This is a genomic window from Rhizobium fabae (assembly GCF_003985135.1).
Taxonomy (GTDB): domain Bacteria; phylum Pseudomonadota; class Alphaproteobacteria; order Rhizobiales; family Rhizobiaceae; genus Rhizobium; species Rhizobium pisi.
Window position 1 is genome coordinate 57,672 of record NZ_ML133653.1, and the last position, 226,577, is coordinate 284,248.

The following is a 226,577-nucleotide window of genomic DNA, read 5'->3' on the forward strand; positions in this document are numbered from 1 at the left end:
CGGAAACCCCGGGAGGGGCGGTCTTGGTCATCAGCTTCTGGTAAAGCTTGGCAGCATCCACCGCATCTTCCGATGTCGTGCGCAGCTTGCCGTCGGGGCCGAGCGGGCTCGAACCATAGCCGAGCAGCAGCGTCGTCCAGACCGGCGTATTGGCGTTCTTCAGGCCACGGGCGACGAAGCCGTAGGTGTTGGTCGAGGCATCGGTGAGCGCCTCGGCAGCACTTGCCAGTTCCTCGAAGGTCGAGGGGTAGGCAAGCCCCTTCTTCTCGAACAGCGCCTTGTTCCAGTAGATGATCCAGTAATCGACCGAGAAGGGCAGAGAGCGCAGGACGCCGCCGGCGTCCTTGGCGAAGGCGAGGCCAGCTTCGGCGAAGTCGCTTTCCGCCAAAGACGGGGCGGTCAGGGAGGGGTCCTTGAGGAAGCCGCTGATATCGGCAAGCCAGCCACCCTTTTCGAACTGCCGTTTCTGGACATGGTAGCTCATGTGCACGACGTCGAAGCTCGGTTTTCCCGAACTCAGCTCGATGGTCGTCTTCTGGCGCTGCTGCTGTTCGGGTGTCGCTTCGGCATTGACCTTGATGCCGGTCAGCGCCTCGAATTCGGACAGGTACTTCAGAAGTATTTCGCTGCGCGGGCTCTTGACCAGGTTCACTTCCAGCGTGGTGCCGGTGAAGCGCTTCCAGTCGACGGCGGCGGATGCAGGGCGCATGCCGAGCATGCTGCCGGCCCCAAGCGCGGCCGTACCCGCCAGGAAGCCTCGCCTCGTCGGATTGAAGAATGATGGCATGTGACTCCTCCTCCTTTTGCCGGCGATCTCCTCACCTCCGGCTGCTTATTCCCGATTAAATTCCCAGCGCACGATCCCTTGCGTGATTGATATGTGTGACAAGGCTGTTGACGGCGTCCTCCACCGATCGCCGCTCGATCGCCTCGAGGACCTTCAGGTGCTCGCCCATGACAGGCCCGACGTGACCCTCGATGCGGAAACGATCCTGACTGATCAGGCGCATCTTGATCGAGTTCACGCGGTAGGCATTCGAAATGATGGTATTTCCAAGCGCATCGATGAAGGCGTCGTGCATGCCCCAGTCGACGGCTTGCGCGCGCAATTCCAGTTCGTGCGACCCGTCGCCGCTGCGAATGGCGTCGGCGATATCCCGATGCTGCTTCAGAAGCCCGGCGATCGTCTCGTCCGAGGCGGACCGGGTGAAAAGCGCCACGGCTTCCTTTTCTAGGAACACGCGCAGCTGGAAGGCCTCGCGAATGAGGTTGAGATCGATATGCGCAATCTGCAGCCCCCGCTGCGGCACGGTCTTGATCAGGCCCTCGGCTTCGAGCCTCGGAATGAGCTCGCGGATGGCGCCGAGCGGCAGTCCCGTCAGCTCCACGAGGCGGCGCTGGGAAACGAACTGCCCGGGACGCACGTCACGCGCGAGAAGGTGGCGCGTGAAGCTCGCATACGCCTTTTCCCGCAGTGTCGGTTGCTCCTCGGTTCCGTCCATCGCCTCCTCCAGAAACATCTCTGACCTACGCCGCTTTCGAGCGGAAAAGAGTATCGAAAGCAAGAGCGAGCTGCGCCTGTCCTTCGCCGGATATTGAAACGAGCGGCGGGCGAACCGTAAGCCAGATCTCCTCCGAGGTCACGCGCGCGACCATCGCCTTCACGGCCGCGATGACGGAATATTTCAGCAATTCGGGCACGAAATCCTCAACGCGGGGGTCGTCCTTGCCTTCCTCGGCCATCAGCCTGACTTCGCGGGGCAGGAAATTCGCCATGCCGGAGATCGCACCTTGGCCGCCGAGCCGAACGCCTCTGGCGAGGTGGCGTTCGTCGCCTATCAGAATGATGAGGTCGCGATGCGCTTTGAGAAGCACTTCCGTGTAAGGCCAGTCGCCGGAGGAATCCTTGACGCCCGTGACGATATGGGGAAAGGCGGTCCGCAGCCGGCCGATCAGCGATACGCTTAAGGGCACCATAGTGACCGAAGGAAGATTGTAGACGATGATGTCTCGCGCCTTTTCGCCCAGTATGGTGAAGACGGCCGAGAACCACTGGAAGACGCCGTCGTCGCTGACGTTCTTGAAATAGGACGGCGGGGCGAGAAGGATGTTGCGGGCTCCCTTGGAAAGAGCATGGGCGGCCTGGATGGCCGCATCCTCGGCGGCATCGACCAGCACGCCGACGACGATGGTCTTTGCCGCGATCCCGGCATCGAGGAAGGCTGAAAGGACGCGCTCGCGTTCTAGGCTTCCGATGGAGGACCCCTCGCCTGTCGTCCCGAACAGCGTCACGCTGGAGCATCCGGCGGCCAGGCATCGCCGCGCCTGCGCGATCATCGCATCGATCGCAATCCCGCCATTCTCGTCGAACGGCGTGGCAAGAGCGACCGAAAGCCCGAATTTCTGCGTCAACGTCATTTTCTCCTACTGATGGGTCAGGCATAGCAGACTAACATGTTAGTTGTAAAGACGCGATTGTTTACCGTGTGTTTATTTGCCGACTTGGCGGCGCAGCCAGCGCTTCGTTAACAGAACAGTGCAAGCGCTTCGCGTTCGATCTCATCGAAGAGCTGCCGCCGGGATTTGCCAACCCGGCGCATCGGCCGGCTATTGAGATCGTCGAGAAGCTGGCTGATCCGCACGTTGAGATCGACAAGGCTGAAGAAACGGTCGTTTCTCAGCCGTGCCAGGATCCAGCGCTCGACGATGAGAACGCTGCCTTCGACCTTGGCCTTGTCCTTCGGCCGTTTCGGACGGGTCGGCAGGATCGTCGTGTCGTAGTGCTCGGCGAATGCCGCAAAAGTGGCGTTGATGGTCGGCTCGAACCACAAGGGCTTGGCAACGCCGGCCTTGAGGTTGTCGCAGACGACCGCTTTCGTCACGCCACCGAAGAAACTCAGCGCCCGTTGCTGACCCTCGATCCAGTCCGGCAACCGTTGAGTGAAGCTTGCATAGGCGAAGGTGTACAAGGAGGCTGGCAGAACCGCGACGAAGATCTGCGCCAGCCGGATCTCGCCCGTCACCGGATCGATCACTGGGACGGTTTGGCCGGCGTAGTCGGTCTGCATCGCCGCGCCGGCAGTGTGGCGATTGCGGAAGGTGGCGCTGGCGCGCTGTTCGAAAGCGGCGAACCGCTCGCAGAACCACGTGTATCCGTAACCGTTGGGGTGTCGTTCGCGATATTCCTGCCACAACAGCGTCAGCGTCACGCCCTTCCGCTTCAGTTCGCTGGCGATCTTGCGCCAGTCGGGCTCGTGCATGTCCTGAGGCGGGCGGCCGCGACGATGGAACAGGCGGCGCTGTAGAATGCCATCATCGTCCAGCCCAGCCGGCAACGGCCAGCCCGTCAGCCCGGCCTCACCTGCCCGCAGCAGATAGGTCGAAATGGTCGTTTTGCTGATCTTCAGCCGTTCCGATATCGCACGAACCGAAAGCCCCTGTTCGTGCGTCAGTCGCAATATCGATCGAATGTCCTTCACGTCAGTAAGTCTCGCCTGCTTCCGTCTCGCCATTCATGAGCCCCTCGTTCAAATCGAGGTCCAGAATGACAAAACGGCGCGTGCGAAAGTCGATCTCTTTATCGCCGAAAGACTGTCCGGGATTTACCGGAATACCTGTCCGGGAATTAGCGGAAATGCTGTCCCGCATTTAGTGAAATCGCTGTCCGCGATTTAATGGAATCCCTGTCCGCGAATTACCGAAACCCGCATTAAGCCTGCGGCTGGTGGAAGAAATGCTGCTGGAGCGCGGCATCCTCGTGTCCTACGAAACAATCCGGCGCTGGAGCCGCAAGTTCGGCGCGGCCTACGCGAAGCGACTGCGCAGAAAGATGCCGTCCCGAAACGATGTCTGGCACCTGGATGAAGTTGTGATTTCCATCGGCGGCCGGAAACATTGGCTCTGGCGAGCCGTCGATCAAGACGGTTATGTCCTCGACGAGATCGTTCAGAGCCGCCGCGATACCGAGGCGGCCAAGCGATTGTTGCTCAGGCTGTTGAAGAAGCAGGGCCTGATGCCGAAGCGCATCGTCACCGACAAACTGCGCTCGTACTGCGCAGCCAAACGGGATGTGATGCCGTCCATCGAACACCGATCGCACAAGGGCCTCAACAATCGTGCAGAGAATTCCCATCCGCCATTGCGAAAACGAGAACGGGTGATGCAGGGCTTCCGATCTGCTGGCAGCCTGCAACGATTTACTTCCGTGTTTTCAGCCGTCAGAAATCTCTTCGTGCCGCCACATCAGAAACGCTCAGCTCTGGCCACCCACATTCATCGCATCCACTCAATGGCGCAGTGGAAGGCTGTGACCGCCGCAGCTACCTGAATTTAATGGGAAAACGCTTCGTCTGCCCTTCGTGAAATGACGTGACAACACCCTTCCCACCGATCGTCACGACCACCTCGTCCAGATACCAGATGTCACTTGCGCTGGGCACCTTCCGACGTAACCGGCCGGCGTAGATCGGACCGAACTTCTTCGCCCAACAGCGGATCGTTTCATAGGAAACGACGATGCCGCGCTCCAGCAGCATCTCTTCGACCAGGCGCAGGCTCAATGGAAATCGGAAATACAGCCAGACCGCGTGGGCGATCACGATTGATGGGAAACGATGGCGCTTATAGCTGACAGAATTGTGGCTCATGACGGCGACATACCCGCAAATCTTTCAGCCGCAGTTAACCTGACATCACCTCGGAATGAGTTCGCAGTCGATCGCATCGACGATCCACGTATCCAATGGTGCCGATCTCTTGCTGCGAAGGATGCCATACCCCCGGCGGTGTCATCAAGGACGCAAGCGGCTCCTATCAATGGGTTACGTCACGTCAATCGCGCTGGCGGCAGCTCTGACGGTTGGGGCAGCGCTTCTGCAAAAGCCGGGAATTTCATAGGTAAGCGAGCTGCCGCCAATCAGGCCTGCTTAGCCTCAAACAGCTCTATTGCGTTTCCAGATGGGTCTTCACAAAGGATTTGCCGACCACCTGGTCCTTCAACGATATCGTTGCGGAACCGAACTTCTTTTTCGCGAAGGGCAGAGACAAGCGCTGCAAGATCGCTCCGGACCTCCAAGACGATCCGGTTCCAGCCTCCCGGCGCAGGCTGGCGTCCATCGGGCATTGCTCTATAAGCAGATGCCAGAGGACCGGCAACCCATAGCGTCAGGTCTTCGCGGGTCAGAATAGCCATGGCCGGGCCAAATTGCTGTTCAAGAGCGAAGCCCAAATGCGTCGTATAAAACGAAACGGCCTCGCCCACATCGTTCACGATGTAACGAATTGCTGCCATGCTTCTCCCTCCTATTTCTTGTGGCCCGCCTTTGGCGAGTTGGTCTATGGTTCGTTGCCAGCGTTGCAAAAGTCCAATTAAATTTTGGCTTTTGCGACAGATTATTGCACGATTTCACGCAGCAAGTTGCCCGAAAAGAGATCGAAACAGCCATTAGGCGGCGAAGCGCCTTCTGATCCGGCTGATGAAGAAGCAGGGATGCCTGCCCAAGCGCATCGTCACCGACAAGCTTCGCTCATACGGCGCGGCACGTCGTCAGATCATGCCGACGGTCGAGCATCGATCGCACAAGGGCTCGAACAACCGTGCCGAAAACTCGCACCTTCCACTGCGGAAACGCGAGCGGGTAATGCAGCGGTTCCGCTCGCCAGGTGCGTTGCAACGTTTCGTCAGCGTCTTCTCCGCAGTCCGAAATCTCTTCGTCCCGACCCACCTGAGAAAAACAGCCATCGCCGTCCACCTGCATCGCCTCGGGGCGATCGCACATTGGAAGAGCATGGCCGGAATTGCCGCGTGAGCACTCCGAGCCTGCCAACTGCGCACTTGTCCCAGTTAACCTGACATCACCGTTTGGATCCATCTAAGATGGCGGCAAAAGAGGATTTACAGTCCTTGTAAAAGCGTTGATTCAAAGGAGATTTCTACCGCCTTGTCGCGGCTATGTTGCACTTACTGCAAAAGTGCTCGTGCGGCTTCCGCCAACTCCGTCCCGTCATCGTGGCGGGGGAAGAGGTGGCCGTAAGTGTCCATCGTCATGGTTATAGAAGAATGCCCCATTCTTTCCTGGACCATCTTCGGCAAAAGCCCAAGTCCGCCGTCCTCCTTCCTGTTGATGAGCCAACTGGCAAAAAAATGTCGAAGCGCATGAAGCCCAGGGTACTTCGCCTTCAGGAAAGGTTTTCCTCCTCTCCCCTTTTTGCCAGTCTTGATCACCAAACCTGCCCGGACCATCGCTGGTTGAAGACCTTGTTGAATCAGGTTCCCGTGAGACCGAGGACTACCTTCAGGATTGGGGAACACGAATTCGCATTGGACATGTGCTCCTTACGGATGGGGACAGCTCGGAGATTTTCAAAATTATCGCAACGGAGTTGTCACAAATCCAGGTCGACGACGTCGCGAGATCTCGGCGACCCAAGAAGTAAGCCTGGGCTGTCGAAGTCCAGGTTCCGCCTCGGGCATTGACGCCGGTGCTTGAGTGGACATGCATCTATCGGAGGACGTCTTCGGACCAGATTGGCACGGCGACTGTGCGTACTTCCTTTAGCCGACGCACCGGCAGCGAGCCATATTCGCTTCCGTGAGGAAAATGAAGTTTGAGGTTGAGGTAGTGTTTCTTGCCGCAGCGGTTGCACCGGAAGCGGTCTAGGACCTTGTCGAGAGTAAGGTCGCCGCAGAGCTCCAGGAGATCGACGGGCAGATATCTATAGGTTACCCGGCAGTAGTCGCACCGGACCACGAGGATCTGGCCTTGATCTTGCGCCGTCCGCAACGTCCAGGACCTCAGCCGCTTGAAAGGATGGATCTCAGGCATCGCTCTTGCTCAAGGAAAGACGCCAGCCTGCGCGAGGTGGGACTCCCCCGCCGTTTGCTACCCGAAAGTCGAGTTCGATCTGCGCGGCTTTCCGCGCGTCGGCCAGATCGGCAGCCCATACCGAAACGAGGTACTTTCCGGTTCTGAATGTGAACTCCTTTTTCGGAGGTGTGGCTCCCGTGTCGTGCCCTGCCCGGAAACACCGCCGCGCGAAGTCGATGTCTTGTCCTTCTCGAAGTTCGAGAGGAAGCGTGCTCCACCAGGAACCGAACGCGGTCCTCTTCTGTCGTTTCTCTGTCATTTCCAACATGCCGGCGTCCATCGCTCATATGATGTTCTTTATTTGTTCCGTTTACCCGCGCTGTCAACCCGACCATCTTCCTTCCAATGCTTTTTAAGTTCGAGGAGCACGTCGTTGGGGTCACGCACATCTGCTACACGTCGTTCGATTTCCATTTTGACGCGAGTCGCCGATGTTCGATGTAGACCCTGCACAAATTCAATCGCTCAGCAGTCTGCAGCTCGTTGGCTTGCTCCGGCGGCTCCTTCATGCCGAAGCCTTAGCTTCAGAACTGGAGCTGGGGAACATCTCCGTCCCCCTGCAAATTACGGTCGCCGACGGCGGCGAGGATGGGAGCATTCGTTGGGAAGGCGGAAGGGAGTCGACCCACTACCTTCCTAGTCGCATCAACGTCTTTCAGGCTAAGGCGACCAAGATGGGCAAGGCGGCATGGAAAAAGGAATGTTGGGTGAAGTCCACCCAGGCGAAAAACGCGACACGGGTGCTGACGCCCGCCCTTACCTCGCTGACTGCCGAGGGCGGCAGCTATCTTGGCTTCACATCCGAGGCGATCACGGGCGACAAGCAGAAGGAATGCATCAAAGCGATTGAGGACGGCATCAGGGAGGCGGGCGGGGACCCCGACGTTCTGAAGGCCATCAAAATCTACGGGGCGAACGAAATCGCAGCCTGGTCGGAACGCCACCCCGCCGTGGCCATATGGCTGGCGGAGCAGGCTCATCTTCAGTCTCTCGCGGGTTATCGAACTATCGAGTCGTGGGGGATGCTCGACGACTTTGTACGAAATTCCTACGCGCCGGACCCTGACAAGAGATACGCAATTGGAAGCGAGGTGGCCCGCGACCGTGAGAACGCCGATAATCGCACAACGTCGGACGTTGCCTGGCGGCGAATACTCGAGCACGTCGCTACTGCCGGAAGTCTCGTCCGGATCGTCGGAGCGTCCGGACTGGGCAAGAGCAGGTTTGTCCACCAGTCGCTGAAGGCGTCGTCTTCGCAACTAGACGCCATCTTTCGGAACAGCGCGGTATTCGCCGACTACCGCGTCGTTTCAGCAACTGTGCTGCCGACCGCAACGCGCCTTGCCGAGAGAGGACTTCCGACACTCCTGATCGTCGACGAGTGTCCAAGAGATGCGGCCATGAAGTTAGCGGAGATAGCATCATCTGCAGGCAGCGCCCTTCGCGTCGTAACACTCGACACGGACGACCGGCCTCTTGAGGGCGACACCGTTCTGCACGTCGCGCTGTCCCCTAGCGGAGGCGACCTCGTCGAAGCTATCGTCCGTGCGAAAAATTCATCGATCGACGCCGTTTCCATCGAACGGCTGCGCCAGATGTGCGGAGGCTTTCCGCGGTTCGCGGTTCTTGCTGCGGGTAACCCATCGCTCAGCCCGTCGGATTTCGAGAGCGCAGACGACGTCGTGGATCGAATCTTGCAGGGAACTTCGATCACGGGCGACGCGGAACTCCGAGCTCTGCAATCGCTGTCGGTTTTTGAACGCGTCCTGATCGAAGGCGGCTCTGGCGGTTCGCCGATGGACGAGGTGGCGACAACGCTAGGCAGGATGTCGGGCGACGAGATGTACGAGCATCTTGCAAAGGCCCGTCAGCACGACCTCGTCGGTCTTTATGCCGGCGCCTTTTCCGCCCAGCCAGTTCCCATCGCGGTGAACATGGCGTCGCGCCGCCTAAAAGTCATCCGCCCATCGCTGCTTCAACACTTTCTGTCCACCGCATCCGACGAGCTGGTCTTGTCGTTGCTTCGTCGATGGAAATATCTCGACAACATGCAGGTCGTCATCGAAGCCGCCACTCGGTTTCTAACGACGGACGAACAGTTCGCTACCCTGGATAACTTCGTCAGTTCCCGAGCCATGGCGCTGTTGGACGCCCTTGTTCATATCGTTCCCGATCTCGTCGCAGACGCCCTTTGGCACCGGCTGTTGAAGAACGACGAAAGACTTCCGCAGATCGACCAGTCCGCTTGCAGCCATCTCGTGGCCGCCTTGTCCAAGCTGGTATTTCGATCTCGGTCTTTCGGAATCGCAGCTCGGCTTCTGATGCGGCTGGCTGCGAGCCAGAAAGATGGTTTAGGAAACAGCGCCGGCGAAGTCTTCCAGCAGCTCTTCCAACTCCAGCTCAGTGGAACCGAGGCCTCTCCTTCCCAGCGCTTCGGCATCCTCGACGAAGGTTTGGAGCGCGACGACGAGGCAACCCGATTGATATGCGTCGACGCGCTTGCTCGTGTCTTCAGCAGGAATTTCATCAGATTCGGCGACACCGGCCAGATTGGATCGGGACCTCGTCTAAAGGACTGGTCGCCGAAGACGTACGGGGAGGTCAACGACTTCTACCGCGAGGGCATCGAACGCCTGGTAGAGATTCGTCGAAGGCACTCCGAGCTGGCGGAACGATCGGAAAGGATCCTTGCCGGAGCGGCCCGCCTTCTGCTGAGCACGGGCATTCACCAGGAATACGCCGCGTGCCTGCTCGAAATCGCCAGGGAGAAACGGGGATGGCCCGAAGCGTTGGAAGGCGTTGGCGACTGGCTTTATTTCGACAGGAAGAACGCTCCCATCGAACAGGGCTCGTTCGTGCGCGAGCTTTACACCCAACTGTTCCCTTCTGAGCCTATCGACAGGGCGATATTGTTCACGAAGTTCTGGCGAACCGACATCCGAGATCCGGACGCGGACTATGCGGTGGACAGGGACTTCGACTACTCGGAGCGCCAGGCACGAGCTGTCGCTGTCGAAATAGCAAGCCGCCCGGATCAGGTTGTCGAGGCCGTCGTACGCATAACACCTCTCGACCTTAAATCCGTTCATCCTTTCGCTGAAGAACTTGGCTCAAAAGTCGAGGATCGGAAAGGTTTGTTCGAAGCCGTTTTGAAGATCGTCGAGGAGACCGGCAAAGGCTTTCCCATGCTCAGGGGTGTGTTGCGAGGGATTGATCTCAACGAACACGATCTTGCCGACACATGTTTCGACGAAGCAAAGGATCGTGTGCCGGAGAAATACAGGGTCGATCTGTACTCCGCCCTCGCGATGGACGAACGTCGCTTGCGGGCTCTGATCGCCGACGTTCGATCCGGGAGCGTCGATCCCGCCCAATGCGTATTTCTTTCCTATGGCCGCGGCTTCGACAGGCTCGATATCGCGGACGTTGCCGAACTCCTTTTCGAGCTTGCTGAACACGGCGGCGACGGCGCTTGGGCCGCGCTGGAAATCAGCATGATGTATCGGCACGGGTCGCAACCCTCTCCGGAGCATGCGGCAGTGATGGGAAAGCTGCTGACTAATTCCAATGTAATCGGCCCCGCGACGAAGGGCCGGCGCGATGCTCACATCGTCGACGATCTGGTGCAGAAGATCCAAGGCTTGATCGCTTCTGACGGCGAGCTGGCAAGCGGCCTCGCGGAACTCGTTGGACGCATGGTCGAAAGCGACGACTACGACATCTTCAGCGCGCTCGATGATGCGGTGCGAAACGTGGTCGCGCTTTTGCGCGAGCATGCGCCGCTCACCGTCTGGTCTCAAGTGACGCAGCTCTACGGCTCCGCAACGCCGATCGAGCGGAACCGCCTCAAGCGTCTGATCGGCCCTTCCTCCGAACGTTTCGATCAAAGCAGCGACTTCATGGCCGGCCCCCTCTTCGGCGTGCCCGTGGAACCGATTTACGAATGGGCCGACGGTGACGCCGGCAGGCCCCCGCTCCTTGTCGACTTCTATCCGATCCTGGAGGACGAAGCGGCAACGAGATGGCATCCGGACTTGGAGATCATCGCGTCACGATATGGTGACAACAGCGCGTTTAGAGAGGCTCTTGCCAAACGGATGCGACCGAGTTCGTGGTCTGGGTCAATCGTACCTCTTTTGGAAATCTATCTAGCGCCACTGAAGACCTGGTTCGGTCATCCAGTCAGGTCCCTCGCGGCCTGGGCCAACGAGCAGTACCATCATGTCGAGAGGCAGATCGAGATCGAGCGGGATTTGGAAAAGCAATGAGAACACGAAGCCTTGCTTCCAACTAGATGATAACAAGAAGATTTCACATTGTCGGGAATCCTTTGATAGCCTAGAAAGCTCTCCTTGCTACCGACGTCGTCATTTGACTTCAGGAACCATTTGCATGAAAACCTACGCGATTGGCGACATATATGGCCTGGCAAATCTTCTCGAGGCGCTGTTGTCTTTTGTTGACAGAGAAAACACCAGTCCGCGCCCGACACTATCGCGTCATCTTCCTGGGTGACGTCGTCGTGGGAACGACGAGCCTCTAGTGTTGTGACGCGCTGAGCGCATACGCCGGCATTTTGGTGGCAGTTGCAACCTTATTGCGGGAATCCGAGCCGCTGCGCGAGATAGATGCCGGACGCCCGGTAGTTCCAACGCTTGCCTCCTCGCAATATGCGGAGAAGCATCCTGGTCGTGGAACGACGATCGACTTTCGCCTAACGAAGCGCGATGTGGCAGAAAATCTTGACTCAAACCCGCGGTTCCAACCGGAGGGTCGCAGCCGCAGCGACGATGGTCGGGAAACGATGCTTCCAGTCGTGGCCGCCTCTGGTTATCAGGCGAACGTCATCGCCGGACTTGTGGATCGCCAGACGGTAACCATCCCATTTGACCTCATACAGCCTTTGCTCGCCTTTCGGCGGGTTGGCCTTCAGCAACGCGAGAGCAAGCTCAATTCTGTCCGGCATCACGTCGAGAGGAAGCACGGCGGCATCGATCGACTGCTGGTACTTTTCGGCCATGGCATGCATGTCTTCCTGCACTTTCGGATACAAGGCGTCGAAGCGGTCGTGCCCTCCCTTATGCGCCAGGATCAGGTCGGTGAGACGTTCAGGATCGATGCCTTCGACCGATTTCACAGGCAGAATCCGGAGCGGATGTGCGCCGATGCCGGGCTGGAAATGAGATAGCTGCAACCCAATCTGCAGGAGCGGCTCCCTCACTTCAGCGCCGCCCATCGCGGCTACCCCGACGCCCCCGATAAGCAGGCCGAGAAAAACTCCGACCACCGCTCCAATCAGCGACCAACGCGTCTCAGCAGGGCGAGCCTTGGCCGCTGCTGCGACCTTCTGAGCACCGGATGACAGTTTCTGTTTCATAGCGTTACCTTGAAATGAGAACGAGGAAGATAGCCGCGAGACCAATTCCTACGGTCATGGCGATGTTTTTTAGATGTTTTTCGATCTTTTTGACCGCCGCAGCCGACACTGGCTCGAATGGGGTTGGCGGCTGATACTCCCCATCCTCATCGATCGTTGCTGTAGGTGAGCGGGGAACGGCCACCGGCCGATAGTCAATCTGTATCCTGTCCGCCCGCGCTCTTGTCCAGGCATACAGAGTCTTCTCACCCTTCATCAGCAGGCCGTACTGTTTAGGGTGCCACGGTTCCGATAGCGTCGCATCGACTTCGTTTTCGAAAAGCTCGGCTGTGATCTGCAGCCTTCCATTTGCAATGGGTGCCGAGGTGACCGACAGCCTCTGCAGGAGCGAATTGAATTCATCTTCATCAATGTACGCTTCGAGCTGCAGATATGGCTCCGACTTCTTGTCCCACCAGTCATCCTCGGGATCGCGGTAAAATATCTTGCCCGGTTCGCCGTCCATCAATCCCTCCTCGGGAACGGTCGTCGAGGAGATGCCCGAGAACTTTACGCCATCCATGGAGGACGCCTGAGTCTTGCCACCAACGATGCCTTTTCGCAGTGGCTTGATTTGGATCTCGATTTCTTGGAACCGCCCGACCTCCCCCTCGGGCACTCGGAAAACGGTAATCGTGTCGATGGTCGTGCCGCGGGCATTCAGCGTGGTCGCGAGCTTGAAGTTGGGCGTCTCCGGAGTCTTCTCGACGAAATCCTTATCCTGCCATTCGGCGGCATGAGTGATTTCGATGCAGTCGAGATCCAAGTGGACCGTCTGCGGGACACAGGTTGAAATGAACGGCCTGCCATCGTTCTTCGCGCTCGCGTGGTGCAGCGTGAAGTGATTGACGAGTGTAGCACCCTCAAGCTTGTGATATCGCATTCAGTCCCCCAGAATGGTTCTTACAGTTCCACAATTGCAGAATTGGCTCTTATCCTGAGCACAACGTTCGCGATTGAAGCGACACACGCTGCTGCAACACCGAACGCGATGACGGGCGTACGGTATCGATCCAAAAAGTGGTTCGATCAGTCCATTTTTTTGGATTCGAACTCGGGAGCGTTCCTCAACAACTTTTAACTCCTAGCCGCTTGGGCGGTCTTGGCGAATGGCGTCGAGCCGATGATCCCTGTACCACCATTCCACGGACGGCATCTCGTTTTTTAGTCGACTCAACAAGCGCCAGCCTTCATCATAGAATTGATCCTCCTCTTGCTTTGAGGAAAAGGAAATGTCGATTTGAAAATTTGGCTGATCAAGTTTGTAAATTGAATCAAACCAATCCGACCATTGATTTATAGCCTCTGCAAGCGCCTGTGAAATTGGCAGCGTAGAGGGATCAATATTATCGTGCGTATCCACGTCCCAGATTGCCCAACATTGGACTTCGGCCATCAATTTCAGACGCTTATGGAGTAGAGTAGTAGCTTCACTGGTTGTCATTTGAAATTCGCTCCGACAATGAACCCGTTGTTTCCAACCGTGATTGCCAGCCGGTAAATCTGACCACGGTAATCAAATTCATAGATCGGACGCCCTGCTCCTCGCCCTTGATAGCCGACGACATTGTTTTGTTGAAGAGCAGCAAATAGGACGTTTGGAATTTCGAGTTCGGAAAAGCCACGCTGAGCAAATTCGGCACCATGCTCGCCGACGATATGACGAAGACCCGCAGTTGAACTGCCGGTTTCGAGCCAAATCGTCTTACCATTTACCCTTTGTATCTCGAGTACACTTTGTGGGGCAACCTTGACGCCCTTTCCAAGCAATTCGTCAATAAGCCGTGTCCTGGTTGTACCGGCGGTCTCAGTGGCGAGTGCCTCGCGTTCGGCCACTCTCTGCTTAACAGCGAATGGACCGCCTATTCCGGCGAAAACGCCATTGAATATCTCCCACGGCAGCATCGTCTGATCGACGTTGGCATTTGCGTTGCGTATGCCACTGATAAGCTCTGTCTGCCGTATGAGGCTGTCAACGATGCTGATCTGGGTCACATGCTCGCTGTTGTACACAGCAGATGCGAGAACGTAGAACCCAACGATTTGAGAAAAGGTCTCCGAGTTGATCGACGTATCGCGATAGACATCACCACTTGCATGGAAATAGGTCTGATTACAGCCCGTGCAGAGACCGGAAATGGAACGTTTCGGCGCGATGCTGTCGAGAAAGGCAGATGCTGCATCGTTCTGCGGCAAGTTTGCTGCCGAGATGTCCACCTGCTTGAGCGCTTGGCTGGTCAGTTCGCCGACAGCAACGTTGATCGCAGCATCAGAGCAAGTATCAACACTGGCGCAATACCCTTGCTGGACCGCATAGCGAACGGCATTGGCGGCAATGAGCTTGGCTTCCTCAGTGTGAAGCTGTCGGTTGAAAGTTTCCGCGTCGAGCGCAGTGGAGGCCCCTTGATTTCCGCCGATCGCGGCGCCGACGAGAACCGCCGCCCATTGGCTGAGCGCGTTACGCTCCTCCTGCGTCAGATTCGGATTGTCCATCAGCGCCTTGCCGATGACCGCGCCGATCAGTTCCTGCGTGCCGCCAGCGAAAGCGCCGATGCCTACATCGCCTCCGGAAACCACCGCAGTGAGAGCGCCGGCCGCCGCATGCAAGGCAATCTTCTCGGGACTTCCATCCGCAAAGCCGAGCTTCTGGGAGATCTCGCCGATCGCCATGTTCAGAAGCTGCGAAACGGCTGCGGCGCTTTCTTGCCGGCGCTTCAGCGTTTCGATGTCATAAAAATCGGCCTGCGAGTTCGCCTTGGAAAGATCGGTATTGAGGCCGGAGAGATCCTGCTTCTGGTCGCTGAGCGTCAGCTTGCCCGGCGACAGGGTCGCGAGCGCCTTGCCGTGATCTTCCTGCTTCGCAGGCGTATCGACCGCCGGCAGCGGGATGCCGCTTGGGCTGAGGACGACACCATAACCTGACGTAGAGGCGCTCGAAGCGTTCTCGATGTTGGAATAGGTCAGCGCCGTGGCGCTCAACTCGTTGTTCTGAGGATCCGCGGTCGAGGCAATGACACCGCCTTTGAGATCGACGGTGCCGCCGGCAGCCACATGATAACCACCGCTGCCAGCGACGATGCCGCTCTGTTCGGAGACATTGGCGAAATCGCCCTTGACCTTCCCAGTGCTGGCGCCGCCGGACAGTGCGCCAGCGGGTGACAGCCCGATCGATGCCCCTGCCGTCGTTTCCCTATAGGTCGACGTATCCTGCTGGCTGACGATATTGAGGTTGCCGCCCACATTCGCGATGACGGTGTTGCCTGAGACGACAGCACCTTTAAGAGTCGTGTCATTGCCCGAGTTCAACGCAACGGCGCCGGAGCCCATGACGTGGCTGTTCAGTTGCGTAACGCCGGTTTCGCCGACTTTGCCCATGCCTGCACTGGCGCTGCCAGTCAGGCCAATCCCACCGCCGTTGGGGCCACCGATTTCCGCGCCAACGCCGATGCTGGCGCCTGCAGACGAGCTTTTGCTCGAACTCTCGTTTGTCGCCTGTGCGCTTTCCAGCACGATGTTGTGACCTGCCGACAGCAGGACATTGCCGGCATTCGCATCCTCCGAGACAGTCGGTTTGCCGTTCGCATCGTAGCCAGCCACGATCTGCGCGCCGTGGCCGGTGAGATCGCCGGATGTTGCCTCTATGGCTATTGCCCCGCCAGCCCGAACCGACGTGACGACGGGAGAGGAACTCGAAGCGGCATTTTCGTACTTTTGATAGTTAAAGCCTGCCGTCAGCGACACGGAAGCCAGACTACTGTCCCCCTTCGAGATGCTCTCGAGCGTCTTGTAGGCGTTGATCGCCGCAAGTGCCGTCGGCGCGGCGGCGTAAAGGCCGGCGTTGTCACCGAGCCCGCTTGCCGCCGATTGCACGCTTTCGGCTGCACTCACAAGCCCGGACGAAACCGACAGAGTGATGCCGGCGAAGAACTCCTCATGCAAGTGCTCGTAGTTCGTCTGGTCCTGAGCCGAGAGCAGGTTGACATGCCGATCAGCCAAGATGGCAACATCGTGTTCTGCCGAGACTTGCGCGGCCTGGAGGTTAGCGTCTCGCCCGGCTGATATCGTCAGATCACGACCGGCAGAGAGGGTCGAGACGGCATTGGTCGCCGAAGACTGCGCAGTCTGATCGACCGACTTGCCATAGCCGATGCCAATTGAGGCGCCGCCATTGCCGGAACTGAATGCGATGCCAAAGCCGGAGCGCTTTTCCTTCTCTTCAGCGGAAGCGGTTTCCGCACCCGGTGTAATATTGACGTCGCGGGCGGCATTGAGAACAAGGTCCTGCTTGGCATCAATGCTTGAACCGAGGATGTTGACGTCGGTCTCGCGCGATTTGAGCGTCACATCCGTTCCGGCTGACAGCACCGATGCGACGTTGAGTTCGGAGGCTTGTTTGCCGCTCTTCTGTTCCTTGCCCCAGAGAGATATGAAGCCGTCGCCGGAGCCAACGAAGAGACCGGATTTCTTGCGCGTGATCTCAAGCTCGTGCTGCTCGGCCGCACCGATGACAGAGACGCTGTCGCCCTCGATGGAAATCGAGCCATCCGCATCGGCCTTGGAGCCTGCGATCACCACAGCACCGGCGGCATTCAGGTTGATATTGCCGGATGCGCCGAGTTCGGAGCCGACCGTCGTCTCGTCATAACTCTTGTAGCTGGACGCCCCCTTGGACAGGAAGCCGCTGCGCGAGCTCTTGTCGTCCTTGGCGCTGGTGTTCTTGCCGGAGGCGATGACGAGGTCGCCCGTGGCGGTGATGTTCAGATCGGCGTCATGGTCCTCGTCGCCGGCTATCACCTTCGAGGCCGAGATAACCGTGTCCTTGCCGGAAGAGATGTCGACGCCCGCGCCGCCGCTAATCGATGAGCCGACGGCCGTCGTCGTTTCCAGATGGGTGGTCGTCTTCTCGCTCGTGCCGAGGAAGCCGCCCTTGGTGCTGAGTCTGGTGTCAAGGGTTGCGGTGTCAGTGGCTTCGGCGATCGTCACGTCGCCGTCGGCATCGAGAGCGAGTTTGCCGTCGGCGGCAAGCTTGCTGCCGACGATGTTGAGGTCGTGATCGCCGCTGCCGTTGCCCGCCGTCACCGAGAGGTCGCCGCCAGCGGATATCTCCGAGCCGACATGGGTGATCGACGAGGCGGACTTCTTGCCGAAGGTGGATGCGGACTGCTCCTGGGCGGCGGTGATGTTGATATCGTCGCCGGCGCTGAGCGCGACATCGCCGCCGGCCTTGACGGAGGAGCCGGAGAGCAGGATGTCGTCGCCCGATTTGATCGTCGCATTCGTGCCGGCGGATAGCTGCGATTGCTGCTGGTCGGTGGAAAGAGTCCTAGTGTAGCCGGACTGGTTGTTGCGGGCGACATCTGTCGACACCACGGCCACCGAACCCTTGTCGGCCGTCACATCGAGCGTCGTGCCCGCTTTGGCGGAGCTGCCGATGACGTTGACGTTGTCGGTTGCCTTGATCGTCAGGGCCTTGCCGCTGGCGACCTGGCTGCCGGTGGCATTCTGCTGGCCTGCGTTTTCGACCTTGGCGGCACCCAGCGTCACGTTTTTGCCGGAGAGCTGGGCGTCGCCTGTGGCATTGACCTTGACGCCCTTCAGCGCCAGATCGCCGCTGCCGCCGGCAAGCTGCAGATTGCCGCCTGCCGTCACGCCGGCATTGGTGTTGGCGACATTCTGGCCGCCGATCGTCATCGTCTGGGCGGCAAGTGTGATGCCGTTGGTGGCATTGAGCGTCGTATCGCCGCGCGACAGGAACGTGCCGCTGCCCTGGATGGAACTGCCGGAGACAGTCAGGCTGCCATTGGATGCGATCAGGCCGGAATTGTCGAGATTGCCGACATTCATATCGACCGAGCCGCCTGCCATGGCGGCGCCGGCGCTGCTGAGTTTCTGCCGGTCGGCGGCGGCAACATAGACGACCGGCGCGAGCACCTGGACGCCGTCGACGGTCTGCCATTGATAGAGGACAATCGACTTGGTGAGAGCAGCCGCCTGTTCCGGCGTCAGACCCTGGCCGACCGCAAGACCTTGAGCCTTTGCATAGGCCACGCCGTTGTCGAGCAGCGTCTTCATCTGCTCGATGGCGTCATTGCCGGCGATGAAGGTGCTTCTGCCGAGCCCCTCGCCGACAAGCTGCCGCAACTGCGTGTCGATCAACTGGTTCTCGAAATAGGCATCGCCCAGAAACGGAACCGTCGTCTCCGGCACGTAGCCGATTTTGTTCATGAAATAGCCGGAGCCGTAGAACTTGCTGACATCGAGGAAGTCGCCGCGGGTTTCGAACAGGAATATCTGATGGGGTATGTTCCCGCCGACGCCGCCCGATTGCGGTTTGGCGGTGGCCTCAAGGGCTGCGCTGTCGAGCCGAATGCGTTCGGCAATGTCACCGAGGCCGGAAAGCGGGTTGCCGCCGCCGAGGCCGGCGTTGACGCTGAACAGCGCGCCGCCGGCCGTCAGACCGGTGAGCGCCGAAAGCGGATCACCGGGGTTGCTCGTCGCCGCCACGCTGGCGCCGCCGGCCATCGAGCCGGCTGCGGACGTGTTGTTGACGCTGCCGAAATCGACGGAAAGCGCACCACCGGCCTTGATGTTGGCCGAGACGCCGCCGATCGCCTGGACGGAGCTGACGATCGTCGAGCCGTTGGCGATGTTCTTCGAGGGATTGGCGTTGCCATTGCCATCATAGGCCGTGCAGGCGCCCTGGGCGTTGCAGGTTGTCGTCGTCGTGCGAAAGAGCGTGACGCCCGTATTGTTGAGTGTCGAGCCCTTCAGCGTTGCGTTGCCGCCGGCCTCGATCGAGCTGTAGGAATTGGTCAGATTCGTGGCGTCGATCGAAAGGTTGCGGCTCGCCCGGATCGTCGCTTCCGGGCTGAGCGTGCCGACCAGTCGGTCTTCGTAGACCGACTGGCTGAGGTGGGACGACCAATCCCATGTGTAGGTGGTGCTGGTGTCAGAGCCGCCGTGGTTGACCTCATCGACGATGAAATAACGCGATGGATTGTTGGGATCGACAACGGGATTGCCGTTCGCGTCCTTCGGCACGCGGTCCATGATCCAGTCGAAGATCGGCTGGACTTTCGTCGGTCCGTTGCCTGATATCCATGTCCAGGCATGATAGGTCGTGCCGTCGGCGAGCGTCGCCTGCGACCAGAGCAGCGGCTCATAATCCTGCCACAAGGCCGGATCGACGCCGGCATAGAGCTGGAACATGTTCTGATCTGCGGTCTCAAGATAGCCGAAAGGCAGGCCGGCGGCGACGGGGTTGAGCGTGAAGCCGCTGACGACACCTGAAGAAACCAGCGTCCCGGTCGCCCATTGCGGCGTGGCGAGCCGCTTGTTGGTCAGGTTGCCGGTCAGGATGGAGATGTCGTTTCCGGCCTGGATCAGACCGGAAATATTGGTGACGCCCGTGTTTCTCAGCCCGGCCGCCGCTCCGGCGATCTGAAGGTCGTGGTTGGCGAGGATGGCGCCTTGATTGTTGGTGAGCACCCCGCCGACGAAGAGGTCGGCGTCGTTGCCGGCATAGGCGAGGCCCGTGGCGCTGTTGGTGAAATTGCCAGAAACATTGAGCGTCAGATCGTTGCCCGCGGCGAGTAGCCCGGCATTGGTCAGCGACGACAGCGACAGCGTCAGATCGCTGACGGCGAGCAGCGCCGTGCTGTTCGACGTGGAGAGGTCGGAGGCATTGATGGCGATGTCACCCGAACCGCCGGCATTGGTGACGGCATTGATCCGGGTGCCGGTGAGATCGGCCGTGCCGGAGAGATTGAGGGTCAGGCCGCCGAGGGTGATGCTGTTGTTGCTGAGGTTGGCGCTATTGGCATTGAGCGTCAGCGTGCCGCCCGCGGCGATGTTGCCGGCCCCGCCATTGGAGAGATCAATGGTAGTGGTGGTGAGGGTCAGATTGCCGGCAGCGCTGGTGGGATTTCCGTAGCTGATCTGGCCGGAGGCGGCGAGATCGGCGCTGCTGAGGCTCTGGAGCTTGTTATAGGCGATGTTCTGGCTCGCATCGGCCGAAAGGTTGCCGCTGCTCATCAGCGCGTTGGAAACGGTGATCGAACCGCTGGTCGCGGCAAGGTTCATGCCGCCCGCCTGCTGCAGCACCAACGTGCCATTGGCCGATTGTGCGGTGGCGGCGAAATCGACACCAGAGGCGATGCCTCCGGCCCTTATGGCCGAACCCGTGATCGAAACGTCGCCCGCGGCAAGGAGCTGACCGCTGATCGACGTATCGGCGTTGATCGAGACGCTTCCATGGCCGCTGATATTGTCTGCCTGGAAACGGCCGGCATCGACGAGAAGAGCGCCCACGGCAATGAGCGTGTCGACATCGACGCTGCCGCTGTTGCCCGCATCCAGCGTGAGATCGCCCGACGGGCCGAGGACGGCAGCGCCGCCCGGCGAAGCGGCGGTGGCGGCGAAGTCGAGACCTGAAACGATCGCCTCCGCCGAAATCGCACCACCGGTGATCGACACGTTGCCGGCGCTCAGGATCTGACCGCTGACGTCCGTGGCGGCATCGATGGCAACGGCGCCGTGCGCGGTGACAGAGTCGGCCGTCAAGGCGGCCGCGGTGACCGACGTGTCGCCGGCCGACAGGAGCCCACCGACATCGATCGCGCCGCTACCGGCATCAAGACGGATGTCGCCGGCGCTACCGAGAATCGTGCTGCCGTTCGCCGCGGCATTCGTCGCGGCCGCATCGAGGCCGGAAACGACACTACCGGCCGAGATCGAACCGCCTGATGCCGTGACGTTGCCCTGCGCCAGCACATCACCCGATATGTCGATCTCCGCGCCGGCGGAAAGCGAGACATCATTGCCGCCGGTCAGCGAAGCAGCCGAGATCGAACCGGCCATCGCCGTGATCGAGAGCGCACCGGCACCCTTGACGACGCCGGCGACCGCAATGTCGCCAGCGGTGGTGGACAGAGTGATCGCATCGCCGGCGACGACGCTGCCGGCCGCAATGCCGGCGGTCGATGTCATCTGAACGTTGGCGGCGCTGTTCACCTCGCCGCCGACACTCAATAAGCCGCTGCCGCTGGAAAGCAGGATGTCGTCATCGGCAGCGACCGTGTCGAGGGTGATGCCCTGGTCCGCCTGAACGGTGACTTTGGCCTTCGACGTGACCTTGGAAGCCGTCACCTTCGTCTTCGAGGAGATCGAAACGCCCTGCTGGCCAGAGACGTTGCCGAGCGAAATCTTGCCGTCAGCCGACAGCGATAGCTCGCCCGTATTGGCGGCCATGTCGCCGCGCATGCGCACACCTGCGCCCCGCTCGGTCACGACCATCTTGATGCGACCGGCCTGCATGGCGCCAAGCGCCGAACCGTCGATCGCATATTCCGGCGTGCCAGAGGTCGCCGCAAGCGCCGTGGCGTTGCCGGTGGCATAATCGAATTGATTACGGCCGGCCGTGATGCGAAGGTCCTTGCCATAGACCGGACCGTTGACGGTGACTGCGCGCGAGACGATGTCGAAGAGATCCACCGCGCCGGGTCCGGCGGCGAAGTTGCCGCCGTTCGGTCCGATGGTGACGTCCCCGCCGTTGACCGTGAATCCCTTCAGCGCGCCGTCCACGCCGATATCGGGAACACCTGTGGTCAGCGTCGCATGCGGCGTATTGATGAAGCCGCAGCCATCACAGGTGATACCGTTTGGGTTAGCAATGATCACGTCGGCCCGCCCGCCGAACACTTCGGTCGGCCCGTTCAATGCCGAGCGGTTGCCGCTGGTGACCTCATTGAGAATGACCGTGGCCGGACCGGATGTGTTGAGATTGGGATTGCCCGGCGTCAGGCCGCCGAGATTGGAGGTGCCGACCTCGCCCTTGAAGTTGTTGAGGATGAGGCCCGGTGTGCCGACGTTGAAATTGTCGTATTTGTTATGCGACAGGCCCTGGCTGTTCGGCGTGACGATGTCGATGAGCGGCACGCCGTTCGGCGCTGTGCCGACGCCCGGCTGATTGGACGCCGCCGCCGTGCTGCTCGCCGAGACCGATTGGGCATTGGCAAGCATCGGCTGGAAGACCAGCAGACCGCTCAATAGGAGAGCGAGGGATTGCCGGGCGAGACGTGAGATCCTGCAAGCAAGCATTCCATCTGTTCCGGCGACGCCGTTTTCTGCGGTCGTCGACTTACCCAACTCTGCGCCCATCACTGCCTTCCGCGACCTGAACCCAACTGGCAGAAAAATCTCGCCGTGGTTGTAATTTCCCAGAGGGACCGAGACCACAGCCGTTGGTCACGGTCAACTTCTGCCTGTGCTTGAGGTAAATGCAATCCAAACAAAATGGGCGCGATTTGGCGCGTCCGCGCAAGGATTCGGCTTGCCTATTCCCCGAACTTCTTGAACGTGATCGAGGAGTAGGCTCCCGGAATGACTTCCTTCATGACCTCGCGCTCGGCAGAGCTTGCTTCCTGGCCCACTACGACGGGGTGGTCTCTCGTCCCCTGAACACGGAAATAGCCCGCGTCGACGATCTGGCCCTCGCCAATCGTGATCGTGCTCGCACCTTCCAACGCGCTGATATAGCTGAACAGGCCGCCATGATCGCCGCCTGCCTCGAGCGTCGTGGTCCCGTTCGGCGAAGACATCTGGCAACGAGCGTGGGTGACGACGTAAGTGCCGGGCGCGATCGGTTGAAAGGCGCGCTCGTAGTCTTTTGCATCGGGAACAGGGTTCAGGAAATCGCCCTTCATGTCCGCCGGCTTGGCTTGCTCGGGCAGGAGCCAGCGGGCGGCGGTTCCAAGGTCCACGGGAGGAGTCGTTTCGTCGGGTGCACCGGCGACAAGTTTGCGAAGCCGGATATCAGCCAGGCACCGGATAGGACCAAACAAACCGGGATAGATAAAGCGCGTCATGATCAGCGCGCCTTTCTGCTTCCTTTCGTTGAGGATCTCTTCGGATTTTGCCTGTCGTTCGCCGGCGATCATCGCGGGATCTTTTGCCCCGCCGCACGAGGCCAGCAGCACTGAAACGATGCTCAAAGCCGAGGCTGTAAAAGTTCTTTTCTTCATAAGATTTTCTCCGGGCCGGTTAGAAGAGAGGTGCAAAAGTTGGTGTTCGTTTGCCGCCATCCCCCTCGGGTTCGTTACCAATGCGTGGATGCGCTAAAGTAAAAGAGGCCGCCGTCGACATGCTCGACGCTGCTTGCCACAATGTCGGAGTAGCCGAGATCGGTGCTGATATTGCCGCCGACGGTCCGGATGCCGGCCGTCCAGCTGGCGAGGTCGCCGCCTGTTATGTCGAACCGCTTCTGCGCGTAGACATGGCCATAGTCGAAGCCGAGATAGGGGCGGAGTTCGCCGAACAGCTTCGCGGCCGCGCCGCCGCTTTCGCTGGATTTGGTTCGCCAGACGATCTCGTTGTGAGCGAATATGCCGTTATTGCCGAAAAGCACGCTTTCGCGCGTGCCGCGGACGTTGCTGTAGCCGCCAAGCGAGATCTGCTCGGCGCCGAGAAGATTGTCGGGGGAGTATTGACCGCTGATGAGCGAGGTCAGCTCGAACTGCCGGCCGGCGGCCTGGAGCGGCTGCGTCACGCTGACGGTGGCATTGAATTTCGAAAATCGCGGATCGGCGTTGCCGGCGCCGGGATCCCCCGGCCTGACGGCATCGAAGAGGCCGAGCCCCTTGTCATAACTCGCGTCGAACATCCAGACGCCGCCGAACATGCTGCGGGAATGGGAAATGCCGATATCGCCGACCGTATAGCGGCGGCTGCCGACCTCGATCAGATTGCCGAGCAGGAAGTTGTTGGTCTGTTTGTAGGTCAGGCCGCTGCGGACGGTGGTGATCGAATCCTTGTCGCGGAAGACGACGCGATCGATGCCGAGACCCGCCTGCCCCGAATTGCCGGAGGTTTCGAGCGTGCTGAAGTTTCCTTCGACGGCACTTTCATACTGGTACCAGGAGCCGTTCAGCGAAACAGTGGAATAACCGTAGGGGACGCTGACGCTGCCGGAATAGCTGTTGCCAAATCCCCTGCCGTCATTGCTCCAGGGATAATCGGGACCGCTATGTTCGTATGAGAAGTTCCACTGATCGTTGATATCGAGCAGATCGTCGAAGCCGAGCGACGCCGAAGTTCTGGAAAAGCCGGTGCTCTCCTGCCCCATATTGTTGTTGCCCAAGGAGACATGCCAGGGCCTGCCCTGACGGTTTTCGATGTTCAGGATGGACGTTCCATCCTTTGGACCCGGCAGCATGGTCGATTTGGCGTCGTTGGCCTGCAGCCGGTTCATCTGGTCGAGCCCCTGCTCGATATCGCGGATATTGACGACCCGACCGATCAGACCGGGAAAAGCCGTCGCCAGCGGGCCGCTGCCGGCAACTTTTTGCCCGTTGAGATAGATGTCCGAAAGCGTGCCTTCGACGACGAGCAGACGGAGGACCCTGGTCTTGGCGATATCCTGTTGCGGCACGTAGGCACGTGAGGTCACATAGCCATGATCGATATAGAGGTGCGTCACATCCCTGAGAACGGCATTGATCTCCGCCAGGCCGACGCAGCGATTGCCATAAGGCGCCGTCACCTTGCGAAGTTCTCCCGGCGACAGCAGGGTCGCACCGTCGATCTCGACGCGTGTGATGTCGAAACAGGCCCCGTTCCCCTGGCTTGCGGGCAAAGGCCCGTTTTGCGCATCCCCGCCGCCACCCGGCGTCGCGCGGCGAAGGGCATCCAGCCGCTGGGCCTGCGACTGCGCCTCTTGGCGACGGGTGAAATCATCGGCGGGGGACTGCGCGTAGGCGGGGGCGACGCCCATCGCGAGGATGCCAGCGGCCAGGAAGTGTCGAATTTCTAACGTCATGTGAAATTCTGCTACTTCGTAGTGGACAGGAGTTCATCGAGGGCCGGCTTCAGCCCTTTCAGCGAAAAGCGGATATTGACGTCCTGCCCGTTCATCAGCCGCACCAGCCCTTCGGCGGCCGTACCCTTCTTCAGCGCCGCGGCTGTCTTCGTATCCAGTGCCTGCTGCGCCCAGCATCCGGCCTCGTTGCAATTGCGGTAATCTAGCTTGGCGAGCGGCTTGCCGTCGGCCTTGATCGACAGGCCCGAGGGCAGGAAGACGTTGAGCGGCAGAAGGGCGGTCAGCATCAGCCGCGGCTTGCCCTTGCTCTGAGAATTGGCCGGCGCAGTTGATATCGCCAGCGTCAGCACATTGACGCTCTTGCCATCTTTGGCGACTTGCGCAATCTGCGCGACTTCGCATGCAACAGGTCCTGTGCAGCGATAATACCAATCGTCGAATTTCTGAGACTTGATGGCTGGCGCCGGTTGAACCGCTTCCTGCACCTGTTCCGGTGCTTTATCGGCAGGGACAGGAGATTGCGAAAGAGACGGATTGGCACAAGCAATAGCCATCAGAACGGCGGCGACAGTCCGGCCGCTCCGTTTCATGCCGCTTTTCAAAAATCGTCTCATTGAAAATGCAAAGGTTTCAATCAGGTGGAAAGCCATATCGCTACAATTGATTTCGCCGTGTGCTTGTCGCACACGGGCAAATTATCGATGTCATAAAGAAAGCTCAGAGAGCGAGGCCAATCATCGGCTCGGTAGCTTGATAGCAGATCTCGGTGAGATACATCGACAGGTAGTGTTTGATTTGGCCAGATTCACGCTCGTTTTCGGAGAATTGTGTAGTTAGTGCAACACATGCGCTAGCACTTACTGCCGTCCGATGGGCGGATATGACCTTTCCTGGTTGGATGCCGCGCCTACAGCGTGACAGCTATAGTGGTTGAAGATAGCTAGGCTGTGATAACAGCTTCACTCTGGTCACATGTCGAAGGTATTCCAATGCACGATCAGTTAGTGCAACTCCGCGAGAAACTGCAGGCAGCAAAAGACGTCGCGAAGCAGCGCCATCGGATGGGAATGGTTGTATATCTGCTTGATATGGCAATTGCAGAAACGGACGAGGAGATCGACCGGAATCCCATGAAACAGGAAAACGAGCCGCGATAGCTTCAGCGAGTTCACTGCTGCCCAAGCATGGTGGATTGCGTAGATTACCAGGTTCAAAACCTTTGCGATTACGCCGTATTGATCACGGAGTGTGGTCACCCCCCCTTCCACACGGAATTATGCCACAAGTGTTCAAGGAAGAGAGTTGAAGGCGGAACACTGGCAGGAGCGTATCTTGCAACGCCTATCCCAGTGTCCTGAACGCTCTCATCCGTCCGGCAATTCTCAGCGCCTTCAGAAGGTCGGCGCGCAACCCCTTGCTCGAACTGTTGCTCCGACTCTGCGTGCCGGCGCAGGAGCCTGTGGTCCAGTAGCCCGCATTGGCCGCCGGACTGTTCCATCATCGCCGCGACGAAATTTCTTTCGAAGGGCACCCCGTAATAGACGTGCCCAATGTTGTCGTCCCAGGTGGGATCGATGACCTGTCCTTTGTCGTCAACGAGCCAGGCGTGCTCCAACGGGATGGGAAGTGCTGGATCGAGCGCGAACCCTTCCACATAAGTCACGTCATCGCGGACGAGGGCGACCGCAGTCGCATTGCGGAAGCACTGCTTCACCTCGCCGGGGACGAGCCACTGGGGCCTACGAGCGATGGAAGTGTACAAACGACCGAATGACCTCAGCGCGGTCGCCGGGCCGAAAACCTGCTCCCAACGAGAGAGCTTGTGCACATGCTTGATCAAGAGACTTTCTAAACCAGGTCCTGCTGCCGCCGATTGAACAATCATCGAAATGTCTCCCTTGTCCTCGTCAAAGGCTGGAGACACTTTATGGCGGCGTCAATCCGCAACTCCGTCGAACGGTGTCGATCCGCTGATCACTTCTCGCAAAGCTTGGCCAAGTTCTTCTCCAGACTTCGCCGGAGGGCGCCGGAGATTTCGGTCTCCAATCCCATGACGATATCGCCGAACCGGCCACCGGTCTTCACGATGTCGATGGAGGTCTCGGTCGTCTTGCAGGTCGTAAGGTCGACCTTCAGCCGAACCTCGGCGGTCGCTGAAAACCCTCCTTTGACCAGCGCTTCGCCCGAGGTCTTGCAAGCAAGCGTGCCGCGGACGCTCGCCTCCGCGGCGTCGCCATTCACCGATAGCTCCAGGTTTTCAATCTTCACGGAATCGAGCTTGTCGACGCCTACCTCTACGCTGATGCCGAGGCTCGATACCTTGGTCTTCAACGACCTGCATGGCTGCGCATCTCCGATGGCCCTCTCCAACGCATTCGGTGCCTGTGCGTTGGCGAAGGAGCATGGCTGGAGGAGAAAGACTCCTGCCGCTAGCAGGCCTAAACACTTCCGCATCGCTCTCTCCCCTCGATCCAGAAAGTGGTTCCGATCAGACGTTCTTCGAACGCTTTAGGCGGGCCCACCGTCCCCACTGCGCGCGCGGATAGGCAATCTGCACGATGTCCCTACACTTCTGCAGGTCTTCGTGCTGCCGGGCATGCCTGTCCGCAACCTTCCAATGGTAGTAGACGGTTCCGACGAGAGCGACGACACATAGGAAGACGACGAACCACGAGATGCCCCACACCATCCATGCAATGGCGGCGACGATGTATTCATCTCCCCGCTCAAAGTTCGAGAACGCGAACTCCAACGCCGTATCACGACAGAAGATGATGGGCATCGCAATCATCAGGAAGAAGGCGGCCAGATACGGGAGGGCGCCCATCATCTTCCGCTCCCAGTTTATTTGCCAAAGGTCTTCGTGCCAGAGCCCCTGCGCTTGGTGGCCGATCTTGCCTGTGTACGAACCCGCCATGCACAGAAAGAAGATTGCAACGACGGCATAAATGCCGGCCATCACGTAGACCATCCCACGCCCCTTCGGCCACAACTTCACCTTTATACTTGAGCGGAGACATCACGTCCACGCCCGCGCAACACTGGCGGGGGCGTTCGCGTTTCCGCTAGTTGACGGTGACGGTGATGTTGAACCCCATCGCCGTCAGAACGGCATTCTGATCCGGCTCGGAGACGAACGGCGCGCTGCACGGATTATGGAAGCTGACCATCTGATCCGTCGGAGCGAACTGCTTCAGATATCCCGTGATCAGCTTCAGAGAGTCCTCGAAGTGCTGTTTCGCCGTGGACGACGGCATCGTGCTGTCGAGCAAGTAGTCCCACGTCTTCGGCTGCGGGCTGACGGGATCGGAGATCAGGACGTTGGTCTCGTACCCGCCTGCTGGCTCCTTATGAATCATGATCGAGCAGGAGCGCTTCTCCTTCGTCTTGACGACGATCTCATGGACGTCGCGCCAGGGCGACACTGTTAGGACGATGTTCGACATGCTTCCTCGTGATTTCCTTCTATTCTAAGATATGGTTGCGCTTATGATGGATGACTGTACCTACCCTGTCGACGAGTGCGATGTCTAAGACAAACAGAAGCTTCGTGCGTTCCGCGAAAAGCGGTCGCAGTGGAAAATGTGGCTCGACGACGACCCGGACCATGCAATATGGTCAACAGTTCATGAGCTGGTGTGGCGGGATACGCAATTCGCAACCATCGCGCAGCTTGCCCGAGACAATCCCGATGGACCTCTGAATACGAGCCTGATTGCCGAGGCCCTGATCGGCGGTCAAGTGGCGCAACAGGTGATGGCGATCCGACGTCTCACGGATCGAACAAGAAACCGGATATCGCTCTGGCGGCTCATCACGGACGTGAAAGGCAGCTTGCATCTCATGACTCGGGAGAATTTCGTCTGCCACGACGGGCTTCCGTACGACTATGCAGCCGTGTCGGCAGCGGAACGGGCAGATCGAGTACCGGGCATTGCATTTTGGGGGCCCACCTCCGGTCCGAAGGCATGGTGCACCTCGGCGCGGGCGCACGAGCAGTTCGACCGGGTCGCCGGCATCTCGCCTGACGATCGGCAGCGGGACGATGTCATTCCGAAGTCTGTCTTCGTACGCCTCGAGAACATGTTGGCATCCAGCGGTGCCAGTCGCATCGCCGACTGGAGCCATGCATTCCTCGCGCATGCAGGGGCGCAAGTGGACCGGAAGTCCGTCGACAACGTGAAGGTCGGCAACGACAAGATTTCGGCAGCCATCCGCGAGCTCACCCGCATCACCGAATACCTGTCGTCGGAAGTCTTGTGGATTGGAGGTTACGGCAGTTCCCTGATATCAACAGCCCAGTACGATGTTTTCGAGAAGCTGGAGAATCCAGTTGCTCCGCAAGATCGGCAGCAGGATGCCGCGGCGGTCTGGCAGCAGAAGACGTCTGATTGGGACGAGGCCCTTGCTGGCGTCGAAGACTTGCTGAGTCCTCCGGAAGGGTAGCTCGGACTGTCGAGTGAACGGCCCCCGGTGGATCTTCACTGGGCCTATTTTGTTTCAGTACATTTGTCCTTTGCTCCTCGACCGCCGAATGTACTCGGAAAACAAGGCGAAGGACGAAATGCTGTAACCGTTGTCCTGATCCCACCTTCCGCGTCATCGCTTGATCATTGATGTTCAGCCTCAGCTCGAAATCAGTGCTTACGTTACCAATGCAAAACTTCATCTGAACCGAAGTCTTTTGACTAACTGTGCCCACCTCATTCGCAGGGAATTTGGCTCAAGTTCAGACCGGGTTGCCAGCATGAAATCGGGCAACGGTACGTTTGGCATGTTGTCATAGGCTTTAAGGATGGTCTCCAGTGGCGTCAGGGTCTGGTCGCGGTCCCAATAGACGATCTTCAACCATGTGGCCGCACGCTCATATTGGCCGCCTCCCAACCATGTTTCCTCAAGATTGGCCTGCAACATCCGCCGTCCCGCCTCCAGCAGGTCATTGTCGTCAAATCGCGCCCGCCCTAACTTTTTTAAACAAAGCGCATAGGCAAACGCCCGTGGTTTTAACGTTGTTTTGAGTGATGGGTTTTTCGGCTTTAAGTGTCGCTCATATTCCTCGACTGCGGTGTCGTATTGACCAGCCTGGAGGCTGAACGCCATGAAGTCGTCAAGAGTTCCGTCGACGAGCAGCCTCCGTGAACTATACGGAAGGCCCTTGATTTCCTGAGGAACGAAACGTTGGAGCTTGTAATCAAACTTGTCGACACCGAGTACCTTGGTAAAGCCGGTTCGCATGTATTCAATCTCTGCATCTTGTGCGGTTTTCCACGATGCTTCGTCGTTTCCCTTACCGTGCAGCCATTGGCCAAGCGCCTTAGCCCAGTGCAAAGTCCTGCGGTGAGAACAGGGAAAAGGACCAAACCTTTCCTCCTCTTTTTCCTCGATGGCCTTGTCCAACCATTGGAGCGCACGCGGAAGAACGGGTGTTGTTTGCTTGTCGTGACGCACCAACCAGGCAGAGATGATATCGTTAATGTCATGCACTGCAAAATTGCCCATCGGCTTCGCGGGATCGTATTCGGTACGAAGTACGCGGGCGATGGTCTCACCAATCACCTCACGCGTTCGAATGGGGTTGAATTTTTTCAAAGCTGTCTCCGCTTATTGGGAATGAAATTCGAAACCTTCGCTGGCACCGAGTTCTTGGGGTAAGCGGTGCCTCGCTCCCATGCTGACGAGGCTTCTTGTTTGATGTCGAGGAGTGGAGCCGCGACGACGACAGCTTTTCGCCGTGCCCACGAGGCCAACAAACCTTGACGAGTTTAAGCGTCCAACGGCAACCTCGCACGGTACTTGAGACATCCATAGACGCCGATCGTTTTTGCCGGGTTAAAACGACGGATCAAATGTCGGGAGAAGTCCGCAATGTGCCGGATAGAAGCCTTTGAACGCATATTACCGTGCAAGGTTATTCCACGGCAGGAGTTCCTTTATTCGGCTCTGGTTGTGGCCGTTAGCTATGGTGGCGAGAGTGACGGTGAGATAGGCGAACGGATCGACACCGTTGAGCTTAGTCGTCTCGATGAGGGAGGCGATGATCGCCCAGTTCTCCGCTCCCGCTCTGTCCGCCATTTGAGAACATATTGAGAACCTGGCTACCGAAGGCGTCAGACTTATTTGCGTACCAGCTCCGATGATTCAGCCTCCTTTCGCTGTAAGAGGGAGAAAGTGCTGCGTCTGCCGTTGCTGTGTCCGCATAGCGTCTTTCGCCGTACACCACGATCTCCTCAAGTGAACGCGTGATAGAAAATTGCATGGACATCGCCCCACCCCAATCACGATTTTTCGGATTCCGCGAATGCGCATTGTCGGAAAAGATTGATCTCACCCGTCCTTGGGTCGAACCAGCGCGAGGAGAAAGCGATGAGAGAGTTGATCCTGACCATGGCCATGTCGCTCGACGGTTTTGTCAGCGGCCCCGAGGGCGAAACCGAATGGATATTTTCTGGCGACCAGGAGGCCATTGCCTGGAAGGTGGAGAATGCGTGGAACGCCGGCCTACACATCATGGGCAGCCGCACCTTCCAGGGCATGGCCAGCTATTGGCCGACCGCGACGGGAGTATTCGCCCCGCCGATGAACCAGATTCCGAAGGCCGTTTTCTCGAAACAAGGGCCGGCGATCCTGAAGGCGGCCGAAACGGCCAAGGAAGGGCTGCAGCCCGGCGCGGAAAGTTGGCGCGAGGCCTATGTGGCGAGCGGCGATCTGGCCGAAGAAATCGCCAGGCTGAAGGCCGAGGACGGCAAGCCGATCATCGCCCACGGCGGCGCCGCCTTTGCGCGCAGTCTCATCGCTCACGGGTTGGTCGATCAGTACATGCTGATGGTGTATCCGCTGGCTCTCGGTAAGGGCCTGCCGATCTTCTCCGACCTCGCTGTGCCAAGGCAGCTCAAGCTGATCAGCTCGAAAGTTTTTCCGAAGGGCTCGATGGCCCAGATTTACCGGCCGGCGTGATCATGTGAAGCGTGTCGCGATCTTTCAGATTTGGTTTTCCGCATACCGCCTAAAACCGCTGCACAGTTTTATGCGACATGCTTTTAGTCGACGAACTTGACGATTACACCTGGCTTCACCATTCCGGCAAGCTCTTCGGCATACCAGTTGGTCAGGCGCACGCAGCCGTGCGATCCAACTTTGTCGATCAGCTCCGGGTCGGGCGTGCCGTGAATGCCGTAGGTCGGCTCGGTCAGATCGATCCAGACGCTGCCGACCGGCCCGTTCGGTCCTTTGGGGATGGTGAGGATCTTGTCGTTCTTCCCCTGCTTGAAATTGATCTTCGGATCGTAGCGGTAGACCGGCATCCGCGCGACACCCTTGACCTTGTGCGTGCCGCTCGGGGACGGATTGTCGCTGCTGCCGACCGTTGCCGGATAGGCCGCAATCACCGATCCATCCCCGTCATAGGCCAGGACCTGTCCGGTCTTGCCGTTCACCTCGATGCGCTTGACCTTTCCCTCCTTGGGAGGTCCTGGTGTCACGACCTCGATCGTTTTGCCAGGCGCGAATTCCGCGCCGGGATTGAGCGTCTTCATCAGATCGATGTGCATGTGGAACCGCTCCGACAGCTTCTCCGCCACGCTGGTATATCCGAGGCTCGCCATCTTGGCCTTTTCGCCGTAGTCCTTAGGAATGTGGTCGACGAGACCGGCGGCATCCTCGTCGGTGATGACATAGCTTTCGACGATGGGTGGGCCTGTTTCCAGCCGGGAGAGCACGTCGGGATCGAGTTTTCCGTCGGATGGAAGCTTGTTCATCGTCTCGAACGCGGCGACCGCCTTGCCGACATTCTCCCCATACAGTCCGTCGATCACGCCTGGTGAGGAACCGGCGCGGTCGAGAAGCGCCTGGAGACGCACGATCGCCGGATCAGGTTCCGGCGACGGTTTGCTGGGGCGCTCCCGCGCAATCGGCGCGAGGGATGCGGTGTTGATGGCCTCCGGCGTCAGTTCCAGCGCATGCGCCGTACCGAGTGAGAAAAGCAGAGCCAGCGTTGCGATGGGTGTGACAGCCTTCATGATCCAACAAATGATCGCCGGCCGTACTTGTTCCACCGGAAGGGAAGACCGTCGGTCAACGCTTACGCTGCCGCGGCTTCCGTTTCCGTTCTCGTAAGGCTTCGAGCTGGGCCTGACGGCCTACTGCAGGATGCGCGGGATCTGCAGATTTTCCGCGGCGACGCCGGACATGGCGGGGGCGGCGCTGCCTTCCAGGCCGGTCGCTACGACCGAGACCCGGAACTTTCCGTCAAGGCCGCGGTCGAAGATGGCGCCGACGACGATTTCGGCGTCCGCCTGCACTTCGTCTCGAATGCGGCTCGCCGCCTCGTCGACTTCAAACAGCGTCATGTCGGAACCGCCGGAAATCGAAATCAGCACGCCCTTGGCGCCCTTCATCGAGAGGTCGTCGAGCAGTGGGTTTGCGATCGCCCCCTCCGCCGCCCTCATCGCGCGGCCTTCGCCCGAGGCTTCGCCGGTGCCCATCATCGCCCGTCCCATGCCGCGCATCACCGATTTCACATCGGCGAAATCGAGGTTGATCAGCCCTTCCTTGACGATGAGATCGGTAATGCAGCCGACGCCCGAATAGAGTACGCGATCGGCGGTCATGAAGGCGTCGGCGAAAGTGGTTTTCGCGTCGGCGATGCGGAAGAGGTTCTGATTGGGAATGACGATGACAGTGTCGGCGGCCTGGCGCAGTGCCTCGATGCCGACTTCTGCCGTCCGCATGCGGCGATTGCCCTCGAAGGAAAACGGCTTGGTGACGACGCCGACCGTGAGGATGCCGGCGTCGCGGGCTGCCCGCGCGATCACCGCCGCCGCACCCGTTCCCGTTCCACCACCCATGCCGGCAGTGACGAAGCACATGTGCGAGCCGCTGAGGTGATCCATGATCTCGTCAAGCGACTCCTCGGCCGCCGCCCGGCCGACCTCCGGCAACGAACCCGCACCGAGCCCCTCGGTCACCTGCGCCCCGAGCTGGATGCGCCGCGAGGCCTTCGAGGTCGCAAGTACCTGGGCATCCGTGTTCGCCGCGATGAACTCGACGCCGGCGAGCTTCTCGGCGATCATGTTGTTGATCGCATTTCCGCCGCCACCGCCGACGCCAATGACGGTGATGTTCGGCCGCAGCCCCAGAATGCCGCTCTTGGCGTCCGTCATCGCATAATCCTTCTCATATCCTGTGAATGCCCCATTCTCGCCCGCGGCGACGAATCGTTCCGCAGATTAAGGACGTAAAAAGGCGGCGGAAGGGCAAAAACATGCCCTGCGGCCGTTCGGATTGCCTATTCCCCAAACTTCTTGAAGGTGATGGAGGGATAGGCCACCGGGATAACCTCTTTCATGACCTCGCGCTCGGCTGCGCTTGTTTCCGCGCCCACCACGACAGGGTGGGTTTTCGTCCCCTGAACACGGAAGTAGCCGGCATCGACGATCTCGCCCTCGCCAATCGTAATCCTGCTCGCGCCTTCCAGCGCGCTGATATAGCTGAACAGGCCGTCACGGTCGCCGCCTGCCTCGAGCGTCGAGGTCCCGTTCGGGTCGGATATCTGGCAAGAGGCATAGGTGACGACATAAGTGCCGGGCGTGATCGGAGAAAAGGAGCGTTCGTAGTCCTTTGCGTCGGGAATACCGTTCAGGAAATTGCTCTTCACCACTGCCGGCTTGGCTTGTTCAGGCAAAAGCCAGCGGAAAGCGGTCCCGAGGTCTTGGGGCGCGGCCACTTTGTCAGGTGCGCCGTCAACAAGCTTGCGAAGACGAATCCGACCGGAGCACCGGATAGGACCGAGCCAGCCAGGATAGATGAAGCGCGCCATGATCAACGCGCCTTTTTGTTTTCTTTCGTTGAGAATCTCGGTGGATTTTGCCTGTCTTTCGCTCGCGATCATCGCCGGATCAGGTGTCCCTCCACACGAGGCCAACAGCGCCGTTACGATGCTCAATCCGGCTGCAGTAAAGGCTCTTTTGTTCATGTGAATTTCTCGGTTTCAATGGGAAAGTAAGAATGTGTGGTTGTGCGACGGCCGACGCGGACGGCAAAGCCAACGAAGCAGGACTTCGTTGAGCCATGGGACATCGATTTCATGAAGAAACGCCTTAGGGGCGAGGCCGATCATCGGCCCGGTTCATCCATAGCAGATCCCGAAACGGTGCATCGAGAGGTAGTTTTGATATCCGCTCGGTTCATGCGCGTTTTTGGAGATGCGTGCACTTTTTGCAACAATTACGCTTATATTTATAAAATGTCCCGCGCATATTCCCTGCGCCGGAAATTGCGGCGCAGGTCAGCCAGGTCGGGGCATTGCAGGATCCTGCCTTGCCCCTTCTGCAATGTGCCAACCCGCTATTCCTTCACCGCACCCGTCATCGACGACACGTAATAATCGACGAAGAAGGAATAGAGGATGACGACAGGCAGCGAGCCGAAGAGCGCGCCGGCCATCAGCGATCCCCACTCGAAGACGTCGCCGCGCACGAGTTCCGTCAGGACGCCGACCGGGATGGTCTTGTTCTCCGAGGACTGGATGAATGTCAGCGCGTAGATGAATTCGTTCCAGGAGAGCGTGAAGGCGAAAATGCCGGCCGAGATCAGGCCGGGCACGGCGAGCGGCAGGATGATCTTGGTGAGGATCTGCCAGCGATTGGCGCCGTCCACCAGTGCGCTTTCCTCGAGTTCGAATGGGATGGAGCGGAAATAACCCATCAGCAGCCAGGTGCAGAACGGGATCAGGAAGGTGGGATAGGTGAAGATCAGCGCCAGGCGCGAGTCGTAGATCCCGAGCTTGAAGACGATGAAGGCAAGCGGGATGAACAGGATCGACGGCGGGATGAGATAGGCCAGGAAAATAACGAGGCCGATCTGCCGCGAGCCGGTGAAGCGCACGCGCTCGATCGCATAGGCGCCGAAGACCGAGGCCACCAGCGACAGCGCCGTCGACCCCACAGCCACCAGCATCGTGTTCCACAGCCAGCCGGGATAGGAGGTTTCCAGGAAGAGGTATTTGATGTGGTCCAGCGTCGGCCCCACGACCCAGAAGGGGCTGTAGTTGTTATAGTCCGTCAGCTGCTCGTTCGGCTTCACGGCGGTAATCGCCATCCAGTAGAAGGGAAAGAGCAGCACGAAGACGAAGAGCGCCATCGGCAGGTAGAGCATCACCACGCGCCGCGGTAGGCGGTTCAGATAGCTCATGCCTTCGGCATTGTCGGTCAGGACCTCATCGGCCGCATTGAGATTTGTCGACATGGTTATTCCCCCTAATCCTGGCCACCCTGCTGCCATTTGCGGCGTTGAAGGCCGAAGAAGCTGAACATGATGGCGCCGAGCAGGAAGGGCACCATGGCAACGGCGATGGCAGCCCCTTCGCCGAGCTGGCCGCCTGGAATGCCGCGCTGGAAGGAGAGAGTCGCCATCAGATGCGTGGCGTTAACAGGCCCGCCCTTGGTCAGCACGTAGATCAGCTGGAAATCCGTGAAGGTGAAGAGCACCGAGAAGGTCATGACGACGGCGATGATCGGCGTCAGCATTGGCAGCGTCACATAGCGGAAGCGCTGCCAGCTCGTCGCGCCGTCGAGCGAGGCGGCTTCCTGCAGCGAGGCCGGGATGGTCTGCAGGCCGGCGAGCAGCGAGATCGCCACGAACGGAATGCCGCGCCAGACATTGGCGACAATCACCGAAATGCGTGCATTTGTGGCATCGCCGAGGAAGTTGATCGGCGCGCTGATCAGCCCGAGCTTCATCAGCGACCAGGAGATGATCGAAAACTGGGAATCGTAGATCCACCAGAAGGCCAGCGCCGAAAGCACGGTTGGCACCACCCAGGGCAGCAGCACGATCGCCCGGAAGAAGGATTTGAACGGCAGGTGCTGGTTCAGAAGCATCGCCAGCCAGAGGCCGAGCACGAATTTCAGCAGCGAGGCGACGAAGGTGTAGAGAATGGTGTTGAAGACCGACATCCAGAAAACGGCGTCGTCAGCAAGGAACTGATAGTTCTCCAGACCGATGAAGATGCCGTCCCGGCCGATCCGCGTATCCGTAAAGCCAAGCCAAACGCCGAGCCCCAGGGGATAGGTGAGAAAGCAGACGAGGAACACGGCCGCCGGCAGCATGAACAGGAAGCCGAGCACATTGTTGTTCTGCATGAGCGCGGAGATCGGGCCGCGCGTATCCCCGGATTTCAAGGTCGACATTGCATGCCTCCAGATTGCATTCAGTCCTGATGCATGTCGCCCGGAAGTGTTCAGCGGTTCCGGGACAACGACATGCATAAAAACAAGGAACTAAAGCGCGGCGCATAGATCAAAGTTCATGCGACGCGCTTTAGAGAAGCTTGCGGCATGCCGGAACCCGGCATGCCGCCTGTCTCGGCTCCGTATCAGATGCGGTAGTAGCGGTTCGCCCGGCGTTCGGCTTCCTTCATCGCGTCTTCCGGCGACTTCTGGCCGGTGACGGCGGCGGCGTACATGTCCACAAGCACATAGTCGGCCATCGTCGCCGCCGAGGCGTAACCGAGCGGACCGGCATAGCCGTTCGGACGCAGCTTTTCCGAAGCGCGCGCATAGGGCGCGTGGATCGGATCGGCGGTCCAGACCGGGTTCTTGGCGAAAGCCTTGAGGGGTTGGCAGCAGTAGGCGCTGGAGCCCTGGATCCAGGCGTTCATCTGGTCGGCTTCCATCATGAACTTGATGTAGGCCTTGGCCGCCTCGGGATATTTGGTGTGCTTGAAGAGCAGCAGCGAACTCGTCTGGAAAAGCTCCACGCTCTTGCCAACAGGCCCGATCGGGAAGTTCGTCGTGCGGATGTCCTTGGCGATGTCGGCGAGCTTCGGGTCGTTCTTGGCGGTGTAGTAGACCGAGACGCCGTTGGCGATCAGCGATACCTGGCCGGCCAGGAAGGCGCGGTTGTTGTTGACGTCCTGCCAGCTTTCCGTGCCCGGAATGAAGGTCGCGTAGAGCTCCTTGGCATAGTTGATCGAGGCAAGCGTCTCGGGGCTGTTGATCACGACCTTGCCGCCCTCGTCGACCATCATGCCGCCATGGCTCCACAGTAGCCAATGGGCGTAATTGTTGCCGTCGCCGACCGCCTTGCCGTGCGGGAAGCCGGCGGGCGTGCCCTTTGCCTTCATCGCCTTGCAAAGTTCGAGGAAGCCTGCCGTATCCTGCGGGAATTCGCTGAAGCCGGCGGCCTTCACGTGGGTGTCGCGATAGACGACGGCATTGCCGATCGCCGTCAGCGGCATGGCGATGAACTTGTCGTCGCGTGTGGCGTAGCCCTTCACGCCGTCGTACCAGCCCTCGTACTTGTTGCCGAGATAGTTGCCGAGTTCGGTGAGATCGACCAGCTTGTCGGGATATTGGTGGGCGTCGTCGAACCAGCACATGATGAGATCGGGGCCGGAGCCGACGTTGGCGGCAACCGCTGCCTTCGGACGGATATCCTCCCAGCTCTCCTTGTCGATGCGCACTTCGACGCCCGTGGCTTCCGTGAATTTCTTGGTGTTGGCGATCCAGGCTTCTTCGTCGCCTTTCACGAAAGGCGTCCAGCGCAGAAGCCGCAGGCTGGCACCGCTTTCCGGCGTGTAGGTCGGTTCGGCCTGTGCCAGAGATGGCCTGGTGCCGAGGCCGGCAACACCGGCTACGGCTGCCGATGCAGCAAGAAATTCACGTCTCTTGATCGTCATGAGATTCCTCCTCATTGAAACAGCGGGCAAATTCTCCGGCGTCCACCTCCCGCTTGGTGAAGGCCGGCCTGGCATCCCGCGGGAATAGAGCTCCCCTGGAAGCTCGATTCCCGCTTGAGAGGCTTGTGCCCTGGGATGCTTCTGCTCCGGCGGACCGAGAGGCTCCTCCTCTCCCGCACCGCCGGATGGCATCAGTGGGTCAATCTCCTGCCGCCTTCGGCATCGAAGAGATGGACATGCGCGGCGTCGATCGCCACGCGAATGGCTTCGCCCGGGCGCGCATTGACACGCTCGCGGAAGACGCAACTGACCTCGCTGCCGCCGAGGCGGACCGTGAGGTGCGTCTCATAGCCGGTCGGCTCGATCACCACGATTTCGGCCGGCACCCCGTTAGGATCGAGCGAGATATATTCGGGGCGCAGCCCATAGACGAGGTCGCGGCCCATGGCACTCGCCGGCGGATTGGCGACGGGCAGCCGCGTGCCGTTGGCCGCGACGAACTGGCTGGCATCATCAGGATCGAGCCTGCCATGGATCATGTTCATCGCCGGCGATCCGATGAAGCCGCCGACGAAGAGATTGGCGGGGCGGTCGTAAAGCTCGAGCGGCGTGCCGATCTGCTCGACGATCCCATCATGCATGACGACGATCTTGTCGGCCATCGTCATGGCCTCGATCTGGTCATGGGTGACGTAGACGGTCGTCGTTTTCAGGCGCTGGTGCAATTCCTTGATCTCGGCGCGCATGGCGACGCGCAGTTTCGCATCGAGGTTGGAAAGCGGCTCGTCGAACAGGAAGACCTCGGGATCGCGCACGATGGCGCGGCCCATGGCGACGCGCTGGCGCTGGCCGCCGGAAAGCTGGCGCGGATAACGATCGAGCAGCTTGTCGAGGCCGAGGATGCCGGCGGCATATTTCACCCGCTTTTCGGCTTCCGCCTTCGGCGCCTTGTTGAGCATGAGCGAAAAGCCCATGTTCTGCTCCACCGTCATATGCGGGTAGAGGGCATAGTTCTGGAACACCATGGCGATGTCGCGATCCTTGGGCGGCAGCGTATTGACGATGCGCCCGCCAATCTTGATCTCGCCGCCGGAAATGTTCTCGAGCCCTGCGAGCATCCTCAGAAGCGTGGATTTGCCGCAACCCGAGGGGCCGACGAGGATGACGAACTCCCCATCGGCAATATCGATGTCCACCCCCTTGATGACGGGATGCGCACCGAATGATTTCCGGATATTCGCGAATTGAACGTTTGCCATAATCCCTCCTCCCAGTTCATGCGCATTGCGCAGGCACGTATTTCTGTCGTTTTCGGCCGATGGCGGCCCGTTGGTTTCACCCCCGCCCGACGAAAGGCATCTGCGTCGCCATCACGGTCATGGTCAGTACGTTGGCGCTGAGCGGCAGGCTCGCCATGTAGACGACCGCATCGGCAATATGCGCGGCGTCGATCGTCGGCTCCGTGGCGATGCTGCCGTTTGCCTGCAGCACGCCTGATGCCATCTTCTTCGTCATGTCGCTTGCGGCATTGCCGATATCGATCTGGCCGCAGGCGATGTCGAATTCGCGCCCGTCGAGCGCGGTGGATTTGGTGAGCCCGGTGATCGCGTGTTTCGTCGCCGTGTACGGCGCCGAATTCGGCCGCGGCGTGGTGGCGGAGATGGAGCCATTATTGATGATGCGGCCGCCGCGCGGGCTCTGGTTCTTCATCAGCCGGAAGGCCTGCTGGGTGCACAGGAAGGCGCCGGTGAGGTTGGCCGCGACGATGGCGTTCCACTGCTCGAACGAAACCTCCTCGAGTGGCACGGCCGGCACGCCGACGCCGGCATTGTTGACCAACAGGTCGAGCCGTCCGTATCGTTCCGAAATCGTATCGAACAAAGCCCGCACTGAAGCGGGATTGCCGACATCGGCCGGGACGGCCAGAAACTCCGCACCCGTCTCGCCGGCAAGCTCCGCCGCCGCCTTTTCAAGCACATCGGCCCGCCGTCCTGAAATGACGACCTTATAGCCCGCCGCACCGAGCGCCCTCGACATGGCGCGTCCGATGCCCGTGCCGCCGCCGGTCACCAGTGCAATCTTTGCCTCTCCGCAGGCCGCTATGCTCATGCGAACCTCCCGCCAAGTTCATCCTCGATATGCACCTGCAGGATCTCGTCGAAGCTGGTTTCCGCCTTGAAGCCGAGCGAAGAGGCTCTTGTGGCGTCGAACTGGGTCGGCCAACCGGCGACGATGCGTTCGATCACCGGATCGGGCACACGTTTGATGAGCGCGACCGCCTTGTCGCCGGCGACCCGGCGCAACGCTTCGATCTCTTCGGAAACAAGCGCGGAAAGGCCGGGCATGGTCAGATTGCGGCGTGCGCCGATCCTTGCCGTATCGATCGTCGCGGCATGAACGAAGAAGCCGACGGCCGCGCGCGGGCTGGCAAACCAGTGCCGCACGCCGTCGCTGACCGGCAATATGGCTTCCTTGCCCACCAGCGGCTCGCGCAGGATATTGGAGAAGAAACCGGATGCCGCCTTGTTCGGCGCGCCGGGACGCACCGTGATGGTCGGCAGCCTGATGCCGATGCCGTCGAAAATGCCGCGGCGGGAATAATCGGCAAGCAGCAGTTCGGCGATCGCCTTCTGAGTGCCGTAGCTCGTCAGCGGCGTGGTGAAGAACTCGTCCGGAATAACCTCCGGGAAGGGCGTGCCGAAGACGGCGATCGACGAGGCGAAGACGACGCGCGGCACATAGGCGCTTGTGAGGCCGAGCTTGCGGATTGCATCGAAAAGCGCGCGCGTGCCGTCGAGATTGACGGCGTAACCCTTGTCGAAATCCGCCTCCGCTTCGCCGGAGACGATTGCCGCAAGATGGAAGATCAGATCCGGACGGCTTTCAATCAGCCTGTCGGCCGCGCCAGCGCCGGCAAGATCGATCGTCAGCGCCGTGGAGACGGGTTGCAGCGCTTCCGGCACCGGCGGCTGAAAGGCGTCCGCCAGCGTCAGGCGGGTGACGGGCCGGCCGAACGCCAGCGGCTCGCGCGCAATCTTCTCGACCAGCTTGCGGCCGACCATGCCGGCCGCGCCCAAAATCATCACATGCATGTCGGCTCTTCCTCCCGTTGGCCGGTGTCGTCAGTCACATTAGCGCCGCGCGTCGCGGTGCCTCCTCGCATATAGGGCAGCCGATCACATCGGCAGGATGCGCATTGTCTCCTTCATCGATAGGCTCCAAGCCAGCCCAAGCCTGCTTCCGTCGACGTCGCCGGCCGGTATTCGGCGCCGATGGGCCTGTCATAGCCAAGCGTATCAAGGACCTGCAGGATATGGCGGTAGTCGATCTCTCCGTGATCCGGTTCGCGCCGATCGGGGACCGAGGCGATCTGGATGTGCCCGATCGAATTCAGATAGGCCTGCAACCTGTGGGTCAGGTCGCCCTGCATGATCTGCAGATGGTAGCAATCGAACATGAGCCGGATATTCGGCGCCCCGACGGTGGCCATGATGTCGAGCGCCTGTTCCGAGGTCTGCAGGAAATAACCGGGCGCATCGCGCCGGTTTAGCGGTTCGATCAGGATTGTGATCCCTGCCCTGCCGGCCAGATTGCAGGCATGGCGCAGGTTTGCGACGAATGTCGCCCGGGCCTCTTCGCCCGACGCCTTGCCGGCCATCACATGAACATTGAGTGCGCCGATCGCTTGAGCGTAATCGACGGCCTCAGCGATTGCCTCAAGCGCTTCCTGCTCGCGCCCCGGCACCGCCGCAAGCCCATTGTCGCCGGCTTCGACATTGCCGCGGATCGTATTGATGCCGAGCATGGTGAGCCCGGTTTCGGCAAGTGCTGCGCGGACCGCTTCAGCGGGAAAGGCATAGGGGTAATGGCATTCGACCGCATCGAAGCCGGCGGCTTTCGCCGCGCGGATGGCGTCGGGGAGCGTAAGCTCCTGCCAGAGGAAGCCGAGATTGGCGGAAAAACGGGTCATCGCTAATCCCACTCCACGTCGAAGGTCCGCACGATCTGGTCGATCTGCGCACGCGTGAGCAGCGTGGGATTGGCGCCGCGCGTCAGCATGGCGAGCTTTGCCGTCTCCTCCAGTTCCTCGATCGCGTAGACCGCCGCCTCCAGGTCCTTGCCCGCGACGACCGGGCCGTGGGCCGCCAGCATCACGGCGCTGCGTTTGCCGGCAAGGCCGCGGATCGCATGGCCCATCGCCGGGTCGCCCGGCATGAAATAGGGAAGCAGCTTCACCTTGCCGAGCCTCATGATCGAATAGGCCGTCAATGGCGGCAGCATGTTTTCGGCATCGACGTCGGGCAGCAGCGACAGCGCCACGGAATGGCAGGAGTGAAGATGCACGACCGCGCCGGTCTTTGCCGGACGCGTCTCGTAGAAAGCCTGATGCAGCGGCATTTCCTTGGTCGGCTTGTCGCCGCCGGTCAATTTGCCGCCGGCATCGAAGAGGGAAAGGCGCGCCGGATCGAGCCTGCCGAACGAGCTTCCCGTCGGCGTCACCAGCAGGCGCCCGTCACTGAGGCGCGCGGAGATATTGCCCGACGAGCCTGATGTCAGTCCGCGATCGTAGAGCGATTTCGCCATGGCGCATATGTCTTCCCGCAGCCTGGTTTCCTCGCTCATGCCGCCTCCAGCAGATCAAGCGCATCAGTGAAGAAGGTTTCGCGGCCAAAATTGCCCGACTTCAGCGCAAGGGCGACCCGCTCGCCCTCCACCTCCGCAAAGGTCCAGGGAACGCCGGGGGCAATTTCCGGCCCGATTTCCAGCCGTGTCACGCCAAGCGCCTTGGTGACGGCGCCTGACGTTTCGCCGCCGGCGACGACGAAGCGGCGGATGCCGCGCCGGAAGGCCGAACGCGCCAGATCGGCCAGCGCCTGCTCCACGAGCTCACTTGCCTTTTCCAGGCCGAGCTTCTCCTGTGCCCGCCTGACGTCGTCGGGCTCGGCGGTTGCGAAGATAAGTTTAGCCGCATCGGGAGACTGCTGACCCAGCCACGCCTCGGCCGCTCCCGCTCCTTCGGCGGCAAGCGCCAGAGGGTCGAGCCGCAGGCTGGCGCTCCGGCTGCCGTAATGGGCGACTTGTCTGCGCGTCATCGCCGAGCAGCTGCCCGACAGTACGATCTGCCCGCCCTGCGGCGGCAGGGTCGGGCGCCGGGCGGCAGGCGGCGAAACCATGGCCTGCTCGATATAGAGACGCGGCAGCTGGCCGGCGACCGCGCTGCCGCCGGTGATGAGAGGAAAATCCGCGGTGGCGGCGGCGATTTCGCTCAGATCCGCGTCGCAGACGGCATCGACGATGACATGGCTGACGCCGTCCTCGGCAAGCGCCTGCAGCCGTCCCTTCAGCGCCTGGGCTCCGCGGGCGACGACGTGGCGATTGGCAAGGCCGACCTTGCCGCGAACCTGCGGCGCCAGAAGCCTGACAAGGCTGGAATCGCGCATCGGCGTCAGCGGGTGGTCCTTCATCGGGCTTTCCGACAACAGGTCTTCGCCGACGAAGAGATGCCCCATGAAGATGCTGCGGCCGTTTTCCGGGAATGCCGGGCAATAGATCGTCTGTTTCGCCCCGAGCTCGGCCATCAGCATTTCGGCGATGGGGCCGATATTGCCTTCGGGGGTGCTGTCGAAGGTCGAGCAATATTTCCAGAAGAAGCGGGACGCACCCGTCCGTTTCAGCCAGGCGAATGCGCGCCGCGCCTCTTCGATGGCGTCTGCAACCGGCGCAGTCCGGCATTTGAGCGCGATGACCTCGAAGGCGGCGGCATCCGCCGCGCTGTCCTCTTCCGAAGGCACGCCGATGCGCAGGGAGACGGGCAGACCGCTTCGCGCAAGCAGGGCCGAAAGGTCCGTTGCGCCGGTAAAATCGTCCGCGATGCAGCCGAGCACGGTTCCCATGAGAGGCTAGCCTTCCATGCCGGGCAGGGTGGCGCCGCATTTGCGCGCCAGGATCTTTGCCACCGCCGCATCGTCCTCGCGCCCGAGACCCGCTTCGGAGGCTTCGACGAAGAGATTGAGGGCCGTCTCGGCAAGCGGCGTGACGCCGCCGGTGCGTTCGGCCTCGGAGCGGACGATGCCGAGATCCTTGACGAAAATATCGACCGCCGAACGGGGCGTGTAGTCGCCAGCGACGATGTGTTCGCCACGATTCTCGAACATCCAGGAGGAGCCGGCCGAAACGCGCAAGACGTCGTAGAGCGTCTTGAGGTCGATGCCCGCCTTGGCGGCGAGCGTCATGGCTTCGGCGGTGGCGGCGATATGGACGCCGGCCAGAAGCTGGTTGATCATCTTGACCTGGGAGCCGGGGCCGGGCCGGTCGCCGAGCCGGAAGATCTTCGCAGATATGGCGTCGAGGGCAGCACCGGAGCGCTCGAAAGCCTCGTTCGAACCCGAGGCCATGACGGTGATCTCGCCGGAAAGCGCCTTGACGTGGCCACCGGAAACCGGCGCATCGACGATCAGCATGCCGGCTGCCTCAAGGCGCTCGGAAATGGCGATCGTGGCGCTCGGCGCCATGGTGGTGCAGAGCAGGAAGACGGTGCCGGCCGCGGCCGTTTCCAGCGCGCCCTGCGGGCCGAACAGCACATGCTCGACCTGGGTGTTGTTGACGACATAGACGAAGACTGTCTGCACGCCGTCGGCTGCCGCCGCCGGCGTGTCACAGGCCCTGCCGCCCGCCTCCGAAAAGCGCTGCAGCACCTCAGGACGGACGTCGCAGCCGTTGACGGCAAAGCCTGCCCTCAGAAGCGAGAGAGCCGCGCCCCAGCCCATGGAGCCGAGCCCGATGACTGCTGCTTTGCTGATGTCCCGCACGGCTCATTTCTCCTGTGCCACACAAGTTTTCGGGGATGTTATCGATACCGGTATCGGTAACAAAGCCTATTTCAAGCGTGTATGTCAAGCGTTGGTTGCTTTCCTTTTTTACAAAAGAGCCTATGAATTGGTCGTTGCCCGCTTACGCGGCAGTTCGACGATAGGAACCACCGCGATGCGCAAATCCACTTTGGAAGAGGTTGCCGCTGCTGCCGGCGTCAGCAAGATGACGGCATCGCGCGCTCTTCGGGGTGCCGCCGACGTCTCCAAGGAAACCCGTGAAAAAGTGCTGCTGGAGGCCGAACGGCTGAGCTATGTCGGCAACCAGCTGGCGCTCTCGCTGTCGTCGCAGCGCACCAACCTTGTCGCCGTCGTCGTTCCCAGCATGTTGAACATCGTCTTTCCCGAGATGCTGGCAGGCATTTCCGCCGGGCTGCAGGGCTCCGGCATGCAGGCGGTTTTCGGCATCTCCGATTACGACATGGCCAAGGAGCGCGAGATCATTCGCGACATGCTCTCCTGGCGGCCCTCCGCCATCATCGTGACGGGGCTCGACCAGCCGCCCGAAACGGTCAGGATGCTGCAGCATGCCGATATCCCCGTCATCCAGCTGATAGACCTCGACGGCACGCCCGTCGATTTCAACGTCGGGCTTTCGCATGGCAAGGCCGGAGAAGAGATGGCGGCGGCGCTGCTTGCGGCCGGCCGGCGGCGGTTCGGCTATATCGGCTGCGGGTTGGAGAGGGACTTGCGCGCCGGCAAACGCAAGGCCGGCTTCGAGAAGGTGCTGCGCGAGAACGGTCTCTCATTCCTGCACGAGCGGGTCGATGGCGCCTATTCCTCCATCGCCCATGGCAAGCGGCTGACCATGTCAATGCTGGCGGCGACCCGCGATCTCGACTGCATCTATTATTCCAGCGACGACATGGCGACCGGCGGCGCGTTTGCCTGCCTGGAACTCGGGATTTCCTCTCCCGGGGAAGTCCTGATCGCGGGGTTCAACGGGCTCGACGTCGCCCGCGCGCTGCCGATCAGGATCGCCACCTCGATCTCGCCGCGACGCCAGATGGGCGAAGCCGCCGCGACCCTGCTGCTTTCTGCAAGCCGGGGAAACCCGCCTTCTGAAAAGGTGATTGCCTTCTATCCAGAGATCACCGGGATCGATTAGCTCTGCCGGAAAAGGCAACTTCGCGGGCTTTGCCCTCTCATTTCGTTTGATCAAGCTGTTTTACGAGGTCGGCAAGCACGGCGAACTGGCCCCTGAGGATCTTGGTCCCGGCCTCCGTGATCGGGAACCATCCCGCCCGATCGACCTCGGGGAAACTCTGGATGCGGCCCGATCTCGGAGGCCATTCCATCTGGAACTCCGAGCTTCTGATGTTTTCGACGTCAAGCACCGGGTCCGCTTCCACGGACCAGGCGACCACCACTTTTCCGCCGGGTTGGCGATATTCGCCGAGCGGGGCGAAGTCTCCCGATATCTCGATGCCGAGTTCTTCCCGCGTCTCGCGGATCGCTGCCGACAGCTCGTCTTCACCCGGGTCAATCAGCCCCTTCGGGATCGACCACGCGCCGTCATCCTTCTTCGCCCAGAACGGTCCGCCGGGATGCACCAGCAGGACTTCCAGCTCGGTCTCGAAACGGCGATGGATGAGAAGCCCGGCGCTACGGACCGGCATCGGCTGCTCCTTTAACGGTCATGGTCTCCTCCTTGGCGGCTGCTGGCCGATGCAGGAGAATACCATGTCCAGGGGATTTCGTTACGACCTGCTTGCGAAGAGCATCAAGGGACGACTGTTCAACCGCGCCGAGCGCCCCATCTCTGTTGGATGATCTACTTCACCAGCGATACCCACTTTGCAGACAGACGCGTCCTTCAGATCGACCGGCGTCCGTTTCCCGACATGGCCGCTCACGACGTCGCCCTGATACGGAACTGGAACGAGATCGTCAGGCCCGAGGACGACATCTGGCATCTCGGCGACTTCATGCATTTTCGCGGCGGGGACTGCGACCAGCTTCTCTCCATGCTGAACGGGCGAAAGCATCTCATCACCGGAAATAACGATCCGCAGACGACGACGGGGGCGAAGGGATGGGCGAGTGTTCAGCCCTATCACGAGATGACGCTGGATGATCACCTGCTGATCCTCTGCCACTATCCTTTCCGCACCTGGCACAAGATGGGCAAGAAGTCGCTCAACCTGCATGGACATTCCCATGGCCGCCTGAAGCCCCTGCCCCGCCAATACGATGTCGGCGTCGATGTTCAGGGCCTTCGCCCGGTGTCGCTCGAAACGCTGTTGTCGACGAGGTGAGTGCAGGGCTGAGAAAGGGAGATGAAAAGCATGGAACCGCAATCCGAGACGATATCCTGGTTTCGCTCGCTCGAGCCCGTCCAGCCGGTCGAAATGCTCGGCCTGTGGAGAGGCGCTGGGATCCCGTCCGGTCATCCGCTCGACGGCGTGCTCGAAAATCTCGGCTGGTTCGGCAAGCGTTTCCATGCGGACATGCGCGCGAATGCCCTTCTCTTTCAGTGGCGGCCGGATCGGCTGGTGGCGATCGATCTCGGTTTTATCCCGATCGGGCTGGCGATCAAGGCGGGGCCGTTCGGCCGCACGGCCCTTGCCCGCAGCGGATTTTCCTTTCTGCAGAAGGCATGCCGTGCGAGGGGCACGATCGCGTCGTTGAAGCTCCGGACCCTGGAGGATAGGGCCACCGCCGCGATGATCTACGACCGGCAACCTGTTATCGACTATTTCGGCAGGATCAACGACGATGAGCTCGCCGGCATGATGTGCGTCGAGGGCGACGCCCGCCGGTACTTCTTCAAGCTCCGGAAGGTCGAGGCGGCCCCGCGGCAGAACAGCTACGCGTGACGGAAAAAGCCGGCGGCAAATGCCGCTGAAGGCGGGAACAATGCGGTGTGCTATTCTGTTATTACCGCACGCAACTCCGGGGGTGCCCTCATGCGCGCTGTCCTGATCGCCGCTTTGCTTTCGCTCACCTGCCTGCCGGCTCGCGCCGATACGTCGGAGGCGGGGTTCCTGCAGTCTTTGGGGGGTGACTGGAGCGGGGCCGGCATGGTCCTCACCAGGATCGGCGGCACGAGCTTGAATGTCTCCTGCACCCTGAGATCGGACACGAGCGCGTCCACCGTCTCGATGAACGGGACGTGTCGCGGCCTTGCGGTCTTTACCAGGGCGTTTTCGGCAATCGTCAAGGCTGCGGGACAGCGCTACACTGGCAATTACATCGGACCGTCAGGACAGCCATCGAAGCTCGTGGGAAGCCGGCAAGGCAACAGGCTCAACCTCAACGTCACCTGGGCCCGGGTGGTCAATGGCGATCGAAACGCAACCTTGGTAATCGAGAAGGTCGGGCAGGACCGGCTGCTGATGCAGACGGTCGACCGCGACCTGGCCTCGGGCCGGTCCGTCGTGACGAGCCGCATCGATCTGCAGCGCCCCTCCGCGGCAAGCAGATAGGGCGCCGCCGGTTCGGGGAAACTATCTTCTGTGCGGCTCAATCATATCGGCGATCATCACGTTAATCTCCTGGGCGTGGACGCCGAGGTGAGATTCCGTCTCCGAGGCATCGAGCAGCAGTGGCGTTTCGAGGAGATAGCTCATCTCCACCAGCTCGTGCATGCCGAATTCCTCCATCTGCGCCTGCGAAAACGTGGCGAGGGTGGGCGGCTCCTTCCCGAGCAGTTCGGCTGTTCTCAGGATCAGTTCACGGGGCGAGACATGTTGTGACGGAACATGGAAAGCGCGATCCCATGCGCCTGTATATCCAGCAGTGGCCACCAAAGTGCGTGCGACGTCCTTGGTGAATGACCAGGCATGCTTTGCGTCCAGGTCGCCCAGGAAAGTGACGGGCTTCGACGCCAGAAGTGAGGGCAGCGCCAACAGCGAGAAATATGTCACGGCTCCCTGCCCGAGGTAATCGCTCGCCCGCACCTCGATGGCGGGAACACTGGCCCGCAATGCGCGCTGCCACATGATGGTGCGCACGGTGCCCTTGCGGGAGCTGGGGTCGAGCGGTTGGTCGGGCCTGAGCAGTCCCTCGGGGTTCGACCCGTAGCCATAAAGATTTCCGAGGACAATCAACTTCGTGCCGACATTCTCGGCGGCGCGCGTGACGCCATCCATGATCGGGAAAAAATCCGTCGGCCAGCGATCGTATGGCGCCATCGCGCACATGAAGACCGCATCCGCGCCCTTGCAGAGCTGCGTGAGCGCTTCCGCGTCGGTCGCGTCCGCTCGGACAGCCCTGACATTAGTCCGATCCTGCGAATTGACGCTTCGGCTGGTGATCGTGACATCATGACCGGCCTCACCAAGCAGCCTTGCCGTTTCAAGCCCGACCGGACCGGCTCCGACGACAACATAAACACTCATTTGAACCTCTGTTCACCATTGCGATGCGCAGAGTCTGCAAGACCGCGGATTGAAAATCGCGCTGCAATCGCCAAATTTTGAGCACGTTCCGCCAATCGTCGAGGCTTCCCGTGAATCTGCGACACACCGCGTATCAGCCTGGTGCCGTTTCGATCGCGTCGCTCCGGCTTGGGGCCGGCAGCTTTCTCCTGCCGGAAATGGATCGGCACCGGATACTCGTCCATGCGAGCGCGGCCACGCGCTCCTATTGCGGTCAGGTTGGCAAGTACTTCGTCCGTCGCGCCGGGGACATAGATCTGCTGGCCGCGGGTGAATCAGGCGGGTTCGAGGCCGAGTCCGCCTTCGACACGATCGTGGTGAGCTTTCCCGAGACCTTCGTTCAGGATGTCACCGGCGGCCTTGGTGCAAGGGGATCGCGGCGAATCCAGACGCGTCACCTCCTTCGAGACGAACGGATCGAGCATCTGACGCGTGCGATCCAGGCCGACTACGAAGTCGGCTCCCCAAGCGGGTCGCTTTACGCCGACAGCATCGGCATCGCGATAACGGCGCGCCTGCTGGGCCTCGATGACGCAGCGCCCGTCAGGGAAATCCGGCTGTCCGATGCGCAGCTGAAGCGGGTGCTTGATTTCATCGAGGCACATATCGAAACGAGCCTTGCGCTCGAGACATTGAGCAGGGTCGCGGCCGTCAGCAATTCGCACCTTCGCACCTGGTTCAAGGCCGCGACCGGTTTGACCGTGCATCGGTATGTCCTGCGTCGTCGCATAGAAAGAGCGCGTGAATTATTGGTCTCGACGGACCTCGCCATCAGCGAAATTGCCCATCGAACAGGATTTGCACATCAATCCCATCTCGCCCGTTGGATGCGACGCGAGATTGGCCAGACCCCGTTCGAGTTGAGGCGCAACAGCGCGATATAGAGGTCTTCAGCCTTTCATGGCAACGCAGAAGCTTCGCCCGTAGCAACGTGAGGGTCTCACGCACCCGACAGTGCAACGGCCCGCAACGCGGTCCTGACGATCGCATCGCCGAATTCAGGCGAGACCGGGCAATGGCCGACCAGCAGCCGGAAGAAGACCGGTCCGTAGATCATGTCGAGCAGCGCGTCCATATCAGGCGGCGCAACGATCTCTCCACGAGCGAGAGCCTCCTCCAGGATGATACGACCCGCGTTGCGGCTCGACAGGATCACCCGATTGCGGAAGGCCTTGGTGAATTCGCTTTCCGGGTCGGCCGCCGCGAGTGCCATGGTGATCTGCCGCCCACGTGTGCTCGCAAAGGCAGTTACCAGTCCTCTCATCTGCGCGCCGAGAGCCGCCTGCGCCGTGCCCCCTCCCACGTCTGCTTCCGGTAGCCGGTTGACCAAAAGAGCGGCCATCGCCAGTTCCTGCGCGTTGGCCCAGGAGCGGTAGATCGTCGGCTTGCCGACACCGGACCGCGCCGCCACGGCTTCGATCGTCATGCGACCAAAACCTTCAGCCATCAGGATTTCATGGGCGGCCTCCAAGGCACGCTTCTGCGCTGCAGCGCTTGGCGGCCGCCCTCTTTTCCTAGGTGTTGCGTTAGTCTCTTGACTCATATCTTTACGATACGTAACGTTAATGCAAGACCCAGTCAAGGAGGATCATCCATGCCGAGATTTGCCCGAAAAGTGAGCGCCTACTTCATCGTCAAGGATGCGGCCCGGGCCATCGACTTCTACAAGGAGGCTTTCGGCGCCACGGAAGTCTTCCGCATGACCGATCCCTCGGACGGGCGGATCGGCCATGCCGAGCTGCGTTTCGGAGAGACGCTGATGATGCTGGCAGACGAATATCCGGACTTCGGCGCCCTGTCTCCCGATACCGTCGGAGGCTCGCCGGTGACCTTCCACATGGATACCGTGTCGACCGACGCAGCACTGGCGCAGGCACTGTCGGCCGGGGCGACGATGTTGCGCCCGGCGACCGACCAGAGTTTTGGCGAGCGGGTGGCGCAGGTGCTTGATCCCTTCGGTCATCGCTGGATGTTGTCGCAAACCATCGAGCAGGTCACGCCTGAGGAGATGCAACGCCGTTGGAACGAGGACATGTCGGCATGAGTGCCGCAGCCCTTGAAGCGCTCGAGGAGGCTGAGCGCGCCTTCAACGCGGCAATGGTTTCCAACGATCCCGCCCGGATCGCCGCCTGCATCACTGAGGATTGGGTGCTGGTGACGCCTGAGCGTGGCCCAATCCCTGCACAGGCTATTCTTTCGGCGATCGGTTCCAGTGTCCTGAGCCATGACACGATGACCAAGACGACGCATCACGTCCATCTGCTCGGCAATGTCGCTACGGTTACCGGTCGCGGGCAGAACACGGGCATGTTCCGTGGCGAACCGATATCAGCCGACGAATGGATCACCGACGTCTATCACCGGGAGGATAACAGGTGGCGGTGCGTACTGACCCACCTCACGCCTGTTTGCAGTCCCTTGGAAATCCCTCCGATTCCAGACAAGATCATCCCGCTCTAGCTGGGGGAGACGCTGATGGAAAATCACGAGCCGTTTTTACGCGAGGCGATAGCGCTCTCGAAATCCGCGATGGAACGCGGCGACGAGCCGTTTGGCTCTGTGCTGGTGAAGGACGGCGAAGTCATCCTGCGCGCCGAAAACAGCGTCTTCACCGGCCACGATATGACGAACCACGCCGAGATGAACCTGGTTAAACTGGCGGCGCAGCATTACGACACTGCATATCTTGCCGACTGCACGCTCTACACCAGCACGGAGCCGTGCGCGATGTGCTCCGGGGCGATTTACTGGTCGGGCATCGGACGTATGGTGTTTGCCTGCTCCGAAACGCGGCTTGGCGAGATTGCCGGGATCGGATTGAACGTGCCGAGCCGGGCGGTATTGCAGACCGGCGCGCGTGTCGTCACCGTGGTTGGTCCGACGAACCTCGAAGACGAAGCGGCCGAAATACATCAGGAATTCTGGCCGAAGCATCTGGGCAAGGCTTAGTGCATGTCGCCCAAAAGTGCGCAGCGGTTTTGGGATAACGACATGCATAAATCAAAGACTTAAAGCGCGTCGCATGAATCCGGTTTGACGCGACGCGCTTTAGAGCCTCGGCTCAGGACACCCCGATCGAAAAGACGAGTTCGAAGACGAGACCTTCGGGCCTGTAGTCCGAGTGGGATCGTGCCTGCGCCTTTGCCGGGAAGGCGCGCTCTATGAGCACGGAGCCGAAGCCCCGCTTCGTCGGTTTCGACACCGGCGGCCCGCCGGATTCGGTCCACAGGAGGAAGACGCGGCCGTCATCATGCCTCCACTCGATGGCAACAGTTCCGTTCTCGCTTCCGAGGCTTCCATACTTCGTCGCGTTGGTCGCCAGTTCGTGGATCACCAGCGAAAGCGGCAGGGCGGTGTCGGCGGGCAGAACCACGTCCGGTCCATCGAGACGAATGTGTTCGGCTTCGGAGGCGACATGCGCCCGTAAGGCGGCGGAGACGACATCCCGGACCGGTGAGGCCGATCCTTCCCGGGAAAGAATGAGATCATAAGTGCCCGCGAGCGCCGCGAGCCTTTCGGCGAAGGAATTGTACCGCTCGGGATCGGAGCGCGAGAAGGTCTGCCGGGCGATTGCCTGGACTAAGGTAAAGCCGTTCTTGACCCGGTGCGCCAGTTCGCGGACGAGAAGAATACGTTCCTCCTCGACCTCTTCGTTCCGGCGTCTGCGCTCCTCGAGCTCGTCGAGCAGCCGGTCGAAGGTGGCGCCGACGACCTCCAGTTCGTCCGATCCCGTCATGCCGGTTCTGGCCGACGTCTGGCCGCCGCGCCATTTCTCCATCACGTCGGCGATCCGCCAGATCGGCACGAGGATGAAGCGGTTGCCGATGAAGATCGCGGCGGTGAGCGAAAATAGCGCGCCGCCGATGATGGCGAGCGTGTTCATCAGCGTCGCCCGCTCGATCGGCGCGAAGGCCTCCGGTTTCGAGAAGCCGGCGCTGACGAAGAGAGGGCTGGATGGCAGCGCGATCGGGCGATAGGCGACGATACGCGTGGTTCCGTCCTGGCTGGTGAGCTCGATGACGTCGGGTTGCTCGGCATGGATCAGATGCTGGTATTCGTCGGGTATCACGGTACCGACGAACTGCTCCGGAAGGGGCGCGCGCGCGACGATGGTTCCCTTGCCGTCGGCGATCGTCACCGCATTGCCGGGAGCGACGCCGCGCTCGGTGATGCGGTTCTGCAGCCAGTCCATCCGGATGCCGCTGACTATGACAGCCTTGAGGGTGTCGCCTTCCATCAAGGGCATTGCGAGCGGCAGCACGTGCCTGTCGGAAAGACGGCTTTGCGTATAAGTGCCGACGGTGAAGTCCTTGCTGTTCAGGATCTGTTGGAAATAGTCGCGATCGGAGAACCGCACGCCCTCGGGAAACGCGGTGCTGCCGCAGACCGGCCGCCCGTCGAGCCCGACGACGAAGATGGTGCTGACGTTCGGAATGCTTTCGGCAACCGATTTGAGGGCCTCGTTGCAGGTGCCGACGTCGAGGTGCCGGACGGAAGGCATGGCGGCGACGGAAACGAGAAGGCCATGCAGGCCCTCCACGATCCTTTCGACTTCCGACGATGCCTGGCGCGCCGCCTGGGCGGCGGATGCGCGCACTTCCTCGTTGCGCTGGTGGCGGAGCGCGACCTCGTTATATGCGAGCATCGCCACAACAGGCGCCAGCGCCGCGACCGCAACTGCAACAAGCTTGAGTCTCATCCCATCACCCCTCACAAGGGTTGGTAGCATGATCGAGACGACCTCGCCCAGACCAGCTCCTCAATCTTGCCCAGCAAATGTCGGAATGTGCGAATTCGGACATGCGCCTGGCCGGAGGGAACGGGAAGCTAACCACTTCGGCAGGGCGTTTGCGCTTGAGCCTTGCCGACCTCCGGATTGCGGCTAGATAATTCAGGGATGAACGATGCCAGAAGCGTTTCCCCCGAGAATTCCGCGGCCGGGCCGTCTTCGCCGCGGCCGCTGACGAGCGCGATGGCGGCGGAGGTCGAACGTCTTCTATCGGGCCGAACCCGCGATATCCACCTCGCGGGCGAACTGCGCCGCCGGTTCGACGAACGGGTATGGCGGCAGACTTCGAAAATCATTCGCTCCTGGCTGACCTGGGTGGCATTCGTTGATGTTCTGACGCTGGCGCTGAACGCGATCCTGCTTCCCCATGACGTGGCGCTCGCCATGGTCGCCCCCGCCTGCCTTTTGCCGCCGGCGGCAATTTTAACGGCGCTCCTCTGGCGCAAGCCGTGTCCGGCCGCGGTTCAGCGTGCATCGCTTCTCGGGGGCATGTGCCTCATTCTTCTGTCGGTCGCGCTCGTTGGCGTCTTTGCCGGCGGCGAATTCTACGAGCGGCATCTGACCATCATGCTGTTCGTCGCAACGAGCGCGATCACGATCTTCAGCGTGCCGCTGGCCTGGACGATCGCGATCGCCTGTTATGCCCTCTGCCTCTATTTTATCCTTCAGTGGTTCAACCCGCTCGTGGAAGCGGGCAGTGTCATTGCCGGAACCCTGTTCTTTTCCTGCGGCATCATCGCGACCGTGGTTGCCCGGCGGACGATGAACATCCTGGCGCAGAAGACATTTCTCCTCGACTGCAGGGACCAGCGCCGCGTCGCGGAACTTGCCGATGCCAACGCCCGGCTGGAGCGGCTGGCGAGAACCGATCCCCTGACGGGCATTGCCAACCGACGCTGGATGATGGAGACGCTGGAGGAACTCTGGCGGAGCAAAGGTGACGCCGGCGTCGTCGCTGCCATGCTCATGTGCGACGTCGACCACTTCAAGGCACTGAACGACAGTCTCGGCCACAGCGAAGGCGACCGCTGCCTCGTCAAGGTGGCCGGCATCATCCAGAGCAGCGTGCGCGCCGATCGCGACCTCGTCTCACGCCACGGCGGCGAGGAATTCCTGATCGTGCTTCCAGGCGTCGAAGAAGAAGAGGCCGTGGCGATCGCAAAGCGCATCCGCGAGAGCGTGGAAGCCGCCGCCCTTCCAAACCCCTCTTCCGCCGTGGGTCCTTCGGTGACGCTCAGCGTCGGAGTGGCGGTGAAATCGGCTCGCGATCCCGGGGTTTCGCTTGATAATCTCCAGCACGAGGCCGACATGGCGCTTTATCGCGCCAAGCAGGCGGGACGCAATCAGGTCTCCATCTTTCGCCGGCCGCAGAGGACCGCCGAACAGATCGCCGCGCGACGCTGAAGGGTGTCGCGCAAAAATGCATCTCTGACCGGATCGTTCAAAATGCCACGACGGCAGCGACGCTTGGAAGAGGCGCCGCCGCCAGGGCAGCGTACATCTCGACCCTGTCACGCCCGCCGCGCTTTGCCCGGTAGAGGGCTTGGTCTGCGCGATCACGCAGCCTCGTCGCGTCGCATTCGTCGCTCCAGAGGGCAACGCCTGCGCTTGCGGTCGGCCTCACGGTCCCGGCGTCAACGACAAAGGCCAGGGCCTTGATCTTTCGCCTGACGTCGTCGGCCGCCGCAAACAGAGTTTCTTCCGTTTGGTCGCGTAGGAACAAGGCGAACTCTTCCCCGCCGAGGCGGCCGAGCAACAGCTTTCCTCCAGCGGCGGCGGCGATGGTTTGCGCGACGCCGACAAGGACGGCATCACCGACCTCGTGGCCATGCCGGTCGTTGACCGACTTGAAGTGATCGATGTCGATCATGATGAAGCCGTCGCCGTGCTTCAGTTGGTGCGGGAGGGAGGCAAGGAAGTTCTGGCGGTTGGGAATGCCCGTCAGGGCGTCGGTATTTGCAAGACGGCTTAGCTTGGCCTCAGCCCTTTCCTGCACGAGAACCACCACGAACAGCGCGACCGAGAAGTGGCAGATGATGAGCATGAAGAAGGCGTTTCGCGGGGCGATCGGACCATATTCTGGAAAAACCACCCCAAGGACGACCAATGCCGAGAACGTCATCGCGGCCATAAGAGATGCGGCAAGACCGATTCTTCCGGGCAGCCGGTCACGGAGAAAACCCACCAGGATGGCGGCGGAAGAGAGGGCGAGGAAGACCGAAGAGTTTGCGTTGAATATCGCGGCCCGCATTTGATTGTCGAGATACAAATGCGTCACGCCGACGAGAACGGACAAGGCCAGCGCGGCCGTTACCAGCAGCCAGTCCGAAAGCTTGCGTCGGCGTCCGCTTAACCGGATGATCCCGACAGCCATCAGCGCGTAGCCGGTCACGCCGACGGAAAAGCTCCCGAAGGTCCAGATTTCACGGGGAAGAGAGCCCTGCTCGCCCAATCCAGCGAGTGTGGAGGCGAAGGCGAGAAGGCAATCACCGACCGCGAGAAGATCAAGGCCAGGCTCCCGAGAACGCCATCTCATATAAAAAAAGCACAATGCGCCAACGATGAACGACGACTTATGGAGAAGAAGAACCGTAGCAAGATCCATCGCAGAACTCTGAGCCAACCAAGACGCCGATGGAGATAATCAACAACAGCTACGTTTATGTGAATCTTCTTGCTTGACGCTTGATGAATGGAGCGAACGGGATCGCCGCCAGCCGTATGCGCGTTGCCATTTTCTCGACCAAGGATGGTTCCGGCCCCTTCGGCTGCGAAGCGGACCCCCGGGCTTTCGGAAGAGCAGCCTTCGCCCTTCGCGGTCGAGCCCGCCGCGGGACTAAAAGGTAAGCTGGATCTTACAGGCGGTCGTGCGGTCGCCAGCGAGTTTGAAGGCTGCATCGGCGTCTTCCAGCGGCAGGCTGTGGCTGATGATCGGCCGCACATCGATCTCCCGGCTCGCGATTAGCGCGACGGCGGTGGCAAATTCCTCGTGGAAGCGCTGCGTTCCGTGGATATGAAGCTCCTTGCCGACGATAGCGTTGAGGGGGACCGGGATCTCGCCCGTGACGCCGACCTGCACGATGGTTCCGCGTGGCCTAATGGCCGCGATCGCGCTGCGGATGGCTGGGGCTGCGGCCGAGCATTCGAAGACCAGATCGAAATAACCCTTGCCCGCCTCGAATTCGCTAAGGGCCGCGGCATCCCTGGAGACATTGACCGTGCGGCCGGCGCCCATCGCTTTGGCCCTCTCCAGCGTCGCATCGGCGAGATCCGTCACGACGATTTCGGCCGCGCCGCGATGACGGGCGACGGCAACCATCAGGCAGCCGATAGGGCCGGCGCCGGTAACGAGGACGCGGTTGCCTTCGATATCGCCCGCGCGCGATGCCGCATGCAGGCAGACGGCCAGCGGCTCGCTGCAGGCGGCTTCCGCAGCCGTTGTCGCTGCCCCGGCTTCGAAGCATTGCTTCGCGGGCACGACCAGCCACTCCCGGAACATGCCCTGCTCATGCGGCAGGCGCATCGCGCTGCCCATGAAGCGCATGTCGAGGCAATGGATCGGCAGCCCCTTCCGGCAATATTCGCAGGCACCGCAGGGCTGGCTGGGATTGACCGCCACCAGCGTGCCCGGTTTCAGATCGACCCCTTCGCCCGCCTGGCTCACGATCCCCGAGGCCTCGTGGCCGGGTATGATCGGCTCGCGAACCCGGATCGGCCCGAAACCGCCGTCCTGATAATAATGCAGGTCGGAGCCGCAGATGCCCGCGGCTGCCATTTTCAGAAGCACCTCGCCTGGACCGGGAGCCGGAACGGTGTCGGCTTCGACCCTGAGATCGCCCTTCTGGTAAAGCCGTGCCAGACGTGTCTGCATCATGATCTCCTATCTCAACAGCCCGAGCTGCTGCGGCAGCCAAAGCGATATGGACGGCACGAAGGTGATCAGGATCAGCGCCAGGAAGAGCGGCACCAGCCAGGGCAGGATCGCCATGGTCGTGCGTTCGACCGAGAGTTTCGCCACCCGTGACAGCACGAACAGCACCATGCCGAGCGGCGGATGCAACAGGCCGATCATCAGGTTCAACGTCATGATGAGGCCGAACTGGACCGGATCGATCCCGAATCTCGCGACGATCGGCAGAAGGATCGGCACCAGGATGGTGATCGCCGCGATCGTATCCAGGAAGCAGCCGACGAACAGCATCAGCAGGTTCACCAGGATCAGGAAAACCCATTTATTATCGGTGATCGACAGGATCGCATCGGAGAGCAGCTGCGCCGCCTGGCTGACCGTCAGCAGCCAGGCGAAGACCGATGCAGCGGTGACGATGAAGAGAACGGATGCCGTCGTCTCGATCGTATCGAAGCTTGCCTTGGCAAGTGTGGAGAAGGTCATCGTGCGATAGCGCACGAGGCCGAGGAACAGCGACCAGAGGACGGCGGCGACAGCGGCCTCCGTCGGCGTGAACCAGCCCATCGTCATGCCGCCGATCAGGATGACAGGCGTCATCAGCGCCATGACGGCGGAAAAGCGGAAATACCAGTCAAGGGCGAGAAGTGCCAGAAGGGCGATGCCTGCCGCGGCGTTCATCGATACGCCCGCCTGCATCAGCAGATAAATTGCCGCCGGCACCATCAGAACGACGACGATTTCCATTCCCGCCGACAGGAGCTGTCTCACGTCGAACGGCGCGTCCGAACCCCAGCGCTTCACGTAGGCAAAGGCCGCAACGGTGATCATCATCAACAGCGTCATGACGACGCCGGGCAGAATGCCTGCCATGAAGAGAGCGCCGATCGAGACGTTCGCCATCATCCCGTAGATCACGAAAGGCAGCGACGGCGGGAAGATCGGTCCAAGCGTGGCGGATGCCGCCGTCACGCCGACGGCGGCCTCGACCGGATACCCGTGATCCTTCATCGCCTTGATCTCGATCGTGCCGATGCCGGCCGCGTCGGCAAGCGCGGTGCCGGACATGCCGGAGAAGATGACGGAGCCGATGATGTTGACCTGCGCAAGCCCGCCCTTCATCCAGCCGACCAGCGCCACGGCAAAGGAATAGATGCGGCCGGTGACGCCAGCCGAATTCATCAGGTTGCCTGCCAGGATGAAGAAGGGAACGGCGAGCAGCGGGAAGCTTTCGACGCCGGCGATCATGCGCTGGGCGACGATGATGTCGGGCGCGACGCCGTAGAGGACGATGTAAAGCACGGATGCGACGGCCATCGAGATGGCGACGGGCACGCCGACCAGCATCAGCACCAGAAACGAGCCAAGAAGCAGCAGCATCGGATCAACCCTCGACGGTCTGGAATTCTTCGGGGCGCTCCAGAACGGAGTAGCCCCGGCGGATGTTGGCGATGAAGACGATGACCGCGCGGATCAGCATCAGCACGAAGGCGACGAGAACGGAGTAGAAGACGATGTTGCGCGGCAGCTCGACGGTGACCATCTGCTCGTCGGCGACGATCCCGACATAGCGCCACATCAGGGTGCAGCCATAGGCGAAGAAACAGATGCGCACGATATCGACGAAGGTCGCCAGCACCCGCGCCAACCCTGCCGGCATATAGTGATAGAACACGTCCACCTGGATGTGCCGCGACGTGCGCACGCACATGACGGAGCCGAGAAAGACGACGCCGATCAGGCAGTTGATCGCGATCTCCTCGGTCCACGCATAGCTGTCGTTCAGAACATAGCGCGTGAAGAACTGCAGGAAGACGCAACCCGCCATCAGCCAGAAGACGATCAGCGTGATCCAGTCCTCGATGGCATAGTCCGAGACGTTGGCGGTCGGCGCGTGCCCTTCGAACTCGTGGCCGATTTCCTCGGCCGTGATTGAGGTGTGAATTTCTTGCGACATGATCGGCCCTGTTTTGGGTTGGGAAGAAGGGCGCGGCGTTTGGCCGGCGCGTGCCCTTCGTGTCGATTTCGTCTTGCGCTCGGCGGTGCTTGCCCCCTATCCGGCTGCCGCCACCGTCTCCCCGCCTGCGGGGAGAAGGGGATGTGCCGCGACTTCTCCGTCCCCGCACGTTTTTCAGGGCACGTCCCCTCTCCCCGTCAGAACGGGGAGAGGGTTAGGGCGAGGGGCAATCCTCGGTAGCGAGCTTTACCGGATCGCGCGGATCGCTTCCCAGTCGGCCTTGTCGTAGCCGAAGTCCTCGAACTTGACCTTTTCCATCACGGTCTTCTCGAAGTCTGTCTTGTCGACCTCGGCGACGTTGAGGCCTTTCTCCCTGAAGGTCGCGATGAGGCCGTTTTCCTTGCCGGCGATCGTCTTGCTGGTGCGCTCGGCGGCCTCCTGCATGACCTCTCCGAAGATCTTCTTGTCCTCGTCGGAAAGGCTCGCCCACAGCTGCTTGGAGATGACAGTGTTCAGGTGATCGACGATGTGGCCGGTGAGGATGATGTTCTTCTGGACTTCGTAGAACTTCTTCGCCTCGATCGTCGTCAGCGGGTTTTCCTGCGCCTCGACCGTGCCGTTCTGCAAGGCGAGATAGACCTCGGCGAAGGCGATCGGCGTCGTGTTGGCGCCGCAGGCGCGCGGCATGGCGAGATAGGCCGGAACGTCGGGCACGCGGATTTTCAGACCCTGCATGTCGGCGCATTTGGCGATCGGCTTGTTCGATGTCGTCTGACGTGTGCCGTAATAGCTGACGGCGGCGATGTGATTGCCGGTCTTGTCCTCATAGCCTTTGGCAAGACGCTTGAAGACGTCGCTCTTGGTATAGGCGATCAGGTGGTCGGGGCCGCGGAAGATATAGGGGAAGTAGGTGACGCCGATCGGCTTGTAATCGCGCGCCGCAAAGCTCGATCCCGATATGATGATATCGACCGTGCCGAGCTTGAGGCCCTGGTTGATGTCGGCTTCCTTGCCGAGCTGCGAGGCCGGATAGACCTCGATCTTGTAGCGCCCATCGGTGCGCTTGGCGATCTCTCCCGCAGCCCAGACGGAATCCGTATGGAAGGGCTCGGAGGTTTCATAGACATGCGCCCATTTCAGCACTGTCTCGGCCTGCGCAATCGCCGTCGTCGCCATGATCGCGGCTGCGGTGCAAATTATCGTTGCCAGTCTGCTCTTCATCGCTCTCTCCTCCCGAACTCGGGTTTTAAGTCTTGGTCTTTCCTTTCGCGGGCGCTTTCTTGCGGCCGCGCTTCTCCTCTCCCGGGAGCTCCTCCCCGAAGCTCTCGGAAAACCTCTTCTGCGACATGGTGAGATGGGCGCGCATGGCAGCCTTGGCGCCTGCCGCATCGCCGGCGGCGATCGCGTCGCGAATGGCCCGATGCTCCTCCACGGCGCTGCGCCATGTCGTCGGACCCTCGAAATGGCTTGCGAGCTTCTCAAAATAAGGGGTCATGCGCATGTCGAACATCTCGCCCGTCACGCGGATCAGCGTCGCATTGCCGACGATAGTGGCAATGGCTATGTGGAAGGCGCGGTCGGCGGCAATGACCGCACCCGCATCGTTAACGCCGCCGCTCATGCGCGTCAGCGCTTCGTCGAGCGCAGCGATGCCTTCCGGCCTGGCGCAGCCGGCGGCTTCCTCGGCGATCGCGCATTCGATGATGGCGCGCGCCTGCAGCAGTTCGAAAGGCCCCTCGACCGGCTCGCGCTCGCTTGCCGCAGCCCCTGCTGCATGCTGGCGCACCACGTAGATGCCGGACCCCATGCGGATGTTGACGAGGCCCTCGACCTCCAGCACGATCAGAGCCTCGCGCACCGTCGGGCGTGACACCGACAGTTGCTCCGCGAGCTCGCGCTCGGCCGGCAGCCGCTGGCCGACGGCAAGCTCGCCGCTCGCGATCATCAAACGAATCTGATCCGCCACCTGCCTGTAGAGGCGGCGCGATTCAACAGGCGAAAACATCATGGCCTCCCCGGCGGCTTCTCCTCAAGCACGCATCTGGTCAACTGGCCTGACCAATTACGGCTAAGTATCATCGCTTGGGTTGTGCGTCAATCCGTCGCATGAAACTTAAACAGGAGAAATTATGCCGCCGGCCGAGGCGAGAGGGCGCCGGCCGATCTCCGGCCGATCACGCCTGGTTATGCCCGCAACGTCATAGGCGTCAGCCGCGAAGGCTTCGAGGGCCGCGCGATTGCGGATGATCACCAGGCCGCGGGTGGAATAAATGAGATGCTCGCCTTCGAGGATGTGTAAGGCCTCGGTGACACTGGACCGTCGTACGCCAAGCATCCTCGCCATATAGTCGTGCGTGATGCCGATCTCATCGCCGTCCAGGCGATCGTGCCACATCAGAATCCATCTGGCCAACCGGACGTCGATCTTGTGAACGGCATTGGAAAGCGCGGTATTGGCCATCTGCGCGAAGAAGGTATGGAGAGAACGGGAAAGCAGCCGGCGAATAGCGGGCCGGTCAGCCAGGAATCCCCCAAGCGCGGCGGCTTCCACACGATGTCCGTGGCCATCGATCTGCATCGTCACATCAAACGGAAAGCGCTCCGCATCCGTTGTCAGAATTGGCGGCGTCATCCCCTCTCTGCCAAGCACGCCGACCTCGGTCTTTCTGCCCTCGGGACTTGTCGCGACCACGGAAGCGATGCCGCTCTCCAGGAAATAACAGTGGCCCAACGGCATCCCCGACCGGGCGATCTCAAAGCCGCGCGGGAGATTGAACGGTTTGAGAATGCTGTCCAGAGCCAGACGCTCCGAATCCGCCAACTGCCGGAGGATGAGGTTTTCGCTTTCAAAAGGTCGCATGGCCTTGTCCGCTTTGCTTGGCAAGAACATACGGTCTCCCGACCGCCAGCGCCCATTCACAGGGCGCTTTGACCCCTAAACTCGCGTGACCGGCATCGGGTTCCCCGGCCGGGTTTCGTCCGCAAAAGCGGGAAAATTACTGAGGCCGGAAGCGATCAGACCAACCTGCGCCAGTGTCAGGATTGTCAGCAGAGCAGGAGGGAGGAGATCGCCGCCGGCAGCTGCGGCGTGCTGGAGCGGGAATGCGAACCGCCGGATCAGCTTGTCGATCCGGCGGGGAAAGCGCTGTACGCCTTTGCGCATCAGGTCGCGGAAAGCGGCGCAGCCCCGTCGACCGGCAGGTCGTTTAAATCCAGATGCATGTGCCGCATCAGGCCGGCGAGCCTATGCCTGTCGCGAATGCCGCACTCGAACCAGGATACGAGCTCCTTTGCGACATGCTGCGCCTCGGGACTTGCGATCCCGCATGATTTTTCCCGGCACCATTGCTCGAGGATAGTAGTCAGCATCGTCACGTCATCGGGCTGCAATGCCGGCTTGGTGATTCCCGAGTGATGGATCATCTGGCTTTCTCCCCGCTATATGAGGCAATCCTAAACTACGGACCTTCGATTACAATAGCTGGTGCGGAAGCGTACGGATCAGGTGCCGGCGAAATCCGGACGTCCCGGGAACCAAGACGGCCGGACTGGGTTCGGCGTTCACGACAAAACGGACATCGCACGACAGGCTTGGATATGGTAGGCACGGCGCAGGCGCGGACCGCCTGATGTTTGAACCGCCGTTGAACAAGCATGACCGCCCTCAAACCCAGGATTATCACAGGCGTCCGCTCATGAAATCGCTCAGCCCGGTCGCCGGCAAGACGATCCTGATCATCGGCGAGGCCGGCTTCCTTTCGAACGATGCCAGAGATGCATTGACCGCGCGCCAGGCATTGCTCGCGGGCCCCGTCGTCGTCTCGAGCGCCATGGAGTGCTTGAGCGAGGGCCTCGTGTTCGACGCCGTGATCATCGACGTGACGATTTCCGACGAGGCGATGCTCTGGATGAACGAATGGCTGGAGACACGGCGGATTCCCTTCATCTTCGCCCATGACCAACGGCCGGAAACGACTTCCGTCGGCTTCGTCCTCAGCGCGCACCCTTCCGATATCGAGGCCGTGATTGCAGCCCTGTTCGGGCCGGATCCATCCTATTACCACTGAGATATTAGGTTTCGCGCAGTGGGCGAACGGTCTCAGTCCAGTCTATATCCCGGCATACCATTCGTAGCCGCGATCTTCCCAGAAGCCCCCATTGCCGCCGTAGATCTGGCCGAGATCCGCGACCGCTTCGATGCGGGTGAGATATTTCGCCTGCTTGTAACCGAGCTGCCGTTCGACCCGCAGTCTCAGCGGCGCTCCATGGGCAACTTCCAGGTCGCGGCCGTTCATCGAATAGGCGAGGATCGTCTGCGGATGGAACGCGTCCACGAGATCGATGCTCTCATAGTACCAGCCGGTGCCATCAAGCGACTTTTCATATTCGTCCGCGCAGTGGAACACGATATAGCGCGCTTGGGGTTTCAGTCCGACCGATTGCAGCAGCGCGGCGAGCGGCAGGCCCGTCCATTTGCCGATCGCGCTCCAGCCTTCGACGCAGTCGTGCCGGGTGATCTGCGTGCGCGACGGCATCGCCTTCAGCTCTGCAAGCGAAAGCTGCGCCGGCCTCTCCACAAGACCGCCGACCTCCAGCTTCCAGGTCGAGAACGCCCGGCTCATCCAGTCGAGATATTGCGGATTGTCGGGCATGCTGGTGCCGTTCGAGCGAAAGACCGGCGAGAGATCCGCTTCGCCGAACTCGCGGGCGAGCGCGTTGTCGCCGAGCAGGAAGCGTTGCGTCTTCATGCTGAGGCCCTCGGCGATCTTCAGGACGGACTTTGTCCGTTCGCTTTCGACCAATGCGTCGCAACCGCTGAGCCCCAGTGCCGAGGCGGTCAGGGTCGAGCCGATCAGGAAGCGGCGGCGGGTAAAGAGGCGGCTCATTGTTCGTCTCCCTCGATGGCGTAGTAGCCGGTAATCATTGAACGCAGATTGTTGAAGACGCCCGACAGGATCACCATGGCGACATGCACCACGACGAAGGCGACGAGCGAGAAGGCCGTGAGGAAATGAATGGTGCGGGCCGATTGCCGTCCGCCGAAGACATCGAGCAGCCAGGGCGCCACGGCGTCGAAGCCCGGCGACATGGTGAGCCCCGTCGCAACCATCAACGGCAGCAGCAGGAAGATCACCAGGAGGTAGGTCAGCTTCTGCAGCGTGTTGTAGTGCCGCGCTTCGGCTCCCTTGGGAAAGCGAAGTCGGGCATGATTGACCACTTCATGGGCGAGATGTGTGGGCGTCAGCTCACTGGCACCAGGCGCAAGATCGCGGCGGAAATGCCGGCTGACCAGTCCGCAGACCAGATAGACCAGGCCGTTGAGGACGAAGAGCCAGGCAAAGAAGAAATGCCAGCGCCGGCCAGTCGCCAGATCCTGATAGCTTGGAAGGGTGATCCAGCTCGGAAAACCCCTTGCCGTCGCCTCGCCGTCTTCATTCGAGAGACCGAGCACACCAGTCGTATCGAAGGCGAGCGAACCGACATGCGTGCGTCCCTTTGCCTCGTCGCCGTCCTGGACGGCTTCCATCGAGATGAAGGACGGGTCGTAGTCGGCGCCGTACTGGCCCCAATAGAGTGCCGGATGGGCATTGAAGATCTGCAGGCCGCTCATGAGCAGCACGGTGAGGCAGAGCACGTTCATCCAATGCGGCAGGCGAACGGCGAGGCTGTGGCGGTAGATGAGCGTGCGGCCGGTCTCTTTGCCGGCATCGGTCGTCGCCATGATCGTTCTCCGGATCGATGAAGTTTCAGGAGCAAAAGACGCGGCCGCCGCGGAAAAAGTTTCAGCGGCCGCGTGGGATGCGAATTATTTCATCGCGTCGCAGGCCTTGGTCATGTCGGCCTTCTTCATCGCGTCCTTTTCCATGCCGGCCTTGTGCATGCAGTCCTTCTTGGTGCCGGACATCTTCATCGCGTCCTTCGACATGGTGCCCGTATGCATCGTGTCCTTTTTCATCGTATCGGTCTTCATGGCGTCTTCGGCCGAGGCGGCGCCGGCGAGCGAAAGGCTTGCGATGAAGGTGCAGACTGCAAGGCTGGAAAGAAGCTTGGTCATGGAATTCTCCTCGAATGGTTTGCTGCGTCCGCCGGCTCCCTGCCGATGGCTCACATCCACCCATTCGAGGCAGCGTCGGGATGCGTTACAGCCTCACGCCTATGTGATAGAGCTGTGATACCGGAATTGTTTTTGATCCGCCCTGTAACCAAACGGCCGCTTTTTCGAATGAACTCTCCGACAACATGACATCAGCCCATTCGGAAGAAGCCCTGAAAGCTTTGATGCTTCTGTCCCTAGACGGGGATGAGGCAGCCTATCGCCGTCTGCTTTCGGCCTTGCGGACGCTGCTTGTCGGCTATTACGGCCGCAGGATGGCTGCGGCGGCGAAAGCGGATATGGAAGACCTGGTCCAGGAGACATTGCTGGCACTGCATTCCCGCCGGTCCACCTTTGACCGGGAAAGGCCTTTCACGGCCTGGTTCTTCTCGATCGCCCGCTACAAGCTGATCGACCACCATCGCGGCCGCGGCGGGCGCAGGCTTGGTGAGACCGAGCTTGGCGAGGAGATCGAAAGCGACTTCAGCGAGGAGAGGCTGACGGCACGCATGGATGTCGAGCGGTTGCTCGACGGCTTGTCGCCGAAACAGCGGGAACTGATCCGGCAGGTGAAGCTGGAGGGCCAGTCGGTCACCGACACCGCAAACCGCACCGGCCAGTCCGAATCGGCGGTAAAGGTCGGCATCCACCGGGCACTCAAGGCGCTCGGCGAGAGATTGCGAGGCGCATGATGACAAAGACGGACGATATCATCGAAAGCCTGGTCAGGGACCTGAAGCCGGTGCCGCGCCATGCGCTGCGCCGCAGTCTCGCGCTCGGCATATTGCCGGCGCTCGGGCTCTCCCTGCTCATGATGCTGGCCATTCCAGGCCTCAGGGTCGATATGCCTGATGCGCTGACGCTGCCGGTGTTCTGGATCAAATCCGCCTATAACGCGCTGATCGCCATCGCGGCCTTTCTCTCCGTCTTCAGGCTATCCCGCCCTGACGGTTCCGAGGGACGCTTTTTCGACCGGCTCGCCTTGATCTTTGCCGCCATGGTTGCGGTCGCAGCCATCCAGCTGATCATGGCTCCGGCCGGGACGTACCGGGTGCTGATCCTCGGCTCCTCGGCACTCCATTGCCCTTTCCTCATCTTCGGCTTCGCGTTGCCCGTCTATGCCGGCACGGTCTGGTCACTGCGCCGCGCAGCACCCGCGGACCTCAGGCTGACGGGATTCGTCGCCGGAATTGCCGCGGGAGCGGCCGGCGCCTGGGTCTATTCCTGGTTCTGCACCGAGAACGGCATGCCCTTCGTGCTGATCTGGTATTCGCTCGGCATCCTGCTCACCGGCGCGCTCGGCGCCGTCACCGGCCCTCGCCTGCTCCGCTGGTAGAGCCCAGTCGACGGGCGGCAAACGAGATCAGTCGCTCAGATAGTTTCCAAGAAGGGACTGCAGGGATTCGCGGGCGCGGCTGACGCGGCTTTTCAGGGTGCCGATGCGGCATCCGCACATCCTGGCGGCATCCTCGTAACTCGTTCCGGCCGCGACCAGCGTGAGCGCCAGGCGCCTGTCTTCGGAAAGAAGCGTCAGGGCACGCTGGAGCTCGCGCTCCTTGAGCGCCCATTCCTGCGTCGGCGCGGTCGCGATCTCCTCCATCGCCGCTTCGACACCGGCCGGTTCGCGCTTGTTCCGGCGATAATGGGTGCAGAAGGTGTTCCTGAGGATTGTGAAAAGCCAGGACTTGAGGGATGTGCCGGGGTGGTAGAGATGAAGCGAGTTCAATGCTTTCAGCAGGGTCTCCTGCACGAGGTCGTCGACGTCGTCGTCATTGCGCACGAACCGTCGCGCGAAGGCGCGCAGGGCCGGCGTCAGGCAGACGATCTCGGATTCGAGTGCGGACGTTTCCTTGCAGCGCGAAGCAGGGTGTGGGGAAGACAAGGGCCTCATGTTTCTCTCCTCGGATGACAAGGAAAGTCGCGGCCACCCTATTCGTTGCCGTACGATATCGGACAGATATGTCGTCTCCTGAAATCAAAGAGCGAGCTGCCAGATTTCGGCGGTGAGCACATTGCCGGCGGGCGCTACGAGACGCACCGAGCTTACCCCATTGAAGCCGGGGAGCCGCTTGGTCCCGGTCCAGCGGCCATCATCGGCGAAGACCTCGATCGAGCCTGCATCGAGAAATATCCGAATAGTGGATGGGCGTGCGCCGGCGGCGATGTAGCGCGGTGATGCCTTGGCGCTCGCGGAAAAGGGAATGCTCAGCCCATGCTCGTTCAGCTGCACCTCTACGGTTGCCTCGGGATGTTCGAAGACGAGGCGGAACTCGCTGCCCGCCTCCTTGAGGCCAAGCACGAGTTCGACGGAGCCGTTGGCGAGATCGACGGTTCGTCCGTCCAGAAGACTTTCGCCATCCAGTCGGCGCCGCCGCAGGCTTTCTGCAGCAGCGACCGGTGGCGTGATCAGCGCCCCGTTGTGCAGCACCAGCCGGCGCGGCAAGGTCATCGCAGTCGGCATGTCGATGTCTTTCGAAATGTCCGTCCAGTTGGCGAGCCATGCGATGCCGACAGGGCCGGCACCGTCGACGAAGGCTTGAAAAGCGTAGGCATCCGTGCCGAAATCCAGCTCCTGTTCGAACTCCACGACGAATTTGCGGCCATCGAAACGGCCGACGTTCGCAAGCGTCATGTTGCGCCGGCCCGTTGCCGGATCGCGGCTTGTGAGAAGGCCGAAGATTAGCGCCCAACGCGTCGACGGGTCGCTCGCGGGACCGTCAAGAGGAACCATGCAGGGGCACTCCGCAGCGGTCATCCCGAAGCGGTTCTCCCGGTGAAGGATTCCGAGGAAGGTCCATCCGGTCGCCGCGGCCGGGTCATCCGTTTCATAGAGCAGGATGATGCCGCCCTCGCGGTCCCGGGTGCCCAGAAGCATCTTCCATTTGTCGTCCGGGCCCGGAAAGACATGGGGATCGCGGAAGTCGGTCGTCAGACCGAGCCCGGTGGGGCGCGCCGGCAGGATGAGGCTCGCCGGTTCGACGTTGACAAGATCGCGGCTGGTGGCCGTGAACTGAACCTGCTCCTCCGGTTCCCGGCCCTTCATATGCTCGGTGAAAAAGATGCGGATTCCGGCGCCATCGAGCGCGATCGCCGAGCCGGAAAATGCGCCGCCGCGTCCATCTGCCCGCGCCGCGAGCTCGTCCGAGGGGGGAAGAAAGATCGGAAGATGCGTCCAGTTGACATAATCGTCCGAGACCGCATGGCCCCAATGCATGTTGTTCCACCGAAGGCTATGGGGATAGTGCTGGTAGAACAGGTGCAGCCTGCCGCCGAATCTCCCAAACCCGTTGGGATCGTTCATCCAGCCGAAAGGCGGACGGAAGTGATAGCCGCCTGAGATTTCGGGTGCGGCGTTGGAAGGCCTGACATGCAGCAGCCGAATGCCCTCTTCGAGAACGCCGGGCTGACGGAAGGCATAGAGAACCGAGACGTCTGTCGTCACGGGATCGTAGGAAAATGCGGTTTCTCCGCCGCTTTCCAGCGCCAGTTGCCGAAACTCGAATTCATCGGGATTTGACGTTTCAGCTGTCACGGCCGGATCGCCGTCGACATGTGCGGTCAGCCTTCCCGGCGCGGCGCCATGCCGGGCCCTGATCCAGGCGTGGACCGTGGCTCCCGCGGGCAGGACGGCGCTGATCGTCTCCGGCCCGCGTCCAGGGGACGGAGTCACTGCTTGACTTATCATCAATTCAACCTTTCACGGCAGAGCCGATGAAGGAACTCACGAACCAGCGCTGGAATGCGAGGTAGAGCCCCAGGATCGGGATCATCATCAAAACGGAAGCCGCCATCGCGCGATCCCAGTAGATGCTGTCCTGACCGAAGAAGGTCGCGATAGCGACCGCAATCGGGCGGGCGTAGTCGGTCTGGGTGACCAGGATGGGCCAGAGATACTGGTTCCAGGTTTCGATGCCCATGAGGATCGATACGGTTGCCAGTGCGGGCAGGCTGAGCGGCAGAAAAATCGAGCGATAGGCCCGGAAGAAGGATGCGCCGTCGATCTCTGCGGCCTCCAGCAACTCCTTCGGCAACTGCGAAAAGAACTGGTAGAACAGAAAGATATAGAGAGGGCTCGCGACCCAGGGCACGATCTGCACCGCGAAGGTGTCGGTCATTCCCGCCCGCGAGACCATGATCACGAGAGGCATGATAATGCTTTCCTGCGGGATCACATAAAGCGCAATCACGATCGACAGGATGACGGCGCGACCCTTGAACGTTCCCCAGGCCAGAACGAAGCCGGCCATCGAATTCACGATCAGGCCGGAACAGACCGTCGTGATCAGAATGATCAGCGAGTTGACGAGATAGCGTCCGAATGCGAGTTCGCCCGACAGGTGGCCGACCTCGGCATAGTTGGACAGCGTGGGGTTCGAAACCCAGAAGGCCCGGAAGCTGCCCATATCGGCCAGAATCTGGAACCGGTCGTCCTTGAGGCTCGCCACGACCAGCAGCAGCAATGGAGACACGATCACCAATGCGATGATGAAGATGCAGGTCACCTGGATGAGGCGAAGGACCCGTGCAGCCGAGAGAGGCCGCGCCAGGCGGGCCTGCTGGATCGAGAGAGCGATATCAGACATCGAAGCGCCTCAGGAGCTGGCGCTGGATCAGCGCGATAATGAGAACGATCACGAACAATATGACCGAGACGGCCGAGGCATAGCCCATCTTTTGCTCTTCGAAGCCGGCGCGGACCATGTAATGCACCACTGTCTCGGTGCTGCTTTTCGGTCCGCCCTGCGTGAGGATGGCGACCTGTGTGTAGAGCTTGAACGCCTGGATGGTCGTGATCACGAGGACGAAGACATGGGTCGGCCGCAGGCCCGGCATCGTGACATGCCAGAAACGCCGGAACGCATTGGCGCCGTCAATCTTCGCAGCGTCATAGAGTTCGTCTGGGATGCCCTGAAGGCCCGCGAGGTAGACGATCATCTGGAAGCCGTAGGCCTGCCAGGCCGAAAGCAGAACGATCGAGAACATCGCCCATTGCGGATCGCCGAGCCAATCGATCGGCTGGATCGCTCCGCCGGAGAGAAAGCCGAGGATCTGGTTGAACGGCCCCGTGGGATACTGGAACAGGGTGCCCCAGATGACGCAGACCACGACCATCGAGGTGATCGCCGGCAGGAAGAACATGCCGCGCAGCAGATTGCGGAAGGGCAGCTTCTGATGCAGCAGGAGCGCCGTCGCGAAAGCAAGGCCGCACTGCGCTGGAATGATCCAGAAGGTGAAGCGCGACACGTTCCAGAGGGCAGTCCAGAAAAGGTCGTCCTGGAAGATACGGATGAAGTTGTTGAACCAGATGAACCGGACGGGCGTCGGCCGGGGCACCAGAGGCTGGTTGGTCATGGACGTCCAGAAGGACAGGAGGAACGGCACGATCAGAAAGATGGTCAACAGGATCACGGCCGGCGCGAGCATGGCCGCTTCCTGCATCAGCCGTCCCTTGTCATGCCGGCGGGCGGGAGCCTTTCGGACTGGTGTCGATAATGTTGATTGTTGCATGACCATGCAGCTCCTCCTTTCCTAGCTGGGATGCCGGCCCTGCCCTGCGATGTCCGTCGGAGACATCGCAGGGCGAGGGCCTGTCGGCAGCGATCACGCTTATTACTCTTCGCCGAACGGCGGATATCCGTCGTTGTCCGCGATGTCCTCGTCGATCTTCTTGGCGGCTGTTGTGAGCGCCTCCTTGGGATCGCCGCCATTGAACACCTCGTCGACCGCCTGCATGAAGGCGGAGGTGATGGTGGGATAGGCTGGATGCGGAGGGCGCGCGACAGCCGTCTTCGACGCCTGTTCAAAGGCAATGGCCATCGGGCCGCCGTCAGCATAGAGCGGAGATTCGGCGGCGAAGCTCTTCAATCCGGGATAGCCGGACTGGCTTGCGACATAGGCCCGATACTCCTTGTCCTTTAGCAGGAAGCTGATGAACTTGGCCGCGATATCGGGATGTTTCGACGTCTTGGTGATCGCCCAGATCCAGGTGCCGTTCGGGCTCGCGGCCTTCGCGCCGAATTTGGGCAGCGGCAGCACGACGATATTGTCCTTCATGGCCGCAACAGCTTCGGCATAGACCCAGTGTCCGCCAAGCGCCAGCGCCGCCGGATTGCCTTCGGCGAAGAACTGGTTGGTCCCTGCCGACTGCGGCACGACCCAGCCGTTCTTGACCCATTTCTGCATCATGGCGAGTGCATCGACGCAGGCGTCGCTGTCGAGCGTGCCCTCGGATTTCCAGGCCTTACGGTCGATCAGATCGCAGCCGGCCGATTGCAGGATCGGTCCATAGGCATAGGTGATCCATTCGGTCTTGATGCCGTAGCCCCGGAAGGTGTCGATCGGCCACTTCACGCCGTCGAGCTTGGAAAGCTTTTCGAGGTAGGTTTCGAATTCCTCGCGCGTCCAGGCATCGTCGACGGATTTCGGGATGCGGGCGCCGATGGCTTCGAGATATTTCTTGTTGCCGTAGAGAACGACCGACGAGTCGGTCAGGCCGATCGCATAGAGGTCCTTGTCGATCGGGTATGTGCCCTGGGCGATGTTGGACTCCGTCATGTCGTCAAGGAGGTCCTTGTCGATCAGCGGCTTGATGGGCTGCAGATATCCCGACCAGACGTAATTGGCGAGGAACGGCGCATCGAGCTCCATGACGTCGGGCAGCTGCTTGGCCATGACGGCGGCGCTGAACTTCTCGTTATAGGCGTCGTGCGGCGCATAGATGAACTGCACGTCGACATCGGGATTGGCGGCCTCGAACCGTTCGGCGGCCTTGCCATAGGCGGCGACAAAACCGGGATCGCCCTGATGCATGACCTGGATGACGGCCTTGTCGGCGGCATGCGCCCATGTGGCGGTCATCGCCAAAGGCAGGACCAGAGACCAAAGTAAACGTTTACCCATTAGAATTCCTCCTCAATTGAATGGGCCTATTTCAATTCATACGGATGCCCGCTCCACCAGCTGGAACGGCAGTTTTTGCACTCCGACCGGAGCCCGGTCTTCGGCAAACAGGATTCGCGCGGCCTGGCGGCCCATGGCCCGGTGGGGAAGCGCCATGGTGGTCAGCGGCGGATCGAGACGCGAAGCGATCTCGACCTGGTTGTCGAAGCTCGCAACGGCGACATCGTCGGGAATGGTCGCGCCCGAGCGGCGCAACGCGGCATAGACCTCCATGGCCACGCGATCATTGCCGCACAGGATGGCATCGGGAGGCCGGGGGCCCTTCATGAGAGCGTGCACATGTGCAGGCACGAGGCTGGGTGCCCGGTCGCTGTAGATCGTCTTGTCAACGGCCGGCAATACGACGGCGCCGGCTCCGTCGATGCCGGCATGATCGAGCGCCTGACGAAAACCGAGTTCGCGCAGTTCACCGGCGAGAATTCCCGGCAGGTTGATGAAGGCGATATTGCGACGGCCCGCCTCGATGAGGTAGGTCGTGATCTCGATCGCCGCGCCTGTCTCGTCCGGCACCAGAGACGTCACGCGATCGTTGGCATCCCGGCAGTTGATCATGACGCCGACCGTGTCGGCAAATTCGGGCGGCAGATCGACGCTCTTGTGATACATGGCGGCATAGGCAATCGCGCGCGGACGAAAGCGCCGCATCTCGTCGAGGATCGATCCGACGCTGCGGTGGCCGCTGAGCGTCATGGCGAAGACGGCCATATCGGCAGCGCGCACCGCGCCGTCGAGGCCTCTGATGATTTCCGTCGCGAAAGGTGACGTGATCAGATCGTCGGCGACAAGGCCGACGAGCGGCATCCAGCCCTGTCGCATGCTGCGCGCGGCGAAGTTGGTGACATAACCGAGCTCCTCGGCGATCTCTTTTATCCGCTGGCGCGTTTCCTCCGACATGCGCGCCGAGCCGCCATGCAAGGCGCCTGACACGGTCTTGACGGAAACGCCTGCACGGGCGGCTATGTCGTTGAGCGAAGCGGTCACGTGATATCTTTGGGTTATCGATTACCCAATCAATACCGATTGCCCTTGGATGAGTCAAGCCGGGCTGCTCCGGATCCGCTCAGTCGATCTCTTCGGGAATGAAGCCGCCGGTCTGGCGTTTCCACAGGCGGGCAAACAGGCCGTCCTGCTCCACCAGTTCCTCCGGCCTGCCTTCCTCCACGATGCGGCCGTGATCGAGCACGACGATGCGGTCCATCCTGGCGATCGTCGAAAGGCGGTGGGCAATGGCGATAACCGTCTTTCCCTCCATGACGAGGTTCAGCCTTTCCTGGATGGCGGCTTCGGATTCGCTGTCGAGGGCTGAGGTCGCCTCATCAAGCACCAGGATCGGCGCGTCCTTTAGCAGCACGCGGGCGATCGCGACACGCTGGCGCTGGCCGCCCGACAGTTTGATGCCGCGATCGCCGACGAAGGCGTCGTAGCCCTTGCGGCCCTCACCGTCGGCAAGATCGGCGATGAAGACATCGGCGCTCGCCATCTTCGTCACCCGTTCGATCTCTTCCCGCGTGGCCTCCGGCCGCCCGTAACGGATGTTGTCGCCGACCGAGCGGTGTAGCAGCGCAACATCCTGGGCGATGACGCCGATCGCACGGCGAAGGCTCGCCTGGGTGACGGCGCGGATATCCTGCCCGTCGATCAGGATCGCGCCATCCTTGATATCGTAAAAACGCAGGAGCAGGTTTGCGAGCGTCGTCTTGCCGGCGCCGGAGAGGCCGACGAGGCCCACCTTCTCGCCGGGCCTGACCGTCAGCGACAGGCTTGAGATGACGGGCTTGCCGGATTTGTAGGCGAAGTGAACCTTCTCGAAACGGATTTCTCCACGCTCAACCACGAGATCCCCGGCATCCGGCCGGTCGGTGATCGTCGGCGGTGTCGTCATGACGGGCATGGCATCCTTGATCGTGCCGATCGCCTGGAAGATCTGCTGGCCCATCTGCAGGAAGACGAAGATCTGTGACGACAGCCGGTGGAGGATATAGACCGCGCCGACGAACTCGCCGACCGTGAGGAAGCCTTTGACGAGGCCGGAAAATCCGATCGACAGCATGGAGAGCCAGAGCAGCGTGTTGAAAACGACGACGGCGACCTCAGACGAGCGATAGATCCGCTGTTCGCTGTGTTGCGTGCGCACGGCCTTTTCTATGACGCGCCGGATTGCGCCTGCCTCGCTGTCCTCAGCCGCAAACTGCTTGATCATCTGCATGTTGGTGTAGAGATCGGTGATGGCACCGGCGACGAGGCTGCGCTGCTTGGCGGTGCGGCGCGAGCGTTCGACGAAAATGGGGACGACCCTGGCGGTGAATGCGAGGTTGAGCGCGATCCAGACGATGACAGGCACGGCAAGCTGCCAGGCGAGCGCACTGAGCAGGATCACGGAGCCGACCAGTTGCATGAGGAAACGCGGGATGGATTGGAAGGCGGCAAGGATCTGCTGCTGGACGGCGGAAGAGACCTGCTGCAGCCGCGAGGAAACCTGACCGGCAAAGAGATCATGGAAGAAGGCAAGATCCTGCCGCTCGACAGCCTTGTGGCCCTGCCACTGAATGGCAGCCGGCATGCCGATGCCCAATGTATGCGAGTTCAGCGTGTTCAGCATGAACGAAACGACCGGCATGACCGGAAAGATCAGTAATCCGAGAACGGTCAGCAGCAGCCAGTCATTGTGCAGGAAGACGGAAGCGCCCTGTTGCGTCACGCCATCGACGATGACCGAAAGCCCCCAGACGATCGTCAGGTTGATCGCCTCGAACACCATGGAGCACAGCGCCAGCGCAATCAGCACGCCGCGAAACATAGAGATGAAATGCAGAAGCACCATCACCGGCCCCTTCGACGGCAGCGGCCGGTAGGGAATATCGAGCGGCCGGATCAGGGTTTCGAAGGGACGGTAGATCGCATCTGAAATCGACATGGGCCGCTCGGGTTCTAGATCGCAGGGAGGGCGGGACTCGGGCTACGCAAGCCGGGATGGGAACATCTTCCGGGTGCAATCTCAACTAGAATTTTTGTGAACGTTGAAAACGTGAGGGTGTCAAAGGCGGATCTGAATTGCGGGATGCTCAGAAGGCGATGACTGACCGATTCGTGCCGGTAGCGGCCCTCCGCCCTAACTCTATCCCCGTAAACGGGGCTAGGGGACGCGCCAAACGTTGAGGTGGAAGGGAGCCGGCGCGGCATGTCCCTTCGCCCCGCTTGCGGGGAGAAGGTGGTGGCAGCCGGATGAGGGGCAGCATCGACAATTCACTTGGGCCGGGATCACGATGAAGAACGAGATTTATCAGGCCGAACCCCGCCGAAGCGGGGTTCTTAGGCAGGTAAGCCGGGTCAGTTGTTATGCGCTGCGCAGGCTTCATCCATCGGTGTCGCATTGCTCGTGCCGCCCTGCGTCTGGAGCTTGGCAGAGTTATTGACCGGATTGCGGCACTTGGTCTTGTGCATCTTCATCGTGCTGTGGGTCGTGGAACCCGTCTTGGTCGAATCCGTTGCTATCGGCTTCTTGGTCTTCATTTTGGTGGTGGCGCCGCCGCCCTGGTCGGACTGGTTCTTGTCCATCGTTGCGCCTGTGGGAGCCGGATTGGACTGGGCGAAGGCTGACGTGGCCATGCCGAGAGCCAATAGCGAAGCCGCTATGAGTTTCATACGCATCCTGGTGTCCTCCTTGGGATCTTATGTGGTTGATCCCCTTCCAACCTCGCCGGGCGATCATTGTTCCCTTGATGCAGTCCGGAAATTTGGCTGCTTGCATTCAAATCTTCGGCACCGAAGTCAGTGCCTTGGGCAATTACTCAGATCCTCCGGTCGAAGAGCACCAGCGACTGGGCGTCCTTCAGGCGAAAGACCTGGGCGGGCCGATTGCTGGCGCGACGCATTTCGCCCTCGACGGGTTCCAGAAAATCGGCCTCGGCCATGCGTTTGCGAAAGGCCGATTTGTCGAGTTTACGGCCGAGAAGATGCTCATAGACCGACTGCAGCTCGCTCAGTGTGAAGCGGGCCGGCAGCAGATGGCCGGGCAGGTTCGAATATTCGACCTTGTTCCGGATGCGGGAAAGCGCCTCCTTGATGAGCAAGGCATGGTCGAAGGCGATGGGAAAGCCGACGCCGTCGCCCTCGACCGGCTGCCATTCGGCATCCCCGGCCATCGCATCCCGCCGCTCTTCGACGTCGTCGGCCGAGAGCAGCGCGATATAGACGATGCTGATGCTCCAGCCCCGCGGGTCCCGGCCGGCGCTGCCCGTCGTTTGCAGCTGTTCGAGATAGGGCGTTTCCACGCCGGTCTTTTCCTTCAGCACCCGGCGCGCCGCAGCCTCCAGATCCGCATCCTCGTCGATATGGATCCAGCCGCCGGGCAAGGCCCAGTCACCGGCAAAGGGTGCGCCCGCCCGCCGGATGAGGAGCACGGAAAGGCCCGCCGGCGACAGCGAGAAGATCGCGAGATCGACGGTCGCGATCGGTTTGAAGGCGTCATTGTCGTGGGTTGTCATTATCCAAACATACCACGCGTCAGCCTTAGTGTAAATCTTCAACTAAGTTAGTTGACATTTGTCACTAAGTCGTGTTTTTCTCCTTGTCGACACGGGCGAGGCTCCCGCGCAAACAAGGAAACGGACATGTTCGGACTGCGCTTCATCAAAACGGAACCCACGCAATACGTCATCCAGTATCAGAACGGCAACGCCGTCCGCGAAGGGGCGGGCCTGGCGTTCTGGCATTTTTCGCCATCGAGCTCGCTGGTGCTGGTGCCGACGGCCAGTGTCAACGATCCTTTCATCTTTCCTCTGGTGACATCGGATTTCCAGGAAGTGACCGTGCAGGGACAGATCACCTATCGCATCGCCGAGCCGCGCCGCACGGCGGCACTTCTGAATTTCACGCTCGATCGCAGGGGTGCTTACGTCTCGGAAGACCCGCAGAAGCTTTCGACCCGGGTGATCGACCGCGTCCAGGTGGCGATGCGCGCCGAGGTTCAGACGCTGTCGCTGAAGGAGGTTCTTGCCTCGGGCGAGGCGCTCGTCGCCGGTGTGGCCGAAGCGTTGAAAAAACACCCGACGATCGAAGCGCTTGGCCTTGAGATCCTCGGCCTGTCGCTGCTTGCCGTCACGCCGAAGGTCGAGACGGCCAGGGCGCTGGAAGCGCATGCGCGCGAGGCCCTGCTCGGGCAGGCCGACGAAGCCATCTATAGCAGGCGCAATGCCGCGATCGAACAGGAGCGGACGATCAAGGAGAACGAGATCGCCACCGAGATCACGCTGGAGAATAAGAGGCGGCAGGTGCGCGAAGCCCAGTTGGAAGCCGAGCGCGCCGTGCAGGAGCGGCAGCTGCAGATCCGGCGGGAAGAAATGGCCGGCAAGATCGCACTCGAGGAGCAGAACCGCGAACTGGTGGCGCTTGCGGCGACCAACGCCCAGGCCGAGGCCGATGCCCAGGCCTATGCGATGACGGTGATGATGAAATCCTTCCAGCAGGCCGATCCGAAAGTGCTGCAGGCGCTCGCCTCGGTCGGCATGAAGCCGGGCCAGCTGATGGCGCTCGCCTTCCGCGATCTCGCCGACAATGCGACGAAGATCGGCCAGCTGAACGTCTCGCCCGATCTTCTCAGGGAGATTTTGCAGCCGCAGGAGGGCAAGGACCGTGCCGGTCTCTGACGAACGCAAGATCATTCTGGTCATCAGGCCGACGCGGCTCGACGAGCTCATCGCCCGGTTCAACACGGTGCAGCAGGCGCAGTTCTATGTCGAACATCTCGGCGCCGATTTCAGCGATTATCTCGCCGAAAAGAAGCGATACGAAGCTGCTATCACAGAGGTGGAAGCGAGCCTGCGCGCGGTCGCCCGCGTGCAGCGCCTCGAGCGCCGCTACCTCGCGAACTTCGTCTTCGGCGCCGACGATGTCGTCGTGGTGCTCGGTCAGGACGGTCTGGTCGCCAACACGCTCAAATATCTCGACGGGCAGCCGGTTCTCGGCGTCAATCCCGATCCGATGCGCTGGGACGGCCTGCTGCTTCCCTTCAACACGAAGAGCCTTCCCCGGGTTATCGGCGAGGCGCTGAAAAACCGGCGGCCGATCAAGCGCGTCAGCATGGCCAAGGCGACGCTCAACACCGGAGCCGTCATCCATGCGGTCAACGATCTCTTCATCGGGCCGCAGAGCCACGTCTCGGCGCGTTATGTCCTGCATGCCGAGGATCGCGAGGAGCGCCAGTCCTCCAGCGGCATCATCGTCTCCACCGGCATGGGCTCGACCGGCTGGCTGAAGAGCCTCTATTCCGGCTGGATCGGAGCTGCGAGCACGCTCGGGATCGAACACGACCGCGCCACGCTTGATATGTCCTTCGCCTGGGACGCGGATTACCTGCGCTATTTCGTGCGCGAACCCTTTCCAAGCCGCACGACCGGCACCAGCATCGTCGCGGGTCTCGTCTCGGAATCCCAGCCGCTCACCATCGTCTCCGAAATGCCCGAACACGGCGTAATCTTCAGCGACGGCATCGAGGCGGATTTTCTTGAGTTCAACTCCGGAACCCGCGCGGTGGTGACGCTCGCCGAGCGACAAGGGGCGCTGGTCGTGTGAGGTCGGGTCGGGTCGACGGAACGCTGTTAAGAAGCGGCCGTCGGTCCAGGCGCTTTGTAATATCAGGGGCGGCGTTCCTGATGCCAGTTTTCGAACTCGGCCAAAGTGCGAACACCGTGGTCCATGACGGCTTCGTAGACAAGCGCGCTGGAAACTGTTCCTGCATTTTGCGGCCGCTCGACCAATGCGGTCTTAATGCGCAGGATCACCTCCCGATCCGCATCCGTCAGGCGAGGCAGCAGGGTCTTCAAGTGGGCGATGTCAGGCTGCCGGTCTGGTTGATCGACCAGCCAGATGTCGATGGTCCACAGTGTTTGATCCTGCATGTGAACAGATAGCCAGAGATAAAGGCCGTCCGGATACTTTTCCGGCTCTCTGTTCCATTTTCCGCTGTCATTGCGGAACCGCACCGCGACCACTCGTTCTGTCATCCGCATGAGGCGAGCGCCGATAGCAGTAAATGCTTCCATCGCCTGAGCGTTGATCTTGGGGCAGACGACCGTGATATCTATGTCTCGACGCACCATGAGTCCCATTGCCGCGCTTCCGACTCTGACAGGTTGCCCGAGATCGGCAAGAAGCTGGTCAAGCCGCAACGCTCGGACGACCTCATCGGCTTCGGCCTGCAGCCTCCGTTGGGCTTCGAGCAGATCAGACATTCTGCGTCTCCTTTCGCGTCCGGCCAACCCAGTTGATATCCGCATTGGTGGGTCAAATGCGTCACTAGGCAGGCTAGCTACTCGATTTGTTTTTCCATGAGGAAAGTGCGCTCCTCGCCATAGAGAACTTCGCGTACCTCATCGTAGCCGAGACGGGCATAGAAGTTTCTCGCGGTCAGAGACGCCGGAACACGCAATACCTCAATGCCGGCCTCACGAGCAGCGGCTTCCACTGTCTCCATGAGGCGCCGTCCAACACCCTGTCCTTGGGCCATTGGCGATACAAAGACGGTCCTTATCGTGTCCCCATCAAGACTTGCTGTGCCAACGATCTCGCCACCTTCGCGCGCGATCCAGACCACACGGTTTTCCATTAATCCAAGGACTGCTTCATGAGAGAAGTTTCCCACCACCCTCTCTATGACCTCGGCGGGATAGTCCATCGCATTGCTGACGCGAATTGTGTTTTGCACCAACTCGCTGATTGCAGCGGCCTCATTGCGTGGCGCGTATTGGATTTCGATTTGCCCCGTCATGCCGCGATTGCTTTGAAGCGAACCAAAATCGCCGGCCGCGATGCTCAAGATATGATGGTGAATTGCCGCTGCACTGGCTTCCGCTGTTTTTAAGGTGTCATCCAGATTCAGAGTAAATTGATGTCCGGGATCGAGGACCTGAGATCGTCTGCTTTTCTCCCGGGAAGCCTGCGCGTCAATCGACTTTAACCGCTCGCGACGCGCCGGTGTGGTAACGCGCCGCGCAAGCTCCTCCTCATCGCAAGGCAATCTCACCGGCACCAGCAACGCCTCGCATTGTCGGGCCGCGCCGGCGATCTGCTCAAACGTGCGACTACTGCGCTCGTCGCCGTCTGTGCCGGCATGTGTGAAGATGAAATTTGCCGAGGGAGGGCCGTAGGCGACGATTGCGTCCAGAACGGCTTGCCGAACTCTTCCGGTGTATTCCCATATCCCATTCGGAAGGGGTGTCGTCCCGTCGTCGTCGAGCAGACGCAGTATCGGGTTATTGAACCAATGACTATCAATGACCTTTGCAGCCAGAAGTGGGCTTAATTCCCTTGCGATCGTCAGCTTTCCGACACCGGGAAAGCCCATCAGCAGAACGAATAGTTTCATGGCATTTTGTTTTCTGCTGTCTTTCCCTCGACGATGGCGGCCAGGACTTCCCTGACCATGATGTCCTTGCCCACGTCGCGGGAGAGAACCGTGAGATCGGCTTCCTGATAGATTGGATAGCGCTCATTCATCAGGTTCTCGAGGGTCTGTTTCGGATTCTCGGTCTTGAGTAGCGGTCGTTCGTCATGTCTGTTGACGCGGTTCCACAGCAGGTCGAGATCGGCCTTCAGCCAGACGGAAAGGCTGCCGCACTTGACGTGCTCGCGCGTACTCTCGTTGATGAAGGCGCCGCCCCCTGTCGAGACGACACGTGGGCCATCCCGGAGGAGGCGTTTGATGACACGCGTTTCCAGCGCCCGGAACTCCAGCTCACCATAGGCGGCAAAGAGTTCGGTAATCGTCATGCGCGAGACGCGCTCGATCTCGGCATCGGAATCGACGAAGGGAATGCCGAGCTGCTGTGCAACCGGCCGGCCAATCGAGGACTTCCCTACCCCCATCAGTCCGACAAGGACGAGATTGCGCTGACCCAGCGCGGCGCGCGCCCTGTCCTTAAGGCTTTCGGCAGGGGTCGGGACTTGTTCACGCATCGGCCCACTCACAATTTCCTTGGAAAATGTATCAGCAAAGGCGCCGATAGCGTCAAGGCGCCGATCGAGAATACGTCTCGGTCAGGGAATGCAGGCCATTCAATAACATATTGATTTTGTTTTGCTGCTACTGTTTGCAGAAGCGATATCGACCTTAGCTTCCGTTACAGAGGCGGGCGATCACGAGGTGGTCCGGTCGTGGCGAAACCGCTTACGCCTTTCCGCCGTCCCGCTCCGGCTCTCAAAGCCGTGTCACGGCTGGTATAACACCGCGCGGCATGGCAACCATAACTGAGGCGCTTCCGTTATCCATCGCCTGCATTCTCTCGTATCGACAATTCACGGACCCAAATGGAAGAACAGCCGCCATCAAGCGAACCGTCGAGCGTCTTTCGCAAGGTGGGCGGGCGCTTCTTTCGTTCGGTCCTTGTCGAACGCCTCGATCATGTGCTCGACCCTCCCGTTGCGACGAGTGCGGGCCGCTATCACCGGCTCGGTCAGCCTGCCCTCTATATGAGCGCCTCGGCCGAATGGGCGATCATGGCGATTTCGGGTTATATGCGCGAAGACGGGCGGCGGCGCCTTGTTGCGCCGCTGTCGGTCGGCGACGCTTCGTGCTCGACCAGCATGACCAGCAGGCTTGTGAGCGCCTCGGCATCGACCGCAACGCATCCAATCTGTCCTGGCGCGCCGCATTGGCCGCCGGCAAGGAACCGCCGTCATGGCGCACGGCCGATGCCGCCAGAGCGGCGGGTGCCGATGGCATCATCGATCGATCGAGATCGATCCCCGGAGGCTGGCATCTCAATCTGTTTCACTGGAATGCGCTCGGGGGTCCGTCTGTCGAAGTGAGTGGCGATCCGGTCGAGATTGCGCTGTCGGAAGATGGCCCGAAGTGGGGCTTGTAGCCGAGGCCGGACTCTCGGCAAAACGCGCATGGGTCCGTGCCGTTCACCTGTCGCCCGGCTCGTTGTCCGCGGCCGCTGACGAAACCAATCCGCGCTGGGCGCGCTTCACGCCGTCGGGAAGCTGGACCCACTCATGTCTGGATTGTTCGTAGACGGAAAGCAGGGGCGGTGGAAAGGACGGGTCTGCGAAAGCCCCGACGGCGATGCCGCAGAGGTCCGCATTGAAATCGCCTTCCCAGTACAATGACGTCCCGCAATTCGGGCAGAAGTGAAATCGAACCCTCCGACCTTCCGCAGCGTCGCGCTCGAACACCTTCCACTCTCCCTCGACCGTCACCTCGGCCTTCGCAAAGATCGCGCCGCTGCTCGCTACCGCACCGGTTCGGCGCTGGCAGTCCCGGCAATGGCACAGGGTTACCGTGAGAGGGTCGCCTGACGTCTTCGCGCGGAGTGATCCGCAATGGCATTGCGCAATTCTATCCATCTGTCACCTCGCTTGCTTGCCTGTTGATCCTGTTCGGGCGCTACGGTCAATCAGAAATGTCGGGGGATTTTCGCAGACGTCCGGGAGTGCCTCAGTAGGTGCGCCTTGTTCCGATGGGAGGAGCAATGCTGAGGCGTGTCCTTCGAGGCTCCGGCCTTTGGCCTGCGCACTTCAGGACGAGGGGCGCTGGAAAATGTTGCGCCCGAGAGGCGTTGCATGATGCGGGGGGCAATTGCCCCCCCCCGCCTCCGGCGTCGAAGGAGCAGAAGCCCGGCGCGGGAGAGATGCGCCGGGCTTCGATAGTGACCGACAGCATGGGAGGAGGAATGCTGTCCATCGGGCCGAAGCGGCTAAGGAGGGGTGCAGCGCTTCGGTTCGTCCAGGAGGTAGTACCGCAATGCGGCAAATTCAAGCCAGGCGGTTGCGTCGATTTCGCGCAGGCGGTGCTGCGGAACAGGCGGCGGTATACGCGGCTTCTGGTTGCCCGTGTGATCAGTTGGCAAATGGCGTTGTCCGCGGACAACTTGGCCAGATGCGCTTCTTGATCGGCGCCTGCCAGGGCGTGCGAAGCTGTCGCCCGCTGACGTCGGAAGAAGCGTCGAAGGCTAGGCGCTTCTCCCGCGTCAGACTATTGTTCCGGGGATATCTCGATCATCCGTTGTCCGCGGACAACCGGATGATTGGGGGCCCCTCACCTGTAGATTCTCAAGCGCCCATGGTCCGGATCGATCGCTGCTGATAGGTACGGTGCCGCTTCTGCCGCCTCACTGGCCGCTATCGGAAGGAGGCACCCTAGGTGGCTTCCTGCTTGTATGTTAACGGTCGATATGTCGTCGTGTGGGGAAATCCGATGGGCAGGAAGCTTGCAGCTATTCTTGCGCCCGACGTCGTTGGGTATTCAACGCTGATGGAGCGTGACGAGACGGGGAGGTTCGAGCGGCACCGCGATGCGCAAGGCAGTGATCGAGCCGGAAACCGCGAAGCGGCGCGGCTGCGTCTTCAAGCTCATAGGTGACGGGCTGCTTGCCGAATTCGGCAGTGTCGTGGATGCGGTGGAGTGCGCCGTGTCGCTGCAGCGGGCGCTGGACGAGCGCAACGCCGATGTGCCGCAAAACGAACGGCTGGAACTGAGAATAGGGCTCAATCTCGGTGAAGTTGTCGTCGACGGTGACGATCGCTATGGCGAAGGCGTCAACGCGTCGGTGCAACTGCAGCCGCTCGCCGATCCCGGCGGCATCTGCATCTCCGGCAACGTCGTGAGCGAGGTTGAAGAGACGCTTTCCTTCGGTTTCGAATCCATGGACGCGCAACAGGTCAAGAACATTGCCGAGCCGATCGCGGTGTACCGCCTCGTGCAGGAAGGCACTTCCCCGAAATGCGGCTGGCGACGCCTCCTGCCTCGCCAAACAACCCATCGATAGCCGTACTGGCTTTCGAAAATATGGGCGGCGATCCGGAGCGGGAGTATTTCGCCGATGGATTGGTCTAGGATGCCATTGCCAATCTTTCGAAAATTCCGAGCCTGTTCGCTATCCGCGCGAAACTCCAGCTTCGCCTACAAAGGCAGGACCATCGACGTCAGGCAGATCGCCCGAGAGCTGGGCGTCCGCTACGTGCTGGAAGGCAGTATCCGGCAAGCGGCAAACCGGCTGCGCATTACTGCACAGCTGATCGAGTGGAGGGACGCAACCCATATCTGGGTCGACAGATTCGAGGGCGCGGCCTAAGACATTTTCGACCTGCAGGATCAGCTGACTGAACGCATCGTCGGCACGCTTGAGCCGACGCTCCGGCGCGCTGAGATCGAGCGGGCGCGCCGCAAACGCCCGGATAGCCTGGACGGTTATGACTTTTTCCTCCGCGCTTTGCCGCACAGCTATGCCAATAGGCCAACGGAGACCACTGAGGCGGACCCTGCGGTTGCTCAGCGAGGCGTTGCGTCTTGATCCCAACTACGCCTGTGCCCATGGCTATGCCGCCTGGGGATATGAACGGCGTTTCCTGCGTGGCGGCTTCCATCCCGAGGACAGAGCCGCGGCGATCCGGCACGCCGATGCGGCACTCGCCACCGGCGGGGATGATCCGCAGGCGCTTTGCCTCGGAGGATTCGTCCATGCCACGATCACCCATGATTATGAGCGCTCCATCAATGCACTCGACAGGGCGTTGATGCTGGACGGCAATTCGTCGCTCGCCTACGGGCTGAGCGCGATGGTGCACATGTTCAACGAAACCCATGACCAGTCGCGCAATCACGCATTCAAGGCGCCTCGGCTCAGTCCGCTCGATCGGATGAACTATCACTCCTATCTCGCATTGGCCTGGGTCAGCCTGTTTACCGCGCCGTTTGAGGATGCGGTGAGATATTCCGTGCTGGGAACCCAGGTCAATCCCGGCTTCAGCATCCTCCATGCCAGCCTTGTGGCTAGCTACGCCAATCGCGATCGGCTGGAGGCTGCGCGAACAGCGGCCGGGCGACTGCTGGAGATCGCGCCGGGCTGGATGATCAGCGAGTTCGTGCGAATGGATGTGGAGCGGTCGCAGCTCATGGGTGGCCTGGCGTCGGCGTTGCGCAAGGCCGGATTGCCGGAATAAGATTGCCTGCTGTCTTCCGGTTCGGCCGGTTGCCGCTGGCGCCGAGCGAGCGCTCCGACCTGATTTCGGCAAGCGGAATTCGGGTCCGAAAGCGCAGTTTTGAAGAGGTTTCGCGCCCAAATTTACGGCCTCCAAGACCGAAAGGCGCGACACTGGCGACGACGTCGAAGCGATAGCCATCCCGGAGTAACGAAACCAAACGCCATTTTCGGTTCCGTTGCATAAAAGAGATCAAACAAAATCAGCGGCTTACAACTGGGATGCCAATCGGAATTCCCAATTCGCTTGGGCCCTGATCACCGCCGCAGAACCCCTCCCCTGCCCCGAACCTCCACGGCCAAGCAACGGCTTGCATCCTTTTGGCGGCCCCCGGCGTTATCCCCGCAGCAGATCGGAGGATAAGCCATGGCGGACGTGCTGCGCCTCAACAGGTTTTCCATCGCGGCCGCGATGATGGCCGCGGCGATCGGTGCGTTTGTCGTGGTGCAGACAAGACGGCGGGATTCCTTTGCCGCCGCAGTCGGGGCGGGCAAGGCGGGAGACGACCATGGGCGCAGCGCCGCCACACCGGAGGCCATTCCGGCGCGCGGACTGCGCGACGTGTTCTGGCGCGCCTTTCATGAAATCCTCGACGACCGGGTGACGTTGATTGCGGCGGGCGTGACCTTTTATCTGCTGCTCGCGTTGTTTCCCGCTTTGGCGGCTTTAGTGTCGCTCTACGGGCTGGTTGCCGATCCGGTGACGATTTCAGAACATCTGCGCGAGCTCGCCATCCTCCTGCCGCCCGGCGCCTTCGACCTTCTTGCCGACCAGATCAAGGCGCTTGTCGAAAAGCGCGACAGCACGCTCGGCATTACCTTCTTCGTCGGTCTCGCGATTGCGCTCTGGAGCACCCATAGCGGCACGCTGTCGATTTTCGACGCGATGAACATCGCCTATGAGGAGCGAGAGAAACGCAGCCTCGTGCGGCTCAACCTGATCGGCCTCTGCTTCACCTTGTGCGCCATGGTTTTCGCAGTCCTCATGGTGGCGCTCGTCGGCGTGATGCCCGTCGTGCTTTCCTATCTCTGGCTCGACCAGTTCAAGGAGGACATAGCGCTTCTCTTGCGGTGGCCGCTGCTTCTCTTCATCGTCGCGGCAGCGGTGACCCTGATCTATCGCTTCGGCCCGAGCCGCGAGCCCGCCAGGGTTCGGTGGATGACGTGGGGCGCGGGGCTGACCACCTTCGCCTGGGCCATCATGTCGATCGGCTTCTCCTTCTATCTCGATCATTTTGCCAATTACAACGCCACCTACGGCACGCTCGGCGCGCTGGTCGGTTTTCTCATCTGGATCTGGCTTTCCGTCGTCATTCTCATCGTTGGAGCCGAACTCAATGCCGAGCTGGAGCATCAAACGGCAAAGGACACGACGACCGGGCCTCCGCTGCCGATGGGCGCGCGGGGAGCCTATGTCGCGGACACTCTGGGCGAGACGGTGAGTTGATCGTTAAGGAGCCTTATCGAAGGCTGCTCCCGCGATTCAGTTTTGATGTATTTTGTGCTTCGGCACGTCGACAGAGGAGACGATCATGACCGCCCCGCATCCGTCCAAAACCCATATCGGCAATCATGCACTGCATCCCGAAACGCAGATGCTGAATTACGGCTACGATCCCGAACTCTCGGAAGGGGCGGTCAAGCCGCCGGTGTTCCTCACCTCCACCTTCGTCTTCAATTCGGCCGAGGATGGCCGCGATTTCTTCGACTACGTCTCGGGCCGGCGCGAGCCGCCGGCGGGCAAGGGCGCGGGCCTCGTCTATTCGCGCTTCAATCATCCCAATAGCGAGATCGTCGAGGACCGGCTCGCCGTCTATGAGCGGACGGAAAGCGGCGTGCTGTTTTCCTCAGGGATGGCGGCGATCGCCACCACGCTTCTCGCCTTCGTGCGTCCCGGCGATGCGATCCTGCATTCGCAGCCGCTCTACGGCGGCACCGAAACCCTGCTGGCAAAAACCTTCCTCAACCTCGGCGTCGCTGCCGTCGGCTTTGCCGATGGCGTCAGCGAGGGGTCGGTGCAGAAGGCGGCGGATGAGGCCGTTGCCAAGGGCCGGGTCTCCGTCATCCTGATCGAGACGCCCGCCAACCCGACCAACAGCCTGGTCGATGTCGCGATGATCCGGCGCGTGGCCGATGCGATCGGCGCAAGGCAGGGGCATACGCCGATCGTCGTCTGCGACAACACGCTGCTCGGGCCGGTCTTCCAGCGGCCGATCGAGCACGGCGCCGATATCTCCCTCTATTCGCTGACCAAATATGTCGGCGGCCATTCCGATCTCATCGCCGGGGCGGTTCTCGGCCGCAAGGAGATCGTCAAGCAGGTCAAGGCGCTGCGCGGCGCGATCGGCACGCAGCTCGATCCGCATTCCTGCTGGATGCTCGGCCGGTCGCTGGAAACACTGCAGCTGCGCATGGAGCGGGCCAACAACAATGCGCGCGCCGTCGCCGATTTCCTGCGCGAGCACCCGAAGGTCGAGAAGGTTCACTATCTCTCTTACCACGATCCGGATTCGCCGCTGGGGCGCACCTTCACCGCGCAATGCACTGGCGCCGGCTCGACCTTCTCCTTCGATATCCGCGGCGGCCAGCCGGCCTCCTTCAAATTCCTGAACGCGCTGCAGGTCTTCAAGCTCGCCGTCAGCCTCGGCGGCACGGAGTCGCTTGCAAGCCACCCGGCCACGATGACGCATTCCGGCGTGCCCGCCGATGTGCGCCAGCGGATCGGCGTTCTGGAATCGACCATCCGGCTGTCGATCGGCATCGAGCATCCGGATGATCTGGTGGCGGATCTGGAGCTGGCGCTGCAGGGCGCCTGATGCGGCGGGAGAAATCGATGCCCGGCGGCGCCGGGCATCGGCGCGACGTCACTTGTCGTCTGTCGTCAGTTCCGTCTCGTCGGTGTTCAGCACGAAGACCGCAAGCAGGCGCGCCGGCTTTGTCTTGCTGGCGTTCTTGCTGACGGCGTGATGATCGCCCGGAAATTCGGGAAAGCTTTCGCCTGCCTTATAGACTTTCTCCGGCCCGTCATTCACCTTGCTAGTGATCGCCCCTTCAAGAACGGTGGCGTAGATGAAGGCCGAGGCCGGGTGCGTATGGCCGGGCGACGAGCCGCCCGGCCCATATTCGACGAGCACGGCCTTCATGCTCTTGCCGGGAACATTGGGAAGCTTCTGGTCGAAAACGACGCGAACCTTCGCGTCGCCGCCTGCGGCGTGAGCCTGCGTGCCGGCGGCAAGGACAATGGCGAGTGCTGCCGCCGAGATCATTTTTCTGAGCATGTCTGTCTCCTCAGTTGATGGGAATGGTCGTCAGGTGCCCGGTATCAGGCGGTCTTTTTCTGGGGCGGCTGCCGGCTCAGCCAGTCGTCGAAGCGGATCCGGCCGAGCCGCGCATTGGGTCCGGTCACAAGCGAATTGTCTTCGAGCTCGACGCCGAAATAGCGGGCATGCGGATCGGCCACCACTTGGCGCGGATCGTTCGTCGCCTTGAAAAGGCGCGTGATGATTTCGGTGAGGCGGACTTTCTCCGGTCCGCCGATCTCGATTGTGCCGTTGACGGGTGCCGCAAGCGCCACCTCGGCCATGACGTCGGCGACATCGTCGGAGGCGATCGGCTGCACATAGGCCGGCGACAGATGCACCATCTGGCCTACTGTGCCCGACTGGGCGATGCCTGCCATGAACTCATGAAACTGGGTGGAGTGCACGATGGTGTAGGGAATGCCGGAACTCTTGATCAGCTGCTCCTGAGCCATCTTGGCGCGCATGTAGCCGCTGCCCTGAAGGCGCTCCATGCCGACGATCGAGAGCGCGATGTGATGCTTCACGCCGGCGTCGGCCGCAGCCTTCAGCAGGTTGCGACCCGAGGTCTGGAAGAATTCGAGAACCGCCTTGTCCTCGAAGGAGGGGGAGTTGGCGAGGTCGAGCACCACCTGCGCGCCGGCGAGCGCTTCGGCGAGCCCCTTGCCGGTGATCGTGTCGACGCCCGAATTCGGCGAGGCCGGAAGGACGTCGTGCCCCTTGCTGCGCAATCTTTCCACGGTCTTCGAGCCGATGAGGCCGGTGCCACCGATAATGACGATCTTCATGGGTAGTCTCCTTGTCCTAGCGAGGAATGTCCTCTGTTGACGTGCCTTTGCCGGCTTGCCGTTGCTAATTTGAAGCAGAGCAGGAACTGCTCGGAATGCCGGGATCGCATGCCGGGAGAGGCAAGCGACCTTCATCGGTCGTGACCGACAGGCAGAAGAATGCGCCGGATCGCGGCCCCGAACCATTCTCCCTCAGTCGCTGTCGCCCTATGCGAAGGCTGTAGGCCGGCTCGCCCTGCGATCGAGCCATGGTGCGGAAACGGGAGGAGCTGCAGGACCTAATTCTTTTGAATGACTTTCGCCCATGCTCCACGCGTTCTACTATCTTAGCGGGAAATCTGGAGAGGGGCATGCAATATCGCCAAAGGTCCGTACTGTTCGCAGCACCTGGACTGATAATCGGGGGCGCCGCACTAGGCGCTTCGGGTGGTATAACTGTTGCAGATTTCGATAAACCAGAACTGCTGATTGCCGCCCTGTTTGTCGGTCTCATCATCGGCATGGCCGTTGAGCAGCTGCTAGCCACGACGAGAAAACGGACGTGGCGGAGGAGAAACAGGTCACGCTCGGAGAAAAAGCGCGGCAACGAGAGCATTATGCTGGGGCCTCGGCTTCCGATACTGGCTGCGAAGCCAATGAGACCAATCGGCGCCACAGATCAATTGCGTATCGTCATGAACTCGCATTTCACCATGCAGCCGTTGCTGAATAGGAGCGAAGCCCGAGTGTTTCGCGAACTCGACAGCATCGTGGTCGGCTGCAATTCTTCTTGGCAGGTGATGGCGCAGGTTTCGTTGGGCGAAATCCTCCGAAGCACCGATGCGGACGCCTACAGTTGCATCAACTCCAAGCGTGTCGACTTACTGCTCGTGGACAGCAATTGCCGACCGCGGCACGTCATCGAATACCAGGGCGGAGCGCATCATCAAAGCGCCGCAGCCGCACGCGACGCGGTAAAGAAAGAGGCGCTGCGACGCGCCGGGATTGGCTACCACGAGGTGGTGGCTGGCCAAACGACTCCGTCAGAACTCAGGCGATTGGTCGAGAAACTGGTGGACAGGCCCAGTGTCATCTAACGTCCCCTCGCCCGTTTACGTTGGTCCAAAGGACGGGTCGAGACCCGTGGCTCGACCCGGGCAAGGGTTAGGGTGAGCGGCAGTCGCCGACAGAGCCGGACAAGGCCGCCTCATGCGGAGGATCTTCGTCCTATCAGGAGAGCCTGACGGCCTCAAACAGCGCCGTCAGGCCAATGCCGCCGCCGATGCCGATCATGGCGAGGCCGGTGGCGGCGGGCAGCCAGCGCTCACCACGGACCAGTTGGCTATATAGCCGGGTAACGAGAATCGCGCCTGATGCGCCGAACGGATGGCCGAGCGCCAGGGCGCCGCCTTCCCTGTTGACCGCGTCGGCGGCGATGCCGAGCTGATCGAGCGACGCCAGAACCTGGGCCGCGAAAGCCTCGTTGAATTCGATCGCATCGATCGTGGAAAGCGAGAGGCCCGGCTGGCGCTGCATGAGCTTTTTGGTCGACGCGACCGGCCCGATGCCGAGCAGATTGGGATCGACGCCGGCGGCCGCACTGTCGATTAAGGCGAGGCCCTTGTCGATGCCGAGGCTTTTTGCCATGCCGCGGCTCATGACGAGCACCAGGCAGGCGCCGTCATTCAGCGGGCAGGCATTGCCCGCCGTCACCGAACCGTCGGCGAGGAAAACGGGCCGGAGGTTTGCGAGCGCTTCGAGCGATGTCGAGGGACGCGGGCACTCGTCGCGTTCGATCAGCCCATGACCCGTGGAGATGTCGACGATCTCGGGGCGAAAGACGCCCGCCTCGGCCGCCGCGACGGCGAGCCGATGGCTGCGCAGCGCAAATTCATCCTGCCTCTGGCGCGAGATGGCGAAGGCGCGTGCGACGTTTTCAGCGGCAACGCCCATGTCGGGGTCGCCGATCGTGTCGGGAGAAAATCGCGCGCGCCCGTAAAAGCGCGGCAGGGCGCCATTGGCTTTCGGCCTTTCCACGCGCCACGGCGCGGTACTGACGCTTTCGACGCCGCCGGCGAGATAACACGAGCCCGCCTTCGCCTGGATCAGGCGGGCGGCCATGATGATCGCTTCCAGCCCCGAGCCGCATTGCCGGTCGATGGCAACGCCGGGAACGGCCATGGGCAGGCCGGCGGCGAGTGCCGCAAGCCGCGCAATGTTGCCGCCGCCGCCGGCGGCATTGCCGACGAGCACGTCGTCGATGGCATCGGGCGCAATTGCCGTTTCGGCGACGATCCGGCGGATGATCGGCGCAAGCAGGTCTTCGGCCGTAACCGTCGCCAGCGATCCGAAGGCCCGGCCAACCGGCGTGCGGTAGGCGGCGACCACGACCGGCTGCCAATCCTCGTCAGGCTGATAGGCGTAGGACAAGATCGCCTCCCGAGATCACCGATGCTTCTACCTGTCCCCGTGCAATCTTGCCGCTGCTCGTCATCGGCCAGGAGGCGATATGGTAGAATTGCTTCGGTATCTTGAACCTCGCAAGCCTGGCCGTGCAATGCTCGGCCAGAATTTGCGCATCTGTCGCCTCCCCCGAGACGACGGCGACGATCCTTTGGCCGTAATAGGCGTCCGGCAGCCCGAAGACGACGGCATCCTCGACGCCGGGGCAGGTTTTGAGCGCGCTCTCGACTTCGGCGGGATAGACGTTGTTGCCGCCCGTGATCATCATGCCGCCCGCCCTGCCGATCACCCGCAGCATGCCGTCCGCATCGATCTCGCCGAGATCGCCGACAGTGGCGCCCGCCTCGGTGACGCGGAACGCCTGGCCGTCGTCGCCCCAGAGATAACAGTCGGCGATCAGGTCGCTCCTGACAAAGATCGTGCCCGGTACGTCGGTGCCGACATCGTTTTCCTCAGGGTCGCGAATGGAAATTTCGACGCCAGGATAGGCCTGCCCGACCCGGTCGATCGGAAAATTGGTCTTGCCGCCGACAAGCGTCGAGACCGTCATGAAGCCGATTTCGGAGGCGCCGTAATATTCGCGGATCCGCGCCGCTGGAAAGAGGCGGCGCATGGAGCCTACTTCGTTGAGGTTCAATTTCGCGCCGGCGGTCATCACGTCGCGCAGCGAAGTCAGCGCAGGCTTATCAGCCCACGCCCTCGCGATGCCGGCGATGTGGGTCGGCACGGCGACCAGCCGTTCGATCTGCTCGGAGGAGAGAATGCGCGCGACCGCATCCGGATCCCATTTCTTGACCGAATGGAAGCTTGCCCCGGCATCCAGCGCCTCGACCAGGGCGTAAAGCGCCAGCCCATGCGCGAGCGCCCCCGGACACAGGGTCGACGGCGCATCCCCCAGCTCGAAAACGATCCGCCCCCGGTCGAGGCTCCTGCGCCACTGCTCGCGCGAGCGGCAATAGGCCTTCGGCTCGGCTGTCGTACCCGAGGTAAAGCCGATCAGGAAGATCCCCTCGGCATCGCCAGGCAGTTCGTCCGCTCCAGAGGTGAGATCGAAGCGCTCCGCTCCGGCCACGATGACAGGAATGCCGAGCCTGCGGCCGATTTCGGCGCTCGGGCTCGCATCGTCATCGACGACAAGCACGTCAGGCACCAGGCGCTCGACGATGCGCTCGATCCTTTCCGGCGGCATCATCGGATCGATGACCGCCGAGGCATTCGGCAAGGCGGTGGCGGCGACGAAATATTCGGCAAAGCCGATGTGGTTGCCGAGGCTCAGTGCGACGAGCTTCTGGACGCCGGGCAGATCGAGCGTGCGGCGGTTCGAGCGGGGAAGCTCTTGGAGAAACCGGCAGATCGCCCTGGCGCGGGAATGGAGTTCGCCATAGCTCAAGGACCGGCCGTCGATGTCAACGGCCGGCTTGTCCGGTCTTTCCTTGGCATGTCGAACAAGCTCTTTATGGATCGGCATGGTCAGCCCTGTGACAAGGCGGCTCTGGTCGCCTCGGGGATCGGCGTCGGGCGGCTGTCGGAGAGGCTGACGCAGACCCAGACGAGCCCGGCCGAGGCGCAGTGGGCGCCGTCGCGCCTGCGAAAGAGCTCGATCGCGAAGGAAAGGCTCGAACGGCCGATCTTCTCGACGCCGACCTTTGCGTCGACGATGTCGTCGACGTCGATCGGATTGTGAAAGGTGATCTCCGCCTTCTTCACGTGATAGGCGACACCCGAGGTGGTGTGGCGGAAGTGGCTGAGGATCTCCCGGTGCCGCAGGAACTCGACGGCCGCATCCTCACAATAATCGAGATAGACCGAATTGTGGACATGACCATAGATGTCGATGTCTCGCATCGAGACCCGGAACGATGCTAAAGGCCTGTCGTCAACGCTCATTCGATCACCGAAAATTCGAAGGCGTGTTCTAACCGCTGTTGTCAGGGGGATGCAATGCAATATCAGGCGGTCGTGCGAAAATTCGGACCGGCCGAGGAGGTCGTCGGCATCGAGCGGGCCGAACTGGCGCCGCTCTCCCGCCACCAGGTCCGGGTGCGGCTGCTTGCGCGCTCGATCAATCCCTCCGATATCATCACGATATCGGGCGCCTATGCCGGGCGCACCACCCTGCCCTTCATTCCCGGCTTCGAAGCCTTCGGCGTGGTCGAGGCGTGCGGCGAAGAGGTTCGCGGGCTTTCCCCGGGAGCGCGCGTGCTGCCGGTGCGGAGCGCCGGCGGGTGGCAGGAGTTCAAGGATACCGATCCCGCCTGGTGCCTTCGCGTTCCCGACGAGCTTTCCGATTTCGAGGCAGCGACGAGCTACGTCAACCCGATGACCGCTTGGCTGATGCTGCACAACAAGATCGGGCTGAGGTCAGGCATGCGCATTGCCGTCAATGCCGCCGCCTCCTCGATCGGATCGATCCTGATTGGCATGGCGAACGCGGTTGGCGTGGAGCCGATCGCAATCGTCCGCAGCGAAGAATCCCTCGCGCGTCTCGGCGGCCGGCTCGAGGCTGTTATCGTCGACAGGGCGGAAGGCGAAAGCGATCTCGCCGCAGGCCTCGCCGGCCGGCACGGGCTCGACGCGGTGCTAGACTGCGTCGGCGGCGCGCGCGCCTTGGTGCTTGCCGACGCGCTGAAGCCTGGCGGCCACTTCGTGCATTACGGCCTGCTTTCGGGCCAGAGCATCCCGCCCGCCTTCTGGGCCTCCCATCCCGATGTCGCCTTTTCCTATTGTCACCTCCGGGAATGGGTCCATTCCGAAGCGATGAACAATGTCCAGCGCGCCTATTCCGAAGTCGTCGCGCAGATCGACGCCAAGGTTATCGCCACCGAGGTTCGGGAGGTGTTTCCGTTGGAAAAGATCGGCCAGGCGCTCCGCTCCGCCCTGCCCTTCCGGACGGGGGGCAAGGTGCTGATCGCCTGACGGGACAGGCGCCCGGCGCTGTTCCTTGCTCTCTTAAAACTCCGCGCTACACGGTTTCGTATCTGTGACGTGCGCTCTTGATGGCCGCATGGTTCCGGTCGGCCCAGCCGATCAAAGCCTTCATCGGAACCAGGAAGGAGCGTCCCATCTCCGTCAGTTCATACTCCACGCGAGGGGGAACCTCGGGGTAGACGGTGCGCCTGATGAAGCCGTCCTGCTCGAGATGCTTCAGCGTCTTGGAGAGCATCTGTTTCGAGATGTCTCCGATTTCCCGCAGCAGCTCGTTGAAGCGCTTCTTCCCCTCTTCCAGCGCCGCGAGAGTGAGCAGGCTCCATTGATCGCCGATACGATCGAGCACGCCTCTGACCGGGCACCCCGCCCCGGGCTGCTGTTTCGGCTCGTCCCTTTTGCAGGCATGCCTTCTCCCTGGTCATCGCGGGCTGACCTTGCCACCAAAACATGCCTTCTTGCCCGGCATGTCGAGGTTTCATAGACCTGCTCCATAGTCTCTTTTTTAGACTAGATCGCTGATCCATACCAAGGAGTTTGATGCATGAGATTTCAATCGCTACTCGCACTCGTCGTTCTGGCCGGCGTTGCCGGGCCTTCCGGCGCTTTCGCTGAATCGGCCTCGCGGCATTTAAAGGTCGAGGAAGCCAACCGGAAGCTGGTGGTTGAGTTCTACGACAGGTTCTTCAACAAGCATGATATAGCGGCCGCCTCGGTCCTCGCGGACGATTACCGGCAGCACAATCCCCAGGTTCCCGACGGCAAGAAGCCTCTGATTTCCTTCTTCTCCGGCTTCTTCAAGGACAATGCCCAATCGAAGGCGGAGATCGTTCGCAGCGCCGCCGATGGCGATCTCGTCTGGCTGCATGTGCATGCGACGAACGGTGCTGATGATCGCGGCCAGGCCATCGTCGATATTTTCCGCGTCAAGGACGGCAAGATCGTCGAGCACTGGGACGTGATCCAGGCTGTTCCGAACGAAGCAGCCAACAAGAACACGATGTTCTGAAGTCGAGGGGCCGGCTTCCCGCCGGCCCCAGATTTGCGCCCAACAGCCCAATTCGGGATTGCCGCCCGCGCTCCACTTTAGGCGACATCCTGGATGTCAAAGCGAGCCACCTTGCCGTCTCGAAAGCGGAAGACATGTCCAATCATCTTGTCTTTCAGCCCGTGCGTCTGGTCCTGAAGAGGGTTGCCCTGGAGATCGCGGATGGATTGCCTGACCTCTGCGACGATTGCACCGTCGGCAGTCCTGTGGAAGGCCAGAGGTTCGACGTGCGGGCTTATCATGCTCCACTGGCGGGTCCAGTAGGCGCGCACGGCCTCGTGGCCGTGAACGTGGCCGCCGTCCATGCCGTTGGCCCAGGCGACGTCCTCGGCAAGCGACGCCAATACGCCGCCAATATCGCGGGCGTTGAAGCTGATGTAGATGCGTTTGAGGGTTTCGATATCACCGTCCATTGTCTTCTCTCCGCGTTTGTGTCTGTTGCGCCAGGAAGAAAGCCGCAATATACATACGTACATATGCATTAGAGGATGGACCGGTGCAAGCGAAAGATTCGACGGAACTGGATGTGCTCTCGACACCTGGGCACCTGATCAGCCTCGCGGCACGAGGCTTCGCCCGCTTAAGCGAAGCGCGCCTGAAGCCACTGGGCTTCGGTGTCGGTCAACTGCCGGTGCTGGTCGCGATGCGGAACGGCGGGGTGAGCACCCAGCGCGATCTCGCCCGCTTCGCCAAAGTCGAACAGCCGCCGATGGCGCAAATGCTTGCCCGCATGGAGCGGGACGGATTGATCCGGCGCATGCCCGACCCGGCCGATGGCCGCAGCAGCCATGTTTCGATGACGCGAGCCGCAGAAGCACGCCTGCCAAGCGCGATCGAAGTCCTGTTCCAGGGTAACCACGAGGCCCTGGAAGGATTCACGGACGAGGAGGCGAAGCAGCTCGTCGCCCTGCTCGCACGCGTGATCGCCAATCTCGACAAGATCGCGAGCGCCGAGGCATCGCCGCGCGCGCGGACGGCAAGATCGTCAAGCGCTGGGACGTGATCCGGGCCGTTCCGAACGGCGCGGCGCGCCGTTCTTCTGCCGAGCTCAGGCGATACGCTTTAAGGCAGCGATAGCCGCGTCGCGCACCAGTCCCAGACCGCGTCGACGGCCTTGCGCGGCGATGACGAGCGTTTGCGGACGAGGAAATAGTCGGGTCCGATGGTCGCCGTCTCCTCGGTCACCCGCACCAGCCGGCCGGCTTCGAGATCGGCCGTGACGAAAGCCCGGCAGGCGAGCACGACGCCCTGGCCGGCGAGGGCGGCGTCCAGAGCCAATGTCGTATGGTTGAACGTCGCACCCGGCAGCTTCTCGCGGGATTGCAGAAGCACCCGCCAGTGATCGTGCGAGTCATGCAGAAGCGGCAGCTTGCGGAGCTCTTCGCCTGTTAATGGCAGGGTGAGGCCCTTGACCAGATGCGGGCTTGCGACCGCCACCAGTTCCTGGCGGAACAGCAGCTGCGCCTGCAGGTTCGCCGGAAAAGGCGGGCGCGTGAGGCGCACCGCGATATCAACCTGGTCACGGTCGAAATCGGACAGCGCCTCGGTGGCGACCGTTCTCAGGTCGATATCGGGAAGGGCGGCGTAGAGCTCGGCGAGCCGCGGGATCAGCACCTTGGTGGCGACGGTGGGGGTGACGCTGATCGTCACCGTTTCCGGCCGGTCCAAAAGCCGCCCGGTCGCTTCTGCGAGCGTGTCGAAGGCGCGGCTCACATCCGCCAGATAGCTCGTGCCATAGGCGGTGAGCGCAAGGCCGCGGGAAAGGCGCAGGAACAGCCTGAGCCCGAGCTGGTCTTCCAGCGCGCGAACCTGCTGGGCGACCGCCCCTTGCGTGACGCCAAGCTCTTCGGCCGCGGCGCGGAAATTCAGCCTGCGGCCCGAGGCCTCGAAAGCGCGCAGGGCATTCAATGGCGGCAGGGTGCGGCGGGATTGAGTCATCGGCGTATCCAGTAGATTTTCTACAGTCTGGCAGCTTTCTTTCTCGCGCGAAAGTCCCGATGGCATCTGCCATAATGCTTGCGAAAACCAGCCATCGGAGGCCTCAATGTCTGAAGAAAAAGTCGCTCTCATCACCGCCGGCGGGTCCGGCATGGGGGCCGCGGCCGCCAGGAAACTGGCCGCGGACGGCTATCGCATCGCCGTTCTCTCCTCGTCAGGCAAGGGCGAGGCCCTTGCCAAGGAATTGGGCGGCGTCGGCGTTACCGGCTCGAACCAGTCGAACGACGACCTGAAGCGGCTCGTGGATCTGGCGATGGAGCGATGGGGTCGGATCGACGCCCTGGTCAATTCCGCCGGCCACGGCCCGCGCGCGCCGATCCTCGAAATTTCCGACGAGGACTGGTACAGGGGCATGGAGGTCTATTTCCTGAGCGCAGTGCGCCCGATCCGGCTGGTGACGCCGATCATGGAAGCGCAGGGCGGCGGCGCCATCGTCAACATCTCGACGGCATGGGCCTTCGAACCCTCGCCGATGTTCCCGACCTCCGCCGTCTTCCGGGCGGGACTGGCAAGCTTCACCAAGATCTTCGCCGACAGCTATGCGGCGAAGAACATCCGCCTGAACAACGTCCTGCCCGGCTGGATCGACAGCCTGCCTGCGACCGACGAGCGGCGCGACAGCGTTCCGATGGGCCGCTACGGCACGAGCGAGGAAATCGCAGCCACGATCGCCTTCCTGTTGTCCGACGGCGCGGGCTACATCACCGGGCAGAACATCCGCGTCGATGGCGGCATCGCCCGTTCCATCTGAGAAAGGCCCGCCGGTGAGCCTGACTGACATCGACGCTTCGGCATGGGCGGAACTTGAAACGGCTGCGGCAAACCCGCATTCGGGCTTCCGATATGTGAACCTGTGCTCGGTGGACGCCGAGGCGCGAGCGCAGGCGCGCATGGTGGTTCTGCGCAGCGCCGACGTACCGACACGGAGCCTTGAATTTCACACCGATACGCGCAGCCCGAAATGGCGGGAGCTATCGGCAAATCCCGAGGTCACGGTGTTGGGTTTCTGCCCGAGGGCCCAGCTGCAGTTGCGGCTTCAGGGAAGGGTCGAACGTCATGGTCCGGGAAGCGAAATCGCCGACGCCGCCTGGAACGGGCTGCCTGGCCGGACGCGAATGACCTATGCGGGCGGCCCGCCTGGGGACGAGCGCGCCTTTGAAACCATCGACGTGCCGGTTCCGCCGGATCCTGTCGACGAAGCGGAGGGAAAGGCGCGCTTCGGCGTCCTGCGATTCCGGCCCCGGACGCTCGACTGGTTCGAGCTGCGGCAGCCGGACAATCGAAGGGCAATCTTTGCCTATGACGAAACCGGCGCCCTCGCCTCTTGCCGATGGGTCAATCCGTAGCAGTGCGAATCCGCGCCTGATCAATCCAGTTCCACGCAAACCTTGTAAAAACACCGCTCGCCGCGTATATACAATAAAATATATACAGATCGCGGGAGGCGCTCCCATGCCGCAATATGCGCGCGTGTTTCAATCCGGCAATTCGCAGGCCGTCCGGCTGCCGAAGGAATTCCGTTTCGACGTCGACCAGGTGGAAGTCACACGGGAAGGCGATGCCGTCATTCTGCGGCCGCGGGCCGATCGCGGCGTGCGGTGGGCATCGTTGCGCAGCGCTCTCGAACGCGGCCTCAGCGACGATTTCCTGGCGGAGGGACGAGAGCAGCCCGAGGATCAGGAGAGGCCTGGTCTTCAGGACCCGTTCAAGTGATCACGCATCTCATCGACACCAATGCCGTGATCGCCCTGATCGGCCGTAAATCCGACACGCTGCTCGCCCGTGTGATGGATAGCGACGAGGGATCGATCGGGCTGTCGAGCATCGTCATGCACGAGCTCTATTACGGCGCTTATAAAAGCGCGAAAGTTTCCTACAATCTCGAAACCCTGCGCCTGTTTATGGCGGATTTCCCGTCGGTCGGTTTCGAACAGGAGGATGCGCTGGCCGCAGGAGAGATTCGCGCCGCATTGGCGGCCAAGGGAACACCGATCGGTCCCCATGATGTTCTGATCGCCGCGCAGGCCAAGGCTCGGGATCTGGTTCTCGTCACCAACAATGTCGGCGAGTTCAGGCGTGTCGAGGGCCTGCGCGTCGAAGACTGGACGGCTGGGGGATAGGCCAAGAGCCTCACTCTGAGGTGCCCCGACGCTTGATGCAAGACGCGGCGCTGCGGCGTCTCCTTCGAGGCTCAGCCTTTCGGCTTTCGCACCTCAAGGATAAGGGCGGACACGGCACTAGCCACAAAGGGAACTGAGCAGCAGTCCCATTCGAAAGCACTCAAAAAGAAAACGCCCGGGCGCGGCCGAAACCGCGCCCGGGCGAAATGCGGATCAGACGAGGTCGAAGCGGTCGGCGTTCATGACCTTGTTCCAGGCGGCGACGAAGTCCCTGACGAACTTCTCCTTGGCGTCGGACTGGCCGTAGACTTCGGCGAAGGCGCGAAGCTGCGAGTGCGAGCCGAAGATCAGGTCGACGCGGGTGCCGGTCCACTTGGCGGCGCCCGTCTTGCGGTCGCGGCCTTCGTAGACGCCTTCCTTGCCGGGGGCGGGAGCCCACTGCGTGCCCATGTCGAGCAGGTTGACGAAGAAATCGTTCGTCAGCGTCTCGGGACGGGAGGTGAAGACGCCATGCTCAGGGCTGCCAGCCTTCAGCACGCGCAGGCCGCCGACGAGGACGGTCATCTCGGGTCCGGTCAGCGTCAGCAGCTGGGCGCGGTCGACGAGTGCTTCTTCCGGCTTCATGAACTGATGGCGCTTGCCGTTCACATAGTTGCGGAAGCCGTCGACACGCGGCTCAAGTGCCGCGAACGAATGTGCGTCGGTCTGTGCTTCGGAAGCGTCCATGCGGCCCGGCGTGAACGGCACGCTGACGGCATTGCCGCCGGCTGCCGCCGCCTTCTCGACGCCGGCAGCACCGGCGAGAACGATCAGGTCGGCGAGCGAGATCTTCTTGCCCCCGGTCTGGGCGGCGTTGAAGTCCTTCTGGATGCTTTCGAGAACGCCGAGCACCTTGGCGAGCTGGGCCGGCTGGTTGGCTTCCCAGTTCTTCTGCGGAGCAAGACGGATGCGCGCGCCGTTGGCGCCGCCGCGCTTGTCGGAGCCGCGGAAGGTCGAGGCCGACGCCCAGGCGGTCGAGACCAGTTCCTGCACGGAGAGGCCGGTTGCCAGCACCTTTGCCTTGAGGTCGGCAATGTCCTTGTCGTCGACGAGGGGATGGTCGACGGCGGGGATCACATCCTGCCAGATCAGGTCTTCGGCCGGAACTTCCGGGCCGAGGTAACGGACCTTCGGTCCCATGTCGCGGTGGGTCAGCTTGAACCAGGCGCGGGCGAAAGCATCGGCGAACTCAGCCGGATTTTCGAGGAACCGGCGCGAGATCTTTTCGTAAATCGGATCGAAACGCAGCGCCAGATCGCTGGTCAGCATGGTCGGCAGGTGCTTCTTCGAAGCGTCGTAAGCATCCGGAATGGAGGCTTCGGCGTTCTTGGCCTGCCACTGCTTCGCGCCGGCCGGGCTCGTCGTCAGCTCCCATTCGAAGGCGAAGAGGTTTTCGAAGAAATGGTTGCTCCACTTGGTCGGCGTCTGCGACCAGGTGACTTCGAGGCCGGCGGTGATGGCGTCCTTGCCGACGCCGGTGCCGAACGAGCTCTTCCAGCCGAGGCCCTGGTCCTCGATCGCGCCGCCTTCCGGCTCGGCGCCGATCAGGGACGGATCGCCGGCACCATGCGTCTTGCCGAAGGTGTGGCCGCCGGCAATCAGCGCCACGGTCTCTTCGTCGTTCATCGCCATGCGGGCGAAGGTTTCGCGGATGTCGCGGGCGGAAGACAGCGGATCGGAATTGCCGTTCGGGCCTTCAGGGTTGACGTAGATGAGGCCCATCTGCACGGCGCCGAGCGGTTCGGCCAGCTCGCGTTCGCCGCTGTAACGCTCATCGCCGAGCCAGGTGCCTTCAGGACCCCAGAAGAGTTCTTCCGGTTCCCAGACGTCGGCGCGGCCGCCGGCGAAGCCGAAGGTCTTAAAGCCCATGGATTCGAGCGCGACGTTGCCGGTCAGGATCAGCAGGTCGGCCCAGGAGATGCGGTTGCCGTATTTCTGCTTGATCGGCCAGAGCAGGCGGCGGGCCTTGTCGAGGTTGGCATTGTCAGGCCAGCTGTTCAGCGGCGCAAAACGCTGCTGGCCCTGGCCGGCGCCGCCGCGGCCGTCGGTGATGCGGTAGGTGCCGGCGCTGTGCCAGGCCATGCGGATGAAAAGACCGCCGTAATGGCCGAAATCGGCCGGCCACCAATCCTGCGAATCCGTCATCAGCGCGTGAAGATCCTTCTTCAGCGCGTCGAGGTCGAGCTTCTTGAACTCTTCGGCATAATCGAAGGCCTTGCCGAGCGGATCGGCGCGGCCGGCATTGTGGTGAAGAATCTGCACGTTCAGCTGGTTCGGCCACCAGTCGCGGTTCGTCCGGGCGGTCGGAGCCTTATGCGTGTGGGCAACAGGACATTTGCCTGCGCTGTCAGTGGGGTTGTCCATGATCGTCTCCTTCATTGCTTGATTCGTCTGCCGTCGAAAAAGATGAACTGGGCTCATGCCCCGCTCTCTCCCTTGCAGCCTTCATATCGGAAGCGTTTAATAATTTTAAGTTGGATTTACTGATGGCTGCGATAAGTTGAACTTATGAAAAATCTTACCCTGAAACAGCTACGTTATTTTGAAGCCCTGGCAAGGGATGGGCGCTTTCGGCGCGCTGCAGACGCCTGCGCCATCTCCCAGCCGGCGCTCTCCATGCAGATCAAAGAACTTGAGCAAGAGTTGGGCAACGAGCTCTTCGAACGCAGTGCCCGCGAGGTGAAACTCACCCCGTTCGGCCAGACCTTCGCGCTGAGGGTCCGCGATATCCTGCGGGCCGTCGACGAGCTAGGCGAACTGGCGCGCGCCTCGCGCGATTCCTCCCTTGCGCGGCTGCGGATCGGCATCATCCCGACGATCGCGCCCTATCTGCTGCCGGCGATTATAAACGATCTGAACAAATCCTTCGCCGGAATTCAGATCGAGGTGCGCGAGACGCAGACGGGCAAGCTGGTCCAGGAACTGGCGCGGGGCCAGCTCGATATGGCGATTGTCGCGCTGCCGGTGTCGGAGCCCTCGCTCACCGAACTCGAACTCTTCAGGGAGGAATTCGTGCTGGTCAGGCGCCACGAGGATGGGGAGAAGCCGGTGCCAGAGCGCGAGGCGCTGCGCGAAATGCGGCTGCTGCTGCTCGAAGAGGGCCACTGCTTCCGCGACCAGGCGCTCTCCTTCTGCAATATCGGCCCTGCCCGCCCGCGCGAGATCATGGAAGGCAGCTCGCTCTCCACCCTCGTCCAGATGGTCGGCGCCGGCATCGGCATCACCCTGATCCCGGAGATGGCGGTTCCCGTCGAAACGCGCTCGGCGCATGTCTCGATCTCCCGCTTCCCCTCGCCGCAGCCGTCGCGGACGATCGGCATGGTCTGGCGCAATTCGACGCCGATGGCGAGGCAGCTGCGGGAGGTCGCCGAGGCGGTACGCCGCTCTGCGGAGACGATGCGCGGGGTGATGGACGATGGCCGCCCGGTTGGTGCCTAAGACCCCTCCCCAACCCCTCCCCACATAGGGGGAGGGGTTAAGCTGTGGCACCGCCTCACAAAACAACAAGCCGGCTGCATATGCTGCGCTCAAGAGTGAATGCGGCGAGGGCCGCACGTTAAGCCCCTCCCCCTTGTGGGGAGGGGTTGGGGAGGGGTGAACGGCCCTCTCCTACGACCGCCGCTTGAACGTATGCTCCGCCGCCGGAAATTTCCGCGACCGCACCTCCTCGGCATAGGCGGCGGCGGCGTCGGCGACCCGCTTGCCGAGTTCGTCGTAGCGCTTGACGAAGCGCGGCTGGAAATCGTTGAAGAGGCCGAGGATATCGTCGGTGACCAGGATCTGGCCGTCGCAGGCCGAAGACGCGCCGATGCCGATGGTCGGTATGTGCATAGCCGTCGTCACCTCGCGGGCGAGCGGCTCCACCGTGCCCTCGACGACGACGGCGAAGGCGCCGGAGCCGCCGATCGCATGCGCGTCACGGCGGATCTTCGACGTCTCGTGTTCGGAATGGCCGACCGAGCGATAGCCACCCGCGGTGTGGACGAGCTGCGGCATCAGGCCGATATGGCCGAGCACGGGAATCCCGCGCTTGCTGAGGAAAGCGATGGTCTCGGCCATCTCCTCGCCGCCTTCCAGCTTGACGCCGTCGCAGCCGGTTTCCTGCATGATGCGCACGGCGTTGCGGAAGGCGAGCTCCTTTGATTCCTGATAGCTGCCGAAGGGCATGTCGACGATGACGCAGGCATTCGCGACGCCGCGCATCACCGCCTTGCCGTGCGCGATCATCATGTCGAGCGTGACGCCGATCGTGGTTTCCATGCCGTAGAGCACCATGCCGAGGGAATCCCCGACGAGCAGCAGGTCGCAATGCTCGTCGAGCAGCCGCGCCATCGGCGTCGTGTAGGCGGTGAGGCAGACGATCGGCTTGCCGCCCTTCATGGCCGCGATGCGCGTCGGCGTCAGGCGCTTCTGAAATATGGTGGCGCTCATTTCTTCACTCCCTTGCCCGGCTGGCCGGCAATCCTGCTGTCCCGGACGATTTTATTGTCGCGGCCGGTTCTATTGCCTGCGACCACCCTGTTGTCGAGGAGCCGCGTCGAGCCGACGCGCACGAAGAGCGCCACGACGACGGGCTCTTCGATCGAGGCGACCGGGGCAAGCGTTTCCGCATCCCTGACGGCGACGACCTCGGGCTTTGCCAGCGGCTCGCAGCTGAGAAAAGCCGTGAGTTTCGCTTCGAGTTCCCGAGCATCGCTCAGCCCCTCGGCGACCAGGCGCTCGGCCTCGTCGAGGGTCTGCGGGACGATCACCGCGGCGCGCCGTTCTTCGGGACTGAGATAGACATTGCGCGACGACAATGCGAGGCCGTCGCTGTCGCGCACGGTCGGCACCGCGATCACCCGCACCGGCATGGCGAGATCCTCCACCATGCGCCTGATGATGACGACCTGCTGGTAATCCTTCTCGCCGAAATAGGCGGTCTGCGGCTGCACGATGTTGAAAAGCTTGGAGACGACGGTGGCCACACCGGCGAAATGCCCGGGCCTGACTTCGCCTTCGAGTTCGCGGCCGAGATCGGGAACGTCGACCACCGTCTTCATCGGGCGGGGATACATGTCCTCGACGCCCGGGGCGAAGAGGAAATTGACGCCGGCCTGCCTGAGCATGGCCGCATCGCGTTCGAGGTCGCGCGGATATTTGCTGAGGTCTTCGGCCGGGCCGAACTGCAGCGGATTGACGAAGATCGAGACGACGACGATGTCGTTCTCGGCCCGGGCGCGCGCAACGAGCTTGATATGCCCGGCATGGAGATAGCCCATCGTCGGCACGAGGCCGACAGTGCGGCCCTGCCGCTTCAACGCGTCGAGCGTGTGGCGCAGCTCATCAATGCTCGCGAAAACCCGCATGTATCCTCCCCTGCGGCCGGTCACCTCATCTTGGGCGCGGATAAGAAGTGTAATCCGTGCGAGAGGTCAATGCATATTCCTCCATAATAACGATTAGATGGTGCGCCCGCCCGATAACGCCATGCTTTAAGCCGGGCTTTGCCGGCCAGAAGCGGCGTTTCGTCGCCGGGCTTGCGCGGGAGCCTCCATTGTGCGACCTGCGCCTGTAATTTACCCTCTCCGTCAAGATACCATCACAGTCGGTCGTTATGGAGGACGCATGGACAAACCCTGGAAGATCAGCCGCGGGCAGATTGCCGCGAGCGAGCTCGACGTGGAGAAGGCAAGCGCGATCAACACGCTGTTGATCCGGCCCGTCGGCGTGCTTCCGGCCAAGCCAGGCGATCCGGTCCTCCCCTTCGCCGTCGGCCTTTTCAATGAGCTGCGCGCGCTCCTGAAACCCGACGCCGGCGTCACGACGCTCCGGCGCGCCACCGCCGCCTATGTCCATTGCCGGCGCTATTATTTCGCCAGCGCCCAGCCCGATTCCATGCGTCACAACCTTGACGGCGAACCGGTCGAGCCGCTGTCTGAGGAAGACCGGCTGGTCGCGCAGAAACGGTTCCTCAGCCTCAAGCAGAGCGCCGCCAAGACTGAGACGCCCGAGAAGGAGGCGCCGGTTCCCCCTCCCCTGTTGAGCAAGAGCGAGCAGATCCGCGCGGCCCTCCTCGGCAAGAGAAATACCGCCAACAGGGCGGGATGACTCCGGTCCTGATGAGCTGACGACGTCCCTCGGCAATTCCCAGGGATAGAGGCTGCGCGGATGTTTACAGCGCAGGAGCGCAGCAGCACAGTGGGCATGGCCCGCTCGGAGAATTCGCGGATGGCTGATATCACGATGAAGGGCGGCAAACCGCGCCACGCCATTCCCGCCGGGGTGTGGGCGCTGGGCTTCGTCTCGCTGTTCATGGACGTCTCCTCGGAGATGATCCACGCCCTGCTGCCGGTCTATATGGTGACCGTGCTCGGCGCCTCGGCCCTTTCTGTCGGCATCATCGAAGGCATCGCCGAGGCGACGGCCGCCATCACCAAGGTATTCTCGGGCGCGATCAGCGACTGGTTCGGCAAGCGCAAGCTGCTGGTGCTTGCGGGCTACGGCATGGCGGCGCTGACCAAACCGGTCTTCCCGCTGGCGCCGTCGATCGACTGGCTGGTGGCCGCGCGCTTCGTCGACCGGGTGGGCAAAGGCATCCGGGGTGCGCCGCGCGATGCGCTGATCGCCGATATAACCGCGCCTGACATCCGCGGCGCTAGCTTCGGGCTGCGCCAGTCGCTCGATACGGTCGGCGCCTTTCTCGGGCCGGCTTTTGCTTTGGTGCTGATGTGGTGGACCGCCGACCGCTTCGACATTGTTTTCTGGATCGCCGTCATTCCGGCCTTCGTGTCGGTGGGCATCGTCCTGTTTCTCGTCCGGGAGCCGCCCAAGGTTGCGGCAAGCAATACCGCGCGCATTCCCTTGCGCAGACAGGATCTGCTCCGCCTTCCCCCTGCCTACTGGCTGGTCACCGCGGTGGCGGCAATTTTCACGCTGGCGCGGTTCAGCGAGGCGTTCCTGCTGCTCGATGCCGGGCGGCTCGGCCTGCCGGTCATGTGGGTGCCGCTCGTGCTCATCGGCATGAACCTCGTCTATGCCCTGTCCGCCTATCCGATCGGCATCCTTGCGGACCGGTTCGACCGGGTGACGTTGCTCTTGATCGGTATCGGCCTGCTGATCGCCGCCGATCTTGCGCTCGCCTTCCTGTCCGGCTTTCCCGGCCTTGCTCTCGGCGTGCTGCTATGGGGCCTGCACATGGGCTCCACGCAGGGCGTCTTCGCGGCGCTCGTTGCTGATGCCGCACCCACCGATCTGCGCGGCACGGCGTTCGGCGCCTTCAACCTCGTCTCGGGAGTTGCAGTGCTGCTTGCCAGCGTCATTGCCGGCGCCCTGTGGGAGGGGGCGGGCCCCGCCGTGACGTTCGTCGCCGGCGCTGCCTTCGCTGCGCTCGCGGGCGTCGCCCTCCTCATCGTGAAAGCGCCCATCTCGCAGAAGTCTTGAAGAGTATTGTGCTTGAACGACCAATGAACGCTTCAATCTGATTGTATTTCCGGGGCGCAACTATTTTCTCTGCAACGTCAGGTAGTTAATACTTTCCAGCATTACTCAAGTATTTCTTGCTTTACAGAGCTTTAACGCAATTACGCTAATTTTAGCTTCAGCTTTTAAATCTTGCTGGACGTGCTAAACCGATGCGTTTTCTGGTTGCAGTTTCCCTATTTGCAATAGCCGCAGTCCAGCCAGGTGCTGCCGGCGATCTTTCCGCCTACAAGCGACCTTTGACGGTCCCTTTTGAGAAGGTGACGGCCTATTCGCCGCAATTGGCGACGCTCGGCAAGATGCTGTTCTTCGACCCGAGGCTTTCCGGCAACAAGAACATGACCTGCGCCAGCTGTCATAATCCTTCCTTCGGCTTCGAGACGCCTGTCAAAACGCCGATCGGCGCGGCCAATACCGCGCTCGGGCGCCAGGCGCCGACGGTACTGAACGTCGCCTGGGTATCGCCTTTCTTCTGGGATGGCCGCGCGCCGAACCTGGAGGAGCAGGCGGCGGGCCCAATCACCGCATCGGCCGAAATGAACGGCAAGCTCGAAACCGCCGTGACCGAAATGCAGGGCATACCCGACTACAAGAAGTGGTTCGGCGAAGTCTTTCCCGACAAGGGCATTTCAAGGGAGACGATCCTGACGGCGATCGCCACCTATGAGCGGACGGTGGTTTCCAACTGGTCCCCCTTCGACCGCTGGGTCGACGGCGACGAGAAGGCCGTCTCCGACAGCGCCAAGCGCGGCTTCGATCTCTTCACCGGCAGCGCCGGCTGTTCCGCCTGCCATTCGGGCTGGAACTTTACCGACAACAAGTTTCACGACATCGGTATGCCGGACGAGGATCTCGGTCGCTTCAAGATCGATGCGAGCAGCCCGAACAACCAGCATGCCTTCAAGACGCCGGGCCTGCGCAACACGCTTTATCGCGGCCCCTATATGCACGACGGCAGCCTGAAGAGCATGGACGAGGTGATCGCCCACTACGAAAGCGGCGGCGTCAGCCGTCCCTCGCTCGATCCCGCGATGACGGCCTTCCTGCTGACGGACGAAGACCGCAACGACCTGATCGCCTTTCTGGGAACCCTGACCGCCGAAAAGCAGGACATTCCCCTGCCGACGCTGCCGAACTGAGGTGCATGCCATGAAACTTTCCATACGCATGCAGATCCTCGTGCCGATGGTGGCGACGATCGTCGTCGGTTTCGGCAGCGCCTTCCTGATCGGCTATCAGGCGGTCACCGGCCAAGCCCGGGTTGCCGCGGTGGTGCAGGAGGCGGTGAACGCCAAGCTGGCCTCGGCCCATATCGAACAGCAGTTCCGGCAGGCGACGTCGGTCGTCGACCGGGTGCTGTCGATGACGAATTTCGTACCGGCGTCCGAGGTCAAGGCCGCGTTCGACGAAAGCAATGGCGCGCTGTCGCAATCGCTCGACGAGCTTGGCCGCATCGATCTCGCGACTTCGCTGACCGAGGGCGTGCGCTCGCTGCGCGAGGCGCATGGCGCCTGGGAAAAGGACGTCAAGGTCAGCCTCGGCCTGCAACAGGCCGACGAAGTGCCGACCGCCGAGAAGCTCGCGCGCTCGCAGCAGGCGATCCTGACCGGCATCACAGCCGTCAACACCATCGTCGACAAGATCGCGACCGAGAGCGTCACTGAGGCCGGCAGCGCGCTGGAAACGAAGATCGAAACCGAACTAGCGCTCGCGGGCCTTGCCGCCATCATCGGCCTCGGCATTCTCATCGCCATCGCCCGGCATGTGTCGCGCCCGATCCAGCGCATCACCCACTCCATGCAGGAACTGGCCGCCGGCGAGACGGATAAGGCGATCCCCTATGCGGGACGCGGCGACGAGATCGGCCTGATGGCGGGCTCGGTTGAGGTCTTCCGCCAGAACGCCATCGCCCGCATCCGGCTTGAAAGCCAGGCCGAGGAAAACCGGCGTCTGGCCGAAGCAAACCGGCTCGCCGACCAGGAGCAGGCGGAGCGAAGTGCGGCGGCGCGGCTGAAGGTCGCCACATCTGGCCTTGCCACCGGCCTGAAACGGCTTGCCGAGGGCGATCTCGCCTTCAAGCTTACGGATCGGTTCGCGCCGGAATTCGAACCGCTCCGGCAGGATTTCAACGCCTCGGTGGAGCAGCTCGGCGGCACGCTGCTGTCCGTGTCCGAAAGCGTGTCGATCATCAATTCCCGCACCCGTGAGATCAACAACGGCTCCAACGAGCTTTCCGGCCGCACCGAGCGGCAGGCGGCGACGCTCGAAGAGACCGCCGCCGCGCTGGATGCCGTGACCGCCAAGGTGACCGAAGCCTTCAAGATCGCCGAAGAGGCGCGCAATGTTGCCGACAACGCCAATCGCAGCGCCATGGCCTCGGGCAAGGTGGTGGCCCAGACGGTCGACGCCATGAGTCAGATCGAGGAATCCTCCAAGCAGATCAACAATATCATCAGCGTCATCGACCAGATCGCCTTCCAGACCAACCTGCTGGCGCTGAATGCCGGCGTCGAAGCTGCGCGTGCCGGCGAGGCCGGTAAGGGTTTTGCCGTCGTCGCCCAGGAAGTGCGCGAGCTTGCCCAGCGCTCGGCCCAGGCCGCCCGGGAGATCAAGGAATTGATCGGACGGGCATCCGCCAAGGTCGCGAGCGGCGTCGAACTGGTCAATCACACCGGTGCCGCTCTCGGCGACATCGGCCGCTTCATCGTCGATATCAACCAGCGCATGGAAGCGCTGGCCGGCTCGGCGCGCGAACAGGCCACCAGCCTGTCGGAAGTCAATTCGGCCATGGGCCAGCTCGATCAGGTGACCCAGCAGAACGCCGCAATGGTGGAGGAAACCACCGCCGCCAGCGTCACGCTCGCCGGCGAAGCCGAACGCCTGCGCGAACTGGTCACCCAGTTCGAACTGGGCAGGCCGGAGCCCGGCGCGCGAAGCTATCGCGACGCCGCCTGAGCGGGGCATGATCATGTACCTGCCCCGCTGGTAAGCAGGCTCTTCGCACGCGAAAGCGCCATCAGCATCGGACTGAGCGCAAACTCGCCCCGTCGAGCGCGTCGCGTGAGGTCCCTGAGATAGGCTCCGGCGGAGTGGATGCAGCCTCCCCTTTGCAGGATGCAGGCCATGACGGTGGCGGCGTTTTCCGGTCCCATCACGCTTGCCGCCTCCTCATAAGTCGATGGGCTGACGCCGAGCATCGAGCGCACAATGACCGCGGCCGTTATGAGATCCCGCCAGCTGCCGATTGAGCCGCCCGGCCCATAGTCGGCGATGTCGGGGCAGGCCTGAAGCACCATGGAGAGCGGGAAGGATTTCAGTTTCCCGACGCTCGTGCGGATGGAGAAGCTTGATCCATCCCGACCATTCCCTGGCGTCTCCACCGGCTCGCGTTCCGGCTCCTTCCTCGGCCCGCAATCCCCGCTTAGCCCCTCCCCCGTCTCCAAGCCCGGTTCAGATTCAGATATGGATTCAGGGTGAGAATTCTGTATGTGGCGCCCAATCTGGGATTCATTGGCGCTCGTCATCTGCATTTTCTCATGCAGTTCCAACAGGTTGACGATACCCTGACGGATCGTCTCGAGATCTTCGATGATCGGCGCGAGGTTTTCGATCGTTGCGGCCCTCGGAATGCGCTGCAGGATCGCCTGGTAGATCGAAGACATACGCTCCCAGTCGCCGGGAACGGCTTCCCAGACGGCCGCGGAGATGAGCTTGGCAATGTCGCGCCGGCAGATCGTCACCCGCTCCTTCATCCCGCGCAGCATCTGCCGGTCGGCGGCGATCCTTGCCGCCATCGTCTCGATCTCGACCGCGCGGGCGAGAAGCGGGGCGAGGCTGAAGCCGTAGGCCTCGTCGATCCCGCCTTCCCTGCCGCGGCGGACATAGCGTTTGCCGTTCGGGCTGTCCTTGCGCGAGATGAGGCCGGCCTCGACGAGCACGGCGAGATGCCGGCGCAATGTCGCGGCCGCCATGCCGCGGGCTCTGAGCGAAAGCTGCGCATTCGAGGGAAAGACCACGAGCGCCTTTTCACTCGACAGCTCGTCGTCGGGAAAAAACGTCAGCAGCGCATCGAGCACGGTGAGCGCCCGGTCGGTCACGTCGAGCCCTGCCCGGGCCTCGCAGACCGATCGGAACAGTTTCCATTTGTTGCGTGTCGTCCCGGCCTCGATCGCTTCGCCTCGCCGCTGTTTCAACAGCATGGCAAGCGACATCGGCCGCCGCCCAAAGGGCGTCGTCACATACTCACTCTCCATTTCCTTCACCTCTAATCAGGCAAAAGAAATCCGCTCACCGAAACGATGCGAGGGTTGAGAGTGCTGCAACGTTATTTGTGCGCCTGAAAGGACGCGCGGCGCTACAGGACTCTTGACGGGGATTCGTGAAAATGCGATTCTCTGTCTTGCTAAGGATATGAGAAGGGCTTCCACGACTCGTTCGTTTGGGGGCCTTTTTCTTTTGCGGTTTCAGTCTCCTTGTTTGCCCTCCTCGGCGAGGAATTGCTCATAGAGCGCATCCAGCCTGCTGGAGAGAAATTCTCCGAAACGGCCGGCATTCCTCGCCTTCATCGAGAGAGAAAACGCCTTGCCGTCATTCTTCATTTCTGCCTGGACCGCCTTGTCCCGCGGCTGCCATGTGTCCTTCCTTGCTGCGACCGTCTTCTTGACCGGCCGCGCACTTTTGTTCAGCGCCGCGTAAAGCGCTTCGAAACGTTTGTCGGAAGGTAGCTGATGAAAGTTGTCGTCTTGCAGGACTTCAGCGACGTTTGCCGTATTCGATGCCTTGCCGGCGAGCAGTGACAGCGCCACCCAGCGCTCGCGGCCGACGCCGGGCGCTGCTCCGATCGCCCGGACGACCTCCGGCGAGATGCGTTCCATGACCGACATCATCTTGGAGACCGATGCCGCATTGGCGGCAAGTGCTGTCGAGATCACCTCCCTGTCGTAGCCGAGTTCCTCCAGCCGCCCGGCAAAGAGCGCCCGCTCGATGAAGGTGAGATCGGCCCGGGCCGAATTTTCCTGCCCCTGGGCGATCACATGGGTGCGATCATCCATCGTCTTGACGACGGCCCTGACATTGCGGCCGAGCTCGCGGGCCGCGCGCAGCCTGCGATGGCCAAAGACGACCTGGTAGCGTCCGTCGATCTTGCCGTGGGGACGCACCAGGATCGGCGTATCCTGCCCGCGGGCGCGGATCGCCTCGACCAGCGCGCGGAAGTCATCGTCGTCTTCCGACAGACGGTCCTGGACGAAGGAGGCTTCCACGGCATCGGGGTCGAGATCGACGACCGCCTCGCCCTCCAGGAATTTTTCCGCCTGCTTGGCGAGCTCATCCAGCGAGCGGACGAGCGACCGGCCCGCGCCGCGCATGGGATAGTTCGAGGCCGCGCTCTCGTCGGGCATGCCGGCCAGCCCTTCCAGCAGATTCTTTCGTGCCATCACGTCCTCCGATCGGCAGTGAACCAATTGATTCGGTTTGTGGAAACCGCGAAATTGTCAGCCGACAAATTCACCGCCCCCAAGCCTGATGAATGAGATCTGCGATCTCCGCATTGACGGCGTCCATCGCCTCCAGCGCCCGGTCATAGGTTCCCCGGTTCATCGAAGCGCGCTCGACCTCGTAAAGCGTCTGTTTGGTGATCCCGGCATCCGAGATCGCCGTCGATTTGACCATCTGGTTCTTCAGCATGAACTCGTGGAACATCGTCGACATGAAGCCGACCATCTGCGCCTGCGGCACGTCGGTCGGCTCGTAGCGGGTGATCAGATAGCGGTACCAGGAGAGGTTCACTTCGGCGCCGGCGGCGCGGATCGGCTTCAGGATGCCGCCGAGCATGAGAAGGAACTGTCCCATCGACATCACGTCGAGCATCTGCGGATGGATGGTGATCAGCACGCTGGTCGCCGCCGTTAGCGCCGTCAGCGTGAGGTAGCCGAGCTGCGGCGGGCAATCGATGACGACGACATCGTAGCGGTCGTCCACTTCGGCCAGCGCGCGCGAGATGCGGGTGAAGAAGGTCTTGCCGTCATTGGTCGATTTGTCGGCCATGGCGAGCGGCGTATCGTATTCATATTCCTGCAGGTCGAGATTGGCCGGCACGATATCGAGGCCGGGGAAATTCGTCTTGTGAATGATCTCCGAAAGCTTCTTCTTCTCGCCGTCGTAACGGATCGCTTCATAAAGGGACGAGGCCTGGTCGAACTCCGGCTGGAAGCCGTGAAGGGAGGAGAGCGACGCCTGCGGATCGAGATCGACGGCAAGCACGCGGTGGCCGGTCAGCGCCAGGTGCTGGGCGAGATGGGCTGATGTCGTCGTCTTGCCCGAGCCGCCCTTGAAGTTGACGACGGCGATCACCTGCAGCTTTTCATGGTCGCGACGATGGGGAACATACATGCGGCTTTCGGAGCGGCCGTGCGCATCGAGATAGCGCCTCAACTCCAGCATCTGCGCGGCGCTGTAGGAGCGCCGCCCGGAAGGCGAGGTCTGCGGGCAGGGGCCTTTCCCTTCAAGATGCAGTTTCTTCAGCGTGCTCTGCGAGGCCCCGACATAATTGGCGACCTCGGCCAGAGAAAAGTTGCGCAGCGTCTTCTTCGCATTGGGCGGGAAGCGCTGCACGCTGAGCAGATGCAGCTTCTTCGAAATCACGTCGCCCTGCTCGAGAATCTGATCCTCGAAATGCAACGGCGCCTCTTTCAAGGCGTTCAAATAAGCGTTCATCGGCAGCAATCTCTCGGATAACGATTTTCGGGATCAAAAGCCCCTCTAACCGTTATTATCCGCGATTCTCCGATGCCGGCCAAGAATTTTAAGGTTAACGGATATTAACCTTTTCTGCCCGTTCAAACACTTGGCCGTGCTGCATAATGTCTGGAAGGACCGGGAGTTTTGGGCCGGGGGCGCGGCGAACGCGCCCCCGGCGCGCCCGGCCGAAGGGGAGGGGGCATTCGGCGGGCTTAGAGCGGCGCTTCGCCTGATGTGATGCGCTGTTCGTCCGCGCCGAACAGGTGAACGGTGTCGTGGCCGGGCGCGATCCGCAGGACGTCGCCGGGGGCGGCCCGGATCCGCTCGCGGAAGACGCAGGTCAGCGTCTGGGCTCCCAGCCGGACGAGGACGAGGGTTTCAGAGCCGGTGGGCTCGACCACGATTGTCGTCACCTCGATGCCGTTCGGGTCGAGCATGATATGTTCGGGACGGATGCCGTAGGTCACGGCATCCCTAGGCCGGCGCTCGCTCGGCAGCAGCAGGCCGTCCTCGGTCCGGAAGCCGTCTTCGGTCATGGTGCCCTGGATGAAATTCATTGCCGGCGAGCCGATGAAGCCGGCGACGAAGAGGTTGTTCGGGCGATCATAGAGTTCCAACGGCGAACCGGACTGCTCGATCAGCCCGTCCTTCATCACGACGATCTTGTCGGCCATGGTCATGGCCTCGATCTGGTCGTGGGTGACGTAGATCGTCGTCGTCTGCAGCCGCTGGTGCAGCTCCTTGATCTCCGAGCGCATCTGCACCCTGAGCTTGGCGTCGAGGTTCGACAGGGGCTCGTCGAAGAGGAAGACGGCCGGGTCGCGCACGATCGCCCGGCCCATGGCGACGCGCTGCCGCTGGCCGCCCGAGAGCTGTTTCGGATAGCGTTCCAGCAGGCTTTCCAAGCCGAGGATCTTCGCCGCATTGCCGACGCGCTGGTCGATCTCCGATCTCGGCATGCGTTTCAGCCGCAGCGAAAAGCCCATGTTCTTGGCGACCGTCATGTGCGGATAGAGCGCGTAGTTCTGGAACACCATGGCGATGTCGCGATCCTTCGGCGCCAGCTCGTTGACGATGTGCTTGCCGATCTGGATCTTCCCCGAGGTGATGCCCTCGAGGCCGGCGATCATTCTGAGAAGCGTCGATTTCCCGCAGCCGGAAGGGCCGACCAGGACGACGAATTCGCCGTCGCCGATATCGACCGATACGCCTTTGATCGCTTTGAACGCGCCGTAATCCTTGCGCGCATTGTTGACCGAAACATGAGCCATGGCAGTCCTCCCGAAATCGCCGTCAAAGTCCGTTCAGGACATTTTTCAAATAATCGAGGCCGAGGCGCTCGCCCTCCTTGCGCGCAGAGAGGTCCTTGCCCGGCCAGCCGTAGGCGGCATCTTCATGCTCGATCGACAGCGTGCCGGCAAAGCCGGCATTGCGCGCCTGCCGCAGGAAGCGCGGCCAGTCGAGAAGGCCGAGGCCGGGCAGCTTGTATTGCCACCAGCCCTTGCCGTGATAGCCGAGCGCTTGCAGAGCCTCCCCATCGATCGCCGTATCCTTGGCGTGAAGAATGGCGACGCGATCCTTGACCGCCTCCATCGCAAGGTAGGGATCGACGCCGATGCGGATGAGATGCGAGGGATCGAATTCGAGGCCGAAGCGGCGATCTTCGATCCGGCGGAAAAGCTCCTGCCATCCCTTCGGCGTCGTGCCGATAAAATTATCCTTGGGTCCCGGCCAGTTCTCGATCGCAAAGGTGAGGCCGCTTGGTTGCGTTTCCGCAATCAGCCCGTTCGCGAAGTCGGCGAAGTCGTCGTAATTGGCCTCGTCGCTTGCCGTATCGTCCCGGCCGGGGAAGATCACGAAGATCGGAACGCCGGCGCCGCCGATCGCCCTGGCAAATTCCGCCGTCCTTGCCCGAAGCTCAAGGCGCCTGTCGCGGTCGGCGTCAAGCTGATTGCCGAAATAGGTGATGGAGGAGACGAAGAGGCCGCGGCTCCTGGCAAGAGAGACGGCGTCCTCCACCCGGTCGGGCGTCCTGATATGGCCGCCGACATCGATCTCGATCGCGTCGAACCTCGCCGATGCTGCGAAATCCACCAGTTCCTCCAGCGGGCGGTCATTGAATGTCGAGGTATAGAAGCCGATCTTCACCATATCCTCCGGGGCCTTGCGGCCGTTTCAATTGTTCAGCCGATCCATGAATTTCAGCGGCGAGCGCGTGCGCTGCTCGACATCGGCCGATGCGAGCATCAGGGCTGCCGCCATTGGCATGGCCGCAGCCCCCATGGCCGAGGCATCTTCGCCGATCGAGGCGCGATGGAGCGAGGGCAGGTTCGTATCCTCGGGGTCGAGATGCTCGTGTACATAACGCAGCAATTCATCGACAATGCGGATCGGCAGCCTGCCGCCGACGAGCACCGCGTCGGGATCGACGATCATGGCGATATGTTTGACGGCGACCGCCAGATGCGCACTCATCTCCTTCAGCCATTGCGAAACCAGGCGCTTGCCGCGCGCATCGAGCGTCAGAAGATCCTGCGGAAGACTGACCTCGATGCCGTGCCGGGCCAGGAAATCATAGAGGAAGAACAACGAGAATATTTCGCCGAGAAGCTGGACCTTGTGCGCCTCCCCGTCGCCATCGGCGATGGGAAGCCAGCCGATTTCGCCGCTGAGGCCCATGGCGCCGCGGTGGCCGTTGCCGCCGAGAACGAGGCCGCCGCCCGGGCAGGCATTGACGGCGATGTAGAAGAAGCTGCTGCTTTCGGCGCCCAGGCCGTAATCGAGCTCGGCAAGGGCTGCGGCATTGGCCTCGTTTTCGATGAAGACGGGATGCGGCGTCAGGTTCTCGAGCGCGGCGCGCACGTCGAATTCAGTCCATTCCTGATAGGCCTCGGGTTTGCCGAGCAGCGAGATCTCGCCGAGCCAGTCCGGCATCGCCAGGCCAATGCCGGCAAGATGCGCATCGTCGATCAGCCGGCTGCGCTGGAAATGCGAGATCGCATCGGCCGTCAGCTGCAGGAATTCCGCCGGCAGGATGAAGCGCTTCTCATGATGCACCCGGGCGCGCACATTGCCGACGGCATCGACGGCCAGAATCGTCAGATGGTCGCGGTCGATGTTGATGCCGATGGCGAAATAGGCGTCCGGATTGATTTCGAGTTCGATCGCCGGCTGGCCTCTGAGCCCATGGCGCCGGCGGGCCTCCATGATCAGGCCCTCATCCAGCAGGCGATCGACGATGCGGGCGATCGCCGGTTTGGTAAAGCCCGTCCGCCTTGCGATCTCTGCGCGCGAAATTGGCGCCTGGCGGTGGATGCAGCGCAGGACGACGGCCCTGTTGTGCTCGCCTGCATCCTCGACATTGGAGCCAGTCAGATCGGGGGAGAGCCTGGCGCCTTGCGTCTGGTTCATCGGTCGAAATCCTTCATCGCGCATGGAGACTTAAACCGACCGTCATCCCTTCACCGCGCCGCTGGTCATCGCGCCGAGGATCAGCCTCTGGAGCGACAGGAAGGCCACGATCGCCGGAACGACCGAGATCAGGCAGGCGGCGGCAAGCAACTGGATGGACGAGTCGGTCTGCATCCCGCGGAAGTTAAAGATTCCGACGCCGATCGGCATCAGGTCATTTTTCGTGAGCAGCAGGAAAGGCACCAGGAATTGCGACCAGCCGGCAATGACGGTGATGATGAAGACGGAGGCGATGCCCGGCGCCGACAGGGGAAGGATGATGCGCCAGAAGACCGAGAACCGGTTGCAGCCGTCGATCATCGCCGCTTCGTCGAGGCTGCGCGGAATGCCGTCGACGGTGCTCTTCAGCAGCCAGGTCGCCAAGGGAACGCCGAGCGCGATATAGACCATGACGACGGCGAAATGCGTGTCCAGCAGGCCGAGGCGATTCATGTAGCGGTAGAGCGGCACCATGATGACCAGCGGCGAGATCATCTGGAAGAGAAGCAGCGCCATCATCGACAGGCCCTTGCCGCGGAATTGAAAGCGGGAAAAAGCGTAAGCGGCGGGCAACGCAACGATCAGCACGCCGAAGCCGCTGAGCGCCGCAAGCTTGAGCCCGTTCCAGAGATAGATCGGAAAATAGCTGTTGTTGAGGACGGTGATGAAATTCTGGATCGTAGGATTGTCGGGAATATAGCGGGCGGCGCCGCGATAGACCTCGCGTTTGTCACGCAGCGCCATCGACAGGAGATAGCTAAGGGGGCCGGCGAAGAAGATGAACATCGCCAGCATGAAGAGATAGCTGAAGGCATCGCCGAGCCGCGTTCCGGTGCGTCCGCTCATTGCTCTTCCTCCTTCGGCAGGAACGACGCGTAGACGAAGGCAAGCCCGAGGCTGATGAGCAGCATCAGCACGGAAAGCACGCTGCCGCCTGAAAGGTCGTAGTTTCGGAAAACGATGTTGAAGACGTAGAGCGAGATCACCTCGGTCGCGCGTCCCGGTCCGCCGCCCGTCAGCGTGATGATCGCATCGAAGGTGTTCACCGTCTGGATGGTGATCAGGATCATGTTGACGAGGATGGCAGCGCGCAGCTGCGGAAGGGTCACGAAGAAGAACTGCTGCGATGCCGTGGCGCCATCGACCTCGGCCGCTTCGTAGAGCGAGGGATCGATCGCCTTCAGCGCCGCATACATGACGACCATCGAAAAGGCGGTGCCGCGCCAGATGTTCGAGATCAGCGTCGACCAGGGCGCCATTGCGGGGTCCGAAAGCCAGGCAACGGTCGGCATGTGCATCAGCCTCAAAATGCTGTTCAGTGCACCGTAAGGCGCTTCGGAAAACAGCATCTGCCAGATGATGCCGCCGGCAATGCCCGGCACCACCCAGGCGATGAGCGCCGTCGTCCGCAGGATCGTGGTGCCGAACAGGCCGCGCTTTTCGCCGCGGATGACGGTGACGGCGACCGCAATGCCGAGGATCTGTTGGCCGATGACGCTGCCGCCGACGAAGATCAGGGTCGCCCAGAGAATATCGGGCAGCTGCGGTGAGCTCAGCGCATTGGCGATCGACCCCAGCGTATAGTCCTGATTGTCGCCGATCAGCGTCGCATTGGTGAAGGAGAGCCGGAAAACGTCGATGACGGGATAGAGATAGAATATCCCGATCACCACGATCACGGGCATGATCCAGGGCAGGGGGGCGCCGGCGAACCGGCGCATGAACGTTCTGCTTTGAGGCGGGCTGTCAGCCTCGATGGCAATAGGGCTCATTAGCTTCTCTGTCCGGGTTTGGCACTGTCGACGGCGCCTCAAGGGCAGGCGCCGCCGCGGTTGCAAGGGTCATGGACGCCCGGGATCAGAGACGCTTGTAAGCCTCCATCGCCGCGCTGAATGCGGCATCGAGAGCTTCTTCCGGTTTCTTGGTTCCCGAGAGCACGTCGCCCATCATGATCTGGATCTGGTTTGATATTTCGGGATAGATCGGCACGCCGGGGCGCGCCTGTCCGTCGACCAGAGCCTTGGCGAAGGTCTTGTTGGCTTCGGTGGAGAAGACCTCATACTTGTCGAAGAGCGACTTGCGGGTCGGCAGCTGCTGCTGCAGTGCGTTTGCCGGTCCCATATAGACTTCGCGCGCCAGGTTGGCGCACATCTCGACCTTATCCTTGTCCTTGCTGAAGGACGCGATCGTCCAGCCGCCGGTGCCTGTCGACTTCTGGTCGGCCGAGGGGCCGGGGATCGGCGAGAAGGTCCAGTTCTTGAAGTCGCCTTCGTCGAGCGTCGCCTTCAGCTGCGCATATTGCCAGTTGCCGCCGATGAAGAGCGCCGTCGTCGCCGCCGCGGCCGCGGCGTTCATGTCGTCGTAGTTGGCGATCGTGGTGACGCGCTTGGGCGCGGCACCGGAATCGACGAGATCCTTGAAGTAGTTCAGCGCCTTCAGGAATTTTTCCTTGTTCTCGCCTTCGCCGAACACCGGTTTGCCCGAGTCGTCGACGAGCTTGCCGCCGAGCGCCCAATAGTTGGCCAGCCAGTCGAAGGTCGTGCCTTCCCAGCGCCCGCCGTTGAAGAGAACGCCTTCCATGCCTTCCTTGGTGGAGGCAAGCGCTGCCTTCTTCAGGTCGTCCCAGGTCTGGGGTGCATCTGCGACAACCGATTTGTTGCGGTAGAGCACGCGAAGGTCCGTATCCCACCACCAGGCGCGCACCGTCTTGTCCTTGTCGGTGATGCCGCTGCGGATGAAGGGGAAGAGATCGTCCACTTCTTCCTTGGAGAAATACGGCGTGAAATCAGCCAGCACATGATTGACCATGAACTGCGAGAGCACGAAGGAGTCGACGGCGGCGCAATCAGGGGCGTTGCCGGCCTTCGCCTGCTCCAGCATCTTGGCCTGTTCGGTGCCGATGTCGGAGGACATGAATTGCATCTGCAATTTCCAGTCCGGGTGCTTCTTGATGAAGTCGACGAAAAGCTTCTGGTAGCCCTCGGCGATATTGGGGTCCGAATTGTTCGGGCTGTCGTTCGTCAGGCGGACGACGAGGGTCTTTGGCGCATCGGCAAGGCCGATCCGGTCTTTGGTGGCGAGTTCCTGGGCAAAAACGGCGGATGCTGAAAATAAAATAGTGCTCAGCGTCAATGCGCTGACGGTCGCGCTCTTCATCTGGGTCTCCTCCCCATTTTGAACGAATACAGCCTGGCGGTCGGTTGACCTCTCCTCATTTCCGTGCTGCATTAATTAGATTAAGTTACTTTGATTTGATGTCAAGCCACAGCTTTGGGAGGCGAAAGCCTGGGAGGTTGAGATGCTGGCGACATTCAACAGCAGCTAGCGCGCATCCGCCTTTTCGAAAGGGATGCGCGTCAAATTAAATGCCGAATGAAAGTGACGGAGCGCGCCTCACGGAGGCCCGGCGCATCCAACTGCGATTTTCCTGAAGAAGAGCGTGAGCCGATCGCGGATGGCCGCATGGTGTCGCTCTGGTTTCAGCCCGGCCGCCACGGCAGCCGGAAACTCGAATTCCATGGAGGAGAAGATGCGTCTACTCATTCTCGGCACCGGCGGCATGGCCAACCAGCACGCAGCGCGCTTCAAGGCGATCGAGGGCGTCAGCGTCGTCGGCGGCGTTGACGTCGTCCCTGAAAGGCTTGCCGCCTTCTGCACCGAACACGGCATCGCCAATCATTTTGCCTCGCTCGAGGAGGCGCTCGCCTGGGGCGAGTTCGATGCGGTGGCGAACGTCACGCCTGACAGCATCCACCACCCGACGACGCTTCAGGCGATCGCCGCCGGCAAGCATGTCTTCTGCGAAAAGCCGCTCGCCACCGATGCCGTCAAAGCCATGGAAATGACCGAAGCGATCGAGCGGGCGGGTAAGGTCGGCATGGTCAACTTCACCTATCGCAATTCGCCGGCGCTGCAGAAAGGCCGGCAGATGGTGCTCGCCGGCGAAATCGGCGCGGTGCGCCATGTCGAGGCCTCCCATCTGCAGAGCTGGCTGGTCGGCCGCCACTGGGGCGACTGGAAGAGCGAGAGCAAATGGCTGTGGCGGCTGAGCAAAAAGCACGGGTCGAACGGCGCGCTCGGCGACATCGGCATCCACATCGTCGATTTCGCTTCCTACGGCTCCGGCCTCGACGTCGCCCATGTCTTCGCGCGGCTGAAGACCTTCAACAAGGCGCCGGGCGATAGGATCGGCGAATATGATCTCGATGCCAATGACAGCTTCACGATGAATGTCGATTTCACCAACGGAGCGATCGGCACGATCCAGGCGACGCGCACGGCCGCCGGCCAGATGGATCAGCTGCGTCTCCGGGTCTATGGCGAAACCGGCTCGGTCGAGATGATCTACGATACCGGAACATCGACGTTGCGCGCCTGTCTCGGCGAAGACGTGCACACGGCGACCTGGCGCGACCTGCCTTTCGATCCCGTCGAGACGAACTACCAGCGTTTCGTCCAGGCGGTCCGGGCGGGCAAGACCCAGGAACCGTCCTTCCGCCGCGCCGCCAATATCCAGAAGGTGCTCGACAAGGCGATCGCCTCCGACCTCAGCCACGCCGACGAGGCGCTGGGGACGTAGAAGGTTGGTGCCATCGATCTCAGATCGAGCTCGATGAAGATGAAGAAATCAGCATCGCCCTTCGTCTCCATGTCCGCTGGCCAACGCGTAATCTCTGTCGTCGCGCTCCTTAGAAATTGTCTTGTCTTCACCTCGACCGATCTCGGCCGACCTTAAACCACGACCATCGCGTCGTGGCCGGGTGCGCCTTCCGGGCTCATATAAGTAGCAAGCCCGAGCGTGTTTGATTTGCAAGGGCCAGCTTCTTCGGAGGCAGTGAAAACCTCGATTGCACCGAGACAGTTCCGCCACAAAAAGGCGGTCCGCCGGAGGCCGCGCTTTTGCTTATCTGCCGCGCAAGGACATGGACTGCTGCACCTTTTCGATCAGCAATCTGTGTAGGGGATTGCCCTCGATCATGCCGATGCCAACGACGTAGCCGCCCGGAGCTGGAAAACGATCCTTGGCTGGATCTCGGAGTTATCGACGAGAACCGCTTCATCTGCCAGCGCCAGAGCCTGCGGCAGATGTGCCAGCGATCCCTTGTATCGACGCCGGATAGCGTCCTCGGGGATGTCATGGCCGCCGAGAGCTACCCGGAATTTCACACGCTCGATGTTCCGTTCGACCGTATCCAGGGCGACGTAATACAGATCGACATTGAATCCTGCGGCCTTGGCCTCGCTCATCAGCCGGATCGATTGCTTGCTGCTTAGCGTGGTTTCGAAGATGAAGGTTCTTGCTTGGCGATCTTCTCTGCGGTCAGCTTCAGAGCGAGTTCGCCTGCCTGTCGTTCGATGGTCTTCGCACCCGGCGCCAGCGTCTTTGCAAGCTCGTCTGCGTTGATGTACTCGCCTTCGAGCTTCAGCTTGCCGAACGACGAGTCTTACCGGATCCGTTCGGCCCAGCCAGAATAGTGCATGTCGGCATGGATTATCGCGTCATCACTTAGCGGACGACGACTTCCGGCTCTTGGGCTTTGGCCGGAGCCTGATCGGATTCTGCGCAGCTCGGCTTCAGACCGATCTTGCGGCCAGCTTCACGAGCCTCGATCCCGATCTGCATCAGGGCATCATAGTTCTCGCGGATTTTCTGCAGCAGCATCTCGATCTCCAATCGCTGGTATCAATATAGCCATTTCGCACGCCGACGGCAATTTAGCTTGTTCATGGTGCCGCCGACAGCAACACTGGATGGCAACAGGGCGTGCGAGACGGCCTGTGTCCACGGATAAAGCCCACTCGGCATCTTCCAGCTCCTATCTCAGTAGTTGACCCCGGCCCTTCAAACGGTCGGGGTTCTTTTGCCTGCAGGCCGATGTCCAGATCGACAGGAGCGTATCCAGGTGCATCGATATCGTCGGCTTCACCTTCGAAAGCGCCTGCAGGCATCTTGCCGCCGATATGGTTGACGTTCATGCGCGCAGCACTTCTGGCCCTCAAGCCGAAGCCGGCGGCAGCAGCAAGGTGTTGAGGAAGGGCAGGAGGGCAGCGCCCAGCGCCACGCCGCCACCGCTGAAGCTCGCCGGCCGCATCGGCGAAATCCAGGGCGTCAGAAACGGCCGGGTGGAGGTGTCTCGCCGCTCGATGGAAAGCTGGTGGATCAGCGCCTCGATCACGCCCTGCGGCAGGTCACCGCCGATCATGACGACGCTCGGGGCAATGAAGCCGGCCATGGCGATGATCGGGTCGAGCAGATGGCCCGCGGCCTCGCGTATCCATTGCGACAGCGACGGCGAGGAGAATTCCTCGCCTTTCAGCAGCCGCGCGAATTCGTCGTTTCCGATGCGTGAGCGCAGGGAGCCGAAACCGACGACGGTGTTGAGCTGGAGATTATCAGGCCCGGTCAGCATTTCGCCGATGCTGCCCGCCCGCCCATGCACGCCGGAATAGGGAATGCCCCGGATGAGGAAGCCCGCCTGCACGTCGTCGTCGATGACGATCATCGCCAGCCCGCCTTCCGGCGTGGAACTGCCGATGGTGCGCTCGGCAAGCAGGCTCGCCGTGCACTCGTTCTCGACATAGGGACGCGCGATCGTCGACATGGCGGCAAGCGTCTCGCTCTGCTCATCCGTCCAGTCATTGGCGGCGATGCCGAGCCCGATGATCGGCAATGCCGCGTGGCGATCGGCCATATCCCTGACGGCCGCATGCACTGCGCCGACCTTGTCTCCCGCCGCCACATCAAAATAGACCCGGTCATGCACCTGGCCGCTGAGGTCGATGAGCACGATCTCGCCGCGCGTCCGGCGAAGCTTGAGACCGATCGAAAACGCCCCCTCCGGGCGCAACGCAAATTCCGAGGCTGTAGCGCCGCCGCCAACACCGTTACGGCGGTTCGACGTGACGAGCTTCTCCTCGGCCAGCCGCCGCAGGATATTGGTAATGCCAGGCCCGGTCAGCCCGCTATGCCGCCCCAGCTCCGTCCTGGTCAACGGCCCATGCCGGCGGATCGCTTCCAAGATGACGCGGATATTCCTGTCGGCGATTTCACCCGACCTCAGACCGACTGTCTTGGCGCGCGGAACGCCCATCTCCTGGATGTGAAGCCGACGCGGCCCTGACCGAAGATACCGCATGATTGAATTTCCTAGAGCAATTCCAGCAAAAATGCGTAGCGGTTTTCACAGGAGTTGCGCAAGAACAGAATCATAGAACACCACGACGCTTGCTTATCACACCGAAAGATGTCTCAAACTGACTTCCGCAGTTGAATTTTAACTTATTGAAATCGTTTAAACTAGCTGCGATCAGAATGGCGCGTGGTGTGCTGACGGCGCAAAGGTTATAAGTGCCGATCCTGGTATGGGGGGCGCGGGTCGGCTTGCTAGCTCTCTGATCGCGAGGCGAGGAGCCAGGTCCTGATTACGAGGTGATGAAAGGGCCTGATCACGTTGAGATAGGTGAGACCGAAGGCATTGTGGGAGTGCACGACAGTTGTCGCGACGAGCTGCGTGCCGGTTGGAGAATTGCGACGGAGCAGCGATAATCGGAAGTCCAGGTGTCGATCATCCTCACCCAGTACAATCTCGTCGTCGCTTTCCCATTGCACCGGGAAAAAGTCCACGCGTTCGTTGTCGGCCCTGGACGCTCGGACCTCACCGGAGGTTTTGACGCCAAAGGGCGTCACCATGACGTCGCGCACCGCGTTCAACGCCTTGAGCCACGCTGGCGAACCGCCGACTGTCCGGGTCGCCAGCACGCGCATGCTGTACTGTTTCGATGAACTCAAATCGATGCTGTAGCTTTCGAGTAGGCTGGCGTTCTCGTACCAGCCTGCAACGACGCTTTCACGTGGCGGCGTGGTCCGGCGCACCCGCGCTTTGCGTTCTAAACACATGTCGAGAGCTCGATCATGGCAGTCTTTGCGACAGCTGGCCGGCCAATAGCTGTGAGGGACCGACCGATGGAAGCTTTGCGTTTTCCGTCGCTAATAACTGCAAGGACGATCATTGCCGAATCCGTCGCGGCAGGCGGGTCTGAGTCCATAGTCGACGCTGCTATATCCGATCGAGCCGGTTTGTACCGAGTCGTATGAACTGGTCGTGCAGGCAGACGACGACATGGCAATCATGATGACGGCTGCCGCGGCTGCCGATAGTTTGCGGACCTGAAACATCTCACCCTCCCGATCGCTGTGCGAAAACCGGCGATTTCAGTGTGATTGCTGGGCAGATAGGGCCGCGCGGCAATCCGATAACCGTTGTTGTCGATCAAGATTTCGTTATTCGCCGAAGAGCCCGGTCCCGGGCGTCGAACCGGGAAAGTTTACGGACACGCGAACTCGCTTCAGCGAAAGGTTCGCCAGACTGGTTGTGGCATCTCAGATGTCCCCGAACCGCCAGTTCGCATGCCCTTCGGCTGCGACACCGTCGCTGCAATCGAAGCCAAGCTTGCGTCAGATGTTGCGATCATAAAGCAGTGGCGAGAGATTTCGGTCTCCACCCTGAGAAGGATTGTGGCCGACCACAGGTGTTGCGTTTCAATCGAAGCCGTCATTTGATGGCCCAGGGTTGGTCGCGGGGAAACACATGGACGGCACGCATCTCTTCGAACTGGTGATTGCGATGTTTCTTGCGATCATCGCGCTCCACTATCTCGCACATCGGCTTGGACTGCCGCCGTCCGTGGCGCTCCTGACTGGCGGCGCTACGCTCGCATTCGTTCCCGGGTTGCCAGCGATCAGGGTCGATCCTGAACTTGTCCTTATCATCTTCCTGCCGCCACTTCTGTTCGATGGGGCGTGGTCTATCGCCGTCGACAGGCTGAAGCGCCACATGTTCGGCATTACCTCACTCGCAGTTGGCGCGGTGCTCTTCACGACCATTGTCGTTGCTGTTGTCGCTCATCTCCTGATCCCTTCGCTGCCGTGGGCCGCTTGCGCGGCGCTTGGAGCCATCGTGTCGCCGCCGGATGCGGTGTCCGCCCGAGCGGTACTCGAGCACGTTCGCCTGCCAAGGCGGCTTCAGATCCTTCTCGAAGGCGAGAGCCTGCTGAATGACGCGAGCGGATTGGTTCTCTTCCGCTTTGCCGTTGCAGCGGCAGCGACTGGCGCGTTCAGCACGGTCAGTGCGGTTGGGACGTTCCTTGTGCTTGCCGCGGGCGGGGCCGCGCTGGGCGGCATGCTCGGTTTCGCATGGGTCAGGCTCATCCGGAAACTGCGCGACGATTACCTCATGATCGCGGCAACCACGTTGCTCTGCTGGATCGCATATCTGCTGGGAGAGCAACTCCACGTGTCCGGTGTGATCGCCACTGTCACGGCGGGCTTGATCGCCTCGTGGCACCAGCACACCGTTATGTCGGCGGGGACGCGCATGCGCGGCACTTCATTCTGGGCCGTGCTCGTCTTCCTCATGGAGGCGACGGTGTTCATCCTGATCGGCCTTTCGCTGCGCGACGTCGTCGACCGCGGCGGCGGCTTCGGGTTGCTGGTCCAAACCATGGCGTTTCCGGCGCTTGTGATCCTTGTCGCCCTTGTTGCGGCACGCTTCGTCTGGGTGTTCGGCTCCGATCTGGCGATCAGGTTTGCAAACAGGATAGGGCTTGCTCGATCGGTTCCAATGGGAGGTGGAGCGGCGACGGTGTTGAGCTGGGCGGGCGTCCGCGGTGTGGTCACCCTTGCGCTTGCCTTGAGCCTTCCCGAAGGATTTCCAGGACGCGACTTCATCCTCGTCATGTCGTTTGCCGTGATCATGGGGACCGTGCTTGTGCAGGGCACGACGCTTGGTTGGGTGATTTCCTGGGCTGGCCTGGGAGAGGTAGAAGCCGAGCGTTCGCCGATGACGATGAGTCAGGCCGAGGCCGCGATGGCCCAGGTTCAGTTCACGAAAGTGAGCGAGCTTGCCTACGATGGCGAGGGCAAGCTGATCCATCCTCAGCTACTGAAAAGATATGAACATCGCGCTACGGCAATCGTCGACTATGCCGAGCGCACCGCGGATTACATTCCGATCTTGCACGCCCATTTCGATGTCGTTCTTGAGGCGGTCGCGGTTGGCCGGACGGAACTCATACGGCTGCATCGCTCAGGGCAGATCGACGATGAGACCCTGCGTGAGCTTGAACGTGACCTCGACCTGGAAGAATTGAGCGCCATCTCCGCCAAGGCCTGACCGATCCCGCGATGTCTTGGCCCGCAGTTCTTTGAGGTCGGCACGGCCACGCGGCTCTTTAAGGCCAGAGACCAAGCACCAGCTTCAGCCGCAACATTTTGAAGGGCGCGAGCACGCCGCTTGCAGAGGTCGCGGGGTTGACTAGCGCAATTCGAGATCAAACACGCGAGGCGCGTTCAGTGGAAGCAGAGTATATTGGGATTTGTGCTTGCGCTGGTTGTCGGATGGTCGCAAAGCCATGTTGTAATGTGCCGTAGGGCCGCAAACGACATCGACGTGTCTAAATTCGGAAAACGAAAGTCTCACAATGCCTCTCCAGCTTTCCCTGCCTCGTGATCGAATTTCTGTGCTTCTGCTTGAAGGCATCAGCCAGAGCGCCGTGGACTATTTTTCGTCTTGCGGCTACACCAACCTCGTGCATCTGCCGAAAGCGCTTGATGACAGGGATCTCAAGAGCCATATCGCCGATGCGCACATCATAGGCATTCGTTCCCGAACGCAGCTGACGGAAGAGATTTTCGAATCCGCCAAGAAGCTGATTGCCGTCGGCTGTTTTTCCGTTGGCACGAACCAGGTCGATCTGGAGGCGGCACGCCGCCGCGGAATTCCGGTGTTCAACGCGCCTTATTCGAACACGCGCTCGGTGGCCGAACTTGTGATCGGCGAGATCATCATGCTGACGCGGCAGATCTTCCCACGCTCGGCGTCGGCGCATCAGGGCGGATGGGAGAAATCCGCTGTCGGCAGCCGAGAAGTCCGTGGAAAGACCCTCGGCATCGTCGGCTACGGAAATATCGGCTCGCAGCTGAGTGCTCTTGCGGAAAGCATGGGCATGTTGGTGCGCTATTTCGATCTCTCCGATAGGCTGCGCCGCGGCAATTCAGAATCGATGGCTTCGCTTGGCGAGCTTCTGGAAATCTCGGATTATGTGACGATGCACGTTCCGGAAACGCCATCGACGCACAATATGATCACCGAAGCCGAACTGCGTCGCATGAAGAAAGGCGCCATCTTCATCAACAATTCCCGCGGCACGGTGGTCGATCTCGACGCGCTTGCGAAAGTCTTGAAAGAGGGCCATCTGGCAGGTGCTGCGGTCGATGTGTTTCCCAAGGAGCCGGCATCGAACAAGGAGCGTTTCGAAACGCCGCTGCAGGGCTTGAGCAATGTCATTCTGACACCGCATATCGGCGGTTCGACAGAAGAAGCTCAGGAGCGCATCGGCGGGGAAGTCTCCAGAAAGCTGGTCGAATATTCCGATATCGGCTCGACGATGGGCGCAGTCAACTTTCCGCAGGTCCAGTTGCCCGAGCGCCCGAATGGTACGCGCTTCATCCATGTTCACGAAAACCGTCCCGGCATGCTCATCCAGCTGAACGAGATCTTCTCGTCGCGCGGGCTGAATATCGTCGCCGAATTCCTGCAGACGCATGGCGACACGGGGTACGTGGTCATCGAAGTCGAGGACATGTCCCAGACAGCCGACGATATTCTTCAGGCGCTACGCGAGATACCGGGAACGATCAGAACGAGATTGCTTTACTGACGCATCGAGCAATTTGAATCGGCATGGAGACGCGTAGGCGCTCCACGCCGCCTGCAAAGGTGGCGTTGATACGATATTGGCAATGTAATGGGAGCCTGCCCCTTGTGGGACCGCCCGATTACACATGCTTTGGGGTCGAGACGAGACCCTTCTGCCATCATTGGCAAGGGTCCGGAGTTGGCCCTTCTTGGATCTTGTCATTATTGCTGGCCTGTCGTGTTCGTCCCCCATGGGCGGAACCGCTTTCATAGTTGGGCGTTTTTATCAGTTAGATCGGGTACTGCTGGCATTCCGCCGGCACTGCCGAATGGGAGAAAAATCATGAGAACGATATTGATCGCGATAGGTGCGCTGTCTGCCTTAACCGGGTCTGCTTTCGCGGCCGAGCCGGCCAAGATGGTCGAGACGAAAATGGGCAAGGTCCTGGCCACTGAAAAAGGCATGGTGCTTTACACATTCGACAAAGATGCAAAAGGCAAATCCAACTGCGACAGCGATTGCCTGAAGAAGTGGCCGGCGTTCCACGCTGGAGCCAAGGCCAAAGCGGAAGGCGAATGGTCTCTAGTCAAAGCTGCGGATGGCAAAGAGATGTGGGCCTATGAGGGTAAGCCGCTTTACACCTATGTCGAGGATAAGAAAGCCGGTGAAGCCAACGGCGATGGCGTTGGAGGAGTGTGGCACGTGGCCAAATAGCTGACTGGCGACGGGTTCGAATGGGCGGTCGTCGGATCGCCCTGAACCCCAAGATTTCAATGACCGGATTATTCCTTCGGCAGCCCGCCCCGACGCTCCAGCGCCGTCTTGCGGATGGTCTCAGCGATCTCCGGACTACTGCTCGACAACATCTGGAAATCCACGGCGTAGAGCGACAGCAGCGATACCTCGGTTGCTGCGCTGACCGTCGCTGAGCGAGGTTCGCCACTGATCAGCGCCATCTCGCCAAAGAAGTTTCCGGCACCGAGTTCCACTGGATGGTCGGGTGTCGCCACGGTGACCCGCCCCTCGACAATGAAGAACATCTGATCGCCAACATCGCCCTTGCGGCAGATCACGGCACCTGCCGGGACAATGCGCGGTCGCAACGCCCGAACGATCTCGATCAGTGCAGCGGAACCAAGCTTCTGGAACAGGGGTACGGCAGCGACCAATTGCCAGTTGCGAACGAAGTCCTGGCGGCGAACCTCTTCGTAGAAGCCGGTGGCGAGGATGCCGGCCCAAAGTGCAAAAATACCGATACCGCTCATCATCACCAATCCGGCCAGAACTCGACCTGCAAGGCTCTGCGGGATCTCGTCACCGTAGCCGGTCGTCGACAGCGTCACGACCGCCCACCACATCGCCTGCGGAATGCTGCCGAACTTATCGGGTTGGACATCTCGCTCGATGATATAACCGGCCAACGCAGCGCCAAAAAGAACGATGCCGAACACCGATGTCACGCCAAGCAGATTGCGCGATTCATTCGCGACCACCTTTGCCAGCAGCCTGAAGAAGGTCGAGCCGCGCAACGGCTTGAGAAGCCAAATGGCGCAATAGAGGTTTCGATCAGGGGATCCGACGAACAAGAATGCAGCGGCCGGAACCAGTACCGCGAGCAAATCGATCACGAGGGCCGGCATCCCGCCCGACAAGCGGTGTCGCCGTGAAAGCAATATGCCGCTCAATTGGAGGACGTAGACCAGCCAAATTGCCGCAAGTAGCAGCTCAAAGACAAGCCTCTCCTGTCCAGTAAGGCCCTGTGTCGTCAGTGTGGCAACGACCAAGAGACCGATTGTAGCGAACAGCGCGTTGAGCGGCGTCGAAAACTTTGAGAACGGCACTGCCGACATTACATACTCCCGACCACCCGGCATTCGTCGACAATAGATACCTTCGGGCCACACGCAAGGGAACGGGGGACTGATGCGGGTGCCGCCCGAGGATTGTCTTCACAAGCGGAGCCCGTTCGCCGACCTTGGCTGCCGATGCTGGCCTCGTGAACACCTTGGATTTCTCATTGCCCACTGCATACTTGCCACAATGAGTTTCTTCCGGGCTTGACGCCAAATCAAAGTTACTTAATCTAAGCATTATTGGACCCGCTGGGAGGAGGGGCCCGCAATTTGCGATGGCTGTCGCACCATCTTCATCTCCCAAAGCCATGATTGCGGGTCGTCCGCCGCCGATTTTTCAACAGGATAAGCCATGCCGCTCACCATTGCCCAACGTCTCGACCGTCTGAAAGTCCGCATTGCCGAGCTGGCGCATTGGCGGGATCGATATAGCGCTGCGATCGACGGCTGGACATTCGAGGGCGAGCCGATTGCGCATCATCAGGACTGGCCGCATCGCCAGGGTGTCGTGCATTTTGCCGCGAGCGCTGAAGCGCCCGAGAGCTGGCCGCTTGACGATATCCGCCTGCAGCTCGATCTCGGCGGCGAGAGCCTGATTACGCTCAGCTATCCCGACGGCGCGAGCGAGACATTCGGTCTCGATCCTTATCACCAGGAATTTCCGGTCAAGGGCCGCCGCTTTTCGATTGCGACGGAAACGGTCGCCCGTTTTCCCTTCGGCGAACCGAACCGGACGCCGAGGCTCAACAAGGCCCGGCTGATCTGGCTCGACGGTCCCGTTCACCGGCTGCACCTTCTCCTGAAGCAGGTCGCCGAGGCGGTTGGGGCGCTGGGTGAACATGAGGTCGTGCCGCATCTGGTCGATGCCGCCGAAGAGACCTTGCGCAGCCTCGACTGGCCGTCGGATACGGCGGCTTATGTCTCCCGCACCTCCGACGCCGTCATGCAGCAGAAGATCTGGGAACTGCCGAAGCTCCAGGAAAATCCGGCGGGTCTCACGGACGAGGAGAGCGCTTCGGCAACCTCCGCCTTCGAGGCCCTGACGGCGCGGTTGAAGGAGTTGCAGAAGCGCTTCCCGCCGAACGGCGAGCTGGTGCTGACGGGCCATGCCCATATCGACCTCGCCTGGCTCTGGCCCTATCGCGAGACACGGCGGAAGATGCGGCGTACCTTCAACACGGCGTTGTCACTGATGGAGCGCTCGGACGATTTCCGCTTCAACCAGTCGACCGCCCATTATTACGCGCAGATGGAAGAGGAAGATCCCGAGCTTCTCGACCGCATCAAGCAGAAGGTCGCGGAAGGAAAGTGGGAAACCGTCGGCGGCATGTGGGTGGAGCCCGATACCAACATGCCGACCGGCGAAAGCCTCGTCCGTCAGGTGCTCTATGGCCAGCGTTATTTCGAAAAGACCTTCGGCGCCCGCCATACGGTCTGCTGGCTGCCGGATTGCTTCGGTTTCTCCGGCTCGCTGCCGCAGATCCTGAGGCAGGGCGGCATCGACAGCTTCTTCACGATCAAGGTCAACTGGAGTGAGACCAACCACATCCCCTCCGATCTCTTCTGGTGGAAGGGCCTCGACGGCAGCCGGGTGCTGACCCATACCTTCGACAATCCGATGCAGGGCTATAACGGCTTCGTGCAGCCCGATTGCTACCTGCCGACATGGAAGAATTTCCGCGCCAAGACGCAGCACCACGCTTCGCTTCTGGCCGTCGGCTATGGCGACGGCGGCGGCGGCGTGACGCCCGAGATGGTGGAGCGGGAGGTGCAGCTGCGCGATTTCCCCGCCATTCCGCAGGCGCGCTGGGGCACCGTCAAGAGCTATTACGAGCAGGCGCACCAGACCGCCGGGGAAAAGAAGCTTCCCGTCTGGGACGGCGAAATCTATCTGGAACTGCACCGCGCAACGCTGACGTCGCAAAGCGGCGTCAAGCGAAAGCACCGCCAGGCCGAACGTGCTCTGATCACCGCCGAGACCCTCGCTTCGCTCGCCCATATGCTCGGCGCCGAAAAACCTCGCAGCCTGGAAGTGGATTGGCGGGTCGTTCTGAAAAACGAATTCCACGACATCTTGCCGGGTTCGAGCATCCGCGAAGTCTATCAGGACGCGGAACAGGAACTTGGCGGCGTCATCGATCATGCCAGGGCCGAGCAGGCCAAGGCATTGCAGGCGCTGTCGGCCAATCTGCCGAAGGGCGGGATCGCCGACGCACTCGTCGTCGTCAATCCCTCGCTTGCGCCGAGAGCGGTGAGCGCCACGCTTGCGGACGGCACGGCACTTTCGGCCGCCGAGATCGTCGCGCCCTTGTCCGTCGCGGTCTTCGACAGACAGGCGCTGAAGTCGGCAGGCGGGCTGAAGGCCGGGCCTGACCGTCTTGAAAACGATCATCTCGCGGTCGTGATCGGCAAGGATGGCGCCGTTGCCAGCCTCTTCCACAAGGCGACCGGCCGTGAAGCGGTCGATGGTTCCGCCAACCAGCTCTGGGTCTATCCGGTCGATAAGCCGCGCAACTGGGACGCCTGGGATATCGATGCTGATTATGCCGAAAAGGGCGTCCGTCTCGAAGCGCCCGAAAGCATCGATCTTATCGAAAGCGGCCCGCACCGCGCGGCGATCCGCGTCGTTCATCGTTATCGCAATTCGAGCGTCACGCAGACCTATGTGCTCAGTGCCAACGCCAAGCGGCTCGACATCGAAACGACGATCGACTGGCATGACCGCCGCACCCTGCTGCGCACCCTGAACCCTGTCGACGTGCGGGCGCGCAAGGCGACGTTCGAATGCGCCTTCGGCATCGTCGAGCGGGCGACGCACACGAACACGTCCTGGGAGCAGGCGATGTTCGAGGCCGTCGCCCATCGCTTCGTCGATATCAGCGAGCCGGGTTTCGGCGTGGCGCTGCTCAACAATGCCAAATACGGCCACAGTGCCCGCGGCAATGTGATCGGCATGAGCCTGGTGCGCGGGCCGATCTATCCGGATCCGCTGGCCGATGAAGGCGAGCAGAGCTTCACCTATTCGCTGATGCCGCATGACGGCGCCTGGCATGACGGCGGCGTGCTCGACGAGGCGCTCGACCTCAACCAGCCGCTCGTCATAGCGGAAGCCAAGGGCCTTTCCGCCGGTACCTTTTCGCCGCTTGCCGTCGCCGGCACCCCCGTTGCCTTCTCCGGCCTCAAGGCCGCCGAGGAGGGCGAAGGCCTGATCCTGCGTCTCTACGAGCCCGCCGGCCGGCGCGGCCGGCTTTCCCTTGCCCTGCCTTCCGGATGGACGGCGTCGCAGCCGCTCAGCATTCTCGAAGAGCCGATGGAGCGCAAAGGCCCCGCCGACATCATGCCTTTCGAAATCAGGACGTGGAGGCTGCAGAAGGGCTGACATTCCCTTTTCGCGAAATCCTGCAGTGCTAGACAAATGGGACAAACTGGACAAATGGGTGATTTGAGACTATATCAGTTCCTGTAAGAACGGAGATGGTTTCATGGCTGGTTCCCAGGCGCAGTTGCATCGTGCTCGTCAGGCTGAGGTCGCCGATCGCGTTGCCGCCAAAGTCGCCGACGTGTTGAACGCCGACGCTACATTCGAGTCCGGCTCGGTTGCGCTCTCCGCCAGAATTGCGGGCGCGGCGGCTGCAGCCATTGTCGATCTTCCCGTCAGCGTGCGACGCGAGCTCAGCAAGCGCCAGGGCGAACTGGCCCGCCGCATTCGTGGTCTGGTGGAAACTTTCAGCGATGCGCCTGACAACGCCAAGATCGCACTCGAAATTCCGAAGGCCGTGGCGCCCTCCGGCGGCGAAGGGCTTGGGAAGATCGTCACAGTGGAGGAAGGCGAGCGGCTGCTGGGCGAGCTTGCGGTCACCCGCAGGCTTGAGGATTGGGCCGGGCAAGTTGCCGGCGCCAGCGAACTCCAGCGCGATTTCGCAATTGCGCGCTCCACGCTCAATCGCTGGCAGCACGCCGGCGAGGTCATCGCACTGTTGAAGGGAACGAGGAAGCACGTCTATCCGATCGAACAATTCATCGACGGGCGTCCCGCAAAGGGCATAGGAGCGATCGCCGCTCTCGTGTCCAATCAGCGGGTCGCGTGGCTGTGGCTGTGCCAGCCGAACCCCATGCTGGGTGGGCGCCGGCCTATCGACCTCCTGAAACAGGATCGCGCCGACGAGGTCGTCGAGGCGGCTCAGACCTATTTCGCGGCGCAATGAGCCTCGACAAATCAGTCCTGCAACGTCTCGCCATCCGGGCTGACGTCACCGACTATGTCAGGATCGTCGCGCGCGCCCATGCCGCGACGCCGCTCGGCATGGGCTTCGGCAAGACACGGTTCTCAAGCCCGAGGGATAAGTTCCGGCTACTCTATCTCGCCCAGGATCCGATGACGGCGGTCGCGGAAACGATTGTTCGCGACCGGTTTCAGGGCAAGGCCGAGCGATGGATATTGCGAGAGGAGTTCGACCGCTATTCGATCGCCGCTGTCCGAAACCCCCATCCGCTCTTCCTGCTCGACCTGCGCTTCGAAGGCGCAAACCTGCTCGGGGTCGCGACGGATGCCGTTCGGGCAAGGGCGCAGGCCGGCGGACGCCGGCTCAGCCAGGAAATCTACGACCGCACCGATTTTGACGGCATTCTCTACATGTCCCGGATCACCAACAAGCAGTGCGTCGCCGTCTATGATCGCGCCACTGCCAGCCTCGAGGCCGACAGCCCCGCATTGGATCTCGTCCGCCTGTCCGCACTCGGCCCCATCCTCGGTGCCCTGCACGTCGCTGTTATGGACGGGGAATGATGTCCGCTCAGTAACGGCTTCTCGTTTTGCCGCCGACGTCCGGCGAAATCCCGCCGTGTCCGCTTTCTGTAGTCGCTGTCCCAATCGCTACGCGCGTCGCGCTTCGTGACGTGAACAGGGTCATTGACGAGGGAATTCTTCCCGCGGCATTTCTGTCTGCGGAGAACGGACGTCGGGTCTGGGCGACCGCATGCACGCTCATTTCCTTCTACTATGAAAGCGCCGGACAGCTGACATCGGAGGAACGTCTGAACATGATCAGGTGGGCCGAGCCGAGGCTCAGCAAATGGAAGACGTTGACGTTGGCGTCGCTGGCCAAAAAGGATTGGACGATGCGCCATGATTTCCTCACCATCGATCTTGCACCCTTCGTCGAGAGGACGGCGGAGAGTCTTTCAAACCTGGAAGCCGCCCGCGCGCTGGTAAGCTCCTCGCCTGATGTCCTCGGCGGCACGCCTGTTATCGAAGGCACGAGAATTCCGGTTTACGACGTCGCCGCTTCAGTTGCGGCGGGACATTCTCTCGATGAGATCCTCGAGGCATACCCGGCGCTTGATGAAAGACGTGTCGGCCTCGCCAAGGTCTATGCCGATGCAAATCCGCTGCGTGGCCGCCCCAAGCCAGTGAACGAATTGCCGACCGGGGCGACGGTCATCACGGATCGCCGTGTTCCACGACGCAGGAAAGCAGTATGAAATTCCTGATCGAGGAGTGCCTTAGCCCGCGGCTTTCGATGATCGACTGAACTGTTCTCGATATGTGTGGGTCTGCGAGTCCCCTAGGAGAGTCGCCTGAGGTTCCTGCTTGACGCCTTATACGCTCGACATCAGAATCGCGGGTGTCGAAGGTGAGTCGGCTGTACCGCTTTCACATTGTTGCTCGCCTCAGAAGGACGCGCCGCAGGGAGCTGATTGGCCGCGTGCCGACCAACGCCGCTGGTCACGGGTTTGCGAGGTGACGCCGTGGGTAAAGTGTTATCAGCAGTCGGTCCTCCTCGTGACAGCCCACCCCGGCAGTGGAAGTTCCCAATGCGGAGCAACCGCCGCTGGCTGGTTTGGGCAGCGGTTTCGATGTCCGTTCTGCTTCTTGCAGCTGTCGCTTTTTACTGGGAAATCCGCCACTCCGGAGACCCGATCGAAGGCTTCGAAGATCGGGCTCTCGACAAGGCTGCCCGATCATCACGCATAGCCGCCGGCCCCTATGCGGCGGCTCCTCGGCCGATATCCATATCGCGGCATCTGGTCGAGATTCCGAAATTCGACTTGGCAAGTCAGTTTCTGCGGGTGTGGCTGGTCTCGGGCGCCAATATTTGCGGCGCTCTTCGAGAGGCCGGTATCGAGGTGGGCGAATGGAAAGCCGCATCGATGCGCAATCGCGATTATGAATGTTATTTTCAGCGTGTCTACGAACGGGATGAGGTGCGACCGCTTAGTTCGACCTTCGTCAAGGTTCGTGGAAATGAAACGGGTGATCTCGTTGAGATCCGCGCCAAGATCGTCGGGCCGAAGGTTGATGTCCAGGGGCGTCTCGCCCCGGCTGTCCTGCGCATTTTCGAGACCATTGTAAAGCAGGCCTGCTGGCGCGATTTCGAAGATACACTTGCGTCGATCCAAAGCCTTCGCGATGTCGAATACGAACGATTTGGCGCCTATCTCAGTTTCACGCGCGAAGCCGGCAGCGAAAACAGCTTTAATTTTGCTCTCGGCCTCAAGGCGGCGTCAGCTTCGCAAGCAAGGACCAGGGCGTATTTTTCGACAGACCGCTGGCTCGCCACGACAAATCTACGCAATCCGCAAAATTCATCCGCATCGACCGCAACGGCACGTCCAGATCAGCCAACTGCGCTCGATGACGGAGCAAGTACCGGTCGCAATCCAGGATCGAGCGGAAACTGCGGCTGAGCAACGGATCAGCGCGACAGGCTGGCTGCCGGTCGAAAAGCGTCGGGTCGGGCGGCACAGTTCTCAACGACGAAATCCACGAAAGCGCGGACGTGGATCTCGCCGACCTCTCCGGTAAAGGCGCCATCCCAGGCCGGCGGTCACGGCTTTAAACCAAGGCTCGCCAGCAGGCGGTCGACATAGGCTTCCAGGCCGCCGACCATGTCGAAACGATCGGGGTCGCGCAGCCAGAGCATCTGCAGGCCGTCCATGACAGCGATCAGCTCGGCGGCCATTGCTCGGCTGTCGATCCCACCGTCGATCGAGCCATCGGCGATGGCCCGCTCGAAGGTCGCGGCGATGCCGTTCTGCATGTCAGTGGCGCGATCGAGAAACCATGCCTTGGCGGGGTGGTCCTTCATCAGGCTCTCGGCATTCAGGATGGCGAAGGCCCTGACGACCTCGATCATTCCGGCGTTGCGGCGAAAGATCTCGACCATGCCTTTGAGTAGGCCTGGCAGATCCGAACGATAGTGCCCGATGAAATCGGCGCTTTCGAGATCGCGCTTTGCGAGGATCGCAAGCAGCAGATCGACCTTTGTGGGGAAGTGATGCAGCAGGCCGGGCAGCGACAGGCCGACATCCCGGGCAATGTCGCCGATGGCGGCATTCTGGTAGCCGTCTTCGGCAAAGCGCCGCATCGCCGCCGTCAGGATCTCCGCTCGGCGCTCCTCACCCTTGCGGGATCGGCGCCGTCGCTTTTCCGCCTGTCCAGTCTCTGTCTCTGAAAACTCTGCCATCTCTCCCGTCTGTCTCTTCCAGCGGCGATCGGCAAGTCTCCAGCCGAAGTCTCCGGTCCCAATTCATACACGACGCGCGAGCGGTTGACATCTTAAAAATACCGAGTAATCGGTAGGTTTAAGAATTGCTGGAGGCGACCCCAAGCCCGACGGATGGCTTGCGGTGTCCGCAATGTCTTTGAACGGGAGGTTTGCATGATCGATTCCATTCTCGACCGGATGACGCTCGAAGAGCAGGTGTCGCTGCTGTCAGGCGCCGATTTCTGGACGACGGTTCCCGTCGAGCGTCTCGGCGTGCCGAAGATCAAGGTGACGGACGGGCCGAACGGCGCTCGCGGCGCGGGCTCGCTGGTTGCCGGCGTCAAGGCGACCTGCTTTCCCGTCGGCATCGCGCTCGGGGCCACCTGGAATCCCGATCTCGTCAGGCAGATGGGTACGGCCCTTGCGCGCCAGGCCAAGAGCAAGGGTGCCGCCGTCTTGCTCGCGCCCACGGTGAATATCCACCGCTCCGGCCTCAACGGGCGCAATTTCGAATGTTACTCCGAAGATCCGATGCTGACATCAGAACTCGCCGTCGCCTATATCGAGGGTGTGCAGGGGGAGGGGATCGCCGCGACGATCAAGCACTTCGCCGGCAATGAATCCGAAATCGAGCGGCAGACCATGTCTTCGGACATCGACGAGCGGACCCTGCGCGAAATCTACCTCCCGCCCTTCGAGCAGGCGGTTCGCCGCGCCGGCGTCATGGCCGTCATGTCTTCCTACAACCGCCTCAACGGCACCTATACCAGCGAGCATCATTGGTTGCTGACCAAGGTGCTGCGCGAGGAATGGGGCTTCGACGGCATCGTCATGTCCGACTGGTTCGGCTCGCATTCGACGGCCGAGACGATCAATGCCGGTCTCGATCTCGAAATGCCGGGTCCGGCGCGCGATCGCGGCGAAAAGCTCGTTGCCGCCGTGCGCGAGGGCAAGGTGGAGGCGGCGACCGTGCGGGCGGCGGCGCGACGCATGCTGCTGCTGCTCGAGCGGGTCGGCGCATTCAAGAGCAAACCCGATCTCACCGAGCGGGCGGTCGACCTGCCGGAAGACCGGGCGCTGATCCGACGCCTCGGCGCGGAAGGTGCGGTCCTCCTCAAGAACGACGGCATCCTGCCGCTTGCGAAGACCTCGCTCGACCGGATCGCCGTCATCGGGCCGAATGCCGCGAGCGCCCGCGTCATGGGCGGCGGCAGCGCGCAGATCGCCGCGCATTATACGGTGAGCCCGCTCGAAGGCATTCGCGCCGCCCTTTCCAACGCCAACAGCATCAGCCACGCCGTCGGCTGCCGCCATAACCGCCTGATCGACGTGTTCAAAGGAAAGATCACGGTCGAATATTTCAAGGGGCGCGGCTGCGAGGGTGATCCCCTCCATGTCGAGATCGTTGAGAAGGGCGAGTTCTTCTGGTTCGAGCTGCCGTCTGATGAGCTCGACCCCGCCGATTTCTCGGCGCGGATGACGATGCAATTCGTGCCGGAGGAGAGCGGCGATCATCTCTTCGGCATGACCAATGCCGGGCTGGCGCGGCTCTTCGTCGACGGCCAGCTCGCGGTCGACGGCCGCGACGGCTGGACGCGCGGCGAGAATTATTTCGGCACGGCCAATGACGAACAACGCGGCGCGGTGACGCTCGAAGCAGGCCGGACCTATGAGGTCACGGTCGAGTATGAGCCGTCCATGGCGAGCGAAGAGGGCATCAACCTCATCGCCGTCCGCTTCGGCGTCGAAAAGCCGCTCGGCGAAGCCGATATCGAGGCCGCCGTCGAGACGGCGCGCAATGCCGATCTGGCCCTTCTTTTCGTTGGCCGCGACGGCGAGTGGGACACGGAAGGGTTGGACCTGCCCGACATGCGGCTTCCGGGCCGCCAGGAGGAACTGATCGAGAAGGTCGCTGCCGCCAATGCCAACACCGTCGTCGTGCTGCAGACCGGCGGTCCCATTGAAATGCCCTGGCTTGGCAAGGTCCGCGCGGTTCTTCAGATGTGGTATCCGGGCCAGGAACTCGGCAATGCCGTTGCCGACGTCCTGTTCGGCGATGCCGAGCCCGGCGGCCGCCTGCCGCAGACCTTCCTGAAGGCGCTGGCCGACAATTCCGCCATCACGGGCGATCCCGCCATCTATCCCGGCAAGGACGGGCATGTGCGCTACGGCGAAGGTGTCTTCGTCGGCTACCGCCATCACGACACACGCGCCGTCGCGCCACTCTTCCCCTTCGGCTTTGGCCTCGGCTATACCAGCTTCCGCTGGAGCGAACCGCTGCTGTCGGCGCGCGAAATGAGCTCCGACGGCGTGACCGTCAGCATCGAGTTGACCAATAGCGGCGACCGGCCTGGCTCGGAACTCGTCCAGCTCTATATCCGCTCGCCGAAGGCGAAGGTGGAGCGGCCGGACAAGGAACTACGCGCCTTCGCAAAGCTCTCGCTGTCCCCCGGCGAGACCGGTACGGCAGTAATGAAGATCGTCCCGCGCGACCTCGCCTTTTTCGACGTCGAGACCGGGGCCTTCCGGGCGGAAGCGGGGAACTATCAGCTGGTCGTGGCAGCGAATGCCGCCGACACCAGGTTCGTAATCGACCTGCCCTCGCCCTCCAGCTACCTGCTGCCGACTTCGTATTAAGCGGCAGGTGACGGGCAACTCGTTTGGGCCCGAATGCATATGCCAATAGTCACGGCAGGCCCGATGGCCTGCCGGGTGATTGGCGCGCCCATCAAAGAATAGACGCGCCCCGCGTGGTCGATTTCCGCAAGCGGCTTCGACCCGTCTCCGCTTTACCGTTACTTTTGCGGAATCATGACATAGGCCTCGCCGCCGTTCCGGTCGTGCTGGAAGATGAAGCGCTTGCCCTTGATGGTCGCAACGAAGGGCTGGTTTGGCTTGTCATTCATCGGAACATTGTCGGCGAATTCGGCGACCGCGCGCAAGAACTGCTGATGCAGGGTCGGATCGGCGCGATTGGGGCTGGTGATGGCGCATTCCCGGCCGGGCTTGATCTGCACCGACATGGAATGGTCCTTCGTCATGCCGTCCTTGCCGCCATTGAGGTCGTCGAAATCGGTGACGCCGTAGCGCTTGGCGCCGCTGATCCCGGCCGTGAAGGACGGGGCGGTTTTCAGGCAAAGGTCTTTGAAGGCTTTGATAGCGATATCGGTCTTGCCTGATGCTACCGGCGGGGCGGCTGCCGACGCCGTGCAGACGGCCATTCCGGCTGTCATGGCGAGGCAAATTGCTGCAGACTTAAATGGATTGGTGATGCATTGACGTGTCATGGTTTCCTATCTTTCCGACTCGTCATCCGGTGGCGCGGGAGCGTGCGCCCGGCGTGACATACGCATCCTTAAAGCGATCGTCTAAATAATTTGCAACCGGCGGGTCGGGCTTGCGGGAAAGATCTCAGCGCAAGTCGTCGCCGAGTTTAAGGGGTGCCGACAATCCACGCGGCGGGCGGTTTTCGTCTGGGAAATACTGATCTTAAGGCGCCTCAACGACACTGGTGCCGAGATCAATCGGCAACGTTGTTTGCTCACTTGCTCGAAATAAAGCATGGCGGGCCGGTTATCTCTGGATATCAGGCGAAGGCGCATGCAGGCGCTTCACGGGTTGTTATTCATGACTGTATTTGCACAGATTTTTAGCTGTGCAAGCGCGCTGGAATCCGTTTGCAAACCACATAGGATTGCATTACCGTCCAGCACACTCGGAAGTTATAGCTCTCGCATTGCATTTCGGCTTTTTATTCTCCCTCGTTGCTTCGGCACGTTATTCGGATAGGCCCTGCATGCACCCAGATAGCCAGTTCACACATGCCGACAACGCGAAGCTAATCTTCAACGAGCTGAAATTCCGCTCGCTGACGGTCAAGAATCGGCTTTTCCGATCCAATATCTCAGGCCAGTTCGACGACTATAACGGTCATGGCGGGAATGCCCGGTTGAACTGGGAGGAGAAGTTCGCGCGCGGCGGGATCGGCTGCATCATTTCCTCCTTCACCCCGGTCTCCGTGCGCGGCCGCATCCTCGTGCGTTACGCGATGATCGACGATGACGACAAGATCCCCTTCTGGCGGGAGGTCGGCCGCCGCGTTCACGGCCATGACTGTCGGTTCATCATGCAGCTCAGCCATTCCGGCCGCCAGCAGGACATGGGCGGCGTCGAGAACCTGTTCAACAAGGGTCTGAGCTCGACCGACAAGAGCGATTACTTCCATGGGTTGCTCGCCCAGGCGATGACGAAACCCGAGATCGCCGAGGTTGTGGAGCAGTTCGCCCAAGGCGCAAGGCGTGCCCGGGAGGCGGGGCTCGACGGCGTCGAGCTTCACGGCGCCAACGGCTATCTGCTGACGCAGTTCCTGAGTTCCGGCATCAACGACCGGACGGATGAATATGGCGGCGGCTGGGAGGGCAGGGCGCGTTTCGTGCTCGAGATCGTCAGGGCGATCCGCCGCGAGGTCGGCCAGGACTTTCACCTGCAGATGAAGATCAACGGCGTCGACCACAATGACTGGCTCTATCCCTGGATCAAGAAGGGCAACACGCTCGACGAGACCGTCAAGATCTGCACGATGCTGCTCGACGGCGGCAAGGGCGTCGATTCCTTCCATGTTTCGAGCGGCTCGACCTTTCCGCATCCGCGCAATCCCGCCGGCGACCTGCCGCTGGAAGACCTCCACCGATGGTATGACGGCATGCTCTCTCAGGGCACGCGGGCGCCGATGAACTATGCGATCTTTTCCAATCCCCTTCTGGGGCGCGCCTTCCAGGCGCTCTGGCGCTGGCGCAGGGGCAAGGTCATCGAGGGCATCAATCTCGATTATGCCCGCGCCGTTTCCGAAGCGATCGGCAAGATCGATCCCGATATCAAGGTGCTCTGCACCGGCGGCTTCCAGCATGCCGACCGGATCGCCGAGGCGATCCGCTCGAAAGCCTGCGACGCTGTCACAATGGCCCGCCCGCTGATCGCCAACAACAATCTGCCTGAGATACTCGCCAAGGCCAACGGGCCGGAGAAGGAATGCACCTACTGCAACAAGTGTCTGCTCAACGATCTCGAAAACCCGCTCGGCTGTTATGACCTCAGCCGGTTTGACGGGGCAACCTTCGAGGATCGCTACAGCGAGATGATCAAGCAGGTCATGTCGGTTTTCGAGCCGCCGACCTTCCATTGAGGCCCGCATCGCACGCGCATCCGGAGGGGATCCATGAGCAGCGACAACGACCGCAAGACGCCCGTCGAGATCGCCGTCGCGCGCCACCGCCGCTGGTGGCTGGCGATCGTCGTGCTGCTGTTGCTCGCGGTCGTCTACTACCTGGTGTTCGTCAACCAGTATGTCGTCGCCTTCAAAGGCCAGAGCGAGCATTTCATGCATGGCTCGATCGGCAGCGAGACGGCTACGGGACCGCCTTACTGGGTCTTTAAGGCCTTGCCGGTCATGTATGCCGACAAGCTCGGGCCGGAAGGCTGGAGCCGGTTCGGTTTCCTCTACGAAAAGCCCGGCGACGACCTTCCGATCGGGGTGTCTCGCCGCGTGGTCTCAGGCGTCGAGCGGGTCTGGCTCAACTGTTCCGTCTGCCATGTCGGCACCTATCATCTTCCCGGCGATCCGGTTCGCCATCTCATCCCCGGCGCACCGTCCAACAATCTGCGCCTGCAGGAATTTATCCGTTTCTTCATCGATGTCGGCCGCGATCCCGGCTTTACCGCGGATGCGCTGATTGCGACGATCGATAGCCCCAAGGTCGGCGGCGATCTCAATATCTTCGAGCGGCTGGTCTATCGCTACGTGGTCTTCCCGAGGGTCAAGAACGCCTTCCTCGATCTCGGCACCCAGCTCGATTTCGTCAAGCGCCAGGAGGCGTGGGGGCCGGGCCGCGTGGACACGTTCAATCCCTACAAGGCGCTGCAGTTTAATTTTCCCATGGACGAGGCCCATATATCGGGTGCTGCGCTGAACGGCTCTTCCGACTATCCCGCCATCTGGCGCCAGCGTCCGCGCGAAGGCATGAACCTCCATTGGGACGGCAATAATGATTCCGTGGCCGAACGAAACCTGAGCGCCGCACTCGGCGCCGGCGTGACGCCCGTGACGGTCGACCGCGCGTCGATCAAGCGCATCGAAGACTGGATGTGGGATCTGCCTTCGCCGCCCTTCCCCGTCGCCGGCGGGATCGATCAGGCGAAGGCGGCAGAGGGCAAGACGCTGTTTCTGCACTATTGCGCCGATTGCCACGGCTTCAAGGATGCGAACGGCTACAGCTATGACAGGCAGCGTTTCACGCGGCTCGGCAAGACGGTTCCGCTCGCCGAGATCGGCACCGATGCGGGGCGCTGGACCTCCTATACGGAAAATTTCGCTGCCGAGCAGAACCTGCTCTATGCCGGCTACCCCTGGCGCTTCAACCGCTTCCACAAGACCGACGGCTATGCCAATCACCCGCTCGACGGTATCTGGGCACGCTCGCCCTATCTGCACAACGGCTCGGTGCCGACCCTGCGCGATCTGCTTCAGCCGAGCGCCATGCGGCCGCCCGTCTGGTTCCGCGGCAGCGACGAGTTTGATCTCGCCAAAGTGGGCTATCGGTCGGATCAGTCGGCCGGCGGCGATCTCTTTCGCTACGACACGACGCGGCCCGGCAACGGCAATGCCGGCCACGAAGGTTATCGCTACGGCACGGAGCTGCCGGACGCCGCAAAAGACGCCCTCGTCGAATATATGAAAACGCTATGACCCAGTCGCGATCGCTCAGCAAATGGAAGGCACGGCATGCGGTCCTCGTCTGGATCGGCATCCTGCTGAATTTCGCCTTCGTCCTGCCGCTCATCTTCTGTCCGGAATGGATTCTCGGTCTCTTCGGCATCACCGTCAACCAGCTGATCTGGCCGCGATTTGCCGGACTGCTGCTCGGGATCCTGTCGATCTTCTACATTCCGGCAACGCTCGACATCGACCGCTACCGCATCTTTGCCTGGCTTGCAGTCTTTCCCTCCCGCACCTTCGGCACGGTCTTCTTCTTTCTCGCCGTCTTCGTCTTCGGCCAGCCGATCGGCTATCTCGCCGGCGTCTTTCTCGACGGGTCGATCGGCATTGCGACGCTTTTCTGCCTCCTGCGCATCCTGCGGCTCGAACAGAATATCTCCGAAGGGAGACAGGCATGAGGCGCGTCTTCTGGAAATGGCTTTTCGCCATTCTCGTCCTCATCGTTGTCGGCGCATTCGCGCTGTTCTTCCTGCTCTTCCGGCCGGTCGCCCAGCCGAGGACGAACGATCTGGCCGAGGTCTTCAACCACGGTTCGATCGGCAACGAAGAGGCGCAGGGAATTCCCTACTGGATCTGGCGGGTCCTGCCGCAGCTCTTCCCCGACCATCTGCCTGCAAACGCTGATGGTTACGGCGCCTTCGGCCTCTACTGGCGCGCCGGCGACGAGGTTCCCGTCGGCCTGTCGGTCAAGACGCTGGGCGTCATCGGGCGCGTCGCGCCGAACTGCGCCTTTTGCCACCAGGGCAGCTATCGGCTGCGCGCCGACGAGCCGGCGCGGCTGGTCGACGCCGGCCCGGGAACGAGGGTCAATCCGCAGGCCTATATCCGGTTCCTGATCGATGTCGGCGCCGATCCCAGGTTTACCGCCGACCGGGTGATGGCGGAGATCGGCAGGATCTACGACATGCCGGTCTGGGAGCGGGCGCTCTATCGCTTCGTGCTGGTGCCGGCGACCCGGGCGGCCCTCCAGGAACAGGGGCGGCAGTTTGCCTGGATGAAGGACCGGCCGGACTGGGGTCCGGGCCGGATCGATCCCTTCAACCCGGTCAAGTTCCAGAACCTCAAACTTGCCGACGACCACACGATCGGCAATTCCGACATGATGCCGCTCTGGTCGCTTGCCGATGTCGCCGCGACCAACACGCGCCGCTTCTCGCTCCATTGGGACGGATTGCAGACCGATCTCTACGAGACGGTGGTCTCGGGCGCGATCGGCGACGGCATGACCTACAAATCCTATGGGGGAACCGAAGCGGGTCTTCGCCACATCATGGATTTCATCCGCCTGCAGGGGCCGCCGCCCTCGCCCTTTTCTCCCCTCAGGCCGGCAGGCGATCCCTATCATGTCGATGCGGCTGATGTGGACGCCGGCCGCGCGATCTATGCCGCGCAATGCGCCGTCTGCCACGATGCCAAGGGCGCCCGCTACCGGACGCCGATCTCGATCGTCGAGCTCGGCACCGACCGTCATCGCCTTGATATGTGGACGCCGGCCGCCCGCGATCGCTATGCGGTCTATGAGCCCGGCTATGCCTGGGGTTTTACCAATTTCCAGAAGACCGACGGTTATGTCGCCACAAGCCTCGGCGGCCTGTGGCTGCGCGGTCCCTACCTGCATAACGGCAGCGTCCCGACATTGCGGGCCCTGCTGCTTCCGCCCGCCGAGCGGCCGGGGCAGTTCTACCGCGGCTACGATCTTGTCGATGCCGAGAATGGCGGCTTCGTAAGCATGCCGGATAGCCCGGGGCAACGCTACGGCATGCTCTACGATACGAGCCTTCCGGGCAACGGCAATGGCGGTCATCTCTGGGGCACGGATTTGGCTCCGGAGGCGAAGGAGCAGCTGCTTTCCTATCTCAAGACACTTTGACCATCAGGAGGGGGCAATGGCAAACGTCAGACAGCGCATCGTGCGGTTTCTCGCCTGGACGGTCGCGGCCGTCGTCACCCTTGCCGTCATCGCCATTGCCGCGGTTGCGCTGATCGTCTGGTGGCTGATCGAGCCGGATTCCAGCCAGTTCGGCCATGTCGAGGATGAGGCGAAGAAAGTCCATCGCACGGTCGAGGAATTCCCGGGAGCAGGCGAGCCTTACTTTGCGGCGATGGACAAGGGCCTGCTGCTGCCGCCCGTCGGCGGCGATTATCCCGCTGAGATCAAGGAGGTCGCAACCGCCACCGGGCTCGATCCGGAGGCCGTGCGCAAGGCGGCGATCCGCGGACAGAACGCCTGGATCGTCTGGACCGGCGGCAACGACCGTTTCTGGGATTTCGCCGCCCGCGCGACGATCGGTTCCTTCGATCTCCTAAAGACCGTCTCCTCCTACCCGACGATGGCCTATGGCCGCGACAACCGCTTCCGCTATCTCGGGCTCGTCAACGAACCCTGCTTCGACGCCCCGAAGAGCGCCGATCCCGACCATTGGGGGCTGTGGCTCGATCAGCGCAAGAAGGACTGCGCGCCCGACAGTTTCGGCGGCAATGCCGAGGCCGATGCCCGCTATCCCGGTGTGCAGATCGGTGCGCGTGGGACGACGGTCAAGGTAAAGGGCGAAGATAAGAAAATCCCGGTCGGTTCCTATTACGGCGAGCCGACGGGCGTGATGGGCCTGCGTCTCTTCCCCAACCCCGATTTTGACAACAAGGCCGCCGAACATTGGGACGCGCTGCGCTACTACACCGATCCTTCCTATTACAACGACAAGGATCTCGTGCGTCCCTATCGCGTCGGCATGTCCTGCGCCTTCTGCCATGTCGGTCCCAATCCAATCAACCCGCCGAAGAATGTCGAGAGCCCGGAATTTTCTGAAATCTCCTCCAATCCCGGCGCCCAGTATTTCTGGGTCGACCGCATTTTCTTCTGGAACACCAAACCGCGCGCGACCCCTGGCGAACCGGCCCCGAACGAGGGGAATTTCCTCTTCCAGCTGTTCCATACGAACCCGCCGGGTTCGCTCGATACCTCGCTGGTCTCAAGCGATTACATGAACAACCCCCGCACGATGAATGCCGTCTACGACGTCCTGGAGCGGCTGCGCATCGGGGCGAAGACCGGCAAGGAAATCATCAAGGGAGACGAGAAGGACAACAAGCAGGCGCAGGATTATCCGCAGACCGCAGCCTTCGGCTCCCTCTACGACAAGACGACCGGCACGGTTGCCTCGATGCGCGTCCTGAAGGACGGCGCCGATTCCGTCGGTACGCTCGGCGCTCTCAACCGAGTCTATCTCAATATCGGCCTTTTCAGCGAAGAATGGCTGCTGCATTTCCGCCCCTTCCTCGGCGGCCAGAAGATCTCGCCGATCCGCATTGCCGACGCCCAGAAAAACTCGGTCTACTGGCAGGCGACCGAAGCGATGACACCAGACATGGCGATATTCTTCCTGGTCGCGGCCCGCGCCGATCACCTGAAGGACACGCCGGTCGGAGAAAAGGTGCTCGAAGCGCGCGATCCGGCCGAGGTCGAGCGCGGAAAGATCGTCTTTGCCGAAAACTGCGCCGCCTGCCATTCGAGCAAGCAGCCGGTGCCGGCGCCGGAGCTCGGCGTCGATCAGGGTATCTGCGCCGGCGGCGGGACCGGCCCGCATTACCGCGAATGCTGGGACCGCTATTGGGCCTGGGCGCAGTCCGATGCCTTCAAGCAAGGCATGGTCAAGCTCGTCACCGGAAAAGACGAGGACGGAAAGGATTTCCTCGACGGCAATTACCTGTCGACGGAACGGCGCGTGCCGATGGATGTCGTGCGCACCAATGCATGCAGCGCGATCGCCACCAACGGTCTTTCGGGCGACATCTGGGACAACTTCACCTCCTCCACCTACAAGTCGCTGCCGCCTCCGCATGAGGTGACGGTCAATCATCCGGTTTCGGGAGCGGCAACGCCGCTGCAGGCGGCCGGCAACGGGCGCGGTTATCTCAGGCCGCCCTCGCTCGTCAGCGTCTGGTCGACCGCGCCCTTCCTGCTCAACAATTCCGTCGGCCACGAGGACAGCTATTACGGGAAGGACTACTACAATCAGGACTATGCCGGCGGCTACGGCGCCGGTCGCGGCACCGCCTGCCCGGCGGCGGATGCCGGCGATCCCTATCTGCCCTGCGTCGAAAACAGGCTTGCTGTTTTCGACCGGTCGATCCGCCAGATGCTTTCGCCGCAAACGCGCCGCATGGACAAGATGACCGAGGCGCCGGTGCCGGGCTATATCTACCGCACCAGCGCTCCCTCCTGCCTCATCGTGCCGCCGGGCTTCGTGCCCGACAAGGTGAAGCCCTTCACCGGCCTGCTGAACAAGGTCGCCGGCTGGGCCTTCAAGAAGGACGGCTCGATCACCATCGGCCCGTTCCCGGCCGGTTTCCCCGTCAATGCGCTGACCAATACCGAGCTGCTGCCCGACAATGACGAGGAAAGCAAATTCGCCAACTACAAGCGCCTGATCGCCAACGGTCCGGCGCTGATTGGAGCCTTCTCCGAGCTCGGCGGGCAATGCACGCCGGAGGAACTCGCCGATCCCGCCGTGCTCGCCAAAGCCGAGAAGGTGGTGCGCGATACCAAGCTCATCGACCGGCTGGTGGGCTTGAGCAAATGCCCTGACTATGTGGTCAACGGCGGGCATAGCTTCGGCGCTGCTCTCCCGCAATCGGACAAGAATGCCCTGATTTCCTATCTGAAGCAGTTTTGACCATGTCCGGCGGGCCGACCCACGATTATATCGTCATCGGCAGCGGGGCGGGCGGCGCCGTTCTCGCCGCACGGCTGGCCGAAGAGGGGCGGACCGTGCTCGTCATCGAAGCCGGCGGCGATCCGCTCGCGAAGGCCGACGACGGCTCCGAGATGCCGCTTGCCGATGCCTGTCGCGTGCCGGCCTTTCATGCCTTTGCCTCGGAACATCCCGGCATGGCCGAGAACCATTGGGTGCGTCACTACGAAAATCAGGAGATGCAGGAGCGCGACTGGCGTTACAGCAAAGAAAGGGACGGCGTGCTTTATCCGCGCGTGCGCGGCCTCGGCGGCTGCACCGCCCATCATGCGATGATCATCGTGCGGCCCAATCATTGCGACTGGAACCACATCTTTGCGATCACCGGCGACGAGAGCTGGAAGGCCTCGCACATGCAGGGTTATTTCGAGCGCATCGAGCGCTGCCGCTACCGCTTCTTCCTGTGGCGGTGGCTCGCCGCAATAACGGGCCTCAATCCGACGGGCCACGGATGGTGGGGGTGGATGACGACGGAGCGGGCCCTGCCGTTCAGGGTCCTGCGCGACTGGCCCCTGTGGCGGGCGCTGCTGCGCAGCGTTGGTGCTGCTGCCGACGCCTTCGGCAAACGGGGCTCGGACTGGGAGACGACCGAGGTCGACCCGAACGACAATCGCAACTGGAACATTGGCGCCTGCGGCGTGCGCGTCACACCGCTTTCGACGCGCCGCCACACCAGGCACGGGCCGCGCGAGCGGCTGCTCGACGTGATGAAGCGGTACCCCGACCGACTGTCGCTTCGCCTCAACACCACGGTTACGCGCATCGAATTCGACGGCAAGCGGGCGGTGGCGGTTCGCTGCATCACCGAGGAGGGGCGCGAGGAGGTCATTCGGGCGGGCCGTGAGATCATCCTGGCGGGCGGTGCCTTCGCCTCGCCACAGCTCCTGATGCTGTCGGGCATCGGCGATCCCGCCCATCTCCGCAAACACAAGATTCATGTCGTCGAAGCGCTTCAAGGCGTCGGGCGGAACCTGCAGGACCGCTACGAGGTCGGCGTCGTCAGCCGGGTGAACGAACCCTGGTCGGCGCTGAAGGGCGTCACCTATACCAGACGAGATGCCCATTACCGGCGGTGGCGCTGGTTCCGCATCGGCAACTATACGAGCAACGGCGTCATGTTTTCCCTGACGCTCAAGTCTAGCGACACGCTGAGCGAACCGGACCTGCACTGTTTTTCGCTGCTGGCCGATTTCCGCGGCTATTATCCCGGTTATTCCAAGCGCATCCGCAAGCCGGATTACATGACCTGGGCGATCCTCAAGGCCTATACCGAAAACCAGGGTGGCACGGTGCGGCTTCGAAGCGCCGATCCCGCGGCCCTGCCTGCCGTCGTCTTTCATTCCTTCTTCGAGGGAACCGGCAATTACGACCTCGATCTCGATGCCGTCGTCCATGCCATCCGCTTCGTCAGGAAGGTCAACGATGCGATGGACGATCTCATCGCATGCGAAGAGGAGCCCGGCCGGCAGAACGAGAGCGACGAGGCGCTTCGCCGCTATGTCGCCGAAAACGCCTGGGGCCATCATGCCTGCGGCACCTGCGCCATCGGCCCCCGCGAAAGTGGCGGCGTGCTCGACAGCCGCTTCAAGGTGCACGGCATCGAAGGCCTGCGCGTCGTCGATGCTTCCGTCTTCCCCCGCATTCCCGGCTACTTCCTTGCCACCGCCGTCTACATGATCGCGGAGAAGGCGGCCGACGTCATTCTCGCCGATAGCCGACTGGAAACACTGTGATGAACGAACACCCCACCCATCGGGAAGCCAGCATCTACAATTGGCTCGGCGAGCACGTCCGCGGCTTCGTTCGATGGTGGCGGGAATTCGATGCCTGGCTGAACCAGCCGCTGCCGAAGGGGCGGGGCCTCGCCTGGCGATGGCTCGCTCCCGACGGCTACGCCTGGTTCGTGCCGGTGCTTGCGGGCATTCTAACCCTTGCCATGGCGCTCGGCCCGACCGTCGAGATGCGCTGGGGCAATCTCGGCCTGCTCGTGATCGGTTTCGCGCTTCTTTTCCTGCTGCATGCGGTGGCCTGCCGCCAGGCGCTCTTCAACCAGTATCTGCTCGCTGGACAGCTCGTCATCCTTGCGGCCCTTGCCGTGCTTCTGCTCATCGATTCACGCCCTGAAACCTACGGCATGATGACGGCACGGCCCCGCCTGCATGTCGGCGTCGCCATCGTCTGCGCGCTCGTTCTCGCGCTGCCGGCGGCCTGGCTGCTGGCATCGAGCCTGTTCCGCTCCAATGCAGGTGGCGGGCTTGCCGACAGTCTGCCGAAGGTCGAGCTCTTCCTGCCCAAGAACCGCTACGATTTTATGGGCCGCGGACCGATTGCCGCGCTGGCGTCGGCCTTGTTCATCGCGCCGATCCGCTATCCGGTCGAGCTGCTTCTGCCCGGATCGCTTCTCACTCTGTTCGTGCCGGACCACTATCTCGGCTACGCCTTCTACGTGACGGCCGCCGTCGCATGGTTCGCCCTTTTCCTCGGCATCCTGTTCGATCGGCTGATGGAAATCCTGCAGACGGTCGGGCGTCTCTTCTTCATCGGCCCGCAGCGGGTCATCAGCATTCTCGTCATCGTCGTCGCGGTGCTTCGCCTCGCCGATGTTCATTACATCACCTATCTCTTCAACGCCGGCTCAAAAGGCTACGGCAACACGACGCTCATGCGCTATATCGCCTTCGCCTATGCCGTTGCCTGGTACTACGGCTTCTGGTGCGATCACTTCGTCGCGCGCCGGCTCATGCGCCTCATGGACAAGGAGCGGCAAACGATCACGCCGGTCCAGATCGCTTACGATTATGAGGGCAGCGAGACCTTGAGCACGGTCCAAAACAAGGGCCGGACGATCGCGCTGCATGGCGCGGGACGCTTGAAGATCGAGGGCCGCTACGAGGATCGATATCAGCGGCAGACCAAAGCCACGTCGAACCGGGCGATCCAGTTCATGACGCCGGCGGAATTGCTCGCGCAGTTTCGCGCACAGCTCGAGCGCCTGCCCGCCGAGCAAGCTCCAACGGGAGATCTGCTCGCGAGCCTGCGCAACTTCCAGCGCTCGACGCTCGTCTATCCCGCCCTCGTCGGCTTTGTGGCCTATCTTCTGATCGGCGGTCCCGCCGCCTTCAGCTTCCTGCGGGCGATCCAGCCGCCGGAACTTGCGATCCGCTCCGAGCGGCATGTGGGCAAGCAACCGGCAGCGCTCTTGTTCGAAAGCGGCTGGGCCAATGGCGGCTGCGCAGCCCTCGAGCCCACCACGCCGAGAATTGCCGTCGTCGCTTCCGGCGGCGGCACGCGCGCAGCGATCTACACGGCCTCGCTGCTGCGGGGGCTGGCCGAGCAGGACCAGATCTGCAACGTCGTCCTGGTCAGCGGCGTCTCGGGCGGCAGCGCCGCGCTCGGCTATTTCGCGCTTCACGAGCAGGAGCTTCGCCGGCCGCGCGGCACCTTGGACGTCAAGGCATGGGATGATTTCTCGCAGGCCATGGCGCTGCCCTTCATCGAACAGGTGATCGATGGGGCGAGCGACATGCGTTTCGCCTTCGGGCGCTGGCATTGGGCGTCCTCGGCCTGCCGCGAAGCCAAGATGGCGGATCAAGGGACCAACGGCTGGACCCTGGCGCGTTCAAGATTGGGCGCTATCCTCGCCGAATCCTTCGTTTGCGAGATGGGCGCTGCAACGATGGAGGCGCCATCCTTCGGTCTGATGCTCAACACCGCGATTGTCGGATCTTTTTCCGATGACGGCCCGTCTTCCAACAACAGCCCTTTCTGCGAGGTCGATCCGAAGCTTTCGCTGCCCGAGAAGGCGACGCGCTGCCGCCAATTCCTGGATGCCGCGCAAGCCGGTGGGCGGCTGGTGCTGACCAACCTCGCCGCGCCCAAGCCTCCGCCTGATGATGGATCGCTGCACATGCAGCTCGTCACCCTCGACAATGCCGATATATCGATCGGGCGCGCCGCAGCGCTCAGCGCAAACTTTCCGCCGGTCTTTCCCGATGCCGCGATCGATATCGCGACCCCCGGCGAAAAGGGGAAACGATACTGGGTGACCGATGGCGGAGCGGTCGAAAACCGCGGCGCCATGACGCTCTACTATTCCATCCGCGATGCGTTCCGATCGGCGCCGCAGGCGCTGCCGCCGCTGCATGTCGTCATCGCCGATGTCTCGGCCTCGGCCGGTCGCTACAGCGAGAGTTTCGGTTTCGGCTCGGTGCTCGGCGCCGGAGGACAGCTCGGCCTCGGTCTGGAAACGGAGCTTCGCGCGGCGATCGAGAAACTCTACTGCGATCACAATTCCGAAGTCAGCATCCACGAGATCACCATGCCGCGCGTCTACCGGGATGGCGGGATCGGAACGCATTGGCTGCTTCCGAACTCGCTCTCCTTCACCAATCCGGAGAAGTCGTCGGAGACCAAGATCCTGTCTGCCCGGGACGTCGAAACGCTGGTGCTGGCGCTGCACAGCGATGTGACGGAACCCTATGAGGACGACGCCGCTGCCAGGTCGGTCAAGGCTTGGGCTGAGCAGGACAAGGTCGCAAAGCACGACGAAAACTGGAAAGAACTGCTCGCCGCCCTTGCGGCAAAGCAGGGCGGACGAGGAATGTCCTGCGCGCCTCGCTGAGGGGACGAACGCGCAGAACGGCTATATCCGCCCTTCGGCGACCGGATTGCCGGCCTCAGGCGATGCCGCCGAGGCAGACATATTTGATTTCGGTGAATTCCTCGATGCCGTATTTCGAGCCTTCGCGGCCGAGGCCGGAGAGCTTGACGCCGCCGAAGGGAGCTTCGGCCGTCGAGATCAGCCCGGTATTGACGCCGACCATGCCGTATTCCAGCGCTTCGGCGACCCGGAAAACACGGGAAAGATCCTTGGCGTAGAAATAGGAAGCGAGGCCGAACTCGGTGTCATTGGCCTGGGCGATCACGTCGGCCTCATCCTTGAAGCGGAAGAGCGGCGCCACCGGTCCGAACGTTTCTTCCCTGGCAACGGTCATGGCAGGGGTGACGTCGGCGAGCACGGTCGCCTCATAGAAGCGTCCGCCGAGCCGATGGCGATGACCGCCGGCAATGACGCGGCCGCCCTTGGAAATCGCATCGGCGACATGCTCCTCGACCTTGGCAAGGGCGGCATCGTCGATCAGCGGACCGAGATTGATGCCTTCGTCGAAGCCGTTGCCGGTCTTCAGAGCGCCGACCGCCTTCGACAGCTTCTCGGCAAAGGCATCGTAGACGCCATCCTGCACATAAAGCCGGTTGGCGCAGACGCAGGTCTGACCATTGTTGCGGTATTTGGCGATCAGTGCACCTTCGACAGCGGCATCGAGATCGGCGTCATCGAACACGATGAAAGGCGCGTTGCCGCCGAGCTCCAGTCCGAGCTTCTTGATGGTCGGCGCGCTCTGCCGGTAAAGCTCGGCGCCGACTTCGGTCGAACCGGTGAAGGTCAGCTTGCGCACGATGGGGCTTGCGGTCATTTCGCCGCCAATGGCGCGCGCCGATCCGGTCAACACGCTGAAGAGGCCCTTGGGAAAACCGGCGCGTTCGGCAAGGATGGCAATCGCGATCGCCGAAAAGGGCGTCTGCGAGGCCGGCTTCAGCACCAGGGCGCAGCCGGCGGCAAAGGCCGGTCCCGCCTTGCGGGTGATCATCGCGTTGGGGAAATTCCAGGGGGTGATGGCGGCGACGACGCCGATCGGCTGCTTCATGACAAGGATGCGCTTGTCCTTCTGGTGGCCGGGAACGATGTCGCCATAGACGCGCCGCGCTTCCTCGGCAAACCATTCGATGAAGCTCGCGCCATAGGCGATCTCGCCCTTGGCCTCGGCAAGCGGCTTGCCCTGCTCAGCCGTCAGGATGCGGCCGAGATCGTCCTGATTTGCCATCATCAGCTCGAACCAGCGCCGCAGGATCACCGAGCGCTCCTTGGCGGTGCGGGCGGCCCATTCCTTCTGCGCGACCTCGGCTGCGGCAATCGCCGCCTTGGTCTCGGCAGCACCCAGCATGGGAACGTGGCCGATGATCTCGCCGGTCGCCGGATTGTCGACCTTGATCGCGTTGGATGGATCGGCCTCTATCCAGTCGCCGCCGACCAGCGCGGCCTGCCGGAACAATGTTGCGTCCTTCAATTCCATGACTGTCTCCTCAGATAGACCGTTTCTGTTTTCTTCGAGTCACGGGGATGCTCTATCTCTTTTCGCCTTTGCGCAATTGCGGACTTGAAAAACTGCTGCGCAGTTTTGCGCGAACTGCTCTCGCCAACGCCACAAAGGGCGCGCTTCGCCGACAGACTACCATGTTCGAACCAGGATTTGGGGGAAGGCCGGCGCCGCCGTAGGTTCACGCAAGCGGAAAGTGGCAGGCGACGGTGTGGTGGCCCGCATCGCCGGCCAGTTGCGGCCGGACCTCGTGGCAAAGCGGCTTGGCATAGGGGCAGCGGGTGGAGAATTTGCAGCCTTTGGGCGGGTCGAGCGGGCTCGGAATCTCGCCCTCGAGCAGGATGCGCCCCTGCCGGACGCGGTTGTGCGGCTGGGGAACGGCCGAAAGCAGCGCCTGCGTATAGGGATGACGCGGCGCGCCGAAGAGCGCATCCGTCTCGCCGACCTCGACGATCGATCCGAGATACATGACCGCCACCCGGCTCGACACCTGGCGCACCACCGCCAGGTCGTGGGCGATGAAGACATAGGTAAGGTTCAGCCGTTGGCGCAGGTCTGCGAACAGGTTGACGATCTGGGCCTGTACCGAAACGTCGAGCGCCGACACCGGCTCGTCGGCAACGATCAGCGCCGGCTCGACGGCGAGCGCGCGCGCGATGCCGATGCGCTGGCGCTGTCCGCCGGAGAATTCGTGCGGGTAACGGTCAAGATATTCGCGGCGCAGGCCGACGATTTCCATCAGCTCGGCGAGCCGTTCGTCAATTGCCGTTCCCTTGGCGATGTCGTGCACGTCAAGCACTTCGCCCAGCATGTCGCGCACCTTGCGGCGCGGATTGAGCGAGGACGAGGGATCCTGGAAGATCATCTGCATCCTGCGCCGCACTGATGTAAGCGCACGCTTCTCCGCCTTGGAGATGTCCTGGCCGTCGAAGGTCAGCCGGCCGGCTGTGATGTCGTAGAGCCGCGTCAGGCAGCGGCCGAGCGTGGATTTGCCGCTGCCGGATTCACCGACCAGACCCAGCGTTTCGCCGGGATAGACATCGAGGCTGATCTCGTCGACGGCATGCAGGGTGCGGCCCGAACCCGGCCAGACGGTCTTGCCGACGAGGAAGTTCTTGGTCAGCGCCTCGGCGGAAAGCAGCGGCCTCACGTTCCCACTCGCGCTCATGCGGGCTCCTCCGATGTCAGGACGGTTTTGCGCAGGGCGTCGCGTTCCTCGCCATCGAGCACGCAGAGCACCGACTGATTGCCGATGCGGCGGGTCGGCGGCCGGGCGGCGCATTCGGCCCGGGCGAAGCGGCAACGCGGCTGAAAGCCACAGCCCTCGGGAATGCTGCCCGGCGTCGGTGGCATGCCGCCGATCGAAATAAGCCGCTTCGGCCGCTCGCCGGTCAGCGGCGGGATCGAGGCCATCAGCCCCCATGTGTAGGGATGAACGGGATTGGAGAAGATTTCGCGGGTTGTGCCGCGCTCGACGATGCGGCCGGCATACATCACCGCCACCTTGTCGGCGACCTCGGAGACCACGCCCATATCGTGGGTGATGAGGACGATCGCCAGGCCGAGATCTTTGCGCAGCCTGAGCAGCAGGTCGAGCACCTGCGCCTGCACGGTCACGTCGAGCGCCGTCGTCGGTTCGTCGGCAACGAGCAGCGCCGGCCGGCAGGAAAGCGCCATAGCGATCACCGCCCGCTGGCGCATGCCGCCCGACAGCTGGTGCGGAAAGCGCTCGGACGCTTCAGTGGGGTTGGAGAAGCCGACTTCGCCGAGAAGCTCGATCGCCCGCAGGCGGGCGGCCCGGGCCGACATCGGCTCATGGGCGCGGATCTGCTCGGCGATTTGCCAGCCGATCCTGTAGACCGGGGTCAGCGCCGTCATCGGATCCTGCGAGATGAGCCCGATTTCCTTGCCGCGGATACGGCGCATGGCGCTTGCCGACAGTTCGAGAATCCGCTGCCCGCGAAAGGCGACTGCGCCGTCGACGCTTGTTGTCTTCGGATCGTGCAGGCCGAGCAGCGACAGGAGCGTGACCGATTTGCCCGAGCCGGATTCGCCGACGATCGACAGGATTTCTCCCTCGCGCACGGAAAAGGAAACGTCGTCCACGGCCCTGACGAGGCCGCCATCGGTGACGAACGAAACCGTCAGGCCTTGGACATCGAGAAGAACGGGTTTTTCAACGTTCTGCATCGTCAGTTCTTCCTTACGCGCGGATCGATCAGCACGTAGACGATGTCGACGGACGCATTGGCGAGCACCACGAAGAACGAGGCGTACATCACGGTGCCGAGGATCATCGGGAGATCGAGGTTGAGCAGCGCCTGATAGGTAAGGCGCCCGACACCGTTCAGGCCGAAGACCACTTCCGTCAGAAGGGCGGAGCCGCCGACAAGGGCGCCGAAATCGAGGCCGAACATGGTCACGAACGGGATCAGCGACGTACGCAGCGCATGCCTGAGCATCACCCGCGCCGGGCTCAGACCCTTGGCGCGGGCGGTGCGGATATAGTCCTCCTGATAGGCTTCCACGAGGTTGGCGCGCAGCACCCGGCCATAGATGCCGACATAGAGGGCGGCGAGCGTTGCCCAGGGAATGATGAGCGTCAGGAACCAGCCGACAGGGTCAGAAAACAGCGGCTTGTAGCCGAGGGCCGGAACCCAGGAAAACGCCCAGCTGTCGTGGAAGCGGCTCTGCGAGATCAGGTTCATCACCTCGCCCAGCCAGTAGACCGGCATGGAGACGCCAATCAGCGCGAGCGCCATGAGCCCCCGGTCGAGCAGCGTGTCGCGGGCCATGGCGGCGACGACGCCGAAGACGATGCCGCCGAGCACCCAGAGCACGGCGGCGCCGAACACCAGCGACAGCGTCACCGGCGCGGCTTCGGCAACCTGCGGCACGATGCGCATGCCGCGATTGACGTAGGAGGTGAGATCCTGCGTCACGAACAGGCGTTTCATCATCAGCACATATTGCACCGGCAGCGGCCGGTCGAAGCCGAATTCGATGCGGATCTGCGCGATCGTCTCCTGGGAGGCGTTGCGGCCGGCGATGCGGGCGGCCGGGTCGGAGCCTGGTGTGGCGAAGAAGATTAGGAACACCAGCGTTGAGATGCCGAACATGACGAAGGCCATCTGCCCGAGACGCTGAAGGATTGCAAAAACCATCTCCGCTTCCTCAGACGATCTTGGTGCGCGGATCGAGCACGTCGCGGATGCTGTCGCCGAGCACGTTGAGCGACAGCACGGTGAGCGCGATGGCGATGCCCGGCGCCAGCGCCACGGCGGGACGCGTGTAAAGCAGGGTCTGCCCGTCCTGGATGATCGTTCCCCAGCTTGCATCCGGCGCCTGCACGCCGATCGAAAGGAAGGACAGGGACGATTCCGTGACGATGTTGAGCGCCATCATCAGCGGGATGAACACGATCAGCATCGTGGCGACATTGGGCAGGATGTCCTTCCAGAGAATGCGCCATTCGGGAATGCCGAGGCCGATCGCCGCCAGCACGAATTCGCTGTTCTTCAGCTCCAGCACGCGACCGCGCACCGGGCGCGCGACATAGGGCACGTAAATGATGCCGATGATGCCGATCGGCAGCAGCAGGCTGTCGGCGGTGATCTCGATCGGGCCGAGCACGATGCCCTTGGAGATCAGCACGATCGAGAGGGAAATCGCCAGAAGATAGACCGGAAAGGCCCAGAGGATATCGAGCAGCCGCGACAGGACCGTATCGACGAAGCCGCCGAAAAAGCCCGCGCAGATGCCGATCAGTGCGGCCAGGACCAGACAGATTGACGTGGCTGAGAAGGCAATCAGCAGCGAATTGCGGCCGCCATAGAGAAGCCGGGCGGCAACGTCGCGCCCCTGCGTGTCGGCGCCAAGGAAATACTGCGCAGCCCAGGTCGGGCCGATCGGCGTGACGCCGAGACCGAGGCCCTCGGTCGAAGGCTGCATGATCTTGACCTTCTTTCCGTCGATGGCGACCTTGCCGCTGAGATTGGAGCGGAACGGATCGGTCGCCGACACGGAGTTCGCATAAAGCGGCGCGGCGAGACTCGACAGGATCATCAAAAGCAGTACGAGGGCTGCGGCGATTGTCGGCTTGTCTCGCTTGAGAAGCCGCCAGGCCCGCTGCCAATGTCCCGCGCCTTTGCGCACGCTCCGGCTCTGCGAACTCTCCATCGGCTTTGCGATGCTGTTGGGTACGAGGGTCATTTCCGTTTTCTGCCGTCACGCATGGTCGAGCTCTTGCCGGTCCGGATTGTTTAAGAAGACGGGCAATGGCGTGGCGCGGACGCACGCCATTGCCGCGCGCCGTTTACTTCACCCAGGACTGGGAGATGATCCAACGGTTCTGCTTGTTGAACAGATAATTGCCGAGGCGGGCGGAGGTGAAATTCACGCTCTTCGGCGTGAACAGCGGCGCAAGCGGCGCTTCGGCCATATATGCCTTGTCGATCTTGGCCCATTCAGCATTGGCGGCGTTCTCGTCGGTTAGCGAAAGGGCCATGGCCGCCTTCATCTTGGCGTCGAGGTCCTTGTTGCAATAGCCGGCGATATTGATCGAGGAATCGCTGCCTTTGTGGAAGCTGTCGCAGGAGAGCAGCACGTTCAGGAAGTCCGACGCGGCCGGATAGTCCATGTACCACTGGCTGACGCTGATCTGGACGTTGTTGTTGGTGTTCTGGATGTAGGCGAACTGGATATTGGGCGAGATCGCCTTCATCGAGGCGTCATAGCCGAGGTCGCTGAGCACGCTCTGCAAATAGGTGCCGATGCCGCGCGCGACCGCGTTGTCTTCGGCAATCACCGTCACCTTCTGGCCCTTCGTGCCGGATTCTTCGACCAACTGCTTGGCCTTGTCCATATCAGCTTCCGACCATGCCGGACCGGGGTCCTTGGTATAGATGCAGTCATCGGCATGGCCGGGGAAATCGGGCGGCAGGATCTGGCAGGTCGGCTGGGCGAGCACTTCGCCGCCGAAAAGACCGACGAGCGCGTCACGATCGAGCGCATAGTTCAAGGCCTGCCGGACCTTGATGTTGTCGAAGGGCGGCAGATTGACGTTCATCGGCGCATACCAGAAAGCCGCAAGCGGATCGATATGAACCTGATTGGCATATTTCGAGCCGATCTCGGGCAGGCGGTCGGCTGGAGGCGTGTCGTACATCCAGTCCACCTGGCCGTTGACCACGGCGTTGATGCCGGCTTCCTCCGTCATGCCGAACTTGTAGTCGATTTCGTCGGCATAGCCGTCCGGCTGGGCGTCGACGCTCCATTCCTTGAAATGGGGATTGCGCTTCAGCACCATCTGTTCGTTCGGATTGTAGGTTTCGATCATGTAGGCGCCGGTTCCGGGCACGGGGCTCGTGCCGGCATCCTTGGCCGGCGTATCGGCCGGAACGATGCTCGCATGCGGCACCGCGAGCTTGGCGAAGAACTCCGAATCCGCCGCGACGAGATTAATGGTGACGGTGCCGGCTTTCTCGTCGGCGATCACGCCGCCGTCGAGCGTGCAGCTGTCGCCGTCCGCCATGCATTTATCGGCGCCGACGATGCCATTGTAGAAGCTGCCTATGGTCGGGCCCTTGACCTTGAAGATCCGCTGGAACGAGGCCACGACGTCAGTCGGGGTGACTTCCTTGCCGTTCGAGAACATGACGCCCTTGCGGATCTTGAACACATAGGTTTTGCCGTCATTCTTGATCTCGGGCATCGCCTCGGCGATCGCCGGCACGATCTTGAAACCTTCCGTGCCGCCGGCCTGCTTGAACTTGACGAGGCCGTCATAGGTCATCTGGTAGACCTGCCAGTATTGGGCGGTGTAGTTGATCATTGGGTCGATGGTGCCGGCCGCCGAAACGGCCGAGAGCGTCATCGTGCCGCCGCGATGCTGAGCCATCAGCGCGGCCCGGTCCTCGGCATGGGCAAGCCCCGAAAGCATGGTCTGCGCGAGCAGAAGGCCGGCGAAGGCTGTGCCGGCACGGCGTATGCGTGTTGTCGATCGTGTCGTCATGTTTGTCTGTTCCCCTATTTTTTTGCTGGTTCGATACGGCTGGGCACTTAAAGCTCTTGCTCTTACGGCGCTTTCCCATCGAGAAAGGCGCCGACCTCGGCCATGCAGGCCGCACGTTCCTCGACATGCGGCATGTGGCTGGACTGTTCGAAGATCCGCCAGCGCACGTCGGCAATCTCATCGGCATAGGGCTGCACGCAGGCTTGCGTCGCCTCGTCGTAATGGCCTGAGATCAACAGCGTCGGGACGTCGATGGTCGACAGCCGCCCGACGATCGACCAGTCTTTCATCGTGCCGATGACATGGAATTCGTTGGGGCCGTTCATCGTGTGGTAGACGGTCGGGTCTTCGCCGATGGCGTCGAAGGTGCGCTTCACTTCCGGCGGCATGGGGACGATGCGGCAGACATGGCGCTCGTTGAAAACATCGGTCGCCTTGGCGTATTCGGCGCTGTCCGTCGTGCCGGCCAGTTCGTGCTTGAGCAGCGTCGCCTGCACATCGGCCGGCAAGGCTTCGCGAAGGCGGTTGGCCTCGGAAATCCAGGTCTTCATCGCCGCCGGCGAATTGGCGATGACAAGCGCCTTGAGGCCGGCCGGCCGATCGACGGAGAATTCCGCCGACAACATCCCGCCCCAGGATTGCCCGAGCAGGCAATAGGCATCGCGGATGCCGAGATGGTCGATCAGGTTGTGGAGTTCCGCCTTGAAGAAATCGACGGTCCAGAAATCGCCGCCCTTTTCCGGCAGGTGCGTGGACTTGCCGTTGCCGACCTGGTCGTAGTGAATGACGGCGCGGCCCGTGGCGGCGAGATCCTTGAAGCTGTCGACATAATCATGCGTGCAGCCCGGCCCGCCATGGGCAACGATCAGCGGCGGTTTGCCGGACGCCAGGTCTCCGGTGATCCGGTACCAGGTCCGATAGGCGCCATAGGGTGCATAGCCTTCGGTTATCTCCATGTTTTCGTCTTCCCTCTTCATCATCGTTCCAGAGTGCGCCGGTCGTTCCTGCAGATGGCGTCCGCAGCTTCCTCGATCGTCATGCCCCAATCCATCGCGATGCTTCTCAGGCGTTTGAAAGCGGTCGCTTCGCCGGCATATCCCTGCTGCATCAGCTGCAATACGGCGCTGACGACGATCGGCCGCTGTCGCAACCGGTCCTCGAGCGCGCGGATGTCGTCGGCATGGCTGCGGGCTTTATGGTAGGCGTGCGAAGCAATCAGCAGCGCGCTGTAGGCGCCGGTGGAGCCGATCGGCTTCAGCATGTGCGCGTTCGAGCCTTGGGCCAGCACCCATTCGATCCGTCCTGGTGCTTCCGAGCCGATCAGCGCCACGAGCGGCATCGGGGAAAAGCCGGACGGCCAGGGAAATTGCTGGTCATGTCCCATGTCGGCATCGAAGAACACGACGTCGGCAAGCGCATCCCGCACGTCGAGCTGCGGCCAGACGGCCTTGACCTCGATATGCAGCGACTCCAGTTGACGCGTCAGCGCCTCGACGGCCGGATGCGGCCGGTGCAGGATCACCGCGCGCCAACTGGAAAACAGCGGTCGCTCGAAGCGGCTCATTTCACCACCTTCAATCCCGTTTTCGGCGCATGGCCGCCGGGCTTGCCGGGGAAAACCGAACGCACCAGGTAAGGGTCCGCCTCGACGATAGGGTTTTCGGTCTCGAAAATCTCGAAACCGCCCTCGCTGTCGGACCTGCCGATGAACGGCCGCAACCCGGCGTAATGTGTGCGCGGATCGAAGGAAATCGGGCCGATCGGCGTATCGAACTGTCGTTGCGTCACCAGTTTGCGGATCAGGTCGGGATCATCAGTGCCGGCATCGGCGATTGCCTGGGCGAGGACCGAAACCGCCATATAGGCGAAGACGAATGGCCCGGTGACCGGCCGGTCGTCGCCGCGGCGGGCTGCCAATCGCGCCTTGAAACGCCGGTTTTCCTCAGTGTCGAGCCGGTCCAGATAGATATTGGTGACGATGTGGCCGGCCTTGGCCTGCGGGCTGAGGTCCGCGAGATCGAGTTCCGAAAGGTTGCAGGCGACAAACGGACGGCGTTCGGCGCTGAACTCGGCGTCCTCCTCACGCAGTTGCGCATAGGCGCGGATGAACGCGTGGGCGGAGCGGCCGACGAGGTTGGAGAGGATGAAATCCGGCCGCTTCTGGCGGATCTCGGCAATCAGGTGATCGACCTCTTCCGAACCGAGCGGCACGAAGCGCTCGGCCAGCACTTCGCCGCCCGCCGCCTCGGTGATCTCGCGGGCGATGCGGCCGATCTCCCAGCCCCAGATGTAGTTGGAGCCGACGATGAAGGGCCGCCGGCCGTAGCGCGGCATGATATAGCTAAACAGCGGCAGCAGATGCTGGTTTGGACAGGCGCCGAGATAGATGACGCTGTCGCTCGTCTCGTAGCCCTCATGCGGAAAGGCATACCAGAGCAGGGCGCCATGGCGCTCGACGACCGGAAGCACTTCCTTCCGGCTCCAGGACGTGATCGCGCCAACGATGTGCCGACATCCCCGCTGCCGGATGGCGACCTCGGCAAGCTCGGCGTAGCGTTCTGCACTACCAGCCGGATCGTCGACACGCGGCTCGAAGTGGAAGGAGTAGCTGGAATTGTTGTTGACCTCGGCGACCGCCGCCAGGGCGCCGTCGACGGCATCGCGGCCAAGCGCCGCATAAGCACCAGTCGTCGAATAGAGAAGGGAAAGAGGGACGGACCTGCGGATCATGGCCTGTCCCGCAACTGACGGTGCGGGCTGCAACCGTTCGCCTGCCGCGAAGCAGACAAGGGGCCATTCCGACGGGTGGTATTCTTGATCACGCCAAAGTCTCGCTTCGAACACCTGCCAGGCACGACCGGCCGAACGGAATAAAAAAAGCCCCGTCCGCAGGACGTGCGGAAATCGGGGCTCGGTTGCCGTTGGCGATCAATGCCATTTGTTACATCAACGCTATGGCAAGCTCACTTTATAGTCAATCGACAATCATGCTCATTTTTCGATCATTCGCGTGGGCTCAGGTCCGGCATTGCCGCGTCGCCCGCAAGGATTGTGGAGCGGCGTCGCTCAGCAATCTCAAGCGGCGTTTATGGCATTGCAGCCACGAGATCTCGATTAGTACTCTATCAAATATTCAATGAGACATTTGGGCGAAAGAAACAGCGAGAGCCCCTTGAGTAATAAACGATCCAGGACAAACGTCGAGCTCGAGAATCTGCTTCGCCAGCTTGGCCTGGCCCTCGAGGCATCCGGGATCGGGATCTGGCAGCATAATATCGCGAAAAACCAGACGCGGTGGGACGAGCAGCTCAAGGCGATCTACGGCGTTCCCAAGGCTCCGCTCGATGTCATATGGCTCGACAGCATCCACCCCGACGACCTGGCGCCGACCAATGCGATATTTCTGCGGGCTATCGAAACCAAATCGGACTATGCCTCCGAGTTCCGCATCATTCGGCCGGACGGGGCGATCCGCTATTTGCGGTCGCGGGCCCGATATTTCGTGGACGCCGCCGGGGATCCCTGCTTCGTCGGAGCCGAATGGGACGTCACGGACGATGTGCTTCTCAACAAGGAGCTTGAGAGGAGCCGGGCGGAAGCTCGGCTTGCCGCCGATCACGATCACCTCACCGGCCTCCTGAACCGGCGCAGCTTCGATTTCGCCCTGTCGGAGCTTGCGCGCCAAGAGAGCGCCAAGGTTACGCTTCTTCACATCGACGTGGATCATTTCAAGGAGATCAATGACCGTTTCGGGCATGCGGTCGGCGATCTGGTTCTCCGTCACGTCAGCCAAATTCTGCTGGAAGCCATTTCGGCCGGAGACGTGGCTGCGCGCCTCGGCGGCGACGAATTCGCCGTCCTCATTCCGAAGGACGAGTGCGACAAGACCAATGCGGTGCTCGATCATATTCAGACGAGCCTGGAGAAACCGATCCCCATCGGCGATCAGACGCTGATGGTCTGTTGCTCCATCGGCGTTGCCAGTGCGATGAGCGCCGATCTCGCCAAGCTGCTCTCGCAGTCCGATCTGGCATTGTACCACGCCAAGCGGAACGGCCGGAATCGCGCCGAGATATTTTCCGATGAAATGGCGTCTACCCTGGCGAGCGAAAGGCAGCTCGCCCAGGATCTGCGCTCAGGGCTGGCGCTCGGTCAGATACGCCCGTTCTACCAGGTGCAGGTCGATGCCAAGTCGTTCCGGGTCAATGGCGTCGAAGCCCTGGCGAGATGGCACCATCCGACGCGGGGGATTCTCGCGCCCGCCCATTTCCTGTCGCTCGCCTCCTATAATGGACTGGTGGCGGAGCTTGACCATGTCATTCTGACGGCGGTGCTCGCGGATATGAAATCCTCGGCATCCCTGCTGGACGGGATCCGGGTGTCCGTCAATCTGTCCGCCGATCGTCTCGACGATCCAGAGTTGGTCACCAAGCTCGGCAGCTATGACATACCGCCCGGCCGATTAAGCTTCGAGCTGATCGAAACGATTTTTCTGGACAGCCTGAGCGATCACGTCAGGCAGAACATCCAGGCCATCAAGTCCTTCGGCATCGATATCGAGATCGACGATCTCGGCTCCGGTCACGCCTCCCTGCTGGGCCTGCTCGAACTGAGGCCGGATCGCGTCAAGATTGATCGCCAGTTGGTGATGCCGATCCTGCAATCGGTCCCGAGCCGCCGGCTGGTGAGTTCGCTGGTCGACATAGCGCGCGCGCTTGACATGGAGGTCATCGCGGAAGGGGTGGAGACGATCGACCATGCCAAGGTGCTTGCTGATCTCGGCGTTCACACCCTTCAGGGCTATGCGTTCGGTCGACCGCAATCGCTTGCCGATCTGACGGCGCGACTGGAGCAGGAGGCATCGGACGCCCGGCAGGTTAACCGCGCGGGTTGATGAGACATCGCGCCTTCTCCTCCGCTCAATCAAATTCCGGCGACGCGCTTCGAGGCTGATCGCTTCGATCTCGTCCGGCGTGGGCGCGAAGCGTGCCGGCGGAGCGAGGTTCGTCCAGCCGGCGCAACATGTATTCGACATTGAAGGCATGGAAGAGGAAGCCGACATCGCTGAGCGAGGAATGGGGCCGGACGGCCCGGACGGCGGCAATCAAGCGGTCCGCGTCGACGAGCCCCAACTCGTGCAGGCGGCAGCTCCGCGTCAGGTCGCGCGCGATCCCGCCCGCGCCGGCCACGAGGGATGTCGTCAGATAGGGTTCGAAATTCTCCCGCAACGGAATGTCCAGAAACGGCTCGGGGTAGCCGAGATGCCGCAGCAGGCGGCGGTGCAGGATTTTGTGCTGCCGCCAGGCGAGAGGCAGGCTGCGGTAGAAGCGGACCGCCTCCGGCTGCGCAAACGGGCTGATGGGCCAGAGGCCGTGGGCAGCAAACAGCGGCGCACGGGCGGCCTGTGCCTCCAGCACCGAGATCGGCAGGACGGGGAAGGGGGCTCTGTCGCAATGGGCGGCATAATCGGCGAGGCGGTCCTTCAGGGATTTTGACAGGGCCGGCGGAAAGGCCTCCGGAAGAAAGGCGTCGTTGACGTTGCGGGCGAGCTGCTCGGGTGCCTGTTCGAAGGCATGGGCCATCAGCAATTCGTCGCCGCCGGTTCCTGTCGCCACGACGCGCGCGCCGGAGGTGGCGACGAAGGCTTTCAGCAGACGGCCGAGCGGTCGTTGCAGATCGGCGTTATAAGGGGCGGCTTCGTAATCGGCATGCCGGGCGAAGGTGGAGGGCACCATGGGCACGGCGCCGACCGGCAGCAGCATGTCCTGGAACCCGAAGTGGTCAATTGCGAGCGCGCGCCGGCCGATCTGCTGGCTCTGCGCCGCTCCGCCGATCTCCAGCGCGTAGGTCGGCAGGCCCGGATGCCGGGCGGCCAATATGGCGGCCACGACGGCCGAATCCAGGCCGCCGCTGAATTCACTTGCGACCACGTAGGGTTTCAGCGGCCAGCGCTGCAGCAGCGCGTCCACCAGCCCGCGAGCCGCCGCAGCAATATCGGCATCGTCCCGGAGAGGGCTCGGAACGTAATACTCCGCCGGAGCCGGATATGTCACCTTCACGGCGCCGTCGTTGTGGATGGTAAGAGAGGCCCGTTCTGTCACCATGAAGACGGAACGGAACATCGTCATTGCCGCATAAGGCAAAGTTCCGGTCAGGCGCAGGCCAGTCCGCTCCAGGTCGACGTCATCGAGGTCGAGATCGGGGTAGAAGTCGGCGATCGACCATGACAGGTCGATCCGCGCGCCCGCCACCCTGATGTAGAGGGGTGCGACGCCGCCATGCCCGGCGGAAAGGGTGGCCGTGCCGGTGCGGCTGTCGATCGAGATCGACTGGTGGTCCAGCGGCCATTGCTGATGCGCGGCGCAGAAAGCCTGAGCCTGCTCCATCGTCCAATCGGCGCGCGGCCGGCCCAGCCTGTCCGGACCGGCGCAGCGTTCGCGGCAGAGCAGGAGCGTGCCCTCCGGCGTTTCCCAGCGAAAGCTTTCAAGCAGGGGATGGTCGAGAATATCAATCCGCGCTGCCGGGCTTTGAAAAGCCTGCCGTTGCCCGTTTGGCGCGGGCAAGCGTTCCCGATCGATCGTTCCCTTGAACATGGCGTAATCTTTCCGATGTCACCTGACGAAAGCAGTGGCCGCCGCTTCTCCGGCGGTCACTGCAGCGTGTTGGGATGCCCGGGACAAACCCGAGCACGACGACGGAGGAGCTGGCGGGCTTTGTCGCCGGCTCGGCTCAGACGTCGAGCTTGTCCATATCGCCCGGCTTCCCGCCCTTGATCATGGCGGCGATTTCGGTCGCGGACGGCGTCTGCCCGACGCGCGGAGCTTTGGCGAACACGTTCAGTTCGTTGCCGATGGTTTCAGACTGCTTGGGGGTTCTGGTCGTATCCATGGTATTGCTCTCCAATTGAGGGTTGATCATCCCGCAATCTTGCGGGCGGGTGGCTTGGCTGCGCCAATGCTAAGGTGACGCCGCTTGCGGGATGACCTTGACGCGACTGGCAGCTTGCCCGGCGGAATTTCTCGCGGTGTAAATCGACATTGCCGTATCCTCTCGTTTCAGGGGTTTGATGGCTTGCTCAAGTGTTGATGATGCGTTGGGTTTCCGAACCTATGGGCCTCCCGTCGCCAAAAAGGTTCCATTGGCGTTGTAGATCACGGTGAAGGTTGCGTAGCCTGTGGTGAAATCGCAGCATGCCGCATTGGTCTCGTCATAGGACACGGCGCTTCCGGGCGGCTGGTAGCCCGTGGTCACGAAAAAGATCTGCTCCGGTATGCAACTCAAGACGGCGTTGGGGGCGGGGGCGACGTAGCTCGACAGAATGATCGCCTGGTCGTTGTTCAGCGCGGCGACGCCGCAATAGAGCTCCGGAACCGGCAAGGGCGTATAGGTGGGCACGATCATGCCAAAGGCTCCGACCGGAACCTTGGATTGATAGGCCGGCACGGAAAGCCCGAGCGGATCGAGCGACAGGGTCGTGCAATTGTCAGGCGAACCACTAGGCGTGGTGAGCGTGATCGCGCGGGCCGCCGTGGTGGTGCTGACAATCGATCGCGTCGCATCGAGCGTGATGAGCGCGATGAACTCAGAGGGCGTCACCGCTTGCCCGGTGCTGAGGGCGCCCGCGTAGATCTGGCTGTCCAGACCGAAATTGATCTGGGCTCCCGAACTCGTGTAGTTGCCGACGCTCTGGCAGCCGAGGCTGCTGCTGAGAATGGAAGGGTTCGTCAAAGAGGGAAAGGCGGCCTGCTTCTGAAAGACATAAAAATATTGTGTCGTCTGCGATAGGTTGCGAACGATGATCTGGTAGGACGAACTGGTCATGACATGCGACACTCCCGGCTGAGATCCTGCCTGTTCGCCGCCGCGGTGGGCGGCGGCAATCGCGCGGATGGCGCGCATGCGGGTGAAGAGGGGACGATCTTTCACCCGCATGGCCTGCCGAGGCTTACTGGCGCTGCACGGTCCAGGTGCCGTTGGCGTTGAGGGTGACGTTGCAGATGGTGTAGCCGCCCGTGAAATCGGCGACCGCCGCGTTCACACTCGACTGCGTGAAATCCATGACGCTGCCCGGCGTATAGGAGCCGGTCTGGACATAATATGTCAGGATCGGCTGGCAATCGGTGTTGCTGAGCGGGTTTGCCTGCACGAAGTTGGACAGCACGATGCCGCCATTGACGTCGACCGCCGAGCCGACGTTGAAATAGGGCGGTGAGGTAAAGCTCGGCGTGGTGATGCGGAAGGCGCCAGGCTGCACCCCTTCACCGTAGGTCGGTGCGGAAAGGCCGAGCGGACTGACGGTTGCCGTCGTCCAGTCGTTCGGTTTACCGCTGCCACCCGACGCTGGAGCGAGATCGACGGCGCGGCTGGCCGATGCATAGCCGGAAGCGGAGCCGATCGACGGCGGCGTATTCGCCTGCTGGATACCGGCGTAATATTGCAGGTTGACCTGGAAGGTCAGGATCGAGCCCGAGGCATCGTAGTTGGCGAGCGACTGCGAGAAAAGGCTGTTCGAATAGACTTGGCCGCCGCCGGTATAAACGGCGGGCTGTTGGAAGAAGTAGAAACCCTGCGCCTGCGGCTCGTAATTTTTCACGTTGATGGTCAGCAAAGTAGACATGGTCAACAACCCTTCTGCGTTGAGAGTGGAAACAAGGGTTCCCGCCGCGGCGGGGGCAGCCGTTTCGCTGTTGCCGTTGATGAAACCCTGACTAGAAAGATCGTTGATGATCTATGTGATAGCAACTTAAACGTGTTGAGCGCAGATTGAAAAATCTATCCAAATTTGCGTCTGGCGTTACGGATGCTCCGGGGGAATGGATTCGACCAATCCCATGAGATTGGACCGGGCTGCCGCAGGCCGGTCGCGCAGCGCCAGAACCAATTGCAATTCCGTGGTCGAGATCGGGCTGTTTCTGTGCCAGTCCATGGTGCCTCGCCCGAGCAGCAGCCAGTCGAGGGAGACGTCCAGGAGGTGTGCCAGCGCGCAGGCGCTTTCGAGCGACGTGTGGCCACCGTTCTGCCAGCGCGAAACGGCGGCGACGGAGACGTTGAGCTCTGCTGCGAGCGCGTGAACTTTGCGGAATTTGCCGCGGGATATCGCCTCGCGAATGCGTCTGCCGCGTGCCAGGTCGTGCGTCATCGGAATCCTCCCCATGGTCCCATCGAAATTGACAGAATTGACGGGCACGGAGAGCGTTCGGCCGATCAAATATCAGAAATCGCTTATGGAAGTGAAGGCCAAGGCGAGGCCCCGGTCAATCTGGTGAAATATCCATATTGCCGGGGATCGGTCTCCCGTTGTGAAACGTCCGGAAGCAGGACCGCAAAATAGTGCAGCGGTTCTGCGATCAGGACTTCGGGATCGGGAGGGACGAGATGTTGCGCATACTCACCAGAGATATGTTCGAGACCGATCGGCGTGCTTTCGATGAAATGTTTCGGGCACGCGCCGCCGTCTTCCGAGACCGGTTGGGATGGCAGGTCGACGTCAGGGATGAGTGGGAAAGGGATCGATACGACGAGACGGAAGATCCCGTCTATCTCGTGACGCAATGGCCCTCCGGCGCGCTGACGGGGTCGCTGCGTCTGCTGCCGACCACGGGGGCGACGATGCTCAAGAGCGAGTTCCGTCAATTCTTCGACGAGCCTTTCGACGTCGACAGCCCCACGACCTGGGAATGCACCCGCTTCTGTGTTCATCCACTCGCCGGGCTTGCCGATCAGAATTCATCGCGCACGGTCGCGACCGAACTGCTCTCCGGGCTTTGCGATCTCGCGCTCGATACCGGCATCGAAAGCATCGTCGGCGTCTATGACGCCGCGATGATCGGCGTCTATCGCCGGATCGGCTGGAGGCCGACGCCGCTTGCCCGATCCCGGCCCGAGATCGGCAACCTCTATGTCGGCCTGTGGGAGGTGACGGCTGAGAATTCCCACACACTTCGCGCCAACCTGTCCCGTCTTGTCGAGCAGGCCTCTCGCAATCCTGCCGAAGCGGCTGTCGAAAGGCCTGGCGGTTTCAGGTGAGCGCGGCCTTGTCGCGCGGGGGACAGAGAGCGACCGCCCAGACTGGGATATGCCGCGCCAGGCCTTAACCTATTTTTCACGCCATGCCGGGGATAGGCTTTTATCAGCAGTCGCTAAATGATACCAATGCGGGTGGTAAATTAAACGCACAACCACGAGTCCATCTCATGCTGAGCAGTTCTCGTTTTTTCTACAGCCTGGACCGGATCTCCGCAGCGCCGACATTGCGGGATCTGGAAACAACACTGGATGAAGTTCGCCATATCTATGCGATATCGCACATGGTTCTGCATGTGACCCGCTCCTCGGGGGCGGCGGCCATCAACCCGTTGCTGATGCTGACCTATCCTCCCGAGTGGGTGAAACAATATCTTGAACGGGATTACTTCAGCATCGATCCCGTCGTGCGCCTCGGCCGGCGTGGCTTCCTGCCGGTGGAATGGTCCGCGTCGAAATGGGATTCCGGCCGGGCGCGTGTCTTCTTCAACGAGGCGATGGCCTTCGGTGTCGGCCGGCAAGGCGTGACCCTGCCGGTGCGGGGACCGCAAGGCGAGCGATCGCTGTTTACGGTCACATCAAATCATCCCGATGCCTATTGGCGGCAGTTCCGCATGGACAGCATGCGTGATCTCCAGTTTCTCGCCCACCATCTCCACGACCGGGCCATGGTTCTCTCGGGCATGCGAAAAATTGTCGACATTCCGCAATTGTCGCGCCGCGAGCTGCAATGCCTGGAGATGACGGCCAGCGGCCTTATGGCAAAACAGATCTGCGCCCGCCTGTCGATTTCGGTGAGCGCGGTGCAGCTCTATCTCGCCTCGGCGCGCCGGAAACTGACCGTCGCCACGACGAGCGAAGCGGTTGCCAAGGCAACGGCGCTGGAGCTGATATAGTTGGGAATGTCGATGGCTTCATAGACAAGCGCGCGGGAAGAGCTTAGATTAGCGTCCGGTATTACCTTTGACTAAGGAGGCTCCATGGCATCGCCGACCTCGCTCAAGCTCGATGATGAGCTGAAGGGCCGTGTCCAGCAATTGGCCGAAGTCCGCCGCCGCTCGTCTCACTGGATCATGCGTGAAGCCATTGCGCAATACGTGGAGCGTGAGGAGAAGCGCGAGGCGCTGCGACAGCAGACGCTGAATGCCTGGGATGAATTTCAGGTGAGCGGCCTGCACGTCACCGGCGATGAGGTTGAAAACTGGCTTTCGACATGGGGAACTGACGACGAGCTGCCCACGCCCGAATGCCACAAGTAATTTTCTCCCCGGCGGCGATCCGTGACCTTGAACGGCTGCGAGAGTTCCTGCGGTCGAAAAATCCATTGGCTGCCAAGCGAGCGGGCGAAACTATCCTCAAATCCGTGCGAGCCCTCGGCGTAAATCCCCGTATGGGACGTCTTGTCGAGGACCTGCCCGAGCAATATCGGGAATGGCTCATCGATTTCGGAGACAGCGGCTACGTGGCTCGCTACCGTATCGATGGGGACACCTTGACGATCCTGGCGGTGCGGCACCTGAAGGAAGCAGGGTTCTGAAAAGACGAATCCATCGTATTGATGGCATCATCATCGGGGGAGGGGCTGTATCAATGCCTGCCGTCACGATACGCAATCTGTCCGAGGAAACCCACCGGGCGTTGAAGGTAAGAGCCGGTCGTCACGGTCGCAGCATCGCAGCCGAAATCCGTGAAATTCTGGACGCGGCAGTACGGCCGGCCGAGCGGGTCAAGCTTGGCTCGCTGCTGGCATCGATCGGCCGCGAGGCAGGACTTTCCGATGGGGATGTGGACAGTCTGCAAAGCCTCCGTGACGAAACACCTGTTGAGCCGATGAGTTTCGAATGATCCTATTCGAGACCAACGGCATTTCGGAGCCATGGAAGCTCTTCCAGAGCTGTCCCTAGTTGATGGCGCGCGCATAGCGGTAAGATCGATCTGCATGCGCTGCGATGCGCAGCCGGGGCAACCGTGGTTCAGCGCCGACCTTTCGTCCGCGTCGCCAGGACATTCCGGATCGAGAAGCTGGAATGAATCCTGAGGACGCCTGGCAGAGCCGACAATATCTCCTTGTGGATCCGCTCGAACTCGCCGGCATTGGCAACCTCGACGCGCAGCAGATAGTCGGAGCCGCCCGTCATCAGGAAGCATTCCCGGATTTCGGGATGCCGGCGGACGGCGGCCTCGAAGCGGTCGAGATAATCCTCCGTCTGCCGCTCGAGGGTGATGTTGATGATCACGGCGATCGTCGCATCCGCATTGCCGGTATCAATAAGCGCCGTATAGCCGCGGATCACGCCCGATTTTTCCATGATCTTGATGCGCCTGAGGCAGGCCGACGGCGACAGGCCGATCTCGGCGGCGAGCGTGGCATTGCTCATGCGGGCATCGAGGCGCAGCAGCCTCAGGATATTGCGGTCGATCGTGTCGAGGGCGGCCATGATGGATCATTCCGAATTGTTATCGATTATGCGAATAATAGACAGATCATGCAATAATCGATGAATGAATGACAGGCAATTTCGCTGATTGTTTCATAAGCTCTTGATATCAACAGGAGCAGACATGGATAGCGATATTTTGGTTTCCCGCCCACGCGCTGCCACGACCATGCAGGGAGCCACGGGCTATCTGACGATCGATCTTGCAGCACTCGGCCGCAACTATCACAAGCTCGCATCGATGTTGGCACCGGCCCGCACGGGGGCCGTCGTCAAGGCCGATGCTTATGGCCTCGGAGCCGAACGAGTTGCGGGCGCGCTCTACGATCAGAGTTGCCGGCATTTCTTCGTCGCCCAGTTCGTCGAGGCCGTGCGGCTTCGCCCGGCCCTTGCGCGGGACGCCCAGATTTTCGTGTTGAACGGCCTGCAGCCGGGCAATGAGATCGCCTGTGCCGAGATGGGTGTCGTTCCTGTTCTGAATTCGCTCGACCAGTGGCGGCAATGGTCGGCGGCGGCGCGGATGCTGAAGCGCTGCCTGCCCGCCGTCCTGCAGTTCGACACCGGCATGTCGCGGCTCGGCTTTCCCAGGGAAGAGCGGGCTGAACTGGCGGCAGCCCTTGGCGACGGCGCCAATATCGAGATCCTCTTCATCATGAGCCATCTGGCTTCGGCCGACGACGCGGAAAGTGAGCAGAATGGCGAGCAGCGTGCCGAAATGTCCCGTATCGCCGACGAATTTCCGGGCTTCGACATTTCCTTCGCCAATTCCGGCGGTGTTTTCTTGGGCGATGCCTATCACGGCGTGCTCGCCCGCCCCGGCATCGCGCTCTATGGCGGCGCTCCGAGCGCCGGCGAAGAGAACCCGATGGAGCCGGTCGTCAGCCTCGATGTCGCCGTCGTGCAGACACGCATCGTGCCATCAGGCACGAAGGTCGGTTATGGCGGCGCGCATGTCACCCAACGGGAAATGCGGCTCGCCACCATTGCCGCCGGCTATGCCGACGGCCTGCCGCGCTGTCTCGGCGACCGCGGCGCCGTCTATTTCAAGGGCATCCGCCTGCCGATCGTCGGCCGCGTGTCGATGGACAGCATCACTGTCGACATATCGGCCCTGCCGGAGGGCGCATTGACCTTCGGCAGCCTTGTCGAAGTGCTCGGCCGCCATCAGACGCTCGAAGACGTCGCGCGCGACGCCGACACCATCTCCTACGAAATCTTAACCGGCCTGGGCGACCGTTACGACAGGCAATATCGCTGAGATCAGGCGGCTCCACACCATTGGGAATATCATGAAAGTCATCGTTCTGGGAGCCGGCATCCTCGGCGTCACATCCGCTTATCAGCTCGCCAAATCAGGCCATGAGGTCACGGTCGTCGACCGCCAGCCGGGGCCGGCGCTGGAGACGAGTTTTGCCAATGCCGGCGAAGTCTCCTTCGGCTATTGCTCGCCATGGGCAGCGCCGGGGATTCCCATGAAGGCCATGAAGTGGCTGTTCATGAAACACGCGCCCCTCATCCTGCGCCCGAAACTCGATCTGGCCATGCTCTCCTGGATGGCGAGGATGCTGTCGAACTGCACCTCCGAGCGTTATGCGATCAACAAGAGCCGCATGCTGCGCCTTGCCGATTACAGCCGCATCGCGCTCGCCGAGCTTCGCACGGAGACCGGCATCGCCTATGACGAACGCATGCAGGGAACCCTGCAGCTGTTCCGCACGCAACAGCAGCTCGACGCTTCGGCAAAGGACGTCAAGGCGCTCGCCGCCGACGGCATTCCCTATGAGGTGCTGGACCGGGACGGCTGCGTCCGCGTCGAACCGGCGCTAAGGCACGTGCGCGACAAGATCGTCGGCGGCCTGCTGACCCCGAAGGACGAAACCGGCGACTGCTTCAAGTTCACCAACGCGCTGGCGGCCAAAGCCGAAGCGCTCGGCGTCCGCTTCGCCTACGGCACGACGATCAAGGCGCTTGACGTCGAGGCCGGCCGCGTGCGCGGAGTGATCACCGCTCGCGATCGCGATGGCGATCGCGAGCGCGAGCGGATGAGCGCGGATGCTGTTGTCGTCGCGCTCGGCAGCTATTCGCCGCTGCTTTTAAAGCCCTTCGGCATCAGCCTGCCGGTCTATCCCGTCAAGGGCTACTCCCTGACCATCCCGATCACCGATGCGGCGCGCGCACCGGAATCGACCGTCATGGACGAGACCTACAAGATCGCCATCACCCGGCTCGGCGACCGCATCCGGGTCGGCGGCATGGCCGAGATATCAGGCTATACCAACGATCTAGGGCTCGCGCGGCGCAGCACGCTGGAGCATTCCGTCACCGATCTCTTCCCCGGCGGCGATGTTTCCAAGGCCTCCTTCTGGTGCGGCCTGCGCCCGATGACGCCGGACGGTACGCCCGTCATCGGCCCAACCAGGATTATCGGCCTCTTCCTCAATACCGGCCACGGCACGCTCGGCTGGACCATGAGCACCGGGTCGGCGCGGCTGATCGGTGACCTCGTCAGCGGCCGCACGCCTGAGATCGACGCGAAGGATCTGGCAGTCAGCCGATATGGTTGATTTTGCTTCTAGAGAATGCGCGTAATGTACAAATCGATTATCACCGACGAGTATCGCCTTTCGAGGTCATGAATGTCCGTTGATTCCCGTATGCACACCAGTGGCAGCCTCCCCCGACCCCCGGCGACGCAGAACGTGTCGTTCGGGGAAACGGCGCACAGCGGAACTGACCCGGACTTGCTCTCGGAATTATTGTCGACGCCACCCTCTCCGATCAAGGTCACGGCGGAAGGCGATATGCCCGTTTCATTCCGCTGCAGTTTCGTCTCCGCGGGAGAGGTCGCCGTAGCCGACTGCGCTTACGAAGGCACGCTTCTCATCAAGCGGAAGGCGCCCAGCATCGGGATGATCGTTTTCCTGCCGGTGGAGGGGAACGTTTGCTTCGACGGCCGGCGGGAGGAAATATATTCAGCTCCCGCTCGTGGTACGATCCTTGAGGCGGGTCGTTCCATGGGCGCCCGCATATTGGGCCGGCGCCGTCATTTCGGCCTGTTCGTCGATCAGGCTAAGATCACCAGTCACCTGACGCATATGTTCGAACGAACGATCAGCGGCGACCTCGATTTTCATCCTCACATAGATCTGACGGCGGGTCCGGGATTGGTGTTGCAGCAGATTGTCTCGAACCTCCATAGCGGACTGAGCGACAACGGACCGCTGCAACGATCACCGCTGGCCGTCGGCTCGCTTTGTGACGCGGCGGTCTATCTGCTGCTGGAAAGCTGCCGCCATCGCTATTCGGACGAACTTGCGCTGCCGGCTCCGACGCCGGCCCCACGCCATGTTAAGTGGGCGATCGACTTCATGCAGGAGCACATTGCCGAGCCGATTTCGCTCAACGATATCGCGGCGGCGGCCAAGGTCAGCGTTCGGACTTTGCAACAGGGTTTCCGGCAGTTCAGGAATACGACGCCGATGGCCTACCTGCAAGAAATCCGGATACTTGCCGCCCATCGCGACCTGCTCGATGCCGGCATGAGACTGACTGTCGCCGACATTGCTATGCGATGGGGCTTTACCCATCTCGGGCGATTTGCTGCCGAGTATAAAAGGCGTTTCGGCCAGTTGCCATCGCAGACCTTGAAGCGTTGAGTTCTGGCCTGCAGATCAGTCGATCGCCGGCATAATCGTTGATCTGTTCCTCGGGATCGCCATCGGTGTCGTTGACCACGAACACCCAGCCCATAAGGCTCGTGCCGTCATAGATGTGGAGATACCTTTCGTCACCCGCCTCAAGGGCTTCCTGCGCCTTAGCCGCTTCCACGCCGAGGTAGTCGGGCTCGCCGGGCTCGTCGTAGAAGCATTTCATGATCCAACCCCGCGCCTCGCAGTGACCGAGCAGTTCTTTGAGGGTTTTGATGGTCATTCGCTTGGCTCGCTTTCTGCGTTGCTGATGCTTTGTTTTAGCAATCGCGCGCTTGGAATGCGGCAGGTGAAGAGTGGATTGACGCAGCTGCCTAGATAGGTAGCTAACGAGCTACCGAGCTAAGCGAAACGGGCGCTCGAAAGCGCCCGTTAGGTTCAGTGGGATCCGCCCGTGGTATCAGGCAACGGCCTTCAGCTCCGGCTTGCCGAGGTAGTCAGGCGCCTGGAGCATTTCGCGCTCGAAGCGGATGGCTTCCTCGATCTCCTCGACCAGGCGCTCATACGTCACGGCCTCACCATCGAGCTTTGCCATCGTGGAGGCCGTGCGGATGACGTTCGTGATCTGACGACCGTTGAGATCGGCGTCAGCCAGCTTCGCGATGTCCTCGGTAGTGACGGTGAGGCCGGCTGCCTTGAGCAGGCTTTCGCCCCACCGCATCGAGTTTGACGAGCAGGGCGCGGGTTCTTCTTGCGGGAAACGCAGAAACGGCTCAGCATGGTCGATGAGATGCGCTATGCGGGCAGGGCACTTCCGCGAAAGCGGCACGGCCCCTTGGAAAGAGCAGCGTGAACAAATTATCCCACGGCAGCACGCTTCGATGACAATTTTTTCCGTTCGCCACATCACATCCTATCGTTACCTCAGGGAGGTCGAATTCGGCGAGCATCGATTGATGTTCCGGCCGCGCGACAGCTTCGATCAACGGCTCATCGAGGCCTCGTTGACGACCTATCCGGAAGATAGCCAAGTGCGCTGGATCCACGACGTTTTCGGCAATTGCGTCGCGCTCGTCGATATTTCAAGACCAGCCGCCGAGCTTCATTTCGAAACCTGGATCACGCTCGACCATACGCCGCAGGTCGCTCTGGATCTTCGGGTCGACGATGATGCACTGACCTACCCCTTTGCTTATCATCACGAAGAGCTTCCCGATCTCATGCCGGCGATGCAGCGCCATTATCCCGACCCTGCAGACGAGGTGGGACGCTGGGCTCGCCAGTTCCTGCGCCATGGGCAGACGACGGAAACCGGGCATCTGCTGATGACCCTTTGTTATGCCATCCGCGAAAGCTTTGCCTACGCGCGCCGTCTGGAGCATGGAACGCAGACGCCGATCCAGACCCTGCAGCGTCGTTCCGGCACCTGTCGGGACTTCGCCCTGCTGATGATGGAGGCGGCGCGCGCGCTCGGCCTCGCGGCGCGGTTCGTCACGGGTTATGTTTATGTTCCCGACCGGGACGGCTCCACCGTGCTCGGCGGCGGTTCGACGCATGCATGGTGCCAGATCTATCTTCCCGGCGCCGGCTGGACGGAGTTCGATCCGACCAACGGGATCGTGGGCAACCGCGATCTCATTCGTGTCGCGGTTGCCCGCGATCCGCGCCAGGCAGTCCCGTTGAGCGGCAGCTATGACGGGGATGGGAAGGATTTCGACAGCATGACGGTGCAGGTGAACGTCACCACAAGGCAATCTGGCTAGCCGCGCGGTGACAGTCCCGGTCTTGCGGGAACCGGGCAGCGCGATCAGCGTTCTTTACTCACTGCTGCCAAAGCGGAGACGCGACAAGGAAGCCACAATGAAGATACGCGCCGGGTTTCATCTGGGCTACGAATGCATGCAGCCAACGCCGATGCTGCTGGTCCTCAATATCCACCCCTCCCGTCGTGCCGATCTTCTCAGCGATCAGATCCTGACATTCGACCGGGCAATCGAGGCCTGGGAATATACCGATGTGTTCGGCAATGCCTGCAGCCGGATCGTCGCTCCGCCGGGCCTGACGACGATCTCGACGGAATTCGAGATCTACGACAGCGGCAAACCCGACATCGTTCCCGACGATGCCGTCCAGCATGCGATCAATGATCTGCCCGACGACGTGCTGGTTTTCCTGCTCGGCAGCCGCTATTGCGACACCGACAGGCTTGCCGATTTCGCATGGGCGACGTTCTCGTCGACGCCGCTCGGCTGGGCGCGCGTCCAGGCGATCTGCGATTTCGTTCATGATCACATCACCTTCGATTACCTGAAGGCCGATGTCCTCCGCACCGCGCATGGCGGCTTCACCGACAAGGCGGGCGTTTGCCGCGACTTTGCCCATCTCGCCATCGCGCTTTGCCGATGTATGAATATCCCAGCCAGATATTGCACGGGCTATCTCGGCGATATCGGCGTTCCGATCGACCCCAATCCGATGGATTTCAGCGCCTGGTTCGAGGTCTTTCTCGGCGGCCACTGGCATACGGTCGACGCCCGCCACAATACGCCGCGTATCGGTAGAATACTGATGGGGACCGGCCGAGACGCTACCGACGTCGCGATGTCGACGGCCTTTGGCCCGGCAACGCTTTCCCGTTTCGAGGTGATCACCGAGGAAGTGCCGCAGGAGTGACTGCGGCTTTAAGAGCCGATTGCTGGGCCGGACTTTCTCGGTCGTTTCGAGGCAATAGCATATGTACCCGCTCGGCTTCCTGTTCGGGTTCGGCTTCGACATGGCGACCGAAATCGGTGTGCTTGCCATCTCCGCCGCGCAAGCCACCAAGGAGCGGCTTTCTGGACGATCCTAATCTTCCCGATGCTGTTCACGGCGGGAATGTCGCTGATGGATTTCACCGACCGTGACCTGACGACGTGCGTTTACCGCCCGCCGATATTTCGGCGTCGATCTTTAGCAAATCAGCGATGACCAAACGAAGCTGCGGCCAAGGATACTCAGCGCTTGAAGCGGCTGGTTGCCACTTGGCGAGCATGGCATGGAGCTTCGCGGTCGCGCCGACGATCGATGCCGCTGGCGTATCCCATAGCATGTCGGCCACGTCGTCCTCCAGGGCCGCCGCGCGTTCTTCTTCCTGGACCGCCTCGCTATATCCAATCTGCTGGTCGGCCGCCTTCCAGGCCTCGGGCGCATCGGATGGCATGCCGACCATCGCGAATAGTCTCTTTTCGAGCCCTTGCTGCCGTAGGCATGATTCGATCAGCCGATGGCGAGCCGCGCACCATTGACGCCAGATGGTAAAGGCGAGATCGTCGATATCCAACGGCGCCGCAAGCCGGGCTGCAAGCTCGGGATGTGTGGGAAAAGACGCCACCACCAAGGAATGGAGGTCTCCCTGCGTGACCGTAGGTAAAGTTCTGCTATTGTCGGAATCAGCCATGATCCGAGCTCCTGACAGCTTGGTTGTGGTCAGACTGCATTCGGTGTTCCAGCACCGAATGCAGTTGATTAGTTAGTCACTCTATACAGGGCAACTTTTAAATGTGCAATCAAAATCACCACGGCATGGTGATATGAAGGGTATTCAGTGTAAGTTGGCACGCGTTGCGCTTGATTGGGGAGTTCTAGATCTTGCAAGGGCGGCAAACGTCTCGACACAAACTATCACCCGCCTCGAGCGCGGTGAGAATCTACGGCCGAATACCTTGGAACGTATCCAACGCGTGCTGGAACATGCAGGCATAGAGTTTATTGCAGAAAATGGCGGCGGAGTTGGAGTTCGTTTCAAGAAGCCCGTGTCGTAGACTGACGTGCCCCCGTTGCTACGAGTTTCATCAAATGATCTTCTGGCGCACGGCGGGGCGAGCGAGCCAGTAGCTCGGGGTCGGCCCGCTTCTCGCGGACCATACGATGCACGGCGCGGCGCAGTCTTTCCACGGTCCAGTCATGGCCCCGGCGATTGAGGACCCGCACGACATTGTCCCAGCTATGTTTTGGGCGTAGTTGCCGAACCTCGGGAGCCAGGTTTGCGCAGAGGAGATCAGTTCATCGAGATAGATTTTTTCCCGGGCCTTTGAGACCGCCTTGATCGCTTCCGGCCGCCTTTCCCGAAGGCCAGGATTGCCTGGCAGCTTGCCGCGGCCTTTTGCCGCCTTGATGCCTGCCTTTGTTCGCTCAGCGATCAGCGCTCGTTCGAGCTGCGCGACGGCACCAAGGACTTGCAGAGAAAACATGCCCTGTAGCGTGGACGTATCGATCGGATCGCGGATCGACATGAAATGGACGCCGCGCTGCTCGAGATCTTCGATAACCTGCAGGAGGTGGCTAACAGACCGGGCAAGGCGATCCAGCCGGACGACGAACAGCACGTCGCCTGCGGTGAGGTCTCCGAGAAGTCTTGTGAGAACCGGCCGAGCGCGTGACGCACCCGAGCCCTGCTCATGGTCCCAATGCAGCCCCGCCAGACGCGAAATGCGACGTCGGACGGGCATCCGATCGTAAATCGTATGAAGCGCGCGCTGTTGGTCATCTGCGGCGGAAGTGCCCGAAAAAAGGAGATCGGAGGAGGGGAGAGGCACGAAGGCCCGTTTGAGCGAAAGACGATGGAGGAATCTACGCTCGTCGGCAGGGGATGGCTGCTCCGTAGTGGCAGCGCTTCCGCCGAAATCTGCCCGAAAAGGCCAGAAAACCGAGCGTTTCCGGTCATCCAAGACGACTGACAGGGCGATTTGGGCGTCATATCAATCTACCATCGATAACCGATACTTATCGATGGTTAGAACGCCAACCCACGGAACCGTGCAGTGGCGGACACAAACAATCCACTGGTGTCCGTTTAGCAAATCATTTACCATGATTTCAATGTCTTACGATTTGGTTAAATTGCCCATCCGGACCCTGCTGCGGCCGATTTCCGACGCTGGATCGGCGTTGACCCGTCTCGACGAGCGCATCGCCCGTTCGCCCGTGGGCGAGGGCTGGATCGAACGATCCCACTTCACGGATGCCTGCGCCTCGCTATGGATCGACGGCGAGCTCGTCCACCTGGAAGACCTCGTCCTGCATGATGCGACGAAGGATATTCGCACGCCGACCCACGAGCTGACCATCGCCCGCGATGTTCTGAAAACCCGCCGTCGCATCGCGGCGCAGCCACCCGGTTGGGCGCTATCGCCGGACGGTCTTCGCAGCCTGCGCGGGCAGGCATGGCCTGCAGCATCACATAGCGCCGACGGTGGTGTGACGATCGACACCGGCCTGCAAGTTGTCGATGCAGCTGGAGCAGGGGAGGGAGAGGACGGTGACGACAGCGCCAACCCGCTCGACGCCGAGTTCGCCGCCATCGATGCGGTGCTGGCTCGCGCCGACGCCGCGATCGAGCAGGCAAAGCGGCCCGGCCGCGCCGGCGCCTCGGAAAAGGACCCGCTGGTTTACGATCTTGACTGGGACGAGGACGACCGGCTGGAAGAATGGTGCGGCGTGTTGCGGCAGACGCATGACCTACCCGCAGTGCTGCAGGCGGTGGTCGCCCTTGATGCCTGGAATCAATTGTCGGTACTGCAGCACGCTCCCTGGCTCGGCAGACTGCTGGTCGTCTCGATCCTGCGGCAGGCCGGCATCACATCTGGAACACACCTCGCGGCGATAAACCTCGGCTTGAAAACTGTCCCCGTCGATCGCCGCCGGCATCGCGACCGAGAAACCCGGCTGCTGGCAAATTTTAGCGGCATCATCGCAGCCGCAGAGCTCGGCCTGAAGGAACATGACCGTCTGCTGCTTGCGCGAAAATTGATGGAACGCCGACTGGTCGGGAAACGCACCTCGTCAAAACTGCCAGAGCTGATCGAGTTGGTGATATCGCGGCCGCTAGTGTCGGCCGGGATGATCGCCAAGGAACTTGCCGTCACGCCGCGTGCAGCGCTGCGGATTGTGGAGGAGCTGGGGTTGCGGGAGATGACGGGGAGGGGGAGGTTTCGGGCGTGGGGTGTTTTGTAGACGCGAGAAAGCAAAGCCTGCTTCGATTGGCGAAAGTCGCATCTTTACTTTTTCTCGCGCAGGCATTGAGTCCTCGACGCGCCTCATTCGCCTTAGTTCCAATTCGCCCGATTTCTGCCGGTCAGATCGACGTTATAACCCGGATGATGCAGGCAGAGGCGATGAGTGGGCGTCGTTGTGGGGCATTCCTAAACACTTATCAAGGTTTAGCGCATTACAAAAGCCGATGTGTTTTTCAGGAGATCGACGTTGGTGCAGTGGGCGGTAAGGGGGGATGATCTAAATACGCGTCCGCGCTCCGGTGGCGACTGGGCTTTGCGGGGGTTTCGATTTCAGGACGCATTCGCATTGTGGCAAATGAGCGAGCTGCTTACCTGCAACGGCGGGCTCGTTGCTTTGCGATATGAGGGTGCGCAAGATGTGGACCTTATGTACACCGACGGTCGGCAATGTTTCGTGCAACTGAAGCACCGGCCGGACAGTCAATTTGATTGGGATTTTGCTTGTATTGTTATGTCGAGCTTTGCCACGGATGAGCTCGATGCGCTGAAAAGCGATGGGGACGCATCGAACGTTTCCTACCGGTTGGTGACATCCTCGGTCCCGGTGGGACTGGAAGTCGACAGTTTGGTGCGCAGGGTCAAGATACCGTCGAATGCGGCCAGTTTGGCAAAAGTGTTCCCGCCAGAAATCGTGACCGGTTTGAAAAAAGCTCCGCAGAATAGATTGGCTCGTGCAGTTGTCGAAAAGACCGTCGTCGATATTCGACCAGGGGTAGATCCATGCGGCGATATGCGTGAGCTCGCTGCGTCAAGGCTCATGAGGTTCGGAGTCCCGTATGAGAACATTGAAGCCGTACTTTCGGTCTTGGCCAACGCGCTAGCTGCGCGTCGAAGCTTCGATCCGGAGACAATTCTTGAATTGATCACTCCGCACCTTCCGCAAGATCATTTGGGACGCAAGGACGTGATCCGGATCCGTGAGACGCCCTACACGTCTCCTATGGCTACCGCTCCGTTCTACGCCAAGGGTGCATTCACCTGGTCAGCACTCGCCGCCGAGCTGGACCTTAAGCGCGATGCACACGATGACATTATGGCCAGACTCGTTACGTCCACGCCGGCTCTCCATATCATTTCCGGGCCTGGGGGAGCTGGCAAAACCACGATGTCGCGAAGGATCGGGTGGGATCTGCACAGACAGGGCAAGGTATTCGCCATGTCTTGGGACCCGAGCCTCGCGGAGGTCTCTGCCTGGGAAAGATTGTGTGGATTTGCACGAGCAATTCGGCGACCCGCGCTGATCTTTGTCGATGATCTTTTCCAAACTGAAGATGCGGTGGAGCAGATCGCACGTATTTCGCCCAGCGACCCGGTTGTGATCCTTGCCACGAGTCGACCCGAACACCTGGTCGGTCAGAAGATAGACAATGCGAATCTGGATGTATTCGAGCATAAGCTTCGTACTCTCAGCGCTAGCGAGATCAAAGGTCTGTGTGAACGCCTCGATCTGCCGCTGCCCGCCTCCGGGGATCTACGCGACTTTGAGCAGTCGGGCAACATCCTGTTGCTCATCATGACTCTATTGGGCGGATCCGTGAGAGAATATGCAAAAAACCTCCTCGAACCGATACGACACCGGTCTCCCGAGTTATTGGGCGCTTACCTGGATCTCTGCCTCAACGGACGGTTCGATCGCTCGGTACCAAGGACAATTCTCCTGAAACGCTGGAAGTCACCATACTTTGAAAAGGAAGAAGTCCTCGACAACCTCGTTTTCGTTGCGAGAAATTCCGGTGCCTATCTTAGATCCGGTCATGCAAATCTGTCTCAAGGCGTTATCGAAGCGGAATACATCGATCCGGCAGAACGTACGATCGACATCGCCTCATTTGTTAATCCTGACAATGACCAAGAACGTCGGTTTGCAATTGGCATGCTGGACAATCTTATCCGAGCTGGCGAAAACCATTTCTTCGAATTGAAGAGGGGCGAACTTGATCAAACCGTTCGCTCTCTGATCCCTCACTGCCAACTGGCCGACATGCAGAGACTTCGCCGTACCGCCGAATGTCTCGGGATAAGTGATTTCGAACGCCTCTTCGCGGAAAGGCTGGCGACGGCTCCGCCTGCCACCGGCCCCGATGCAGCATTGCTGATCGACAGCGCCAAGACCGCTGAAGATTTTCAAGTCGCGTTTCCCCGGCTTCATCGATTTTACCAAATGAACGATACAGGCTACGCCCGTCGTAATTTCATTGCGCGATGCACATATTCTGCAAACAACAATCAAAAGGAGGAAATGCTTCGCTCTACTGTTATGTGGCTAGAGGCACATCACTACCCTTCAGCTGAAGCGAAGTCTGTCCTGGATGTAATTCATCACACGCGACAGCTTGATAAAAGTCTCAGCACAGACGTGACGATCAAAGTTCTTCGGGGCGCGCCACGCGATCGGTTGGTGTTCAGAACGGCATGCAGCATTCAGGCCTTCCTGAAAGATGTTGAGCTAAATGCTCTTATCGTCAAATGCTCCGATGCGGTCCTCACACCTGAGAACGTTTACAGGGATGCTGGTGTCTTCACTATTTTTGGGGGCGCCGTCAGAAACCGGTTGTCGGAGGTCGAGCGCCAGAGGCTCTTCGATCGTGCGATTGAAGTATTGCGAGATGTTGCCGCGCTATCACAACAAGCTGGCGGAAAGCGTCTTTCCCGTCGGCTGTTTGAAGCCGCGCTCCACTTTGCTCCCGATGCGCATTTGAGCGTTGGCAGGGCGCAGATCATCGAGATTGCGGGGATGTCACGTGTTAGAGAGCACTCTCTCGATTCCCTTAAACATATCCGCAACATGGCCGCCTAGGGCGAAGGCAGTCTCACCAAAATACGAACCTCGCCAAAAGACACTCTGTCATATTTGTCGATTCTTAAAGGAATTGCCCGATTAAGTTGCTGCAGTTTGTGCGCTTGTGTCTGAGTCGCACGATAAATGTATTAAAATCAAGGTGATCGGATAAGCCGTGGCGACTTATTATTTCAAGCCCGTTCGTCGCTTCTACGATGAGTTTGACATAGCCACTAGCGCAAGGGCTGCGGCCTTCGGAGGCAAACGCATCAATCTCTGTCTCGACCTGAACGTCGCCGCACGGTTTAACCAAGCCGGAAGCGACCAGGCGAAATTGAAAGATCTCGGGCTTTTGGAGCTTGCAGCGGTTTTGGCCAATCCTGGCATCATCCTGAACCCTGGCTTGGCCTTTCGAGAAATGGAAGAGCGCCTCGTAGAGAAGGATTGGCGCGCGTTTAACGAATATCTGACGACATTTGCTCCGGAATACGACGATACGCCTGACGCCACTTGGGATCCCACCGGCTCCCCGATGAAAAGCTTCTGGGATCTTCCAGAAACGGCGCAGGCTGTGCACCTGCCATATTACATCAGCCAATTACTGCTGATCTCATGGCGCAAGACCGACGGGACACCGCTTCGCCGGCTCGAAGGGTATCTGTCGGATATGCGGCGGTACCTAGGGCAATTCCAACCCCTTGAGGCTCGCATCGCACAATTTGTCTTCTACGACCGGGAGCGTGCCCACAATGGAGATTGGAAGGCTTTCTGCGGTGAAATTCGAACGAATTTCTCCAAACCGGCCGGCTCCCCCAGGACGCTTCTGAAAGCTGCACTCAATCAGATGCTGGACACCTATCTGCTACGCGCAGCGCAATCCATGCATTATCGGGAGAAGTTAGAGGCTGACTTCTGGATTGCAACACAGGATGCCGGTCTGGCGAATTTTGCCGCGACGTTCTGCTACGACGAGGAGCATCTTTCTCCTTCCGGACAGTTCTCAGTCTTCGAGCGGCTTGTGCCTTTCCCCGAGATGGAGACAGAGCAGTATTGGATCGAAGCGGAAAACCTGTTCGACGCCTACTCGACAAAGGAGAACTGGCAGATATCGGACGAAGAACTTGAGAGCTTGGCCAAGGAGACCGAAGTACGGCTGCTGAAAGAGATGGGCAGAACAGAAACGTGACAAATGTACTCGCTCGACTTTCATGAGATGCGATAATCCATCCGAGCACGGGAGACGCTAGCCGGGGCAGCTCGATCGATGAAGGTGCCGGGCACTCATGCGAGCCTTTTCGACGACCCTTGCGGCAGCGACCTTATGCTTCCTCCCGCGTCGCCAACACTCCTAGTCCCCAAGATAGTCCGATGGCGAATTGCAAAAATCCGGGGTCGCTGCGAGCGCGCGAAGCAATGCCGGACGCCAATCATTCAGTCCAAATGATGTAGCAAGACTAATGGCGCACCTCTCGAGGTAATCGGCGAACAAAATTGGCCCGATTTCGAGAAACATCAGCATAGCTGCACGCTGTTCGGATAGAAATTTGTTGATCTGACCTTTGTAGCGGTCATTCAGTTTAAGCCGGTCTAGCTGAAACTGGAGCTTCGTTGCCAGAGCTTCGTCTAGGATGTCCGCATCGATCCGATACCGCACCTGGAGCGTACCCTCTTCGAACGAGACATCGGCCCAAAGAAACTCGACGTTGGGCAGTTCTTGGAAATAGGCATGAATCAGGCTCGGTCCGTTAGCGGCTCCAAGGCCAGGAACGACCGTCCTTTTCGCGTTGTTGCATGGGCTGCAGCTCGGGATGAGATTACGAGGATAGATCGCGAGCTCACCGAACACGCTTCGAGGCAAATAGTGATCCAGATCTCGGGGCTCTCCGAATCCACAATAAGGGCATTGATTGGTCGAAGCCAGGATATGCTCGCGAAGTGATGCGAGCCGCCCCCCGATTTGAACTTGATCATAGGCCGAGTGAAGAGGTTGGCGGGCGGCATTGAGGACCGCCGGAATTAGGTCGGCATGCGGCTGGCCAGCGAGCGCGTCATACAGCTGATAGACTGCATGAATCGCAGCTCGCTCTTCCGGAGAAAGCGTGTAGATCGCCATGCCGTTAACGTAGGTCAACGCCCTGTCGAGCGCCTGGTCGACGTCACCAAGCTCCTGAGCTGGAAGTATCCACATATCAGGTCCGTCTGTCGGCGAGCTTCGTCATGACGAAGGCACGTGCCTGGAGACTCAGCCCTCGGTCGAAAAGGCCTTCGATCTGGTCGAGGGTCAAACCCGCCTCGACCAATCGCGAAAGCTCCTGGTGAAAGTCAGTAGCATCAGCCGTAAGCCCAAAAATCTCATTGGTGATCTCGCCAAGGCTCTCTCCATAGGTCTCTATGCGTGGAGACGATATCCGAGTCTCGCTTCCGGACCGACGGACGATCGCGGTGTGCCTTGCAAGCGTTTCCTGCGCAACGACCGGTGAGTGGGTTGCAATGACAGCGAATGCGTCATTGTGCCGAAGAATTGTCCTTGTGGCATGCATGAACGCGGCGAGCAGCGGCGGATGCAGGTGCGTTTCCGGCTCATCGATAAGGACGATCGATTTTGGTTCTGTATATGCAACGAGCGACGCAATTGCATGCATGACGATTTTGTGCCCGGTGCTCCACACTCGAAACCATGCCACCGCATGTGCGATTACCGAGGCGGCAGGATCCGCGCCAAGATCGGCGAAGGACGTGTCGCTTGCAAGAATGCCACAGACCTGAGCGAAGAGATCCTGGCGGCCACTCTCGTTTATACGTGAGACAATCTTGCTAAACTCGGTTGCGAGCTCCTCGCTTGTCTTGAGAATTACAAGCTCTTGCCGGTCAACGTCCTGAGGCTGTATCGGCATGCCATCGACGTCTCCTACGCCCTCGGCTCTCCGCACCTCGCGCGCAATATCGCGTAGGCCACAATAGTGGTATCGGCCGGCGCCGCGTTCCAAGTCGTCGACGATCTGCTTACGATCGCGATAATCCACGCCGGGAAGTTGAAATACATCGAACGCACTGTATGCAATATTGATGATGCGCGTGAAGCCGATCCCTGGCGGGTCGATCTTGCCGAGCGCTGTCAAAGTCTCCGTTCCTCGCTCGCGTTGTGAGGCGTGCAAAACCCGCGCGAGGCGAGAAAGCAAGGTGCTCTTGCCCGAGCCGTTGCGCCCGATCAGAACCGCTATTCGATCGGGTAGAGCAGTGGGCGGGGCTCCCCACAGAAAGATGTCATCCGGTGCTTTGAAGTTCAGCTTTAACGCGTTTTCCCATCCAGTGACATGGAACGCGATGTCCAGACCAAGGCGGGCAACGCGATTGTAGTCGCGTTGAAGAAGGACGGCTGCGTCCTGACGAAAACTGCTCCACTGGACCTCTCGAAGTATCGATGTGGTCCAACCCTGCTCATTAGCAAATGTCTCCGCATGCGCCGGGAACGCAATGGCATCCTTTAGGCCATTCAGCAACTCCTGTCTCAGTTGCTCGGGTAGGCTCGCGAGGCGCTCATAGTAATCAAGGTCCTGACCAAGAGAAACGAAGTTGTCGTCGAGCGGCGCCAACGCGCCGATGTCGAGTTGCAATTCATCCGCGGCGGTTTGGCCGCGCCTCAGAATCTTGACCGTCCCAATGCGCCCAGTGAATTCCGGCACAGCGACGTACAGATGATACTGCGTCACAAAATTGAAATCGTTCCATCGATCCTGCTGCAGCACGATGCCCTGAAAGCTTTCCGGGTCGCCACGGGATGGAGGAAAGACTGAAATATCTGTCATTGGTTGCCATCTCGTAGAAAGATTCGTCGATTGGATAAACCTGCCATCACCAAACCGGCAGGCGGCACTTGGTCTTCAAGAAATTTGCTTATGGCGATCTCGCAGTGACGCAACCCAAATCCCAAGGTCCGCTACGTGCTTCAACAAATCCACCGGTGGCGGTGGAGAAGCGTTGCGACCGCGTGCCGGATCATGCGCGTCAGTAATCTCACAGCAGGTCTTGAAACCTGCTTCCCATGCGTCGACATCGGCCGCCTCCAACGCGGTGACCTTCTTCAGATCCTTCGCATTGATATAGTCACGATGCCGGTGGACGACGTTGCAAAAAGCTACATCCTCGAGAGCCCTCTCCCAAGTACTCCGCAGGCGGTTGTAGAATTTTGACGCTGCATCGGCGTAGGCTTCGTCATCGAGTGCATCGAACAGCGTCTTGGCCGCACGTGCCTCCTTCTCAAGCGCGTCGAGGCGCTGAGGCAGTCGCTGGCCGATCCAGGGAAGGCCGTCTTCAACGATACCGGCGCCAGATCCGGAACGGCTCAACGAGGTTTCCTTGTGGGTCACTCCTTCACTACCCGCCAGGGTCTGCAGGTCGTTTAGAAAGACAAGATCGTGCGTGAAGACGATGATCTGTCGAAGTTTCGCCTCCTCAACGAGGCGCTCTGCGACTTTCTGGCGCCAGCGATGATCCAGGGAGGACACAGGGTCGTCGAAAACGAGCGTTGATGCAGAGGAAGCGGTTGCGAGTTCGGTGAGGAACAACGCCAGGGCTACACAGGTTTGTTCGCCTTCGCTCAACACGAGGTGAACCTTAGCGCGATCGTTTGCGAACAGCCGGACTTGATATTGCGGCGAGCCATATTTCCCGCCGGACCGAACGACATCAACGCGTACCCGACCAGCGGCGAGCTTTTGAATTTCCTCCTGGAACCTGTCTCTTATCCGCGGTGTCACGACCTCATCCGCGATTGCATTTCCAAGCATAGTTATTGCCTTGGTGTTGGTTTCACCCAAGCATTTTGCGACCCGATCAAGGTCTGCAAGGCGAACGACCTCAGTCTTGGCTTTGAGAAGCAGAGTTTTCAAAGCAATGCGATCTCTCAGCGCATCACGTTCATTTTCAAAGAGCGTTCGGATGGATAGGTCGGCCGCTTCTGAAAGCTCCTCGGCGTATCTTTCCGCCTTTGTGGCGACCGCTCTCAGCTCCTCAGCGGGGCTGGATATGACTTCTAAAATTGCCGCGTGGGCTCCTTCTGCCCCGCGTAAACAGACTGCGCGTCGCAACCTTGCGGACGCGAGGCACCGTAAGACTTTGCGGGCGAGCTCAGGATGCCTGACGGCAAGCTGACGCCGAAGCGGAAAAGCCGCGATCCTTATTGGAGCCGCTACGATGCTGGAGAGTAGCCTGTCCCTTAGCGCTTCTGCTTCATCTGCAAGCCGCCCGGTGTCATTGCATACAAACGCTTCGAAGGTCGACATTCTTTGCAGCGCAGCCACGCCCAAAGGTTGTTGGCACAGCACACAGGGCGCCCCCTCGATGGAAGGCGGGAAGCTTTCATGCGGGGAGCTGTCTTGTTCGGAGTACCTTCTTGCAGCCTCCCATAGTTGTCGCCAGGCTTCCTCGCCGACCCCCTTAACCACGACAGTCCCGAAAAGTGCCTCAGCGGCGAGATTCGCTGTCGCGCGCCTCGCGCCCGCTTTCTCGACCGCGTTTTGGATAGCAAGCAGCGCTGCAGCGGAAAATTGAGCGAGTGCTGCTTCCAAGTCGTCCGCGAATCGAAAAAGAGATGCCGCCCACGCGCGTTGCTCTGCCGAAGCTATCAGCGGATCTCGGCCCAAATCCTCGGTGAGGCGCTGGAACCTCTCCGTTTCGGCTTCCGATATGATCGAGAGTTCTTCTAGTGGCGTGAGATCCGTATCGGCTTTGAGATTAGCAAGAATGCGACCGACGGGTGTCGTCGGGCTAAAGCCGCCCCGGGAGAAAGTGGGATCGCATGCCTGGTTCAAACGGGTCTGTTCGGCTGTCAGTCTTTCCTTGATCGCAACGCAGGCCGCAGCTAGTTCGTCAGGGATATCGAGGCCAAAGGGCCGAAAAGCTATCTCGCTTTGTTCTCGGACGTGTACCGCACCTGACTCGCGATCAAAAACCGTCACAGCAGACAGTGTGTGGTTTGGGACGCCATCATCGACCCACGGGATCGGCGGCATAGCCTGTCTTTCGTCCGCATATTCGATCTTCGCGCTGGCTCCTCGCGATGAGGTGGCGTCAAACTCATCCGGGAGAATTTCGGTCCTGAAGCGGGCATGACATGCGCGCTTAAGAATTCGCGAATAGCCCGACTTTCCGCTTCCGTTATCTCCGTAGATCACAGTGAGGCCGTTGGCTGCGAACGAGAGAGTCTGCCCGGCAGCGAGCTGATTTACGTGGCGGACGTCTGAAACTGAGAGCAGCGATATTGTTCCGCCAGCGGTGGTCCTAACGAGCCTATCTTCCCGCGATAGGGGGATCGGGTCGAGTTCGATACCAATCTTGCCTTTGCCCTTAAGGCAAAGCTCAGTCAGTTCGTCTATATCAGAGGCATTGAGCTTGACCGTTGAAACGATACGGCGAAGTGCGTCCTGTTGCCAAAGCGGTCGTGATGATGCCCATTCAAGGATCATTTGATACGCGGACTTCGGCTGTCCCACTGCCATGCTTCTTTCCCCTGCCCCTTTACTTGGATGTACAGGAAGAATAATTCGCCCGGAAGTGGGTGAGGATCGCAATGCCCAACTTTAGCCTCCGCATGTCGGGACGCGCCGACCGACAGGACCGCGCAGCTTAGACAAGATGGAGTAAGCGCCATGATACACCCGCTGGGCTCGCTCATCCTTCGACAGGAGGCCGTCGAAGAAAGTCGCATAAGTCGCGAATATGACATCGATCACGTCATTCCTCATCCGATCCGCGCGCACATTGTCAGCGCCACCCCGAGCGATCCAGTCAAGAGACCAAACAAAGGTAGTGACGGAATGGCGAAAGAGGAACGTGTTCCCAAGTTCGTCTACACTGCGAACCCGAGGCGGAGGGTTTGGATGCGTGCTCATCGCCATGAACGTCAAATCGACGATGAATTTCATCGTCTTCTCGATCAGCGTGTCTGGATACGGTTGATCCAATCGGATTGCTCTCAGTTCTTGCTCTTGAAAAGTCTTCCGTAGTTCTTTGATCGCACTTGGTAGGATCGGGGCGCTGGCTAAAATACGGTCCATCTGACTGTCCGCCGCGCGGCCACTCTCTAGGAGCTGGGCCTGCATGAAGGCGTCTCCATCCTCAGCGGCTCGCAGTCGGCGACAAAATTTCGGGAAGTCACGGGTCTGGCGCTCTTCAATCATCCGACGCTGCAGGCCTTGTGTGCGTCCAGCAAGTGAGCAGATGCGACCGGTCGTTTTCAGGATGATGATCTGTTGTGGAAATTCAGAAGCTATCCTCATGGAACGGAAGACAGATGTCAGCGTGTTGCCCTTATAAGCCTCCATCGCGGCATAATCATTTAGCACGGCATAGTTGCTCGCAGAGGCGCTCAGAAAGGATCGGAGCGCGTCCGATTGCATCGCATTGCTGTCGACGACCTTTCTAATCATCAATTCCTCGGCTTCGCAGGGACCGGATAACCACTGAATGAGATGCCGGCGATCTCAGATGAATGCCTGCCTATTGTATGAGGCGTAGAGTTGATCGAACTCCTCGAGGAACATATCGACCCAACCAAGAATTCCATATGTCCACGTCTCGAGTTTAGCGGCGTCATCAGTCCCTGACGGCTTCTGGTGTACTTCGGAAAGGATAATCTCGATTAGTGTGGTCATCTTACCGCTGAAGAGGTGTGTGGCTTCCTGAAAAGTTGGCCGGCTTATTTCTTCCTCGAAACCATCTGCGAGGCCTATGATAGTTCCTCGTGCCGGGATGGTGTCTTCCTGCAGATGATCTGGTCTCCATTTCGAGCTTATTCTGCGCATATCGTCGCGCCACTCTCTCATGGTTTCAACGCTTGGACTATTTGCTCGCTGCATACGAAGCACATCCGGCCGCAACGCCAATTTGATCTGTTCCTCGTGACGCTTTTCGCTCCGAGCATCGAACCGTTGCATCTGGTGGAACGTAACGAACGCTGCGCCAACTGCAAAGAAGCCCGCAATGAGTGTCTGGAAGTCGTAGATGAAGTTCCGCCACGGATCGCCACCAGCGTTACCAATTCGCGGCTGGCCGAAAATCGACGGAAGTAGCAATCCTGTCGCAGCGGCAATTACAGCTGTAAGAAGAATTTTCCTGCGGATTTTTCCATCCATGTGTATTTCTGCCGTGTTTCTTTGTAGCCCTTCAATTCGAAGAATTGGAAAGCGGCGGTCATTAAAAACCCACGACCCTCGCATGAGGGCGCTGATAAGTTGCCAATGTGAGGCAATCGTATGTGTTGCAGAACGTTTCGAAGAGAAAAACATGCGTCTCGCCGCGCTTATCGACGAGGTTGACTTCGCCCGCACCAAGAGGGCCGCGTTTTCGATATTGGCAATAGGTTCGCATGGCCTGCAGCAGACGTTCGCCCGGAAGGCTCTCAAACATTGCCCTGTAAGCCGGGGATTCTATAATGTGGCGGAAGTCTGATTGACCTTGTTTTGGATAGCGCGGATGGGCGCCGATCAAGCCGATCATTGGGACATCACGATGAGAATCCTCGATAAACCTCCAAAATGTCGTGGTGTAGGTATTTCCGAAGGCGCCTTTGAGGGAGCGAACGGAATCCAGACCAGGCGCAGAATCGTTCGCGGCGATTTGAAATTGAGACTGCAGAAATAGAAGCTGGCCTGCAGCGTAATTCGCCTCGGCCTCGATTTGATCATGGCACCCCGGGGTGAGAGTCTGCTCCTGATCACCAAGCATCAGATCTTCGTGCCACGGAATGAGGCTGTGGCCAATCTCGTGTGCCTCGTTCCAGCGCTGCTTTGCATCAGGTTGTGCGTTATCCAGCAAAATTCTTTTTCGATCCGGCAGATAGAGTGCCCGGAGATCGAACTTTTTTACGGCATCGAGGATGAGGCCGGGGCGCTTTATGACTTGTGCCCCGGCCACGGTCAGTTTGCTTATCGTCTCGCGAAGAAAGCTGTCGTCCGTTGTCGAGTAGTATCGCCGATCGAGCTTGAGAAGTTCGCGCACGTCATCAAGCTGCAGCGGAGGCTCTGGATTCCCGAGCCCCTTTAGAACCTTGCTGACCTGCTTGTCGATATCGGACGCCGTTCCGCGGCTGAGGATAATGTTACGCACTTCATCAGCCTTGTTGCTTTTCCAAATACGCTATGAATTCCGCAAGTGCCCGCTGCTCCTCGCGGGACAGCTTTTGTGGGGAGTCACCCGATCGAGCTGCAAATCTAAGCGCATGCTCCTGCAGACCCGGGCGGGGAACGGTGTTTCCAGAGAGTTGCTGCAACGCTTTGCCAGGCAGATTGAACGTTTCGGCGATCCGGAAAACTACCCGCGGCTCAGGTCTGAAGTGAGCATCACGCTCTATTCGCATGACGTCGGACACTTCAAGATCGACGCGCTCGGCAAGCTTTTCGATGGAAAGCCCCTTCTGGCGCCGCATGGTTTCAACAAGCGAGCCAAATGCCATACGCATCGGATCGGGCGTTTCATCGTTTGAGTTTTCGAGTTGTGTTTGTTCTGGGGCTGGGTCCCTGGCGAGCCGGCCGGCGGAAATCTCAAGATCGCCCTCCAACTTGGCTCTGCGTTCGAACCATTCCCTCGTGATTTCGAGTTTCATGGCTGTTCCTATCCTGAGAAGGCATCGGCCTGAGCCGACGTCATCTCAAAGTATCTCAATCCTTCATAGGTTCCGTCGAGGCCAAGATCGGTCATGCCGCACGCAGTCGCATAAAAGGCCTCCGCACTCGGCAGAGAATGGAGGCCGATGCGACCGCGTAACTCGTGGTCTCGACTGATTTCAATCGCGGCGCGGATCATGATGGTGCCGACGCCGCCGAAACGGGGTGTGCCAACAATAGCTTTACGGTTCCAAGGAGCTGTCTCGACATAATCGACATAGACCAAATCCTTGCCTGCCTGTTCTGGGACACGGCAGCGACCGCGTGCGGTGTTGAGTTGCATCAAACCCTGGAGCTTGCCTTCGCAGCGAAGCGCAAACGTTTGGAAAGCCAGCAAGCCGGTGATCGCGCTTACCTTCTCTCTCCATTTCCAATGCCAGCCTTCTGGCCAATCGGCGGGGCTCCGGCCCTGCGCCATGAGCTCTCTGATTTTCGCGTTGGTTACTGGCTTCCACTCGGTTTCCACCGAGCGAAGGTCAGCTTCGCTTATGGTTTCAATGGGCGATGTCACGTTGTCTGTGGCTTAACGGTTCGCGGATAACTGGGCGGGGATGAGCGAACGTACCATCAGCTACAAGAACCACCGCTTTCCGCCGCAGATCATCGCCCGCGCGGTCTGGCTGTATTTCCGGTTCCCTTTGAGCCTGCGGCTGGTTGAGGAGATGCTGTTGGAGCGCGGGGTTGTTGTGTCGTATGAAACGATCCGGCGATGGGGCCGCAAATTCGGTCCGACCTATGCAAAGCAACTGCGCCGCAAGAAGCCCTCGCGAGTAGACATCTGGCATCTGGATGAGGTGGTGATTTGCATCGCCGGACGAAAGCACTGGCTGTGGCGCGCCGTCGATCAGGATGGCTATGTTCTCGATGAGATCGTCCAGACCCGCCGCGATACCAAGGCCGCCAAGCGATTGCTGATCAGGCTGCTAAGGAAGCAAGGTCTCATGCCGAAGCGCATCGTCACCGACAAACTGCGCTCGTACGGCGCGGCAAAGCGGGAAGTCATGCCAGATGTCGAACATCGATCTCACAAGGGTCTCAACAACCGGGCGGAGAACTCTCACCTACCGCTGCGAAAACGAGAACGGATGATGCAGGGATTTCGATCGGCCGGCGGCGTGCAGCGCTTCGTATCGATCTTTTCGGCAGTCAGAAATCTCTTCGTCGCACCACCTCAAATATGCTCAGCTCTTGCCACCCACATCCATCGAATCCGCGCCATGGCACAGTGGAAGGCCGTGACCGGCGCACGTGCCTGATTTCGCAGATCCACAGCCTCTTCGATCACTGACGAAACAACGTGACATCGCCCGTAGCCCTTCTTGCCTTCCTGTTCGAAGTCGGATCGAGATTTATCGCGGCCGGTATATTTGACGATGCGAACGGCTTTCCCGGCGATGGAGGGAAAGGCCGTGACGTCGCGGGCCAGCATGATGGCGCCGAGGTTGGTAATGTCGAACCGGCCCTCAAGATTATCCAGAACAAACCCTCGATCCGCCATCTTGCGGGTCACCTCTTCTTGGTTCTTGGGCCTTGGCTCGCCGGTCAAATCGAACATAGGATCCGGATCCAGGAGCGCGAAAACATCTTCCGTGGTCACGTTGGATGCAGCTACGGCTGTCTCGAAGCGGCGCCTCCGGTCGCTATCCACAGCGCCCGCTCATGTTCCGGAAACTCGGCGAGCTTTTTCTTGTTCTCCCCAATCCGGATGAATTCCACACCGCTGAATTTTACGGGCCGTTCATAGGACGGTTCGATGGCAATGACGGAATAGGCAAGGCCATCGCACGAGAAATCCAGAACCTCGATGAGGACACGCGGCTCGATCATCCGGCTCAGCCAATTTGTAAAATCCTCGTTCCCCTGCTTTAACTTTTGCAAACGGAGTTCGGTCCCCACCGTTCTTTCGAGCGGTCCTCCACGCCGAAGACAAGGAAAGCACGATCCCTCCCAGCCAGCATGGCTGAATTCGCGAGGCTGGAAACATACTCACCAATCTCGCGCGGATCCTTGTTATTGACCTTGAATTCCAGCCACCCACTTTCGTTCGGCTCTTGAAGCAACCGGTTGAGCAAAGCGCATGGATCATGGATAGGCATTTCGTTTCCTCGTTTTATCCCCCTTATATCAGATTCGCCCCTATCGTCACGGTCCACTCAGGTGAGAGGGGCGATTTTTTTCAGCAAAAACAATGCGATGGTAATAAGAAGTGAGCGACGCGTTTTATCTGCGTTTTGAATGCGGCGAGGGAGAAGCAGGTCGCCCCGATGACCTAGATACGGCGCCCTGTCTTTATCCCCCTTTTGTCGGGATCGCGATTGCTTACGCATCTAGACTCGAAATAAATAGAATAAAAACAAGGCGATGATGGCTGTAATGGGGCTTGACTACTATCGCCGTTATGTCGGAAAAGCGCTGCGCATAGAGCGGCAGGGCATTCCAATCGCTATTGTGCTGCAATCCCAAATGCGTTCAAGACCTCTGTCGTTATCGTGCCGGTTATCTTGAGGTTGTTGTCCTTCTGCATCTGGCTCAGCGCAGCGCGCGTGTCCTCATTGACGACACCAGTCAGGGCGCCAGCGTAATAACCGTAGGCCGTCAATCCCGACTGCACCTGGATGACGATCCGCATGAACTTGTTCGAGTTTCCGGGAAGTGTTTTCGCGGGTGCCATCTGCTGCGGAGTGGCCGGCACAGGAGCAGGCGGTGCAATCAGAGCTGCCGGTGGGGAATAGGTTGGCGCGGTGTAGCGAGGTGGCGGCGGTGGCGAGGGTTCACTGTAGGAGGGGCTCCTATAGGTCGTGCTCGGCAGGTAGCCTCCGCCACTGCCCGACCGATGGCTGGAATGGGAGCTGTGCGAGCTGTGGCTCGAATGGGAGCGGTGGCCGGCCAGCGAATAAAGATGCCTGATCTTCAGCCGCTCGAGGATCGAATGCGGGTCTGGCTTCTTGACGATCGGATCAAGCGGCATGGCGTCGGTCTTTACCGGCAGGAATCCTGCCGCCAACAGCGACGGGATGAGAAATACGCGTCGTTTCATATCGGCCCCAGCCCCCTGAAACCTTTGCTATGATCATACCATTCGAAGAAGCCTCCGCACCGCTGCCGTGCGGAGCAATTTGTGCAGAAGGGCTCCTGCCTGTTCTTCCAGTCGGAGATCGACGCTGCCGCGAGGTGGCGGTAGCGCTCCGGGACCGAGCAGAGCGGGAAATTATAGAGCTGGACCGGCACATCTCTTGCGGTCGCGATATTGATGGCGCGCGCGAGATTGTCGAAATCCGTCGAGGTGTCCTTGAAGCTCAAATCCCAGTTCATGCGGCCGAAACCGATGTTTTCGAGCTGCATGATGGCCCAGCGTTCGACGAAGGGCAGGGCGGTGCCGACGAAGCCGGCCAGCGCAGGTAGGTTGATGTCATTCTGCTGCATCACGACCGTTCGAAGCTCGATGGCGGCACCTGCCTCGAACAGGATAGCGAAGGATTGGAGGAGCCGGTCGAAGGCACCCTGCTTGTTGACGATGGCGTCGTGGAGTTCTGTCTCAGCCGCATAGAGCGGGATACCCCAGAGGATGCGCTCGGGGCCGATCTCTTGGAGCGTGGCGATGTCCATTTCGTCGAAATGCTGGCCGTTCGACAGGATATGGAATTTCAGGTCGGGCCGGGTTTTTGCCAGCGACCGCAGCATGCCGAAGAGCTTCTTCTTGTGAAGGAGAGGCTCGCCGCCCGAGAGGCCGATATAGGCATTCGTCGGCGCGAGCGAGGCGGCGGTCTCGAGTTCCGCAAACAGGTCGACATGGTTCTTCTTCGGAGGCTGCGAGCACATGATACATAGTTGGTCGCACTGCTCGGTGATCAGAAACGTGTTGTGCTGCGAATCCGCCCTGATCAGCCGCCGGGCGCTTGCCTGTCCCGGCAGAACCATGATGACGTCGTTGTCGAGCGGGACACCATCCGCCGCATGCAGAGTGAGCGAGAAGCCCTGGAAGTCGTATTCCCGCCGAGCTCCATCGGTCCCGATTAGGACAGCGTCATTCGGCCCGAGATCGTCTGCCATGTTCCGAAGTCTGACGATGAGAGGATCGACGATCGGAAGCGGCTCGACCTTGATGCGCAGGTCGATCATGAGTGGACCTTTGTCAATAGCGGATCGATCTCCTCCAGGCCCGACCATAGCCCGATCGATCTTCGCACCTTCGGGTCGTCGGAAAAAAGCAGCTCGAAAACGAGATCGAAGATGGCTGTATGCCGCTGGCAGAAGTCGGTTTGGTGGCGGGGCAGATCGATCCGCCCATGTCTGGAGAGGTCGTCGATGAGGTCGACGCCGCAGAAGGCCTGATAGGGACAGTGCACGCAGTCTGCGTCGAAGAGATTGAGCGCCTCCATATTCAGCACATCGACGATTGTCCGATCCAGCCCCGCGCGGACGTCGCCCATGCGCAGATCGATCTGGCCGAGCCGGCTGATCATGCGCGCCTCGTCGGTCGGGTAGAACGAACCGTCGTGGTCAATCACCAAATAACTTCTGCCGACGATATTGGGGTTCCTGAGGTCGACATGATTGTCATGACCGCCGCGCACGACACGCCGCAGACAGTGGGAGAAATAGAACTCCTCTATGGTCCGCTCCGATGTCGCGTTATGTTCGATGAGGGACATGATGAACCGACGGACATAGTCGCTCCAGCTAGCGGCGACATCCTTTGTGCGGAAGCGTTTTCGGGCAAAGCCCTGATGATTGACCGGGCGTAGATAGATCGACCGGAAGCCAAAGGTCGAGTAGAGGTCGATGACGTCGTAGGGATCGGGCAGGGCATCGACGTCGAAGGTTGGTAGTGCTGATACCCGCTCGGGCCAGGCGTCCGTCGCACGTGCCAGGTGCCGGAGGAACCGTTGCGTCGTCGCAGCGCTTTCGGTCCGCTGTCGTTGATGCAAGTCGATTGTAGGATCGAGCGAGGTGCTGATGGAGGTATCTTGTGACGACAGGAAATCCCAGGCATCCTCGCTCACCTCCTGAAGATTGGTACAGACGACGAATTGCGCCTTCTCGAAACGCTGCCGCGCAAAGGCGCGGACCTCCTTTAGAATGTCCAGTCGAAGGAGGGGCTCGCCGCCCTGGAATTCGATCTTGATCGTTCTCGTCGAGAGCCCGTCGAGGAAGCCGAGGACGGCATTGAGCGTTGCCTCATCCCAATCATGTCCGGGGGTGTCTTCGTTGACACGGCTGACCTGGCAGTAGGCGCAGGAGAGATTGCAGCGCAGTGTGGGCACGAGAATGAGGTAGTCGAGCTCGGAAGGGGCGTGCAGACGCTTGGCCCATCGGTAGGCGAAGGCACTATAGGCGAGGTCGCCGCTCTTTTCGAAAGCATGCCCGTTCATCTTGAGAAAAGCCTCATCGCCGGGCGCCAGCCTGTCCTCGACGTAGCGATCGAGAAACGTCTCGTTGGAACGAAAGAATCCTCCGGCGTCATCGCAAAAGATGAAGCCTTCCGTGCTGATCGGCCGGAACTTCAGCGGCATCACGGTCATCGCAGCAGTCTTTCGATGACTGCCCGGCGAAGCATATCGGTCTCACGATGGATCTTCTGGCGATAAAGCGTATGCCGAAATGCGGCGATCAGATCGAGGTCGGAACTGCTCACCTCGACGCCGCCCTCCGTGGTGGTGACGGCCACCTCGGGATGCAGATAGGAGAAGCGCGCTATGGCTTCATCAAGGTAGGGCCGGAAGATCGGCGCGATGTCCAGGTTCACTTGTGTCATCCTGAGGAGCAACCAGAAGGTGATAGCATAGATTGGTTGCGATGATTCCTGAATCTGAACGCCGAAGTTGATACCGACTTTTTTTGGACTTTGCGCCAACAGGATAGTGTTGCGGGAGGGCCGAGAGCATTGGCGCGTCAACCCAGCGGTGTATAGTCACCCGTCTCGGGGGATGAGTGACATGGAAATCAAGGCGAAATTCTCGGCATCGGTGGTTGTGTGCATGTTGTGCGCGATCTCGACAGGGCAGGCCTACGCCGAAATCAGGCCGGTCCGCGACGTCCAGAAGGCGCTCGCCGATCAGGGTTTCGACGCGGGCACGCCAGACGGGATCTGGGGATCGAAATCGGTCGCCGCACTCAAGGGATTTCAGCGTGCCCATCGGCTGGCGCCTTCCGGCGTCGTGACCCAGGATTCGCTGAAGGCGCTGTTTCCTAGTTCGAATGCCGATGCGCAGCCTGCCGCGCTGCCGGCGGATGTGGTTGCGGTACCCATCATGCCTTCGGTCGATCCAAAGCCTGAGGTCCTTTCTTCCGAGCCTGTGAGCCTTTCGCCGCAAGTGTCGTCGCCGGCTCCCGCCATCCCCGTCGCAAACCGAAGTGGGAGCAAGAGCGGAGACAGTTCCGGTTACCTCGTTGTCGTATTCGTCATTTTGGTGGCCCTCCTTTTCTTCCGGAGAAAATCAAGGAAAAGCAGCGTGCAGCCGGTTCGATCCAAGGCTGGAGTTAAATCGGGCCGGCCAGTTGATGGCCGCCGCGTCGCGCGTTAAAAAATCGCAGACGGATAGCTGCCGGAATTCGTCGTCTTGGAGGCCATCCCCTTCGTCCCCTGGGTCATCGTGGCGCTCTTTGGCAGAAGGCGCTTTCGTGCGAATCGTGGATTGGCTGTGATCGGCGGTTCTAATCGCTTCAAGGCGAGGCCATCAAAGGCACGCTGGTCTTTATGGAATCACGCTGCAATATCCGCACCGTTGCTCCCGTTCGTCCCCAGTATCGCCTCACGGATTTGCTGCCGCAGCCATGCGCAGCCGAGATCACTGTCCGTGTGGAGCGGCCAAACCATTGCCACGGGTGGAAAAGAAAGTGCCAATGGCACCGGGCTGACCTCAAGTCCTAACAGCGGCCCATAACGAAGCGCGATGCGCGACGATACGGTGGCAATCACTGCAGATGAACGCGCGGTGGCCAATATCGACATGAAATCGGGAGCTGCCGCCACGACTTCCAGTTCTGCACCTGCATGCTCTAGCGCATCCTTGACGCAGCCATGCAGACTGTCAGTCTGCGAAATCACCGCGTGTTGAGCGGCCATATAAGCATCAAGATTCACCGGATTGGAAAGCTTCAGCAATTGGGGATTGAAACAGCACAATACGCTGGACTGATACAGCGGCTCGCAAAGGTGCCGTGAGTCCGGCAGATAACTGCACCCCACGGAAAGATCGATGACGCCCGCATCCAGCATCGCGTCGACCTCCTGCGCATCACCACCGCGGGCGAGAATACGGATGCCCGGCGCGATATCCCGCAACCGCGCCGTCAGATCGGGCAGCAATAGCAGTTCCACCTCGCTGGAAAGCCCCAGCCGGAATGTGCGTTGCTCGGTGGCTGGATCGAATGCATCCGCCATCAACACGGCCGCCTGCGCCTGCCGCAGAGCCTGCCGTACCGGGCCGGACAAATTGAGCGCCCGTGCCGTGGGCTTCATCACCTGACCGACACGGATGAAAAGCTCATCCTGAAACAGCGTGCGCAGGGTCGCTATGTTGTGGCTCATCGCAGGCTGCTGAATTTTCAGCCGCTGGGCTGCCCGGGTGACGCTCATCTCTTCCATCATCGCGTCGAAAGCGACAAGAAGATTGAGGTCGAATGAACGAAGATTGAAATGATCGATGACTTGCATGAACGGTATCGATTTGATTGCTGACTGAGGCATCGTTAGCTGATGTTCAGGAACTTGCAAGTCGTTCCGCACCCTCACATAAGGAGCAAACCGGTGCCATCCCGTCGTTCCATTCTCAAAAGCGCTCTCACCGGCCTCGTCACAGCACCCTTCGTGGCACCATCAATCGTCTTCGCCAAGGCACCTTTTGCCCCTGTTCCTTCACCGGGTTTCTACCGGCTGAAGATCGGCTCCGTAGAGGTCACAGCCCTGTCGGACGGCACCATCGCCCTGCCGCTCGCCAAGCTCTACACAAACACGAGCGAACACCACGCGCAGGACGCTTTGAATGATGCCTTTCTGCCCGAACTGGTACCAACTTCCGTCAACGCGTTCCTCGTCAACACCGGCGAAAGACTGGTGCTGATTGACGCAGGCACCGGTACCTATCTAGGCCCCTCACTCGGCAGGCTCGCTTCGAACATTGAGGCATCCGGTTACAAGCTGGATGAGATCGACGACGTCGTTCTCACCCATATTCATACCGATCACTCCGGCGGGTTGATGAGCAAAGGCAAACGCACCTTCTCGAACGCCACCTTGCGGGTCAATGAACGAGAGGCAAAATTCTGGCTGAATGCGGCAAACGCCAAGGCGGCGACAGGCATCGTCAAGCAGCATTTTGGCGAGGCGGATCAGTGCGTGAGGCCATACGTGGAAGCCGGAAAATTCGAAACCTTCGCGGATAACGCAGCGCCTGTTCCCGGTCTTGGTTCCATTCTTTATGCGGGACATACGCCGGGCCACAGTGCCATCACACTGGAGAGCGAAGGCCAGAAGATTGTATTCTGGGGTGACATCACCCATGGCGAGATCCTGCAGTTCGATGAACCCGGAGTCGCGATCGAATTCGATATCGACCAGAAAGCCGCTGTGCTTGCACGGGACACTGCGTTCAAGCAGGCGGTGGAGGGCAAATATCTGGTGGCAGGCGCGCATATCGCCTTTCCGGGCATTGGCCATGTCCGCAAAGACAGCACGAATTATGACTGGCTGCCCATCAACTACGCTTAAGGTCTGACAGCCGGCTCTAATACGGCGAAACATGCGAATCCGTGAAGAGGCTGCACGCCAGCCTCTTCTTCGATCGTGACGAACGTCGTTTTCGCCGCGGGCCTTGCCGCTTTCGACATTCTGGAGCCGCGTGTCCATTCTCACCAATCTGCGCCACCTTGGCGTGGTTCGGGCCGGCCGAATTAGCGAATAGCTGGGCATTATACGTGTCCAACCAGAGGCACAAAACCCAGTGTGCCCTGTTGACTGACGGCTAGGATGACGGCGGTTTGAATGCACGAACGTGGTCAATGAGCGCTCGCAGCTTGGGCGCCATATTGCGGCGGTTGGGGAAGTAAAGGAAAAACCCTGGAAACGGGGGCAAATAGTCCTCTAGCGCTGTGATCAGCTCGCCTCGTTCGATGTAGGAACGAAACGTCTCTTCCAGCGCAAATGTAATACCGCCGCCAGCGAGCGCAGTCCGGATCATCAGATACAGATCGTTGGTGGTGATTTGCGGCTCAACGGCGACGTCGAGAGGTAGGCCATCCTCCTCGAACTCCCACCGGTACGGCGCAGCACTGGGAGACGGTCGCCAACCGATACAGCGATGACGTACGAGGTCCCGAGGATGGCGGGGCATTCCGTGGACCTCGAAGTATTGCGGCGTCGCGACGACCACTTCTCGCTCTTCTTTCGTCAGTGGCACCGCGACCATGTCCTGCTCGATCACATCACCCAGCCGGACCCCCGCATCGAAGCCGGCAGCTACAATGTCAAAGACGTCGTCGGTCACCGTGACGTCGATCGTGATGCGGGGATGGGCTTCAGCGAAGGACGCGATCAGCGGGCCGGACAAAAACTGTTCGGCAATCGATGTCACCGCGATCCGCAGCAAGCCGCTCGGTCTTGCGTCACCCGCTACATTCTCGAACGCAGATCTGACCTCTGCCATTGGTTGGGACAGTGTTTCGCGGAAGCGGTTGCCCGCCTCGGTCAGCCGCACACTACGGGTCGTGCGGCTGACGAGCGCGATGCCGCAGATATCCTCGAGCCGGCGGATGCCCTGGCTTACGGCCGAGCGTGTAACCCCCAGCCGGTCGGCCGCGGCCCTGAAGTTCCCCTCTTCGGCGACCGCCAGAAACACTGGCACCAAGTTTAGGTCAATTGTCATTGTCGCATCCTGCTAACCAATCACGTTAGCGGAAAGGGAATACAAGCGACAATCAAATTTGTCTACCTATTGCTCGTGGCCGACAAACGCATCTCGCACAGCACGGCAGGCAACAAACAACGATCATCGAAGGAGATATTCCAATGACGAACATCAAGATCACGCTCGCAGCAGCATTGGTTCTGGGGATCTGCGCCGGACCTGTCGCTGCACAGGATAGCACGTGCCCCCGGGAAGGCGCCGAGGCTCCTCTCGGGCTCCATGCCGACTGGATCATGAAGGGCTGGGAGCGTCATGAAGGCGATGGTAAATTCGTGTTCGCAGAAAAGCTGAACAAATATTACGACCTGGAAAACACCAAGGGGGTTTTCTACGACAATTTTGCGCCTGGTAGCACACAGCTCTTTGACAATTCGGCTCGCTACGGCGCCAACTGGGAGGCATTGCAGAACGCCGCCCGATCCGTTCGCCACGGATTGACCGGAGGCCATGACGCAATCGTCGGCGACACAGTTGCTTCGACGACTCTTGGCTTCGTTGGCCGCATTGATCGTTTTGACGGCAAGGTGATCGCTTTTGATGGCCGCTCGCAGCTGGGCTGGGAATGCACTGGTGGCAAATGGAAGATCCGGCACGAACTGAACTACGCCTGGGTCGTCGAACCCGAGACCATTCAGTCTTTCCTGGGCAAGACGGAGGCGGCACAATGACGACCGCAACGCCTTCACACCCTTATGTCGGCATGTGGCAGACCGCAGACGGCCGCATCCGGCACCAGTTGCTTCCGAACGGCCGCTACGACGAGGCCCGTGGCCGACGCGAAAGTGCCTATCAAGGACGATACGAGGTGTCGGGAGATCACATCGAGTACTGGGACGACACCGGCTTTACTGCCGACGGCGATTTCGTCGATGGCGTCCTGTACCACGCGGGAATGGTTCTCTATCGCAAGCCGTAGTCTGGACACCACGTCGGCATAGCGAATGCCGGCGTGGTCCAATTCTTTCACTCGATGGGAACATCTGTGCCCGTGAAAACCAGATCAAAAGAAAGCTATGATAATGAGTAACATCGAAGAGCAGCTCGTGAATTTGGCCTCGCCAGAAGACAGACAAAAACACCTTCGTGGTCTTGCCGTTCTCAAACAGATCGGAGGTGAGAATTTTGGAGGGCCGGTAAGCCAGCTAGCGCGTTTCTCGGAAGATCTGGCGCGGTTCACCATCCAATATCCCTATGGTGATGTGCTATCGCGGGATGGTCTTGATCTGCGAACACGCCAGATTCTGACCACGGCCACGTTGCTGGCCCACGGATCGGCGCAATCTCAGCTGTCTTTTCACCTCAACGGATTATTGAATGCCGGGGGAACCCCCGATGATGTTGTCGACCTGTTGTTTATTTCCGCGGGTCTTATCGGGTTTCCGACGGCGATCAACGCCGTTCCCATCGTCCGCGATATTCTCGCCGACCGGGGCGAAACCAATAATGCCACGGAGGCTCAGGCATCACCTGCCATCCCGGATATCTCCTCCGACCGTCTCGCTGTCCTTGATCGAGTTGCGCCCGAGTTCCTGAAGTGGCGCGAACAGGTCCTTGACGAAGAGATCTTCTGCGCCGTGCACCTGGAGCCGAGGCTGGCCCATCTCGCGTCCGCTGCAATGCTCGGGGCGAGGGGGAAGGTGGGGGCGAGTTTCGACGCCCACATCGCTTCGGCTTTGGCTACGGGCGCAACCCACAGCGACATTGTCGAAATGGTTATCCAACTGAGCGTCTATTCCGGGTTCCCTGCAGCGCTCAACGCTGCCGGCAGAGCGAACAATGTCCTGGCGGCTTCCGAACGACCACAAGCGAATACCCAGAAAAGAGTCCAGACCACCAAAGATGATGAGAAGCGCTTCATGAGCGGGGCCGCAACACTTGCCGCAACATCAGGAGGATCCGGCGCTGATGTGGTCGACAGCTTCAAGGATATTGCTCCTGGTCTGGGTAGGCTTATTGTTGCGCATTGCTACGGTGATATCTTTTCCCGCTCAGCGCTTGACCCCAAGGGACGCGAGCTGGGTGCAATCTCTGCTCTCGCCGCCCAGGGAACTATCGCGGCGGAAAAGCCGCTGGGCGTCCATGTCGATGCAGCTCTCAATCTCGGGGCCACCCGGGAAGAAATTATCGAGACCCTCTTCAACGTCATTCCCTATGCTGGCTATCCATTGATCGAAAAAGCTCTGCTGATTGCCCATGACCGTATCTCGTTATTCAACGAAAAGCAGGCTGCTGACAACGCTTCGTGATGAACTGAGGCGTTGGGTTCCAGCCCTTTGGCAGTGTGACGATTCTCTCGTTTCACCTTGCGTTTGATGCTACCTTGCCGTCGCTTCTCAAAAAAATGTGTTTGGAAGTTTTGCGAATGGTGCCACGAACCCGGAGATACTGACATTCGACTTGATGCGGATTTCATCTGCCTCAAAAGTCGGACGAAACCGGCCTTGTCTTCCTGTCGCACGAAACCAAATGCTGCCTTGCATCATTGGTGATGGTTGTGGGCGGAGATGTGAACCGGGACAACTTCCATTGAACCGTTAGGCAACGCAGGCAGCTATCGTTTCAAGAGAGGGTCCGCATTGGCAGATATCGAACCGTCCCGTCAAAACGTTTTGTCCTCAATCCCAGCTGTTGCTGGAAAGCCCATTTATCCAGCGGCACTCGCGCCCGAACTGGAAGAGGTCATTGCAAGGCCCGAGCGGACGTCCCCGCTCGGGCTTGAACAGTATATAGCCGGTCGCACGCTTGTTAGTGGCGATAGTCCGGCGTGGAATGACATGTTCGTGCAGGTCTATTCACGTCTCAATAAGCAGGAACCCTTTCTCGTTCCCGCTGTCGCAGAGCCACTAATCGTTTGGGTGATGTCGGGCGAAGCCGTCGTTGAGGAACGTGACCTTGACGGCGACTGGGTCGCCAACACGGTCACGGTCGGGGATTTCTTTCTGACCCGCTCCCCCACGCCCTACGAGATGCGCTGGCGCGCAATCGGAGAAGCGCCCTTCCAGGTCATGCACCTTTATCTCTCCGTTCCGGTGTTCGAGCGTGTCGCCTACGACGTGCTGGGCTGCGCCGCCCCTCCTGCACTTCGCGACATTTCCGGGGGCAAGGACACGCAGCTGTCACACATTCTTGCGTTAATCCATCAGGAGTTGACGTCTGAAGGGAAAGGGAGCCAGCTGTTCATTCAGGGCCTCGCCCAGTCCCTTGCCGTGCACCTGATCCGGAATTACGCGGCGAGTGAAGCTACCGACGATCGGCAGAACGCGCTCCCTGGCTTTAAGCTCCGTCGGGCCGTGGCCCACCTGGAGGAACATCTAGCCGAGCCGTTCAATCTCGCCCAGTTGGCTGAGACGGTCGGCATGAGCGAATTTCATTTTAGTCGTTTGTTCAAGAAGGCGACCGGGCTCTCGCCCTCGCGCTACTTCATTCGCCAGCGTGTTGCCCGGGCACAGCTTCTCCTGCAGGAGACGGATACCAGCATCATCGAGATTGGCATGTCTGTCGGCTATTCGAGCCCGAGCCACTTCGCCCAGGTCTTCCGTCGGGAGACCGGCCTGCCGCCGAGCCACTATCGGCGAGGCTAAATTTCGACCTGTCGCGATTTCGAGCAATATCGCAACAGGTCGAGCAAGGTCCCGAGAGAAGGGTGCCGACGATCGGCTTAACTTCCTCCTTGTCAAAACGAAACGCCCACCGCGGTGGTGGGCTTCAGACAAGGAGTGAAGACAATGACCAACCTCAACGGAAAGATCGCACTGGTCACCGGCGCATCGAGTGGCATTGGCGCTGCGACCGCTGCAAAGCTTGCTGAAGCCGGTGCCAAGGTCGGTATCGCTGCGCGGCGCACCGACAAGCTCAAAGATCTCAAGAAACAGATCGAAGCCAAGGGCGGCGAAGCTCTTGTCATCGAAATGGACGTGGTTGACACGACCTCGGTCGATGCGGGCGTGAATAAGCTGATCGATGCCTATGGTTCGATCGACATCCTCGTCAACAATGCCGGTCTTATGCCGCTCTCCGATATCGATCAGTTCAAAGTCGACGAGTGGCAGCGGATGGTAGACGTGAACGTGAAGGGTCTGCTCAACACGACGGCCGCCGTTTTGCCCCAGATGATCAAGCAGCATTCTGGCCACGTGTTCAACATGTCCTCTATCGCCGGTCGCAAGGTCTTCAAGGGCCTGTCGGTCTACTGCGCCACGAAACATGCGGTCACGGCTTTCTCTGACGGCCTGCGCATGGAAGTCGGTCAGAAGCATGGCATTCGCGTGACCTGCATCCAGCCGGGCGCCGTTGCAACCGAGCTCTACGATCACATCACAGATCCGGGCTACCGCAAGCAGATGGATGAGCTGGCCGGCCAGATGACCTTCCTTCAGGGCGAGGACATCGGCGACACCATCGTCTTCGCAGCCCGGGCCCCGGCGCATGTGGACGTCGCCGAACTGTTCGTTCTGCCAGTAGAACAGGGTTGGTAACAGACCGGTCCTGAAGGGTCCCTGCATTGATGCAGGGACCTCTCAAGGGAGATTGTCATGAAGGAATTACCCGCATCTCAAGCATATCGCGTCCTGGAACCTGGCCCGATCGTCATGGTCTCGACGAGCGATGACGGCAAGCCCAACGTGATGACGATGGGCTTCCATATGATGATCCAGCACGACCCGCCGCTGATCGGTTGTGTCATCGGGCTCTGGGATCACAGCTATCATGCTCTCCGGAAAACCGGAGAATGTGTCATCGCTGTACCCGGTCTTGATCTCGCCGAGACCGTTGTTGACGTCGGGAACTGCTCGGGCGACAGGGTGGATAAATTCCAGAGGTATGGTCTCAAAACGCGACCTGCCAAGGACGTATCACCGCCGCTCCTCTCAGACTGCCTGGCCAACATTGAATGCCGGGTCGTCGATACGCGGCTCTCGGATCCTTACAACCTCTTCATCCTCGAGGCGACGAGGATCTGGATCAACGAGGACCGTAAGGAGCGTCGAATGATGCATCACCGGGGTGACGGTACGTTCACCGTCGATGGCGGCACACTCGACCTTCGAGATCGGATGGTCAAATGGCGCCATCTCCCCTGAGAGGCGCCAGGCCCAAAATGCACCAGCAACCCATTACGAAAGGAAGAAAACCATGACTGCTTATCTCGTCGTTGATCTCGACATCCACGATATGAAGTCGATCGAAGACTACCGATCGAAGGCATTGCCGCTCGTTGCCAAAGCTGGTGGCAAGCTGATCGCCATCGATGAGGCCCCTCTGGAACTGGAAGGCTGGACGGCCACCAACATGCTCATCATCGAGTTCCCGAACAGGCAAGCGATCCGTGAGCTCTTCGCATCGCCGGACTATGCGCCGCTTGCGGCTCAACGTCAGGCGGCGGCCGGGTCGCGTATCGTTGCGATCAACGGCGTCTGAAAAACCGCATCGGCTTTACTGACCAAGGAGACCCGAAATGGCTGAATTGACCAACGTGGCCTACTTCACCGCAAAGCCAGGTCGTTCTCAGGATCTGGGTGCCGAGCTGCTTCAGCTCGTCACCCCCTCGCGCAATGAGGAAGGCTGCCTGCGCTACGAAATCCACCAGTCCAATGACGTTCCCGACGTCTGGATGGTGCTCGAAGACTGGCGGCATGCCTCGGATTTCAAACTGCATATGAGTAGGAACTACGTCGAAGCCTTCATGGCGAAGGTCCCGGACCTGTGCGTCGAAGACGTAAAAATCCGCGGCTACCAGCAACAGTCCCCGCAGGTCTATTACAGAAAGGAGTATATGAAATGAGCACGCAAAACCCCAAAGTCTGGCTCGTAACCGGATGCTCTACGGGCTTCGGTCGCTACATCGCGGAACATCTGCTGGAGGCTGGCGAGAAGGTTGTCGTGACCGCCCGCAAGACCGACAAGATCGTGGATCTGGAACAGAAGGGCGATGCCCTGATCCTTCCACTCGACGTGATCGACCGGGATCAGTGCCAGAAGGTGGTCGACGCCGCGGAAGCACACTTCGGTCGGATCGACGTCCTGATCAACAACGCCGGGATCGGCTTCTTCGGTGCGATCGAGGAAACTGATGAAGAGAATGCCCGTCGCCTGTTCGACGTCAATTTCTTTGGCACCGCGAACACAATCCATGCGGTCCTTCCACATATGCGAGCCCGGCGCAGTGGTATGATCGTCAATCTGACATCGATCGGCGGCTTGGTCGGTTACACAGGCGTCGGCTACTACTGCGCCACCAAATTTGCCGTGGAAGGCCTGTCGGATACGCTCCGAAAAGAAGTCGCCCCACTCGGGATCAACGTCATGACCATCGAGCCAAGCGCCTTCCGGACGGAATGGGCAGGTTCGTCGAACGAGGCCCCCGCGACTATCGACGAGTACGATAGTACAGCGGGCGAGGCGCGTCGGGCTTACCACGCATCAGTCGGAAAGCAGGCCGGTGACCCCGCGCGTGCGGCGAAGGCCATCCGGGAAGCCGTGCTGGCTGAGCAGCCTCCATACCATCTTCCGCTCGGCAATGACGCCGTGGACGCTGCCCTGAAAAAGGCGGAGGACCTGAAGGCAAACGTTGTTGCCTGGGAGGCCTTGTCTCGTTCGGCCGACTTCCCGGAAACCTGAACCAATCCAGTCAAAAACCAACACGAAACCAAAACTACCGCGGCCATCGCCACGGAGATTGAAGGAGTGTGTCATGTCAAAGCGATTTGAAGGAAGAGTAGCAATTGTGACCGGCGGTGGTTCCGGTATCGGCGCCGCCATTGCCAACCGGCTTCTTGAGGAAGGAGCGGCCGTGATGATCTCCGGCAGAACGGAGAAGCGGTTGTCGGATGTTGCCTCCAAAATGCCTGCCGACCGCAGTGGTATGTTTGTCGCAAATGTTTCCTCGAGGCCGGACTGCGACGCCCTTGTCGCAGCAACGGTCGAACGGTTTGGCCGCATCGACACTGTTGTCAATGCTGCGGGCATGAACCTAGTCGGCACCATCGAGGAGACAAGCGATCAGGATTGGGACGAGTGCATTGCCTCGGACCTTTCCGGCGTCTTTTACATGAGCCGTGCCGCGGTTCCGCATCTGAAGGAGACCAAGGGTTCGATCGTTAACATCGGCTCCGTCTCATCCCTTGGTGGCGGCTGGAGCCATGCGGCCTACAATGCCGCAAAGGGTGGGGTTGCGAATCTGACCCGCTCAGCGGCCTGTGACCTCGGCAAGTTCGGCGTCAGAGCCAATACAGTGGCACCTGGACTTACGGTTACGGGAATGGTGGATGCTATCATGGATGACGACGCGCTTCTCGAAAAGGCGTGGGACCGGATCCCGTTGCGACGGGCAGGCCAACCCGAAGAGATCGCCTCGGCGGTCGCTTTTCTTGCCAGCGACGAAGCCTCCTGGATAACCGGGATTGTCTTGCAGGTCGATGGGGGCCAGACCTGCACGGATGGCGGTCCGGAATGGGGTAAGTGAAAACGCGAGAAGCCCGGACCATGGTCCGGCCCGGACCATGGTCCGGGCTTTTCCTTTGATCGGATGGTTCGATTAGCGGCGGGCGTCGAGGCTGTATCGGCCCGCTCCGAATGCCACGACCTGAAGCAGACCGCCGGCCATTGCGATGTTCTTGAAGAAGTGGATGAACTGGTTGAGGTCGCTGAGATTGTTGTGGAACGTCAGCGCCGTGGCAACGCTGAACAGGGCAAGGATCAGGGCGACGATGCGGGTCTGGAAGCCGAGGATCAGGGCAACGCTGCCCAATATCTCAGTCAATACGGCCGCGCCATAGGACAGCGGCGGGAAGGGCAGGCCAACCATATTGATATAGCCGATCGTTCCAGCCGGATCAGAGATCTTGCTGATGCCGGACAGAAGGAAGATGGCCGCCAGAAGGATCCGGCCGGCGAGCGGGGTGACGCCGCTTAAAAGGGCCGACTGGGAAAGAGTTTCAACGCGCTGAGCGATTGCATCGGAATGGGACATGAACGTTTTCCTTAGTTGGGGCGAAGCCACCGTGGCTGCGTCGTGAGAAGAAATTGCCATTATCAGATCAAACGAAAAAGCTGGATAATATCGCGGATTATCGTCGAAAAATTCGAACGATGGAGGCAAAGAAAAACCCGCGCTTTTGAGGGCGCGGGTCCGACTGGAGGGTCGAGAAATCAGATAACGGAAAGCAGCCCTCCATCCACCAAGAGCGCGGTGCCCGACACGTAGCTCGATAGATCCGAGCCAAGGAAGGCCACAGCATCTCCGACTTCCGCCGGTTTGCCAAGCCGGCGAAGCGGCGTCCTCTGGCGAAAGCCCTCGGAGGCCTGGGCGATACCGGGGCTCGTGCGAAGAAGCTCGGTGTCGATGGTGCCGGGTGCGACTGCATTGACGCGGATACCGTCAGGGCCAAGAGCGTCGGCCAATGATTTCGCCATCAGCACAACGCCGCCCTTGCTGGTCGAATAAGCAACCGTGATGCCGGCGCCAGAGATCCCGCCCATGCTTGCCATGAGGACAATGCTGCCCTGCTTGTTGAGTGCTTTCATCTGACGTGCAGCTGCCTGCGCGCCAAACAGCGGGCCATCGAGATTGACAGACATCAGGCGGCGGTAATCGTCTTCCGGAACCTCCGCCCCGTCTGTCTTCAGCGTAATGCCTGCATTTGCGACCATGACATCGACGCCGCCGAATTCTTCTGCCGCCGCAACCAGCGCGTCGTTGTCAGCCTTGCGGCTGACGTCTGCTTTCACGAAAACGGATTCAGCCCCAAGTTTTTTGATCTCGGAGGCAGTTGGTTCACCGCCTTCGCGCGGTGCTTCCACCACGTCCGAGACGATAACTGCTTTGGCGCCATGTTCGGCAGCCCGGATGGCAATTGCACGCCCAATGCCGCTCGATGCGCCGGTTACGATCACGACCTTGCCGTCGAGAATGTTACTGTTGCTCATTGTGGTGATCCTTAATGTTCCGGCACTTTGGGGGCCGAGGAGGGCAGGGCGTCGAGTTGCTGCAGAAGATAATAGAGGTTGGCGACACCCCAGTGTTCTACGATCTGGCCGTTGCGAATGCGCATGGCATCGACAGTTTCGAACTTGATCTGGCGGCCCGTTGGCGCGATCCCAAGGACGACGCCCTTATGTGTGCCGTGATAAGTCTTGAAGGTGGTGACGATATCGCCATCGACCGCTTGCCAGTGAATCTCGGCATGGAAGTCCGGGAAGGCTTCCCGCAGCGCGTGATAAAGGCGACGCGCTCCTTCCTTGTCTGGCCTCCCGCCCGGCTGCGGCGTGTGGTCCAAAAAGTCCTCGGCGAAAAGCTCGTCAAAAAGTTCGAAGTTGCCGCCAGACTGCACGTCGAGTGTGTTGCGGCGGACGACTGCTTTCAATGCTTCAGATTGGTCTGACATGGGATTTTCCTTTCAAGGTTCGGTGTCAGAGTTCAAAACCACCGATCGTCATGCCGCCGTCGACGGTCAGCATGTGTCCGGTGACATAGGAGGCAGCGTCGGAGGCAAGCCAGATTGCTGCGGCCGCGATTTCCTCCGGCTTGCCGCCGCGTTTGGCAGGAATGGCGTTCTGAGCGAGCGCCGCAAAAGCCGGGTTCTGCCGGCTGTTTGCCGCGACCATGGGCGTTTCAGTCCAGCCGGGCGCGATCGCGTTGACGCGGATGCCATGTGCTGCATTCTCCATCGCGACAACCCGGGTCAGGCCCTGCACCCCGTGCTTGGAAGCCGCGTAGGCACTCATGCCTCCCGGTCCCGTCAAAGCAGCGACGGAAGCCGTGTTCACGATAGATCCACCGCCACTGCGCCTGATCAGCGGGATCTGGTACTTCATCCCGAGAAAGACGCTCTGGAGATTGACTGCGATGACCCGCTGAAAGTCTTCTAGTGGGTAATCTTCAATCCGCTTTGCAGGGCCGGTTATCCCGGCATTGTTGAAGGCAGCATCGAGACGGCCAGATGTATTGCCGATCTGCTCGAGCCATTCGACAACCTGAAGCTCGCTTGCTACATCGAGCTCGGTTGTGAACGCCCGGCCATCGTCGGCGCGGATCAGCTCTGCCGTTTGGGTGAGACCCTCGGCATCGCGATCAGCCAGATGCACTGTCGCGCCGTCGCGAGCGAGCCCAAGTGCTATCGCTCGACCGATCCCCGAGCCTGCACCGGTGACCGCGACGACCTTGTTTGAGAAAAGCGAGGACATGACTTCTCCTTGCCAGCCGATCGCAATCGGCTGGTCTGGTTGGAGCTGAATTTAAAGAGTGAGTTAGGTGGGTTAGCCGCGCGCTGCGACGAGAGCTGCGGCAGTGCGGGCGACGATCTCACCTTGGTGGAAGGCCCCGGCGAGATCGATCTGTGAAGGCTGGCGCGACCCGTCGCCACCGGCAACTGTCGTTGCCCCATAAGGAGCGCCGCCAACAATCTCCTCACTGCTCATCTGGCCCTGGTGGCTATAGGGCAGGCCGACAATGATCATGCCAAAGTGCATGAGGTTGGTGATGATCGAAAACAGGGTGGTTTCCTGTCCGCCATGCTGCGTACCTGTCGACGCGAACGCAGCGCCCACCTTACCGTTGAGAGCTCCCCGTGCCCACAGGCCACCGGCCTGGTCGAGGAAAGAAGCCATCTGCGACGACATGCGGCCGAAGCGAGTACCCGTACCGACGATGATCGCGTCATAGTCCGCCAGCTCCGCGACGGTCGCAATCGGTGCGTCCTGGTTGATCTTGAAGTGGGCCTTTTCGGCGACGTCAAGCGGGACGGTTTCTGGGACACGCTTGATTGTTACTTCGGCGCCGACGCTTCTTGCCCCTTCTGCGATCGAGCCTGCCATTGTCTCGATGTGGCCGTAGGACGAGTAGTAGAGAACGAGAACCTTTGTCATTTGTTTGCTCCGTTGGGATGGTTGAATTCCGATGGAGGCAACATCTGCTTTTTCATCATTCGAAAAAAGCTGCATAATTTGATCTGTTACGTTCGATTTTATCGACCGGTCACGTTGTCAAAAATCCATGTTGCCTTTGGCGCGCTCGCTCTTTCTATGGGACGATTTCAGTCCTTCAACAGGTTGAGCGCGACCAGCGGCTGCCCGAAATGCTGCAGAGAACCGGAGGCTTTGAAACTGCCAAGGTCGGACGGGGCAAAGCCCAAAAGAGCGATCAGATCTGCTACCTTCTTGCTGGCCTCCGGAAAGTTACCTGATAGGAAGAGAACGCGCTTTCCGCTCGCTTTCACCGGATCGGCAGCCAGGACGGCGGCCGAGAGCGTGTTGAATGCTTTTACGAGTTGAGCGCCGGGAAAGAGATCGGAGACGATCTCCGAAGACAGCCGGCCACCAAGATCGCGCGGTTTGAAAGCGGGAAAGTCGATGGCATTTGTCGCGTCGACGATGGTGCGGCCATCCCAGGCTGCTTTTTTGCTAGCGACTTCCGGTACAGCGTCATATGGCACGGCCAGAATAAGAACGTCGGATTGAAGAGCCTGATCGAGTTCGACAGCCTTCACCGTGCTGCCGAACTTGTCGGTGATCGATTGAAGCGAGCCCGGACCGCGCGTGTTGGCGATAACGGCATCAACGCGTGCAGCGTGGAAGCGTTCAGCCAGTGCAGAGCCGATCGCGCCAGAACCGATGATTGCATAGGTAGTCATTGTATTTCTCCTTGATTGGATAGGGCTTCAGTTGAAGTTGTCGGGGAGGGGAATGAACTCGTCGTCGCCCGGCACGCCGGGGAATTGCCGTTCGCGCCATTGGTCGGCAGCATGACGAATGCGCTCCTGGTCCGTGGCCACGAAATTCCAGCGGATGAACCGCTTTTCAGGAAGCGGCTCGCCTCCGAAGGCAAGAAACCGGGCTGGCTGGTTCGCCTTCACCACGATCTCTGCGCCGGGCTTGAACACGATAAGACGATCCGGCCCGTAGGTACCGTCTTGCCCGATGATCTCGATTGCACCGGTGACGACGAAGATCGCTCGCTCGATATGCTCTCCGTCGATCCTGTAGCGTGCTCCAGCCTGAAGCTGGATCTCTGCAGAGAAGAGATCAGAGAAGGTGCTGGCAGGTGAGCGCCGTCCGTGCAGGATGCCGGCGAGAAGCTTCATATCGATGCCCTCACCATTGATCGTCGGCAGTTCACTGGCGCCGAGGTGCTGAAAAAGCGGTGCAGTCTCTTCCGATTGCTTAGGAAGAGCGATCCAGCTCTGCAGTCCCGTGAGCTTGCCTCCGTCCTTGCGGATATGTTCCGGGGTCCGCTCGGAGTGAACAATGCCGGAACCGGCGACCATCAGATTGACTTCCCGGGGGCTGATCGACTGCACGTAGCTTTCGCTGTCACGATGCAGCAGCTCACCTTCGAGAAGGTAAGTGAGTGTGGAGAGACCAATATGCGGGTGAGGACGAGTGTCGATGCCTTCGCCAGCGCCGAAGCGAACCGGTCCGAAACTGTCGAGGAATATGAATGGCCCGACCATTTGGCGCATAGCCGCCGGCAGGGCTCGTCGGACGGAGAAGCCTCCAAGGTCACGGGTCGAGGGCAGGATAACCTGTTCGATGTCAGCGTTAGACAAATAGGACATTGTCAGCTCCGGCGGTTGAATTCAATGGAATGAAGGTAGGTCCACTGGACGTTTCGGAAAACTCAGATAATTTTGGCGAAAACGTTCGAGGAATTAGAAATGTCAGACCCCGGCCAACCAACGCTGGATCAGCTTAAAGTCTTCATTACCGTGGTTGAGGCAGGGAGCTTCGCGGCGGCTTCCAGGAAGCTCAACCGTGCTACTTCTGTGATCAGCTACACGATCGCCAACCTCGAAGCGCAGTTGGGCGTTACGCTCTTCGACCGACTTTCCACGAAGAAGCCGCAGCTGACTTTGGAGGGAAGGACAGTCCTTGCCGAAGCCAAAAGCGTCGCCCACGGCATCGATAATCTTCGAGCCAAGGTGAAGAGCATGCTCCGCGGCGTAGAGCCGGAGGTGCACCTTGCGCTGGACGTCATGCTTCCTGCCGCCCGCGTCATGGACGCGCTGAAGGCGTTTCGGAAGGAATTTCCGAGCGTTTCCCTTCGCCTTTATGTCGAAGCCTTGGGTGCCGTGACGCAGATTGTTCTCAACCGTACAGCAGCGATCGGCATCAGTGGCCCGCTTGATGTTGAGATCGCGGGCCTCGAGCGCATCGGTGTAGGTTTTGTCAAACTCATCCCGGTCGCTTCACCGGATCATCCGTTAGCTGGCGGATCTCACCCGCCGGGCGCGGCGCGAGGACATATCCAATTGGTCCTGACCGACAGATCGCCTCTCACTCAGGGCCACGAGTTCGCTGTTGTCGGGAACCATACCTGGCGGCTCGCCGATCTAGGCGCCAAGCATATGCTGCTCAAGGAAGGCATTGGCTGGGGCAACATGCCTGAACCAATGGTGAGAGATGATATAGAGACAGGGCGCCTGGTGCACCTTGATCTTCCTGACTGCAAGGGCGGTCCTTACCGCCTTCAGGCTGTTTACCGAACGGACACACCTCCAGGACCGGCCGCCCGCTTTCTGATCGACCACTTCCAGAGCCAGGACGTTGATGTTCCAATAGCGGCCGGCTAGACCCTCGGAAAACATGCCTGCATGTTTCATGATCACGATCCGCCGGACCACGACGGTGGGGAGGTGTGCAACACTGCGCCCACCACGACGTTCCCGCAATACCGCAATATCAAGCGCTTAGCGGATCTGGAGAGTGGGACGAAGGTTCGTATCCCTTCAAGAGCAGGGGCATCGACTTTTAGGGACAGTCAGTTCTGCGGTCGCTATCTTACATGCAATGAACCCGGACGCTGCAGCTGAGCCGACACCCTGGACGGAAGAAGACCTTCGAGATTACCGGTGAATCCTCGCTAGCATGTTATGCTTCGATGCGCTGTTGAGTTTGCCGGTCGAAAAAATGAACCTTTGGGCTACTGAAGGACAGTTTTACGCGCTGCTCTGGAACGAGCTCGACGCGTTCACGGACTACCCAAGTTAGCTCCTTGCCCTCTACCTCCACGGCAACATGCGTCTCTGAACCCGTTGGTTCGACCACCCTCACAATCGCGTCCACGCCGTCTTCACCGCCGAGAGCGATGTCCTCCGGACGAATTCCGAGCACCAGCGGCCTGCCCGCCGAGGCACCCGGAGCGTGCGAGAGGTCTATCCGCGAGCCGCCTGCGAGGGTCAGCGCGGGACTGCCAGAGTTCCGCAAGGTTCCCTCCAGGAAGTTCATGGCTGGGGATCCAAGAAACCCTGCGACGAATACGTTCCGGGGGCGATCATACAGCTCGAGTGGGCTGCCGATCTGCTCCACGCGGCCGCCATGTAGCACGACGATCTTGTCGGCCATGGTCATGGCTTCGATCTGGTCGTGGGTGACGTAGACGATCGTGGTCTTCAGCCGCTGGTGCAGCGCCTTGATCTCGGCGCGCATCTTGACGCGCAGCTTAGCGTCGAGGTTGGAGAGCGGCTCATCGAAGAGGAAGACCTTCGGATCTCGCACGATGGCGCGGCCCATGGCGACGCGCTGGCGCTGGCCGCCGGAAAGCTGGGCCGGCTTGCGATCAAGCAGCGGCTGCAGGCCGAGGATCGTCGCGGCCTCGCCCACCTTCCTGTCGATCTCCGGGCGCTTGGCGCCGGCAAGTTCCAGCGCGAAGCCCATATTCTGGGAGACAGTCATTTGCGGATAGAGGGCGTAGTTCTGGAAGACCATCGCGATGTCGCGGTCCTTTGGCTGGAGGTTGTTCACCACCCGCCCGTCGATACTGATCTCGCCGCCGCTGATGTCTTCGAGCCCGGCGATCATGCGCAGCAAGGTCGACTTGCCGCAGCCGGAGGGGCCGACAAGAATGGTGAATTCGCCATGGGCGATCTCGACGTCAACGCCGTGAATGATATCGACCGGGCCGAAGGATTTTTTGACGTTTCTGATGATCAAGCCAGACATGAACTTCTCCTTCAGCGCTTCTTGCGGACACGCAGCGCCTGGTGCGGCTTGCGCGGGATCTTGACGCCGAAGGCCGCATCCGGCTTGCCGCCGCGCACGACCGAGCCATGACGCGTCGGATGCGGAACGGGTGCCGCCACCTTCTCGGCCGGCGTGATCGTCATCTCCCAGGTGTCGATGATATCGACATCGTAATCGTCGCCGTCGACCGGCAGGCCGGTGGACCAGATCACCGGCTGATGCTCACCGAAATAGATCAGGCGGAAATCGCCGTCGCCATCCCGCGCGCCCGACACGCGCGACCAGGGCCATTCGCCGATGACGCCGAGCGGCTCCAGCCCGTGCCTGACATCGGCCTCCAGCAGGTCGCGGAGGAAGCCGATGCGCTTCCACGCCTCGCCGCGCAGCTCCCCGCCCTTGGCCCACCAGATCAGGTCTTCGGGATGGGAATAGGTCTCGCCATGGCCGGCATAGCCGCCGCGCGCCATGGTGATCCAGAAACGGTGCACGAGCTCGCGCGGATGGAGATTGCCCCAGGACTGCAGGATGTCGCCCTCATATTCCGGCTCATCGTTGACGACCGGCTTGCCATAGGCATCGCGCCATTCCTGGGTGCGCTTCACGTCGGGGTTCTGAATGCAGGTATGGGTGACCCACGGCTTGCGATGATCGAAATTCGCGGTCACGTCGCCATTATGGATGGAGCGCAGATGCTGGTAAGGGTCGTTTTCCTCCAGAATGTGGAAGTAGCGGTCCCACTGCTCCATCGGTTTGGTGTCGATGAGGAAATCGTATTCGTTGGCGAGCGACCACCAGACGTTTCGGTAGGCGGCAAGGCGGGAGGCGAGATATTCGACATAACGGAAATCCTGCTCGGCCGACATGTCGGCATAGCCCCAGCGGTCATAGGGGTGGAAGATGATGATATCGGCTTCGATGCCGAGATTGCAGAGCGCCGCCACCTGCTTTTCGAAGTGCTGGAATGCGGCGGGGTTCGGCCGGTTGAAATCCTCTTTGCCGTCGGCTCCGCGCTCGAAGCAGGCATGCAGCGGCTCGTTGACGTTGTAGGGATAATCCTTCGGGAAAACGCCCATGCGCAGCTTGTTGAAGCGCGCCTTCTCAAGCGTCGCCAGCGTCTGCTTCTGCATGTCGAGCGGCTGGTGCGTCCAGGCATAGCAGGTCGTTCCGAAGGAGAGGAACGGGGTGCCGTCGGCATAGGTGAAGTGGAATTTATTGCGCACACGCACCGGGCCGTGATTGCCTGATGAAGGCGCGGTCGCCGTCAATGCGCCGCTCTTGCAGTCGAGTGCTGCCGTCCTGGAGCGCGTCCTGAACGACCACTCGCCTTCTGTATCGGGCATGAAGCGGATGCGGTAGGTCCCGTTGCCGTCATAGAAGCCCGGCACACGGACCTCGCGGCTCTTATGGGTGAAGACGGCATCGAATGCCACGTCGAGATAGGGATTGCCGCTGGCAGGCCCTTCGAAGGAGGCCTCGAACACACCCCATTTTTCGACTGTTGCATCGGACATTCTGTCTCTCCTCGTAAAATGATTTCGCGATCAGCCCTTGACGGCGCCGGAGGTGAGGCCGGAGACGAAGTAGCGCTGGAACATGAGATAGACGAGCGTCGCCGGAAGCACGGTCATGACGATCGCGGCGTTGAGCTGGCCGTAGTTGCTGGAAAACTGCCCCTGGAAGGACATCAGGCCAAGCGGCAGCGTCCACATGTGCTGGTCCTGCAGCAGCACCAGCGCCATGGCGAATTCGTTCCAGGTGGAGACGAAGTCGAGGATGAGCAGTGCGGCGAGCACGGGCAAGCACACCGGCAGGAAGATCCGGCGGAAGATGGTGAAGTGGCTTGCCCCGTCGATCAGCGCCGCTTCCGAAAGTTCCTTCGGAATGCTCTTGAAGAAGCCGTGCAGGATGAAAACCTGATAGGGAACGCCGAAGGCGATATAGGGAAGGATGACGCCGGGATAGGTATCGATCAGGCCGAAGGAATTGACGAGCGTGAAGAGCGGCGCCAGCATCACCTGGAAGGGGATCATCGTGCCGAAGACCACGAGCAGCAGCAGGGCCTTGGTGATCTTCAGCCTGATCTTGGCAAGCGCATAGGCGGCCATCGCCGACAGGAACAGGCCGAGCGGCACCTTGATGACAGTGATGATGACGCTGTTGAAGAAGGAGTTGGCGAAATTGCCGCGGCTCCAGGCCGCGCTGTAATTTTCGAAGGCGAGCTCGGCCGGCGGCATGAAGGCGCCGGTGCTCGTCACCGCCGCCGGCGTCTTCAGCGAGGTGAAGACGATAAAGACGAAGGGCGCGACCCAGACGAGCGCGACGAGGACGAGGGCGATCCAGAGACCGATCAGAACGGGATCGCGCTTCATCGACGACGGCTGGACTTCGAGATGCACGGCGGTGTGGTCACTCGATACTGCCGTCACGATTCCACCTCCTCGTGCTTCTGGGTCCATCTGAGATAGGGAATGACGACGGCCATGGTGATCAGCAGCAGCACGACCGAGATCGCCGCGCCGCGGCCGAAATCGAAGATCTGCATGGCCTGCGTGAAGGCCCAGAGCGCTAGCATTTGGGTGGACTGGGCCGGGCCGCCGCCGGTCAGGCCGTAGACGATGTCGAAGGCCTTGAGCGACGAGATGATCGAAAGCACTAGCACGATAGTGATCGTCGGGCGCAGGGCTGGCAGCGTCACATGCTTGAACACCGCCCAGCGGCCGGCGCCATCGATGCGCGCCGCTTCGACGAGCGTCTGCGAAACGTTCTGCAGGCCCGCCAGGAACAGCACCATCGAAAAGCCGACCGTCTGCCAGAGATAGGCGACGAAGACGGAATAAAGCGCGATGTCCTTATTCCCAAGCCAGTCCTTGATCCAGCCCTGCATGCCCCAGGAGGTCAGCAGCTGGGCGAATAGGCCGAAGAATGGATCGTACATCCACTTCCACATGGTGGCGACGGCAATCGGCGCGATGATGACCGGCAGGTAGAAGATGGCGCGCAGGCCGTTGCGGCCGAAGATCTTCTGGTTGAGGCTGAGCGCCAGCAACAGGCCGACCATCGGCGGAAAGATCAGGCTCATCAGCGTCCAGATCACCGTGTTGCGGAAGGCAACCCAGAAGACCGGATCCTTGGTGAAGATCGCCGAATAATTGGCCATCCCCACGAACTGCCGGTTGGCATCGAGCCCGTTCCACTTCTGAAAGCTCAGGATGACGACGTTGAGCATCGGGTAGAGCGCGAAAACCGCGTAGATCGCCAGCGCCGGCAACAGCAGGATCGCCGCCTGCATGCGCGGATCATGTGTCGATTGTCGAAGTGACATGCTTTCCTCCTGGCAGGGCTTTACAGCCAGCTCGCGAAAGAAGGTGCCAAC

Annotated in this window: 212 protein-coding genes and 10 pseudogenes (1 of these 222 only partly in view); 85 read left to right on the plus strand and 137 right to left on the minus strand. The window is 60.9% G+C overall.

Annotation, left to right across the window (positions count from 1 at the left end; translation table 11 throughout):
* From EFB14_RS19230 to istA, 4 genes and pseudogenes are all read right to left on the minus strand, one after another.
* Positions 1-787, minus strand: the 5' portion of a protein-coding gene (locus EFB14_RS19230) for an ABC transporter substrate-binding protein (RefSeq protein WP_126828056.1). The gene continues 542 nt to the left of window position 1, outside the view; only the first 787 of its 1,329 coding nucleotides appear in the window; its start codon is at positions 785-787; its stop codon lies beyond the left edge, outside the window.
* 55 nt (positions 788-842) lie between these two features.
* Positions 843-1,520 (minus strand): GntR family transcriptional regulator, encoded by a 678-nt coding sequence (locus EFB14_RS19235; RefSeq protein ID WP_183604882.1) that lies wholly within the window; start codon positions 1,518-1,520, stop codon positions 843-845.
* 7 nt (positions 1,521-1,527) lie between these two features.
* Positions 1,528-2,412 (minus strand): dihydrodipicolinate synthase family protein, encoded by an 885-nt coding sequence (locus EFB14_RS19240; protein WP_126828058.1) that lies wholly within the window; start codon positions 2,410-2,412, stop codon positions 1,528-1,530.
* A 128-nt stretch (positions 2,413-2,540) separates the two neighbouring features.
* Positions 2,541-3,512, minus strand: a pseudogene (gene istA, locus EFB14_RS19245) (IS21 family transposase); the annotation flags it as partial.
* Positions 3,513-3,709: 197 nt separating this feature from the next.
* On the opposite strand from istA, the pseudogene EFB14_RS19250 reads away from it, so the two are divergent.
* Positions 3,710-4,327: pseudogene (locus EFB14_RS19250) on the plus strand (IS6 family transposase); the annotation flags it as partial.
* 52 nt (positions 4,328-4,379) lie between these two features.
* Here EFB14_RS19250 and EFB14_RS19255 read toward each other — a convergent pair.
* Positions 4,380-4,646, minus strand: a pseudogene (locus EFB14_RS19255) (IS6 family transposase); the annotation flags it as partial.
* A 269-nt stretch (positions 4,647-4,915) separates the two neighbouring features.
* Positions 4,916-5,290 carry a VOC family protein gene (locus EFB14_RS19260; protein WP_126828060.1) on the minus strand — a complete coding sequence of 125 codons (375 nt, stop codon included), beginning with the start codon at positions 5,288-5,290 and terminating at the stop codon, positions 4,916-4,918.
* A 157-nt stretch (positions 5,291-5,447) separates the two neighbouring features.
* On the opposite strand from EFB14_RS19260, the pseudogene EFB14_RS19265 reads away from it, so the two are divergent.
* A pseudogene (locus EFB14_RS19265) lies at positions 5,448-5,807 on the plus strand (DDE-type integrase/transposase/recombinase); the annotation flags it as partial.
* Positions 5,808-5,959: 152 nt separating this feature from the next.
* Here EFB14_RS19265 and EFB14_RS19270 read toward each other — a convergent pair.
* A pseudogene (locus EFB14_RS19270) lies at positions 5,960-6,310 on the minus strand (tyrosine-type recombinase/integrase); the annotation flags it as partial.
* A gap of 987 nt (positions 6,311-7,297) precedes the next feature.
* Here EFB14_RS19270 and EFB14_RS19285 point away from each other — a divergent pair.
* Positions 7,298-11,134 carry a hypothetical protein gene (locus EFB14_RS19285; RefSeq protein ID WP_126828066.1) on the plus strand — a complete coding sequence of 1,279 codons (3,837 nt, stop codon included), beginning with the start codon at positions 7,298-7,300 and terminating at the stop codon, positions 11,132-11,134.
* Positions 11,135-11,613: 479 nt separating this feature from the next.
* Here EFB14_RS19285 and EFB14_RS33905 read toward each other — a convergent pair whose 3' ends face one another.
* The 12 genes from EFB14_RS33905 to EFB14_RS19345 form a co-directional block, all read right to left on the minus strand.
* Positions 11,614-12,243, minus strand: a complete 630-nt coding sequence (locus EFB14_RS33905) for an ATP-dependent DNA ligase (protein ID WP_376772345.1) — start codon at positions 12,241-12,243, stop codon at positions 11,614-11,616.
* 4 nt (positions 12,244-12,247) lie between these two features.
* Positions 12,248-13,165 (minus strand): hypothetical protein, encoded by a 918-nt coding sequence (locus EFB14_RS19295; RefSeq protein ID WP_126828068.1) that lies wholly within the window; start codon positions 13,163-13,165, stop codon positions 12,248-12,250.
* 201 nt (positions 13,166-13,366) lie between these two features.
* Entirely contained in the window at positions 13,367-13,726 is a 360-nt protein-coding gene (locus tag EFB14_RS19300; protein ID WP_126828070.1) for a hypothetical protein, read from the minus strand.
* Entirely contained in the window at positions 13,723-22,440 is an 8,718-nt protein-coding gene (locus EFB14_RS19305) for a hemagglutinin repeat-containing protein (protein ID WP_245438256.1), read from the minus strand. Before EFB14_RS19305 ends, EFB14_RS19300 begins: the two co-directional genes overlap by 4 nt.
* A 176-nt stretch (positions 22,441-22,616) precedes the next feature.
* Positions 22,617-23,303: a hypothetical protein gene (locus EFB14_RS19310; RefSeq protein WP_126828482.1), complete on the minus strand. Its 687-nt coding sequence runs from the start codon at positions 23,301-23,303 to the stop codon at positions 22,617-22,619.
* Positions 23,304-23,377: 74 nt separating this feature from the next.
* The gene (locus EFB14_RS19315) at positions 23,378-25,096 is read right to left on the minus strand and encodes a ShlB/FhaC/HecB family hemolysin secretion/activation protein (RefSeq protein WP_126828072.1); all 1,719 of its coding nucleotides are present in this window, start codon (positions 25,094-25,096) and stop codon (positions 23,378-23,380) included.
* Between the two features lie 11 nt (positions 25,097-25,107).
* Positions 25,108-25,710, minus strand: coding sequence for an invasion associated locus B family protein (locus EFB14_RS19320; protein WP_126828074.1), 603 nt, complete (start codon positions 25,708-25,710; stop codon positions 25,108-25,110).
* A gap of 387 nt (positions 25,711-26,097) precedes the next feature.
* Positions 26,098-26,352: a hypothetical protein gene (locus tag EFB14_RS19325; RefSeq protein ID WP_126828076.1), complete on the minus strand. Its 255-nt coding sequence runs from the start codon at positions 26,350-26,352 to the stop codon at positions 26,098-26,100.
* Positions 26,349-26,981, minus strand: a complete 633-nt coding sequence (locus EFB14_RS19330; RefSeq protein ID WP_126828078.1) for a hypothetical protein — start codon at positions 26,979-26,981, stop codon at positions 26,349-26,351. The genes EFB14_RS19325 and EFB14_RS19330 overlap by 4 nt, the downstream gene beginning before the upstream one ends.
* 89 nt (positions 26,982-27,070) lie before the next feature.
* Positions 27,071-27,550: a hypothetical protein gene (locus EFB14_RS19335; protein WP_126828081.1), complete on the minus strand. Its 480-nt coding sequence runs from the start codon at positions 27,548-27,550 to the stop codon at positions 27,071-27,073.
* Between the two features lie 34 nt (positions 27,551-27,584).
* Positions 27,585-28,067, minus strand: a complete 483-nt coding sequence (locus EFB14_RS19340) for a hypothetical protein (protein WP_126828083.1) — start codon at positions 28,065-28,067, stop codon at positions 27,585-27,587.
* 94 nt (positions 28,068-28,161) lie between these two features.
* On the minus strand, positions 28,162-28,542 hold the full coding sequence (locus EFB14_RS19345; RefSeq protein ID WP_126828085.1) for a hypothetical protein: 381 nt from the start codon (positions 28,540-28,542) through the stop codon (positions 28,162-28,164).
* 136 nt (positions 28,543-28,678) lie between these two features.
* On the opposite strand from EFB14_RS19345, the gene EFB14_RS19350 reads away from it, so the two are divergent.
* Positions 28,679-29,542: a hypothetical protein gene (locus tag EFB14_RS19350; RefSeq protein ID WP_126828087.1), complete on the plus strand. Its 864-nt coding sequence runs from the start codon at positions 28,679-28,681 to the stop codon at positions 29,540-29,542.
* 219 nt (positions 29,543-29,761) lie between these two features.
* Here the strand turns inward: EFB14_RS19350 and EFB14_RS19355 are convergent, their stop codons facing one another.
* Both EFB14_RS19355 and EFB14_RS19360 read right to left on the minus strand, forming a co-directional pair.
* Positions 29,762-30,685, minus strand: coding sequence for a hypothetical protein (locus tag EFB14_RS19355; RefSeq protein ID WP_210302868.1), 924 nt, complete (start codon positions 30,683-30,685; stop codon positions 29,762-29,764).
* Between the two features lie 306 nt (positions 30,686-30,991).
* Positions 30,992-31,153, minus strand: a pseudogene (locus EFB14_RS19360) (transposase domain-containing protein); the annotation flags it as partial.
* Positions 31,154-31,459: 306 nt separating this feature from the next.
* Between EFB14_RS19360 and EFB14_RS19365 the strand changes: the two are divergent.
* A complete protein-coding gene (locus tag EFB14_RS19365; protein WP_125849097.1) occupies positions 31,460-32,050 on the plus strand; it encodes a dihydrofolate reductase family protein in 591 nt (196 codons plus the stop codon).
* 83 nt (positions 32,051-32,133) lie between these two features.
* Here EFB14_RS19365 and EFB14_RS19370 read toward each other — a convergent pair whose 3' ends face one another.
* The 13 genes from EFB14_RS19370 to ltnD all read right to left on the minus strand — a co-directional run bounded on the left by EFB14_RS19370 (position 32,134) and on the right by ltnD (position 45,580).
* A complete protein-coding gene (locus EFB14_RS19370) occupies positions 32,134-33,111 on the minus strand; it encodes a L,D-transpeptidase family protein (protein WP_126828089.1) in 978 nt (325 codons plus the stop codon).
* Positions 33,112-33,231: 120 nt separating this feature from the next.
* The gene (ftsZ, locus tag EFB14_RS19375; protein WP_125849093.1) at positions 33,232-34,254 is read right to left on the minus strand and encodes a cell division protein FtsZ; all 1,023 of its coding nucleotides are present in this window, start codon (positions 34,252-34,254) and stop codon (positions 33,232-33,234) included.
* 125 nt (positions 34,255-34,379) lie between these two features.
* Positions 34,380-35,066, minus strand: a complete 687-nt coding sequence (locus EFB14_RS19380; protein ID WP_126828091.1) for a hypothetical protein — start codon at positions 35,064-35,066, stop codon at positions 34,380-34,382.
* Between the two features lie 371 nt (positions 35,067-35,437).
* Positions 35,438-36,337 carry a carbohydrate ABC transporter permease gene (locus tag EFB14_RS19385; RefSeq protein ID WP_125849090.1) on the minus strand — a complete coding sequence of 300 codons (900 nt, stop codon included), beginning with the start codon at positions 36,335-36,337 and terminating at the stop codon, positions 35,438-35,440.
* 11 nt (positions 36,338-36,348) lie between these two features.
* Positions 36,349-37,281, minus strand: coding sequence for a carbohydrate ABC transporter permease (locus EFB14_RS19390; protein ID WP_125849088.1), 933 nt, complete (start codon positions 37,279-37,281; stop codon positions 36,349-36,351).
* Positions 37,282-37,466: 185 nt separating this feature from the next.
* The gene (locus EFB14_RS19395) at positions 37,467-38,771 is read right to left on the minus strand and encodes an ABC transporter substrate-binding protein (protein WP_126828093.1); all 1,305 of its coding nucleotides are present in this window, start codon (positions 38,769-38,771) and stop codon (positions 37,467-37,469) included.
* A 191-nt stretch (positions 38,772-38,962) separates the two neighbouring features.
* Positions 38,963-40,030: an ABC transporter ATP-binding protein gene (locus EFB14_RS19400; protein ID WP_126828095.1), complete on the minus strand. Its 1,068-nt coding sequence runs from the start codon at positions 40,028-40,030 to the stop codon at positions 38,963-38,965.
* Between the two features lie 76 nt (positions 40,031-40,106).
* Positions 40,107-40,880, minus strand: a complete 774-nt coding sequence (locus EFB14_RS19405; protein ID WP_126828097.1) for an SDR family oxidoreductase — start codon at positions 40,878-40,880, stop codon at positions 40,107-40,109.
* Positions 40,877-41,863, minus strand: coding sequence for a D-erythronate dehydrogenase (gene denD, locus EFB14_RS19410; protein ID WP_126828099.1), 987 nt, complete (start codon positions 41,861-41,863; stop codon positions 40,877-40,879). Before denD ends, EFB14_RS19405 begins: the two co-directional genes overlap by 4 nt.
* Before the next feature lie 113 nt (positions 41,864-41,976).
* Entirely contained in the window at positions 41,977-42,741 is a 765-nt protein-coding gene (locus tag EFB14_RS19415; RefSeq protein WP_126828101.1) for a hydroxypyruvate isomerase family protein, read from the minus strand.
* A gap of 2 nt (positions 42,742-42,743) precedes the next feature.
* Complete coding sequence (gene otnC / locus EFB14_RS19420) at positions 42,744-43,394, minus strand: 3-oxo-tetronate 4-phosphate decarboxylase (protein ID WP_126828103.1); 651 nt, start codon at positions 43,392-43,394, stop codon at positions 42,744-42,746.
* Positions 43,391-44,665, minus strand: a complete 1,275-nt coding sequence (gene otnK, locus EFB14_RS19425; RefSeq protein WP_126828105.1) for a 3-oxo-tetronate kinase — start codon at positions 44,663-44,665, stop codon at positions 43,391-43,393. Before otnK ends, otnC begins: the two co-directional genes overlap by 4 nt.
* A 6-nt stretch (positions 44,666-44,671) precedes the next feature.
* On the minus strand, positions 44,672-45,580 hold the full coding sequence (ltnD, locus tag EFB14_RS19430; protein WP_126828107.1) for an L-threonate dehydrogenase: 909 nt from the start codon (positions 45,578-45,580) through the stop codon (positions 44,672-44,674).
* 175 nt (positions 45,581-45,755) lie between these two features.
* On the opposite strand from ltnD, the gene EFB14_RS19435 reads away from it, so the two are divergent.
* Positions 45,756-46,748: a LacI family DNA-binding transcriptional regulator gene (locus EFB14_RS19435; protein WP_126828109.1), complete on the plus strand. Its 993-nt coding sequence runs from the start codon at positions 45,756-45,758 to the stop codon at positions 46,746-46,748.
* Positions 46,749-46,785: 37 nt separating this feature from the next.
* On the opposite strand, the gene EFB14_RS19440 is transcribed toward EFB14_RS19435, so the two are convergent.
* Positions 46,786-47,259, minus strand: a complete 474-nt coding sequence (locus EFB14_RS19440; protein WP_126828111.1) for an NUDIX hydrolase — start codon at positions 47,257-47,259, stop codon at positions 46,786-46,788.
* 150 nt (positions 47,260-47,409) lie between these two features.
* On the opposite strand from EFB14_RS19440, the gene EFB14_RS19445 reads away from it, so the two are divergent.
* From EFB14_RS19445 to EFB14_RS19455, 3 genes are all read left to right on the plus strand, one after another.
* Positions 47,410-47,898 (plus strand): metallophosphoesterase family protein, encoded by a 489-nt coding sequence (locus tag EFB14_RS19445; protein ID WP_126828113.1) that lies wholly within the window; start codon positions 47,410-47,412, stop codon positions 47,896-47,898.
* 21 nt (positions 47,899-47,919) lie between these two features.
* Positions 47,920-48,459 (plus strand): GXWXG domain-containing protein, encoded by a 540-nt coding sequence (locus EFB14_RS19450; RefSeq protein ID WP_126828115.1) that lies wholly within the window; start codon positions 47,920-47,922, stop codon positions 48,457-48,459.
* A 90-nt stretch (positions 48,460-48,549) separates the two neighbouring features.
* Positions 48,550-49,068, plus strand: a complete 519-nt coding sequence (locus EFB14_RS19455; protein ID WP_126828117.1) for a hypothetical protein — start codon at positions 48,550-48,552, stop codon at positions 49,066-49,068.
* A gap of 21 nt (positions 49,069-49,089) precedes the next feature.
* Here EFB14_RS19455 and EFB14_RS19460 read toward each other — a convergent pair whose 3' ends face one another.
* Positions 49,090-49,983, minus strand: a complete 894-nt coding sequence (locus EFB14_RS19460) for an NAD-dependent epimerase/dehydratase family protein (protein WP_126828119.1) — start codon at positions 49,981-49,983, stop codon at positions 49,090-49,092.
* A gap of 110 nt (positions 49,984-50,093) precedes the next feature.
* Here EFB14_RS19460 and EFB14_RS19465 point away from each other — a divergent pair, with 110 nt between their 5' ends.
* Entirely contained in the window at positions 50,094-50,906 is an 813-nt protein-coding gene (locus tag EFB14_RS19465) for an AraC family transcriptional regulator (protein WP_126828486.1), read from the plus strand.
* 56 nt (positions 50,907-50,962) lie between these two features.
* Here EFB14_RS19465 and EFB14_RS19470 read toward each other — a convergent pair whose 3' ends face one another.
* On the minus strand, positions 50,963-51,565 hold the full coding sequence (locus tag EFB14_RS19470) for a TetR/AcrR family transcriptional regulator (protein ID WP_126828121.1): 603 nt from the start codon (positions 51,563-51,565) through the stop codon (positions 50,963-50,965).
* Between the two features lie 51 nt (positions 51,566-51,616).
* Here EFB14_RS19470 and EFB14_RS19475 point away from each other — a divergent pair, with 51 nt between their 5' ends.
* The 3 genes from EFB14_RS19475 to EFB14_RS19485 are packed head-to-tail and all read left to right on the plus strand — an operon-like array spanning position 51,617 to position 52,971.
* Positions 51,617-52,066: a VOC family protein gene (locus EFB14_RS19475; protein ID WP_126828123.1), complete on the plus strand. Its 450-nt coding sequence runs from the start codon at positions 51,617-51,619 to the stop codon at positions 52,064-52,066.
* Complete coding sequence (locus EFB14_RS19480) at positions 52,063-52,482, plus strand: nuclear transport factor 2 family protein (protein ID WP_126828125.1); 420 nt, start codon at positions 52,063-52,065, stop codon at positions 52,480-52,482. Before EFB14_RS19475 ends, EFB14_RS19480 begins: the two co-directional genes overlap by 4 nt.
* Positions 52,483-52,497: 15 nt before the next feature.
* Positions 52,498-52,971 carry a nucleoside deaminase gene (locus EFB14_RS19485; RefSeq protein WP_125849052.1) on the plus strand — a complete coding sequence of 158 codons (474 nt, stop codon included), beginning with the start codon at positions 52,498-52,500 and terminating at the stop codon, positions 52,969-52,971.
* A 112-nt stretch (positions 52,972-53,083) separates the two neighbouring features.
* On the opposite strand, the gene EFB14_RS19490 is transcribed toward EFB14_RS19485, so the two are convergent.
* The gene (locus EFB14_RS19490) at positions 53,084-54,721 is read right to left on the minus strand and encodes a sensor histidine kinase (protein WP_126828127.1); all 1,638 of its coding nucleotides are present in this window, start codon (positions 54,719-54,721) and stop codon (positions 53,084-53,086) included.
* A gap of 198 nt (positions 54,722-54,919) precedes the next feature.
* Here EFB14_RS19490 and EFB14_RS19495 point away from each other — a divergent pair, with 198 nt between their 5' ends.
* On the plus strand, positions 54,920-56,215 hold the full coding sequence (locus EFB14_RS19495; RefSeq protein WP_126828129.1) for a GGDEF domain-containing protein: 1,296 nt from the start codon (positions 54,920-54,922) through the stop codon (positions 56,213-56,215).
* Positions 56,216-56,252: 37 nt separating this feature from the next.
* Here the strand turns inward: EFB14_RS19495 and EFB14_RS19500 are convergent, their stop codons facing one another.
* The 8 genes from EFB14_RS19500 to EFB14_RS19535 all read right to left on the minus strand — a co-directional run bounded on the left by EFB14_RS19500 (position 56,253) and on the right by EFB14_RS19535 (position 64,098).
* Positions 56,253-57,416 carry a GGDEF domain-containing protein gene (locus tag EFB14_RS19500; RefSeq protein ID WP_126828131.1) on the minus strand — a complete coding sequence of 388 codons (1,164 nt, stop codon included), beginning with the start codon at positions 57,414-57,416 and terminating at the stop codon, positions 56,253-56,255.
* Between the two features lie 231 nt (positions 57,417-57,647).
* Complete coding sequence (locus EFB14_RS19505; protein WP_126828488.1) at positions 57,648-58,682, minus strand: L-idonate 5-dehydrogenase; 1,035 nt, start codon at positions 58,680-58,682, stop codon at positions 57,648-57,650.
* 9 nt (positions 58,683-58,691) lie between these two features.
* Positions 58,692-60,098 carry a TRAP transporter large permease gene (locus tag EFB14_RS19510; protein ID WP_126828133.1) on the minus strand — a complete coding sequence of 469 codons (1,407 nt, stop codon included), beginning with the start codon at positions 60,096-60,098 and terminating at the stop codon, positions 58,692-58,694.
* Between the two features lie 4 nt (positions 60,099-60,102).
* Positions 60,103-60,675, minus strand: a complete 573-nt coding sequence (locus EFB14_RS19515) for a TRAP transporter small permease (RefSeq protein ID WP_126828135.1) — start codon at positions 60,673-60,675, stop codon at positions 60,103-60,105.
* A gap of 246 nt (positions 60,676-60,921) precedes the next feature.
* Complete coding sequence (locus EFB14_RS19520; RefSeq protein WP_126828138.1) at positions 60,922-61,896, minus strand: sialic acid TRAP transporter substrate-binding protein SiaP; 975 nt, start codon at positions 61,894-61,896, stop codon at positions 60,922-60,924.
* Between the two features lie 25 nt (positions 61,897-61,921).
* The gene (locus EFB14_RS19525; protein WP_126828490.1) at positions 61,922-62,680 is read right to left on the minus strand and encodes a FadR/GntR family transcriptional regulator; all 759 of its coding nucleotides are present in this window, start codon (positions 62,678-62,680) and stop codon (positions 61,922-61,924) included.
* Positions 62,681-62,788: 108 nt separating this feature from the next.
* The gene (locus EFB14_RS19530; RefSeq protein WP_245438258.1) at positions 62,789-63,565 is read right to left on the minus strand and encodes a Crp/Fnr family transcriptional regulator; all 777 of its coding nucleotides are present in this window, start codon (positions 63,563-63,565) and stop codon (positions 62,789-62,791) included.
* Between the two features lie 272 nt (positions 63,566-63,837).
* Positions 63,838-64,098 (minus strand): hypothetical protein, encoded by a 261-nt coding sequence (locus EFB14_RS19535; RefSeq protein ID WP_126828140.1) that lies wholly within the window; start codon positions 64,096-64,098, stop codon positions 63,838-63,840.
* A 272-nt stretch (positions 64,099-64,370) separates the two neighbouring features.
* Here EFB14_RS19535 and EFB14_RS19540 point away from each other — a divergent pair, with 272 nt between their 5' ends.
* Positions 64,371-64,742 carry a hypothetical protein gene (locus EFB14_RS19540; RefSeq protein WP_126828142.1) on the plus strand — a complete coding sequence of 124 codons (372 nt, stop codon included), beginning with the start codon at positions 64,371-64,373 and terminating at the stop codon, positions 64,740-64,742.
* 42 nt (positions 64,743-64,784) lie between these two features.
* Here EFB14_RS19540 and EFB14_RS19545 read toward each other — a convergent pair whose 3' ends face one another.
* The 3 genes from EFB14_RS19545 to EFB14_RS19555 form a co-directional block, all read right to left on the minus strand.
* Positions 64,785-65,561 (minus strand): molybdopterin-binding protein, encoded by a 777-nt coding sequence (locus EFB14_RS19545; protein WP_126828144.1) that lies wholly within the window; start codon positions 65,559-65,561, stop codon positions 64,785-64,787.
* On the minus strand, positions 65,558-66,397 hold the full coding sequence (locus EFB14_RS19550) for a cytochrome b/b6 domain-containing protein (RefSeq protein ID WP_126828146.1): 840 nt from the start codon (positions 66,395-66,397) through the stop codon (positions 65,558-65,560). The genes EFB14_RS19545 and EFB14_RS19550 overlap by 4 nt, the downstream gene beginning before the upstream one ends.
* 84 nt (positions 66,398-66,481) lie before the next feature.
* Entirely contained in the window at positions 66,482-66,730 is a 249-nt protein-coding gene (locus tag EFB14_RS19555; RefSeq protein WP_126828148.1) for a pentapeptide MXKDX repeat protein, read from the minus strand.
* A gap of 185 nt (positions 66,731-66,915) precedes the next feature.
* Here EFB14_RS19555 and EFB14_RS19560 point away from each other — a divergent pair, with 185 nt between their 5' ends.
* Together EFB14_RS19560 and EFB14_RS19565 are read left to right on the plus strand one after the other, a co-directional pair.
* The gene (locus EFB14_RS19560) at positions 66,916-67,461 is read left to right on the plus strand and encodes a sigma-70 family RNA polymerase sigma factor (RefSeq protein ID WP_126828150.1); all 546 of its coding nucleotides are present in this window, start codon (positions 66,916-66,918) and stop codon (positions 67,459-67,461) included.
* A complete protein-coding gene (locus tag EFB14_RS19565; protein WP_126828495.1) occupies positions 67,461-68,105 on the plus strand; it encodes an NrsF family protein in 645 nt (214 codons plus the stop codon). Before EFB14_RS19560 ends, EFB14_RS19565 begins: the two co-directional genes overlap by 1 nt.
* A gap of 27 nt (positions 68,106-68,132) precedes the next feature.
* Here EFB14_RS19565 and EFB14_RS19570 read toward each other — a convergent pair whose 3' ends face one another.
* The 9 genes from EFB14_RS19570 to EFB14_RS19615 form a co-directional block, all read right to left on the minus strand.
* Positions 68,133-68,660 (minus strand): sigma-70 family RNA polymerase sigma factor, encoded by a 528-nt coding sequence (locus EFB14_RS19570; protein ID WP_126828152.1) that lies wholly within the window; start codon positions 68,658-68,660, stop codon positions 68,133-68,135.
* Positions 68,661-68,744: 84 nt separating this feature from the next.
* Positions 68,745-70,454, minus strand: coding sequence for a GH32 C-terminal domain-containing protein (locus tag EFB14_RS19575; protein WP_126828154.1), 1,710 nt, complete (start codon positions 70,452-70,454; stop codon positions 68,745-68,747).
* A gap of 4 nt (positions 70,455-70,458) precedes the next feature.
* Complete coding sequence (locus tag EFB14_RS19580) at positions 70,459-71,352, minus strand: carbohydrate ABC transporter permease (protein WP_126828156.1); 894 nt, start codon at positions 71,350-71,352, stop codon at positions 70,459-70,461.
* On the minus strand, positions 71,345-72,283 hold the full coding sequence (locus EFB14_RS19585) for a carbohydrate ABC transporter permease (protein ID WP_125849021.1): 939 nt from the start codon (positions 72,281-72,283) through the stop codon (positions 71,345-71,347). Before EFB14_RS19585 ends, EFB14_RS19580 begins: the two co-directional genes overlap by 8 nt.
* Positions 72,284-72,379: 96 nt before the next feature.
* Positions 72,380-73,669 (minus strand): ABC transporter substrate-binding protein, encoded by a 1,290-nt coding sequence (locus tag EFB14_RS19590; protein WP_125849020.1) that lies wholly within the window; start codon positions 73,667-73,669, stop codon positions 72,380-72,382.
* Positions 73,670-73,705: 36 nt separating this feature from the next.
* A complete protein-coding gene (locus EFB14_RS19595; RefSeq protein WP_126828158.1) occupies positions 73,706-74,710 on the minus strand; it encodes a LacI family DNA-binding transcriptional regulator in 1,005 nt (334 codons plus the stop codon).
* A gap of 79 nt (positions 74,711-74,789) precedes the next feature.
* Positions 74,790-76,643: an ABC transporter ATP-binding protein gene (locus tag EFB14_RS19600; protein WP_126828160.1), complete on the minus strand. Its 1,854-nt coding sequence runs from the start codon at positions 76,641-76,643 to the stop codon at positions 74,790-74,792.
* Between the two features lie 413 nt (positions 76,644-77,056).
* A complete protein-coding gene (locus EFB14_RS19610) occupies positions 77,057-77,377 on the minus strand; it encodes a hypothetical protein (RefSeq protein WP_125849014.1) in 321 nt (106 codons plus the stop codon).
* 140 nt (positions 77,378-77,517) lie between these two features.
* Entirely contained in the window at positions 77,518-78,213 is a 696-nt protein-coding gene (locus tag EFB14_RS19615) for an NUDIX hydrolase (protein ID WP_126828164.1), read from the minus strand.
* A 126-nt stretch (positions 78,214-78,339) separates the two neighbouring features.
* On the opposite strand from EFB14_RS19615, the gene EFB14_RS19620 reads away from it, so the two are divergent.
* Positions 78,340-79,374, plus strand: a complete 1,035-nt coding sequence (locus EFB14_RS19620) for an SPFH domain-containing protein (protein WP_126828166.1) — start codon at positions 78,340-78,342, stop codon at positions 79,372-79,374.
* Positions 79,361-80,299 (plus strand): diacylglycerol kinase catalytic domain-containing protein, encoded by a 939-nt coding sequence (locus tag EFB14_RS19625; RefSeq protein WP_126828168.1) that lies wholly within the window; start codon positions 79,361-79,363, stop codon positions 80,297-80,299. The genes EFB14_RS19620 and EFB14_RS19625 overlap by 14 nt, the downstream gene beginning before the upstream one ends.
* Positions 80,300-80,361: 62 nt before the next feature.
* Here the strand turns inward: EFB14_RS19625 and EFB14_RS19630 are convergent, their stop codons facing one another.
* The 4 genes and pseudogenes from EFB14_RS19630 to EFB14_RS19645 form a co-directional block, all read right to left on the minus strand.
* Positions 80,362-80,958: a hypothetical protein gene (locus tag EFB14_RS19630; protein WP_126828170.1), complete on the minus strand. Its 597-nt coding sequence runs from the start codon at positions 80,956-80,958 to the stop codon at positions 80,362-80,364.
* A gap of 77 nt (positions 80,959-81,035) precedes the next feature.
* Entirely contained in the window at positions 81,036-81,494 is a 459-nt protein-coding gene (locus EFB14_RS33445) for a GNAT family N-acetyltransferase (RefSeq protein WP_126828497.1), read from the minus strand.
* Between the two features lie 24 nt (positions 81,495-81,518).
* Positions 81,519-82,091, minus strand: a pseudogene (locus EFB14_RS19640) (phosphotransferase-like protein); the annotation flags it as partial.
* Complete coding sequence (locus EFB14_RS19645) at positions 82,088-82,681, minus strand: shikimate kinase (RefSeq protein WP_126828172.1); 594 nt, start codon at positions 82,679-82,681, stop codon at positions 82,088-82,090. The pseudogene EFB14_RS19640 and the gene EFB14_RS19645, both read right to left, overlap by 4 nt.
* A gap of 614 nt (positions 82,682-83,295) precedes the next feature.
* Between EFB14_RS19645 and EFB14_RS33450 the strand changes: the two genes are divergently transcribed.
* Complete coding sequence (locus EFB14_RS33450; protein ID WP_245438259.1) at positions 83,296-83,589, plus strand: RES domain-containing protein; 294 nt, start codon at positions 83,296-83,298, stop codon at positions 83,587-83,589.
* Between the two features lie 43 nt (positions 83,590-83,632).
* Here EFB14_RS33450 and EFB14_RS19655 read toward each other — a convergent pair whose 3' ends face one another.
* A complete protein-coding gene (locus EFB14_RS19655) occupies positions 83,633-84,073 on the minus strand; it encodes a GFA family protein (protein ID WP_126828174.1) in 441 nt (146 codons plus the stop codon).
* A 947-nt stretch (positions 84,074-85,020) separates the two neighbouring features.
* Here EFB14_RS19655 and EFB14_RS19660 point away from each other — a divergent pair.
* The 5 genes from EFB14_RS19660 to EFB14_RS19680 all read left to right on the plus strand — a co-directional run bounded on the left by EFB14_RS19660 (position 85,021) and on the right by EFB14_RS19680 (position 89,522).
* Positions 85,021-85,494, plus strand: a complete 474-nt coding sequence (locus EFB14_RS19660; protein WP_126828176.1) for an adenylate/guanylate cyclase domain-containing protein — start codon at positions 85,021-85,023, stop codon at positions 85,492-85,494.
* Positions 85,495-85,563: 69 nt separating this feature from the next.
* The gene (locus EFB14_RS19665) at positions 85,564-85,800 is read left to right on the plus strand and encodes a hypothetical protein (RefSeq protein WP_126828178.1); all 237 of its coding nucleotides are present in this window, start codon (positions 85,564-85,566) and stop codon (positions 85,798-85,800) included.
* Positions 85,801-85,993: 193 nt separating this feature from the next.
* Positions 85,994-86,668, plus strand: a complete 675-nt coding sequence (locus tag EFB14_RS19670; protein ID WP_126828180.1) for a hypothetical protein — start codon at positions 85,994-85,996, stop codon at positions 86,666-86,668.
* A 405-nt stretch (positions 86,669-87,073) separates the two neighbouring features.
* Positions 87,074-88,153 carry a YihY/virulence factor BrkB family protein gene (locus EFB14_RS19675; protein WP_126828182.1) on the plus strand — a complete coding sequence of 360 codons (1,080 nt, stop codon included), beginning with the start codon at positions 87,074-87,076 and terminating at the stop codon, positions 88,151-88,153.
* A gap of 85 nt (positions 88,154-88,238) precedes the next feature.
* Complete coding sequence (locus EFB14_RS19680) at positions 88,239-89,522, plus strand: cystathionine gamma-synthase family protein (protein WP_125848994.1); 1,284 nt, start codon at positions 88,239-88,241, stop codon at positions 89,520-89,522.
* A 48-nt stretch (positions 89,523-89,570) separates the two neighbouring features.
* Here EFB14_RS19680 and EFB14_RS19685 read toward each other — a convergent pair whose 3' ends face one another.
* Both EFB14_RS19685 and EFB14_RS19690 read right to left on the minus strand, forming a co-directional pair.
* Complete coding sequence (locus EFB14_RS19685) at positions 89,571-89,984, minus strand: cupin domain-containing protein (RefSeq protein WP_126828184.1); 414 nt, start codon at positions 89,982-89,984, stop codon at positions 89,571-89,573.
* A gap of 44 nt (positions 89,985-90,028) precedes the next feature.
* The gene (locus tag EFB14_RS19690; protein WP_125848990.1) at positions 90,029-90,793 is read right to left on the minus strand and encodes an SDR family oxidoreductase; all 765 of its coding nucleotides are present in this window, start codon (positions 90,791-90,793) and stop codon (positions 90,029-90,031) included.
* A 350-nt stretch (positions 90,794-91,143) separates the two neighbouring features.
* Here EFB14_RS19690 and EFB14_RS19695 point away from each other — a divergent pair, with 350 nt between their 5' ends.
* Positions 91,144-91,869: a DUF2726 domain-containing protein gene (locus EFB14_RS19695; protein WP_126828186.1), complete on the plus strand. Its 726-nt coding sequence runs from the start codon at positions 91,144-91,146 to the stop codon at positions 91,867-91,869.
* Positions 91,870-92,002: 133 nt separating this feature from the next.
* Here the strand turns inward: EFB14_RS19695 and EFB14_RS19700 are convergent, their stop codons facing one another.
* The 3 genes from EFB14_RS19700 to EFB14_RS19710 are packed head-to-tail and all read right to left on the minus strand — an operon-like array spanning position 92,003 to position 95,122.
* Complete coding sequence (locus EFB14_RS19700; RefSeq protein ID WP_126828188.1) at positions 92,003-93,202, minus strand: thiolase family protein; 1,200 nt, start codon at positions 93,200-93,202, stop codon at positions 92,003-92,005.
* Positions 93,180-94,703 (minus strand): class I adenylate-forming enzyme family protein, encoded by a 1,524-nt coding sequence (locus tag EFB14_RS19705; RefSeq protein ID WP_126828190.1) that lies wholly within the window; start codon positions 94,701-94,703, stop codon positions 93,180-93,182. Before EFB14_RS19705 ends, EFB14_RS19700 begins: the two co-directional genes overlap by 23 nt.
* Positions 94,704-94,705: 2 nt before the next feature.
* Positions 94,706-95,122 (minus strand): acyl-CoA thioesterase, encoded by a 417-nt coding sequence (locus tag EFB14_RS19710; protein WP_126828192.1) that lies wholly within the window; start codon positions 95,120-95,122, stop codon positions 94,706-94,708.
* A gap of 54 nt (positions 95,123-95,176) precedes the next feature.
* Between EFB14_RS19710 and EFB14_RS19715 the strand changes: the two genes are divergently transcribed.
* Positions 95,177-96,151 carry a zinc-dependent alcohol dehydrogenase family protein gene (locus EFB14_RS19715; RefSeq protein ID WP_126828194.1) on the plus strand — a complete coding sequence of 325 codons (975 nt, stop codon included), beginning with the start codon at positions 95,177-95,179 and terminating at the stop codon, positions 96,149-96,151.
* Between the two features lie 46 nt (positions 96,152-96,197).
* On the opposite strand, the gene EFB14_RS19720 is transcribed toward EFB14_RS19715, so the two are convergent.
* Positions 96,198-96,509, minus strand: coding sequence for a winged helix-turn-helix transcriptional regulator (locus EFB14_RS19720; RefSeq protein WP_126828196.1), 312 nt, complete (start codon positions 96,507-96,509; stop codon positions 96,198-96,200).
* A 195-nt stretch (positions 96,510-96,704) separates the two neighbouring features.
* On the opposite strand from EFB14_RS19720, the gene EFB14_RS19725 reads away from it, so the two are divergent.
* Positions 96,705-97,169 (plus strand): nuclear transport factor 2 family protein, encoded by a 465-nt coding sequence (locus tag EFB14_RS19725; protein ID WP_125848976.1) that lies wholly within the window; start codon positions 96,705-96,707, stop codon positions 97,167-97,169.
* Positions 97,170-97,246: 77 nt separating this feature from the next.
* Here the strand turns inward: EFB14_RS19725 and EFB14_RS19730 are convergent, their stop codons facing one another.
* Complete coding sequence (locus EFB14_RS19730) at positions 97,247-97,621, minus strand: nuclear transport factor 2 family protein (protein ID WP_126828198.1); 375 nt, start codon at positions 97,619-97,621, stop codon at positions 97,247-97,249.
* Between the two features lie 83 nt (positions 97,622-97,704).
* Here EFB14_RS19730 and EFB14_RS19735 point away from each other — a divergent pair, with 83 nt between their 5' ends.
* Positions 97,705-98,211 carry a MarR family winged helix-turn-helix transcriptional regulator gene (locus EFB14_RS19735; protein WP_125848972.1) on the plus strand — a complete coding sequence of 169 codons (507 nt, stop codon included), beginning with the start codon at positions 97,705-97,707 and terminating at the stop codon, positions 98,209-98,211.
* Positions 98,212-98,270: 59 nt separating this feature from the next.
* Here EFB14_RS19735 and EFB14_RS19740 read toward each other — a convergent pair whose 3' ends face one another.
* Positions 98,271-99,146, minus strand: a complete 876-nt coding sequence (locus tag EFB14_RS19740) for a LysR substrate-binding domain-containing protein (protein WP_125848970.1) — start codon at positions 99,144-99,146, stop codon at positions 98,271-98,273.
* Between the two features lie 106 nt (positions 99,147-99,252).
* Here EFB14_RS19740 and EFB14_RS19745 point away from each other — a divergent pair, with 106 nt between their 5' ends.
* From EFB14_RS19745 to EFB14_RS19760, 4 genes are all read left to right on the plus strand, one after another.
* Positions 99,253-99,957, plus strand: a complete 705-nt coding sequence (locus EFB14_RS19745) for an SDR family oxidoreductase (RefSeq protein ID WP_125848968.1) — start codon at positions 99,253-99,255, stop codon at positions 99,955-99,957.
* Positions 99,958-99,970: 13 nt separating this feature from the next.
* On the plus strand, positions 99,971-100,552 hold the full coding sequence (locus tag EFB14_RS19750) for a pyridoxamine 5'-phosphate oxidase family protein (RefSeq protein WP_126828200.1): 582 nt from the start codon (positions 99,971-99,973) through the stop codon (positions 100,550-100,552).
* A gap of 106 nt (positions 100,553-100,658) precedes the next feature.
* On the plus strand, positions 100,659-100,919 hold the full coding sequence (locus tag EFB14_RS19755) for an antitoxin (RefSeq protein WP_126828202.1): 261 nt from the start codon (positions 100,659-100,661) through the stop codon (positions 100,917-100,919).
* The gene (locus EFB14_RS19760) at positions 100,916-101,326 is read left to right on the plus strand and encodes a type II toxin-antitoxin system VapC family toxin (RefSeq protein ID WP_126828204.1); all 411 of its coding nucleotides are present in this window, start codon (positions 100,916-100,918) and stop codon (positions 101,324-101,326) included. Before EFB14_RS19755 ends, EFB14_RS19760 begins: the two co-directional genes overlap by 4 nt.
* Positions 101,327-101,539: 213 nt before the next feature.
* On the opposite strand, the gene katG is transcribed toward EFB14_RS19760, so the two are convergent.
* Positions 101,540-103,729 carry a catalase/peroxidase HPI gene (katG, locus tag EFB14_RS19765; RefSeq protein WP_126828206.1) on the minus strand — a complete coding sequence of 730 codons (2,190 nt, stop codon included), beginning with the start codon at positions 103,727-103,729 and terminating at the stop codon, positions 101,540-101,542.
* Between the two features lie 144 nt (positions 103,730-103,873).
* On the opposite strand from katG, the gene EFB14_RS19770 reads away from it, so the two are divergent.
* Positions 103,874-104,803: a hydrogen peroxide-inducible genes activator gene (locus tag EFB14_RS19770; RefSeq protein ID WP_126828209.1), complete on the plus strand. Its 930-nt coding sequence runs from the start codon at positions 103,874-103,876 to the stop codon at positions 104,801-104,803.
* 171 nt (positions 104,804-104,974) lie between these two features.
* Here EFB14_RS19770 and panB read toward each other — a convergent pair whose 3' ends face one another.
* A complete protein-coding gene (gene panB, locus EFB14_RS19775; protein ID WP_125848955.1) occupies positions 104,975-105,796 on the minus strand; it encodes a 3-methyl-2-oxobutanoate hydroxymethyltransferase in 822 nt (273 codons plus the stop codon).
* Positions 105,793-106,713, minus strand: coding sequence for a pantoate--beta-alanine ligase (panC, locus tag EFB14_RS19780; protein WP_126828211.1), 921 nt, complete (start codon positions 106,711-106,713; stop codon positions 105,793-105,795). Before panC ends, panB begins: the two co-directional genes overlap by 4 nt.
* A gap of 259 nt (positions 106,714-106,972) precedes the next feature.
* Between panC and EFB14_RS19785 the strand changes: the two genes are divergently transcribed.
* The 4 genes from EFB14_RS19785 (at position 106,973) to EFB14_RS19800 (ending at position 111,781) form a co-directional block, all read left to right on the plus strand.
* A complete protein-coding gene (locus tag EFB14_RS19785) occupies positions 106,973-107,455 on the plus strand; it encodes a ProQ/FINO family protein (RefSeq protein WP_126828213.1) in 483 nt (160 codons plus the stop codon).
* Between the two features lie 120 nt (positions 107,456-107,575).
* A complete protein-coding gene (locus tag EFB14_RS19790; RefSeq protein WP_126828215.1) occupies positions 107,576-108,787 on the plus strand; it encodes an MFS transporter in 1,212 nt (403 codons plus the stop codon).
* 191 nt (positions 108,788-108,978) lie between these two features.
* Positions 108,979-109,965 carry a cytochrome-c peroxidase gene (locus EFB14_RS19795; protein ID WP_125848947.1) on the plus strand — a complete coding sequence of 329 codons (987 nt, stop codon included), beginning with the start codon at positions 108,979-108,981 and terminating at the stop codon, positions 109,963-109,965.
* 10 nt (positions 109,966-109,975) lie between these two features.
* Positions 109,976-111,781: a methyl-accepting chemotaxis protein gene (locus EFB14_RS19800; protein WP_126828217.1), complete on the plus strand. Its 1,806-nt coding sequence runs from the start codon at positions 109,976-109,978 to the stop codon at positions 111,779-111,781.
* Positions 111,782-111,792: 11 nt separating this feature from the next.
* Here EFB14_RS19800 and repC read toward each other — a convergent pair whose 3' ends face one another.
* The 9 genes from repC to EFB14_RS19845 form a co-directional block, all read right to left on the minus strand.
* Positions 111,793-113,079 (minus strand): plasmid replication protein RepC, encoded by a 1,287-nt coding sequence (gene repC, locus EFB14_RS19805; RefSeq protein WP_126828219.1) that lies wholly within the window; start codon positions 113,077-113,079, stop codon positions 111,793-111,795.
* A gap of 210 nt (positions 113,080-113,289) precedes the next feature.
* A complete protein-coding gene (repB, locus tag EFB14_RS19810; protein WP_126828221.1) occupies positions 113,290-114,261 on the minus strand; it encodes a plasmid partitioning protein RepB in 972 nt (323 codons plus the stop codon).
* Between the two features lie 70 nt (positions 114,262-114,331).
* Positions 114,332-115,540, minus strand: coding sequence for a plasmid partitioning protein RepA (gene repA, locus EFB14_RS19815; protein WP_126828223.1), 1,209 nt, complete (start codon positions 115,538-115,540; stop codon positions 114,332-114,334).
* Positions 115,541-115,776: 236 nt separating this feature from the next.
* On the minus strand, positions 115,777-116,835 hold the full coding sequence (locus EFB14_RS19820) for an ABC transporter ATP-binding protein (protein ID WP_126828225.1): 1,059 nt from the start codon (positions 116,833-116,835) through the stop codon (positions 115,777-115,779).
* 22 nt (positions 116,836-116,857) lie between these two features.
* A complete protein-coding gene (locus tag EFB14_RS19825) occupies positions 116,858-117,712 on the minus strand; it encodes a sugar phosphate isomerase/epimerase family protein (protein WP_126828499.1) in 855 nt (284 codons plus the stop codon).
* Positions 117,713-117,739: 27 nt separating this feature from the next.
* A complete protein-coding gene (locus tag EFB14_RS19830; protein ID WP_125848930.1) occupies positions 117,740-118,975 on the minus strand; it encodes an ROK family transcriptional regulator in 1,236 nt (411 codons plus the stop codon).
* 42 nt (positions 118,976-119,017) lie between these two features.
* Positions 119,018-119,860: a carbohydrate ABC transporter permease gene (locus EFB14_RS19835; RefSeq protein WP_125848928.1), complete on the minus strand. Its 843-nt coding sequence runs from the start codon at positions 119,858-119,860 to the stop codon at positions 119,018-119,020.
* Positions 119,857-120,786 (minus strand): carbohydrate ABC transporter permease, encoded by a 930-nt coding sequence (locus EFB14_RS19840; RefSeq protein ID WP_125848926.1) that lies wholly within the window; start codon positions 120,784-120,786, stop codon positions 119,857-119,859. Before EFB14_RS19840 ends, EFB14_RS19835 begins: the two co-directional genes overlap by 4 nt.
* Before the next feature lie 85 nt (positions 120,787-120,871).
* A complete protein-coding gene (locus EFB14_RS19845; protein ID WP_126828227.1) occupies positions 120,872-122,170 on the minus strand; it encodes a type 2 periplasmic-binding domain-containing protein in 1,299 nt (432 codons plus the stop codon).
* Positions 122,171-122,543: 373 nt separating this feature from the next.
* Between EFB14_RS19845 and EFB14_RS19850 the strand changes: the two genes are divergently transcribed.
* Entirely contained in the window at positions 122,544-123,593 is a 1,050-nt protein-coding gene (locus tag EFB14_RS19850) for a Gfo/Idh/MocA family protein (protein WP_125848921.1), read from the plus strand.
* Between the two features lie 395 nt (positions 123,594-123,988).
* Here EFB14_RS19850 and EFB14_RS33455 read toward each other — a convergent pair whose 3' ends face one another.
* From EFB14_RS33455 to EFB14_RS33460, 5 genes are all read right to left on the minus strand, one after another.
* Positions 123,989-124,261 carry a hypothetical protein gene (locus EFB14_RS33455; protein WP_245438260.1) on the minus strand — a complete coding sequence of 91 codons (273 nt, stop codon included), beginning with the start codon at positions 124,259-124,261 and terminating at the stop codon, positions 123,989-123,991.
* Between the two features lie 259 nt (positions 124,262-124,520).
* Entirely contained in the window at positions 124,521-124,688 is a 168-nt protein-coding gene (locus EFB14_RS32955) for a hypothetical protein (protein WP_164737551.1), read from the minus strand.
* A gap of 322 nt (positions 124,689-125,010) precedes the next feature.
* Positions 125,011-126,150 carry an ROK family transcriptional regulator gene (locus EFB14_RS19860; protein ID WP_126828229.1) on the minus strand — a complete coding sequence of 380 codons (1,140 nt, stop codon included), beginning with the start codon at positions 126,148-126,150 and terminating at the stop codon, positions 125,011-125,013.
* Between the two features lie 248 nt (positions 126,151-126,398).
* Positions 126,399-126,911 (minus strand): DUF2867 domain-containing protein, encoded by a 513-nt coding sequence (locus EFB14_RS19865; protein WP_126828231.1) that lies wholly within the window; start codon positions 126,909-126,911, stop codon positions 126,399-126,401.
* 90 nt (positions 126,912-127,001) lie between these two features.
* The gene (locus tag EFB14_RS33460) at positions 127,002-127,190 is read right to left on the minus strand and encodes a hypothetical protein (RefSeq protein ID WP_125848915.1); all 189 of its coding nucleotides are present in this window, start codon (positions 127,188-127,190) and stop codon (positions 127,002-127,004) included.
* A 412-nt stretch (positions 127,191-127,602) separates the two neighbouring features.
* Between EFB14_RS33460 and EFB14_RS19880 the strand changes: the two genes are divergently transcribed.
* From EFB14_RS19880 to EFB14_RS19890, 3 genes are all read left to right on the plus strand, one after another.
* The gene (locus EFB14_RS19880; RefSeq protein ID WP_126828235.1) at positions 127,603-129,186 is read left to right on the plus strand and encodes a Na+/H+ antiporter; all 1,584 of its coding nucleotides are present in this window, start codon (positions 127,603-127,605) and stop codon (positions 129,184-129,186) included.
* 307 nt (positions 129,187-129,493) lie between these two features.
* Positions 129,494-130,732 carry a phosphoglycerate dehydrogenase gene (serA, locus tag EFB14_RS19885; RefSeq protein WP_125848911.1) on the plus strand — a complete coding sequence of 413 codons (1,239 nt, stop codon included), beginning with the start codon at positions 129,494-129,496 and terminating at the stop codon, positions 130,730-130,732.
* 321 nt (positions 130,733-131,053) lie between these two features.
* On the plus strand, positions 131,054-131,425 hold the full coding sequence (locus EFB14_RS19890; RefSeq protein ID WP_126828238.1) for a COG4315 family predicted lipoprotein: 372 nt from the start codon (positions 131,054-131,056) through the stop codon (positions 131,423-131,425).
* A gap of 68 nt (positions 131,426-131,493) precedes the next feature.
* Here the strand turns inward: EFB14_RS19890 and EFB14_RS19895 are convergent, their stop codons facing one another.
* A complete protein-coding gene (locus tag EFB14_RS19895) occupies positions 131,494-132,561 on the minus strand; it encodes a cyclic nucleotide-gated ion channel (RefSeq protein WP_126828240.1) in 1,068 nt (355 codons plus the stop codon).
* A gap of 355 nt (positions 132,562-132,916) precedes the next feature.
* Between EFB14_RS19895 and EFB14_RS19900 the strand changes: the two genes are divergently transcribed.
* The 5 genes from EFB14_RS19900 to EFB14_RS19920 all read left to right on the plus strand — a co-directional run bounded on the left by EFB14_RS19900 (position 132,917) and on the right by EFB14_RS19920 (position 139,251).
* Complete coding sequence (locus EFB14_RS19900) at positions 132,917-135,943, plus strand: alpha-mannosidase (protein WP_126828242.1); 3,027 nt, start codon at positions 132,917-132,919, stop codon at positions 135,941-135,943.
* A gap of 103 nt (positions 135,944-136,046) precedes the next feature.
* Entirely contained in the window at positions 136,047-136,769 is a 723-nt protein-coding gene (locus tag EFB14_RS19905; RefSeq protein WP_126828244.1) for an antitoxin Xre/MbcA/ParS-like domain-containing protein, read from the plus strand.
* Complete coding sequence (locus EFB14_RS19910; protein ID WP_126828246.1) at positions 136,766-137,350, plus strand: RES family NAD+ phosphorylase; 585 nt, start codon at positions 136,766-136,768, stop codon at positions 137,348-137,350. Before EFB14_RS19905 ends, EFB14_RS19910 begins: the two co-directional genes overlap by 4 nt.
* A gap of 47 nt (positions 137,351-137,397) precedes the next feature.
* The gene (locus EFB14_RS19915; RefSeq protein ID WP_125850441.1) at positions 137,398-138,045 is read left to right on the plus strand and encodes a DUF433 domain-containing protein; all 648 of its coding nucleotides are present in this window, start codon (positions 137,398-137,400) and stop codon (positions 138,043-138,045) included.
* A gap of 333 nt (positions 138,046-138,378) precedes the next feature.
* Positions 138,379-139,251, plus strand: coding sequence for a DUF6030 family protein (locus tag EFB14_RS19920; protein WP_126828501.1), 873 nt, complete (start codon positions 138,379-138,381; stop codon positions 139,249-139,251).
* Positions 139,252-139,391: 140 nt separating this feature from the next.
* Here EFB14_RS19920 and EFB14_RS19925 read toward each other — a convergent pair whose 3' ends face one another.
* Positions 139,392-140,030, minus strand: a complete 639-nt coding sequence (locus tag EFB14_RS19925) for a TetR/AcrR family transcriptional regulator (protein ID WP_126828248.1) — start codon at positions 140,028-140,030, stop codon at positions 139,392-139,394.
* Between the two features lie 195 nt (positions 140,031-140,225).
* On the opposite strand from EFB14_RS19925, the gene EFB14_RS19930 reads away from it, so the two are divergent.
* Positions 140,226-142,688 (plus strand): beta-glucosidase, encoded by a 2,463-nt coding sequence (locus EFB14_RS19930; RefSeq protein ID WP_126828250.1) that lies wholly within the window; start codon positions 140,226-140,228, stop codon positions 142,686-142,688.
* A gap of 158 nt (positions 142,689-142,846) precedes the next feature.
* Here the strand turns inward: EFB14_RS19930 and EFB14_RS19935 are convergent, their stop codons facing one another.
* Positions 142,847-143,284 (minus strand): hypothetical protein, encoded by a 438-nt coding sequence (locus EFB14_RS19935; protein WP_126828252.1) that lies wholly within the window; start codon positions 143,282-143,284, stop codon positions 142,847-142,849.
* 563 nt (positions 143,285-143,847) lie between these two features.
* Here EFB14_RS19935 and EFB14_RS19940 point away from each other — a divergent pair.
* Genes EFB14_RS19940 through EFB14_RS19970 form a run of 7 tightly spaced genes read left to right on the plus strand, consistent with a single transcriptional unit; the run spans position 143,848 to position 156,195 of the window.
* Complete coding sequence (locus EFB14_RS19940) at positions 143,848-145,233, plus strand: NADH:flavin oxidoreductase (protein ID WP_126828254.1); 1,386 nt, start codon at positions 143,848-143,850, stop codon at positions 145,231-145,233.
* A 33-nt stretch (positions 145,234-145,266) separates the two neighbouring features.
* Positions 145,267-146,793 carry a c-type cytochrome gene (locus EFB14_RS19945; protein ID WP_126828256.1) on the plus strand — a complete coding sequence of 509 codons (1,527 nt, stop codon included), beginning with the start codon at positions 145,267-145,269 and terminating at the stop codon, positions 146,791-146,793.
* Positions 146,790-147,221, plus strand: coding sequence for a hypothetical protein (locus tag EFB14_RS19950; protein WP_125850375.1), 432 nt, complete (start codon positions 146,790-146,792; stop codon positions 147,219-147,221). The genes EFB14_RS19945 and EFB14_RS19950 overlap by 4 nt, the downstream gene beginning before the upstream one ends.
* Positions 147,218-148,693, plus strand: coding sequence for a c-type cytochrome (locus EFB14_RS19955; protein WP_126828258.1), 1,476 nt, complete (start codon positions 147,218-147,220; stop codon positions 148,691-148,693). Before EFB14_RS19950 ends, EFB14_RS19955 begins: the two co-directional genes overlap by 4 nt.
* 16 nt (positions 148,694-148,709) lie before the next feature.
* Positions 148,710-151,496, plus strand: coding sequence for a hypothetical protein (locus tag EFB14_RS19960; RefSeq protein ID WP_126828260.1), 2,787 nt, complete (start codon positions 148,710-148,712; stop codon positions 151,494-151,496).
* A gap of 2 nt (positions 151,497-151,498) precedes the next feature.
* Positions 151,499-153,307, plus strand: a complete 1,809-nt coding sequence (locus EFB14_RS19965) for a GMC family oxidoreductase (protein ID WP_126828262.1) — start codon at positions 151,499-151,501, stop codon at positions 153,305-153,307.
* Complete coding sequence (locus EFB14_RS19970; protein WP_126828264.1) at positions 153,307-156,195, plus strand: patatin-like phospholipase family protein; 2,889 nt, start codon at positions 153,307-153,309, stop codon at positions 156,193-156,195. The genes EFB14_RS19965 and EFB14_RS19970 overlap by 1 nt, the downstream gene beginning before the upstream one ends.
* Positions 156,196-156,250: 55 nt before the next feature.
* On the opposite strand, the gene gabD is transcribed toward EFB14_RS19970, so the two are convergent.
* The 9 genes from gabD to EFB14_RS20015 form a co-directional block, all read right to left on the minus strand.
* Complete coding sequence (gene gabD / locus EFB14_RS19975; protein WP_126828266.1) at positions 156,251-157,705, minus strand: NADP-dependent succinate-semialdehyde dehydrogenase; 1,455 nt, start codon at positions 157,703-157,705, stop codon at positions 156,251-156,253.
* Between the two features lie 205 nt (positions 157,706-157,910).
* A complete protein-coding gene (locus tag EFB14_RS19980) occupies positions 157,911-158,897 on the minus strand; it encodes an ABC transporter ATP-binding protein (protein WP_126828268.1) in 987 nt (328 codons plus the stop codon).
* Positions 158,894-159,919 (minus strand): ABC transporter ATP-binding protein, encoded by a 1,026-nt coding sequence (locus EFB14_RS19985; protein ID WP_126828270.1) that lies wholly within the window; start codon positions 159,917-159,919, stop codon positions 158,894-158,896. The genes EFB14_RS19980 and EFB14_RS19985 overlap by 4 nt, the downstream gene beginning before the upstream one ends.
* A 2-nt stretch (positions 159,920-159,921) precedes the next feature.
* The gene (locus tag EFB14_RS19990; protein ID WP_125850392.1) at positions 159,922-160,893 is read right to left on the minus strand and encodes an ABC transporter permease; all 972 of its coding nucleotides are present in this window, start codon (positions 160,891-160,893) and stop codon (positions 159,922-159,924) included.
* Positions 160,894-160,903: 10 nt separating this feature from the next.
* Complete coding sequence (locus tag EFB14_RS19995; protein WP_245438261.1) at positions 160,904-161,941, minus strand: ABC transporter permease; 1,038 nt, start codon at positions 161,939-161,941, stop codon at positions 160,904-160,906.
* A 103-nt stretch (positions 161,942-162,044) separates the two neighbouring features.
* Positions 162,045-163,742, minus strand: a complete 1,698-nt coding sequence (locus tag EFB14_RS20000; protein ID WP_126828272.1) for an ABC transporter substrate-binding protein — start codon at positions 163,740-163,742, stop codon at positions 162,045-162,047.
* Positions 163,743-163,804: 62 nt separating this feature from the next.
* Complete coding sequence (locus tag EFB14_RS20005) at positions 163,805-164,698, minus strand: proline iminopeptidase-family hydrolase (RefSeq protein WP_126828274.1); 894 nt, start codon at positions 164,696-164,698, stop codon at positions 163,805-163,807.
* Between the two features lie 20 nt (positions 164,699-164,718).
* The gene (locus EFB14_RS20010; protein WP_126828276.1) at positions 164,719-165,306 is read right to left on the minus strand and encodes an ANTAR domain-containing response regulator; all 588 of its coding nucleotides are present in this window, start codon (positions 165,304-165,306) and stop codon (positions 164,719-164,721) included.
* Positions 165,303-166,472, minus strand: a complete 1,170-nt coding sequence (locus EFB14_RS20015) for a transporter substrate-binding protein (RefSeq protein WP_126828278.1) — start codon at positions 166,470-166,472, stop codon at positions 165,303-165,305. The genes EFB14_RS20010 and EFB14_RS20015 overlap by 4 nt, the downstream gene beginning before the upstream one ends.
* 406 nt (positions 166,473-166,878) lie before the next feature.
* On the opposite strand from EFB14_RS20015, the gene EFB14_RS20020 reads away from it, so the two are divergent.
* Entirely contained in the window at positions 166,879-168,636 is a 1,758-nt protein-coding gene (locus EFB14_RS20020) for a putative bifunctional diguanylate cyclase/phosphodiesterase (RefSeq protein WP_126828281.1), read from the plus strand.
* A gap of 25 nt (positions 168,637-168,661) precedes the next feature.
* On the opposite strand, the gene EFB14_RS20025 is transcribed toward EFB14_RS20020, so the two are convergent.
* The 5 genes from EFB14_RS20025 to EFB14_RS20040 all read right to left on the minus strand — a co-directional run bounded on the left by EFB14_RS20025 (position 168,662) and on the right by EFB14_RS20040 (position 172,881).
* Entirely contained in the window at positions 168,662-170,335 is a 1,674-nt protein-coding gene (locus EFB14_RS20025) for an asparagine synthase-related protein (RefSeq protein WP_126828283.1), read from the minus strand.
* Between the two features lie 136 nt (positions 170,336-170,471).
* Complete coding sequence (locus EFB14_RS32960) at positions 170,472-170,630, minus strand: hypothetical protein (RefSeq protein ID WP_164737552.1); 159 nt, start codon at positions 170,628-170,630, stop codon at positions 170,472-170,474.
* 219 nt (positions 170,631-170,849) lie between these two features.
* Positions 170,850-171,674, minus strand: coding sequence for a hypothetical protein (locus EFB14_RS20030; protein ID WP_245438262.1), 825 nt, complete (start codon positions 171,672-171,674; stop codon positions 170,850-170,852).
* A gap of 13 nt (positions 171,675-171,687) precedes the next feature.
* Entirely contained in the window at positions 171,688-172,359 is a 672-nt protein-coding gene (locus tag EFB14_RS20035) for a hypothetical protein (protein ID WP_126828285.1), read from the minus strand.
* Positions 172,360-172,536: 177 nt separating this feature from the next.
* Positions 172,537-172,881 carry a helix-turn-helix domain-containing protein gene (locus EFB14_RS20040; protein ID WP_008532056.1) on the minus strand — a complete coding sequence of 115 codons (345 nt, stop codon included), beginning with the start codon at positions 172,879-172,881 and terminating at the stop codon, positions 172,537-172,539.
* A gap of 236 nt (positions 172,882-173,117) precedes the next feature.
* On the opposite strand from EFB14_RS20040, the gene EFB14_RS20045 reads away from it, so the two are divergent.
* The 5 genes from EFB14_RS20045 to EFB14_RS20065 all read left to right on the plus strand — a co-directional run bounded on the left by EFB14_RS20045 (position 173,118) and on the right by EFB14_RS20065 (position 175,610).
* A complete protein-coding gene (locus EFB14_RS20045) occupies positions 173,118-173,768 on the plus strand; it encodes an acyl-homoserine-lactone synthase (RefSeq protein ID WP_126828288.1) in 651 nt (216 codons plus the stop codon).
* A 167-nt stretch (positions 173,769-173,935) separates the two neighbouring features.
* Entirely contained in the window at positions 173,936-174,661 is a 726-nt protein-coding gene (locus tag EFB14_RS20050) for a helix-turn-helix transcriptional regulator (RefSeq protein WP_126828290.1), read from the plus strand.
* An 84-nt stretch (positions 174,662-174,745) separates the two neighbouring features.
* Complete coding sequence (locus EFB14_RS20055) at positions 174,746-175,024, plus strand: CopG family ribbon-helix-helix protein (protein WP_126828292.1); 279 nt, start codon at positions 174,746-174,748, stop codon at positions 175,022-175,024.
* A complete protein-coding gene (locus EFB14_RS20060; protein ID WP_126828294.1) occupies positions 175,012-175,302 on the plus strand; it encodes a type II toxin-antitoxin system RelE/ParE family toxin in 291 nt (96 codons plus the stop codon). The genes EFB14_RS20055 and EFB14_RS20060 overlap by 13 nt, the downstream gene beginning before the upstream one ends.
* 53 nt (positions 175,303-175,355) lie before the next feature.
* A complete protein-coding gene (locus tag EFB14_RS20065) occupies positions 175,356-175,610 on the plus strand; it encodes a FitA-like ribbon-helix-helix domain-containing protein (protein WP_126828297.1) in 255 nt (84 codons plus the stop codon).
* Between the two features lie 128 nt (positions 175,611-175,738).
* On the opposite strand, the gene EFB14_RS20070 is transcribed toward EFB14_RS20065, so the two are convergent.
* On the minus strand, positions 175,739-176,203 hold the full coding sequence (locus EFB14_RS20070; RefSeq protein ID WP_126828299.1) for an Lrp/AsnC family transcriptional regulator: 465 nt from the start codon (positions 176,201-176,203) through the stop codon (positions 175,739-175,741).
* A 124-nt stretch (positions 176,204-176,327) separates the two neighbouring features.
* On the opposite strand from EFB14_RS20070, the gene alr reads away from it, so the two are divergent.
* The 3 genes from alr to EFB14_RS20085 all read left to right on the plus strand — a co-directional run bounded on the left by alr (position 176,328) and on the right by EFB14_RS20085 (position 179,859).
* Positions 176,328-177,461: an alanine racemase gene (gene alr / locus EFB14_RS20075; protein WP_126828301.1), complete on the plus strand. Its 1,134-nt coding sequence runs from the start codon at positions 176,328-176,330 to the stop codon at positions 177,459-177,461.
* Positions 177,462-177,492: 31 nt separating this feature from the next.
* On the plus strand, positions 177,493-178,767 hold the full coding sequence (locus EFB14_RS20080) for a D-amino acid dehydrogenase (protein ID WP_126828303.1): 1,275 nt from the start codon (positions 177,493-177,495) through the stop codon (positions 178,765-178,767).
* A 72-nt stretch (positions 178,768-178,839) separates the two neighbouring features.
* On the plus strand, positions 178,840-179,859 hold the full coding sequence (locus tag EFB14_RS20085; protein ID WP_126828305.1) for a helix-turn-helix transcriptional regulator: 1,020 nt from the start codon (positions 178,840-178,842) through the stop codon (positions 179,857-179,859).
* Here EFB14_RS20085 and EFB14_RS20090 read toward each other — a convergent pair.
* Positions 179,783-180,133 carry a hypothetical protein gene (locus tag EFB14_RS20090; protein ID WP_126828307.1) on the minus strand — a complete coding sequence of 117 codons (351 nt, stop codon included), beginning with the start codon at positions 180,131-180,133 and terminating at the stop codon, positions 179,783-179,785. The two genes, EFB14_RS20085 and EFB14_RS20090, sit on opposite strands and share 77 nt — an antisense overlap.
* 177 nt (positions 180,134-180,310) lie before the next feature.
* A complete protein-coding gene (locus tag EFB14_RS20095) occupies positions 180,311-180,571 on the minus strand; it encodes a hypothetical protein (RefSeq protein ID WP_126828309.1) in 261 nt (86 codons plus the stop codon).
* A 160-nt stretch (positions 180,572-180,731) separates the two neighbouring features.
* Between EFB14_RS20095 and EFB14_RS20100 the strand changes: the two genes are divergently transcribed.
* From EFB14_RS20100 to EFB14_RS20110, 3 genes and pseudogenes are all read left to right on the plus strand, one after another.
* Positions 180,732-181,613 (plus strand): transglutaminase family protein, encoded by an 882-nt coding sequence (locus tag EFB14_RS20100; RefSeq protein WP_125850429.1) that lies wholly within the window; start codon positions 180,732-180,734, stop codon positions 181,611-181,613.
* Between the two features lie 97 nt (positions 181,614-181,710).
* Positions 181,711-182,523 carry a transglutaminase-like domain-containing protein gene (locus EFB14_RS20105; protein ID WP_126828311.1) on the plus strand — a complete coding sequence of 271 codons (813 nt, stop codon included), beginning with the start codon at positions 181,711-181,713 and terminating at the stop codon, positions 182,521-182,523.
* Positions 182,524-182,527: 4 nt separating this feature from the next.
* A pseudogene (locus EFB14_RS20110) lies at positions 182,528-182,772 on the plus strand (HoxN/HupN/NixA family nickel/cobalt transporter); the annotation flags it as partial.
* Here EFB14_RS20110 and EFB14_RS20115 read toward each other — a convergent pair.
* Complete coding sequence (locus EFB14_RS20115) at positions 182,741-183,286, minus strand: hypothetical protein (RefSeq protein ID WP_126828313.1); 546 nt, start codon at positions 183,284-183,286, stop codon at positions 182,741-182,743. The pseudogene EFB14_RS20110 and the gene EFB14_RS20115 overlap by 32 nt on opposite strands.
* Before the next feature lie 133 nt (positions 183,287-183,419).
* Here EFB14_RS20115 and EFB14_RS20120 point away from each other — a divergent pair, with 133 nt between their 5' ends.
* Positions 183,420-183,650: a helix-turn-helix transcriptional regulator gene (locus EFB14_RS20120; RefSeq protein WP_125850435.1), complete on the plus strand. Its 231-nt coding sequence runs from the start codon at positions 183,420-183,422 to the stop codon at positions 183,648-183,650.
* A gap of 16 nt (positions 183,651-183,666) precedes the next feature.
* Here EFB14_RS20120 and EFB14_RS20125 read toward each other — a convergent pair.
* Positions 183,667-184,286: pseudogene (locus EFB14_RS20125) on the minus strand (recombinase family protein); the annotation flags it as partial.
* Between the two features lie 412 nt (positions 184,287-184,698).
* On the opposite strand from EFB14_RS20125, the gene EFB14_RS20130 reads away from it, so the two are divergent.
* The 3 genes from EFB14_RS20130 to EFB14_RS33240 all read left to right on the plus strand — a co-directional run bounded on the left by EFB14_RS20130 (position 184,699) and on the right by EFB14_RS33240 (position 189,868).
* On the plus strand, positions 184,699-185,841 hold the full coding sequence (locus tag EFB14_RS20130) for an RHE_PE00001 family protein (RefSeq protein WP_126828315.1): 1,143 nt from the start codon (positions 184,699-184,701) through the stop codon (positions 185,839-185,841).
* Between the two features lie 252 nt (positions 185,842-186,093).
* A complete protein-coding gene (locus tag EFB14_RS20135; RefSeq protein ID WP_446686466.1) occupies positions 186,094-188,700 on the plus strand; it encodes a P-loop NTPase in 2,607 nt (868 codons plus the stop codon).
* A gap of 157 nt (positions 188,701-188,857) precedes the next feature.
* Positions 188,858-189,868: a hypothetical protein gene (locus EFB14_RS33240; RefSeq protein ID WP_183604886.1), complete on the plus strand. Its 1,011-nt coding sequence runs from the start codon at positions 188,858-188,860 to the stop codon at positions 189,866-189,868.
* Positions 189,869-190,030: 162 nt separating this feature from the next.
* On the opposite strand, the gene EFB14_RS20145 is transcribed toward EFB14_RS33240, so the two are convergent.
* The 8 genes from EFB14_RS20145 to EFB14_RS20180 form a co-directional block, all read right to left on the minus strand.
* Positions 190,031-190,870, minus strand: a complete 840-nt coding sequence (locus tag EFB14_RS20145) for an HNH endonuclease (protein ID WP_126828319.1) — start codon at positions 190,868-190,870, stop codon at positions 190,031-190,033.
* 1 nt (position 190,871) lies between these two features.
* Positions 190,872-192,488, minus strand: coding sequence for an AAA family ATPase (locus tag EFB14_RS20150; RefSeq protein WP_126828321.1), 1,617 nt, complete (start codon positions 192,486-192,488; stop codon positions 190,872-190,874).
* Positions 192,489-192,563: 75 nt separating this feature from the next.
* Positions 192,564-195,179 carry an AAA family ATPase gene (locus EFB14_RS20155; protein WP_126828323.1) on the minus strand — a complete coding sequence of 872 codons (2,616 nt, stop codon included), beginning with the start codon at positions 195,177-195,179 and terminating at the stop codon, positions 192,564-192,566.
* 81 nt (positions 195,180-195,260) lie between these two features.
* A complete protein-coding gene (locus EFB14_RS20160) occupies positions 195,261-196,109 on the minus strand; it encodes a hypothetical protein (protein ID WP_126828325.1) in 849 nt (282 codons plus the stop codon).
* 54 nt (positions 196,110-196,163) lie between these two features.
* A complete protein-coding gene (locus tag EFB14_RS20165; protein WP_126828327.1) occupies positions 196,164-196,814 on the minus strand; it encodes a hypothetical protein in 651 nt (216 codons plus the stop codon).
* Between the two features lie 61 nt (positions 196,815-196,875).
* Positions 196,876-197,787: an ImmA/IrrE family metallo-endopeptidase gene (locus tag EFB14_RS20170; protein ID WP_126828330.1), complete on the minus strand. Its 912-nt coding sequence runs from the start codon at positions 197,785-197,787 to the stop codon at positions 196,876-196,878.
* A gap of 4 nt (positions 197,788-197,791) precedes the next feature.
* Entirely contained in the window at positions 197,792-198,283 is a 492-nt protein-coding gene (locus EFB14_RS20175) for a helix-turn-helix domain-containing protein (RefSeq protein WP_126828332.1), read from the minus strand.
* A gap of 8 nt (positions 198,284-198,291) precedes the next feature.
* On the minus strand, positions 198,292-198,855 hold the full coding sequence (locus EFB14_RS20180) for a GNAT family N-acetyltransferase (protein ID WP_126828334.1): 564 nt from the start codon (positions 198,853-198,855) through the stop codon (positions 198,292-198,294).
* On the opposite strand from EFB14_RS20180, the pseudogene EFB14_RS20185 reads away from it, so the two are divergent.
* Positions 198,849-199,600 (plus strand): annotated as a pseudogene (locus EFB14_RS20185) (IS6 family transposase). The gene EFB14_RS20180 and the pseudogene EFB14_RS20185 sit on opposite strands and share 7 nt — an antisense overlap.
* Here EFB14_RS20185 and EFB14_RS33465 read toward each other — a convergent pair.
* The 6 genes from EFB14_RS33465 to EFB14_RS20210 form a co-directional block, all read right to left on the minus strand.
* Positions 199,516-199,899 (minus strand): hypothetical protein, encoded by a 384-nt coding sequence (locus EFB14_RS33465; protein WP_245438263.1) that lies wholly within the window; start codon positions 199,897-199,899, stop codon positions 199,516-199,518. The pseudogene EFB14_RS20185 and the gene EFB14_RS33465 overlap by 85 nt on opposite strands.
* 53 nt (positions 199,900-199,952) lie before the next feature.
* Complete coding sequence (locus EFB14_RS33470; RefSeq protein WP_245438264.1) at positions 199,953-200,240, minus strand: ATP-binding protein; 288 nt, start codon at positions 200,238-200,240, stop codon at positions 199,953-199,955.
* A 547-nt stretch (positions 200,241-200,787) separates the two neighbouring features.
* On the minus strand, positions 200,788-201,381 hold the full coding sequence (gene hxsA, locus EFB14_RS20195; RefSeq protein ID WP_126828338.1) for a His-Xaa-Ser repeat protein HxsA: 594 nt from the start codon (positions 201,379-201,381) through the stop codon (positions 200,788-200,790).
* A complete protein-coding gene (gene hxsC / locus EFB14_RS20200; RefSeq protein WP_126828340.1) occupies positions 201,378-202,463 on the minus strand; it encodes a His-Xaa-Ser system radical SAM maturase HxsC in 1,086 nt (361 codons plus the stop codon). The genes hxsA and hxsC overlap by 4 nt, the downstream gene beginning before the upstream one ends.
* Entirely contained in the window at positions 202,460-203,866 is a 1,407-nt protein-coding gene (hxsB, locus tag EFB14_RS20205; protein WP_126828342.1) for a His-Xaa-Ser system radical SAM maturase HxsB, read from the minus strand. Before hxsB ends, hxsC begins: the two co-directional genes overlap by 4 nt.
* Positions 203,863-204,090, minus strand: coding sequence for a hypothetical protein (locus tag EFB14_RS20210; protein ID WP_017996107.1), 228 nt, complete (start codon positions 204,088-204,090; stop codon positions 203,863-203,865). The genes hxsB and EFB14_RS20210 overlap by 4 nt, the downstream gene beginning before the upstream one ends.
* A 190-nt stretch (positions 204,091-204,280) precedes the next feature.
* Between EFB14_RS20210 and EFB14_RS20215 the strand changes: the two genes are divergently transcribed.
* Complete coding sequence (locus EFB14_RS20215; protein ID WP_126828506.1) at positions 204,281-204,868, plus strand: peptidoglycan-binding domain-containing protein; 588 nt, start codon at positions 204,281-204,283, stop codon at positions 204,866-204,868.
* Positions 204,869-205,047: 179 nt separating this feature from the next.
* On the opposite strand, the gene EFB14_RS20220 is transcribed toward EFB14_RS20215, so the two are convergent.
* Positions 205,048-206,001 (minus strand): LysR family transcriptional regulator, encoded by a 954-nt coding sequence (locus EFB14_RS20220; protein WP_126828344.1) that lies wholly within the window; start codon positions 205,999-206,001, stop codon positions 205,048-205,050.
* 93 nt (positions 206,002-206,094) lie between these two features.
* Here EFB14_RS20220 and EFB14_RS20225 point away from each other — a divergent pair, with 93 nt between their 5' ends.
* Positions 206,095-207,054 carry an MBL fold metallo-hydrolase gene (locus EFB14_RS20225; RefSeq protein WP_126828346.1) on the plus strand — a complete coding sequence of 320 codons (960 nt, stop codon included), beginning with the start codon at positions 206,095-206,097 and terminating at the stop codon, positions 207,052-207,054.
* 253 nt (positions 207,055-207,307) lie between these two features.
* Here the strand turns inward: EFB14_RS20225 and EFB14_RS20230 are convergent, their stop codons facing one another.
* Complete coding sequence (locus EFB14_RS20230; protein ID WP_126828347.1) at positions 207,308-208,207, minus strand: LysR family transcriptional regulator; 900 nt, start codon at positions 208,205-208,207, stop codon at positions 207,308-207,310.
* 143 nt (positions 208,208-208,350) lie between these two features.
* On the opposite strand from EFB14_RS20230, the gene EFB14_RS20235 reads away from it, so the two are divergent.
* The 10 genes from EFB14_RS20235 (at position 208,351) to budC (ending at position 215,711) form a co-directional block, all read left to right on the plus strand.
* Complete coding sequence (locus EFB14_RS20235) at positions 208,351-208,917, plus strand: invasion associated locus B family protein (protein WP_164737553.1); 567 nt, start codon at positions 208,351-208,353, stop codon at positions 208,915-208,917.
* On the plus strand, positions 208,914-209,165 hold the full coding sequence (locus EFB14_RS20240) for an Atu4866 domain-containing protein (protein WP_126828349.1): 252 nt from the start codon (positions 208,914-208,916) through the stop codon (positions 209,163-209,165). The genes EFB14_RS20235 and EFB14_RS20240 overlap by 4 nt, the downstream gene beginning before the upstream one ends.
* 103 nt (positions 209,166-209,268) lie before the next feature.
* The gene (locus EFB14_RS20245; RefSeq protein WP_245438265.1) at positions 209,269-210,495 is read left to right on the plus strand and encodes a carboxymuconolactone decarboxylase family protein; all 1,227 of its coding nucleotides are present in this window, start codon (positions 209,269-209,271) and stop codon (positions 210,493-210,495) included.
* Positions 210,496-210,825: 330 nt separating this feature from the next.
* Positions 210,826-211,830 carry an AraC family transcriptional regulator gene (locus EFB14_RS20255; RefSeq protein WP_126828353.1) on the plus strand — a complete coding sequence of 335 codons (1,005 nt, stop codon included), beginning with the start codon at positions 210,826-210,828 and terminating at the stop codon, positions 211,828-211,830.
* A gap of 144 nt (positions 211,831-211,974) precedes the next feature.
* The gene (locus EFB14_RS20260; RefSeq protein WP_208661869.1) at positions 211,975-212,724 is read left to right on the plus strand and encodes an SDR family oxidoreductase; all 750 of its coding nucleotides are present in this window, start codon (positions 211,975-211,977) and stop codon (positions 212,722-212,724) included.
* Positions 212,725-212,781: 57 nt separating this feature from the next.
* A complete protein-coding gene (locus tag EFB14_RS20265; protein ID WP_126828357.1) occupies positions 212,782-213,330 on the plus strand; it encodes a flavin reductase family protein in 549 nt (182 codons plus the stop codon).
* 52 nt (positions 213,331-213,382) lie between these two features.
* On the plus strand, positions 213,383-213,667 hold the full coding sequence (locus EFB14_RS20270) for a DUF1330 domain-containing protein (protein ID WP_126828359.1): 285 nt from the start codon (positions 213,383-213,385) through the stop codon (positions 213,665-213,667).
* Between the two features lie 37 nt (positions 213,668-213,704).
* Complete coding sequence (locus EFB14_RS20275; protein ID WP_126828362.1) at positions 213,705-214,031, plus strand: putative quinol monooxygenase; 327 nt, start codon at positions 213,705-213,707, stop codon at positions 214,029-214,031.
* Complete coding sequence (locus tag EFB14_RS20280; protein WP_126828364.1) at positions 214,028-214,867, plus strand: oxidoreductase; 840 nt, start codon at positions 214,028-214,030, stop codon at positions 214,865-214,867. The genes EFB14_RS20275 and EFB14_RS20280 overlap by 4 nt, the downstream gene beginning before the upstream one ends.
* Before the next feature lie 73 nt (positions 214,868-214,940).
* Entirely contained in the window at positions 214,941-215,711 is a 771-nt protein-coding gene (gene budC, locus EFB14_RS20285; RefSeq protein WP_126828367.1) for a meso-2,3-butanediol dehydrogenase, read from the plus strand.
* 72 nt (positions 215,712-215,783) lie between these two features.
* Here budC and EFB14_RS20290 read toward each other — a convergent pair whose 3' ends face one another.
* From EFB14_RS20290 to EFB14_RS20320, 7 genes are all read right to left on the minus strand, one after another.
* Complete coding sequence (locus EFB14_RS20290; protein ID WP_126828369.1) at positions 215,784-216,218, minus strand: DoxX family protein; 435 nt, start codon at positions 216,216-216,218, stop codon at positions 215,784-215,786.
* A gap of 179 nt (positions 216,219-216,397) precedes the next feature.
* Positions 216,398-217,174, minus strand: coding sequence for an SDR family oxidoreductase (locus EFB14_RS20295; RefSeq protein WP_126828372.1), 777 nt, complete (start codon positions 217,172-217,174; stop codon positions 216,398-216,400).
* A gap of 11 nt (positions 217,175-217,185) precedes the next feature.
* Positions 217,186-217,632, minus strand: coding sequence for an ester cyclase (locus EFB14_RS20300; RefSeq protein WP_126828374.1), 447 nt, complete (start codon positions 217,630-217,632; stop codon positions 217,186-217,188).
* Positions 217,633-217,657: 25 nt separating this feature from the next.
* A complete protein-coding gene (locus EFB14_RS20305; protein ID WP_126828376.1) occupies positions 217,658-218,431 on the minus strand; it encodes an SDR family NAD(P)-dependent oxidoreductase in 774 nt (257 codons plus the stop codon).
* Positions 218,432-218,503: 72 nt separating this feature from the next.
* Positions 218,504-219,112: an NAD(P)H:quinone oxidoreductase gene (gene wrbA, locus EFB14_RS20310; RefSeq protein WP_126828378.1), complete on the minus strand. Its 609-nt coding sequence runs from the start codon at positions 219,110-219,112 to the stop codon at positions 218,504-218,506.
* A 167-nt stretch (positions 219,113-219,279) separates the two neighbouring features.
* Positions 219,280-219,876 carry an NADPH-dependent F420 reductase gene (locus EFB14_RS20315; RefSeq protein WP_126828380.1) on the minus strand — a complete coding sequence of 199 codons (597 nt, stop codon included), beginning with the start codon at positions 219,874-219,876 and terminating at the stop codon, positions 219,280-219,282.
* 27 nt (positions 219,877-219,903) lie between these two features.
* A complete protein-coding gene (locus EFB14_RS20320) occupies positions 219,904-220,800 on the minus strand; it encodes a pirin family protein (protein ID WP_126828382.1) in 897 nt (298 codons plus the stop codon).
* A 99-nt stretch (positions 220,801-220,899) separates the two neighbouring features.
* On the opposite strand from EFB14_RS20320, the gene EFB14_RS20325 reads away from it, so the two are divergent.
* Positions 220,900-221,814 carry a LysR family transcriptional regulator gene (locus EFB14_RS20325; protein ID WP_126828384.1) on the plus strand — a complete coding sequence of 305 codons (915 nt, stop codon included), beginning with the start codon at positions 220,900-220,902 and terminating at the stop codon, positions 221,812-221,814.
* Positions 221,815-222,112: 298 nt separating this feature from the next.
* Here EFB14_RS20325 and EFB14_RS20330 read toward each other — a convergent pair whose 3' ends face one another.
* From EFB14_RS20330 to EFB14_RS20345, 4 genes are read right to left on the minus strand one after another with little or no spacing between them, the layout of a single operon-like run.
* Positions 222,113-223,183 (minus strand): ABC transporter ATP-binding protein, encoded by a 1,071-nt coding sequence (locus EFB14_RS20330; RefSeq protein ID WP_126828386.1) that lies wholly within the window; start codon positions 223,181-223,183, stop codon positions 222,113-222,115.
* An 11-nt stretch (positions 223,184-223,194) separates the two neighbouring features.
* Positions 223,195-224,715 (minus strand): DUF5060 domain-containing protein, encoded by a 1,521-nt coding sequence (locus EFB14_RS20335; protein ID WP_126828388.1) that lies wholly within the window; start codon positions 224,713-224,715, stop codon positions 223,195-223,197.
* 30 nt (positions 224,716-224,745) lie between these two features.
* Positions 224,746-225,573, minus strand: coding sequence for a carbohydrate ABC transporter permease (locus tag EFB14_RS20340; protein WP_210302886.1), 828 nt, complete (start codon positions 225,571-225,573; stop codon positions 224,746-224,748).
* Positions 225,574-225,626: 53 nt separating this feature from the next.
* On the minus strand, positions 225,627-226,526 hold the full coding sequence (locus EFB14_RS20345; RefSeq protein WP_126828393.1) for a carbohydrate ABC transporter permease: 900 nt from the start codon (positions 226,524-226,526) through the stop codon (positions 225,627-225,629).
* Between the last annotated feature and the right edge of the window lie 51 nt (positions 226,527-226,577).

Excerpts from the sequence above, each read along its gene's own strand:
- EFB14_RS19590 (WP_125849020.1), bottom strand. The coding sequence starts at position 73,669 with ATGGGTAAACGTTTACTTTGGTCTCTGGTCCTGCCTTTGGCGATGACC.
- EFB14_RS20290 (WP_126828369.1), bottom strand. The coding sequence starts at position 216,218 with ATGTCCCATTCCGATGCAATCGCTCAGCGCGTTGAAACTCTTTCCCAG.
- EFB14_RS19710 (WP_126828192.1), bottom strand. The coding sequence starts at position 95,122 with ATGAGCGTTGACGACAGGCCTTTAGCATCGTTCCGGGTCTCGATGCGA.
- EFB14_RS19630 (WP_126828170.1), bottom strand. The coding sequence starts at position 80,958 with ATGTCTGATCTGCTCGAAGCCCAACGGAGGCTGCAGGCCGAAGCCGAT.
- EFB14_RS19545 (WP_126828144.1), bottom strand. The coding sequence starts at position 65,561 with ATGAGCCGCCTCTTTACCCGCCGCCGCTTCCTGATCGGCTCGACCCTG.
- EFB14_RS20060 (WP_126828294.1), top strand. The coding sequence starts at position 175,012 with ATGCCACAAGTAATTTTCTCCCCGGCGGCGATCCGTGACCTTGAACGG.
- EFB14_RS19730 (WP_126828198.1), bottom strand. The coding sequence starts at position 97,621 with ATGGACGGTGATATCGAAACCCTCAAACGCATCTACATCAGCTTCAAC.
- EFB14_RS19415 (WP_126828101.1), bottom strand. The coding sequence starts at position 42,741 with ATGACCCGTTTTTCCGCCAATCTCGGCTTCCTCTGGCAGGAGCTTACG.
- EFB14_RS20085 (WP_126828305.1), top strand. The coding sequence starts at position 178,840 with ATGTCCGTTGATTCCCGTATGCACACCAGTGGCAGCCTCCCCCGACCC.
- EFB14_RS20010 (WP_126828276.1), bottom strand. The coding sequence starts at position 165,306 with ATGAGCCGCTTCGAGCGACCGCTGTTTTCCAGTTGGCGCGCGGTGATC.
- EFB14_RS20035 (WP_126828285.1), bottom strand. The coding sequence starts at position 172,359 with ATGTCTACTTTGCTGACCATCAACGTGAAAAATTACGAGCCGCAGGCG.
- EFB14_RS19680 (WP_125848994.1), top strand. The coding sequence starts at position 88,239 with ATGACCGCCCCGCATCCGTCCAAAACCCATATCGGCAATCATGCACTG.
- EFB14_RS20040 (WP_008532056.1), bottom strand. The coding sequence starts at position 172,881 with ATGACGCACGACCTGGCACGCGGCAGACGCATTCGCGAGGCGATATCC.
- EFB14_RS19475 (WP_126828123.1), top strand. The coding sequence starts at position 51,617 with ATGCCGAGATTTGCCCGAAAAGTGAGCGCCTACTTCATCGTCAAGGAT.
- EFB14_RS19345 (WP_126828085.1), bottom strand. The coding sequence starts at position 28,542 with ATGTCGAACATCGTCCTAACAGTGTCGCCCTGGCGCGACGTCCATGAG.
- hxsC (WP_126828340.1), bottom strand. The coding sequence starts at position 202,463 with ATGATCGACCTGCGCATCAAGGTCGAGCCGCTTCCGATCGTCGATCCT.
- EFB14_RS19260 (WP_126828060.1), bottom strand. The coding sequence starts at position 5,290 with ATGGCAGCAATTCGTTACATCGTGAACGATGTGGGCGAGGCCGTTTCG.
- EFB14_RS19525 (WP_126828490.1), bottom strand. The coding sequence starts at position 62,680 with ATGTTTTCGCCTGTTGAATCGCGCCGCCTCTACAGGCAGGTGGCGGAT.
- EFB14_RS19380 (WP_126828091.1), bottom strand. The coding sequence starts at position 35,066 with ATGAACAAAAGAGCCTTTACTGCAGCCGGATTGAGCATCGTAACGGCG.
- EFB14_RS19755 (WP_126828202.1), top strand. The coding sequence starts at position 100,659 with ATGCCGCAATATGCGCGCGTGTTTCAATCCGGCAATTCGCAGGCCGTC.
- EFB14_RS20100 (WP_125850429.1), top strand. The coding sequence starts at position 180,732 with ATGACAATTTTTTCCGTTCGCCACATCACATCCTATCGTTACCTCAGG.
- EFB14_RS19940 (WP_126828254.1), top strand. The coding sequence starts at position 143,848 with ATGCACCCAGATAGCCAGTTCACACATGCCGACAACGCGAAGCTAATC.
- EFB14_RS19905 (WP_126828244.1), top strand. The coding sequence starts at position 136,047 with ATGGCTGGTTCCCAGGCGCAGTTGCATCGTGCTCGTCAGGCTGAGGTC.
- EFB14_RS19945 (WP_126828256.1), top strand. The coding sequence starts at position 145,267 with ATGAGCAGCGACAACGACCGCAAGACGCCCGTCGAGATCGCCGTCGCG.
- EFB14_RS19320 (WP_126828074.1), bottom strand. The coding sequence starts at position 25,710 with ATGAGACGATTTTTGAAAAGCGGCATGAAACGGAGCGGCCGGACTGTC.
- EFB14_RS20300 (WP_126828374.1), bottom strand. The coding sequence starts at position 217,632 with ATGTCAGACCAATCTGAAGCATTGAAAGCAGTCGTCCGCCGCAACACA.
- EFB14_RS19395 (WP_126828093.1), bottom strand. The coding sequence starts at position 38,771 with ATGACGATCAAGAGACGTGAATTTCTTGCTGCATCGGCAGCCGTAGCC.
- EFB14_RS19295 (WP_126828068.1), bottom strand. The coding sequence starts at position 13,165 with ATGCGATATCACAAGCTTGAGGGTGCTACACTCGTCAATCACTTCACG.
- EFB14_RS20295 (WP_126828372.1), bottom strand. The coding sequence starts at position 217,174 with ATGAGCAACAGTAACATTCTCGACGGCAAGGTCGTGATCGTAACCGGC.
- EFB14_RS19790 (WP_126828215.1), top strand. The coding sequence starts at position 107,576 with ATGGCTGATATCACGATGAAGGGCGGCAAACCGCGCCACGCCATTCCC.
- EFB14_RS20090 (WP_126828307.1), bottom strand. The coding sequence starts at position 180,133 with ATGACCATCAAAACCCTCAAAGAACTGCTCGGTCACTGCGAGGCGCGG.
- EFB14_RS19235 (WP_183604882.1), bottom strand. The coding sequence starts at position 1,520 with ATGTTTCTGGAGGAGGCGATGGACGGAACCGAGGAGCAACCGACACTG.
- EFB14_RS19330 (WP_126828078.1), bottom strand. The coding sequence starts at position 26,981 with ATGATTGTTCAATCGGCGGCAGCAGGACCTGGTTTAGAAAGTCTCTTG.
- otnC (WP_126828103.1), bottom strand. The coding sequence starts at position 43,394 with ATGAGCGAGGAAACCAGGCTGCGGGAAGACATATGCGCCATGGCGAAA.
- EFB14_RS33455 (WP_245438260.1), bottom strand. The coding sequence starts at position 124,261 with ATGAGCGAGGCCAAGGCCGCAGGATTCAATGTCGATCTGTATTACGTC.
- hxsA (WP_126828338.1), bottom strand. The coding sequence starts at position 201,381 with ATGAAACGACGCGTATTTCTCATCCCGTCGCTGTTGGCGGCAGGATTC.
- EFB14_RS20215 (WP_126828506.1), top strand. The coding sequence starts at position 204,281 with ATGGAAATCAAGGCGAAATTCTCGGCATCGGTGGTTGTGTGCATGTTG.
- denD (WP_126828099.1), bottom strand. The coding sequence starts at position 41,863 with ATGCATGTGATGATTTTGGGCGCGGCCGGCATGGTCGGCCGCAAGCTG.
- EFB14_RS19715 (WP_126828194.1), top strand. The coding sequence starts at position 95,177 with ATGCAATATCAGGCGGTCGTGCGAAAATTCGGACCGGCCGAGGAGGTC.
- katG (WP_126828206.1), bottom strand. The coding sequence starts at position 103,729 with ATGGACAACCCCACTGACAGCGCAGGCAAATGTCCTGTTGCCCACACG.
- panC (WP_126828211.1), bottom strand. The coding sequence starts at position 106,713 with ATGCGGGTTTTCGCGAGCATTGATGAGCTGCGCCACACGCTCGACGCG.
- EFB14_RS19655 (WP_126828174.1), bottom strand. The coding sequence starts at position 84,073 with ATGGATAGAATTGCGCAATGCCATTGCGGATCACTCCGCGCGAAGACG.
- EFB14_RS20330 (WP_126828386.1), bottom strand. The coding sequence starts at position 223,183 with ATGTCTGGCTTGATCATCAGAAACGTCAAAAAATCCTTCGGCCCGGTC.
- EFB14_RS20050 (WP_126828290.1), top strand. The coding sequence starts at position 173,936 with ATGCTGAGCAGTTCTCGTTTTTTCTACAGCCTGGACCGGATCTCCGCA.
- EFB14_RS19835 (WP_125848928.1), bottom strand. The coding sequence starts at position 119,860 with ATGAGCGGACGCACCGGAACGCGGCTCGGCGATGCCTTCAGCTATCTC.
- EFB14_RS20020 (WP_126828281.1), top strand. The coding sequence starts at position 166,879 with ATGAGACATTTGGGCGAAAGAAACAGCGAGAGCCCCTTGAGTAATAAA.
- EFB14_RS19705 (WP_126828190.1), bottom strand. The coding sequence starts at position 94,703 with ATGCCGATCCATAAAGAGCTTGTTCGACATGCCAAGGAAAGACCGGAC.
- EFB14_RS19310 (WP_126828482.1), bottom strand. The coding sequence starts at position 23,303 with ATGAAGAAAAGAACTTTTACAGCCTCGGCTTTGAGCATCGTTTCAGTG.
- EFB14_RS19620 (WP_126828166.1), top strand. The coding sequence starts at position 78,340 with ATGTTCGGACTGCGCTTCATCAAAACGGAACCCACGCAATACGTCATC.
- EFB14_RS20315 (WP_126828380.1), bottom strand. The coding sequence starts at position 219,876 with ATGACTACCTATGCAATCATCGGTTCTGGCGCGATCGGCTCTGCACTG.
- EFB14_RS19880 (WP_126828235.1), top strand. The coding sequence starts at position 127,603 with ATGGACGGCACGCATCTCTTCGAACTGGTGATTGCGATGTTTCTTGCG.
- EFB14_RS20280 (WP_126828364.1), top strand. The coding sequence starts at position 214,028 with ATGAGCACGCAAAACCCCAAAGTCTGGCTCGTAACCGGATGCTCTACG.
- EFB14_RS19995 (WP_245438261.1), bottom strand. The coding sequence starts at position 161,941 with ATGACCCTCGTACCCAACAGCATCGCAAAGCCGATGGAGAGTTCGCAG.
- panB (WP_125848955.1), bottom strand. The coding sequence starts at position 105,796 with ATGAGCGCCACCATATTTCAGAAGCGCCTGACGCCGACGCGCATCGCG.
- EFB14_RS19285 (WP_126828066.1), top strand. The coding sequence starts at position 7,298 with ATGTTCGATGTAGACCCTGCACAAATTCAATCGCTCAGCAGTCTGCAG.
- EFB14_RS20235 (WP_164737553.1), top strand. The coding sequence starts at position 208,351 with ATGACGAACATCAAGATCACGCTCGCAGCAGCATTGGTTCTGGGGATC.
- EFB14_RS19845 (WP_126828227.1), bottom strand. The coding sequence starts at position 122,170 with ATGAAGAGCGCGACCGTCAGCGCATTGACGCTGAGCACTATTTTATTT.
- EFB14_RS19300 (WP_126828070.1), bottom strand. The coding sequence starts at position 13,726 with ATGACAACCAGTGAAGCTACTACTCTACTCCATAAGCGTCTGAAATTG.
- EFB14_RS19865 (WP_126828231.1), bottom strand. The coding sequence starts at position 126,911 with ATGTGTTTAGAACGCAAAGCGCGGGTGCGCCGGACCACGCCGCCACGT.
- EFB14_RS19510 (WP_126828133.1), bottom strand. The coding sequence starts at position 60,098 with ATGCTGCTGCTTCTTGGCTCGTTTCTGGTGCTGATGCTGGTCGGCGTG.
- EFB14_RS19840 (WP_125848926.1), bottom strand. The coding sequence starts at position 120,786 with ATGAGCCCTATTGCCATCGAGGCTGACAGCCCGCCTCAAAGCAGAACG.
- EFB14_RS19920 (WP_126828501.1), top strand. The coding sequence starts at position 138,379 with ATGCGGAGCAACCGCCGCTGGCTGGTTTGGGCAGCGGTTTCGATGTCC.
- EFB14_RS19470 (WP_126828121.1), bottom strand. The coding sequence starts at position 51,565 with ATGAGTCAAGAGACTAACGCAACACCTAGGAAAAGAGGGCGGCCGCCA.
- EFB14_RS19980 (WP_126828268.1), bottom strand. The coding sequence starts at position 158,897 with ATGAGCGCGAGTGGGAACGTGAGGCCGCTGCTTTCCGCCGAGGCGCTG.
- EFB14_RS19600 (WP_126828160.1), bottom strand. The coding sequence starts at position 76,643 with ATGTCGATTTCAGATGCGATCTACCGTCCCTTCGAAACCCTGATCCGG.
- EFB14_RS19970 (WP_126828264.1), top strand. The coding sequence starts at position 153,307 with ATGAACGAACACCCCACCCATCGGGAAGCCAGCATCTACAATTGGCTC.
- EFB14_RS20335 (WP_126828388.1), bottom strand. The coding sequence starts at position 224,715 with ATGTCCGATGCAACAGTCGAAAAATGGGGTGTGTTCGAGGCCTCCTTC.
- EFB14_RS20275 (WP_126828362.1), top strand. The coding sequence starts at position 213,705 with ATGGCTGAATTGACCAACGTGGCCTACTTCACCGCAAAGCCAGGTCGT.
- EFB14_RS20340 (WP_210302886.1), bottom strand. The coding sequence starts at position 225,573 with ATGAAGCGCGATCCCGTTCTGATCGGTCTCTGGATCGCCCTCGTCCTC.
- EFB14_RS20015 (WP_126828278.1), bottom strand. The coding sequence starts at position 166,472 with ATGATCCGCAGGTCCGTCCCTCTTTCCCTTCTCTATTCGACGACTGGT.
- EFB14_RS19555 (WP_126828148.1), bottom strand. The coding sequence starts at position 66,730 with ATGACCAAGCTTCTTTCCAGCCTTGCAGTCTGCACCTTCATCGCAAGC.
- EFB14_RS19645 (WP_126828172.1), bottom strand. The coding sequence starts at position 82,681 with ATGCGTGAACAAGTCCCGACCCCTGCCGAAAGCCTTAAGGACAGGGCG.
- EFB14_RS19985 (WP_126828270.1), bottom strand. The coding sequence starts at position 159,919 with ATGCAGAACGTTGAAAAACCCGTTCTTCTCGATGTCCAAGGCCTGACG.
- EFB14_RS20045 (WP_126828288.1), top strand. The coding sequence starts at position 173,118 with ATGTTGCGCATACTCACCAGAGATATGTTCGAGACCGATCGGCGTGCT.
- EFB14_RS20000 (WP_126828272.1), bottom strand. The coding sequence starts at position 163,742 with ATGACGACACGATCGACAACACGCATACGCCGTGCCGGCACAGCCTTC.
- EFB14_RS20165 (WP_126828327.1), bottom strand. The coding sequence starts at position 196,814 with ATGGATGGAAAAATCCGCAGGAAAATTCTTCTTACAGCTGTAATTGCC.
- EFB14_RS20065 (WP_126828297.1), top strand. The coding sequence starts at position 175,356 with ATGCCTGCCGTCACGATACGCAATCTGTCCGAGGAAACCCACCGGGCG.
- EFB14_RS19440 (WP_126828111.1), bottom strand. The coding sequence starts at position 47,259 with ATGCCGGTCCGTAGCGCCGGGCTTCTCATCCATCGCCGTTTCGAGACC.
- EFB14_RS33905 (WP_376772345.1), bottom strand. The coding sequence starts at position 12,243 with ATGAAACAGAAACTGTCATCCGGTGCTCAGAAGGTCGCAGCAGCGGCC.
- EFB14_RS33465 (WP_245438263.1), bottom strand. The coding sequence starts at position 199,899 with ATGTTCGATTTGACCGGCGAGCCAAGGCCCAAGAACCAAGAAGAGGTG.
- ftsZ (WP_125849093.1), bottom strand. The coding sequence starts at position 34,254 with ATGACGGACGCCAAGAGCGGCATTCTGGGGCTGCGGCCGAACATCACC.
- EFB14_RS19935 (WP_126828252.1), bottom strand. The coding sequence starts at position 143,284 with ATGACAGCCGGAATGGCCGTCTGCACGGCGTCGGCAGCCGCCCCGCCG.
- EFB14_RS19800 (WP_126828217.1), top strand. The coding sequence starts at position 109,976 with ATGAAACTTTCCATACGCATGCAGATCCTCGTGCCGATGGTGGCGACG.
- EFB14_RS20240 (WP_126828349.1), top strand. The coding sequence starts at position 208,914 with ATGACGACCGCAACGCCTTCACACCCTTATGTCGGCATGTGGCAGACC.
- EFB14_RS20025 (WP_126828283.1), bottom strand. The coding sequence starts at position 170,335 with ATGTTCAAGGGAACGATCGATCGGGAACGCTTGCCCGCGCCAAACGGG.
- EFB14_RS19690 (WP_125848990.1), bottom strand. The coding sequence starts at position 90,793 with ATGAAGATCGTCATTATCGGTGGCACCGGCCTCATCGGCTCGAAGACC.
- alr (WP_126828301.1), top strand. The coding sequence starts at position 176,328 with ATGGATAGCGATATTTTGGTTTCCCGCCCACGCGCTGCCACGACCATG.
- EFB14_RS20030 (WP_245438262.1), bottom strand. The coding sequence starts at position 171,674 with ATGCGGGTGAAAGATCGTCCCCTCTTCACCCGCATGCGCGCCATCCGC.
- gabD (WP_126828266.1), bottom strand. The coding sequence starts at position 157,705 with ATGGAATTGAAGGACGCAACATTGTTCCGGCAGGCCGCGCTGGTCGGC.
- EFB14_RS19860 (WP_126828229.1), bottom strand. The coding sequence starts at position 126,150 with ATGCGGTATCTTCGGTCAGGGCCGCGTCGGCTTCACATCCAGGAGATG.
- otnK (WP_126828105.1), bottom strand. The coding sequence starts at position 44,665 with ATGGGAACCGTGCTCGGCTGCATCGCGGACGATTTTACCGGCGCAACG.
- EFB14_RS20120 (WP_125850435.1), top strand. The coding sequence starts at position 183,420 with ATGAAGGGTATTCAGTGTAAGTTGGCACGCGTTGCGCTTGATTGGGGA.
- EFB14_RS19535 (WP_126828140.1), bottom strand. The coding sequence starts at position 64,098 with ATGATCCATCACTCGGGAATCACCAAGCCGGCATTGCAGCCCGATGAC.
- EFB14_RS19925 (WP_126828248.1), bottom strand. The coding sequence starts at position 140,030 with ATGGCAGAGTTTTCAGAGACAGAGACTGGACAGGCGGAAAAGCGACGG.
- serA (WP_125848911.1), top strand. The coding sequence starts at position 129,494 with ATGCCTCTCCAGCTTTCCCTGCCTCGTGATCGAATTTCTGTGCTTCTG.
- EFB14_RS19740 (WP_125848970.1), bottom strand. The coding sequence starts at position 99,146 with ATGACTCAATCCCGCCGCACCCTGCCGCCATTGAATGCCCTGCGCGCT.
- EFB14_RS20305 (WP_126828376.1), bottom strand. The coding sequence starts at position 218,431 with ATGTCCTCGCTTTTCTCAAACAAGGTCGTCGCGGTCACCGGTGCAGGC.
- EFB14_RS19830 (WP_125848930.1), bottom strand. The coding sequence starts at position 118,975 with ATGAACCAGACGCAAGGCGCCAGGCTCTCCCCCGATCTGACTGGCTCC.
- EFB14_RS19485 (WP_125849052.1), top strand. The coding sequence starts at position 52,498 with ATGGAAAATCACGAGCCGTTTTTACGCGAGGCGATAGCGCTCTCGAAA.
- EFB14_RS19435 (WP_126828109.1), top strand. The coding sequence starts at position 45,756 with ATGCGCAAATCCACTTTGGAAGAGGTTGCCGCTGCTGCCGGCGTCAGC.
- EFB14_RS19575 (WP_126828154.1), bottom strand. The coding sequence starts at position 70,454 with ATGATAAGTCAAGCAGTGACTCCGTCCCCTGGACGCGGGCCGGAGACG.
- EFB14_RS19370 (WP_126828089.1), bottom strand. The coding sequence starts at position 33,111 with ATGAAGGCTGTCACACCCATCGCAACGCTGGCTCTGCTTTTCTCACTC.
- EFB14_RS19895 (WP_126828240.1), bottom strand. The coding sequence starts at position 132,561 with ATGTCGGCAGTGCCGTTCTCAAAGTTTTCGACGCCGCTCAACGCGCTG.
- EFB14_RS20115 (WP_126828313.1), bottom strand. The coding sequence starts at position 183,286 with ATGGCTGATTCCGACAATAGCAGAACTTTACCTACGGTCACGCAGGGA.
- EFB14_RS19460 (WP_126828119.1), bottom strand. The coding sequence starts at position 49,983 with ATGAGTGTTTATGTTGTCGTCGGAGCCGGTCCGGTCGGGCTTGAAACG.
- EFB14_RS19725 (WP_125848976.1), top strand. The coding sequence starts at position 96,705 with ATGAGATTTCAATCGCTACTCGCACTCGTCGTTCTGGCCGGCGTTGCC.
- EFB14_RS19910 (WP_126828246.1), top strand. The coding sequence starts at position 136,766 with ATGAGCCTCGACAAATCAGTCCTGCAACGTCTCGCCATCCGGGCTGAC.
- EFB14_RS19560 (WP_126828150.1), top strand. The coding sequence starts at position 66,916 with ATGACATCAGCCCATTCGGAAGAAGCCCTGAAAGCTTTGATGCTTCTG.
- EFB14_RS20220 (WP_126828344.1), bottom strand. The coding sequence starts at position 206,001 with ATGCAAGTCATCGATCATTTCAATCTTCGTTCATTCGACCTCAATCTT.
- EFB14_RS19540 (WP_126828142.1), top strand. The coding sequence starts at position 64,371 with ATGAAATCGCTCAGCCCGGTCGCCGGCAAGACGATCCTGATCATCGGC.
- EFB14_RS19315 (WP_126828072.1), bottom strand. The coding sequence starts at position 25,096 with ATGACGTTAGAAATTCGACACTTCCTGGCCGCTGGCATCCTCGCGATG.
- EFB14_RS19570 (WP_126828152.1), bottom strand. The coding sequence starts at position 68,660 with ATGAGGCCCTTGTCTTCCCCACACCCTGCTTCGCGCTGCAAGGAAACG.
- EFB14_RS19490 (WP_126828127.1), bottom strand. The coding sequence starts at position 54,721 with ATGAGACTCAAGCTTGTTGCAGTTGCGGTCGCGGCGCTGGCGCCTGTT.
- EFB14_RS20070 (WP_126828299.1), bottom strand. The coding sequence starts at position 176,203 with ATGGCCGCCCTCGACACGATCGACCGCAATATCCTGAGGCTGCTGCGC.
- EFB14_RS19890 (WP_126828238.1), top strand. The coding sequence starts at position 131,054 with ATGAGAACGATATTGATCGCGATAGGTGCGCTGTCTGCCTTAACCGGG.
- EFB14_RS20095 (WP_126828309.1), bottom strand. The coding sequence starts at position 180,571 with ATGCGGTGGGGCGAAAGCCTGCTCAAGGCAGCCGGCCTCACCGTCACT.
- EFB14_RS20230 (WP_126828347.1), bottom strand. The coding sequence starts at position 208,207 with ATGACAATTGACCTAAACTTGGTGCCAGTGTTTCTGGCGGTCGCCGAA.
- EFB14_RS19365 (WP_125849097.1), top strand. The coding sequence starts at position 31,460 with ATGAGAGAGTTGATCCTGACCATGGCCATGTCGCTCGACGGTTTTGTC.
- EFB14_RS19480 (WP_126828125.1), top strand. The coding sequence starts at position 52,063 with ATGAGTGCCGCAGCCCTTGAAGCGCTCGAGGAGGCTGAGCGCGCCTTC.
- EFB14_RS19500 (WP_126828131.1), bottom strand. The coding sequence starts at position 57,416 with ATGGATCTTGCTACGGTTCTTCTTCTCCATAAGTCGTCGTTCATCGTT.
- EFB14_RS19850 (WP_125848921.1), top strand. The coding sequence starts at position 122,544 with ATGCGTCTACTCATTCTCGGCACCGGCGGCATGGCCAACCAGCACGCA.
- EFB14_RS19950 (WP_125850375.1), top strand. The coding sequence starts at position 146,790 with ATGACCCAGTCGCGATCGCTCAGCAAATGGAAGGCACGGCATGCGGTC.
- EFB14_RS19405 (WP_126828097.1), bottom strand. The coding sequence starts at position 40,880 with ATGAGCATAGCGGCCTGCGGAGAGGCAAAGATTGCACTGGTGACCGGC.
- EFB14_RS20175 (WP_126828332.1), bottom strand. The coding sequence starts at position 198,283 with ATGAAACTCGAAATCACGAGGGAATGGTTCGAACGCAGAGCCAAGTTG.
- EFB14_RS19550 (WP_126828146.1), bottom strand. The coding sequence starts at position 66,397 with ATGGCGACGACCGATGCCGGCAAAGAGACCGGCCGCACGCTCATCTAC.
- repA (WP_126828223.1), bottom strand. The coding sequence starts at position 115,540 with ATGAACGCTTATTTGAACGCCTTGAAAGAGGCGCCGTTGCATTTCGAG.
- EFB14_RS19610 (WP_125849014.1), bottom strand. The coding sequence starts at position 77,377 with ATGCGTATGAAACTCATAGCGGCTTCGCTATTGGCTCTCGGCATGGCC.
- EFB14_RS19580 (WP_126828156.1), bottom strand. The coding sequence starts at position 71,352 with ATGTCTGATATCGCTCTCTCGATCCAGCAGGCCCGCCTGGCGCGGCCT.
- EFB14_RS20155 (WP_126828323.1), bottom strand. The coding sequence starts at position 195,179 with ATGGCAGTGGGACAGCCGAAGTCCGCGTATCAAATGATCCTTGAATGG.
- EFB14_RS19615 (WP_126828164.1), bottom strand. The coding sequence starts at position 78,213 with ATGACAACCCACGACAATGACGCCTTCAAACCGATCGCGACCGTCGAT.
- EFB14_RS19695 (WP_126828186.1), top strand. The coding sequence starts at position 91,144 with ATGCAATATCGCCAAAGGTCCGTACTGTTCGCAGCACCTGGACTGATA.
- EFB14_RS32960 (WP_164737552.1), bottom strand. The coding sequence starts at position 170,630 with ATGGATACGACCAGAACCCCCAAGCAGTCTGAAACCATCGGCAACGAA.
- EFB14_RS20150 (WP_126828321.1), bottom strand. The coding sequence starts at position 192,488 with ATGACAGATATTTCAGTCTTTCCTCCATCCCGTGGCGACCCGGAAAGC.
- EFB14_RS20055 (WP_126828292.1), top strand. The coding sequence starts at position 174,746 with ATGGCATCGCCGACCTCGCTCAAGCTCGATGATGAGCTGAAGGGCCGT.
- hxsB (WP_126828342.1), bottom strand. The coding sequence starts at position 203,866 with ATGACCGTGATGCCGCTGAAGTTCCGGCCGATCAGCACGGAAGGCTTC.
- EFB14_RS19795 (WP_125848947.1), top strand. The coding sequence starts at position 108,979 with ATGCGTTTTCTGGTTGCAGTTTCCCTATTTGCAATAGCCGCAGTCCAG.
- EFB14_RS19565 (WP_126828495.1), top strand. The coding sequence starts at position 67,461 with ATGACAAAGACGGACGATATCATCGAAAGCCTGGTCAGGGACCTGAAG.
- EFB14_RS19900 (WP_126828242.1), top strand. The coding sequence starts at position 132,917 with ATGCCGCTCACCATTGCCCAACGTCTCGACCGTCTGAAAGTCCGCATT.
- EFB14_RS33460 (WP_125848915.1), bottom strand. The coding sequence starts at position 127,190 with ATGTTTCAGGTCCGCAAACTATCGGCAGCCGCGGCAGCCGTCATCATG.
- EFB14_RS19335 (WP_126828081.1), bottom strand. The coding sequence starts at position 27,550 with ATGCGGAAGTGTTTAGGCCTGCTAGCGGCAGGAGTCTTTCTCCTCCAG.
- EFB14_RS20105 (WP_126828311.1), top strand. The coding sequence starts at position 181,711 with ATGAAGATACGCGCCGGGTTTCATCTGGGCTACGAATGCATGCAGCCA.
- EFB14_RS19960 (WP_126828260.1), top strand. The coding sequence starts at position 148,710 with ATGGCAAACGTCAGACAGCGCATCGTGCGGTTTCTCGCCTGGACGGTC.
- EFB14_RS19505 (WP_126828488.1), bottom strand. The coding sequence starts at position 58,682 with ATGCAGACACGTCTGGCACGGCTTTACCAGAAGGGCGATCTCAGGGTC.
- EFB14_RS20260 (WP_208661869.1), top strand. The coding sequence starts at position 211,975 with ATGACCAACCTCAACGGAAAGATCGCACTGGTCACCGGCGCATCGAGT.
- EFB14_RS19400 (WP_126828095.1), bottom strand. The coding sequence starts at position 40,030 with ATGGCAAACGTTCAATTCGCGAATATCCGGAAATCATTCGGTGCGCAT.
- EFB14_RS19495 (WP_126828129.1), top strand. The coding sequence starts at position 54,920 with ATGAACGATGCCAGAAGCGTTTCCCCCGAGAATTCCGCGGCCGGGCCG.
- repB (WP_126828221.1), bottom strand. The coding sequence starts at position 114,261 with ATGGCACGAAAGAATCTGCTGGAAGGGCTGGCCGGCATGCCCGACGAG.
- EFB14_RS19385 (WP_125849090.1), bottom strand. The coding sequence starts at position 36,337 with ATGTCGACAAATCTCAATGCGGCCGATGAGGTCCTGACCGACAATGCC.
- EFB14_RS19390 (WP_125849088.1), bottom strand. The coding sequence starts at position 37,281 with ATGTCGACCTTGAAATCCGGGGATACGCGCGGCCCGATCTCCGCGCTC.
- EFB14_RS19350 (WP_126828087.1), top strand. The coding sequence starts at position 28,679 with ATGTGGCTCGACGACGACCCGGACCATGCAATATGGTCAACAGTTCAT.
- repC (WP_126828219.1), bottom strand. The coding sequence starts at position 113,079 with ATGGAGAGTGAGTATGTGACGACGCCCTTTGGGCGGCGGCCGATGTCG.
- EFB14_RS20160 (WP_126828325.1), bottom strand. The coding sequence starts at position 196,109 with ATGATTAGAAAGGTCGTCGACAGCAATGCGATGCAATCGGACGCGCTC.
- EFB14_RS20325 (WP_126828384.1), top strand. The coding sequence starts at position 220,900 with ATGTCAGACCCCGGCCAACCAACGCTGGATCAGCTTAAAGTCTTCATT.
- EFB14_RS19665 (WP_126828178.1), top strand. The coding sequence starts at position 85,564 with ATGCCATTGCCAATCTTTCGAAAATTCCGAGCCTGTTCGCTATCCGCG.
- EFB14_RS20320 (WP_126828382.1), bottom strand. The coding sequence starts at position 220,800 with ATGTCCTATTTGTCTAACGCTGACATCGAACAGGTTATCCTGCCCTCG.
- EFB14_RS20005 (WP_126828274.1), bottom strand. The coding sequence starts at position 164,698 with ATGGAGATAACCGAAGGCTATGCACCCTATGGCGCCTATCGGACCTGG.
- EFB14_RS19785 (WP_126828213.1), top strand. The coding sequence starts at position 106,973 with ATGGACAAACCCTGGAAGATCAGCCGCGGGCAGATTGCCGCGAGCGAG.
- EFB14_RS19955 (WP_126828258.1), top strand. The coding sequence starts at position 147,218 with ATGAGGCGCGTCTTCTGGAAATGGCTTTTCGCCATTCTCGTCCTCATC.
- EFB14_RS19305 (WP_245438256.1), bottom strand. The coding sequence starts at position 22,440 with ATGGGCGCAGAGTTGGGTAAGTCGACGACCGCAGAAAACGGCGTCGCC.
- EFB14_RS19675 (WP_126828182.1), top strand. The coding sequence starts at position 87,074 with ATGGCGGACGTGCTGCGCCTCAACAGGTTTTCCATCGCGGCCGCGATG.
- EFB14_RS19990 (WP_125850392.1), bottom strand. The coding sequence starts at position 160,893 with ATGGTTTTTGCAATCCTTCAGCGTCTCGGGCAGATGGCCTTCGTCATG.
- budC (WP_126828367.1), top strand. The coding sequence starts at position 214,941 with ATGTCAAAGCGATTTGAAGGAAGAGTAGCAATTGTGACCGGCGGTGGT.
- EFB14_RS19585 (WP_125849021.1), bottom strand. The coding sequence starts at position 72,283 with ATGGTCATGCAACAATCAACATTATCGACACCAGTCCGAAAGGCTCCC.
- EFB14_RS19660 (WP_126828176.1), top strand. The coding sequence starts at position 85,021 with ATGCGCAAGGCAGTGATCGAGCCGGAAACCGCGAAGCGGCGCGGCTGC.
- EFB14_RS19745 (WP_125848968.1), top strand. The coding sequence starts at position 99,253 with ATGTCTGAAGAAAAAGTCGCTCTCATCACCGCCGGCGGGTCCGGCATG.
- EFB14_RS20270 (WP_126828359.1), top strand. The coding sequence starts at position 213,383 with ATGACTGCTTATCTCGTCGTTGATCTCGACATCCACGATATGAAGTCG.
- EFB14_RS19520 (WP_126828138.1), bottom strand. The coding sequence starts at position 61,896 with ATGAAGAGCAGACTGGCAACGATAATTTGCACCGCAGCCGCGATCATG.
- EFB14_RS20130 (WP_126828315.1), top strand. The coding sequence starts at position 184,699 with ATGATTTCAATGTCTTACGATTTGGTTAAATTGCCCATCCGGACCCTG.
- EFB14_RS20345 (WP_126828393.1), bottom strand. The coding sequence starts at position 226,526 with ATGTCACTTCGACAATCGACACATGATCCGCGCATGCAGGCGGCGATC.
- EFB14_RS19445 (WP_126828113.1), top strand. The coding sequence starts at position 47,410 with ATGATCTACTTCACCAGCGATACCCACTTTGCAGACAGACGCGTCCTT.
- EFB14_RS20080 (WP_126828303.1), top strand. The coding sequence starts at position 177,493 with ATGAAAGTCATCGTTCTGGGAGCCGGCATCCTCGGCGTCACATCCGCT.
- EFB14_RS19515 (WP_126828135.1), bottom strand. The coding sequence starts at position 60,675 with ATGTCGCAAGAAATTCACACCTCAATCACGGCCGAGGAAATCGGCCAC.
- EFB14_RS19455 (WP_126828117.1), top strand. The coding sequence starts at position 48,550 with ATGCGCGCTGTCCTGATCGCCGCTTTGCTTTCGCTCACCTGCCTGCCG.
- wrbA (WP_126828378.1), bottom strand. The coding sequence starts at position 219,112 with ATGACAAAGGTTCTCGTTCTCTACTACTCGTCCTACGGCCACATCGAG.
- EFB14_RS19965 (WP_126828262.1), top strand. The coding sequence starts at position 151,499 with ATGTCCGGCGGGCCGACCCACGATTATATCGTCATCGGCAGCGGGGCG.
- EFB14_RS19685 (WP_126828184.1), bottom strand. The coding sequence starts at position 89,984 with ATGCTCAGAAAAATGATCTCGGCGGCAGCACTCGCCATTGTCCTTGCC.
- EFB14_RS19450 (WP_126828115.1), top strand. The coding sequence starts at position 47,920 with ATGAAAAGCATGGAACCGCAATCCGAGACGATATCCTGGTTTCGCTCG.
- EFB14_RS20265 (WP_126828357.1), top strand. The coding sequence starts at position 212,782 with ATGAAGGAATTACCCGCATCTCAAGCATATCGCGTCCTGGAACCTGGC.
- EFB14_RS20245 (WP_245438265.1), top strand. The coding sequence starts at position 209,269 with ATGAGTAACATCGAAGAGCAGCTCGTGAATTTGGCCTCGCCAGAAGAC.
- EFB14_RS19770 (WP_126828209.1), top strand. The coding sequence starts at position 103,874 with ATGAAAAATCTTACCCTGAAACAGCTACGTTATTTTGAAGCCCTGGCA.
- EFB14_RS19340 (WP_126828083.1), bottom strand. The coding sequence starts at position 28,067 with ATGGTCTACGTGATGGCCGGCATTTATGCCGTCGTTGCAATCTTCTTT.
- EFB14_RS19930 (WP_126828250.1), top strand. The coding sequence starts at position 140,226 with ATGATCGATTCCATTCTCGACCGGATGACGCTCGAAGAGCAGGTGTCG.
- EFB14_RS19530 (WP_245438258.1), bottom strand. The coding sequence starts at position 63,565 with ATGTTCTTGCCAAGCAAAGCGGACAAGGCCATGCGACCTTTTGAAAGC.
- EFB14_RS33445 (WP_126828497.1), bottom strand. The coding sequence starts at position 81,494 with ATGACGGGGCAAATCGAAATCCAATACGCGCCACGCAATGAGGCCGCT.
- EFB14_RS20145 (WP_126828319.1), bottom strand. The coding sequence starts at position 190,870 with ATGTGGATACTTCCAGCTCAGGAGCTTGGTGACGTCGACCAGGCGCTC.
- EFB14_RS19820 (WP_126828225.1), bottom strand. The coding sequence starts at position 116,835 with ATGGCTCATGTTTCGGTCAACAATGCGCGCAAGGATTACGGCGCGTTC.